Below are 226228 nucleotides of genomic sequence, written 5' to 3'. Positions count from 1 at the left end.
GTACGTTGACCGATGGCGACGGAGACACTGCGCCGGTTTCGCTCGACATCGTAGTCGATGACGATACACCCGAAGCTGTCGATTTCAGTCTCCGGGCGACTGTCGACGAAGACGGCATCGTTAATGGTATTGCTGACAATGGCACAAACGACGCGCCGGGTGACTCATATGGTCTGAGCGGAACGATCGCTCCTTCGTTTCATTCGGGAGCGGACACGCCGCTGACGTTTTCGTTCATCGATGCGGATACTGCGCGCGCCTACCTGCTGTCGTTGAACCTGACCTCTGGCGGACAGCCCCTTTCCTACAATGTCGTCAGCGACGGTATCCTGGCATTGGCTGGTGGCAACCAGGTCTTCATATTTGATCTGCAGGAAGACGGTGACTACCAGTTCACTCTCTACGCTCCACTCGACCATGCGGATGCGGACGACAGCGAAAATGTGAACGACATCGAAATCAACTTCGGTTCGCTGTTCCAGGCGACCGACGTCGATGGCGACACAGTCGGTTCCAGCGGCAGTTTCGTGATCGTTATCGACGACGATACGCCGCGTGCGAATAACGACACTGACTCGCTGACCGAAGACGATGCAAGCACCGGCGGCAACGTCGTGCTCGGCACCGGAACCGATAGCGGCGCTGCAGGCACCGACGAAGGTGGCGCGGACGGCTTTGCCGATCCGGTCCTCACAGCGATCACTGGTTCGGGCGGCGCAGGCGTGGTTGGCGGCGATACGATCGGTAGCCACGGCACGCTCGTCATCAATAACGACGGCAGCTACGTTTACACCATCACCGATCCCTCGGTGCAGGTGCTCGACGACACCGAATTCTACACCGACACTTTCACCTACACGATCGAGGATGCCGATGGCGACGCGGTTACCGCTACCCTGACGATCACGATCAACGGCGTGAACGATGCTCCGGTTGCGAATGCGGACACCAACTGGATCGTGGAGGATGCAGGACCGGTTGCAGGTAACGTCATCGCGGGCGAACTCCACAACGGCGCGCCCGACGCGGTCGACCGTGCAGACGTGGCCGATAGCGACGTCGATATCGAAGCGCTGACGGTTGCAGTTGCCGATACCGGAACGATTTCCGGCACTTACGGCGAACTGACGCTGAACACCGACGGCACCTACAGCTATCGTCTCTACACCGAGGCCGAGGACGCCACGGCATATGCCGCCGTCCAGGCTCTCAATGTCGGTGACACTCCGCTGACCGATACGTTCAACTACAACGCATATGATGGCACGGCGGAAAGCAACGAGACTTCGCTGACCATCAGCATCTTCGGTTCTAACGATGCACCTGTTGTCGTGGCTGATGCGGTTGCCGTTTCCGACGAAGGTTTCGCCGACGGCAACAAGGATACGACCGGTAACCCGAGCGACAATTCGAACTCGCTCACGGCAATCGGCCAAGTCGTCATCACCGATACCGACGACGCGACCCATGTCGTCACGTTGGTCATCCCGACCGATCCGCTCGCCGTTGCCGATGGCAGCGTGAACGGTGCTGCGATCAGCTGGCGTCTCGACAATGGCGACAAGACGCTGATCGGCGAGATCGACGATCCTGACAATCCTGGTGACAAGCTGCTCGCCGTGACGATCGAGATCGACAACGACGGCAATTTCAGCGTCGTGCAGTCGCTCCCGATCTTCCATCCTGACGCGGCCAGCGAGGACACGCGGACACTGACGATCGACGTGAATGTCGCCGATAGTGCCACGACCGTGCTCAAGACCGATGCGATCACAGTCACATTCGAAGATGACAGCCCGACCCTCGGCCCTGTCCAGGATCAGCAGGCAAGCAACGATCCGACGCAGACCCCGGCAGTTGGCGGCTTCAATCTCTCGATTGGCGGCGACGATCTGGGTTCGATGGTGATCACTGCCGATACCAGCACGATCACTTCGGGTGGCCTGGCCGTGTTGACCCACCAGGACGGCAATATCCTTTATGGCTATGTCGACGATGGCACGGGCACGCCGGGCAACGGCTCCTACGACAGCGGTGATGATACCATCATCTTCACGCTGACCGTGGATCCCGACGCAGGCACTTCGGGCCAGTACACCTTCGACCTCGTCAACGCACTCGACCCGACGATCACGGACGTTCCGATCGGTGCAGGTAGCTCGTTTGGTGTCGGACCGAGTGCCTCGGTCATCGTGACCGACGACGATAGCGGCGTCGACCTGGTCTATGTGACAGGCTGGGCACCGGCTGCAGGCTTCAATCCGGCTGATCCGACTACCTGGGTCAACATGACCCAGACGTCGAATGTCAACGGTTCGACCCAGGGCTGGGGCCTTGGCAACAACAACTTCGACCAGGGTGAATTCCTGCGTTTCGACTTTGGCGATCTGAACGATTACGACGGCGGCGGTGTTTACACGCCCCCGGGTGGTCAGGACATCGCGGACGTTTCCTACGCGACGTTCAGCTTCTTCAACTTCGATACCAACGGCGGTGGCAAGAACCCGCCTCCGGAAATCATCACCTTCGTCGCTCACTATACGAATGGCACGACCCAGACGTTCGTGATCGACGGGAAGACGGATACCGGAACGTTCACCATCAATGCTCCGGCCGGAACCTACATCGACTGGATCGATGCTTACATGACGACCGGCGAGATGAAGCTGAACCTGACGAACGTCGGCGTGGCGGACTCCTCGATCGACAAGACGATCGACTTCTCGCTCCAGGTTCTCGACGGTGACGGAGATCCGACAGCAACGCAGGACTTCTCGGTCCACATCGCAGACGGTCTCTCGCCGTTCCCGACCGCTGTTCCGACCACTGTCGTTCCATTGGTCCTCGACCTCGACGGCGGCGGTGCGGACTTCTCCGGCCTCGCTGCCAACATCGCCTATGATTATGATGGCGATGGCATCAAGACGAAGACGGCCTGGATCGCTGCGGGCAGCGCAATCCTTGCTTACGACATGAATGCCGATGGGCTGGTAACCAACGCATCGGAATTCGTCTTCGGCCGCGATGGCATGACCGACCTTGAAGCTCTCTCGGTCGATTATGACAGCAATGCCGACGGCGTTCTGGATGCAAACGATGCCAGCTTCGGCGGCTTCGGCATCTGGCTCGACAGCAACCTCGACGGTGTGTCCGATGCTGGCGAATTCATGTCGCTCAGCGATGCAGGCATCGTATCGATCGACCTCACAAGCGATGGCAACATCTACGAGGTTGCCGGTGGTGACGTGGTTGTCTTCGGCACCGCAAGCTACACCATGGAAGACGGCAGCACCGGTGAAGTCGCCGATGCCGGCTTCATGACCGGCAGCGATGTCGACGGTACGATGGAAGCGCTGCTCGCGCTGACGGCAGAAAACGACGCAGCGGCCGACGATGCGGACCTTGGCGTGGCAAAAACCACCCAGGACATGCCCGAAGTCGCAGCGATCGTGGACGATGCACTCGCCGGCCAGCAGGTCGACGCGATGCTCGATGCGATCACCGGCGCGGTCCACAACGATGCTCTCGCTGCGAAGGCAGGTTACCTGTTCGGGCACGATGCATTGAATTTGAATATTGACGGAGGCGCTTTTGCTTTTGACAATGGCACCATGGCTGACATGCACGAAGATGCAGCAGCCTTGGTCGCCGCGAATGTTTGACACGTTCCTTTGACCAGGGGGAAAATTATGCGTTTCACGAAAGTATATGCGGCTACGGCGTCGCTGGTGGTGGCGCTTGCTGCCCACCAGGGCGCAATGGCCCAAACGGGGGATGGCGACGCCTTGATGGCGCTCGACAATGGAAGCCTCAGGAGCGAGATCCAGATGCGTTTCGACGCGGCGCTGGCGGCCTCGAACGAGACCGGCGTGGTTGCTGCGGACGATACGCGATATGTCTGGGCGAACGAGGCGAAGGCCCAGTGCGGCATCGCACTCGGCTATCTCAAGAGCGGGACGAAGGACCCGGTATCGGTCGGCAAGTGCGCACGCGCCTATGACCTGATGCAGGACACCACCCGCCGCAGCCCGATCACTCCGTGGAGCGCCGGCAAGGTTGTCGACGTGAGCTGCGACGATCCGAAGCTCATCTTCTTCCCTTGGAACAAGGCCGCGCCCGAAGGCGAAGAGCAGATCAAGGCGACGAATGAAGTCATTTCCTACGTCGCCCAGAAGGCCGGTCCGTGCCAGTGGAACTCGTTCGAAGTGATCGGCCACGCCGACCTTTCGGGCACGCCTGCCTACAACGTGAAGCTTGCCAAGGAGCGTGCCGATTACGTCACGGGCCTGCTCGAGACTGCAGTGCCGGGCAAAACGGCCACGTCGCTGTCACGAGGTGAAAGCGAACCGCGCATCCCGACAGAGGATGGCGTTCGCGAACCGGGCAACCGCCGCGTCGAAATTCGCGGCACACGCTAAGGGAGGGATGCCATGATGACCAAGACATTCACGAGCATCGCCGCAGTAGCCCTGATGGCGACCACATCCACCGCCGCAATGGCGCAGGACATGACACAGGCACCGGCCAACACCGGTAATGTCGTATCGCTGCAGGAAGCCATCGAAACGGCCATGGCTGCCAACCCGGAGATCCTCCAGGCGCAGTACAACACCGAAGCGATCCAGATGGAACGCGAACAGGCGCAGTCTCTGTTCCTGCCGCGTCTCGACGTGGAGGCTTCTGCAGGCGTCCGTCGGCTTGAAAACCGCACGCGCAAGGCGCTGGGCATCGCCAATGAAGAGCTCTATCCGCTCGAAGCGCAGGCGACCCTCGACTGGACCGTGCTCGATTTCGGCCGTCGCCAGGGTGAAAAGCTGCGTCAGGCAGCCCGGGTAGATGGTGCGTCACTGCGCGTCGTTGAACGCTCGGAATTCATCGGCCTGCAGATCGCGCGTCAGTATCTCGACGTCCTTTTGCAGCAGCGTATCGTAGCTGCGGCGCAGGACAACCTCGCATTTCACGATGCGCTGGTGAAGGATCTGACCCGCGGCGTTCAGGAAGAATCGATTTCGGTCGCCGACCTGCAGCAGGCGGAAGAACGCTTCCTGTCGGCTCGCGTTCGCGAAAGCGAGGCTATCGAGTCCTATGAATCGGCCCAGCACGCGCTGCGCCGCCTGACCGGCCTGACGGTCAACCAGGTCCAGCTGCCGCCGGATCTGTCGTCGGCTCTGCCATCGACGGAAGACGAAACGCTTGGTCTGGCCCGCACCCGCAACCCGCTGGTGCTGGAAGCTCAGGCCGACGTCGATGCCGCCCATGCGCAGGTCATGGCTGCCAAGGGTGATTTCTACCCGACGGTGGGCGTTGATGTGCGCGGCCGGATCGGCGAGGATATCGATGGTTTCCAGGGCGAAACCAACGACGTCCAGGCGCGTGTCTACCTGCGTTGGAACATCTTCGACGGTGGCCTGAAGCGCGGCAAGTACCAGGAAATGGTGCACCGTGCCTCACAGGCCCGCTATCGCCTGCACCAGGTGACGCGCGAAGCCGAAGAAGATGCGTCCAATTCCTGGACCGCACTTCGCGCCCAGCAGAGCATCGGCACTGCGCTGTCGCGCCAGTCGGAAGTCAGCGATGACCTGTTGCTGAGCTATCGCAGCCAGTTCAACGTCGGCCGCCGCTCGCTGCTCGACGTGCTGGACGCGCAGAACACGCGCTTCAATACGCAGGTACGGCTCGAAACGTCGCGGTTCTCGCAGCTATTCGCGCAGTACCAGATCCTTGCCGCAACCAATCGTTTCCTCGAAGCGATGAATATCGCTCCGGGTGCGGGTGCCGGCAAGAACGAGCGTGAACGCTTCAACTACGGTCCGCCGAAGGAAGCAGAAACCGATTATCGCCGCTATCCGAACTAAGGGTCGGCGTTAATCCAAACCGCGAGGGTAATTCGTGCTGCAACAAAGTACGTCTGAAGCTCAGCTGCAGGCGAACGACCCGCTGATCGAGGCTATCGGTGAACTGGCGAGACGCTACGGGCTCGCCTTTTCACCGGCCTTGCTGGATTCGCTGGCTCGCGATGGGGAAGGGCGCCTGCCGTTCCACCAGGTCGCGCCCGCACTCGAGCATGCCGGCCTCGATTACGATATTCGCGACCATGCGAAACTTCCGACACGCGGCGACCACTATCCGGCCCTGATCGGCCTCGACGAAGGCCGCGCCGCTGTCGTCCACGAGGCACGGGACGGGCAGTTGCTCGTCTGGATGCCTGGCGGCTCAAGCATTGAGGAGACACCGGCGGAAGGCCGCTGGATGTCGCGCGACGACCTGCAACCGATGTATTCGGGGCGGTTCATCTCCGTTTTCGGCGATCCCGACTCCCTGCGCGAACAGGAAGCGCCGTGGCACAAGAAGGCCCGGCACCACTGGTTCTGGAGCGAGCTACGCAAGGAGCGAAAGTCCTTCCGCTCGGTCATCGTCGCCTCTCTGATCATCAATTTGCTCGCGCTTTCGCTGCCGTTGTTCTCGATGAACGTGTACGATCGCGTCATTCCCAACCGCGCTACTTCGACGCTGTGGGTCCTGGGCATCGGCGTGCTTCTGGCATTCGCAATGGAGTTTGCCCTGAGGGCGGCGCGTACCAATGTGATCGACGAGATCGGTCGCAGGCTCGACATCAAGCTGAGCCAGAAAATCTTCGGCCGGGTCCTCGGCCTGCCGCTCGCAGCAAGGCAGGGGAACACCGGCGCACTGGCTGCCCGCGTTTCCGAATATGCCGTGGTGCGCGACTTCTTCGCTTCGACGACCATCGTCCTGATCGTGGACCTCGCGTTCCTTGTCCTGTTCGTTGCCGTGATCGCCTACATCGCCGGGTGGCTGGCAATGGTCCCGCTTGTGGCAATGGTGCTGATGGCGGCGGCAGGTTTCTATCTCCAGCGCCAGGTCACCGATGCTGCCCGCGATGCGCAGTCCGACCATGGCCTGCAACAGACGCTGCTGGTCGAATCCGTTGCGGGCATGGAAACGCTCAAGTCCATGAATGGCGAACGCGCCATGATGGGCCGCTGGTACAATCTGGCCGATATCGGCAGCCATTCGCAGCGGCGTTTGAAGAAGATCCAGTCGGTTGCCGTCGGCCTTGCGCAGAGCTTCCAGCAGGTATCCTCGATCTCGCTCATCATCGGCGGTTATTACCTGTTCGACGCAGGCATCATCACAATGGGCGCGATCATCGCCATCGTCATGCTGGCGTCGCGATCGCTTGCTCCTGCCGGGCAGATCGCCTTCCTCCTCACCAGATTCCGGCAGGCGCGCGAGACTCTCGATTCGATCGAGCGGCTGTTCGATGTGCCCGACGAACGCCGAATCGGTGGATCGTCGCTACCTGCCACGGTGCGCAAGGCGACGCTTAAACTGGAAGATTGCACCTTCGCCTATCCCGACGCACCGGTCGTCGCGCTCGACCGTTTGAACCTCACGATCAACCCGGGTGAAAGGATTGCCCTCATCGGGCGTGTCGCTTCGGGAAAGTCGACGCTCGGGAGGTTAATTTGCGGACTTTATCAGCCTACGGACGGCGCTTTCCTGGTTAATGGCATCGACTCTCGCCAGTTCCGACCGCAGGATTTGCGCAGTGCTTTCCGCTTCGTAGGTCAGGACGCGACTTTGTTTACAGGTTCGATCAAGGACAATCTTTCGCTCGGCCATCCCGGCACGCCGGAAGAACAGCTGTTCGAGGCCCTGCGCCTCAGCGGTGCGGACGAGTTCCTTGCCCGTGATGACAGCGGCTTCGATCGCGCCGTGGGCGAACAGGGACGACGCCTCTCTGGCGGCCAGCGCAGCTTTCTCGCACTGGCCCGTGCCTTCGTCAGCCCCAGCGAACTGCTGTTCCTGGACGAGCCGACCGGCGCGATGGATTCGCAAACGGAAAGACTGTTCGTGGAGCGACTGAAGGGTTCGTTGTCGAAGGACCAGACGCTTGTGGTTTCGACCCACAGGCCCGCGCTGTTCGACCTCGTTGATCGCATTATCGTGCTCGACAAGGGCAAGGTGGTGGCCGATGGGACGAAAGCCGACATCCTCGCTCGCGCCAATTCCAAAGGGGGCATGCAATGAGCGAAGTCGCCCTGCCGAAACGCCCAGCATGGATGGAAGAAAGCGGCGCCGCGCATCACCGCATGGCGATTGGCGGCGGTTTCCTAGCGGCAATTGCGCTGGCGGTATCCTTCTCGTTCGGAACACCAGAGCCGGGCTATGCCGAAACGGGCATCACGATGAAGGCCCGCGAGGTTGCGCGCCTGCAATCGGTCGACCAGGGCGAGGGTGCCGAAATCGTTGTCGAAGGTGAAAGCGCGCAGGAACGCAATGCGTTGATCCCCACGTCGTCGCTTGCCCGTGTCAGCATGGGCGGATTTTCCGGCATCAAACTCGGTAGCGCGCAGTACGATACCGCGCTCAAGTGCCTGACGCAGGCGGTTTATTACGAGGCCGCCAACGAACCGCTCCAGGGCCGCCGCGCTGTCGCGCAGGTGGTGCTCAACCGGATGAAGCATCCGGCCTATCCCAACTCGGTTTGCGGCGTCGTGTACGAGGGTGTGAACCGCCGAGTGTGCCAGTTCAGCTTCACCTGCGACGGCTCGCTCTTGCGCGGTCCGATGGCGCGGCAATGGGCAGAAGCCCGCGAAGTCGCGAAGGCGGCACTGGCAGGGACGGTTGAACCTTCGGTTGGCTCTGCGACCCACTATCATGCGGATTACGTGGTTCCGCGCTGGGCATTTACCCTGGCCAAGATCAACAAGATCGGCGCGCATATCTTCTACCGTTTTCCGGGGCGCGCGGGCAGCAGCCCTGCGTTCGCAGCGCACTGGAGCGGCCGCGAATTCATTCCAGACATCAGCGAGGCGCGCCTTCGCGCCATGATGGCGGCGAACATGGATATACCGGTAGAACCCGAATACGTGCCGGGCACCACGGTGACGGCCCATGTCGCCGATCGCCATGCGCCAACTGACGTCGGCGGCCGGATCGATACCACCAAGACCTGGCGCCTTTCGATCCCGGATCCCGTGTCGGCAGAAGGGTCCTACAAGGCAGCGCTCGAACAGCAGGGTGAGGCTGTTGCCCAGCCTGCTGGCACAGCGGCGGGGGCCGGAGAGCAAAAGTGATCAAGGACCTGATGGCTCGGATTTCCGATTGGGATGCCAATCGCAAGCTTATCGCCGCCTGTGCGCTGACCCTTTTCGTGCTGCTGGCATGGGCCAGCGTGGCGCAGACCGAAGAAGTCACGCGCGGCATGGGCAAGGTGATCCCTTCGTCCAAGGCGCAGCTCGTCCAGCCTGCAGAACCTTCGACCGTCGCGGAAATCCTGGTGAGGGGCGGGCAGAGCGTGAAAAAAGGACAACTCCTGGTGCGTCTCGACGATGCGCAGTCGGCATCCGAACTCGGCCAGATCAGGACGGAAACCGAGCGTCTGCAGGCACGGGCTAACCGTCTGGAAGGTGAAGCATCGGGCAGCAGCGTCGATTGCGGTGAGGGGACATTGTGCTCCGAGGAACGCCGCTTGCAGCAGGTGCGCACGGCAGCGGCCCGCAGCCGCGAAGCCTCGCTCGCTGCCGCAGTAGAGCAGCGTCGCCGAGACCTCAGCGAAGCGCAAGCGACTGTTTCCACGCTTGAAAACAGCGTCCGGCTGGCGCGCGACCAGGTCAACATGCTCGAACCGCTCGCCAAACAGGGCATCGTGCCCAAGACCGAACTCCTCACAGCGCAGCGCGATCTCGTCGACACGCAGGGACGCTTGTCGGCAGCCCGCCAGGCGGCGGCTCGTGCGTCTGCCGGGATTTCGCAGGCCCAGTCCGATCTCAGTGCGGCGCGGCTCGAATTCCGCCAGCAGGCGCTCAACGAACGTTCGGAAATCAATACGCGCATCGCGGTCAACGAACAGACCATTCGCGGGGCCGAGGCACGGCAGGATCGCAACGAACTGCGTTCACCGGCCGATGGCATCGTCAACGACGTGCAGATCACCACCATTGGCGGTTTCGTGAACGCAGGCGAGAAGATCATGCAGGTCGTGCCGGTGGGCGACAAATTGCTGGTCGAAGCGCGCGTATCGCCGCGCGACATCGCCTTCATCAAGGTGGGCGACAAGGCCAACGTCAAGGTTACCGCCTATGACTTCGCCACATATGGCGGACTGTCAGGCAAGGTCCAGCAGGTGAGCGCCGACAGCATCTATGACGAGGTCGAACGCGAAACCTATTATACCGTGCTGGTCGAAACCGATCGTTCGTATCTGACGAAGGGCGGGCGCAGGCTGCCGATCGTCCCAGGCATGATTTGCGATGTCGAAATCATCACCGGATCAAAGACGATCCTGAGCTACCTGATGAAGCCGATCACTCGCGGCCTGAACCAGGCGCTGACCGAACGCTAGAACTGCCTGAATTGCCTCAGTTGGCGAGGGCGAGACGGCGCGGCTGCGCGGCCTCTGGCGCGACATATTTCCGGCCATGGAGGAAGCTTTCCCCACCGGCGAAGCTCATCACCGGACGATAGCCATAGTCCATCGAGGCGGGCGCAATGCGGTCGCTCTGCATGTCGAGCATGACCCATTCACCGCCGTTACGCACGAGCAGCACGGCGTGGTCGAGCCGGCGCATGGTGTCGCGTGCCAGTGTCAGCATCATGTCATCCGGAGAGACGCCTGCGGCACCGAGCAGCTGCATCTTGAGGATGGCATAGTCCTCGCAATCGCCCGCCCGGCTGGCCAGCGTGCTCGCGGCATCGGCCCAGCTGTCGCGGCGATCGCTCTTGTACCTGATCGAACGGTTTACCCAGGCGTTCACCTCGCCGAGCAACTCGTCGCGGTCGGCCGGGATCGCGCCGATGGCGGACGTAAGATCTCGTTGGGAAAGGGTGCGCGAGGACACCCGCTTCCACTCTGCGTCGAAACGCGTGCGACCGATCTTCACCCGCTCCGTACCGAGGAAACGGCCGCCCGAAGGCTGAGCCACGGTCTCGCGGCGCGGGATGGCGATGCCGGGAACGGAGCCCGTCGCCGCACGATCTTCCCGCGAAATGCAGGAGAATCCCATGGCGGCTAGGGGGACCGCACCGCTCGCTGCGGGAAGGGCAGGCGCGAGCGATGCGGCCCCTGCGGGCACAGCGGGAGTGCCGCCCGCATTCTGTTGCATCCGCATCCGTTCGAGCGCGCTGGGCTGCCCGCCCAGGATCGCTGCGCTCTTGCTCATGCCCGAAGCGATCTGCACCGGCGCGACGAAGGGCGAACGGATCGCCGGACGCGCCGGACAGTTCACCTGCGAAGCGCCGATCGCGGCGAGCGGCATTGCGCTCGGCACGGTCACCACCAGCGGGGCGGCCTCTGCCACGGCAGGCATGGCGCAAAGGCCAAGCGCGGTCGCAGCACGGATGAGAGGCTTCTTGAACATGCCCCCCGTTTGCGCGGGGAGGGACTAAGTTCGGGTTCGAAGGAAGGGTTACCAGCGCCCTAAGGGAGGTTGACGCGGGCCCCTCCAATCCTGCCTGCCGTGCGCCGCGCGACCCCTGCCAGCAGGCGATGCGAGGGTTAACGCGGTCTTGCCGCATCTCCGCGCAAGAGCCGCAAGCATGCTTAAATTCCTTGCCAGCGAGAAGGGCAGGGAGGCACCGCCTGTGCGCCCCCAAGGCCCGATTCGCATCACTCCATTGCGGCAAAGACCTCCGCAATTCCCGGCGGATCGCATTTAGCCCGCAGCCGCGCGATCGCCTCTTCCACGTCGAGGCTCAGCTCGAACACGCCCGCATCGTGCCCCACGTGCCGCCCGCCCAGCGAGCGGGTGAACTCGAGCGCGCTCGGATTGTCGGCGAGGATGCTGACGGCAAAGCCCGCAATCCCCTCGTCCCGCGCATCGAGCAGGATGGTGGCGGTCAGCAGCTTGCCGAGACCGAGTCCGTGATAGTCGTCGACGATGGCGACGGAGAACTCCGCACAATCCTCGTCCTCTTCGTGGCGAAAGGCGTGGACCGCGCCGATGGCGGGGCGGTCGGGCAGAGACATGTCGATCGCACCCCAGGCAAGGTGCGTGTGGCTGTCGGCATGGACCAGCCGCTCTATCACCCAGTCGGGCGGGGCCGCCGCGCCGGAGAAGAAGCGGAGATAGCGCGAACGCTGCGACATGCGCGCGATCCCGGCGCGCATCAGCTCGCCATCGTCCTCCGTAATCGTGCGGATGCAGACGGGCGTGCCGTTTTCGAGCGTTGTGTGGATCGACTTGCTGCTCATCCTCGCCCCTGCCGGTCGCGACCCGACGTGCGGGGGGACTATAGCGGCGCTTTGCCGCGCGGGGAATGGAGGGGGTTGGGAGAGGGTGTCCTGCTGCCCTGACGCTTCGATACATGAGGGCATTTTTGTCCGCCCTATCGCTTCGCTGCTTGAGGGCGGAAATCCTACTGGATGGAACACATGGAACACAGTCCATGAAGCGAAAAAAGCGCAGGCTTCAGCCGTTTTCGAGGGTGCGCTGCAGGAGAGGCGAAGCGGGCAGGACATGCCCGTTCACATCGCAAAATCGACCGAAGTAGGAAAATGAAGATGGCCCATGGAGGGGCAGCTTCAGGTCTGATTTTTTGCAGTCTCGATCATCTTGCGGACGGCCCGCTTGTCCCAGACGAAGACGCTCAGGCTTTTGGCGAGGGTGTCTTCATTGTTTTCCGCGAACGCAGGATCGCGAATTGCCTTTCCAAGCAGATCACCAGTGCTTGCGATGCGACCTTCCGGCAGATCTTTGTTTCTACGCTTCTCGATCATGCGCGCTGCTTCGATGTCCTCTGCTGCGAGCGCAGAAACGACGAGATAGAGTTGCAACAGGGGATCCGGCGACGGGTTCTGCTCGATCATCGAGGTCACAAGCTGTCGCGCATTCGAAGAGGTGACGATATTAGGACAAGCTGACGCATCTGCCTCCATTGCTGCGATTAGCGTCGGGTAAGAAATACCCTTTTCCTCGGCACGCTCGATGAAGAGTTTGGCTTCGTCGCAATTGCCTTCCGCCAATTCAACTTTTGCAGCGACGAAGTTCGCATATGGATTTCGGGGATCTGCATCGAGTGCCAGCTTCAATGATCGCCATGGAGCAGCCGACTTGCTGACAGGCTTGCCTTGATCGGCCAACTGCTGGAACCCGTTGAAAGCCCGTCTCGCCAACCAGAAAGACCGATAATCGCTATCCGGGAAATCTGCGAGGCAGCGATCCACAATGGTCGACGCATCACTTCCCTGCGTTCGCCTACCCTCAATCGCCAAAAAGCATTGATACCCAGACTTTGGTTGTCCGATGATCGTCTTGCGCTCTTCATTGGCAATGATGCCGTTCGGAGCAGTCAGGTAAACCAAGGCTGCTTGCAAGTCGTTCCGAAACTGGGATTCATTTTGAGGATCAACGTTGATCGTCCCGTTATAGAGAACGTCGTTCTCGCTATCTTCAAGCGCGAGATAGGCCTTGCTAACCCCGTCGCCGTCTGTGTCGAAGGTGATTGACAGAAGGTAGTCAGCATCTTTGCCAACGATTTGCTCGGTATAGGGTCGTGAAACCATCGAACTGGCAAGCAGTCGATCGGATAATCTCTTCGAAATTTCGACGAAATGATCGGTGTCGGCGCCGCTGCCTTGATCGTCGTTGACTGCTAGTTCGATCCGTGGCGGCTCCAACGATGCAGGCGCGGTTGCTCCCATATCGTCAAGCGCCTTGTAACCGAGATAGAAAACAACAGCGAGAAATGTCCCGACCGTGAGGATGAACAATTTTGCTCCTCGGTCGTCCTCTTCGTCCTCCGGATAACGGATGAAGCCATCTGGATTTGATCTCTTGCTTTCCTGATCGCTGTCGCGCCGTTTCAACGTCAGCAGATAGGCGTTATCTTCAAGGCCGACGATCATCCCGAACTTCGATCTGTTTCGGGAGTAATAGGCTTCGAGGTTTTTGCGAAGGCGAGAAATCTGGACACGTGGATAGCTATCGCTGGCGGCGTCGAAATCACTTGGCCGCGACAATCCATCGACTGCGATTTCGTATTGTGTTGGGGGCCGGCCGCCGTTGACGGTCCGTGCCAGCAAGAAGCGGAGCAACTGGCATTGAGCAGGTGCCCGCCTGAATGTCGGATCGGCAAGAATGCGCCCAACTTCGATGCGAAGTTGGTGCTCAAACCGAAAGTTTGGCCCCTGGTCCCCTGCCATTTTTCCTTATCGCGCCGTTAAGGTTCACTACGGTTGATTAACTTTGCGCGACGGTAGGGGGGTGACTTACGCATTGAAACTTAAGGTTTCCTGCAGGTGTCACCCGTGTAACGTTACATTGACGGTTTGATACTGCCTCCTCGGGTTAGTTACCGCGACAATCGGCGCATGGTCAGAAAGTGGTACCTTGTGCTTCTTTCGCTTGTGATGTGGTCCCTTCCACAAAATGCGACAGCGAAAGAGAGAGATGAGCAGAAGCGGACAGCGACCGCTTATGTTCAATCTCAGGTTCGAGTGCTCTCGGGGACGCGAGTTGGTTGGTCGCCAACAGACCCCGAGAGCCTCGAACTCCGCCATTCGGATCAGATGAACAACGTTTCGGTTAGCGTGCGGACGGTTGAAGTTGATGGCCGAGTTGTCCAGATACTAGCCGAGTTTCGCTAGGGATCGCCTTGGCCTCCCTTGACCAATCCCCCCAACAGCACTAAGTGCGCGCCAACCGAAGCGGGTTTCGACTCGCCTTGTGTTCAATAGAGCTGAACATTGCCGGTCATGTCCCGGGGGCCAGTCGCTGTTGCGGCATGGCTCTTTTCTATTGGGGCGATCCTCTGAAAACGAGGAACGCTTTCGGGGCAGCCGTCAAAGTAACCCGGTGGCCGTGCTGGCCGATGGGTGGAGCGTTTCAGGCTCGCGCGAAAATGCCCCTTCCGGTGCCACGGCATCGCTTGGCGCTGGCGCGATCCCGCACATTCCACCCGGCACCAGCATCGTTCCACCAGATCAAACGGTGAAGAGTACTTATGCCGACTATCAACCAGCTGGTCCGCAAGGGCCGCACTCCGCAGAAGACCAAGTCCAAGGTCCCTGCGATGGAGCAGAACCCGCAGAAGCGTGGCGTTTGCACCCGCGTCTATACCACGACGCCCAAGAAGCCGAACTCCGCACTTCGCAAGGTCGCCAAGGTGCGCCTGACGAACCAGCGCGAAGTCATCTCCTACATCCCGGGCGAAGGCCACAACCTGCAGGAGCACAGCGTTGTGCTCATCCGCGGCGGCCGTGTGCGCGACCTTCCGGGCGTTCGTTACCACGTCCTGCGCGGCGTACTCGACACCCAGGGCGTCAAGGACCGCAAGCAGTCCCGTTCGAAGTACGGCGCGAAGCGTCCGAAGTAATTTAGGCGCGGGAAGGCTCATTCGCATCACCCAGCCACCGAACCAGGTGGCTTCTGGGTGGTCGGCCAAAAGGTCGAGAACGCGGAGCGGGCTGGAGCCGCAAGGCATCACGGAGGTGGTGCCGCACTCCGAAGGAGTTAAACGAAATGTCACGTCGTCGTCGTCCCGAAAAGCGGGTCATCCTGCCCGATCCCAAGTTTGGTGATCAGGTCCTGTCGAAGTTCATGAACAACCTCATGCTCGACGGCAAGAAATCCACTGCAGAGCGCATCGTCTATGGCGCGCTCGACACCGTCGAAACCAAGGCGAAGGCCGATCCGGTCCAGCTGTTCCACGATGCCCTGAACAACGTGAAGCCGCAGGTCGAAGTCCGCAGCCGCCGCGTCGGTGGTGCGACCTACCAGGTGCCGGTCGAGGTTCGCCCCGAGCGTGCCCAGGCGCTGGCCATCCGCTGGCTGATCAGTGCCGCTCGCGGTCGTCCGGAAACCACCATGGCTGCCCGTCTCTCGGGCGAGCTGCTGGATGCGGCGAACAACCGCGGCAATGCCGTCAAGAAGCGCGAAGACACGCACCGCATGGCGGACGCCAACCGCGCCTTCTCGCACTACCGCTGGTAAACTTATCGAGGGGGCTGCCCCTCATGGAGACTTAACATGGCACGCGAATATCCGCTTGAGCGGTACCGCAACATCGGCATCATGGCCCACATCGATGCCGGCAAGACCACCACGACCGAGCGTATCCTCTACTACACCGGCAAGTCCTACAAGATCGGCGAAGTCCACGACGGCGCCGCTACCATGGACTGGATGGAGCAGGAGCAGGAACGCGGTATCACCATTACCTCGGCTGCAACGACCACCTTCTGGACCCCCGAAGATCCGACCATGGATCCGCGTTCGGCTCCCGAAGACCTGCGTGCAGACATGCCGAAGTACCGCATCAACATCATCGACACCCCCGGCCACGTCGACTTCACCATCGAAGTCGAACGTTCGCTGCGCGTGCTCGACGGTGCGGTTGCCGTGTTCGACGGCGTTGCCGGCGTTGAACCGCAGTCCGAAACCGTGTGGCGCCAGGCTGACAAGTACGGCGTTCCGCGCATGTGCTTCATCAACAAGCTCGACCGTACCGGTGCGGACTTCTACTACTGCGTCCAGTCGATCATCGACCGTCTCGGCGCGACCCCGCTGGTGCTTTACCTGCCGATCGGCGCGGAAAGCGACCTCCAGGGCGTTGTCGACCTCGTCAACAACCGCGGCATCGTATGGCAGGCCGAAGACCTCGGCGCTAAGTACGAATTCGTCGACATCCCGGCCGACCTTGCCGACAAGGCTGCCGAATATCGCGAAAAGCTGATCGAGACCGCCGTCGAACAGGACGACGATGTCATGGAAGCTTACCTCGAAGGTAACGAACCCGACGTCGCAACCCTGAAGCGCCTGATCCGCAAGGGCACCATGGCGCGTGACTTCGTTCCGGTTACCTGTGGTTCGGCATTCAAGAACAAGGGCGTCCAGCCCCTGCTCGACGCAGTCGTCGACTACATGCCGTCGCCGCTCGACGTTCCGGCCATCAAGGGCGTCCTGCCCGACAGCGAAGTCGAAGAAACCCGTCCGTCTTCCGACGACGAGCCCTTCGCTGCGCTGGCCTTCAAGATCATGAACGACCCGTTCGTCGGCTCGCTCACCTTCACCCGCATCTATTCGGGCAAGCTCTCCAAGGGCTCGGTCCTGAACTCGGTGAAGGACAAGAAGGAAAAGATCGGCCGCATGCTGCTGATGCACTCGAACAACCGCGAGGACATCGAAGAAGCATTCGCTGGCGACATCGTCGCACTGGCCGGCATGAAGGAAACCACGACCGGTGACACGCTGTGCGATCCGGCCAAGCCGATCATTCTCGAGCGGATGGAATTCCCCGAGCCGGTGATCGAGCTTTCGGTGGAACCCAAGACCAAGGCCGACCAGGAAAAGATGGGCGTCGCGCTCAACCGCCTGGCAGCCGAAGATCCGAGCTTCCGTGTCACCACCGACCACGAAAGCGGTCAGACGATCATCAAGGGCATGGGCGAGCTTCACCTCGACATCCTGGTCGATCGCATGAAGCGCGAATTCAAGGTCGAAGCCAACGTGGGCGCGCCGCAGGTTGCTTACCGTGAATACCTCGGCAAGCCGGTCGACGTCGACTACACCCACAAGAAGCAGTCGGGCGGTTCGGGCCAGTTCGGTCGCGTCAAGGTCCGGGTTACCCCGGGTGAACGTGGTCAGGGCTTCGTGTTCGAAGACGAGATCAAGGGCGGTAACATTCCGAAGGAATACATCCCCGCGATTGAAAAGGGTTTCCGCGAACAGGCCGAAAGCGGCCATCTCGTGGGCTTCCCGATCATCGACTTCACGGTGAACCTGTACGACGGTGCCTACCACGACGTCGACTCGAGCGCGATCGCGTTCGAAATCGCCGGCCGCGGCGCCATGCGCGAAGTGGCGGAACGTGCCGGTATCAAGCTCCTCGAGCCGATCATGAAGGTTGAAGTCGTGACTCCCGAAGATTACCTCGGCGACGTCATCGGCGATCTTAACAGCCGTCGTGGTCAGATCCAGGGTACCGACAGTCGCGGTAACGCACAGGCTGTTGAAGCCAACGTGCCGCTCGCGAACATGTTCGGCTACGTCAATGAGCTGCGTTCGTTTACCCAGGGCCGCGCCCAGTACTCGATGCAATTCAGCCACTACGACGAAGTGCCGGCGAATGTCGCGCAGGAAGTCAAGGAGAAGCTTGCGTAAGCAGGCGACAGGGTTTAGGGGCGGCGCCTGATTCAGCGGGTGCCGTCTTTCCCGCAACGATTCAATTTCAACTCAGAGGTTATTTGAGAAATGGCTAAGGAAAAATTTGAGCGGAACAAGCCGCACTGCAACATCGGCACCATCGGTCACGTCGACCACGGCAAGACCACGCTGACTGCTGCAATCACCAAGGTGATGGCTGAAACTTACGGTGGTTCTGCTGTCGACTTCGCAAACATCGACAAGGCTCCCGAAGAGCGCGAGCGCGGCATCACCATCTCGACCGCACACGTCGAGTACGAAACCGAAGCTCGTCACTACGCACACGTCGACTGCCCGGGTCACGCCGACTACGTGAAGAACATGATCACCGGTGCTGCCCAGATGGACGGCGCTATCCTGGTCGTGAACGCAGCTGACGGCCCGATGCCGCAGACCCGCGAGCACATCCTGCTTGCACGTCAGGTCGGCGTTCCGGCTCTGGTCGTTTACATGAACAAGGTTGACCAGGTCGACGACGAAGAAATCCTCGAACTGGTTGAACTCGAAGTTCGCGAACTGCTTTCGAGCTACGACTTCGACGGCGACAACATCGCCATCGTCAAGGGTTCGGCTCTCGCCGCCCTCGAAGGTCGTGACGACGAAATCGGCAAGAACTCGATCATCGAACTGATGAAGGCTGTCGACGAGCACATCCCGCAGCCGGAACGTCCGGTCGACAAGGACTTCCTGATGCCGATCGAAGACGTGTTCTCGATCTCGGGTCGTGGTACGGTTGTTACCGGCCGCGTTGAAACCGGCGTTGTGAACGTTGGCGACGAAGTCGAAATCGTCGGCATCAAGGACACCACCAAGACGACCGTTACCGGCGTTGAAATGTTCCGCAAGCTGCTTGACCGCGGTGAAGCCGGCGACAACATCGGTGCCCTGATCCGCGGCGTTGGCCGTGAAGAAGTCGAGCGTGGCCAGGTTCTCGCGAAGCCGGGTTCGGTTACGCCGCACACCGAATTCAGCGCCGAAGTCTACGTTCTGTCGAAGGACGAAGGTGGCCGTCACACGCCGTTCTTCGCCAACTACCGTCCGCAGTTCTACTTCCGCACGACCGACGTCACCGGTGAAGTCATTCTTCCCGAAGGCACGGAAATGGTCATGCCGGGCGACAACGTGACCATCTCGGTCAAGCTGATCGCACCGATCGCCATGGACGAAGGTCTCCGCTTCGCTATCCGCGAAGGCGGCCGTACCGTCGGCTCGGGCGTTGTTTCGAAGATCACCAAGTAATCTTCGCGACTAGCGTTTGAAAGTTCGGGCCTGCCTCTCGAGAGAGGGGCGGGCCCTTGCTTTCCCGGGATGCGCAACCGCGCTTTTGCACGGTTTGTCGCAGCCCATTCCGCCAGAGTGGTATTTGGCGGATTTCGGGGGTTGCCAGATACGGGTGTCGCCCGTATATGCGCGCCCACAGGAAGGGATTCGTCCCCTCCACAAGGAATTTTTTGGAAGGTCGCCCGTTCCGGGAAACCGGGCGCTTTAGGGCGGGCCTTTCTTTTTTGCGGGTCGGAAACGGAAACGATAACGGCTCGCGTGGCTCTTTCGCATCGGTAAGGTTATGGAAGCTCAGAATATCCGCATTCGCCTCAAGGCGTTCGATCACCGCGTTCTCGACCAGGCAACTGGTGAAATCGCAGAAACCGCCCGCCGCACGGGTGCACTTATTCGTGGCCCCATTCCCATGCCGACGCGCATCGAGAAGTTCACCGTGAACCGCGGTCCGCACATCGACAAGAAGTCGCGTGAGCAGTTCGAGGTGCGCACCTACAAGCGTCTGCTCGACATCGTGCAGCCGAACGCCCAGACCGTCGACGCTCTGATGAAGCTCGACCTTGCTGCTGGCGTGAACGTCGAAATCAAGCTCGCTTAATTTCGGCCAGGTCCTTCGGTCCGGACTGTAAACGGATCGAGAGTTTCGGGGCTCCAGTGCCCCCGCTGATCCAGCAGGATCGGCAAGACATTGGGATACCGCCGGATCTGATCCGGGTCTGCGTCCCCCGTCTAGCTTCCCCGGCCTCAGGTTGGGAAAGCGCTCAGCCCGGACGGGGCGACGTATCGAAAATTCGGGCTGGCAAGCACGCGGGGATGGGCCTCGTGTGCCTCTGTTTAGGAGTAATGACGATGCGCACTGGCGTTATCGCAAAGAAAGTCGGGATGACCCGCCTGTTCCAGGAGGATGGACGTCACGTTCCCGTGACCGTTCTTTCGCTGGAAAACTGCCAGGTCGTTTCGCAGCGCACGGCTGACCGTGACGGCTATTTCGCCGTCCAGCTCGGCGCTGGCGAAGCCAAGCAGAAGAATGTCAACAAGCCGCAGCGCGAACAGTTCGCCAAGGCTGAAGTTGGTCTCAAGATGAAGGTCGCGGAATTCCGCGTGAACGACGAAGGGGGTCTCCTTCCCGTCGGCGCGACGATCACTGCCGATCACTTCATCGCCGGCCAGAAGGTCGACATCACCGGTCACACGCAGGGTAAGGGCTTTGCCGGCGCCATGAAGCGTTGGGGCTTCGGCGGTATGCGCGCCACCCACGGTGTTTCGATCAGCCACCGTGCTCACGGTTCGACGGGTAACCGCCAGGATCCGGGCCGCGTCTTCAAGAACAAGAAGATGGCTGGTCACATGGGCGACCGTCAGCGCACGCAGCAGAACCTCGAAGTGGTTCGCACCGACGCAGACCGCGGCCTGATCTTCGTGAAGGGCTCTGTCCCTGGCTCGAAGAACGGTTGGCTGCTGGTTCGCGACGCTGTGAAGCTCCCGCTTCCCGAAGAAGCTCCGTTCCCCGGCGCGCTTCGTCGCAACGCCGCTGAAACCGCTTCGGAAGATGCCGCACCCGGCCTCGTCGAGAGCGCAGCCGAGCACGAAGTGAACACCGAAGTTTCGGCCGAGCAGCAGGCTAAGTTGGCTGCCGAACAGGAAGCCGGTGCTGGTACCGAAAACACCCCGGAAGCTAACGCTCCGGCGGCTGATGAAAACAAGGAGTCCTGATCGTGAAGGTCAAGGTCCAGAAAATCGACGGCAAGGCGTCGGGCGATATCGAGCTCAACGATGCCGTGTTCGGTGTCGAGCCTCGTGCCGACATCCTGCACCGCGTCGTTACGTGGCAGCTCGAAAACCGCCGCGGCACCGCACGTCCCACGCGCGAGCGTTCGGATGTTGCCCGCACCGGCAAGAAGTTCGGCGCCCAGAAGGGTTCGGGCGGCGCTCGTCACGGCGATCGCGGCGCTCCGATCTTCATCGGCGGCGGTAAGGCTCACGGTGCGCGCAAGCGTGACTTCGAGCAGTCGCTGAACAAGAAGATCCGTGCACTCGGCCTCAAGATGGCTCTCTCGAGCAAGGCGAAGGACGGTCTCGTCGTCGTCGACAGCCTCGAGCTCAAGGATGCCAAGACCAAGGCGCTGGCTGCAACCTTCGGTAAGAACGGTTGGAGCGGCAAGGTCCTGGTCATCGACGGCGAGAGCGTGAACGACGGCTTCAAGAAGGCTGCCGGCAACCTCAAGGGCGTGAACGTGCTCCCGGCGATGGGTGCCAACGTCTACGACATCCTCAACCACGACACGCTCGTCCTGACCAAGGACGCTGTCGAAAAGCTGGAGGCGCGCTTCAATGGCTAAGAAGCAGGAAATCGATGCGCGTCACTATGACGTAATTCTCGCTCCGCACATCACCGAGAAGTCGACCATGGCTTCGGAGCACAACGCAGTTGTGTTCAAGGTGGCAGGCGATGCGACGAAGCCGCAGATCAAGGAAGCGGTCGAAGCGATCTACGACAAGAAAGTCGTGGGCGTGAATACGATCGTCGTCAAAGGCAAGACCAAGCGCTGGAAGGGCAAGCCCTACAAGCGCACCGACGTGAAGAAAGCGATCGTCACCCTCGCCGAGGGCGAAATGATCGACATCACGAGCGGTATCTGAGGGGCTAGAGAGAAATGGCACTCAAGAACTACAAACCGACGAGCCCGGCGCGCCGCGGACTCATCCTTGTCGACAAGACCAGCCTCTGGAAGGGCAAGCCGGTCAAGTCGCTCACGGAAGGCAAGCGCAAGACCGGTGGTCGTAACAACAAGGGTCATGTCACCTCGCGCGGCATGGCTGGCGGTCACAAGCAGAAGTATCGTTACATCGACTTCAAGCGTCGCAAGTGGGATGTCCCCGCGACCGTCGAGCGTATCGAATACGATCCGAACCGCACTGCGTTCATCGCCCTGCTCAAGTACGAGGACGGCGAACTGGCCTACATCATTTGCCCGCAGCGTCTCGCTGTCGGCGATACTGTGGTCGCGTCCGAGAAGGCCGATACCAAGCCTGGCAACGCCATGCTGCTCGGCCAGATGCCGATCGGCACCATCTGCCACAACGTGGAGATGAAGCCGGGCAAGGGCGGTCAGATCGCTCGCAGCGCAGGTACGTATGTCCAGGTCGTCGGTCGTGACCGCGGCATGGTCATCGCACGCCTCAACTCGGGCGAGCAGCGTTACCTTCGTGCGGATTGCATGGGCACGGTTGGCGCGGTTTCGAACCCCGACAACCAGAACCAGAACTTCGCCAAGGCTGGCCGCAAGCGCTGGATGGGCGTCAAGCCGCTCACCCGCGGTGTCGCGAAGAACCCGGTCGACCACCCGCACGGTGGTGGTGAAGGCCGCACCAGCGGTGGCCGTCATCCGGTTACCCCGTGGGGCAAGCCGACCAAGGGTGCCCGCACTCGCAACAACAAGCAGACGGACAAGATGATCATCCGTTCGCGCCACGCCAAGAAGAAGAGGTAAGACACGATGGCACGTTCCGTCTGGAAAGGTCCCTTCGTCGAACTCAGCCTTCTCAAGAAGGCGGAGGACGCACAGGAAGCGAACAGCAACAAGCCGATCAAAACCTGGTCGCGCCGTTCGACTATCCTTCCGCAGTTCGTTGGCCTGACGTTCAACGTCTACAACGGGCAGAAGTTCATCCCCGTCTCGGTTTCCGAGGAAATGGTCGGCCACAAGCTCGGCGAGTTCGCGCCCACGCGCAACTTCCCCGGTCACGCTGCCGACAAGAAGGGTAAGCGCTAATGAGCAAGGCTAAGGCACCCCGTCGCGTCGGCGACAACGAGGCGCTGGCTGTCGGCACCACCATCCGTGGTTCCGCACAGAAGCTGAACCTCGTTGCAGAGCTGATCCGCGGCAAGAAGGCCGAAGAGGCCATGAACATCCTCGCTTTCAGCAAGAAGGCGATGGCCAAGGACGCCAGCAAGGTTCTCGCTTCTGCGATCGCCAATGCGGAAAACAACCACAACCTGGACGTCGACTCGCTCGTCGTGGCGGAAGCTTCGGTCGGCAAGTCGATCACCATGAAGCGGTTCCACACCCGCGGCCGTGGCAAGTCCACCCGGATCCTTAAGCCGTTCAGCCGGCTGCGGATCGTCGTGCGCGAAACGGAAGAGGCGTAAGATGGGTCAGAAGAGCAATCCGATCGGTCTGCGCCTGCAGATCAACCGTACCTGGGACAGCCGCTGGTACGCCGAAGGGCGTGACTATGCCAAGCTGCTCAAGGAAGACATCGAGATCCGCAAGTACATCATCGAGGCACTGCCGCAGGCAGCCATCTCGAAGGTTGTGATCGAGCGTCCGGCCAAGCTGTGCCGCATCTCGATCTACGCGGCTCGCCCGGGCGTCATCATCGGCAAGAAGGGTGCAGACATCGAAAAGCTGCGCTCCAAGCTGTCGGCGATGACCGAAAGCGAAGTGAAGCTGAACATCGTCGAAATCCGCAAGCCGGAAATCGATGCCAAGCTCGTCGCACAGGGTGTTGCCGACCAGCTGATCCGTCGCGTCGCTTTCCGTCGTGCCATGAAGCGTGCCGTTCAGTCGGCTCTGCGTCTGGGTGCGGAAGGCATCAAGATCACTTGCGGCGGCCGTCTGGGCGGCGCAGAAATCGCGCGCGTCGAATGGTACCGTGAAGGTCGTGTGCCACTGCACACCCTGCGCGCCAACGTCGACTATGCCGAAGCCGAAGCGCTCACCGCGTACGGCATCATCGGCATCAAGGTCTGGATCTTCAAGGGCGAGATCCTCGCTCACGATCCGACCGCGCAGGACCGCCTGATGATGGAAGCGCAGACTTCCGGCGTCCGTCCGGCCCGCTGATTGCTTCGATAGGTAGAGAAAATGCTGCAACCGAAGAAAACCAAGTACCGCAAGGCGTTCAAGGGCAAGATCCATGGCAACGCCAAGGGCGGCACCACGCTGAATTTCGGGTCTTACGGCCTGAAGGCGATGGAACCCGAGCGTATCACCGCTCGCCAGATCGAAGCTGCACGTCGTGCGATCACGCGTCACATCAAGCGTCAGGGACGTTTGTGGATCCGCGTATTCCCCGACGTTCCGGTGTCGAAGAAGCCTGCCGAAGTCCGTCAGGGTAAGGGTAAGGGCTCGGTCGAATACTGGGCTGCTCGCGTCAAGCCGGGCCGCATCCTGTTCGAACTCGACGGCGTTGCCGGTCCGCTCGCTGCAGAGGCTTTCAGCCGCGCCGCGATGAAGCTTCCGATCAAGACCAAGGTCGTTGCCCGTCTCGGCGACACCTCGCACCTGGGAGGCGAATAATGGCCGACAAGACCGTCATTGAAGACATGCGCGCCAAGAGCGACGACCAGCTCGCAGCTGATCTCGTCGAACTGAAGCGTGAACAGTTCAACCTGCGCTTCCAGGCCGCGACCAACCAGCTCGAGGCTCCGGCCCGGGTTCGTGAAGTCCGCCGCACCATCGCCAAGATCAAGACGCTGCAGAACGAACGCGCGGCATCTGCCGCTGCCAAGGCTTGAGGAGCTAGACAATGCCTAAGCGCATCCTCGTTGGGACTGTCACCTCCGACAAGACCGACAAGACCGTGACCGTGAAGGTCGAACGCAAGGTGAAGCACCCGCTCTACGGGAAGATCATCCGTCGTTCGAAGAAGTATCACGCTCACGACGAGAACAACGAATACGCAATCGGCGACGTGGTCCGTATCGAAGAGACCAAGCCGATTTCGAAGACCAAGACCTGGGCCGTGAAGGACCGGGTCACGGCAGGCGGCACGCAGGCGGTGGAAGCCGACCTCGAAGTCGAAGCCGCAGGTAACTGATTTAGACGTTAGGAACTGCCGGACGTGTTCCGGCAAGCCAGTGAGAAGGAACCGGATCGATGATCCAGATGCAATCCAATCTCGACGTCGCGGACAACAGCGGCGCCAAGCGCGTCCAGTGCATCAAGGTACTGGGCGGCTCGAAGCGTCGTACCGCGTCCGTCGGCGACGTGATCGTGGTTTCCGTCAAGGAAGCCCAGCCGCGTGCCCGCGTTAAAAAGGGTGACGTGCACCGTGCGGTAATCGTGCGCACCAAGAAGGACGTCCGTCGTCCCGATGGCAGCGTGATCCGCTTCGACAGCAATGCCGCAGTTCTCGTCAACAAGAACGAAGAACCGATCGGCACCCGTATCTTCGGCCCGGTGGTTCGCGAACTTCGCGGCCGCGGCTTCATGAAGATCATCTCGCTCGCTCCGGAGGTGCTCTAAAATGGCATCCGCTAAGATCAAGAAGGGTGACAATGTCGTCGTTCTGTCCGGCAAGGACAAGGGCCAGACCGGCACCGTCACGAAGGTCATGCCGAAAGAAGGCAAGGTCATCGTCGAAGGCGTCAACGTCGCGACCCGTCACCGCAAGCCGAGCCAGGTGAACCCGCAGGGTGGTATCGAGCGCTTCGCAGCGCCCATGCCGCTCGGCAAGGTTGCCGTGGCCGATCCCAAAACCGGCAAGCCCACCCGCGTCCGTTTCGAAGAGAAGGACGGCAAGAAGGTGCGCGTGGCCGTAAAGTCCGGGGAGACCATCGATGGCTGATTATACCCCCCGCCTGAAGAAGAAGTACGAGGACGAGATCGTCAAGGCGATGACCGAGAAGTTCGGTTACAAGAATCGCCTCGAAGTTCCGAAGCTCGAAAAGATCACGCTCAACATGGGTGTGGGCGAAGCCAGCCAGGACAAGAAGAAGGTCCAGACGGCTGCTGAGGAAATGGCACTGATCGCCGGCCAGAAGCCGGTCATCACCAAGGCCAAGAAATCCATCGCACAGTTCAAGCTGCGCGAAGGTATGCCGATCGGTTGCAAGGTTACCCTGCGCCGTGACCGCATGTTCGAATTCCTCGATCGTCTCGTAACCGTCGCAATGCCGCGTATCCGCGACTTCCGTGGTCTGAACGCAAAGTCGTTCGACGGCCGTGGCAACTATGCGATGGGTCTCAAGGAACAGATCGTGTTCCCCGAGATCAGCTACGATCAGATCGAGAAGGTGCGTGGCATGGATATCATCGTCACCACCACCGCTAAAACCGACGACGAAGCACGCGAACTGCTCAAGCTGTTCGGCTTCCCGTTCCCGGCTGCAGAAGCCGCTGAAAAGGAGGCGGCGTGAGCCGCTGACCAGGAGAGCTTAAGTCCATGGCGAAACTGAGTTCCATTAACAAAAACGAGCGTCGCAAGAAGCTCGTTCAGAAGTACGCAAACAAGTACGCCAAGCTGAAGGCGATTGCGGACGATGAATCGCTCGACGAGAGCGAACGTCTCATCGCGCGCCTGAAGATGGCGGAAATCCCGCGCAATGCTAACCCGACCCGGGTTCGCAACCGCTGCGCCACCACCGGCCGCCCGCGCGGCTATTACCGCAAGTTCGGCATCAACCGTATCGAGCTGCGCGACCTCGGCAACAAGGGCCTGATTCCGGGCCTGACCAAGTCGAGCTGGTGAGGATCTAGACAATGGCAATGACCGATCCCCTGGGTGATATGCTCACCCGCATCCGCAACGGCCAGCAGGCGAAGAAGGACTCCGTCCTTTCGCCCGCATCCAAGCTGCGTGCCAACGTTCTCGAAGTGCTGACGCGCGAAGGCTATATCCGTGGCTACAGCGAAGACGCTTCGGGCAAGCACCCGGCGCTGCGGATCGAACTGAAGTATTTCGAGGGCGAACCTGCAATCAAGCACGTCGCTCGCGTCTCCAAGCCCGGCCGCCGGATCTATTCGGGTTCGAAAGAACTTCCGACCGTCCGCAACGGCCTCGGCATCACCATCGTCTCGACGCCGCGCGGCGTGCTTTCCGATGCGGAAGCCCGTTCGCAAAACGTCGGCGGCGAAGTGCTGGCGGAGGTGTTCTGATGAGCCGCATTGGCAAGAAGCCGGTGGCGATCCCCAGCGGGGTCACCGCCAATATCGAAGAAGGCAAGCTGACCGTTAAGGGGCCCAAGGGCACCCTTTCGATGGGCCTTTCCGACCTGATCGACTACAAGGTCGAAGGCGAGGAAATCCAGGTCAAGCCGGCCAACGACACCAAGCAGGCTCGCGCCTACTGGGGCATGCAGCGCACGCTCGTGTCGAACCTCGTCGAAGGCGTGACCGAAGGTTTCACCAAGGTTCTCGAGATTACCGGCGTCGGTTACCGCGCCTCGTCGCAGGGCAAGACCCTGAAGCTGCAGCTCGGCTACAGCCATGACGTCGATCTCGCTGTGCCGGAAGGTCTCGAAGTGAAGACCCCCGACCAGACCACCGTGGAAATTTCGGGCATCGACAAGCAGGCCGTCGGCCAGTTTGCTGCCGAAGTCCGCCGCTGGCGCAAGCCCGAGCCTTACAAGGGCAAGGGCATCAAGTACCGCGGCGAATATATCTTCCGCAAGGAAGGGAAGAAGAAGTAAGATGGCTAAGCTTTCTCTCTTTGAACGCCGCCGTCGCCGCGTACGCACCGCTCTCCGCAGCCGTGCCGGCGACCGTCCTCGCCTGTCGGTGCACCGCACCGGCAAGCACATCTATGCCCAGATCATCGACGACAAGGATGGCCGCACCGTGGCCGCTGCCTCGACGCTCGGTGGCAAGAGCTCGGGTGCCAATGTCGATGCTGCCAAGCAGGTCGGCAAGGACATCGCCGCTGCCGCCAAGAAGGCTGGCGTGACCACTGTCGTGTTCGATCGCGGCGGGTTCCTGTTCCATGGCCGCGTCAAGGCGCTGGCCGATGCCGCTCGCGAAGGCGGGCTGGAGTTCTGATGATGGCTGACGAGAACAAGACCGAAAACACCGAGGAGAAGGTCGTGACGGCTGAAACCGAACACGCCGTAACTCACGAAGAGCCCGCAGTTGCGGACACTCCGTCGGAAGCTGCTGACAACCAGTCGCCTGCACAGGGCGCCGAAGGCCAGCCGCAGGAACGCCAGGGCCGTGGTGGTCGTGGTGGCCGTGATGGCGGTCGTGACGGTGGTCGCGGTCGTGGCCGTGGTCGCGACGATCGTCGTGGCAACCGCCGCGAGGAAGAAGACGACGGCATCATCGAAAAGCTGGTTCACATCAACCGCGTTTCGAAGACCGTTAAGGGCGGTAAGCGCTTCGGGTTTGCTGCACTGGTCGTCGTGGGCGACGGTTCGGGCCGCGTCGGCTTCGGTCATGGCAAGGCACGCGAAGTGCCGGAAGCCATCACCAAGGCTACCGCTTCGGCTCGCAAGAAGATGATCCGCGTTCCGCTCAAGGAAGGTCGCACGCTGCACCACGACGGCAATGGCCGTTTCGGTGCCGGCAAGGTGACCGTCCGTACGGCGCCTCCGGGTACTGGCATCATCGCCGGTGGTCCGATGCGCGCAGTATTCGAGAGCCTGGGCGTTGCAGACGTCGTGACCAAGTCGGTCGGCACGTCGAACCCCTACAACATGATCCGCGCCACTTTCGACGCGCTGCAGGACCAGACTTCGCCGAAGTCGGTTGCACAGCGTCGCGGCAAGAAGGTTGTTGACCTTCTCGGCCGTGGTGGCGCCAGCGAGGCAGAGGCTGAAGCCGACGCCGCAGCTATCGCGGAGTAAGATCGATGGCGAAGAAAGAAACCATCAAGATCAAGCAGACCGGTTCGCCGATCCGCCGTCCCGAAGCCCAGAAGAAGATCCTGATCGGTCTGGGCCTTGGCAAGATGCACAAGGTTGTCGAACGCGAAGCCACCCCCGAGGTGCTCGGCGCGATCGCCAAGATCCCGCATCTGGTGACAGTGGTCGACTGACCGCAGACATCTTGAAATTCAAAAGCCCCGGCAGAAATGCCGGGGCTTTTTATTTGTCGAATTGGTTCTGACAGAGTCTTGCTGACAGGGGTGACCGGCGGTTATCTTGAATCCTTGTCTCGAACGGGGATTGAGATGAAGACTCCCTACCTCTCATTAATCGACGGTTTCAGGGGTCTGGCGGCACTTTGCGTACTCATCTATCACTATGGCCACTTTTTCATGGCTGGTCCGGATCGGACAGCCATTTACGATTTTCCTGACATTGCGCCGTTCTCCGATGCACTTTCCATCGTCTACTCCGAAGGCGATTTTGCGGTCCAAATTTTCTGGATGATCTCCGGATTTGTATTTACGTATGTTTACCCGGCGCAAATCAAGGATGGCCGTGCTTTTCTCGTAAACAGGATCGCGCGGCTGTATCCGCTCCATCTCGTGACCTTGATCCTGGTGACTGCATTGTTCTTAGCAGCCCGGCTGACCCTTGGTTACACTCCAATCTACGCGAACTTCGATCTCGAGCATTTTCTTGCCCAGCTGGTCCTTGCGTCAGACTGGGTGAATACGGGGTACTCTTTCAACGGACCAATATGGTCGGTCTCTGTCGAGGTGGTGATTTATGGCGTTTTCTGGGCTTTAAGCTCAAGATTGGCTCACCAAAATGCTCTAATTTCGGCCGTGTTTGCTGCCGGGTTTTTTGCACTATTCATGACATTTGGAAATCTAACTGAAATCTTCAGGTGCGGGTTCTTTTTCTTTTCAGGCGCCATGCTTGCGAGAATGTGCCTGGGGCTCACTTCAAGGATCGGCATGAGCGCTCTAGCCGTTCTGTTGATCACCGAAGGCTTGGTGTTTTCGGCATACTTCGGTGTCGGCGGGTTCAAGACATTGGGCGGAGTTGGTCTATTCGGCGGGATGCTCGTCGCCTTGTATGCATTTGAAGGTGCAGTGCCGGAAAGGTTTCGCCGAGTATCCGAATGGTTGGGGGAATCCTCTTATGGCTTATATCTCTGGCACTTTCCCATTCAGTTGAGTGCTATCTTGATTATCGGTCCCTCCGGACAGTTAGAGGTATTGGCTCAATCACCGGCATTCTTCTTTTCCTACCTTGCGATATCGCTATTTGTGGCCCGATTGAGTTACAGGTATTTCGAAGCGCCGGCTCGGCGATATCTGCGCAGGGCGCTCGCATAAGAAATCGTGCCGGAATCTGGCAGTTTGGGGGTGACATTTGCCGCTTCCGACGCTAGGTGGCCGCTTCCTTTTAGCGCGAACAAAGCGAAAGCGAGTGCAAGACTATGAAACTCAATGACATCCGTGACAACGAAGGCGCCCGCAAGGGCCGCATGCGTGTCGGCCGTGGTATCGGCTCGGGCAAGGGCAAGACCGGTGGCCGCGGCCAGAAGGGTCAGAAGAGCCGTTCGGGCGTAGCCATCAAGGGCTTCGAAGGCGGCCAGATGCCGCTTCACATGCGTCTGCCGAAGCGCGGTTTCAACAACCCGTTTGCCAAGGACTATGCCGAAGTGAACACCGGCATGATCCAGAAGTTCATCGACGCCAAGAAGCTCGACGGCAAGAAGGACATCACCGAAGAAGCGCTGCGCGAGGCTGGCCTCGTTCGCGGTGGCAAGGACGGTGTCCGCCTGCTCGGCAAGGGTGACATCACGGCCAAGGCGAAAATCATCGTCACCGGCGCGACCAAGGGCGCAATCGCAGCAGTCGAAAAGGCTGGCGGCAGCGTCGAAGTTCTCGCGAAGCCGCAGCCCGAGCACGAGAAGAAAGCTGCTCGCGCCGAGGCGAACAAGGCCAAGAAGGCCAAGTAATCGGCAAAATTCGGGGAGCGGGGTTCGACATCGGGCGACCCGCTCCCTATCTACCTTTCCGAGCCGGGAGGGTCCGGCGACGAGTTAGGGCATAAGAAGTTCCATGGCATCACGCGCCGACAATATCGCGAGCAATATGAGTCTCGCCAATTTTTCGAAGGCCACCGAGCTGAAGAACCGTATCTGGTTCACCATCGGTGCGCTTATCGTTTTCCGTTTCCTGAGCTTCGTGCCGCTGCCGGGTGTAAACCCGATCGCGCTGCGCGATCTCGCCGACATCACCAGTGGCGGTATCGTGGACATGTTCAACATGTTCACCGGCGGCAGCCTTGAGCGCATGAGTCTCATCGCGCTCGGCGTCATGCCCTATATTACTGCCTCGATCGTCGTCCAGATGGGCGCCGCGCTCCATCCGACGCTCGCCGCTCTCAAGAAAGAGGGCGCCTCGGGCCGTCAGAAGATCAACCAGTACACCCGCTATGGCACGGTGTTCCTGTGTGTCATCCAGGGCTGGTTCCTGGCTGCGGGCCTTGAAAGCTTCGCCAATGCGCAGGGCCTTCAGGCTGTCGTCCAGCCGGGCTACATGTTCCGCGTCGGCGCTGTCATCAGTCTTGTCGGCGGTACCATGTTCCTGCTGTGGCTGGGTGAGCAGATCACCAGTCGCGGTATCGGCAACGGCGTTTCGCTGATCATCATGGCCGGTATCGTCGCCCAGTTCCCGACCTTTACTTCGAACCTGTTCGAAGGCGGCCGGACCGGTTCGATCTCGCCGGCAATCATCATCGGCTTCGTCGCCATGGTGGTTATCCTGATCCTGTTGATTTCGTACTTTGAACGGGCGCAGCGCCGCCTGCTGATCCAGTATCCGAAGCGTGCGACACAGCGCGGCATGATGCAGGCCGATCGCTCGCACCTTCCGCTCAAGCTGAACACTGCAGGCGTCATTCCGCCGATCTTCGCAAGCTCGCTGCTGCTGCTGCCGCTGACGATCTCGCAGTTCGCCGGTAACTCGGTCAGCACCGACAGCACGCTCGGCACGACCATCGTGACGTTGAACCAGTACCTGGCGCATGGGCAGCCGCTCTACATGACGCTCTATGCCATGGGCATCATCTTCTTTTCGTTCTTCTACACTGCCGTCGTCTTCAACCCTGAGGAAACGGCCGACAACCTGAAGAAGAACGGCGGCTTCATTCCGGGCATCCGTCCGGGCAAGCGGACTGCCGATTATCTCGACTACGTCCTGACCCGCATCACGGTCGTCGGCGCAATCTATTTGACTATCGTCTGTGTTGTGCCGGAATACATGATCGCACAAACGGGCATTCCGCTGTTCCTCGGCGGGACCAGTCTGCTGATCGTCGTCAACGTCACCGTCGATACGATCAGCCAGATCCAGTCGCACCTGCTGGCCCACCAGTATGGTGACCTGATCAAAAAAGCGAAGCTGAAGGGTCGGCTCCGCTGACATACGAAGCGCGAATTGGGGGTTGAATAGCTGTGAACATCATCCTTCTCGGCCCTCCGGGCGCAGGTAAGGGAACGCAGAGTGCGCGCCTGGTCGAACACCACGGCATGCGCCAGCTTTCGACGGGCGATATGCTGCGCGCCGCAGTCAGGGACAAGACGCCTGTCGGGCTGAAGGCCAAGGCTGTGATGGATCGCGGCGAGCTCGTTTCGGACGAGATCGTTTCCGAACTGATCGACGCCGAACTGGCGGCGATGGGCGAGGGCGTAGGCGCGATCTTCGACGGCTATCCCCGCACCGCCGCGCAGGCCGAAATCCTCGACACCCTGCTCGAAAAGCATGGCCGCACGCTCGACCATGTGATCGAACTGGCGGTCGATGAAGACGCGCTGGTGGAACGCATCACCGGTCGTTTCTCGTGTGCAAATTGCGGTGCTGGCTATCACGACACCTTCAAACAGCCCGAGGTAGAGGGCGTATGCGACGAATGCGGCTCAACCGAATTCAAGCGCCGTCCCGACGATAACGAGGAAACCGTGCGCACGCGCATGGCCGAGTATCGCGCCAAGACTGCTCCGATCCTGCCCGGTTACGAGGCCCGCGGCATCGTCCGCCGTGTCGATGGCATGGCGCCGATCGGCGACGTCACCGACGCTATCGAGAAAATCCTCAGCTGACTTTCGCTGGCGATTGAAAACGCCTAGACCTCCTGGCGACAGGAGGATCTGCCAACATGAATTTTCGTAGCCTTGCACTCGCGCTTCCGCTTGCGCTGTGCGCCACTTCCGTGTCCGCCGAAGTCGTCGGAATCGGGAAGGAAAGTTTCGTCACGCATGACGAGGCGGTGGTGAAGGCAGATGCGAAGTCGACTTGGCTCGCCTTGATTTCGCCGGGCAAGTGGTGGAATAGCGCGCACACCTGGTCCGGGGATTCCGCTAACCTGACCTTGCGGCCGCAAGCCGGCGGCTGCTTTTGCGAGCGAATCCCTGAAGATCCCACCAGCAAGGAAGTGACGCTCGAAGGGAGCGTCGAACACATGCGTGTGATCCACGCCTTCCCGGAAAAGGCACTGAGGCTTTCTGGCGCGCTCGGCCCCTTGCAGAGCGAGCCGGTGACCGGCGTGTTGACGATCGCGCTTTCCGAAACCGACGAGGGCACGCGGATCGTCTGGGAATATGCCGTGGGCGGACCGATGCGCTTCGAAGCGCCGGTGATCGCCAAGGCGGTCGATGGCGTGATGACGCAGCAGCTCGACGGCCTGGCAGCGATGCTGGGAAGGGTCGATACGCCCAAAACGAAGAAGGTAGAGGAAAAGGCGGAGCCTGCGCCCGAACCTGCAGAAGATGCGGGCGATCCGGCACCCGAAGACGAGAAATCCGACCGCGAAAAGGCTTTGGAAGAAGCGATTGGCGAGCTTGGCGCGGGCTGATCGCAGGATAATTGCGACCAAGCGCTTTGACCTGGTGGCCCGGGCGCGGTAAAACCCTTGAACACATGGCGAGGCGACCCATATGGGCCGCTCGCAGTTGAACGCGCGCTAGCCGGTTGACGGCGGTGAAGAATCACACTAAGCGCGCTCATATTCGACACGTTCGAAAGAAGTCCGGCAGGCGATAGCCATTCGTGCGCGCCAACCGGGCTTTTTGCCGTTCAAGCTGATTGCCTTGTGCGATGTGGCTCTGGCGGCGGGGCGCGTCGATCTAACCGCGATGAGATAGGGGCGGGCGATCAACCGTCGAACCCCTGTGGAGCATGGAGAAGTAAGTGGCTCGTATTGCCGGGGTCAATATCCCCACCAACAAGCGCGTTATCATTGCGCTGACCTACATTCACGGAATCGGTCGTACCACCGCCGTGGAAATCGCCGACAAGCTGGGCATCGATCATTCGCGCCGCGTGCAGGACCTCAGCGACGAGGAAGTGCTGCGCATCCGCGAAACCATCGACGCAGACTATGCTGTCGAAGGTGACCTGCGTCGCCAGACCGCGATGAACATAAAGCGTCTTATGGACCTTCGTTCGTATCGTGGCCTTCGCCACCGTAACGGCCTGCCCGTTCGTGGCCAGCGCACGCACACCAACGCCCGTACCCGCAAGGGTAAGGCCAAGCCGATCGCCGGGAAGAAGAAGTAAGCATTCGGGGCAACCCGAGGCTTTTTCCTTCTCTCGCTAGTTAAGAGGAATACGAACCATGGCACGCGAACCCGGCCGAGTAAGGCGTCGCGATAAAAAGAATATCACGAGCGGCGTTGCGCACATCAACGCCAGCTTCAACAACACCATGATCACCATCACCGATGCGCAGGGCAATGCGATCAGCTGGTCGAGCGCCGGTATGATGGGCTTCAAGGGCAGCCGCAAGTCGACTCCCTATGCCGCCCAGGTCGCTGCAGACGATGCCGGCAAGAAGGCTGCCGAGCACGGCGTCCGTACGCTGGAAGTCGAAGTGAAGGGCCCGGGTTCGGGTCGTGAAAGCGCGCTGCGCGGTCTCGCCGCAGTCGGTTTCAACATCACCTCGATCCGTGACGTGACCCCGATCCCGCACAACGGCGTGAGGCCGTCGAAGCGTCGTCGCGTCTGATCCGTACCTGCCCGGCGGCCCTGTCACGGGTCGCCGCATTTCCACGGACCGGATGCGCCAACAGCGCCGCCGGTCCCGTCCGTTTCTGAAACCCTAGGGGAAATCCATGTCCGTCAATATCAAGAACTGGCAGGAACTGAAAAAACCCAACACGCTCGAAATCAAGGAAGGCGGCGACAAGAGCCGCAAGGCAACTTTCGTTGCCGAACCGCTTGAGCGTGGCTTTGGCCTCACCCTCGGCAACGCGCTGCGTCGTGTACTGCTGAGCTCGCTGCAGGGCGGCGCCATCACCTCGATCAAGATCGAGAACGTCCTTCACGAATTCTCCTCGCTTGCCGGCGTGCGCGAAGACGTGACCGACATCGTGCTTAACGTGAAGCAGATCGCTCTCAAGATGGAAGGCGAAGGCGCGAAGCGTCTGCAGCTTTCCGCAACCGGCCCTGGCGAAGTCAAGGCTGGCGACATCGCCGTTTCGGGCGACATCGAAGTGATGAACAAGGATCTCGTGATCTGTCACCTCGACGAAGGCGCGACGCTGAACATGGAACTGACTGCCGACACCGGCAAGGGCTACGTCCCCGCCGTGTCGAACCGTCCGGTCGATGCACCGATCGGTCTGATCCCGGTCGATTCGCTTTATTCGCCGGTCAAGCAGGTCAGCTACAAGGTCGAGAACGCCCGCGTTGGCCAGGAACTCGACTACGACAAGCTGTCGCTGACGATCGAAACCGACGGTACCGTCACCCCTGAAGATGCAGTGGCTTATGCCGCTCGCATCCTGCAGGACCAGCTGACGCTGTTCGTCCACTTCGAAGACGGCATCCCGCAGCCGCAGTCGGCAATGATTGGCCAGGCAGCGGCTCCTCAGGAAGACGATGCCAACCAGCTCAACCGCTACCTTCTCAAGAAGGTCGACGAGCTGGAACTGTCGGTCCGTTCGGCAAACTGCCTCAAGAACGACAACATCATCTACATCGGCGACCTGGTCCAGAAGACCGAAGCCGAGATGCTGCGCACCCCGAACTTCGGCCGCAAGTCCTTGAACGAAATCAAGGAAGTGCTGTCGAGCATGGGCCTGCGCCTGGGCATGGACATCCCCGGATGGCCGCCTGAGAACATCGAGGAAATGGCCAAGAAGCTCGAACAGGAGCTGCTGGGCTAACACCTCGCACGGGGCATGGGCCGGACCCCTTGATCCGGCCCGTATCGGGCTACCTTACACGGGCCCCCTACGAACGAAGGAAGAAGTAAAATGCGTCACGGTATTTCGCAGCGCAAGTTGAGCCGCAAGTCGGGCCACCGCAAGGCCCTGTTCCGCAACATGGCAGCAGCCCTGATCAAGCACGAGCAGATCCAGACCACGCTGCCCAAGGCTAAGGAACTGCGTCCGTACATCGAAAAGCTGATCACGCTGGCAAAGCGTGGCGGCCTTTCGAACCGTCGTCTGGCCATGAGCCGCCTCGGTGACGAGACCCAGCTCAAGAAGCTGTTCGACGTTCTGGCCGAGCGTTACGGCGACCGCGAAGGCGGCTACACCCGTATCATCAAGGCCGGTTACCGCGCCTCGGACGCTTCGCAGATGGCGATCATCGAATTCGTCGACCGCGACATGGATGCCAAGGGCCAGGATTCGGGCCCGGTCATGTCGGAAGACGAAGACGACTTCGAAGAAGCCTGATTCGATTTTCCCCTTAAAGGGGACTGGAGGGCGGTTGCACCTAGCAGTGCGGCCGCCTTTTCCTTTTTTCAGCATCGTTCAGGTAATGGCGAAGTTTCCTGAACATCTCCTGTCGGCTCAATTCAGGCTCGCCTCAGTGCCGTTCATCTAGATGGTAACTCGACGCCGAGGCAATCCCGCCACGGCCAGACGAGGAGAACCTCAGATGAGCAACAAGACAAAGCTTTTTGCGAAGGGTGGGATCGCAACGGCTGCAGTGGGCGCGATGGCCCTGGCAGGCGCAACTCCGGCCCAGGCACGCGACCGTGACGGCATTGACGCTGGCGATATCATCGCTGGCGCAGTGATCCTTGGTGGCATCGCAGCGGTCGCCAGCGCTGCCAGCAAGAACGACCGCTATGACGATTACCGGTACAACAACCGTTATGATCGCCGGTACGACAACCGCTATAACAGCCGCTACAACTACGGTTATGACAACCCGCGCCGCGCGGTCGAAATGTGCGTCGCCGCCGTTGAGCGCGATGCGCGCCGCGCAGGCTATCGCTATGCCGACGTGACCGAGATCCGCGATGTCGATCGCAACCGTCGCGGTGTCGAGGTGAAGGGTCGCCTGGTTGTCGACGGTACCCGTGGCTATGGCCGCTATAACAGCCGTTATAACCGCTATGACCGCTACGACCGTGATGGTCGTTACGATCGCCGCTATAATGGCGATTCCGGCAAGTTTACCTGCGATGTTTCGCGGGGCCGGGTGGTCGACCTCGATTACAGCGGGATCCGCGGACTGCGCTAAGTCGCAAGAATGATCTGCAACGATCCACCATGGGCGGTTCAGGCGATCGAAAGCCTGGGCCGCCTAATGCTATGCGACGATAGAGCGGATGGTGGACGCTCGATCCTGGTGCAAGCCGTTTAACAGGAGGGAGCCCCATGGCTCGAGTGAACACCCATGCGGGGCTGGCCGGTCTGGTCGCCGCGCTTTCCATGGCAGCAACGCCCGCTGCCGCCGCAGAACTTCCCAGCCCGAAATCCTCAAGCGATGTGCCCACCATGGGCGTGTTCGACAAAGATGGCGCCAATGCAGAGCGGCACCGCCGCTGGCGGCGTGATCGTGTCGATGCGGGCGACGTCCTCGCTGGCGTGCTGATCATCGGCGGTATCGCTGCCGTGGCCAGCGCCGCATCGAAATCGAACCGCGACAAGCGCGAAGCCGACTATCGCTATCGCGGTTATCCGACGCGCCCCTCTCCGGAACGCCCATATGACTATCGCGAGCGCCGCGGCGATTCGCGTTACGACGGTGGTCGCGGAATCGATAACGCCGTCGAACTGTGCGTGAACGAGATCGAGCGCGATGTGCGCGTCGATACTGTCGACAGCGTCGATCGCACCGGTGAAGGCTGGCGCGTGACCGGCGCGCTCTACAATGGCGACCGTTTCACTTGCAGCATCGGCGCCGATGGCCGCGTCGAAGGCGTCGATTTCGGCGGATTGGCCGCGCGTGAAGACAAGCAGTGGGACGATGACCGCTACGAGGCCGCCTGGCGCAATCGTGAGGCTGAACCGCGCACTCCCTCCGCTTCGTCGAAGCAGGCCCCGGCTTATCCCGGTGGCCCGATCGATGGCGATTTGGACGAAAGCGACGAAGGTGGTGCCGACGATCGCTACACGATGGCCGGCGCCAATTAAGGTCCGCCCGTCAATTCAGCCAGTTTGAGAGGCGTCGCGATAGGCCGGCAGTGCAAGCTGCCAGCGGATCGCGGCGCTTCTCAGCATGAAGCCTGCAATCCATGCGCCCGACCATAGCAAGGTCCCTCGCATTCCCAGCATCGAGCCGGCTACCGTGATCGTGGCCGAGACCGCTGCCGCAGTCACGTAAAGCTCGGGCCGCATGATGATCGAGGGACGGCCGGCGACCACGTCGCGGATGATCCCGCCAACGCAGCCGGTGATGATTCCCATCAGGGCGGCCGGAACGGGCGGGATGCCATAGGACATGGCCTTTGCGCTGCCGAGCACGGCATAGGCGGTCAGACCGGCTCCATCGGCATAATCGAGCAGCTTTCCCTCCCACACCCGGGTCGGGGTGAACCAGCCGATCAGCGCAACCAGCAGGCAGACGGCTGCAATCCAGGGATCGTGGATCCAGAACACCGGCGCATCGATCATCAGGTCGCGGATCGTGCCGCCGCCAACCCCCGTAACAAGGGCGAAGAACGCCATCGTCACGAAGGTCTGCTTTTCCTTGGCGGCGAGCAGGGCACCCGTCAGCGCAAAGATCGCGAGCCCGAGGATGTCGAGCGCGTCGAGCAGCGGTGTAAGAACGACCTCTTCCATCAGCTGCGCGTCAGCCGTTTACGATGGCATCGATCTGGCGCGCCGCGGCAATACAGCCGAAATCGCCCCAGCGCGGCCCCATTACCTGCATGCCGCACGGCAGCGTGCTTCCATCCACATCGCTCGCGCCGATCGGAACGACGGTCGAAGGCAGGTTGGGAAAGGTCGCGATGCCTGCCCAGGCAAGGCCGGGGGAAGCGGGCAGGTCCTTGCCATTGATGCGCAGGGTCGCCGTGAACAGTTGCTGGTCGATATGCGGAATGGCGAGCACGGGTGCGGGCGGGGCGAGCACGAAATCGTATGTTTCGAACAGTTTTGCCCATGCCGCTTCATTGGCGGCCTGCGCATCGAGGAAGTCGAACCAGTCCGTCGCGGTCGCCTGCTTGCCATCGGGGGAGGGCGCGCCGCGCGCCATCGCGGTGTTGAGCATGCGGAAATAGGTCTGGTTCTGGTCAGCGAGGTCTGGGAGCAGGTCGCTCGACCGGTCGACTGTAACCCCTGCTTTCTCAAGCTCTGCCACCGCTGCTTCGATCGGTCCCCTGACGTGATCGTCGATCGGGCTTCCTGGATAATCGGTCACCAGCAAAAGGCGGCATTCGCGCAGCGGCTTCGCGGCTTCGGGAATGGGGCGATCGGCGATAATCCGTAGCAGCGCGTCGAGATCGTCCGCATTGCGCGCCAGCGGCCCTGCGACGGACAGGACACCGTCATGCGCAATCGGATTGGGATTGGCAGGATGCTGGTGCCCCCGCTTGCTGACGAGGCCCCAACTCGGCTTATGGCCCCAGATGCCGCAGAAATGGGCGGGAACCCTGATCGAACCGCCGATGTCCGTGCCGACTTCGCAAGCGACCATTCCGCTTGCGACGGCCGCCGCCGAACCGCCGGAGGAACCGCCGGGCGAGCGTCCGTGATCGTGCGGATTGTTCGTCCGGCCGTAGATAGGGTTGTTCGACTGCCAGTCGGCAAGATTGGGCGGTACGTTGGTCTTCCCGACGATGATCGCACCCGCCGCCTTGAGCAGCGAGACGACCCGCGAATCGCTGTCCGCGATATTGTCGCGATATTCGGCGAGGCCGAAGGTGCTGGGAAGCCCGGCGATGTCGAAGCTTTCCTTGATCGTCATCGGCACGCCGAACAGCGGCTGGTCGTCACCCGGCGTCTTGCCGTCCATCGCCTTCGCTGCGGCATAGGCGGCTTCGAAATTCGGGACTGCCAGCGCATTTACATGCGCGTCGAGCTGCTCGATCCGCGTGATCGCGGCATCGACGGCTTCCATCGGGCTCAGCTTGCCGGATCGGATCGCGGCGGCGGTTTCCAGCGCGCCCGGCTTGTCGGTCAATTTCGGATAGGTCACTCGGCTTCTCCCCCAAGGCGGCTATGCATAGGGGGGTGTGGCAGGCGTGGCAATTCGTTGCGGCTGGCCGCTATTCCTTGATCCCTGTCATGACCTGTCCGCCCTGGAGCAACGTGACCGACTTGATCGAACCGTCTTCGTCGCGGTTGAAATGCAGTTGCGCATCGACGACCTTAAGGAAGAACTTGTCCTTCGCTTCGGCGAAGACGGGGAAAACCGGCTGGTTTGTCGCCTGCGTCTTCAACTGGTCGCCATCGACGAAGAACTCGATCTTGAAGGTCGGGGCGAGGGCAAAGATGCCCTCGTATTCGGCCAGCTGGCTTGCCTCCAGCGTGATCTCCTCCCGCTCGGCAGCAAGGGTGATCTCTTCGCCGCGCGCCAGCGTCAACAATTGCTTGCCTATCTTATTCGCCGCGGGTCCGTTGAGGTTGGCGAGAACCGCAACGGTGATCTTGCGATCAGGGTCGTAGGCGAGCCAGGAGTTGAAGCCCTCGATCCCGCCACTGTGCGAATAGAGCCTGCCGCCATCATCCTTGTCGATGACGACGCCCAGCGCGTATTTCGACAGCGCCGGGGTGAGATATTGCTTGAGGCTGTCCGGCTTCAGCAGTTTGCCACCGAACAGGCCGCGCTGCCATTTTAGAAGGTCACCGGTGGTCGAATAGAGCGCACCGGCGCCGTGCGGAATGTCCATGTTGACGTATTCGGCCCGGACGATCCCGTCCTTGCCCGGTGCATAGCCGGTCGCCTTGCGCGGGATAATCGCCGAGTTGCTGTCCATGCCTGTGTTTTCCATGCCCAGCGGTTCGAAGATATTCGCTTTCACGAATTCGCCATAGGACTGGCCGCTGGCGCGCTCGATCACGGCGCCGAGCAGGACATAGCCCGAATTCGAGTAGTTGAATTTCTCGCCCGGGGTGAATTCGAGCGGGAGGTCGCGAAACTTCGCGATTTCCTCATCCAGCGTCATGGGCAGGAACTTGAAAGTGGTGAATTCGTCCAGCCCGGTGAAGCTGGGAATGCCCGAAGTGTGGTGCAGCAGGTGGCGCAGCGTGATCCCGTCCCACGCCGCAGGGGCATCGGGGTAATGCTGCCTGATCGGATCGTCGAGCTTTAGCTTTCCCTGTTCCATCAGCAGCAGGATAGAGACGCCCGTGAACTGCTTGGTCACCGAACCGATGCGAAACTTCGTGTCGCTGGCATTGGGAATATCCCAGCCGAGATCTGCCGAACCATATCCCTGGTCGAGCAGGATCTTCCCGTCTTTCGCCACCAGCGCCGACCCCATGAACCCGTCGGAGGCGACCTCCGCTTCGATCACCTCGTCCATCCGGGCGACATCCTGCGCAGCGGCGGCAGTCGCAGTTCCGGCCAGCAACAGGGCGAGCGGCAGGGTCAGACGGCGAGTATGGCGGACGAACATTGATTTCTCCCGGAGCGGTGACTTATAAGGATAATACACTGGGCGGAATGAGGATCAAGATGCTGCTGCAACCATATGTGCAGTGCGTGACAAGTCCGGCATGCAAGCCTAGGCATTGCCAATGAAAATAAACCGAGGTCACACCATGCGTCTTGCCGCCCTTCCGCTCCTCCTTGCCACTGCCGCCTGCGTTTCCGCGCCCGTGGAGCCGCCGGCTTCGACCGCGGCACCGGCAGAGGCACCCTATGATCTCAACACCCAGAAGGCGAAGCTGGCCGTGGTGCCGATGACGCCCGACACGAGCTACCTCTCGGCCGAGGAACGACAGGTCGTGAACCTGCTGATCGAAGCGTCGGGCTACATGAGCGAGATCTACAAGCGCCAGCGGATCGCCAATTACGAACAGGCCCGCAGCGCAGTCGCCAACAACCGCCGTGCCGACCGTGACCTGCTGCTCGAAATGTTCGACCGGAATTTCGGCCCGTGGGACAATCTGGGTGAACTCCACCCGTTCTGGGGCAGCGAACCCATGCCTGAAGGGGCTGGCTTTTACCCGACCGACCTGACGCGGGAGGAGTTCGACGCCTATCTCGCCGCGCATCCCGAACAGGTTGCGGCGCTTACCAGCGACTATACGGTCGTTCGCCGTGACGGGGACCGGCTGGTCGCCGTGCCTTATTCCGAAGCATACAAGGAATGGCTGGTTCCGGCCTCGATGCTGCTCGAACAGGCATCGCAGATCACGACCAATCCCAGCCTGAAGAAATTCCTTTCGCTGCGCGCCAAGTCGTTCCTGACCGATGACTATTTCGAAAGCGAGCTTGCGTGGATGGACCTGGAAGGCACACCCATCGAAGTCGCGATTGGCCCCTACGAGGTCTATACCGACCGCTTGTATGGCAAGAAGACCGCGTTCGAGAGCTTCGTCACTCTGAAGGATCCCGAAGCATCGGCCTCGCTTGCGAAGTACAAGGCTTACCTGCGCGACATGGAGGCGAACCTGCCGATCGAGGACAGGTACAAGAATTTCCAGCGTGGCTTCGCCAGCCCGATTGCGGTCGCCGACCAGATCCAGGGCGGCGGGGACAATGTGCCCGGTGTGCAGACTATCGCTTTCAACCTGCCCAATGACGAACGCGTGCGCGAGGCGAAGGGTGCAAAGAAAGTGATCCTGTCGAACGTGCTCGGCGCGAAATACGACCGCATCCTCGCCCCAATCGGCAAGCTCGTGCTGAGCGATGCGCAGGCGCCGCTGGTGGTGAAGAAGTACATGCAGCTTGAAACGCTGTTCCACGAGCTATCGCACAGCCTCGGCCCGGGAACGATCGTGAAGGATGGTCGCACCACCACGGTGAACGCGGAACTCAAGGACCGCTATTCGGCGCTCGAGGAATCGAAGGCCGATGTGATGGGTGTGTGGAACCTGCTCTTCATGATGGAGAAGGGCGAACTGCCCATCGCCGAGAAGAACAAGCTCTGGCCGACTTATTTCGCAGGTATGTTCCGCGCGATGCGCTTTGGCATTACCGAGGCGCACGGGCAGGGCGCAGCCCTTCAATACGGCTATCTGAAAGAGAAAGGCGCGTTCCGCTGGGATGCGGCGCAGGGTCATTTCGTGATCGACCCGGTCAAGATGGAGGCAGGGCTGAAGGCGCTGCTGCATGACCAGCTGATGCTGCAGGCCAATGGCGATTACGAAGGGACCAAGGCGTTCTTCGACAAGTATGCCAGGCTGGATGACCATGCCGAGGCGGCGATTGCGGCGATGGAAGACATCCCGGTCGATATCCTGCCGGTCTATCCGAAAGGGGTCTGAGGCTGGAAATGTGGCGTGGCGTCAGCGAGTGAACCGATGTCGGTCGTTCTTGACCCTCGCCAGTCGGGTTGCAATCCGACGAGCGGCATAGGGTCAATGACGCCGCCGGATCATCGCTCGAACCGATCGCATCCGGCCACCTCATTTGAACCGATCGAGCGGGTTGCGAACCGGTTGGTCGGCGCATCGTTTTCGCCGCACCGGCACGATACCTATACTGTCGCGGTCACAATGGCCGGGGTGCAGGCCTTCAACTATCGCGGCGCGATGCGGCATGCGGTGCCAGGGCAGGCCCTGATTCTCCATCCAGAAGAACTGCACGATGGCCACTGCCAGGATGAGGCCGGATTCAGCTATCGGGCCGCCTATGTTCCGCCAAGCCATGTTCAGGAAGTGCTGGGAGGCGCGCCTCTTCCATTCGTGACCAACGGGGTCTCCACCAATCGCGCCCTGGTTGCGGCAGCCTGCAGCATCGTCATCGATTGTGCGGGGGGCGAAGATCCCGGCGCTTACGAAGATGCGCTATACGATCTGGCACACGCGATGAACCAAGAGGCTGGCACTGTCGCTGCAGTCAAACCCGTGAACCGGACAGCGGTTTTGCAGGCGCGCGAATTTCTCGACACGGTGGTTATTGCCGGTGCGCGGCTGGAGCAGCTCGAGCAGGCAACTGGCTTCGACCGTTGGCAACTTTCGCGCGATTTCCGGGCGTTGCTGGGCACCAGCCCCTATCGCTATTTGCAGTATCGGAGGGTCGATCTCGCCAAGAACCTCCTGCGCGAAGGCGCAACGCTGGCCGATGCCGCTTACGGTGCCGGCTTTGCCGACCAGAGCCATTTCGGTCGCACCTTCCGCAAGACGGTCGGCCTGACGCCAAGGGCATGGCTGCGTTCGGACCTGTTTCGCACAATCGTTCTATAGCTATTTCTGGCGGTCGGTTAGCCAGCCCGTCATGACACAGACCATCTTTACCGACGAGCCGGCCAAGGGCTGGATTGCGCCGAGTATCGCCGCCCCCTTCATCTGCATTTTCCTAGTAGCGATCAGCAGCCTGCCGCTCGATTTCTGGTTCGAATCTCTTGGTCTGTTGGATGCAAAGGGCACCCCGCAAGGGCCCCTGGGATTTTGCATCTTCCTTGCCTCATTCATTTCGATTGGGCTCGCGGTGTTCGCGTGGTTGCGCTGGATCGAAAAAAGGAGCCTCGCAAGCGCCGGACTTCGCGGAGATCTGCGGTTCAGAAGGTTTCTGATCGGACTGGCTATCGGCCTCGCGATGATGGGCGCAACCGTTGCAACCATCGCCATTGCCGGAGGATACCGTACCGGTGATCTGTTCCCCGCATTTGCCAGCCCTGCTGCGCTTGGCTGGATCGGCTTGCTGCTGGCTAGTTTCACTGCTCAAGCGAGCGTCGAGGAATTCGTCTTTCGGGGCTGGCTGTTTTCGACCGTCATGCGGCGGTGGAATGCGGTTGCCGCCTTCGTATTGACGTCCGCCGCGTTCACTTTCCTGCACTTTTCGCCCGGAACGCCACCGTTGGTGTTGGTCATGACCTTCGCCTTTTCAATCTTCGCCTGTGCCTGGGCGCAACGCTCGAATTCGATCTGGGGCGTAATGGGCTGGCACACCGGCTGGAACTGGCTTGGCGGTGTTGGTTTCGATGTGCCGATCACGGGCCTGGATACGGGTCTGCCGGCACTGATCGTCAGGATGGTGCCTTCCGGACCGGTATGGCTGAATGGCGGCGCGGAAGGCCCGGAAGGGAGCGTGTTTACGCTCGCCCTGCTGATTGCGGGGAGCCTGATCCTGCTGTGGCCCAGGCAGCAGGGCGAGAGCGATGGGAGCGGCGCAGCACCGTCCCATCACCGGACGTAGCAGTCTCACATCACGACCGGGCAAGCCGGCCGCAATCGCAACCTACATGTGGATCGGCTTGCCCTGGACCGCCATCGCGGCTTCCTTGATCGCTTCCGAATGCGTCGGGTGCGCGTGGCAGGTGTAGGCAATGTCTTCCGACGTCGCGCCGAATTCCATCGCCTGCGTCGCCTGGGCGATCATCGTGCCCGCAACGCTCGCGATGCACCACACGCCCAGCACACGGTCGCTGTCTGCGTCGGCGATGACCTTCACGAAGCCTTCGGGCTCGTGATTGGTCTTGGCGCGGCTGTTCGCCATCATCGGGAACTTGCCGACCTTGATCTTGGCCTTGTCGCCGCCCGCCTTTTCGAGAGCTTCTGCCTCGGTCAGGCCGACACCGGCAAACTCCGGCCAGGTATAGACGACACCCGGGATCAGGTCGTGGTTCACAATGCCGGTCTGTCCGGCCACGTTTTCAGCGCAGGCGATGCCTTCGTCCTCGGCCTTGTGCGCCAGCATCGGGCCGGGGATCACGTCGCCGATCGCCCACACGCCGTCCACCTTGGTGCGGAAGTCGTGATCGGTTTCGATCTGGCCGCGCTTGTTGAGTTCGAGCCCGATGTTTTCGAGTCCGAGCTTGTCGGTGTTGGGACGGCGACCGATGGACACCAGCACGCAGTCTGCATCCAGCGTTTCGCTGTCACCACCGGCGGCGGGTTCCAGCGTCAGCGTGGCTTTCTTGCCTTTGACCGTGCAGCCGGTGACCTTGGTCGAAAGACGCAGTTCCATGCCCTGCTTCTTGAAGATCTTGGCCGCTTCCTTGCGGACATCGTCGTCCATTCCGGGGAGCAGCTTGTCGAGGAATTCGACCACGATCACCTCGGCACCAAGGCGGCGCCACACGCTGCCGAGTTCAAGGCCGATCACGCCGCCGCCGATGACGACCATCTTTTTGGGCACCGATTTCAGTTCCAGCGCGCCAGTGGAATCGACCACGACCTGCTTGTCATTGTCGACTTCGACGCCGGGCAGGGGAGTGACGGACGAACCGGTGGCGATGATCACGTTCTTCGCCGTGACCGTCTCGTCGCCGACCTTGACCGTATGCGCGTCCTGGAAGGTGGCGTGGCCCTTCTTCCAGTCGACCTTGTTCTTCTTGAACAGGAATTCGATCCCGCCGGTCAGACCCTTCACCGCGTCGCGGCGCTGGGCGTGCATTGTGTCGAGGTTGAGCTTCGGCTTCACCTCGATGCCCATGTGCTCCATCGTGCCATTGCTGGCAGCATCGAAATACTCGGATGCGTGCAGCATCGCCTTCGACGGGATGCAGCCGACGTTGAGGCAGGTGCCGCCCAGCGTCTCGCGGCTTTCGGCACAGGCGGTCTTCAGCCCAAGCTGCGCAGCGCGGATCGCAGCGACATAGCCACCCGGGCCAGCGCCGATGACGAGGACGTCGTAGTCGTATTCAGCCATTATTTCTTCCTCAGAGGTCGATCAGCATCCGCGTGGGATCTTCGATCGCTTCCTTGATGATCTTGAGTGCGGTCACGGCCTCGCGGCCGTCGATCAGCCGGTGGTCGTAGGACAATGCGATATACATCATCGGGCGGATGACGATTTCGCCGTCGACGACGACCGGGCGGTCCTCGATGCGGTGGAGGCCAAGGACGGCGCTCTGCGGCGGGTTGATGATCGGGGTCGACATCAGCGATCCGAACACGCCACCGTTGGAAATGGTGAAGGTGCCGCCCTTCATGTCTTCCATCGTCAGCGTGCCTTCCTTGGCGCGCTTGCCGAAGTCCGCGATATCCTTCTCGATACGGGCGAAGCCCTTGTCCTGCGCGTCACGGATGACGGGAACAACGAGGCCGTTGGGCGCCGAGACAGCGACCGAAATGTCGACGTAATCGTGATAGACGATCTCGTCGCCCTCGATATAGGCGTTGACCGCGGGGACATCTTTCAACGCGAGGCACGAAGCCTTCGCGAAGAAGCCCATGAAGCCGAGGCGAATGTCGTGCTTCTTGGCGAACAGGTCCTTGTACTTGTTACGCGCCTCGATCACCGCCGACATGTCGACATCGTTGAAGGTCGTGAGCAGCGCGGCATTGTCCTGAGCACCCTTCAGGCGCTTGGCAATTGTCTGGCGCATGCGCGTCATCTTGACGCGTTCCTCGCGGCGCTCGCCCTGCGAAGCTGCCGGAGCCGAAGGGGTTGCTGCCTGTTCGGGGGCGGCAGATGCGATGGTGTCGCCGCTGCCCGAGGATTTTGCCTTCGCCGCAGCGACGACGTCTTCCTTGGTCAGGCGGCCATCCTTGCCTGTGCCCTTAATCGTAGTCGGATCGACGCCGTGTTCCAGGACCGCGCGGCGCACGGCCGGCGACATGGTGACAGAGGAATCGCCCGAAGCGGGTTCGGCACGTTCCTGTTTGCCTTCTTCACGTTCTTCGGTCGCGCGACCGGCTTCCTCGCCCTTTGCGGCAGGCGCTCCGCCTGCTTCGACAGTGGCGATGACGGCGCCGACTTCGACGGTATCGCCAACGGCGACCTTGTGTTCGCCCATGACGCCGGCAACGGGCGAGGGTACGTCGACTGCGACCTTGTCGGTCTCGAGGCTGGCGATCGGTTCGTCCACGGCAACGGCGTCGCCGGGGTTCTTGAGCCATTCGCCGACGGTCGCTTCGGTGACCGATTCGCCGAGGGTGGGGACTTTGACTTCAGTGGCCATGTGCTTGTTTCCTCAGGCCTTCTTCTTGGCAGATTTGGAGTTGCGGAGGGCTTCGCCGCCATCGGCGAGACCCAGGGCGATATCGATGAGAGCGTGCTGCTGCATCTGGTGACGCTTGGCGAAACCGGTTGCGGGCGATGCCGCGACCTCGCGGCCGGCATAGGTCGGGCGCATGCCGCCATGACCCGATTCCGACAGGGCCTGCTCGATCTGGCTTTCGACGAAGAACCACGCACCGTTGTTCTTCGGTTCTTCCTGGCACCACACGACCTGTTCGAGGTTGGTCATGCGCGCCAGTCGGGCTGCAAGCGGTTCCCCGGGGAAGGGATAGAGTTGTTCGATGCGAACCACCGAAACGTCTTCCAGCCCTTCCTCGTCGCGCTTCTGCAGCAGGTCGTAACCAACCTTGCCGCTGCACAACACCAGACGGCGGATCTTCTTGTCGGCGATTTCCGTCGTATCCGACTTGATCCGCATGAAGTGGTGATCGCCGAGGAATTCTTCCTCGTTCGACTTGGCCAGCGGATGGCGAAGCAAGCTCTTGGGTGTCATGATGATCAGCGGCTTGCGGAACGGGCGCAGCATCTGGCGACGCAAAACGTGGAAATAGTTCGCCGGCGTCGTGATGTTGCAAACACACATATTGTCGTTCGCGCACAGCTGCAGGAAGCGTTCGAGGCGGGCGGAGGAGTGTTCCGGGCCCTGTCCTTCGAAACCATGCGGCAGCAGCATGACGAGACCGTTTGCGCGCAGCCACTTGGCCTCACCCGCAGCGATGAACTGGTCGATCATGATCTGCGCACCGTTGGCGAAGTCGCCGAACTGCGCTTCCCACAGCACGAGGCTCTTGGGATCAGCCATGGCGAAACCGTATTCGAAGCCGAGCACGCCGTATTCCGACAGCGGGCTGTCATAAACTTCGAACTTGCCATGCGGCAGCTGGCACAGCGGAATGTATTTTTCTTCGGTTTTCTGGTCGATCCAGACCGCGTGACGCTGGCTAAAGGTGCCGCGACCCGAATCCTGGCCCGAAAGACGCACCCCGAAACCTTCGGTTACGAGGCTGCCGAAAGCGAGCGCTTCGGCGGTTGCCCAGTCGAAACCTTCGCCCTTCTTGAACATCTCGCTCTTGGCATCGAGCACGCGCTGCAGTGTCTTGTGGATCGTGTGATCCTCGGGGACGGTGGTCAGCGTGCGGCCGAGGCTGTCGAACAGCTTCTTCTCGATCGCGGTTTCGATATTGCGGCGCGCACCCTCGGGATCGGCCGGCTTGTTGAGGCCCGCCCAGCGTCCGCCGAACCAGTCTGCCTCGTCGGGCTGGTACTTCTCTGCCGCAGCAAATTCGCCGTCGAGGACAGAGATGAACTCGTCGCGCAGTTGCGGGGCCGTACCGCTATCGATTACGCCATCCTGGACCAACTTGTCAGAATAGATCTCGCTGACCCGCGGATGCTTGCGGATCGCGTCATACATCAGCGGCTGGGTGAAGCTGGGTTCGTCACCTTCATTGTGACCGAAGCGGCGATAGCACCACATGTCGATCACGATATCGCGCTTGAACTTCTGGCGGTATTCGATCGCCAATTTGCAGCAGAAGGTCACGGCCTCGGGATCATCGCCGTTCACGTGCAGGATCGGCGCCTGGACGCCCTTGGCGACGTCCGAGGGGTAGGGCGACGAACGCGCGAAACGCGGGCTCGTGGTGAAGCCGATCTGGTTGTTGATGATGAAGTGGATGCAGCCACCGGTGTTGTAACCGTTGACGCCCGAGAAGCCGAGGCACTCCCACACGATGCCCTGGCCAGCAAAGGCAGCGTCGCCGTGCAGCAGCACGGGCAGGACCTGCTCGTGCGCGTCGAGGTCTTCGCGCATCGCCTGCTGGGCGCGCACCTTGCCGAGGACGACCGGATCGACCGCCTCGAGGTGGCTGGGGTTGGGCACCAGGCTCATGTGCACCTTGATCCCGTCGAACTCGCGGTCGGTGCTGGTGCCGAGGTGGTATTTCACGTCGCCCGAACCGCCGACATCGTCGGGGTTGGCGCTGCCGCCCTGGAATTCGTGGAAGATGACCTTGTACGGCTTGCCCATGACGTTGGCGAGCACGTTGAGGCGGCCGCGGTGGGCCATGCCGTAAACGATTTCGCGCACGCCGTCTTGGCTGCCGTACTTGATCACCGCTTCGAGCGCGGGGATCATCGATTCACCGCCGTCGAGGCCGAAACGCTTGGTGCCGACGTATTTCTTGCCGAGGAATTTCTCGTATTCCTCGCCGCGGATCACGGCCGAAAGGATCGCCTTCTTGCCCTCGGGCGTGAACTGGATCGTATCTTCGGGCTTCTCGAACTTGTCCTGCAGGAACCGGCGTTCCTCGGTGTCCGAGATATGCATGTATTCGAGGCCGACATTGCCGCAATAGGTCCGGCGCAAGATCTTGTAGAGCTCGCCAACGGTGACCCATTCGAAACCGAACACGCCGCCGACATAGACTTCCTTGTCCTCTTGCCCGGCAAAGCCGTGCCATTCGAGGCTGAGGTCTTCCGGCTCTTCGCGATGCGACAGGCCGAGCGGGTCGAGATTGGCGGCGAGGTGACCGCGCACACGGTAAAGACGCACGAGCAGCATGGCACGCACGGAATCGTCGGCCGCCTGTTCGATCGCCTTGGGATCGGTCGGCTTGCCGGCCTTGGCCGCTGCTTTCTCCACCACCAGTTTCATGGTGGTCGGGTCCATCGCCTGCGTCAGGTCGGCAGCCGCATCGACCGCCGTTTCCAGCCAGCGCGGATTGGCCCAGCTGGGGCCTGGCTGCGGGCCTTCCTGGTCGCCCAGTTCCGGCATGAAATCGTGCTGTTCGTTACCCATTGGTCTGGTCACCTCTATGGAACCAATGACCGAGGCGGCTGAACGCTCCCGGGGAGGAGATGCGTAGAGCCGCCGCGTCGGTCAGGCGAGTTCCTTCAGGAGCGCATCGAGCGTCGTGCCGAGTTCGGACGGCGACGGCGATACGCGTATGCCTGCAGCTTCCATCGCTGCGATCTTGTCTTCGGCGCCGCCCTGGCCACCCGAAACGATGGCACCGGCGTGGCCCATGCGGCGTCCCGGAGGCGCCGTGCGGCCCGCGATGAAGCCGACCATCGGCTTCTTGCGGCCCTTCTTGGCCTGTTCGCTGATGAAGGCTGCGGCTTCTTCTTCGGCGCTGCCGCCGATTTCGCCGATCATGATGATCGACTTGGTCGCATCGTCATCGAGGAACATGTCGAGCACGTCGATGAAGTTGGTGCCGTTGACCGGGTCGCCGCCGATGCCGACTGCCGTGGTCTGGCCCAGGCCGACCATGGTGGTCTGGTGCACGGCTTCGTAGGTCAGCGTGCCAGAGCGGCTGACAACGCCGACGCTGCCCTTCTTGAAGATGGAACCCGGCATGATGCCGATCTTGCATTCTTCAGGGGTCAGGACGCCGGGGCAGTTCGGGCCGATCAGGCGCGATTTCGAACCCTGCAGGGCGCGCTTCACGCGAACCATGTCGAGCACCGGAATGCCTTCGGTGATGGCAACGATCAGTTCCATCTCTGCATCGATCGCTTCGAGGATCGAATCCGCTGCGAACGGCGGCGGAACATAGATACAGGTGGCGGTTGCGCCGGTTGCCTTCTTGGCATCGCCCACGGTGTTGTAAACCGGCAGTCCGATGTGCTCGGTGCCGCCCTTGCCGGGGGTAACGCCTGCGACCATCTGCGTGCCGTAAGCGAGCGCCTGCTGCGTGTGGAAGGTGCCGGTGTCGCCGGTCATCCCCTGGGTGATGACCTTGGTGTCTTTGTTTACGAGGATCGACATTCAACTCTCCTTGGGGAGGGAGGGCGGCTCAGCGGCCGCCCGTCTTTGTTCTGAAAGCGCTTATGCGAGCGAGTTATCGAGGCCCTTGCAGGCTTCGAGCAGTTCTTCGACGGCGTCGGTCGAAACCTTGAGGTTCGACTTTTCTTCGTCGGAAAGCTCGATCTCGACCACGTCTTCGATACCGTTCGCGCCGATGACGGCAGGGACGCCGACATAGAGCCCGTCGAGGCCGTACTTGCCATCGACATAGGCTGCGCAGGGCAGGATGCGCTTCTGGTCACCCAGATAGGCTTCGGCCATCGCGATCGCGCTGGTTGCTGGGGCATAATAGGCCGAACCGGTCTTGAGCAGGCCGACGATCTCGCCGCCGCCCGAACGGGTGCGCTGTACGATTTCGTCGATGCGGCTGGCGTCGATGCCCTTGATCTTGGCGAGGTCGTTGACCGGGATGCCGCTGATCGTGGTGTAGCTGGTGACGGGGACCATGGTGTCGCCGTGGCCGCCGAGGACGAAGGCGTTCACGTCCTTCACCGAAACGCCGAATTCCCAGGCGAGGAAGGTGGCGAAGCGTGCGCTGTCGAGGACACCGGCCATGCCTACGACCTTGTTGTGCGGCAGGCCGCTGAATTCGCGCAGCGCCCAGACCATCGCGTCGAGCGGATTGGTGATGCAGATCACGAATGCGTCGGGGCAGTTGTTCTTGATGCCTTCGCCGACCGATTTCATCACCGACAAGTTGATGCCGAGCAGGTCGTCGCGGCTCATGCCGGGCTTGCGCGGTACGCCGGCGGTGACGATCACCACGTCGGCGCCTGCAATGTCGGCGTAATCGTTGGTGCCGCTGATGTTGGCGTCGAAACCTTCGATAGGTCCGCACTGGGAAAGGTCGAGTGCCTTACCCTGCGGCATGCCTTCGGCGATATCGAAGAGGACGATGTCGCCCATTTCCTTCTTCGCTGCCAGGTGAGCAAGCGTTCCGCCGATCATGCCGGAACCAATGAGCGCAATCTTCTTGCGGGCCATCTTCGGTCTTTTCCTTCCCTCAGGTCTCGGGACGTGAAAAATCCTGACCGATGCGATGCATTCCCTAACGTCCCGCGAGGGCTGGCACCCGGTCTTCCTCGGCGGCCCTAGGCCGGGGGCAGGGCGATTGCAACCAGCAAAAGGTCGAACATGTCAACTATCTTTGCAATCAATTCGCAATAGCAATAAAGGCAGGTAGTGGCGCGAAATCGCGGGGCAACCCGTCGTAATTCTCACACATTACAGGGATGACGCATGAGCCGGAGCGAAGTTCCGGCAATCTGCGACCGGACTCAGGCGGTCTTGCGGTCGCCGCTATGGGCCGGGTCGCGTTCCTGCGACAATAGCATGGCGGCAAGGTAATCGGGGACGGCGCGGCTGAAGTAATAGCCTTGTCCCAGCGTGCAGCCCGCATCGCGCACGGCTTGCACCTGCTCGATGGTTTCGAGTCCTTCCGCGACGATGTCCATTTCCAGTGTCGAGCCCATTTCAGCCACGGCGCGGATGATGGCCTCGCTCTTGCGGCCCACGTCCTTGCCGGACACGAAGCTGCGATCGACCTTGATCTTCCGGAACGGGTATTTGTTGATGTAGCCGAGTGAGGAGTAGCCCGTGCCGAAATCATCGAGTGCGAAGCGCACGCCCTTGGCCGACAGTTCCTCGATAAAGACGGAGGTTGCGTCGCTGTCGTCGAGGAACAGGCTTTCGGTGACTTCGAGCTCCAGGCGCGACGGGGGCAGGCCGGCTTCGCGCAGGGCGTTGAGGATGCCGAGCGCAGCGCCCGGAGCCTTGATCTGCAGGGGCGAGAGATTGACCGCGACGGTAACGTCTTCGGGCCATTGCGCGGCTGTGCGTGCAGCCTGCGCCGTGATCCAGTTGCCGAGCGTGACGATGACGCCCGATTCTTCTGCCACCGGGATGAATTCGTCGGGACGCAGTTCGCCCTTTTCGGGGTGGAACCAGCGCACCAGCGCCTCGAAACAGCGGATCCGTCCGGTTTCGAGATCGACGATCGGCTGGAAGAAGATCGACAGTTCGTCGCGCTGGATCGCCTGACGCAATTCGCCTTCGATCTCGCGGCGACGCACGAGGTCGCGGGTCATCGTCGCATCGAAGAAGCGTGTCTGGGCGCGGCCGCCGACCTTGGCATGATACAGTGCCTGGTCCGCATTCTGCATCAGCGTGTCGGCATCGGTGCCGTCTTCGGGCAGCAGCGCGACGCCGAGCGAGGCACGCACTTCCAGCCGGTCGCCGTCGAGGCGGATCGGGCGCATGATCTCGGCGTGGATTTCGCTCGCCAGCCGTTCGCTGTCGCGGCGATCGTCGATGCGGCAGAACATGATGAACTCGTCGCCGCCAAAGCGCGCGATGGTCGAACCCTGCGGCGCAATTTCGCGCAGGCGGCGGGCAACTTCGGTCAGCACGCGGTCGCCGATGGTATGGCCGAGCAGGTCGTTCACTTCCTTGAACCGGTCGAGGTCGATCCAGAACAGGGCAACCCTGCTGTCGTCCTTGAGCGCCATCATCATCTCGACCAGCGCATGGTTGAGGCCGGCGCGGTTGTTGAGGCCGGTCACGACGTCGGTCCGTGCGAGCAGCTGCATCTTTTCGGCCAGCTTGGCGCTGGTTTCGGCAGCGGCGATGGAATCGCGCAGCACCTTGAACACGTTCATCGTGATCGATGCCATTGCCGGCAACAGCAGCAGCATCGTGAAGAACAGGGCGATGTGAGCCATCGTGCCCAGCCACAGGGCGGCGCCCATGATGGGAAGGCAAGTGAGTGACAGCTGGCCCATCGCGATCACCGGACGACCGGCGTTACGGGCGCAGATGCCCACGCCGTAACAGGTGGCGTTGGCGACCATCAGGATTTCGACTTCGGCACCTGCATCCAGCAGCATCGTCGCCGCAGCCACTCCGCCAAGGAGGAAGGCGTAGCTGAAGGCGCCGATTTCGTAGATGATTTCGAGCTTGCGCGTGCTGGTATCGCTCTGTTCGGGCGACAGGCCCAATGCGGCTGTGACGCGGGCCACGGCGACGACGGTCAGCAGCAGACTGGCCAGGTAGAGGATGTTTTCGCCCGAGGCCCATGCGGCGATCGCAGTCGATGCAATCCCGTTGATCGCGCCGATCGCCAGGCTGGCGGGCTGCGTGTAGAGCGTCGTCACAAGTGTGCGTCGCACCCGCGCAGAAAGCTTGTCTGCACGCGGCCGCGAAAGAAACCTGTCGCGCAATGTCAGGAGCGCCCCGTTGCCTCTCATGCGGGCAGCGATAACGGCAAGACGTCACCGTCAGGTTAACGTCCTACTTACCAAAGGATGTGGAAAGAATTTTTCGCAGACGGACTGCGCTTCAGGCGCCTTGCTGGCAGAGGTTCGCGCCGCCGCGCTGTTCCAGCGTATCGGCCATGCGGCGATCGAGTGTGCGGCACACCGACAGCCACCAGCGATAGGCATCCATATCGTCTTGGAAAAATGCGGTTTCGGCAGAATTGCGGGCGGCACGTGCGGCGCTCATCCCGTGTTCGGCGAAGTGACGCAGGGCCGCTTCCAGCATGTGATCGACGACGATGGTTTCGCCGTTGTCGTTTGCAGCGCGCAAGCCTTCGTGGACGATTTTCGTGCGAACGACAGTGCTCAACGCGGACCGCGCAGCGGCAAAACGAACAGACATGCAGGAGATCCTTGCGGGCTTTGAATTTCAGCGAGTGAAGGGCACCTAGCTGCGCACCCGCTAAAGGCCCGTTTTATAACAGGGTTTCCAGCGTGTTAACGGTGCTGTTTATGCATCGGGCACAAGCGCGTCCGTCGCTGCTGCGCTTACTTTGCGACGGGTGATCCGGGTTGCGATTTCCATTGGCCGACGCGCGAATATTGCTCCTTCACCTGACCGGCTCCGGCATATGGGCCGCTCTGCTGCTGGGCAGGGACGGGTGCTGCGGCCGGAAGCGGCGCCGGATCGGCGCGGTGAGACATTTCGCCGGCACTGCCATTCGAAGCGGGAGCATATTCCGCTGCCGTCACCACCGGTCCGGCATCGCGCAGTGCGACCGGCGTTACGCTCTCGACACCGCTATAGCGGGCAAGGAAGGCGCCCGATGTACCGGCTGCCCCGCGCCAGCGATAGAAACGGTGCGCACCGATTGCACCAACATAGTCGAGCGTTTTCGCCCAGTACGGATTGACCCAATTGGTGTGGTAATGGGTGGCAAGCCCGATCGGTTTGTACACTTCGCCGGCGAGGGCGCGGGCTGCTATCGCCTGGGCACGGTCCCAGCCGCGCCGGCTGGGCTGGCGGGCGAGCGATCCGTCGCAGGTGAAAGTGAACTGGCAACCGGTCTGGCGCTGCGAGCCCTGGAAAACCACGCCGCATACGCTGTTCGGCCATGCCGAATGCGCAACGCGGTTGAGCACGACCTGGGCGACGGCCTGCTGCCCGGCATCGCTTTCGCTGGCAGCCTCGTAATAGATCGCTTGCGTCATGCAGCGAAGCGCGCGTGCCTTGTCGAGACCTGTCCCGGCGCTGAGGAAGGACCGCGCTGCAGGACCGGCATCGATGGCAAGCCCTACTCCAGCGCTTTCGACGGGTTGTTCCATCGGATCGAGCGCGGGAAGGGCGAGGGAAGTTTCCGGCGTTTCCTCGAGGTAATAGAATGCAGCCCCGGGGAAGCCCATTCCCGGCTGTTCGAATGGCTGGAGCTGCGGTTCGGCTGCAAGAGACATGCTGTCACCTGAATTGCGCGCAATGTCCCAGTCACCGGGCGCGGCGAAGGCCGGAACGCCGATGGCAGCGGCCAGCACCAATGCGCGGCGACCGCGATGACGCGGTGCCTGTGCATCGGCTGGTCCCATCAGGGCATTGAAAATTCGGCGCAGCATCGGTGTCCTTTTGAGCGAACGAAAATCGCGCTCCGGCGCGTAGCCCCGGGCGGCGGCTTGCGCGAGCATCCTGTCGGCGCCGTCCCTATTACAGACAGGGCAGTTAAAAAGGTTAACTTGGCTAGGTGCCGCCCGGCGCACTTGCGGCGCGGTTCCCGCCTGACTATCGCATCAGTCTGACGGGGACCGATGACAGCCAGATTTCCATTATTCTTGCCAATCGGATCGCGGCTGGCGCTCGCCGTCGCTGCGGCTCTCGGCCTTGCATCATGCGCGCCGACCGCGACGCACGAAGGGCAGCGCCCTGCCAAGCCCGCCTTCGTCAGCCTCAACCCCTGCACCGACGCCATCCTGGTAGAGGTCGCCGATCCGTCGCAAGTGCTCGCGCTGTCGCATTACAGCATGGACCCCGCATCAAGCTCGATCCCGGCAGAAGTGGCATCCAAATTTGCAGCGACTGGCGGTGCGGTCGAGGAGATTGCCGCACTCGATCCCGATCTCGTTCTCGCCGCAAGTTTCATATCACCAGCGACCCGCAACGCGCTGGATCGACTGGGATTTCGCACCGAGACTTTCGGTATTGCGAGCGACGAGCAGGGCAGTTTCGAGCAGATCAGGCGCATCGCGGCGCTGGCGGGGCATCCTGAACGGGGGGAGGCGCTGATCGGGCGTATCGAAAGCGCTCTCGCAGCCAATCGCGCGCGCGAAGGAGAACCCAGCGTTTCGACCGTGCTGTGGCAGCCTGGCGATATCGTGCCGGGGGAGCAGGCGCTTGTCAGCGGATTGATGCGCAATGCAGGTCTGTCCAGCCACAGCAGCGCCATCGGCATGGGGCAGGCGGATTACCTGTCGCTCGAACAGATGCTGGCATCGCCGCCGCAATTGCTGCTGGTGGCAGGTGACAGCCGAGCTCAGCATCACCCCGCGTTGAAGCAGCTGGAAAACACGCGCGTCGAAACGCTCGATCCCTCGCTGCTCTATTGCGGCGGCCCGACCATCATTCGCGCAGCCGAGCGGCTTGGCGCGATCCGTAGGTCAATGACATGAACCGTGCAGCACTGGTCTTTGCCGGTCTGCTCGCGCTGGCGCTGCCGCTGTCGCTGCTGGCGGGCCGCGTATGGATCGACCCTGCGACCACGCCCAATGCGGCATTGATTCTGATGGAGCTGCGCCTGCCGCGCGCGCTGCTCGCCATGACCGTGGGTGCAGGGCTGGGTGCCGCTGGCGCTGCGATGCAGGGTTATCTCCGAAATCCGCTGGCCGATCCGGGATTGTTCGGCATCGCCCCGATGGCTGCGCTTGGCGCAGTGGCGAGCCTCTGGTTCGGCTTTGCCGTCAGCCCGTGGCTGCTCCCCGTCATGGCGCTGTGCGGGGCGGCGGTCGGCATGGCTTTGCTCGCAGGTATTGCAGGCCGGACCGGCGGTATCGCGCTGTTCACGCTTGCCGGCCTGATGATCGCGAGCCTTGCCGGAGCCCTGACCGCGTTGGCGATCACCATGTCGCCCAGCGCCTTTGCGATGAGCGAGATCGTCATGTGGCTCAACGGCGCGCTGACCGATCGCAGCTGGGACGAGGTATGGATTGCAGCGCCGCTCGTCACGATCGGCATAGTCCTGCTCGCCTTCGCCTCCCGCCCGCTCGATGCGCTGACTTTGGGGGGCGATGCGGCGAGGTCGATGGGCGTCGACATGGGCCGTTTGATGGCGTTGCTGGTCACAGGTATCGGACTGACCGTCGGCGCAGGCGTTGCAGTGGCCGGCATCATCGGCTTTGTCGGGCTGATCGTCCCGCATCTCGTCCGCCCGATGACCGATCGTCTGCCATCCAGCCTGATCCTGCCGAGCGCGCTTGCAGGCGCCCTGCTGGTGCTGGTCGCTGACAGCCTTGTCCGCATACTGCCACTGGTGACGGAGTTGCGACTGGGCATTGCTCTCAGCCTGATCGGTGCGCCGTTCTTCCTCTGGCTGTTGTTGCGCATGCGGAGGGGCAGGGTATGAGCCTCAGCGCAAGCGATCTCACAATTCGGCGGGGCGACGTCCCGGCGTTGACCGGTGTTTCGACCAGCCTATCGGGCGGTAGCATCACCGCCATTTGCGGACCGAACGGAGCGGGAAAGTCGACGCTACTGATGGCGCTGGCGGGCCTTCTCGAACCGTCAGCCGGAGCGGCAGCGCTGGAGGCGGCGAGCCTTGCCTGCCTCCATCCACGCGTGCGCGCCCGCCGTATCGGCTATCTGCCGCAGGAAGCGAGCGTGGCATGGGACGTGTCGGTCGCCAATCTCGTGCGGCTGGGGCGAATGCCGCACCGCGACAGGGGCGAAGAGGCGGTAGAAAGCGCCATTACAGCGCTCGACCTGCAACCTTTGCGCCACCGCCCCGCATCGCAGCTTTCGGGCGGCGAGAAAGCGCGCACGCTTCTCGCACGCGTGCTTGCTGGCGAGCCCGAATGGATCCTAGCCGACGAACCGCTGGCGGCGCTCGACCTCGGCCATCAGGTCACGCTGCTGCGGCATCTGCGCAGCGCGGCGAACGGGGGGGCGGGCGTCGTGCTGGTGCTGCACGACCTGGCGCAGGCGATGAACCACGCGGATCATGTGCTGGTATTGAAAGAGGGCCGCCTGATCGCAGACGGCCCCCCTCAGGATGCATTGTCGAGCGAAATCATCGCCGACGTATGGGGCGTCACCGCGCGCTGGCTCGGGGAACCGGGCGCGCGGGCGCTTGTCACCGGCTGATTATTCGCCGTCCTCGCCAACGAGGCCGCGCGATACCAGCATCGGGGTCACGTCGGGCTCACGACCGGCGAAGTTCTGGAACATCTGGAAGTAATCCATCGTCCCGCCCTGGCTGATCACGGTGTCGCGATAGTGGTCGCCGTTGGCGCGCGTCAGCCCGCCATTGTCGAGGAACCACTTGCGGCTGTCCTTGTCGAGCATCTCGGTCCACAGATAGCTGTAATAGCCGGCCGAATAGCCTGCCGGGCCCGAGAAGATATGGTTGAAGTAGCTGGTGCGATAACGCGGCGGCACGAGGTCGATTTCGAGGCCGAGCTCCTTCAGCGACTTGCGTTCGAAGGCATCGACCTTCTCCGGCGTATCGATCGAAGCCGCTTCTTCGGGCGACAGTGCATGCCACTTCATGTCGAGCAGCGCTGCTTCCACCGTTTCACCAAAGTCGTAACCCTGGTTGAACTTGGCTGCGGCCTGGATCTTCTCGACCATAGCCATCGGCAGCGTTTCACCGGTCTTGTAGTGCTTGGCATAATTCTGCAGCACTTCCGGATAGGTCGCCCACATCTCGTTCACCTGGCTCGGATACTCGACGAAGTCGCGCGCCGTCGCCGTGCCTGAAAGCGAGGTGTACTGCTGGTTGGCGAACAGGCCGTGCAGGGCATGGCCGAATTCGTGGAACATCGTTTCGACATTGTCGAAATCGACCAGCTGCACTTCGCCTTCCGGCGCCTTCGGGATGTTGAGCACGTTGTAGATCACCGGCTTGGTGCCCCACAGGTGGCTCTGGTCCACGAAGTTCGACATCCATGCACCGCCACGCTTCGACGGGCGCTGGTAGGGGTCGAAATAGAAGATGCCGAGCTGCGAGCCGTCCTTGTCGAACACGTCATAGGTCGACACGTCGGGGTGATAGACCGGCAGGTCGGTGCGCTTCTTGAAGCTGATGCCGTAAAGCTTGTTGGCGGCGAAGAACACGCCGTCTTCCAGCACCTGGTCGATCTGGAAATAAGGCTTCACGATGCTTTCGTCGAAGGCATAGCGTTCGGCCTTGATCTTCTCGGCATAAACGTTCCAGTCCCACGGCTTGACCGTGAAGTCCTTGCCTTCGGCCTTGATCATCGCGTTGATTTCGGCAGCTTCGCGGCGCTGGGTCGCGGCGAGGGCGGGGACCATCTGTTCCATGAAGCCGAGCGCGGTCGCAGGCTTTGCCGCCATGCGGTCGTACATGGTGTAGCTGGCCCAGTCGGGTTCGCCGAACAGGGCAGCCTTTTCGGCGCGCAACTGGGCGATCTTGGCGACCAGCATACGGGTGTCGTTTTCATCGCCGCTGTCGGCGCGGTGATAGCTCGCCCAGAACAGCTTTTCGCGGGTGCCGCGATCCTCGAGGCTGGGGTTGAGCGGGTGGCGCGTCGTGTTCTGCAGCGCGATCGCGTATTTGCCTTCATGCCCCTTTTCGGCGGCGAGCTTGGCTGCGCCTTCGATCTCGGCATCGGTCAGGCCGGCGAGGGCTGCCGCATCATCGACGATCAGCGCATTATCGACGGTCGCTTCGCGAACCTTCTGGCTGAATTCGGTCGTGATCGTGGTCAGCTCGGTGTTGATTTCCTTCACCCGTTCGCGCTGGGCGTCGGTCAGCAAGGCACCGGCGTGGACCATGCCCTTGTAGGTTTCCTCGAGTAGCTTGGCGTCTTCGCGCGTCATCGTCATCGATGCGCGTGCGTCATAGACCGCCTTCACCCGGGCGAAGAGTTCGGGGTTGAGGCTGATCTTGTCCGAATGCGCGCTCAGCTTGGGGCCGATTTCGGTGTCGATCTGGTCGAGGCGGTCGTTGGTGTTGGCGCCGGTGAGCGCATAGAACACGGTCGCGACGCGGCCGAGCATGCGGCCCGATTTCTCGAGAGCGACGATGGTATTCTCGAACGTCGGGGCAGCGGGATTGTCGATGATCGCCTGCACTTCGGCCTGCTGGATCGCCATGCCCTGTTCGAAGGCCGGGATGTAGTCATCCTCGCTGATCTTGGTGAAGTCGGGCGCGTGCAGCGGAAGCGTGCTTTCGGATGCGAAATAACCGGTCCCCTGGGGAATGTCCGGCGCGTAATCTGCGGCTTCTTCAGCCTGCTTGATCGGATCCATCGCGTCCTCGTAAGTGGTTGCGCAGCCGGCCAGGAGGGCGGCAATTGCAGTGGTGGCCAGAATGCGGGCCTTCATAAGCTCTCCAATTCCTTGATGTGCCGCATGCAGCGAATGGCACGCGGTCGTTCCAGTCCTCTGTAACAAAGGCGACTTGAACAGAAGATTGATTGCATTTGCAACCACCGAGGCGGGCGTTGGCAGGTGCGCCAATGTCGCTGGTCGAAAGCTTCTGCCTGCGCTGTCGCGATACTTGACACAGGCGGGGCTTTGCAGGAGCAGGCGGTCTTTCCTCTAAGGTGTCGCATCCTTGATGATCAGTAGGCTTTCTCTCGCTACAGCAGTGGCGCTCTCGCTGGCGCCCGCAATCGCCTGTGCGCAAGAGGCAGGGGCGGATGCCGATGGCGTGTCCGCAGGATCGTCTTTGTCGCTCGACGCGGCGCAAGTGTTCAATTTTGCGGAAGAAGCGCGCGCCGCCGGCGATTTCGAAACGGCGGAAACGGCGTATCGGGCGCTGATGCAGGACCCCAGTGTCGAGCTTCGCAACGAAGCGCGTTTCCGCCTTGCCATGATGCTGGCGGACCAGATCGGAAATTACCGCGAAGCCGCTGTGCTGCTGCGCCAGATCCTGGACGAACAGCCCGATGTTGCCCGGGTGCGTGTCGAACTGGCGCGAATGCAGGCGATGATGGGCAATCTTACCGAAGCGGCGAGGGAATTGCGCGCGGCGCAGGCGGCGGGGCTGCCGCCGGAGGTTGAGAAGATGGTGCGCTTCTACGCCAGCGCGCTCGCCAGCAAGAAGCCGTTCGGGGCGAGCCTCGAACTGGCATTGGCCCCCGATTCCAACATCAATCGCGCGACCCGTTCGGATACGCTCGAAACCGTGATCGGCGATTTCACGCTCGACGAGAACGCGCAGGAACGATCTGGCCTGGGCCTGAGGCTGCGCGGGCAGGCCTATGTGCGGCAGGGGCTGGCCAAATCGGTCGATCTTCTCGCAAGCGTCAGTGCCAGCGGCAATTTCTACCGCGAGAGCGATTTCGACGATTACGTCGTGTCGCTCCAGGCTGGGCCGCAAGTCACCTCGGGCGCGGACCGTATTAGCCTTTCCGGCACCACCGCCTGGCGCTGGTTCGGCCAAAGCCCATACAGCTTCTCCTATGGTGTGACGGGTGATTATCGGCACCCGACCGGCAAACGCTCGCAACTGCGGGTCGATGCAAGCGCGATCCATACCACCGACCGGCTCAACAGCCTGCGCTCGACCGACCGGTTCAGCCTTGCAGCCGGGGTCGACCGTGCCTTCAGCGCGCGTTTCGGCGGAGGCTTGCGGGTATCGGGCAATCGATCGGTCGCCAACGATCCCGGTTATTCGACGGCGGGCGGCGGGATCGATGTCTTCCTGTTCCGCGAACTGGGGCAGACGACGGTTGTTGCGACCTTGGGATACGACCGTCTCGAGGCGGACAAGCGCATCTTCCTCTATCCCGAGCGCCGGGTCGACGATCGCTTCTCGACGAGCCTTTCGGGCACGTTCCGCAGCCTTCGGGTGCTGTCTTTCGCCCCGCTGGTCCGGGTCAGTTACGAGAACAACAGTTCGACAGTCGGGATCTACGATTTCGACCGGATCGCGGCCGAATTCGGGGTAACTTCGGCATTTTGATTTTGAGCGATACACTATAGAAAATATACTCTATTTGCGCAGCTTAAATACCAATGCCGAATCACGAATCGGGTAAGTTCGGCATTTCGGGAAATGAGGGGAGTTTCAGTAATGGGTCGTTATCGGGTCGTATTGCAGGCCAGCGTCTGCGCCTTGTCCTTCGCGCTTATGGCATGCGGTGGCGGCGGAGGGGGCGGAAACGTCAATTCCACCCCGCGGCCGACGCCAACGCCGACCCCAGCGCCTTCGCCGACGCCGTCGCCAACGCCGACACCGACGCCAACGCCAACGCCGACACCGACACCGACGCCTACTCCGACGCCAACGCCTCCTCAGACCGGAACGTCGCTGGTCAATCCCACGCTGGCATCGAGCCATCCGACACAGGCGGTCAAGATTTCCGGCTCGCTGACGAGCACCGGTGCCGCCCAGTCCGATGTGACGACCGGCGCGCAGTCGCTGACGATTTCCATTGATCCGGCAACCGGCACCTACACCTTGACCAGGCCCGGCGGAAACAAGCAGTTTTCGAACGTAACCGCGGTCGACCAGACCGCGTCGAACATGGTCTATGGCGAGTTCGTGAAAAACGTATCCGGCGGTCAGGAAAACCTGTTTGTCACCCTGCCTCCCGGCACTTCCACCGACCGGTTGAACTGGGTCGGGCAGGGGGTTTACTTCAGCCTCATCCAGCGGCCCGATGGAACCTATGTGGTCGACGCCGACGCGTTCCATTATGGCTATCCAACTGCCCCGGCATCGGTCCCGACCTCCGGAGGCGGGACCTATAACGTCTACGTCCTCGGCTTCCTGACCGAACAAGGCCAGAATCCGATCCTGATGCGGACCTATAACCCCGGTACGCTGACCGCGGATTTCGGGGCTGGCACCGTTTCGGTCAGCGGCCTCGTCGACGGGTTCGACCTCGTCAATTCGACCGGCGGTTTCAGCTTCGCCTACAATGGCGATGCAACCATCGGATCGAGTGGTTTCAATGGCGATTTCACTCTCGGCGGCATCGGGGGGACCTGGGCGGGACTTTTCTATGGCCCGTCCGCAACCGAAGTCGGGGCATCGTTCCGTGGCGGGTCGAGCGTCGTCGATTTTGCCGGAACGCTGGTCGGCTCGAGCGATCCGGGCTTCCGCAACATTGCGTCGAGCTTCGCCGGATTGAACGATCCTGCGGATTTCGAACCGATTGTCATTGAAGAGCTCGAGAATGTTACCCAATCGGGCTCGACCGTCTCCACGACCTTCTTCCGCGCCGGAACGGGTAGCGGCATCCTCGGCAATTACGGGGTCAGCTACCGCAATCCGGGTCTGTGGAGCCTCGCCAATACCTTTACCTATAGCGACAGTGACAAGAATGCCTCGCTGTCGAACGATCAGTACACCGTTTATGGCGACGTCAATCCGGCCGGTGGCCAGATCGACGGGCTTACCCTGCTCAACACGGCGCCGGGCAATTCGCTGGTCGAGCTGACCTATACCAAGTTCGGTATCTGGGAGCGGGGCGGCAACGGATCGGGCGATTACGAGATCGCACGCCGTTATGCCGTGTTCGGTTTCAAGACCGACCCGGCGAGCGTTCCGACCACGGGCAGTGCGACCTATAATGGTGTCGTCGTCGGCGCAGCGAAGAGCACGGGCGCAACCAATCGATTCTACGACCTGACCGGCACAACGGAAATCAGCGTGAACTTCGGCACCTTCATTTGGAACGGACAGCTTGCGCTGACGGGCACCGATCGCCAGTCGAGTGCGACGCGCGATTTCGGCAGCTTTATCAGCGCGCCGGGCTCGCTAACCGGCAACCAGTTGCAACCGGCCATGTTCATGTCGGGCGGCAACCCATACGGCCAGATCTTCGGCTATCTGTTCGGTCCGGGAGCTGCCGAAGTCGGGGGCGGATTTACCCTGGATTTCGACGACCTTACTATCTCCGGCAATACGGTCGACATCGACGGTATTTTCGCCGGCAGGAAGAACTGACCTCAACTATCCGAGCGATAGGTCCGGTTTGAAGGGGCTCGCCTGATGGGCGGGCCCCTTTTGCCGTGTGCGTGCAAAATGCACGCGTGTGGCTCCCCCCGATCGAGAGTGTGAGTGTGATCGAAAGAGGGAAGCCTGCACGCGGTACTGCGCAAAGTAGTACGGCTTGCAAAACTCTTCGAAGTCCCTGAGCTGACCTCAAGGTGCGACCCGAAAGGCTCGGCGGGAAGACTCGCAAAGAGAACCTTTGTTTGGCGGATACACCCCGCTTCCGGCACTTCATTTTTCCTATAGGGCCCCTAGGGGGAACCGCGCAGGAACATTGTAATTGACCTATTAACACCCAGATTACGGGCACTTGGCGGGCCGCGCTTCGGCGGCTCTTGACTACCCGGAACATTTACGGAACACCGCCCCAATGGCCCTCACGAAAATCTCTGTGCGCGGCGCGCGCGAACACAACCTCAAAGGCGTGGACATCGACCTTCCGCGCGATAGCCTGATCGTGATTACGGGCCTGTCCGGTTCGGGCAAGTCGAGCCTCGCTTTCGATACGATCTATGCCGAAGGGCAGCGTCGCTATGTCGAAAGCCTGAGTGCCTATGCGCGCCAGTTCCTGGAGATGATGCAGAAGCCCGATGTCGAGCATATCGACGGACTTTCTCCTGCCATCTCGATCGAGCAGAAGACCACAAGCCGCAACCCGCGTTCGACCGTCGCCACCGTGACCGAAATCTACGACTACATGCGCCTGCTATGGGCGCGCGTAGGCGTGCCTTACTCGCCGGCGACCGGAGAGCCGATCAGCGCGCAGACCGTCAGCCAGATGGTCGACCGCGTCATGGCGCTGCCCGAAGGCACGCGGCTCTATTTGCTCGCGCCGGTCGTACGCGGGCGCAAGGGCGAATACCGCAAGGAGCTGGCCGAATGGCAGAAGGCGGGCTTCACCCGCGTGCGCATCGACGGAGAGCTTTATCCGATCGAAGAAGCGCCTGCGCTCGACAAGAAATACAAGCACGACATCGAGGTCGTGGTTGATCGCCTGGCGGTGAAAGAAGGGCTTGAGACAAGGCTTGCCGACAGCTTCGAAACCGCGCTCAAGCTGGCCGAAGGGTTGGCTTATGTCGACCTTGCCGACGGCGTGGTCCCGGGCCGCGAGGGCGAAGAAGAAGCGGGCGGCGCGATGAAGGGCGCCGGTATCCCGGCCAACCGCATCGTCTTTTCGGAAAAGTTCGCCTGCCCGGTTTCGGGCTTCACCATCGAAGAGATCGAGCCGCGCCTGTTCTCTTTCAACGCACCGCAAGGGGCTTGTGCGACTTGCGACGGGATCGGCGAGAAACTGCTGTTCGATCCGCAACTGGTCGTGCCCAATGAAGCGCTCAGCCTCAAGCAGGGCGCGGTCGTGCCCTGGGCGAAGAGCAACCCGCCGTCCCCCTATTACATGCAGGTGCTGACAAGCCTGGCGAAGGCATACGACTTCGACCTGACGACGCCGTGGAACGCGCTCGAGCCCGACCAGCGGATGATCATTCTCCACGGCACGGGCGGCATGCCGGTCGAGCTCACCTTCAAGGACGGGCGCAAGGAATACACCGTGCGCAAGGCGTTCGAGGGCGTGATCGGCAATCTCAACCGCCGCCTGCTGCAGACCGAAAGCGCCTGGATGCGCGAGGAGCTGTCGAAGTTCCAGACCGCGCAGCCGTGCGAGACCTGCGGCGGCAAGCGCCTCAACGAGAAAGCGCTGTCGGTGAAGATCCCCGGTCCCAACGGGCCGACCGATATCGCCGAACCTACCCGGATGAGCGTTGCCGATGCCAAGGCGTGGTTCCTCGCGCTCGACGGCCTGCTCAACGACACGCAGGCGCAGATCGCCAAGGCCATCCTCAAGGAAATCAACGAGCGTCTGGGCTTCCTCGACAATGTCGGGCTCGACTACCTCAATCTCGACCGCACCTCCGGAACACTGAGCGGCGGGGAGAGCCAGCGCATCCGCCTCGCCTCGCAGATCGGCAGCGGGCTGTCGGGCGTGCTCTACGTGCTCGACGAGCCCAGCATCGGCCTCCACCAGCGCGACAACGACCGGCTGCTCGAAACGCTGAAGCGCCTTCGCGACCTCGGCAACACGGTGATCGTGGTCGAGCATGACGAGGATGCGATCCGCACCGCCGACCACGTGGTCGACCTCGGCCCCGGCGCGGGCGTCCACGGCGGCGAAGTGGTCGCGCAGGGCACGCTGAAACAGGTATTGAAGTCCAAGAACTCGCTCACCGCCGATTACCTCACCGGCAGGCGAGAGATCGCGGTGCCGACGACCCGCCGCAAGGGCAACGGGCACGAGCTGACCGTCCATGGCGCGCGGGCGAACAATCTGCAGGACGTCACCGCCAGCATCCCGCTCGGCACCTTTGCCTGCATCACCGGCGTTTCGGGCAGCGGCAAGTCGTCTTTCACCATCGACACGCTCTATGCCGCAGCGGCGCGGACATTGAACGGCGCGCGGGTGATCGCAGGCGCGCACGACAAGGTCACCGGCCTCGAATATTGCGACAAGGTGATCGAGATCGACCAGTCGCCCATCGGCCGCACCCCGCGTTCGAACCCGGCGACCTACACCGGCGCCTTCACGCAGATCCGCGACTGGTTCGCGGGCCTGCCGGAGGCGCAGGCGCGCGGATACAAGCCCGGCCGCTTCAGCTTCAACGTCAAGGGCGGGCGCTGCGAGAAGTGCCAGGGCGACGGGCTGATCAAGATCGAGATGCACTTCCTCCCCGACGTTTACGTCACCTGCGAGGAATGCCACGGCAAGCGGTACAACCGCGAAACGCTGGAGGTGAAGTTCAAGGGCCACTCCATCGCCGACGTGCTCGACATGACGATCGAGGATGCGGAGGAGTTTTTCAAGGCCGTCCCCCCCATTCGTGACAAGATGCACATGCTGAACGAGGTCGGCCTCGGCTACGTCAAGGTCGGCCAGCAGGCGACGACGCTTTCGGGGGGCGAGGCGCAGCGGGTGAAGCTGGCGAAGGAACTGTCGAAACGCAGCACCGGGCAGACGCTCTATATCCTCGACGAGCCGACCACGGGCCTGCATTTCGAGGATGTGAGGAAGCTGCTGGAGGTGCTGCACCGGCTGGTGGATCAGGGCAATTCGGTGGTGGTGATCGAACACAACCTCGACGTGATCAAGACCGCGGACTTCATCCTCGACCTCGGCCCCGAAGGCGGGGTGCGCGGGGGCGAGGTGGTCGCGTCAGGCACGCCGGAGGAAGTGGCGCAGGAACCGCGCAGCTTTACCGGCGCCTACCTCAAACCGATGCTTGAACGTCAAAAGGAAGCTGCCGAGTAGCGCTGGATCGGCGAGCGTTTGCGGCCCGATGAGCGAAGCGATTGGGGCCGCAGACGCGAACCGCAAGGGCGGAAGCGAAGTCGAAGACGCAGCTTGCCAAAGGCCACCTGCAGGGCCGCCGCGCCTTATGGCGCGAAAGCCGAGCGAACGGACGTGAGCGCTGGCGACTGAAGCTAAACAAACAAAATGAAGCGGCTGAGTAGCGCGCGCCCGCAGGGGTAGCGGGCGCTATTTCCGCACTGCGCGGTCAACGATGTCCTTGGCTTCCTTGAGGCCGAGACCGGCCCGTTCGCGCACCAGCTTGATCGCCTCGATCTTGCGGCGTTTTTCGAGCGCCTGGCGGATTTCGGGAATGGCGAGCAGCGCCTCTACATCGGTGCGGCGGTTATCGGGGGCCGCGCCGTGATGGCCGGAGGGAGAGCGGTCCATCTGCGTGTCCATCTGCGCGATGGTCTTGCGCTTCTGTCGCGCGATCATGTCCTCCCCGCTGCGCCTGCGCAGCAGCCCTATGCCGAGGACGATCATGCTGGCGAAAACCGCCCCGAGGAATGCTGTGAATGGCTCCATGCGGTGGAACGTACCGCAATGGACGGGGCAGGGGCAATGGGGGAGTATGTATCTCGGGGGTTTGTCAGGGAAGACAGTGTGAGTGTCCCAGAAATTGCGGTCCTTCGCCAGATTTCAGCGGGTTCAACTATCCAACACAGCCGCCTTCGGTGAAGAAGGTAGAGTAATAATTGAATCTATTTGCCCGATTTGCTTGGCAAATCGAAAAGTATTCAATACAGCGTGGCGATGTTGGGGGCACCGGAAACTGCGATAAAAGAACGATTGGGTCATGCTGTAGTAGACATGATCGCAACAAGGGCGGGCTGCTACGTGACGCAACCCCCGACCGACTACAAGTCGACCGATGTGAATATTGCTCCAATGGCTGCAGGCACGCCGGCACAGATCGACGCTCAGATCAAAGGTGTAACAACTCTAGTTTCGAAGGGCGATTTTCTCGAGTACAAGCTCAAGAAGAGAAACTACGACCACTTACGCGCTCAGAACCTTATGATCCCGCGGGTTCTTCTGGTCGCAGACGTCGCGAAGGAAGCAGACCGGTGGGTGATCTTTGATCATAAAAGCGTAAAGTTCTGCAATGGCGTCTACTGGTATGATTTGCACGGATTGTCAGACGCAACACAGCAGTCCAATGTTCCTATTATGATTCCTCGTGCAAATCGGCTGGATGCGGCGAAACTTGTCGAGCTTCTCGAGCGAGGCCTGGCCAACGCGCGGTCAGGAAAAGGTGGACTGTCATGACTTCAGAAGCGTGGCTCCACTTTGCGATGGATGCATCTCTCGAGAAATATGAGACTTTCTTGACCTTGCAGGGCTTCAATTTTTCTGAAGATCTCGGGGGGCGTGGGGCAGTCTACGTGTCCAAGGATGGTCGATACGTAGTCGTTCCAACGACGAAAAATATTGATGACCTTGAGATGAGGTTGATTAAGTTAATCAATGATTTGTCGCGCTTATTGGATTCGGATCGCGAGCGCATTGCACGTTCTATTTCCTCGATAGGTTTCGACACCCTCCGCGTCAGGACTGGCATCGGTGCATCAAGTGTTAGTGTCGATTTAGATGATGCAATAGAAACATTGAACAATAGTTACTCTCTCATTGATTACGCTGCAGTGTTTGCGACCTCCGAAAAGCCAGTAAGCTATGTCAGAGGTCGACGTACTAACGAAGTAAGTAAATACCTTGATACTGTACGAATGGGGCAAACAGAGCCTGGGTCATTTGTTATTACATTGCTTCTGCCAACCCAAAGAACAGATTCCTTGTTGGGAAATGAGTCTGAGCATATAAATATTGGGCGGCGCGTAAGTAATTCGTTAGCGAACGGATTGGAGGCATCGAAGATTCAGCCAAATGAGTTGCTGCAATTGTCACCGGTCTTCCCAGCGAATTTTGCTACGGCGCTTGCCGAGATTGTCGCTCTCTCTCCGAGGGTTGAGATCGGCGTTCATCAGTCGATGGAGCAAAGGATCCGAAAGGTTGAGTTTCAGAGGAGAGACGAAGACACTTTGCGTGAAATTGCAGACCAGCTTGCGCCAAGAGCTGAAACTTGGAAGCGAAAACTTTCTGGCACTGTAGTCGGTGTGACGGAGCCACGAGGGCAACGAAATGGAACGCTAATTCTCGAAGCTCGCTTCGGAGATGACCTAAAGCATGTGCGGATACCATTTGAGCGAGGTGATCGAAAGCTTGTAATCGACGCCTTTGATCAGAAGGCTGAGCTATCACTCGAAGTCCAAGGATTAATCGTGAAAAGTGCCGGTGGACGATATTCGATGGAACAACCTACCGACTTTGCTTGCGTTCGCAGAGGTTCGTTGACCTAGCAGACGATGGTGGCGAAATGGCACAAGGTTGCTCAAGATTGCCAAACCCGTGATTAAATAGCTTCTTTTTTCCTACTCGCCCCAGTTCCCGTATTCTGTTCGGTTCCCACCTTCCGAAAGGAACCGAATTGTGACCGCCCTTATCTCTATCGACCAAGATTCTTCGTCGCCCCTGCCAGGCGCAAAACCGGTGTCCACTTTTGCTGAAGGGGCGAGGTACTCCATCTTCAATTCGCGTGCGCAGGGGGCTTTCCTCGACAGCCTCGCGCAATATGGCAATGTCCGCCTCGCGTGCCGGGCGGGGCGGGTCAGCCCGCAGACCGCCTATCGCGCGCGGCGCACGCGCCCGGCCTTTGCCGCGCTGTGGGATGCGGCGCTGCTCTCTGCCCGTACCCGCGCCGAGGAGGTGCTGGCCGACCGCGCCCTCAACGGCGTGGAGGAGCAGGTGTTCTATCACGGGGAGGAGGTGGCGACCCGGCGCCGCTACGATTCCCGCCTGCTGCTCGCGCACCTGGCGCGGCTCGACCGCCTGGCCGAACGTGCCGAGGTGGGGGCTGCGACGGCGCTGCTCGACGATGCGATTGATGCGCTGCGGCGCGGGGAGGAACTGCCCCATGCGCTCCCCGAAAAAGAGCCGCAGGACAGTGTTCCATGTGTTCCATCGGGTAGGAATTCCCCTCCTTGTAAGCCCCCTGTCGAGACTCCTTCAGAAACCCTCGACACGCGCCTCGATGCGATGGAGGCGGCGCGGCCCGCGCATGCCTTGCCCCCGCACCAGCTTTGCAGCGGGGTGGCGGAGGTCGATGCGCTGGAGGCGCTGCAACTCGCCGCTTTCGAGGCCGGCTATCCGCAGTGGTACGAGCTGAGAGAGGCGGAGGAATGGGAGGAGGAGGGGGCCTGCGACGCCCCTCACGATCCGATTGCCTGATCTGCGGCAAAGGCTTAGCTTCCCCTACGGAAAAGGGGAGAGATCATGCACGCACGGATCTGGTTCATGGCACTTGGCGCGCTCGCGCTGCCCTGCGCGGCGCAGGCTGCCGCCTACATCAAGTTCGACGGGATCAAGGGCGAAAGCCGGATCGCCGCGATGGGTTTCAAGGGCGAGGGCGAGGGCTTCAACGGCGGCGTCAAGGTCGCGAGCGGGGACTTGAACGGCGACGGTGCGGCCGAGACGAGCGGCGATGGCCGGGTGGACGGGCGCGATTTCGAGGTGTGGCGCAACTCGGGCGCCGCTGCCTCTGCCCCTGCCGCCCCGGGCAATGTGAAGGCGAAGGGGCCGCGCCCGCAGACGGTCGGCCTGCTGCTTCCCGCGGTGCAGCGGGTGCGCGAGGCAGCTGCCGCCCTGCCCGAAGGCATGAAGTGCGAAGTCGGCGCAACGCTGCGCAACCTCACCATCCGTAACGAGGAAACCGCCCAGGTCGTGCGGGTGCCGACGGCTACGGTCACAGCCTGCTCTGCCGAGCAGGTGACGCTCAACTTCTCGAAGGTAGAGGCGGTGGGGCCAGAGGCCCGCGTCATCCGCGCAAGACCCCGCGAATAGAGGGGCAGGGGAAGGGTGCGGCGCCCCTCACGATCCGATTGCCTGAGCATCGGCAAAGGCGTATCCTGCGTGACAGGTCGCAAAGCGATCACACGATAGCAAATCGGGGGAGTGCACGATGAAACATGCCAAGCTTGCAATCGCCGGATGCCTGGCGGCGGGGATCGTCCTGCCGGCCGCAGCGCAGGACAATTTCTCTTACATCGGGACCAGCCTGTTCGGCGAATACGAGACTTCGGGCGGCGCAGGGCCTGACCAGACGGCGGATTTCTCGGCCGAGCTGGACCTTGGCAAGGGGCGCATCTGCTACATGCTCGAGGTGGAGGGGATCGACGATTTCTCCGCCGCGCATATCCACGAAGGGCGCAAGGGCAAGGACGGCCCGCCTGTCATGGAGCTCAAGCTGATGGGCGAAGACGGGCGCGACGTGTGCGTCGATGCGGACAAGGAACTGCTGACGAAGATCGCGCGCAAGCCGGGCGAATATTACGTCAACGTCCACACGATCAGGTATCCGAACGGCGCGGTGCGCGGCCAGCTCGACGAATAGGGTTGGTTGAGGCGAGGCGGGGGCTAGCCCGTCAGTCGCCGAGCAGCGCCAGCTCTACCGTGCCGTGGCCGCGGGCGATCAGGCCGATTTCGGTCGCTGCAGCGCGGCTGAGGTCGATCGTGCGATTGCGCGAGAATGGTCCGCGGTCGTTGATGCGGACGATGACCGAACGGCCGTTGCTGGGGTTGGTCACGCGGACTTTCGATCCGAAGGGCAGGGTGCGGTGTGCCGCGGTCAGCCCGTTCATGTCGAAGGTTTCGCCGCTGGCGGTGCGGCGGCCGTGGAACTTGCGCCCGTAATAGGACGCAACGCCTGCGCCGAGGCTGTTCTCGGGGGCGATTTCCTCGATCGCGGGTTCGATCAGGGCCATGTCGACGGCATTGCCCGAAGGTGCGGCAGCAGCAGGCAGGGCTTCGTAACGAGCGAAGCTGGATTGGAAACCTGCGGACTTTGCCGATGCCTCTGCGGCGAGTTCTTCTGAGTGACCGGCAGTGCCGGGAAACAACAATGCGGCGGCAATAATAGCGCTGCGATACGTGCGTTTGGCCATGTTCTGGACCTCCCGTTCGGATGGAGGTTCTATAGTCGACCCTTCCCCGAGAGTCCTTAACACGGCGGCTTGTCGCCCCAATCCTGCCACGTTCCGTCGCGGAATCGGTCTGGTGGGCCGGTTTTCCTACCTTCCGGGCATCTGTCACAAGGTGGAAGAATCACCCGGCCTGGCTCTTTGAAAATTCGCCTCGACGCCCCAATCTTTGGCGCCAATTTGCAACGCCCAATAGCAAATGGGGCCGGCAACAAGTTGCCGACCCCACTCTCACCGACGCGTGGTCTTCTCTTCCGGTAAACCTTCCGAGGAGCGCTTGGCGTCCGATGTCTCACCACCGAACAAGTCGGCAGATTTTGTCACCGGCGCTCGCGCCGGCATCCGGTTCCGTCTTCCAGCGGTTTCATTCCTTCCGGACCGAGGCCCTTCCGCAATGCACCGGCCTTCCGGCGGTACCGAGACCAATCATCCTTTGATGATCCCTTTTCTCAAACGGACAGATCTCCAGCCGAAGCTTTCGACCTCTCCTTCGATCCAGGATCGAACGATCAGCCTTACCAGTGAGCAAGCAATCGCGTTCTTCTCAAACGACCGCACTTGCGTCTTGCCGAAGCCTTCTGCATGTCCGGTCTCAAAGACCGCGTGGACAGAACCCACTGCGTCGGTCGTTCGTAGAAACTCTCGTGAAATCAACTCGTTAGAGCCAGATCTCCGGTTGGGTTTCCGTCCCTTCCGATGTCTTGAGACTGCGCCGGAAGAGTGAGTCGCGCAAGTTTCACAACCCCGAGTTTTCCACTTTTCCTCAGAATCGCTGTGGACACGGGTGGATAACTCAACGGCTCATCGCAAAATGGATCACCTATCGGTCGATTCTGCGCCGCCGTAGCTTTTTCCAGCCCCGTAGGACCGAAACCGCCAATGCGATTCCGGTCGCCTGCCAGCCGGCAATTTCGCTTACTTGGTGCGGTCTCGCTGGGCGAGCAGGCGCAGGCGCAGTGCGTTAAGCTTGATGAAGCCCGCCGCGTCCTTCTGGTCGTAAGCGCCGGCATCGTCTTCGAAAGTCACATGAGCTTCCGAATAGAGCGAGTTGGGCGACCTGCGCCCGACAACCATCGCATTCCCCTTGTAGAGCTTGAGACGGACTGTGCCCGAAACCTTGTCCTGGCTCAGGTCGATTGCTGCCTGCAGCATCTCGCGTTCCGGGCTGAACCAGAAACCGTTGTAGATGAGCTCTGCATATTTCGGCATCAGCTCGTCCTTGAGGTGGGCGGCACCGCGATCGAGGGTGATCTGTTCGATGCCGCGATGCGCGCGGGCATAGATCTCGCCGCCGGGCGTTTCGTACATACCGCGGCTCTTCATGCCGACGAAGCGGTTTTCGACCAGGTCCAGGCGGCCGATGCCGTGCTTGCGGCCAAGGTCGTTGAGCGCAGCCAGCAGCGTGGCAGGCGACATAGCTTCGCCATTCAACGCGACGCCGTCGCCCTTTTCGAAGTCGATGGTAATATATTCAGGCGTATCGGGCGCGGTTTCCGGATGGTCGGTCCGCGAATAGACGTAGTCCGGCGTTTCTTCCCACGGATCTTCCAGCACCTTGCCCTCTGACGAGGTGTGAAGGAGGTTGGCGTCGGTCGAGAACGGGCTTTCGCCGCGCTTGTCCTTGGGCACGGCGATCTGGTGCGCCTCGGCCCAGGCGATCAGAGCGGTGCGGCTGGTGAGGTCCCATTCGCGCCACGGGGCAATCACCTTGATATCGGGATCGAGGGCGTAGGCGGACAGTTCGAAACGGACCTGGTCATTGCCCTTTCCCGTCGCACCGTGCGCGATGGCGTCGGCGCCGGTTTCATGGGCGATCTCGACCAGCCGCTTGGAGATGAGGGGGCGCGCGATGCTGGTGCCGAGCAAATAGTCGCCTTCGTAGCGGGCGTTTGCGCGCATCATCGGGAATACAAAGTCGCGCACGAATTCTTCGCGCAGGTCCTCGATGAAGATGTGCTTGTCCGGGATGCCCATGGCGCGAGCCTTGGCGCGTGCGGGTTCGATTTCCTCGCCCTGGCCGAGATCGGCGGTAAAGGTGACAACCTCCAGGCCGCGCTCCACCTCGAGCCATTTCGCGATCACGGAAGTGTCGAGTCCCCCGGAATAGGCGAGGACAACCCGTTTGATTTCAGCGCGCTTGGTATCCGACATTTGCAGGAGGCTCCTTTGAACGAGTGCGCCGCTAACAGTGTCGCGGCTGACGGGCAAATGTTTCTCTCGTAACCAGCCTCGACTCCTGATTAGCAAAGGCTAATGTAGCAACTCCTCAAATAGGGGAGAGGATAATGAGAAAACTCTATCATACAGTCGCAGGGGCGGTGCTGGCGGCAGCAATCGCGACACCTGCTCTCGCTCGAGATCCGAGCGGCACATACAAGCGTCCGAATGGCGATATCGTGAAGGTCTGGGTTGCCGACAAGCAGCTCTATTGCCGGATCACGGAAGGCAAGAAGCCCAATTTCGAAATGTGCCACGGCATGGCTCCGCAGGGCGAAGACTGGTTCGGCAAGAAGATGAAGCATCCGGGCATGCCGGGCTTCATGACCTTCAACGGCACCGTCACGAGCGATGCGAAGACGCTCAAGATCAAGGGATGCGCCATGGGTAAGGCCATGTGCGATTCCGAAACCTGGACGAAAATCGAACCGGGAGCGGCTGCACCCGCCAGCTAGCTTCGGAAATTCCCGAATGGCTTGTGCACAGGCGCACCCGCTCGCCCAAACAGCGAGCGGGCGTTGCTCATGGAGCGAATATCTCGTTCGGCAAATGGTTGGGCGACCTCGATGACACGCTCTTAAGGGCGCCTTTCCTGCGGTCTGGTCTCTATGTTCCCGTCATGGCAGACTGCGGATCGAGCAATTTTGCTCTCAATGCATCCGTGGGAACGACGATGAGCGAAGCCAAGACCACCGAGACTTCGATCGAACCGGCAGAATTTCTTGCCTCTGTCGAACCAGATCGCAAGCGCGAAGAAGCCATGGTGCTCGATCAACTGTTCCGCAAGGTCACCGGTGCCAGCCCGCGCATGTGGGGACCGTCGATCATCGGATATGGCAGTTACGAGACGACATATGCCAGCGGACGGCAGGTACGATGGATGCGTTCAGGTTTCAGCCCGCGAAAGGCCAAACATTCGCTCTACCTGATGGGTGGTTATTGCGACGAATTGGCAGGCAAGCGCCGCGACGAATTGCTGAAGAAGCTGGGCAAGCACTCGACCGGCAAGAGTTGCCTCTACATCAACAAGCTAGCGGATGTGGACATGGCTGTGCTTGAGCAAATGATCGCTTCCGACTGGGAAGCGATGCAGCGAAAATATCCCGAGTGAGAGCTAGACCCCGGCGTACCATTGGTAACCGGAGCGGTCCTCCCAATAACCTCCCTTGCCACCGCCTATGCCATCGAGGCTGGCGACGGCCTCGATCGCGGTCAGGTATTTGGGGTGCTTGTATCCTAGCTGCCGTTCGACCCGCATTCGCAGCGGCGCGCCGTTCTTTTCGGGAAGAGGCTCACCATTGAGCAAATGCGCGACGATGGTCTGCGGATGGTAGGCATCGACCATGTCGATGCTCTCGTAATAGTCGCCCCCGTTGTAGGTATCGGCGCAGCGAAAGATAATGAAGTTCGCCTCTTCCTTCACGCCTGCCGCGTCGAGCAGCAGCGAGAGTTGCGGCCCGGTCCATTCTCCGATCGCGCTCCACCCTTCGACGCAGTCGTGGCGGGTGACCTGCGTGCGCTGCGGAAGCTTGCGGATATTTTCCATGCTCAGCGATAGCGGCGTTTCGACCAGCCCGCGGACCTGCAGCCGCCAGTCTCCAAATCCGTTCGCCAGCTGCGCCCTGTAATCGTCCGTATCGACTGTCTGCGAACCATTGCCGCGGAAAGTCGGCGAAATCGCGCTGCGTGGATATTCCCTGGCCAGCGCCTGCTTGCCCGCTAGGGCGCGGTGCGCCCTGCGATGCCAGTCCTCAGCCTTGTCGAGGATTGCGCTGCCTGTGTCCGATTTACCGACTTTAGAGCAGCCCGCGGCAAGAAGACCGGCCATTCCGGCGATTATCGACCTACGACGCATCGCGGCCTCCCGTGATCATGTCGCGCAGCTGCTTCACCGGTCCCGAAAGGAGCACCAGCACGATGTGAACGATGAAAAAGCCGAAAATGGCCCATGCGGTCAGGAAGTGGATCGACCTTGCGCTTTGCCTTCCGCCAAACATGTCGACCAGCCACGGCGCGGCAGGTTCGAAGCCGGGACTGATCGCCATGCCGGTAAAGACCATCAGCGGCAGGAAGACGCCCAGGACCAGTCCGTAGGCGAGCTTTTGCAGGAAGTTGAACTTCGCCCCTTCGTGTTCGAAGTCCAGGCGAAGGTGCGCCTTGATATCGGCAAGCATTGCAGAAGGCCGCCATTCGGAACGGCTGGTTCTGAGATCGCGCCAGAAATGACCGTTCAGGAGCATCGCAACCCACATGAAGAGCAGCCCCAGCGCAAAGGGCCAGGCCATCAGGATATGCCAGTCGCGCGCGGCGGCGAGGTTGTAATAGCCGGGAATTGTCGCCCATCCGGGGAACCTGACCACCGATAACCAGGCGTCTGCAGGGTCGAAACCGTAGGCGCCCCAGTAGAGATAGCGGTGCGCGTTCGAGATATTGAGCCCGCTCATGAACAGGATCACCACGCAAATGAGGTTCAACCAGTGCCAGATGCGGGTGGAGAGTGCGTGCCGTTTCATGTCGTCGCCGGATCCATTTCGCGCGCGAGGTAGATGACGTCGCGATCCTGGTGCAGCAGGTGCTGGCCGCTGTCGACGAAGAGGGTTTCGCCACTCCTCAGCGCGCCTGAGGTGAGCAGGAGCGCGGCCTTGGCCACTTCGTTCGCTTCCGTCTTGCGATGAAGCGGGTTCAACCTGTGCGAGACCTCGATTTCTTCGGGCGTCTGGTCATGGCTCGGCAGGATGGCGCCGGGTGCAAGCCCGTAGACTCTGTCATCGGCATCCTTTGCAGCCATAGCGAGCATGGCGATCGTCGCGTCGAGCGCATGCTTGCTCATCGTGTAGCTGAAGAAATCGGGGTTGGGATTGGCCAGCTTCTGGTCGGTAACCTGTATGACGCAGCGACCCGCTTCGCTTTTCGCATGGGCCAGGAATCTCTGCGCCATGCGCGCCGGCGTCAGCGCGTTGACCTGCATCGCTTCGCGGTAGATGCCCGTTTCCAGCGCCCGCACATCGTCGTAGTGGAACACCGATGCGGAATTCACGAGGACGCGCCAGTCGTCCAGACGATCTGCCAAATCGTCGATCATTGCGATCGCGCTTTCGTCGTCAGAAAGGTCGCACTGGACCGTCTCCGCCGAAGGCAGGGTGGCGGCAAGCGCCTCTGCCTCGTCATCGGAACCGAGATAGTGGATCACGACGTGCCAGCCTTCGGCTGCAAAGGCCCTGACGATTGCAGCGCCGATCCGCGCCGCACCACCCGTGACTAAAATTGCAGGCTTGATCATAAAATCTATTGAGCAGTTTTCGCACCCCTTGCCTAGGCTGGCAGGATGAAAGTGCTCGACTGGAGAAGACCATGAAACTCGACCTGGTGGACGTATTCGGTTCGGGACCGCTCAGTGGCAACCCTCTGGGCGTGGTGCATGGCGGCGAAGGCCTGAGCGATGAACAGATGCTTCGCCTGACACAGTGGCTCGGTTTTTCGGAGACGACATTCCTGCTGGATCCGTCGGACGAGCGCGCCGACTATCGTGTACGCATCTTCTATCCGGGGGGGGAATTGCCTTTTGCAGGGCACCCGACCCTGGGTAGCGCCCGTGCATGGCTGGCGGCTGGCGGCATACCCGGGTCTGATGGCGTTATCATCCAGGAATGCGGTGTCGGACTGGTAGAGGTAAGGAGCGAGGACGACCGGCTGGCATTCAAGGCGCCAGCCTTCACGAAATACGGCCCCATGACATCGGAAGAACGCGATTTCGCGATCTCGATGACGGGGGCAGATCCCGATACGGTCGAGGAAGCAGTGCATGTCGCCAATGGGCCGGGCTGGCAATTGCTACGGCTCAAATCGGCGAGCGATGTTCTCGCCGCCTCACCTTCTTTCACGGCACCGCTGGGTACCGATATCGGGTTGGCCGGTCCGGCAGGCGAGGGGGGCGAGGTCGACTGGGAAATCCGCGCGTTCTTCTCCGACACACTCGGGCGTTTTCGCGAAGACCCCGTGACGGGAAGTTTCAACGCAGGCGTCGCCAAACACCTGTTCGCCCATGGCCTGGCGACCGGCAGCTATAAGGCTGCCCAAGGGCGAAAGACCGGTGCCGACGGAGCGATCCATTGTGCCATCGACGAAGATGGCGAGACATGGATTGGCGGAACGGCGGACATCGTCAGCTCACAGGGACTGCTTGCTGTCGATTGAGCGAAAAAAGGGCGCGCTCGCCGAAACGAACGCGCCCCTTTCGCCTGGAAGCTTCACAAATCAGCGGCAGCTGAGGCTGCCCCGGTCGATCTCGCGACCGAGTACTGCGCCCACGGCACCGCCGAGAATAGCGCCGAGCGTCTTGTCGCCGCGACCTGCAAGCTCGTGTCCGGCAAGGGCGCCGACGCCAGCACCGATCACAAGACCGGTCGTGCCGTTGTCGCGCTTGCAGTAATAGCGACCGTCGTCACCACGCCACATACGACTGCTGCGGGTGATACGGCGCGGCTCGTAATAGCGACCGCGGCTGTCATAGAGGTCGCGGTCCTTGGCACGCTTGCCATGGGCAGGGGCCCAAGGGGGCGGGTCGGCGGCAGCAGGGGATGCGGTGCCGAGGCCGGTAATGGCCATCGTGGTGGCCGCAAAAGCGAGTGCGATCTTCTTCATTATCTCGTCCTTTCCGTTTCCTTTGACGGATTAACGGCGACCTTCGTTCAGCGATCCACAACGCCAGATGAACGCTGGCGGTAAACGGCTTTTTTGCGATGAAGCGACGCCCCGAAAGCGACGAGCGGTCGTTATCTAGAGCGTGATGCGCTTGCCGATGTCGAGGACGAGCCGTTCGGACACGCGGTCAAGCGCGGCTAATTCGCGAAGCTCGCTTTCGGGTGCCCGGCTGCTCCCGTAAACTGCCAGAAATGCTCTTGCGACAGGCCAGCGAGGGTTCCCTTCCTCGACTTTTTGCAGGGCATCTCCTGCCGAGGCCGTCCCGGGTTCCAAGACCCGATAGAACCATCCGCTCCGCGCGCTCGCCACGATCGCCTTGACGATACCCTTGGTGTCGAGGTGACTTTCGATGGTCGAGCAGGGTTGGCGCGGCTGGCTCACCTCGATCAGAGCGGTGCCGAGGCGGAACCGGTCGCCAATGTGCACATCGTGTTCCGATAGCCCCTCTGTCGAGATGTTCTCGCCCATGCTTCCTGGCCCCGCGAGACGGGGTAGGGGGCCGAAGTGCTCGAGCAGCCATGCGCGATTTTCGGCGGGATAATGATGCAGCGCCATCGGCGGATAGCCGTGATGGACGCGATTGACCTGCTCGTCAGCCTCAATGCCGCGCAGACCGATGGATACCTGTCCTTCAAGAGGGGCCTTCGCAATCCCGCTCACCTTGCCAGAAGGTACGGCGCGACCGCTGCCGGCGCAGATCGCATTGACGATACAGTTCATCTGGTGCCTTTTTTGAGTGTCAGTGCGATCCAGTCACGCTGGGTCCCATCGGCTGCCTGGCCCGGGTAAACCTCGCAATCCACGATCTCGAGGCCCGCTTCCACGTAGCGTGCGGTAATCCAGTCACGATCGGGGAAGTTGTGCAATCGACCCAGCAGGTCACGGCCTTCGCCATCGCCGAGCTTGTAATTCGCAAAATGCCAGCCACCCGCTGTCAAGGCGCGATATATGGCTGACAGGATCGGCGGCAGTTCCTTGCGTGAGGCATGCAAAAGGCAGGCGTGCGCCCAAACCGCGTCATATTCGCCATTCGCCGCAAGCTCATCGAAGCGCATCTGGCGTGCGCCCACCTTGAAGCGTTCATTGGCCTTGCGCACCATGGCGGCGACACCGTCAGTAGCATCGAGGTCGAAGCCGCGCTCGACGATCCGCGCTGAATCCCGTCCGCTACCGCAGCCGAGTTCGAGGATGCGTGCACCGGCAGAAAGGCGATCGAGAAACGTGTCGAGATGACGGCTGGGCGATTGCCCGAAGCTCATCGTGTAATGTGGCGCTCGCTCTTCATAAAAAGCGATGGTCGCCGGATCGCTCATTCGGCGGATGCCGCGGCTTCGGACGCTTCGCGATCACGCTGTGCGCGGCTCTTCTTTTCCGCCGAAGTCTTCAACTGGCCGCAGGCAGCGTCGATGTCACGACCGCGAGGGGTGCGGACAGGCGCGCTGATGCCGCCTTCGAAAACGATGTTCGAAAAGCTCCTGATCCGGTCAGGCGTCGAACATTCGTAATTCGCACCGGGCCAGGGGTTGAAAGGGATGAGGTTGACCTTCGCCGGCAGCTTGTACTGCTTCAGCAAGCGCACGAGCTCATGCGCGTGCTCGTCCGTATCGTTCTTGTCCTTGAGCATCACATATTCGAAAGTGATGCGCCGGGCATTGGATGCGCCGGGATAATCAGCGCATGCCTGCAGCAGTTCTTCGATGCCGTACTTCTTGTTGATCGGGACGATCTCGTCGCGGATCTCTTTGGTAACGGCATGGAGCGACACGGCAAGGTTCACGCCGATTTCCTGCCCGCACCGATCCATCATTGGCACGACACCGCTGGTCGAAAGGGTGATGCGCCGTTTCGAAAGCGCGAGCCCTTCGCCGTCCATAACAAGCTGGAGTGCGCCCTTGACGTTGTCGAAATTGTAAAGCGGTTCGCCCATGCCCATCATGACGATATTGGTCAGCAGGCGTCCGTCGGCTGTGTAGTGACCTGCATCCTCCGCATCGTCGAGACCCGCCATGCTGCCCTTGGGCCATTCGCCCAGCGCATCGCGCGCCAGCATGACCTGGCCGACGATCTCTCCCGGCGTCAGGTTGCGGACGAGCTTCATCGTGCCGGTGTGGCAGAACCGGCAATTGAGCGTGCACCCGACCTGGCTCGATACGCAGAGGGTGCCGCGATCTGCATCGGGAATGAAAACCATCTCGAACTCGTGCCCGTCGGCCGTGCGCAGCAGCCATTTGCGCGTGCCGTCGCTCGAATGCTGTGCTTCCACGATTTCCGGGCGGCCGATCACGAAACGTTCGGTCATCCACGGTCGCATGGTCTTCGACAGTTCCGTCATCGCTTCGAAGTCGGTGACCCCGCGATGGTAGATCCAGTGGAAGACCTGCTTTGCGCGGAGCTTCGCCTGCCGAGCATCCAGGCCAGCCTCTGCGAAGATGTCACGGATCTGGGACTTGGGCAGGCCGAGCAAGTCGATGCGTCCATCGGCGCGCGGAGTAATGTCGCGTGCAACCGGTACCGGATCGATCTGTCCGGGAATGCTCATGAGTTCGGTGTCTGCCATGGGAGCCGCGCATATAGTGCTCAATCCGCTGCAAGCCAAGGCTTGTGCGCAGGCGCGCGTAACTCTGGAAACGGGAACAGGTTCCTAACGGTTCGGCGCTAAAATCTCACGGAATATCGCCGCGTAAGTGTCTAAATTACCACAGTTTGTTGTTGTGTGAGGTTAATGAAACCAGCTGCGATTTGCTCCGTTTTCATGGTCCACGGCGGGAACAATGCCGCCGCGCAAAACAATGGAGTACACAATGAAAAAGTTCGCAGCCCTTCTAGTCGCAGGCTCGACCATCGCCCTCGCAACCCCCGCAATGGCGCAGTCCGCAGACGAAAACTTCGTCGGCCCCCGTGTCGAAGCGCTCGTCGGTTACGATATCGTCCAGGCCGGCAGCAGCGTCGATGACGACGGTGCCGACAATAACGACCAGTCGATGGACGGCGTGAATTATGGCATCGGCCTCGGTTACGACTTCAATATTGGCGGTGCAGTCGTCGGCCTCGAGGGTGAATGGACCGATTCCACCGCCAAGACCGAGTTCGATGACGGTGATTTCGAAGGCTTCGGTTTCGGCCGCGTCGATGCCGGTCGTGACCTCTATCTCGGTGCGCGTGTCGGTACGCCGATCGCACCCGACGTTCTGCTCTATGCCAAGGGCGGTTACACCAATGCCAAGCTCAACGTCCTCGCCAGCGATGGCACGACCGAACTGAAGCAGGACTTCGACCTTGACGGCTGGCGCGCGGGCGCAGGCGTCGAATATGCCATGAACCCGAACACCTTCCTGAAGCTCGAATACCGCTATTCGAACTACCAGAAGGGCGAAGTCGACTTTGACGGCGACCTTCCGGACAGCGACCGTTTCGACGTCGATCTCGACCGTCACCAGGTGATGGCCGGTGTCGGTATGCGCTTCTAAGCGCTACAAGCTGAAAACAGTAGAAGGCCGGGGGCGCTTTGGCGCTCCCGGTTTTTTCATATCAGCGCTCGGCGCAGCCGAGCGTAGCCGCGTCGATCGCGGTGGCGGCGCCCTTGAGCACGTACTGGTCGAAAAACCGGTTGCCGCGCGTATCTGTCGAAGTCACGGCCATGCTGGTCGCAGATCGCATCGCTGCCACGATTGACGCGTCCATCGCCTTATCCTTGCCCCATGCATCGCCCCCGCCACCGTTCAGCGCAAAACGCTTGCCCCCGACGTTCAGGGTGATCGAGGCGTTCCTGGCCATCTTGCGGGACAGCCTCAGGTGAAGCTGGTTGCGGATCTTGCGCTTCGGCCAGGTTCCGACCGATGCAAAGGCATCATACTCGATCCGTTCGATATCCTTCTTGCGGATGGGCGGCTGCGGCTTGGCTATGGCGTAGCAGCGCGGAACGTTCTGGTCGCGGAACGATCCCCATTCGGAAAATACGCCAAGGCTGTCTTTCGCCGAAAGCGCTGCAGGCGATACAAACCCCGCAAGGCAGGCAGCGAAGGCCAATAGGAGGGAAAACCGGTTAGTCATAGCTGATCGCGATGACTTCCCACTCCCTCGTGCCGGAGGGAAGCCTGACATTGCGCAAATCCCCGACGGATGCTCCTCGAAGCGCGCGTGCCATTGGCGAGCTCCACCCGATCAGCCCCTTGCCGGCATCCTGTTCGTCGTCACCGACAATGGTCACGCATTTGCGGACATCATCCTCATCGGCGAGATCGACCCGCGCGCCGAAGAATACCTTGGAACGATCGATCTGGTCAGCCGGATCGATCACGCGCAAGACCTTCATCCTGCGGGACAGGTGAGCCAGTTCGCGGTCGATCTCGCGCATGCGCTTGCGTCCGTAAAGGTAGTCGCCATTCTCGCTGCGGTCGCCGTTTCCGGCTGCCCAGCTGACGATCTCGACGATTTCCGGACGTTCCTTGCCAAGCAGGTGATCATACCGCGCCTTCAGCGCATTCATGCCCGCAGGCGTGATCGGGTCGCCGCCCGCTTTCACCGCAGTTCCGCCTTAGCGGAGGAAGTCGGAAATCGTACGCGGTCTGCCGCCCGGTGCACGATGGGGGTGCATATTGTCATAGGCGACAGCATTACCCAGCACACGCATGATGTAATAGCGGGTTTCGAAATTCGCCGGGATCTTCTCGATCCAGGTGACATAATCGATCGCACCGGTGCGTGGATCGCCATTCAGGCGAAGCCACTGGTTAACGCGGCCAGGACCGGCATTGTAGGCGCCGATCGCAAGCGGATAGGCTCCGCCGTAATAATCGAGCAGCCTGCGGAAATAGCCATCGCCCAACCGGATATTGTACTGGGGATCGTCGGTAAGATCGGCAGACATGTAATTCATGCCCATCTTGCCTGCCTGTTCGCGCGCGGTTCCCGGCATAAGCTGCATCATGCCGCGTGCGCCGGCGTGGCTGACGCGGTTCTGGTCGAACTCGCTTTCCTGACGCATGATCGCATGCGCCATCGTCCAGTCGGTTCCGTAGGGCACGTTCACGGTCGGATGGGCCAGCCGTTCGAAACCGAACAGGCCGTGTTCCGGCGCGGTGGCTCCGGCAACGACGGCGAATTCTTCCAGCTTCAGCTCTGCAGCAAGATCGGCGACCAGCGCCATTTCTTCAGGCGTGTCGGCATTCTCCGAAATCGCCTCGAAGAAGGCGCGTTCCGTCTTCCAGCTGCGACGGCTGGAGGAAATTGCGCGCAGGGCGGCGACCAATGGGTCCGAATTGAAGCTCGATCTGAGCTCGGAAGAGGGCACAGCCGAAACCTGATCGCTGAACTGCGGCATCGGGCGCCCGAGCGATGCGATTGCGAGTTGGCCATAATACTGGTCGGCATATTTCGCCGCCAGTTCCCAATACCGCGTCGCTTCGTTTCTATCGCCTGCGTTCGACGCGGCACGGCCAGCCCAGAACAGGCCCTTGGACCGGGTCAGGGGCGTTTTTGCCGCCATGCCATAACGGTAGAAAAGCGGGGCAGCCTTCGCGCCGTCGCCAAGGGTCCAAAGAGCCTTCGTGCCACCGAGCCACATGAGGTCGGTGTACTTGTCGCGCAAGCGATAGCTACCATCGCTGATGTCGGTACCCGGCGCGAACAGGTCGTCGACCGAACTGGCAATCGCGACAGCCTGGCTGCTGCCAGCGCCCTTGGCCACCGCCAGCATTTCCGCGACGAAGTCCTCTGCATCATGTGCCGGGGTCGCAAATTTCGGCCGCGTTGCCAGCGTTGTTACTGCCGCCGGCAGATTGCCGGTGGAACGGTGATACTGGACCTTGTTGAAGACGTATCCAGGATCGCTCATCGCTTCTGCAGGGACCATCACACCGGCGCTTTCGGGCGCGGTCTTCTGGACGAGAGCGAGGCGCGCCATGAAAAGAGCGCGGTTTGCAGCGGGAACGTTGACGATCTGGCGCGCGGCCGCTTCCTTGTCGCCATGCCACAACAGGGCATCCATGCGAGCGATGTGATCGTCAGCCGTGAAGCGGGCACCGTAAAGGCCCATCAGATAGGCTTCGGCAGAACTGCTCATGCTGCCATCGCGCCATGCCTTGCGCGCAATCTCGAACGCTTCGGGACGCTGGACGGCTGCCAGAGCGAGGGCGTAGCGGGCCCGGCCCGAATTAGTCTGCGGCGGGTTGCGATCGAAATATTGCACCAGTTCGCGCGAAGAAGGAGCTTCGTTTTCGAGCGTGTTTTCAGCGCGCGTTCGCAGCAGGCCTTCTTTCGGAAAACCCGGGTTCTTCAGGAGGAAATCGGCATAGTCGCTGAAGCCCAGCTTGTCGCTCGCAACCAGATATTCCCACTGCGAAACCGCACGGCCCGCGGCGCTGGGCTGGTAGGTGACCTTCATCGTGTTATCTTCGGCGTGTACCGGCGACGTCAGCGCCAGCGCGCTGGCTCCTGAGAGGGCGAGGAAAAGAAGAGATTTTCGAACCATGCTGGACATTCTGGGGGTGCGCTCCTTATCAGGCGCTGAATAAACGAAAGATCCCACTGCGTCGTTCCTTTTTTCATGCGCTTATGGGATTTTGTGAGGGTAAACGGCAATGTTCAGCGGCTCGATTCCGGCTCTTGTGACTCCTTTTCGCGACGGAGCGTTCGACGAGAAGGCTTTTCGTCGTCTCGTCGACTGGCAAATCGAGAACGGAAGCAGCGCGCTCGTGCCCTGCGGAACCACCGGTGAAGCGTCGACGCTCTCCAATGCAGAACATCACCGGGTCATCGAAGTGTGCATCGAACAGGCGGCAGGCCGGGTGCCAGTGATCGCCGGTTGCGGCAGCAATGACACGCGAAATGCCCTGCTTCACATGAACTTTTCCAAGAAGGCTGGCGCTGCGGCTGGCCTTTGCGTTGCGCCCTATTACAACCGGCCCAGCCAGGCTGGCCTGATTGCGCACTTCAGCTTTCTGGCCGAGAACAGCGACCTGCCGATCGTCCTATACAATGTCCCGGCACGCACGGTTACCGACCTGCTGGACGAAACAGTGGTCGAACTGGTCAGCAAATATCCCGATCGGATCGTCGCCATCAAGGATGCGAGTGGTGACCTCTCGCGCGTTGCCGACCACCGCATGGGCCTCGATCACGACTTCTGCCAGCTTTCGGGCAATGACGAACTGTGGTTGCCGCATTCTGCAGCAGGCGGTTCGGGCTGTATTTCGGTGACTGCGAACGTGGCACCGGCGCTATGTGCCGAATTCCACCGCGCGATCGCTTCGAACGATCTGGTCAAGGCGCGTGAGATCAACGACCGGCTGTTCCCGCTTCATTATGCAATGTTTTCCGATGCAAGCCCCGCGCCGGTCAAATATGCCCTGACACGCGTGCATGACTGGCTGGAGTGCGATGTCCGCCTGCCGCTGGTCAATGCGAGCGAGGCCAGCCGCAAGGCTGTTGACGAGGCGCTGGAGCACGCGGGACTAGTCTAGCCCCGCGTGCCCGTACGTCCGGTGTTCTCAATCGGGCGGATTGTGCTTCATCACGAACTTCATCGCCGCATCGAGCATCTGGTGCCGCGTACTGCTGCGTTGCAACCCTTGACGACGCGACAGGGTTTGCTTTCGAAAGAGGAATCCCTAAATGCCGGGCCACCATGGCAAGGCCCAAACCAGAAACTTTCGACAAGCAGAAGATCGTCGCCGAGAACCGGCGGGCGAGGTTTGACTATGCCATCGACGAAAAGTTCGAGGCCGGGCTCGCCCTGCATGGCACCGAGGTGAAGGCCTTGCGCGCTGGCGAAGCGACCATTGCGGACAGCTATGCCGAGGTTCGCGATGGCGAGGTCTGGCTCATCAATGCGAACATCCCTGAATATTCGCATGGCAACCGCCTCAATCACGAGCCGAAACGCCCTCGCAAGCTGCTCTTGAGCTCGCGCGAGATCAACAAGCTGTTCGGCGCCGTCGAGCGCAAGGGCATGACCCTGATCCCGCTGTCGATCTATTTCAACCGGACTGGCCGGGCGAAGGTGGAACTGGCACTGGCAAAGGGCAAGCAGGCACATGACAAGCGCCAGTCGATCAAGGAACGCGACTGGAAGCGCGACAAGGCGCGCCTGATGCGCGACCGGGGCTGATTTACCGCTTGGCGAATGCAGGCGGCATACCCATGTCGAAAACGACAACCGCTTCGCCGAATATACTGATTGGGCACTTGCTTAAGCGGTAGAGGCGGAGCAAGGCGACCCCGGACGATGAGCGAATTCGGATCGAAAACCTGGCTGGCAGATAAATTGCGGCGCTACATGCCCTCGAGAGAGGAAATGGCGAGCAACCGATACCTTGCGCCCATCGCCCACAGGTTCCTGTCGCCCGAGTTGTGGCGGTTCACCCGGCGCTCTGTTCCTCGCGGTGTCGCTCTGGGGCTCTTTGCTGCCTTCATAGTTCCCTTGGGCCAGATATTCCTGGCTGCATTTCTTGCTCTCCCGGCGCGGGCCAACGTCCCCCTTTCGGCAGCTGTTACTTTCGTAACGAACCCGCTGACCTTCCCGTTCTGGGCGGTCGTCGCGAAGGAAACCGGAGAACTGGTGCTCAATATCGATGCTGTCGTTGGCCCCGGTGCAGCCGGCCAGTTCGCAGATGACCGCGGGCCGCTGGCGCAATTCTTCGAACTCGCCGGGGTTACCGCCTTTGGCTTCGTCGTTCTGGCAATCGTGTCGGCAGCAGTCGGATACCTCCTCTCCAGCTTCATCTGGCGCTTTATGGTCGCCCGTCGCCGGGCAAAACGGCTCAAGCTGATGGAAGCCCGGCTCGACAGTCGTCTGGGGGCGAAAGAAGGATGAAGGAATTGCTCGCAAAGGCCGGCAATTCGAACAACCGGATGCTGATTGGCGGCTTGGGGCTGGCATTCATGCTGAGCGCCGCCGTGCTGTTCGCCGTCACTTCCTCGGTCGTGGTCGCTCTCGCCTTCGTGCTCGGCCTTGTCGTCCTGCTCGCAGGCTTCGCGATGGTCGAGATGATGCGACGCAACCCGAGTGAAGAGGTGACTTCCGCGCCGGACTGGTCGGTCACTGTCGCAGCCATCGAGCGCGAAGGCGAAGCGATAGCGATCACGGATCGCGCAAACCGGCTGGTCTGTGCGAATGGCACATTTGTCGAGTGGTTCGGTTCGCAAAGTGCACCGCCGAACCTTCCTGCCAAGCCCGGCGAACTCGAGGCACTCGTGAGGCTAGCGCGCGAGGCGTGGCGTGATGGTGTGTCGCAGGCGTCCGCGCTCGGTGAGAGTGAAGACTTCGAAGCGCGCTGGCAGGTCCATGCAGAGCGCGCCGGTCGCGGCGAGGATCATCTCGTCTGGCGGTTCGCGCCATGCGCAGGCCAAGTCAAAGACGAATCGATCGATATCGACGTGACAGGCGAACTTGGCCGGATGCTCTCGCGTTCCGGCATCGAAGCGGTCATCACTACGCCTCAGGGCGTTATCAAGAGCGTAAGCACCGGCTTCGCCGAACGTGCCGCGGGCGATCCCAATGCGACACTGGCTGGGCAGGATTTCGTGGGATTCCTGCGATCCGACGAGCGCGATCGCATATATTTCTCGCGCGAAGGGCGGGGCGGTACGCCCCAGACCCTGATACATGTTCCGCTGGATGCGGTCGAGAAACGCAGCGGTTCTGCGCCCGACAAGGGGCAATCGTTGATGCTGCTCGTCGATAGCGGCGTCGGGATCGGCAGCGGATGGGACGGTCCATCGCAAGCCGGTGTCGCCCAGCTCGAAGCCTTGCTCGGACAGCTTCCGCTCGGCCTTGCCATGACGGATCGCGATGGCCGTTTCCTGTTCGGGAACGATGCCTTCCTGCGCTCTGTCGAAAGGGAAGATCGCGGCCTGCCGGCTTTCCCGACCGACCTGGTCGTTCGCGAAGACAAGGGGCCACTTTCTGATGCCGTGCGTCGCCATGGGCGTGGGCCCGCGACCAGCGGTGATGTGGCGATCAGGCTCGTTTCCAACCCGGACGAGCCGGTGTCGATGGGCCTCGCCGGTGTGCGCGGACTGGGCGAAGCGGCGGTACTGCTAAGCCTCACGGATTCGTCCGAGGAAACGCAGCTGAAGCGGCAAGTCGCCCAGGCGACCAAGATGCAGGCGGTCGGCCAGCTTGCTGGCGGCGTCGCGCATGACTTCAACAATGTGCTGACTGCAATTATCGGCACATGCGATCTCATGCTGCTGCGCCATACACCGGGCGACAGCGATTACGACGACATCCAGCAAATTCGCGCAAATTCAAACCGTGCGGCGGCGCTTACCAGGCAATTGCTGGCATTCTCGCGCCAGCAGACCTTGCGCCCCGAGATACTCCAGCTGCCGGACGTGGTCAGCGAAGTCAGCCCGCTCATCACTCGCCTGATTGGCAACAAGATCGACTATTACGTCCAGCATGATCGCGACCTTGGGCCGGTGCGCGCCGACCCACAGCAGCTTGAGCAGGTCATCATGAACCTGGCCGTCAATGCGCGCGATGCGATCCAGTCGCATGGTGTGAAGGCGGGGCGGATATCCCTCCTGACGCGGCGTGTTACCTCCACCCAGGTCCAGCAGATGGGCTCGGAAATCCTTCCGGCGGCCGACTATGCTGTCCTGATCGTGCAGGACAACGGCGGGGGCATCCCTGCCGAAGCCTTGCCCAAGCTGTTCGAGCCGTTCTTCACGACGAAAGAGCAAGGGAAGGGCACCGGCCTTGGCCTTTCGACCGTCTATGGCATCGTGAAGCAATCGGGCGGTTTCATCTTTGCAGACAATGTGAAGAACGCCGAAGGGTACCCGACCGGTGCCCGCTTCACGATCTACCTGCCCGTGCACAAGGGCGAAGTTCCGAGCCGCGCCGCTCAAGCACCGACAAAGCCCGAACCGTCCAGCGAATGGTCGGGCGGGGGCAGCATCCTCCTTGTCGAAGACGAGGACATGGTGCGTGCCGTGGCGGAACGCGCACTGACCCGTGCCGGCTATACCGTGACATCCTGCGCCGACGGGGAAGAGGGCCTGACCGCGGTGGAACAGGGCGGAGCGTTCGACTTGGTCGTCAGCGATGTCGTGATGCCCGGCCTCGATGGCCCCGCGATGGCCCGCGAGATCCGCAAGCTGAAGCCGCAGCTGCCCGTCCTGTTCATGTCCGGCTATGCGGAAGAACAGCTGCGCAAGGACATCGATATTCCGAACATGCACTTCATGCCTAAGCCATTCAGCGTCCAGCAGATCGGCGACAGGGTAGCAGCTATCATGCGCCAGGCAGGAACGAAGAAGGGCTGATTTTCCAGCCCGGCAAAAAAATTTCGTTCCCCACTTGTTCTATGAGAACAAATGGAATACATCGCAATCCTACAGCGGGGCGGTCGATAACCCGGTCGCACCCCTAGGCAAGCGAAGGAGGCCATGCGATGTCCGCGAATCTCAAGCTGGTAGAAAAGGAAAATTCCGTGGATCGTCAAAAGGCGCTCGACGCCGCACTGGCACAGATCGACCGTGCTTTCGGCAAGGGTTCGGCCATGAAGCTGGGCTCGAAGGAAGCGATGAACGTCGAATCGATCTCGACCGGTTCGCTTGGTCTCGACATCGCGCTCGGTATTGGCGGCCTGCCCAAGGGCCGTGTTATCGAAGTTTACGGCCCCGAAAGCTCGGGCAAGACCACTCTCGCGCTGCATGTGATTGCAGAAGCGCAGAAGAACGGTGGGACTGCCGCTTTCGTCGACGCCGAACACGCGCTTGACCCCGTCTATGCGAAGAAGCTGGGCGTGGATATCGACGAACTGATCGTCTCTCAGCCCGACACGGGCGAGCAGGCGCTCGAAATCACCGATACACTGGTACGTTCGAACGCGATCGACGTGCTGGTGGTCGACTCGGTAGCTGCGCTGGTCCCCCGCGCCGAAATCGAAGGCGAGATGGGCGATTCCCATGTCGGCCTGCAGGCGCGCCTCATGTCCCAATCCCTGCGCAAGCTCACCGGGTCGATCAACCGTTCCAAGTGCATGGTGATCTTCATCAACCAGCTGCGCATGAAGATCGGCGTGATGTACGGCAATCCGGAAACCACGACTGGCGGTAATGCGCTCAAGTTCTACGCTTCGGTCCGCCTCGACATCCGTCGCACAGGACAGATCAAGGACCGCGACGAGGTTGTCGGCAACGCCACCCGCGTCAAGGTCGTCAAGAACAAGGTGGCACCGCCGTTCAAGCAGGTCGAATTCGACATCATGTATGGCGAGGGCATCTCCAAGATCGGCGAAATTCTCGATCTGGGGGTCAAGGCCGGCGTGGTCGAAAAATCGGGTAGCTGGTTCTCTTACGACAGTATCCGGATTGGCCAAGGCCGCGAAAACGCGAAGACCTACCTCAAGGAAAACCCCGAAATTTGCGACAAGTTGGAAGCTGCCATTCGCGGCCGGACCGACGAAGTCGCCGAGGAGATGATGACAGGCCCGGACGCGGAAGACTGACATCATCGCTCAAGCGGGCACCGAAGGGTTGCTCGGAAACAAGGAAAGCCGGCGGATGCTGCCTCGATCAGCAATTCCCGCCGGCTTTTCGTTTGGGTGACGTGGAAACATCGTTTCCGGACTTCTCCGGCCTTGCCCAAACCTTGCGCTTCATGCCAAGCGCACGGACGAAGGCACGGGGGAGAAAGTGATGACAGGCGCGCAAGACTGGCTGGGCAGGGTCGGACAATCCTGGGCTGCCGAATGGCAGCGGACCGATCTGAGCTTCAGTGAACTGACACCGCACCTGCGCCGCCGCCTTTCGGACATTGCTGGGGCCAATGTCCTCGATGTCGGTTGCGGAGCGGGCGAACTGTCGTTGCTGGTGGCGCGTGACAGGCCCGATGCCTTCGTTCAAGGAATTGACCTCTCACCAGCCCTCATCGAGACTGCGAAATCGCGCGTTACCGCGGATGACAACGTCGCATTCGATCTTGCCAATGCTGCGGAATGGACCTGTGAACCCGGTGCGAGACCGGACGTGTTGATGTCCCGGCACGGTGTTATGTTTTTCGATGATCCCGTGGCTGCTTTCTCACACTTGCGGGGGCAGGCTGTGCGCGGTGCAGGTCTCGTATTTTCCTGCTTCCGGACGGTTGCCGACAACCCGTTCTTCGGTGAGTTCGGCAAGATCCTGCCGCCTGCGGATGGACCACCGCCCGACCCTCATGCGCCGGGACCATTCGCCTTTTCTGATAAAGACCGGGTGGCAGGGATCCTGGCAGATGCCGGATGGCGCGACATAGCCTTCGATCGGCTCGACTTTTCGATGATTGCTGGAGCAGGCGAGGATCCTGTCGAAGAGGCGATGGCCTATTTTGCCCGCATCGGTCCCGCTGCTCGTGCCATAGCCGAACTTCCTGCAGAGGAGCGACCGGCGATGCGCGAGAAGGTGCGGTCCTTGGCACAGCAGAATTGCGCCGACGGACGCGTCGCCATGGATGCGTCGGTATGGATTGTCTCTGCAACCGCTTGAAGACTGCACTTCGCGGCTTGTCGCCTCGCGCGTGAACGCCTAACTGCGCTGGCATGACTTCGACCAACGACATACGCCGGTCCTTCCTCGACTATTTCGCCGGTGCAGATCATGCCGAGGTGCCTAGCGCACCTCTCGTGCCGTACAACGATCCTACGTTGATGTTCGTCAACGCGGGCATGGTTCCGTTCAAGAACGCCTTTACCGGCCTCGAAACGCCTCCGGCGCCGCGTGCGACGACCGCTCAAAAGTGCGTTCGTGCCGGCGGCAAGCACAACGATCTCGACAATGTCGGTTACACCGCTCGGCATCACACCTTCTTCGAGATGCTCGGCAATTTTTCGTTCGGCGATTATTTCAAGGAACAGGCGATCGTTCACGCCTGGACCCTGCTGACGAAGGAATGGGGCATTGCACCCGACCGGCTGACCGCCACCGTCTATCACACCGATGACGAGGCATTCGACCTCTGGCGCAAGATTTCCGGCCTTCCGGAAGAGCGCATCATCCGCATCCCGACCAAGGACAATTTCTGGGCAATGGGTTCGGACGGGCCGTGCGGTCCCTGCTCCGAAGTTTTCTACGACCATGGCGATCACATCTGGGGCGGCCCTCCGGGATCGCCGGAAGAGGATGGCGATCGTTTCGTAGAGATCTGGAACCTCGTGTTCATGCAGTTCACGCAGGAAAACGACGAAATCGTTGGTGACCTTCCCAAGCCGAGCATCGATACCGGCATGGGCATCGAACGCGTCGCTGCCGTGATGCAGGGCGTCCACGATAATTACGATACCGATACGTTCAAGGCGCTGATCGGCGCGAGCGAAGCGCTGACCGGCGTAAAGGCTGAAGGGGACAAGACCGCCAGCCACCGCGTCATTGCCGATCACCTGCGCTCCACCAGTTTCCTGATGGCCGATGGTGTTCTGCCCTCGAACGAGGGGCGCGGCTATGTCCTGCGTCGCATCATGCGCCGCGCGATGCGCCATGCGCACCTTCTGGGTGCTTCAGAGCCTCTCATGCACCGCTTGGTACCTGCTCTGGTCACTGAAATGGGGCAGGCATATCCCGAACTTCAGCGCGGCCAGGCACTGATCCAGGAAGTGCTCGAACGCGAAGAAACGCAATTCCGGCGCACCCTCGACAAGGGCCTCAAGCTTCTCGACGAAGCAACCGGCGACATGGGCGAAGGCGGCGAACTGGACGGCGAAACCGCGTTCAAGCTCTACGATACCTACGGCTTCCCTTATGACCTGACCGAAGATGCCCTGCGTTCGCGCGGCATCGGCGTCGACCGGGGCGGTTTCGACGCCGCGATGGACCGCCAGAAGGCGGCTGCTCGTGCAGCCTGGAAGGGTTCCGGCCAGGCAGCTGACAGCGAGGTCTGGTTCGACATTGCCGAGCGTGAAGGCGCGACCGAATTCACCGGCTATTCCTCGACCAGCGGCGAAGGTAACGTCGTGGCCATCGTGAAGGATGGCGCCGAGGTCCAAAGCGCCGCTGCGGGCGACAACGTGATCATCCTGACCAACCAGACGCCGTTCTATGGCGAAAGCGGCGGTCAGTCGGGCGATGCTGGCACGATCACGTCGACCAGCAGGCTCTCGGCAAAGGTAGAAGATACCTCCAAGCCGCTTGGCAGGCTCCATGCCCATCAGGCCAGGATCGAATCCGGTTCGATCAAGGTCGGCGATACGGTGCACCTTTCAGTCGATGTCGAGCGGCGGGATCGCATTCGCGCCAATCATTCGGCCACGCACCTCGTCCATGCTGCCTTGCGCAACAAGCTCGGCGAGCATGTGACGCAGAAGGGATCACTGGTCGCAGCCGATCGGTTCCGGTTCGACTTCTCGCATCCCAAGCCGCTCGAAGCAGATGAAATCGCTGCGATCGAAGCAGAGGTGAATGCAGAGATCCGCGCAAATGAGCCCGTCGGTACGACGCTGATGAGCCCGGAAGATGCCATCGAAGCTGGCGCAATGGCGCTGTTCGGCGAGAAGTACGGCGACGAGGTTCGGGTCCTGTCCATGGGGCGCAAGGGAGGCGAGGGCCGAAATTACTCCGTTGAACTTTGCGGGGGTACCCATGTGAAGGCCACCGGTGACATCGGCGTGTTCCGGATCGTGTCGGAAGGCGCAGTGAGTTCGGGCGTTCGCCGTATCGAGGCTCTGACCGGGGAATCTGCAAGGCGCTGGCTCGTCGACCGTGAAGAGGCATTGAAGGCTGCAGCAGGGGCCATCCGTGCTACACCTGAAGAGGTCCCGGGCAGGATTGCGGCGCTGCTGGAAGAGCGCAAGAAGCTGGAAAAGGAGCTGGCAGAAGCGCGCAAGGCGCTGGCCTTGGGCGGTGGCGGCGCAGGTGGAGCGAATGCGTCTGCCGAGGAAGAAATCGTCGGTGTGAAATTCAGTGGGCAAGTTCTTGAGGGGCTCAATCCCAAGGAGCTTCGGCCCTTGCTCGACGAAGCGAAGGGACGCCTTGGATCCGGAATTGCGGCAATTTGCGCGGTCAATGACGGCAAGGCAGCTTTCGCGGCGGCAGTCACGGACGATCTCACGGACCACTTCAGCGCAGTCGATCTCGTACGCGTCGGTGTCGAAGCGTTGGGCGGCAAGGGCGGCGGTGGCCGGCCTGACATGGCTCAAGGCGGCGGACCCGACGGAAGCAAGGCTGAGGAAGCTCTTGCTGCCGTCAGGGACGCAATCGCGAAGGCTAACGCCTAAGCTGTCGGATCAGGCGCCCGGCGTGCTTTTTGTCACGCCGCTGCTGCCACTTTCGATGTCATAACCCTGGGTGTCGCCGGGCTGACCGCGCAGCTGGTTGCGGGGATTGGTATCCTTGAGCGGATCCTGGACGTTCTGCGGCTTGAACTTTTCGCTATTGGGCGTCGGTTTCGTCGGGTCTGACATAATTTTCTCCTTTCCTTTCCAACGCATGAGCATGGAAATGGGTTCGAGAAACTTGTCAGGCCTCGGCGTTGCTGGTCCTTAGCTTGGGGCGGTAATCGAGGTTTCCGTCACGCTCCAGCTTGACGCGGAATTCGTCGCGCTTCTCGTGGATAGAGGCGATCACCGGTCCCATCGCGACCCCGATATCGACCAGCACGGCTTCTGAAAGTTGTAGCGAACTCTCCAGAGTTTCCGGGACCGCATGGCTCGCACCTGCGCGGTAAAGTTCGGCGGCGTGTTCCGGGTCGCGGGCACGAGCCACGATCAGCAGGTCAGGATATGATTTGCGGAGTTTCGCCACGAGCCGCTGCGCCAGGACCGGCTCGTCCATCGTCAGCACGACGGCAGGGGCAGTCTCGATACCCAACCTGCTCAGCGCGTCGCCGCGCCCGGCATCCCCGAAGGTCGCGCGGTAGCCATCTCTCTTGGCGGATTCGATCAGGTCGGCATCGGAATCGAGCGCAACGTAAGGTTTGTCGTGGGCATCGAGCATGTCCGCGATAAGCAGGCCGACACGCCCGGCACCGACGATGATCGTCCGCGGTTCTCCGGCGTCTTCCTCGGGCAATTCGGGAGCGGCCTCGACCCGACGCGCGAGCACGCGCCCGAGCCTTGCAAGCAGCGGCGTCACCGTCAGGCCAATGGCCGTCACGATCTGCCAGAACTGCGCCGTGCCGGGCTGGATCAGCATGGCCGAGCTTGCTGCGGCAAGGACGATCAGGGTCGTCTCGCTGGGGCTGGCCATGAGCACGCCAGTCTCAGCGGCTGTGGATCGGCGCGCGCCCATCAGTCGCAGCAGAAGCCCTGTTACCGCGGCCTTGAACACGAGCACGAGAACGACCGCCAGCGAGATCATGCCGAGATTGTCCCACACGGTGGTGAGGTCGATGCTCATGCCCACAGTGATCAGGAAGACGCCGAGAGCCAATCCCTTGAAAGGCTCCATAATGGCTTCGACTTCACCGTGATATTCGGTTTCCGCGATCAGCAGGCCTGCGATCAGCGCTCCGACGATGGGCGACAGGCCCGTCACAGCTGTTGCAAGGCTTGCGCCGATAACCACCAGCATCGAGGCAGCGAGGAAGAGCTCGGGGCTCTTGGTGCGTGCAGCCTGCGCAAACAGGCGGGGGAGGGCAATGCGCCCGAGAACCAGCAGGGCGACCACGACGAGCCCGCCCTGCCACAGCGTATCGACCAATCCTTCTACGCCGTCTGACTGGGCGTAGGGGGCCATTGCGCCGAGGATGAAAACGATCGGGACGATCATGATATCCTCGAACAGGAGCATGGAAAGTGCCGCTCTTCCGACGGGCGAAGTCGTGCCCGAAATCGGCAACACGATAGCGGTGGAGGAGAAGGCGAGGGCGAAGCCCAGTGCCAGGGCGCCGGTCCAGTATTGTCCCATCATCGACAACGCGACAGCAAGCGCAGTCCCGATCAGCATCAATTCGAGCGCGCCCAAGCCGAAGACGAGCCGCCGCATCTGCCAAAGACGCTTGAAGCTGAGTTCGAGGCCGATCGTGAAGAGCAGCAGGATGATCCCGAACTCGGCAAAGGGTTCCAGCCCGTCGGGATCGGATATCGTCACATGGGCTAGCCAAGGGTATTCGAACACCAGCTTGCCCAGCCCGAATGGACCCACCAGTATCCCGATCAGGATGAAGCCAATGACCGGCGTGATGCGGAAACGCGTGAACACCGGAATGACGATCCCGGCAGAGCCAAGGATCACCAAAGCATCGGACAACATCGGAGAGGGGGAGAGTTCGCCAGCCATTCCCGGCGTCTATCCCGCAAGGGCGTGCTTGTCACGGCTACGGGTGACATCTGACCTCAAGTCACTATGTGGGGGGCCATGGAAACAGGAATTATCGTATCGCTTGCCCTTTATTTCATACTCATGATCGCCATCGGGCTCTATGCCCAGCGGCAGTCGACCTCCGATAGCGAAGGCTATCTCCTTGCAGGTCGAAACCTGCCTCCATCGGTCGCCGCACTCTCTGCAGGCGCGTCTGACATGTCCGGTTGGCTGCTGCTCGGGCTTCCCGGCGCCCTCTATGCAACTGGCCTGGTCGAAGCCTGGATCGGCATCGGGCTTTTCGTCGGGGCGTTGTTCAACTGGCTGATCGTCGCCCCTCGATTGAGGGCGCAGACGGAGAAGCTCGGAAACGCACTGACGATCCCGGAATTTCTGGCGAACCGTTTCCCTGACAAGGCACTGGCGCTTCGCGTTACCAGCGCCGTCGTGATTGTCGCATTCTTCACCGTCTATACGGCAGCGGGCCTCGTCGGCGGTGGCAAGCTGTTTGCCACCAGTTTCGCGCCCATCGTCGGCGACTGGGGCCTGTCGCCCTACATGGCTGGCATCCTGCTGACCGCGGGCGTCGTAGTCGCCTACACGATGATCGGGGGCTTTCTCGCCGTCAGTCTGACGGACTTCGTCCAAGGCATAATTATGCTCCTCGCGCTTATTATCATGCCGCTCGTCGTCATGTTCGGGGCCGGGGGTGAAGCCGGTGCATCGCTGACCGAAGTGCAGCCCGGCTTTCTCAGCCTGACCGAAGGGTTGACCTTCATCGGCTTCCTTTCCGCGATCGCCTGGGGCCTCGGCTATTTCGGGCAACCGCACATCATCGTCCGCTTCATGGCAATCAGATCGGTACCGGAAGTGAAGAACGCGCGCTGGATCGGCATGGGATGGATGGCGCTTTGCCTTGCTGGCGCACTTGGCGTCGGCCTTGCTGGACGCGCCTATGTCGAACGCAACGGCATGACGCTGGAGGATCCGGAAACGATCTTCATGCTGCTTGCAGAAACGCTGTTCCATCCGCTGGTCACAGGCTTCCTGCTCGCTGCGTTGCTTGCCGCGATCATGAGCACGATCAGCTCGCAGCTGCTGGTGTCGTCGAGTTCGCTGACCGAAGATTTCTATCGCCTGTTCCTGCGCAAGGATGCGAGCGAGCGTGAAAGCGTGAATGTCAGTCGCCTATTCGTACTGATCGTCGCAATCGCTGCGATCGTAATCGCCTCCGACCCTGAAAGCGAAGTCCTGGGACTCGTTTCGAACGCTTGGGCCGGTTTCGGCGCTGCCTTCGGACCGATGATCCTCCTTTCGCTGACCTGGGACCGGATGACGGGCGCGGGCGCTGTCGCCGGCCTGATTACCGGTGCAGTCGTCGTATTCGGCTGGATCGCAGCCGGTTGGAGCGCGAGCTTCCTCGGCGGTCCAGGAGTTTACGAGATCATTCCGGGGTTCATCGCCGCACTCGTCGCCATTATTGCGGTAAGCAAGGCGACGCAGGGTAGTGTCGCCGCAAACCCGGCCTGATCAGCCCCCGCCGGGTCCGCCCGTACCAAGAGGCTCGGCCCGCGGCTTGGTCTTGCCGGGATGGTCGCCGCTTTCGTCCCATTCGATCCGGTAAAGATCGAACCGGCGGTCGGCGAGGTTGCGCACCGTGCCTTCTGCGCGAGCCCAGCTGAGGTCGGCGAGATTGATATCGCTGATCGTCAGGGTTTCGACGTTTTCGCTGGCCTCGGCTGCAATGCCGTCGCGGGCAAATGGGAAATCGCACGGCGTGAGGATGCAGCTTTGCGCGTACTGGATGTCCATGTTTCCGACGTTGGGCAAATTGCCGACATTGCCCGACAGGACGACGAAACACTGGTTTTCAATTGCACGAGCCTGTCCGCAATATCGAACCCGCAAATAGCCCTGCCGGCTGTCGGTGCAGAACGGTACGAAGATGATCCGCGCACCCTCGTCGGCGAGCTTGCGGCTGAGCTCCGGAAACTCGCTGTCGTAACAGATCTGGACGCCGATCGGGCCGCAGTCGGTCTGGATGACGTCGATCTTGTCACCGCCCTTGATGTTCCACCAGTACCGCTCGTTGGGGGTAGGGTGGATCTTCTCCTGTTCGTGGACCGAACCATCGCGCAGGCAGACATAGGCGACATTGTGGATGTCGCCGTCCTCCATGCGGGTGGGATGCGATCCGGCGATGATGTTGATGTTGTACCGCAGCGCGAATTCGGAGATGTCGGTTTTGAGGCGCGGGGTGTATTCCGAAAGTCGCTCGATCGCCTCGAGAGGCGAGAGTTCCTTCGCCTCGTAGCTCAACAGCATCAGCGTGAACAATTCGGGAAAGACGATGAAGTCGCTTTCGTAATCGGACGCGACGTCGACAAAATATTCGATCGCGCCAAGGAATTCGTCGTAATCCTTCACCGCACGTGCCTGCAGCTGGCAGGTCGCGACACGGACGGATTCCACGCCGCGAGGCAGGCGCTTCTTTACCGGCTGGTCGCGATCCACATAGGGATTGCGCCACACCATCTTGATGGCATGGCCATGGGATTTCTTGTCTTCGGGCAGGTAGTTTTCGAGGATGCCGTCGGGTTCGAACCCGTTGGCCAACTGGAAGCGCAGGACCTGGTCGTGCAGTTTTCCGGACAGCACCTGCTCGAGGTAGTCCTGCGGGCTTTCGACCCTGTTGTTCTTGCGCCGGCGGGCACGGTCATACCCAGGCATGCGGCCGCCAAATACGATGCCGGTGAGGTCGCGTTCCTCGGCCAGCGCGCGGCGTTCCTCGTACAAGCGACGACCGATGCGCACGCCCCTGACCTTTGGGTCGACGCACATTTCATAGCCGTAGAGCCAATCGCCGGTCGGATCGTGGCGGCTGCCATAGCCGTTGCCCGATATCTCGTCCCAATCATGGGGAGCGAAGACCACCGGTTCCGGTAGCTGCATCGAAGCGCAGTAACCCACGATCTCATCATCGAGCAGGGCGACGAAACAACCTTCGGGGAAGTTGTTGATCTGTCCGCGAATCTCGCTCTGCTTGTAGGCAGGCAGGTCGTCGTAGGCGCGCCGGACAAGCGCGGAAATTCCGCGAATGTCCTTGATCATCGCCTGGCGGACGAGGAGCCGTGCCTGCCCCAGCTTTTCCCCTTCAGCCTTTGCCGAAGGGCGTTTCTTGCGAACCTGCTTTGCCAAAATTCAACCCCGTTCCGTCACTCTAGTGAACCAATGCCGGAACGGGTTATTGGTTTCAGGACCAGCTGGCCATTTCCTTCTCGAGGTTCTGCACGATCGCTTCGAAGAACTGCTCGGTGGTCATCCAGCTCTGCTGCGGACCGATCAGGAGCGCGAGGTCCTTGGTCATCGAGCCGTTCTCGACGGTCTGGATGCAGACCTTCTCGAGCGTTTCGGCGAAACGCACCACATCGGGGGTGTCGTCGAACTTGCCGCGATACATGAGGCCGCGAGTCCAGGCGAAGATCGAGGCGATCGGGTTGGTCGACGTCGCCTTGCCCTGCTGGTGCTGGCGATAGTGGCGGGTAACCGTGCCGTGAGCCGCCTCTGCTTCGACCGTCTTGCCATCCGGGGTCATTAGGACCGAGGTCATGAGGCCGAGCGAACCGAAGCCCTGTGCCACGGTGTCCGACTGGACGTCACCGTCGTAGTTCTTGCAGGCCCAGACGAACTTGCCGTTCCACTTGAGTGCCGATGCGACCATGTCGTCGATCAGGCGGTGCTCGTAAACGATGCCCGCAGCCTTGAATTTCTCGGCGAAGCCTTCGTTGTCGAACACTTCCTGGAAAAGGTCCTTGAAGCGGCCGTCATAGGCTTTCATGATCGTGTTCTTGGTCGACAGGTAAACCGGCCAGCCAAGGTTGAGACCGTAGTTGAAGCTCGCGCGAGCGAAGTCGCGGATCGAATCGTCGAGGTTGTACATCGCCATGGCGACGCCGGCGCTCGGGAAATCGAAGACCTTGAGGTCGATTTCCTGGCCGTCCTCGCCCTTGAAGACGAGACGCAGCTCGCCGGGGCCCGGAATCAACGTGTCGGTTGCGCGATACTGGTCGCCGAAAGCGTGACGGCCGACAACGATCGGGTCGGTCCAGCCCGGGACGAGACGCGGGACGTTGTCGATGACGATCGGTTCACGGAACACCACGCCGCCGAGGATGTTGCGGATCGTGCCGTTCGGCGACTTCCACATCTTCTTCAGGTTGAACTCTTCGACGCGAGCCTCGTCAGGGGTGATCGTGGCGCATTTCACGCCGACGCCGTACTGCTTGATCGCGTTGGCGGCATCGACGGTGATCTGGTCGTCGGTTTCGTCGCGCTTTTCGACGGAGAGATCGTAATACTTCAGGTCGACATCGAGGTAGGGCAGGATCAGCCGTTCGCGAATCCACTGCCAGATGATCCTCGTCATTTCGTCGCCGTCGAGTTCGACGACCGGGTTCTTGACCTGAATTTTCTGCATGTTTGACCTGTCTGTCTTCTTGAATGTCTTGGGTGTTGCGCGGGCTTTAGCAGAGGCTTGGCGCTGCGCAAGGTAGCCTAAGGTCTTCGTGCCTGGTGCCGGACACGAAAAAGCCCGCCGGAAGGGCGGGCTTTGGCTAGATGGTGGGCGTAGGAAGGATTGAACTTCCGACCCCTACGATGTCAACATAGTGCTCTACCACTGAGCTATACGCCCGATCCATCAAGCAGCCGCTCGTCGCGGCGGAGGCGCCCAATAACCAAGCCTGCGCCAAGGCGCAAGCGATTCGCGAAATATTATAAGCTCGCCTCGGCCCGGTCTTCGAAAACCCGTTCCACTTCGAGCACGAGATCGCGCAGGTGGAAGGGCTTGGACAGCACTTTCGCCTGCGGCTGTTCACGGCTGGCACGCAGGGTGACGGCAGCAAAGCCGGTAATGAACATGACCTTCGTCTTCGGGCTGATCTCGCCGCAACGCTGTGCGAGTTCGATCCCGTCCATTTCCGGCATCACGATGTCGGACAGCAAGAGGTCGAAATGCTCCGATTCGAGCAGGGGAACGGCTTCGGTGCCCATGGCAACGCTTTTTACGTCGTATCCTGCATTGTCGAGCGCACGCGTAAGATAGGTTCGCATGGCCTCATCATCCTCGGCCAGGAGGATCTTGATGGAATCGGTAGCTGTCATGGACCTGCCAATACGCCGATTGTTTTAAGAAAGCATTTTGAGTTAGCCCATGGCCAGCTTTGACACACAACCGTCTTACAGGCAGCAATGACGTCATGACAGATGCCGAGGGTGACCGCCGCGATTCGCGGATCGAGCAGGGCGGGGCAATCCCCGGCTGCGAAGCTCAGGCATATACCCTCGAAATGCCGGTACATCTGCCATTGCCCGTCCTCATCGCAGTCCCGCATGCAGGGCGGGAGTATCCGGCCAACCTCCTATCGAACATGCGCCAGCCCGAGCTTGCGGCATCGCGTCTCGAAGATCGCAAGGTCGATATACTCGCAAGGGAAGTCGCCAGGCTGACAGGTGCAGCCCTGCTGGTCGCGAATGCACCGCGCGCGATGATCGATCTCAACCGGGCGAAGGACGATGTGGATTGGGAGATGGTCGCAGGTGCCAGGCCGCCCGTATCGCGGCATTCGCACGCCAATCGCAGGGCGCGCAGCGGCCTCGGCCTGGTACCCCGTCGATTGCCCCAATCGGGGGAGATCTGGCGGGGGCCGGTCGACAATTCCGACCTCCAGGCGCGTATCTCGAGTGTGCACCGTCCATATCATTCCGCACTGGCGCGACACCTGGAGAAGATCCGCGACGATTGGGGCGCAGCCCTCCTCATCGACATGCATTCGATGCCGCCCCTGAAGCCGCGCTTCGGCGCGGAACGGCCGGCACATATCGTAATGGGTGACCGCTTCGGAGCATCATGCGACAACGGCATCGTCGAGCGTGCATTGTCCTATATCGAAGCCGGCAACCGGCCAGTCGCACACAACCGACCCTATTCGGGTGGTTATGTGCTCGATCGGCACGCGGCACCCCAGCGTGGGCTCCATGCCATCCAGCTGGAGATTTGCCGGTCGATATATCTCGATGCGCAAATGTTGGAGCCGGGTCCGGGGCTAGAACCCCTGGCGCGATTCCTTGCGGGTCTGGTGCGTGAACTTGGCGCTGCGACCGCGAACCTCTCGCTCAAGGGGCCTTTTGCGCAGGCAGCCGAGTAGCCTGACCCCAAATATGAAAAAACCACCTCGTGCAACTGCACGAGGTGGCCAAGGTTCAGGGAGGATTGCACCTTTCGGTGCAGTCGGGCCACGCCATGAGGGGCGCGTGACCTGACCTCTTCAAAATAGGATCGGGAGGAGGGGCGTTCAAGCCCCTCTCATCCGATCAACGCGTCGGATCAGCCTGCCGGCTGTGCTGCGTTGGGCTGCGGAATCTTGCCCTGTGCCGATTGGCGGGCAAAGATCACGCGCATCAGGTTGAGCGAGAAAAGATGGGCGTGGATCATCATCAACGCGCCGCTCTTGTTCAGCTCTTCGAGAACTTCGGTCGGAAGTTCACGCAGCTTGTTTTCGTCGACCATGCGGAAGCCGCGGTAAACGAAGGGGCGCTCGGGATCGTCATTGCGCGTGATCGCGATTTCGCCGTCCATCAGGAGATCGTGCTTGGCGAGATCTGCCATGAAGTTCTGGGTGCGGACGCCGGCTTCTTCGAAGTTGCGGCAGAATTCCATCACGCCATTCGTGAATTCGGTCGGCTTGCCTTCGGCGTCGAAAAGCTCGTTGCCTTCATCGAATTCACCGACAACGCCGGCGCTCGGGTCGAAGCAAAGCGAAAGATCGTCGCTGTCGGGACGCAGGCGTGCCAGCATGTAGGGATAGCGACGGACGTATGCCGGGACGTACACATCTTCGGTCAGCTTGCCGTCTTCGCCGACGAAAGTGTTCACGCCTTCGTTCAGGCCCATCAGAGCGATGGGCAGGGCGCCTTCGCCGCTGGTGAAAACGATCGGGAACGAACGCTGCGCATCGACGAATTCTTCGACGGTGATCGGAACAGCATGGCTTGTGCCAAAGAATGTGGCGTCGTTTAACTGCGTGCTCTTCCAGCCTTTGTGATCGCGGCTGTTGAGGGGCATGAGGTCGTTGTAGAAAACAGGCAGTTGGGGCTGCGGCGCGCTCGCCATGAAAACTCTCCGAAAAGTCTAAAGGAATGTGATTTAAGGCCAGCCTATCCAGACGGGCGGCCAAGCGCGGGTGCTTTAGGGCTTTGCGTCCCCCGGCGCAAGCGGCACCAGCTTGCCCGGATTGAGCAGGCCCTTGGGGTCCAGCGCACCCTTGATACTCCGCATCAGTGACAGTGAAACCGGATCGCCCAGACGGCCCAATTCGTCACGCTTGAGTTGCCCGATCCCGTGTTCGGCGCTGATCGAACCTTCATATTCGGTGACAAGATCGTGAACGAAGCGACTGATTTCCTTGCCCGTACCATTCTCCCACTCGCGGCGCGTGGCACCGGGTTCTGCGAGCACGTGGAAATGGACGTTTCCATCGCCAAGGTGACCAAAGGCGACCCCGCTCGTTCCCGGAAAGGCCTCTTCCACAGCCGGTATCGCCGCCTCGACGAATTGCGGCATCTTCTCCACCGGTACGGAAATATCGTGCTGGACTGCGGGCCCCAGCGCCCGTTCTGCAGGGGCGATGGAATCGCGCAGGGTCCAGAAATCTTCGGCTTGGCGTTCGTTCGCAGCGAAAACGGCGTCATTGACGAGGCCGTCTTCCATGGCGCTGGCCAATTGTTCTTCAAGCCTTTCGCGAACGGAATCGATCTCCGCCGACGTTCCAGTGCATTCCACCAGCGCGTTCCATGCGTGCTCACGCTCCAGCGGGGCTTTCGCGGCGGGGAGGTGATCGAGGACAGCTGACAGGCAGTGCGCAGGAACGACCTCGAACCCTTCGAGATGATCGGGCAAGCGTGCCTGCAGTTTCCGTAACAGGCGGCGTGCATCGCCAATCGATTTCAGGCCAATCCAGGCCACCACCCGTTCTTCCGTTGCGGGTAATAGCCGAAGGTTCGCGGCGGTCACGATACCGAGAGTACCTTCGGAACCGATCAGCAACTGCTTGAGATCGAAGCCGCGGTTATCCTTTTTAAGCGCCGTGAGGCCGTTGAATATCTCGCCATTCGCGAGGACCGCTTCGATGCCCAGGACCTGAGCGCGCATCGTGCCATGTCGCAGCACCTGCGTACCCCCTGCGTTCGTGGAGATTAGGCCACCGACGGTCGCAGACCCTTTCCCGCCCAGGGTCAATGGAAAGCGAAGTCCTTCCTTTTCAGCTACTTCGTGCAGGTTCTGAAGAATAACTCCTGCTTCGCAGACGATCTGTCCCGCGTCACTGTCGAACGCGCGGATGGCGTCCATCCGGCGGAGCGATAGCAGCACGCTGTGGCCTGCAGTGTCCGGTGTCGCGCCACCCGACATTCCGCTGTTTCCGCCCTGGGGTACGATCGGAACATCATGCCTGTCGCACAGGGCGACAAAGGCCGAAACTTCCTGCGTGTTCGCGGGCGAGGCGATACCGATGGCAGCGCCAGCAAAACGACCTCGCCAATCGGTCAGCCACGGAGACATAAGCTCGGGATCGGAGGTGAAACCGCGCTCGCCCAGAAGGGCGCGTACATCGCTTACAAAGCTGCCCGGATCGCTCATGCACGCGCCTATGACATAGCTATCGCCTCGCGACTAGGACTTGCAGGCGGGGCAATTCGGATTAAGCCAGTATTCAAGACTGCCTGATAGAAAGCCATACCGGTTGATCGAGAATCAGCCGCAACGAAGCACACGGGGACGAATTTCTTCGCGCAATTGAATGGCTAACCCACTCGCCTTCCTAGCACCGCTGGTGCTCTTGCTGCCGGTCTTCGGTGGCGAGCAGGAGGTACCGCCTGTTCCGAACGGAGATGTGGAAGCGCGGCTCGAGCCGAACAGTGCACCCATGTCCTCCATGGTGGCGGACGAACCGGTCATTCCAATGGTGGCGCCATATGCAGTGCCGATCCAGCGCCAGGTCAGGATCGAACAACGGGTGATCGTCCGTATTTCCCCGCGTCAGCCGAGCGCGCGGCAGAGCATGTTCGCCGAACTGCCAACGCGCGCACCGACTTCGCGGTTTGAAGAGCGCAAGATGGAAAAATGTGTGCCGGTGGCCAATGTCGTCGGTGTGCAAACGGGCAGCGGCAATCGCCTGCTGCTGTTCCTGAACGATCGCAGGACCGTTACCGCCAGCCTCGAAAAATCATGCCGTGCGCGCGATTTCTACTCCGGTTTTTATATCGAGCGGAGCGACGATGGCATGCTTTGCGTCGATCGGGACAAGCTGCAATCGCGTTCGGGTGCGAATTGCGAGGTCGAACGCATGCGCCAGCTGGTCGCTGTCGAGGAATAGCGAAACCTCCGAAATCTTGACTTTGCGAGGGTTTTGCGCGAAGGGCGCCGCGATTGGTTGTGGTCTCTCCACGCCTGCTTGAAGTCGGGCCCGCAAGGGCCCCGCCATCCGGACATTTTGATACGTATGAGTTTTGCCGATCTCGGCCTCTCCGATGAATTGCTGAAAGCGGTCGAGGCCGCCGGCTATACCGAACCCACCGCAATCCAGGCGGAGGCGATCCCGCCTGTCCTGATGATGAAGGACCTGATCGGTATCGCCCAGACGGGAACGGGCAAGACTGCCAGCTTCGTGCTGCCCATGATCGACATCCTGGCGAACGGCCGCCGCCGTGCCCTTATGCCGCGTTCGCTGATCCTGGAGCCGACCCGCGAACTCGCGGCACAGGTGGCAGAAAACTTCGAAAAATACGGGGTCAACCACGACCTGAAGATGGCCCTGTTGATCGGGGGCGTACAGATGGGCGACCAGGTGAAGGCGCTGAACGAGGGCGTCGATGTCCTGATCGCGACCCCGGGCCGCCTTATGGACCTGTTCGAGCGCGGCAAGATCCTGCTCAACGGCTGCGAGCTCCTCGTCGTCGACGAAGCCGATCGCATGCTCGACATGGGCTTCATCCCCGACATCGAGTTCATCTGCTCCAAGCTTCCCGAAAACCGGCAGACGATGCTGTTCAGTGCGACCATGCCGCCGCCGATCGAGAAGCTGGCGAATACATTTCTGACCAATCCCAAGCGGATCGAGGTCAGCCGCGCTGCGTCCACGAACAAGGACATCACGGCGTTCAAGATCAACGTCAACAACCGTGCAAAGCGCGAGACATTACGGTGGCTGCTACGCCATGACCAGGTCGACACGGCGATTATCTTTGCCAATCGCAAGACCACCGTGCGCGAACTCAACAAGAGCCTGCAGCGCCATGGTTTTTCCAGCGGCGAGATCCATGGCGACATGGACCAGACGAGCCGCCTGCGCGAACTTGAAAGGTTCAAGGCCGGGGACATCAATATCCTTGTTGCGTCCGACGTCGCCGCGCGCGGCCTCGACGTGAAGGGCGTCAGCCACGTCTTCAATTTCGACACCCCGTGGCATCCCGACGATTACGTCCACCGCATCGGTCGTACCGGCCGAGCCGGGGCCAAGGGTCGTGCGTTCACCTTCGTCAGCGAAGAAGACGCGGAAGCAATCGCCAACGTCGAGAAGCTGACCAAGTCGAAGATCGCCGTATTCGGCAAGAATGACGTTCGCGTCGAGCTGAAGGAGCCGAGCGAGGACGAACAGGAAAAACCGCGCCGCGAGGAGAAGCGGAGCCGTTCGCGCGATGATGGTGACCGCGAGGAGAAGCGGAGCCGTTCACGCGATGACGGTGACCGCGACGAGAAGCCGAAAAAGCCGCGGCGCGAGAAGCAGGCGAGGGAAGATCGGAAGCCCGAGCGCCGGCCGCGACGGGATCATGACGATGAACCGGTGCCTGCGGGCGAATGGAACGGCCCGCGTCCCGGCTTCCTGGATGTGAGCGCGACCTAGTCGGCCAGCTTGACGAAGCTGTCGATGACACGCTTCGTGCCGGAATGCTCGAAGTCGATTTCGAGCTTGTTGCCTTCCTGGTCGGTTACGGTGCCATAGCCGAACTTTTCATGGAAAACGCGCGCGCCGATGGCGACGTCGGTGCGCGGCTTGGCTGCAAAGCTGGCTGCTGATCGGCGATTTTCCTGCACGCGCACAGGTTTAGTTTCGTATCCCGTTGCAAGCGCCCGTTGCCAGCCCGGACCGCGCGCGCCGCTGCGGTCGGGACGCGATTGCGAAACATGCGCGAAGGGGTCTTCCTGTTCGGTCCAGTTCGCTCGCCACAGCGATGCGCCGCCGGTCATCGTCGTTTCCTGATCGATGTGTTCGGGCGGCAATTCCTCGATGAAACGGCTCGGGATGCTACTCGTCCACTGCCCATAAATGCGGCGGTTCGCAGCATGGAAAATCGTGCATCGACGCCGCGCACGGGTGATCCCGACATAGGCGAGGCGGCGTTCCTCTTCGAGGCTGGCGAGGCCGCCTTCGTCGATCGCGCGCTGGCTGGGGAAGACGCCTTCTTCCCAGCCGGGCAGGAAAACGTGATCGAATTCGAGCCCCTTTGCAGCGTGCATCGTCATGATGGTGACGGTTTCCTCGTCATCGGCCGCGTCGTTATCCATCACCAGCGAAACATGTTCGAGGAAATCGCCGAGCGTCTCGTATTCTTCCATGGCGCGGGCAAGTTCGGACAGGTTTTCCAGGCGGCCGGCAGATTCGGCGGTCCGCTCTTTCTGGAGCATCTCGTCATAGCCCGATTCCGTCATCACCATGCGCAACAGATCGGCGGGGGTGACCTGCTCGGACTGCTCGCGCCAGTGGAGAAACTGCCGCATCAACCCGCCGATGGTGTTGGCGGCACGCGCTGGCAACTCGTCGCTGTCGGCAATCTGCAATGATGCGGCGGCGAGCGGCAGGCCCGTGCGGCGCGCATGCTGGTGCATCTTCTCCAGCGTCTTCGCGCCAAGCCCACGCTTGGGCTGGTTGTAGATGCGCTCGAAAGCGAGATCGTCCTGCGGCTGGGCGATGACGCGCAGATAGGCGAGGGCGTCGCGGATTTCGGCACGCTCGTAAAAGCGGAAACCGCCGATGATGCGATAATTGATCCCGATCTGGATGAAGCGGTCTTCGAACTCGCGGGTCTGGTACTGGGCGCGAACGAGGATGGCGACTTCGTCCAGGCTCGCTCCCTCGCGTTCCAGCCGCTCGATTTCCTCGCCCACACGCCGGGCCTCTTCCGGGGCATCCCAGACGCCGATGACGCGCACCTTGTCGCCGTGGTCATGCTCGGTCCACAGCGTCTTTTCGTGGCGTTCACTGTTGGCGCGGATCAAGCCCGATGCAGCACCCAGGATGTGAGGAGTGGAGCGATAATTCTGCTCCAGCTTCACTACCTTTGCGCCGGGAAAATCCTTCTCGAAGCGCAGGATGTTGGCGACTTCGGCGCCGCGCCAGGAATAGATCGACTGGTCGTCGTCACCCACGACGCAGATATTCTTGCTCGCCTGCGCCAGCAATCGCAGCCACAGATACTGGACCGCATTGGTATCCTGGTATTCGTCGACGAGGATGTAGCGGAATTGCCGCTGATATCGCTCGAGCACGTCATGCTCGCGGCGGAAGATGTTGAGCATGTGCAGCAGAAGGTCGCCGAAATCGCAGGCGTTCAGCGCCTTCAACCGGTCTTGGTACAGCTTGTAGAACTGCTGTCCCCGGCCATTGGCATAGGCTTCATTGTCGACTGCATCGAGATCTTCGGGGTTCAGGCCGCGGTTCTTCCAGCCGTCGATCAGGCCGGCCAGTTGCCGCGCCGGCCAGCGCTTTTCGTCAAGATCGTTGTCGTTGATCAGCTGTTTCAGCAGGCGGATCTGATCGTCGGTGTCGATGATCGTGTAATTCGATTCGAGCCCTACAAGCTCTGCATGACGGCGCAGCATCTTTGCACAGATCGAGTGGAAGGTGCCGAGCCACGGCATCCCTTCGACAGCTTCGCCCAGGTGCCCGGCAACACGGTGTCGCATTTCGCGCGCAGCCTTGTTGGTGAAGGTCACGCACAGGATCTGGCTGGGATAAGCCCTGCCGGTGGCAACCAGGTGGGCGAGGCGAGCGGTTAGCGCCGCAGTCTTGCCGGTTCCGGCACCTGCCAGCATCAGGACCGGACCTTCCGTCGTCAGCACGGCCTCGCGCTGGGGAGGGTTCAGCCGCGCTGCATAGGCGGGCACTTGCGCGTTTTGGCGCTGCTGGGGGGGATTGTCGCTGCTCATCGGAAACCTTGTGAACAGGTAGGGAACGCAAGGCTGCGCCGCAAGCGCAGAATGGGCGCGTTTGCCCATTTTGGAACCGTCGTGCCGGGTCGCCCGTTGTTCACGCAATCGGACGGGGCAGAGGAGATTTTGATATGAAACGGATACTTACCGCTGCCGCTGCAACGACGCTCGCACTCGGCCTGACCGCACCGGCCATGGCCGACCATCACGAATACAAGGCGCCGACGCCGGAAGTTGTCGAAACCAATGCGAAGGGTCAGGCAACCAAGGTGAAAATCGGCGACAACACCTACGACGTTTGCATGACCGAAGGTCAGGACAGCTGCATCAACCCGCGCGCTGCCGGCCTCAAGTGGGGCAATCGCCCGCTGAGCTACTGGCCGGGCAAGCCCGCCAGCGAGATGTAATCACTGCGAATTCGTCGCGCCTGCCCGTTATCGGGCAATGGCGACGGGGGTAGCTGCACTCAGGTGCGGCTGCCCCTTTTCATGTCGCGCTTTGGTAGTTTTGCGCGCCTTCCGGTCGCCGCATTTTACGAACGCTTCGCGCTGAACGGGGCCTGCCAAGCGTTTGAGCCCCGCCGCTACTCTTCTCAAGACCGCAGTTCGGGCGCAGCTTGGCCATTGTCGCTTGGGGGAGTGGTCAGCGTTCGTCGCGCTTGGAACAGCTCGGGAGAGGAGGTCGCAATGCGCAGAATATCTTACGCCGTCCTGCTGGGAGTGCTGATGGTCGTCGTCACGCCCAATTTCGTTTGATTGGGGTGCTGCGAACGGCCGATCTAACAGTCCCTAGACGGCCGATTCCATTCGCAGCAAAGTAAGCTTGGCCTTGCCGACTTGGCGCTCTGCCTCGACGGCAAGGCCTCGCACTCTGACCTCTTCCTTGGCCGAGGTTTCGACCGCCATCCAGCTTGCAGGGCCGACCCACCCGAGCCGTAGCAGGCGGTCGAGCGCAACCGAGCCCGCGCCTGTTTCATAGGGCGGGTCGAGCAGGATCAGGTCGTGCGGTTGCTTGGCCGGACCCAATGACATCACCGAGCCTGCGCTTACGCTGCTCCGGCTGCGGCAGCCGAGAGTTTCGATATTCGACTTGATGGTCGCGAGCGCCGCCTGGTCCTGCTCGACGAACAGGCAGAAACCGGCACCACGCGACAGCGCTTCGAGGCCGAGCGCGCCCGAGCCGGCGAACAGGTCGACAACGCTCAGATCTTCATAGGTGCCAAGCCGGCTGGTCAGCATCGAGAAAAGCGTTTCACGCGTCCGATCGGCTGTTGGGCGCGTCGCTTCTCCCTTTGGTGCGGCCAGTTTCCTGCCGCGCCATTCTCCGGCAATGATCCTCATGAAGCTATGCTCACTCGTGGACCCACTTGCGCAGGTCGCCGCGCAGGCGGCCGAGCTCGTGCTTGCGAACTTCGCGTGCCCCGCCACGCGGCAGGTCCTCGAGTTCGAAGGGGCCATAGGACGTGCGGATCAGGCGGCTGACCTGCAGGCCGAGATGCTCGAGCACGCGGCGAACCTCGCGGTTCTTGCCCTCAGTGATGGTCATCTCGATCCACTGGTTGCGTCCCGTCCGCCGTTCGAGATTGGCGTCGATGCTGCCGTAGGTCATGCCATCGATGGTGATGCCATCGATCAGTTCCTCGAGCTGTTCCTGCGTTATGTCGCCGAAAGTGCGCGCACGATAGGTCCGCGGAATGCCGGAAGATGGCAGTTCCATCTGCCGCTTCAGCTCGCCGTCATTGGTGAGCAGCAACAGGCCTTCGGTGTTGAGATCGAGCCTGCCGATCGGCATTACTCGCGGCGTGTTCTTGGGCAGTGCATTGCGCAGCGCGTCATAGATCGTCGGCCGCCCCTGGGGATCGTTCTCCGCCGTCAGCAGTCCGGTCGGCTTGTGAAAGGCGAAGAGACGCGTCGGTTCGGGCTTTGCGACAGGTTTGCCGTCGACTGTCACACCCTTGAGATCCTGCAGGATCGTTGCTGGCGTATCGAGAACCTTGCCATCGATGGACACGCGCCCGTCGGCAATCATGCGCTCCACTTCGCGGCGGCTCGCGACGCCTGCGCGGGCAAGGAGTTTCGCGATGCGATCACCCTCGGGACGGTCCGGGGCGCGAGGAGGAGCTTTAGGCATTTCCTGCGGTTAGGTGATCAATTCACCCCGCGCAACGCCTCTTGAACGATTTGGTCGAAACGGGAGATGCCGCCTTCCAGCGTGCCAAGCGTCAATTGCTCGATCGCGCCGCTGGCCAAACCCTGCTGTCCAAGCTCTGCCGCGCGGAAGTCCTCGCTTGCGAAAACGCCGCCATCGAGCAGTTTCCAGCTGCGTTCCCAGTGGTCGCGCGCCTTGTCGGTCGCTGGCGCTTCCGGGATCAGCATGAAATCCTCGACTAGTGTGTGGTCGTGCGCCTGAGGCATCAGGACCATGACGTTCACATAATCAGGGCTGGGTATGATGATTGTCGCCGGCAGCAACTGGTAGGCGAAGGTCACCACGCGGCGCAATTGGCCCATGTCTTCGAGGTCAACGCCTTCCATTTCCTCGAGGCGCCCGACAGCCGAACGCTGGTGCGGGCCGATCTGGTCGCCGCTGGTAACACCGTCCTTGAAGAAGGGGCCGATGGTCTTCGCGTGCAGGCGGGTGACATGATAGCTTTCTAGGAAAGCATCCATGATCAGCTTCCAGTTCCCCTTCACCGAATGGAGTTTCCGCCGGAAGAGGTAGCTGTCCGCCATGGCAAAGGCGTCGAAGTCTTCACCCAGCGTTCTTGCGTCGCTGAAGTCGGCACCTTCGACAGGCGAATACCAGATCAGGCCGCCAGCCTCGCAGCTGGGCAGTTCGGCGAGCCCGAAATCTCCCTTGTCCATGCCGGGAAAGGTTTCCGGCCGGGGCAGGGCGAGCAGCTTGCCGTCAAGCTTGTAGGTCCAGGCGTGATAGGGGCAGACGAGCCGCTTGGCACATTGCACTTCCTGCCCTTCGACAAGCCGCGTCCCGCGATGCCTGCAGACATTGAGGAAGACGTGCGCCTTCCCGTCCGCATCGCGTGTGATGAGCAGGGGACGGCCGGTTGCGTCGTGAGGAACCGCCATGCCGGGATCGGGGATCAATGCCGAGGGGCACAGAACCTGCGGCAGCCGGTCGAACAGCCCGGCTTTTTCCCGTTCGAAATGCGCCGGGTCGGTATAGGCGCTCGCCGGGATATGCGTGATCGCATCGCTTTCTCGCATCTCGCCCGCAGCGACATTCCTGGCCAGCGTCAATTGCCCCTCGGTCGGGCGCAAAGGTGGTGATTTCGTATCGACACCGTTCATTGCGGCGTTCCTATCCTCTCATCTCGCGGCTAGTGTCGCAGAAATTGCGTGAAACGGGAAGGACGCTAGGGAATGGCCGCAGCGGTTGCAGAGAAAAAGAAGAAAAGCTCGTGGCGCGCCCTGGGCCTCGCACTCAGGAACCGCAAGACCGGCTATATGCTGCTGTTCGGATTTGCCGCTGGCCTGCCCTACGCCCTCGTGCTCGGCACGCTCTACGCATGGCTTTCCGACAGCGGAGAGATCGATCTTGAAACGATGGGTGTTTTTTCGCTCATCGGCCTGGCCTATGCTTTCAAATTCCTTTGGTCGCCCGCGCTCGACCGGGTCGATGTTCCGCTGCTCAACCGGCTGGGCAAGCGCAAGCAGTGGATCGTGACCGCCCAGCTGCTGATAGGTGCCGCTCTGGTCGCTCTCAGCATGATTGCACCTTCGAACGATACGATCGGCATTTTCAGCCTGCTTGCCGGACTGGCCGCCTTTGCCAGCGCGACGCAGGACGTGGTGATCGATGCCTGGCGCGTTGATGTGGCTGACGAGGTCGCGACGATCGACATGCTCTCGACCGTTTACCAGATGGGCTACCGTATCGCCGCTCTCGTGGGGGGTGCGCTCGCGCTGTTCATGGCAGAGCGGACCGACTGGCCGACAGTCTATCTTTCCATGGGCGCACTCATGCTGGTGGTCGGATTTCTGGGCCTGTGGGCACCCGATGCAGATGCAGGCGCGCGCGAAACAGCCGAGGATGAAGGCGATCCATACGGACTGCGCAAGGCCGGGCAGATCAACCCGCGACTGAGAGCCTATGCACTTGGCGCCGTGGGACTGCTGTGGGGCTGGGCGCTCGTGACCGTCGGCCTGTTCATGGTTCGCTCCCTTTCCAGCAATCCCGACACACGGCCCGATTCCGTGGAATTCATTTCGACCATGGGGCCGATGGTTGTGATAGCGACCGTGGTCTTGCCCTCGCTCATCGCCGCCTGGCTTGTTCGGCAGGAGCGGAAGGGCACGAACCTCCTCGTCGAAGCTGCTCCGGCCACCAGTGCCGGGGACAGGGCGATGGATCACCTCTATCGCGCACTGATCCTGCCGCTGACCGATCTGATCGGGCGGCTGGGATGGGCCATGATCATCGTGATCGCGCTGGTCCTGACGTATCGTATCACCGATGCCATCTGGGGCAGCTTTGCCTATCCCTTCTATCTCGGCGAACTTGAATACACGAAGGACGAAGTCGCTGTGGCGTCCAAGTTCTTCGGGGTAGGGGCCCTGCTGCTCGGGCTGGCGCTCGGTGGCTATCTGCTCACCGCCATCGGGCGCATGCTGACGCTGACACTGGGGGCCTTCTTCGCTGCCGCAACCAATCTGCTTTATGCGGACCTGGCACGCGGCGGAGCGACGATGGAGGCGTTCTCCAACCTCACCGGCTTCACCTGGCTGGTGTCGCACCTTGGCGGCGACGCACGGCTGGCGAAGTTGATGATGGCCATTGCGGGCGAGAATATTGCTGTTGGCGTCGCCGGTGCTGCCTTCGTCGCCTATCTCTCCAGCATCGTGTCGAAGGGATACAGCGCTGTGCAATATGCGCTGCTGTCGTCACTGACACTGCTGGTTGGCACCCTCGGGCGCGGCGCGCTAGGCCAGATGATCGAAGAGCAGGGCTATTTCGACGTCTTCATCCTGACCACCGCGATCGGTATGTTCGCGGTCGTGCTCTGCATCATCGAATGGGTCAGACAGGCAAGACTGGGCAAGGCGTCCGGTGTTGTGGCACCCGAAGCGGCAGCCGCGCCGGCTGAATGATCAGTCCGGTAGCTCTTCGTTGAGGCGCAGGACTTCGCCCGCGAGATAGAGTGATCCGGCGATCAGGATCGGCAACCCGTCGTCGGGCAATGTGCCAAGGGCACTCGGCACGTCGGGGGCAAATCGTGCTTCCGGCCCGAACCGCTCGGCAGCCTGCCAGTCATGCGCAGGGACTGGGACGACAGTGATGCTGGCCGGAATCCTGCCGAGTGCGCGCAGGAAGCCGGCCGGGTCCTTCCCCTCGATCATACCTACGACCAGATGCACCTGCTGCCCGGAAAAATGACGGGCCAGCATCTCTGCGGCATTGGGATTGTGCCCCCCGTCGAGCCAGGCCTCTCGCTCGCCAACTAGCGGACCGCTCGAGAGAGCCTGCAACCTTGCCGGCCAATGGGCGGTCCGGACGCCTTCCGCCATTGCATCGGGCGAAACTTCGACCCTGTCCTGATAGCGGATCATGGCGGCAGCGAGCGCGGCATTGGCGATTTGGTGGTGCCCCGGCATTCCCGGCATGGGCAGGGTGATCTGCGTTCCGCCAGCCACGACATGGAACCGCTCTGCCTCGGCAAAAACCTGCCAGTCGACGCCTTCCATGAAAAGCGGCGATCCGACCTTCTCGGCCACATTCATGATTTCCGCCGCAGCGCTCATTGTCGGGCCGAGGGTCACGAGCGGCACCCCGCGCTTCGCGATACCTGCCTTTTCAAATGCGATCCGGGCTAGTGGCGCTTCCGGCACGCCGTCTTCCGGTGCCAGCAGGAAACGTTCGTGGTCGATCCCCAGTGCGGCGATCCCGCACGCGGCGAGCGCTTCAGCCTCCAGCACATTGGTCGCGTCGAACCGTCCGCCCAGGCCGACTTCGACGACGCAAGCATCCGCAGGCGTACGGCTGAATGCCAGAAATGCGGCAGCTACTGTGACTTCGAAAAAGCTCGGTCCAAGGTCCTCTCCCGCATCGAGCACCTCTTCGAGCAAACCCGCAAGTTCGCCGTCCGATACGAGCTCGCCGTCGATGCGGATCCGCTCGTTATAGCGGACAAGGTGCGGGCTGGTGGTGACGTGGACGCGCTTGCCATCGGCCTCCAGCATGGCGCGCAGGAAAGCGCAGGTGGACCCCTTGCCGTTGGTGCCCGCGACATGGAACACAGGTGGCAAGCGGCGATGCGGGTTGCCGAGGCGCTCCATCAATGCGCGGGTCGTTTCGAGGCAGAGGCGGCCCTGCGGCACCGAAAGTGCGGCCAGCCGGTCGAGCTGCGCCTGGACGCGCGGATCGTCCGAGCGTCCGAAATCCTTCATCGGTGGGTCAGGCTGCCTTTGCGGGCTGCAGGTATTCGAGCAGCGTCGAAAGTTGCCCCTTCAGGTCCTTGCGGTGGACGACCATGTCGACCATGCCATGCTTGTGCAGGTATTCGGCCCGCTGGAACCCATCGGGCAGCTTCTCGCGGATCGTGTCCTGGATCACGCGCTGTCCGGCAAAGCCGATCAGGCAGCCGGGTTCCGCGATATGGACGTCGCCCAGCATTGCATAGCTGGCGGTAACGCCGCCCGTCGTGGGATCGGTCAGAACGACGATGTAGGGCAGGCCGGCTTCTTTCAGGCGGCGCGTCATCACGGTCGCCTTGGGCATCTGCATCAGGCTCAGGATGCCTTCCTGCATGCGTGCACCGCCAGCTGCCGTGCACACGATATAGGCGCATTTGCGAGCGATGGCGCGCTGCGCACCGGCGCAGAATGCCGTGCCGACCGCCATGCCCATCGACCCGCCCATGAAGCCGAAATCCTGCACGCCGACCACGGCGTCATGGCCGTTGATTGTACCGGAGCCGACGCTGAATGCATCGGCATGCGGGTTCTTGGCGCGCGCCTGCTTCAGGCGGTCGGTGTACTTTTTCGTATCCTTGAACTTGAGCGGATCTTCCTCGACCTCGGGCTGGTCGAGCATTTCGAAACCTTCATCGAGGATCAGCGAAAGCCGCTCGTCCGCGCCGATGCGGCCATGGTGGTCGCAGCGCGGGCATACGCTCAGGTTTTCTTCGTATTCCTTGGCAAAGAGCATCTCCTGGCAGGAGGGGCACTTGATCCAGAGGTCTTTCTCGGTGCTGCGCTTGGGCAGCCAGCCGATCGAATTGCGGACGCGGGTAAACCAGTTCATGGGGCGGCCCTATCGCGCATTATGCACGGCTTCGGCAAGCGAAGACGTGAGTTCGCGCAGCTTTTCCGGCGCTTTCTTGCCATGTTGGGCGACGATTTCGACGAGCGCCGATCCGACCACGACCCCGTCCGCCACCTTGGCGATGGCGCCTGCTTGGTCGGGTGTCCGAACGCCGAAACCGACTGCAATCGGCAGGTCGGTCGCGGCTTTCAGACGGGCGACGGCATCCTCGATGCTCGCCTGTGCCGCCTGCTGCTTGCCGGTGATCCCGGCGACGGAGACGTAGTAAAGAAAGCCTGCCGAGCCTTCGAGCACCTGCGGAAGCCGCTTTTCATCGGTGGTCGGTGTGGCGAGGCGGATCGGAGCGATTCCGGCGTCGCGCAAAGCCGGGCCGAGCGCATCGTCCTCTTCCGGCGGGATGTCGACGCAGATCACGCCATCGACGCCGCAACCCTTGCATTCGGCTGCGAACCATTCGGGGCCGCGGCGGATCATCGGGTTGGCATAGCCCATCAGCACCAGCGGCACTTCCGGATGGCGTGCGCGAAACTCGTTCGCGATCATCAGAACGTCACGTGTCGTTGTTCCGGCGCCGAGCGAGCGGATGTTGGCCTGCTGGATCGCGGGACCATCGGCCATCGGATCGGTGAAGGGCATCCCTAGCTCGATCACATCCGCGCCGCCCTCGACCAAGGCATCGAGATTGGCCGCCGTGTCGCCATCGCCTGCCGTTATGAAGCAGACGAGCGCGGGGTGGGGCTTGGCAAAGGCTGCGGAGAGGCGGGTCATCTACTGGGCTTTCCGAAAGCAGCGACAAGGCCTGTCGCGGCGGCAATCGCGAGCGCCCAGGGCGCCATCGCTCCTGCATCGATCTCGCGGTCAGTAACCACGAAGCCGAGCGCCGTCAGGATGAACCCGATGGGAAGGCCGATCATGAAAAATACGAGCGCGCGTCCGGCTGAAATGCTCACATCTTCACCCCAAGCTTGTCAGCCACAGTGAAGATGTCTTTGTCACCGCGACCGCACAGGTTGGCGAGGATGATGCTGTCATCCGGCATTTCCTTGGCGCGCTTTGCCACTGCCGCGATAGCGTGGCTCGGCTCCAGAGCGGGAATGATACCCTCGGTCCGGCACAGCAGCTGGAAGGCGTCGAGCGCCTCGTCGTCGGTCACGGCAGTGTATTCGACGCGGCCTGTGTCCTTCAGCCAGGCGTGTTCGGGACCGATGCCGGGATAATCGAGGCCGGCGCTGATCGAGTGGCCTTCGGTGATCTGGCCGTCCTCGTCCTGCAGGAGATATGTCTTGTTCCCATGCAGCACGCCGGGGAAGCCGCCGAGGAGGCTTGCTGCGTGTTCGTCACCATCGAGGCCGTGACCTGCCGCCTCGACACCGAGCATCTTGACGTCCGCATCGTCGAGGAAGGGGTGGAACAGGCCGAGCGCGTTGGAGCCGCCACCGATCGCTGCCACCAGCAGGTCGGGCAGGCGGCCGGTGCGGGAAAGCATCTGTTCGCGTGCTTCCTTGCCGATCACGCTCTGGAAATCGCGGACGAGTTCCGGATAGGGATGCGGCCCCGCGGCGGTGCCGATGATGTAGAATGTGTCGTGGACGTTCGCGACCCAGTCGCGCAGCCCTTCGTTCATTGCGTCCTTGAGCGTGCCGCGACCGCTGGTGACGGGCACGACTTCTGCGCCCAGCAGCTTCATACGGAAGACATTGGGGGATTGCCGCCGAACGTCCTCTGCGCCCATGTAGATGACGCAAGGGAGACCGAAGCGCGCGCAGACGGTCGCCGTGGCAACGCCGTGCTGGCCCGCGCCGGTTTCCGCGATGATGCGGGTCTTGCCCATACGCATCGCCAGCAGGATCTGCCCGATGCAATTGTTGATCTTGTGCGCGCCGGTGTGATTGAGCTCGTCACGCTTGAACCAGACCTGCGCGCCGCCGAGCGCCTCGGTCAGCCGCTCTGCGAAATAGAGCGGCGAGGGGCGCCCCACGTAATGTTCGAGCAGGTCGTCGAACTGCGCCTGGAATGCCGGATCGGCCTGTGCTGCGCGATATTCGCGTTCCAGGTCGAGCACGAGCGGCATCAGCGTCTCGGCCACGAAGCGGCCGCCGTATTCGCCGAAGTGCCCGCGTTCGTCGGGCATGTTGCGGAAGGAATTGGGTTGCTCGGTCATGCTGTTCTCACGCTTCCAAAGCCGCTTTGCAGAAGGCACGGATCAAGTCCACATCCTTGACACCGGGTTCGCTTTCGACGCCGCTCGAAGTATCGACCAGAGGTGCGCCGGTTGCCCGGATCGCCTCTGCGACATTGTCGGGCGTCAGACCACCGGCCAGCGCCCAGTCCACCTTGTGTTCGTGGCCGTTGAGCAGGTCCCAGCGAAAGGTCTCGCCATTGCCGCCGGGCAATGCCTTCGCCGGCGCATCGAACAGCAGGCGGTCGACCTTGCCGATGAACTTGGCGCTGCGCTCCAGTGTGCCGGCGTCCTTCAGGCCCAACGCTTTCCATCCTTCGACACCGATCTTTTCGCGAACGAGCGCAATCCATTCGGGCGTTTCGCTGCCGTGGAATTGCATGATGTCGGGTTGGACCATGTTCAAACCCCTGCTCACCGTATCGATATCGGCGTTCGAGGTCAGCAGCACGGTCTTCGCCCGGTTACCGACCAGTCCGCGCAGTTCCCGCGCCTGTTCCAGCGTCACATGGCGGGGGCTGGGCTCGAAATGCACGAAACCGATATGCGTGGCGCCTGCAGCAATGGCGGCTTCCACCGTTTCGGGCGTCGACAGCCCGCAAATCTTGATCATGACCGACATTGGCTCAGTCCTAAAGCGTCGCTTCGATCGCCCGCGCTGCAGCGACGGGATCGTCGGCCTTGCTGATCGGGCGGCCGATCACCAGCACGCTTGCGCCATCGTTGCGGGCCTGACGCGGCGTCACTACGCGCTTCTGGTCGCCAATGCTGCTTCCTGTAGGTCGCAGGCCCGGCACGACGAAGAAACCGTCCTTCCACTGCTTGTGGACTGTACCGACTTCCTGTCCCGAACAGACGATACCGTCGAGGCCGGCTTCTTGCGCCAGATCGGCCAGCCGCATCACCTGGTCATGCGCGCTGCCATCAACCCCGGTACGCTTGAGATCGCGTTCGTCGAGACTGGTGAGCATGGTCACGGCGACCACCTTGGTATGCTCGGCTGCAGCAGCCTTCGCATCTTCCATCATGGCGCGCCCGCCGCTGGCGTGCACCGTGACGATGGCCGGTTCGAGAACGTGGATCGACTGCATTGCGCCTGCAACGGTGTTGGGGATGTCGTGCAATTTCAGGTCGAGGAAGATCGGCAGTCCGCAGTGGGCGATCTCGTGAACCCCGTGGTGCCCGTGCGCGCAGAAGAATTCGAGACCTAGCTTCACCCCGCCAATATGGGCCTTGAGCTTTTCGACCAGTGCCTTGCCAGCTTCAAGCTGTGGCACGTCAAGCGCAAGGTAAACCGGATTGCTCATGCAGGATTGTCTTTCGAAGGTGTCAGCGTGTCGCCGGCTTTGGTATCGGCCGGATCGGTTGCATGTGTCGCCGCAGGTGCCGGGGTCGGCGTCGGAGCAGGTGCGGCCGTCGCCGCCGTTGCAGTCGGTGTTGGGGCGTGACGCGACAGCGCGCTCGACTTGACCGCGCTTTCGAGCGAGGAAATACGTCGGTTGAGCTGCCATTTCGCCCCGCGGTGATAGAGCCACATCGGGATCAGTCCGAGCAGGAAGGCGACGATCACAAGGGCAGGGACCTTGGTTTCGAGCACCAGGTCGCTCCACAGTGCAACTTCAACCGGACGCCAGTTGAGGAATGAGAAGATCAGCAGTCCAATCAGGATCACCACCCAGACGATTGTACGTACGACCTGCATTCCCATTCCCCTACTTGTTCTCGGTATTCGACCGGGAAACTAAGGTTTTTGTCCCCCGAGTCTAGGCCGATGCGCCGGATCAGGCGGGTTCAGCCGAAGACGCGGTCGAAAATCGTGTCGACGTGCTTGAAGTGGTAATCGAGGTTGAATTTCTCCTCGAGCTCCTCGTTCGACAGGGCGGCAGTGACTTCCTCGTCAGCCTTCAGCAATTCGAGCAGCGACATCTGGCCGTCCGATTCCCATACCTTCATGGCGTTGCGCTGGACCAGGCGATAGGCGTTGTCGCGGGTGATGCCTGCCTGCGTCAGCGCCAGCAGCACGCGCTGGGAGTGGACAAGGCCGCCCATCTTGTCGAGGTTCTTCATCATGCGCTCGGGATAGACCAGCAGCTTGTCGATGACGCCGGTCATGCGCGCGAGCGCGAAGTCGAGCGTGATCGTCGCATCGGGGCCGATGAAGCGTTCGACCGACGAATGCGAAATGTCGCGTTCGTGCCAGAGCGCCACGTTTTCCAGCGCGGGAAGTGCATAGGCGCGGATCATTCGTGCCTGTCCCGTCAGGTTTTCGGTCAGGATAGGGTTGCGCTTGTGCGGCATGGCGCTGGAACCCTTCTGGCCGGGCGAGAAGTATTCTTCGGCCTCGAGCACCTCGGTGCGCTGCAGGTGGCGAACCTCGACCGCCAGTCGCTCGATCGAGCTGGCGATGACCGCAAGGACGGAGAAGAACATCGCGTGCCGGTCACGCGGGATGACCTGCGTCGAAACCGGCTCCACCGACAGGCCGAGCTGTTCTGCGACGTATTCTTCGACCTGCGGGTCGATATTGGCAAATGTGCCGACCGCGCCGCTGATCGCGCAGGTCGCGATCTCGTCCCGTGCAGCAACCAGGCGCTTCTTGCAGCGGTCGAATTCGGCATAGGCCTGCGCCAGCTTGAGACCGAAGGTGACAGGCTCGGCGTGGATGCCGTGGCTGCGACCGATCGTTGGCGTGTACTTGTGCTCTTCGGCGCGACGTTTGATCGCGGCGAGCAGATCGTCGAGATCGGCAAGGAGGATGTCGGCGGCGCGGCTGAGCTGCACCGCAAGCGTCGTGTCGAGAACATCGCTCGACGTCATGCCCTGGTGCATGAAGCGCGCCTCGGGTCCGACCTGTTCTGCCACCCAGTCGAGGAAGGCGATCACGTCATGCTTGAGGATGCGCTCCTTCTCGTCGATCGCATCGACGTCGATCTTCGGATCGGTCGCCCACCAGTCCCACAGGGCCTTCGGGCCGCTTTCCGGGACGACACCAAGTTCGCCCAGCTTTTGCGTCGCGTGAGCTTCGATTTCGAACCAGATGCGGTACTTCGCTTCCGGCTCCCAGATCGCGGTCATTTCGGGGCGGGCGTAGCGGGGGACCATTTCAGACTCCGGGCTGGCAAAAGGAGGAATATGCCGCAGCCGCTAGGGGGATGGGTCGGGAAACGCAAGCACGGCCGCCCTATCGGCGGGGTAAGTTTGCTTTAGGTCACGCTGTGTCACCTTTGGTGCCGTTGAGTAGGGGCTGGCGTGACGGGGTCAGATCAGCCCCTTCGATCGCAGGCTGACATGTCCCTCGCGCCCGATGATCACGTGATCGTGCACGGTAATGCCAAGCAACCGGCCAGCCTCTGCAATGCGCCGCGTCACGTCGATATCGGCTCGGCTAGGGTCGGGATTGCCGCTGGGGTGGTTATGGACGAGAATCAGCGCAGTGGCGCCCACATCCATAGCCCGGCGGATTACTTCGCGCGGGTGGATCGATGCTTCATCGATCGATCCGTCACCCACATGGTGGTCGTCGATCAGGCGATTTCGCGTATCGAGATAGAGCACACGAACCCGCTCTACGGTGAGGTGCGCCATGTCGATGCTGAGATAGTCGAGCAGCGCCTGCCAGCTGCCAAGCACGGGTTTGTCGCGAACTTCGCTCCGTGCCATGCGCCGGGCAGCGAGCGCCACGCTCTTGAGCGCTGCGGCGGTGGTTTCGCCCACTCCCTTGACCTGCTGCAAGGCACCCGGGTCGGCATTCAGCACGCCCGAGAGGGAGCCGAAGCGCCGTATGAGAGCGCGTGCAACCGGCTTCGTGTCGCCCTGGCGCATCCCTGCAAACAGCAGATATTCCAGCACTTCATAATCGGCGAGGGCTTCCGCCCCGCCTTTCAGAAGACGGTCCCGCAAGCGCGCGCGATGCCCGATATGACCCGGCATGTCGGCCTGGACCGATGTATTGTCTTCAGCTTGTGGCAAGCGACCCCCCGCCAATTAACCTGCTGTCATGATTGCCTTTCGAATGCGATGGGCGCAAGGGTGGGTGACGATGGCGGATGTCGACGAGCCACTGGACGAACAACCGCCCCTCGCTCATGCGCGGCGTAGGCGGCTATGGCCGCGCCGGAAGCGCTGGCAGGCTGTCGTCCTATTCCTCGGCATTTTCATAAGCGCCGCGATCATCGGTTGGATGTCGCGAGACCGGATCGCCACAAACATCATCGAAAGCCAGCTGGGCAAATACGGCGTTTCGGCAAAATACGAGGTCACCTCCATCGAACCGGGCAAGCAGGTCTTGTCCAACGTCGTCATCGGCGATGCGGAAGCGCCAGACCTCACGATCGAGCGTGTTGCCGTTTACCTGCGTTACCGATTCGGCACACCGGTAATCGGGCGAATCGAGCTTGTCAGGCCGCGTATCTTCGGGACGCTGAGAGAGGGAAAGCTCAGCTTCGGCGCGCTCGACCCGATCGTCTTCGCAGAAAGCGATGGCCCGCCAGGATTGCCCGATATCGACCTCAGGCTGATCGATGCACGAGGCCTGATAGAAAGCGATTTCGGTCGCATCGCGTTCAAGGCGGAGGGAGAGGGCGAACTCGACGATGGATTCGAAGGGATACTCGCGGTCGTTGCGCCGCAAGTTGCCACGCCTGAGTGCGAGGTCGAAAATGCTACGGCATATGGAACGATAAAGGTCGCGCGCGGAAAACCGGCTTTCGATGGGCCGGTCCGAATCAGGTCGCTCTCGTGCCCGGGGATGGATTTGCGGCTTGCGGGTCTCGACGCCGCGACCAGCCTATCGGGTGACCGGAACCTTGCCGGACTGACTGCAACCTTCGGCCTCGATGCAAACGGCTTTTCTGCCGCGGAAAACCGTGTCCGTGCAGTGGCAGGGGAGGTCAAACTCGACTGGCGCAATGAAGCGATCATCTCGAAATTCGATCTCGCAATTACCCAGGCGAGCGGCGCCGGGGTCGTTCTCGACAGGGCGCGGGCAGACGGAGCATTTCGTGCTCGCGAATCGTTGAGCAGGAGCGAGCTCGAACTCGATCTGGAAGGAGAGGGTTTCGGTCTCGCCTCCGATATGCAGCAATCGCTGGCAAGCTATCAGGACAGCACCAATGGAACGCTGCTTTCGCCGCTAATCGCGAAGATGCGGCAGGGATTGCGCAGCGAACTTCCAGGGGGAACAGTCGATGCGCAGCTCTCGCTGAGGCGAACCGGCGAGATCATGAGCGGGATCGTGCAGTCGGCACGGATTCGCGGGGCGAGCGGCAGTGATCTCGTTTCCATGTCGCAGGTGCAGTTCAGCTCCGCAGGATCGGGCGCGCCGAAACTATCGGGCAATTTTTCCACCGGCGGGCGCGATTTGCCGCGCATCGTGGGCCGCATGGAGCGCAGTTCCCGCGGCGAAGTCGTGATGCGCCTGCGCATGGCAGAATACGCCTCGGGCGATAGCGCGCTCTCGCTTCCCGAATTGGTAATCTCGCAAGCGCCCGGCGGCGCGCTGGGCTTTGCGGGGCAGGCAAGGGCAACAGGTGCGATTCCCGGCGGCGAAGTGCGTGCGTTGACCCTGCCGATCGACGGGAATTGGTCGAGCGCCCGCGGACTTTCGCTCTGGCGCGGGTGCACCGACATCAGGTTCGACGGGATCAGGCTGTCGAGCGTCGCCCTCAATCGGCATGGTCTCAAGCTCTGTCCGGCGAGCAGCAGGCAGGCGATCGTCAGATATGACGATGCCGGGCTTCGTGTCGCGGCGGGGATACCCGCACTTGAGCTTTCCGGCGATCTCGCGGGGACACCACTTGTCCTTAAGAGCGGGGCGGTGGGGATTGCATGGCCGGGAGCGGTAACGGCAAAAGACATAGATGTCGTTCTTGGACCAGCGGGAAGTTCGACCGAGTTTTCGATCCCGTCGCTCGACGCAACGTTCGGCGATACGATCGGCGGACAGTTCGCCGATGCCGATGTCAAACTCGAAGCCGTGCCGCTCGACCTTTCAAACCTGGCTGGCAACTGGAATTATTCCGGCGAAATTCTTTCGATCGAGGATGCATCGTTCGACCTGACCGACAGGCAGGAAGCTGCAAGGTTCAACAGGCTCGTTTCTCAAGGCGCATCGCTCACGCTGCAGGACAGCGTGATCGAGGCCCGGGCACTGATGCGGCATCCGGCGACCGGGCGCGAAGTGACACGGGTTGCCATTCGCCATGACCTGACGACCGGAACCGGGCATGCCGATCTGTTTGTCGATAGACTGAAATTCGATCCGGTATTGCAACCTGACGACCTAACGGAAAATGCAAAGGGTGTGGTCGCCCTCGTCAATGGCATCGTGACAGGTCAGGGCCGAATCGACTGGAACGAGGCGGGCGTAACCAGCAGCGGAGCTTTTTCGAGCGATGAACTCGACTTTGCCGCAGCCTTCGGTCCCGTTGAAGATGCGAGCGGCACAATCGTTTTCGACGACTTGCTGGCTCTTACGACGGCGCCGGGTCAGAAACTGAAGATCGGCGCGATCAATCCCGGCGTCCTCGTCACCGATGGCGAGCTCGAGTTTGCTTTGCGCGACGGACAATTCATTTCGGTCGAAGGGGCAAGCTGGCCATTCATGGGTGGCACGCTGATCATGCGCTCGGTCGATCTCAATCTGGGGGTCAGCGAAGTTCGCCGCTATGTGTTCGAGATCGTCGGTCTCGACGCTGCGAAATTTGTCGAAAACATGGATTTCGAAAATCTTTCCGCGACGGGTACCTTCGATGGCACGGTGCCGATCGAATTCGATACCGACGGCAATGGACGGATCGACGGCGGCGTCCTCGTTTCACGGCCCCCGGGCGGAAACCTCTCCTACGTCGGCGAACTAACCTACGAAGACCTGTCTCCGATGGCCAATTTTGCCTTCGATTCGCTCAAATCGCTCGATTTCCAGCAGATGATGGTCGACATGGAAGGTCCGCTCGCCGGAGAGATCATCACCCGCCTCCGCTTCGACGGGATTTCGCAGGGCACCGGCGCCGACCGCAACTTCATTACAAAGCGGCTTTCGAAGCTGCCGATCCAGTTCCGGGTCAATATCAGGGCCGATTTTCTCGAGTTGATACAGGGGCTTCGCGGGGCATTCGATCCTGCATTCCTCCGCGATCCGAGGGAACTTGGCCTGTTTACTGCTGTAGAGGGGCGGCTCGAGGCCAGGTCGACCCTGGGGATGCCCGCGATCAAACCCGAAGATATTGAAACCGATGAACCACCCATTCAGGCGCAAGAAAGCGAGAACCTGCCATGAACTCCTCTGATTTGACCGTGCCTTGCGGCGGTGCCACATTTCTCCCGAATTTCGGGGAGAGGGGAATGGGCAGCAACAAGGGCAAGGTTGGGATGGCGATACTGGCCGTCGCGATGCTGCAGGGGTGCATCAATGTTTCTGCCCCCGACAAGCCGATCGTGATCGAGCTTAACATCAACATCCAGCAAGAGGTTGTCTATCGCCTGGCTGCCGATGCCGGCGATACGATCGAAGAAAATGCCGATATTTTTTGAGGCTGAGATTTTTTGAGGAAGGCGTGACGATGAACACTTTTGCCAAAGCCGTTTTCGGCGGCGCCGTATTCGCCGGACTGATGGCTGGAATGGCCGCGCCTGCCTTTGCTCAGCGCGATCCAGCCTATGCCGCAGCCCGCTCGTCCGGAAAGGTTGGCGAGAAGATGGACGGTTACCTTGGTATCGTAGGTGCGCCCACTGCTGCGCTTCAGGACCTGGTCGACGACATCAATATCAAGCGCAAGGCTGTTTATACCGAGCGGGCAAGGGCGGAAAAGGCCACTACCGAGCAATATGCTTTCACGGCCGGTTGCCTCGCCATTGCGCGGACCGTCGCGGGTGAAAAATACCAGGCACCGGACGGTGAATGGCATACGCGCACCGGCGAAGATCCAATGCGCGATCCGCGTTGCCCCTGATCCCGCTGCGGTGAGGCGGAAGAAGCCTGCTTCGGCGCACTAGCCTTCGCAACCGAGAATCTTGCGACTTTCGTCATATTGAGGCCGTCCACCGGTTGACTTGATTATGCCCCCCTTCTAAGGGGGCGGCGCCCTCGGCGGGCACCTCTTGCCTGTGCCGCGCATTTCCAATCAAGGAGGCTGGCATGAGCGAAGAGAAACCCGCACGGGAACCAATCGCTGAGGATGCGCGGATTGACGCGCTCGAAGCGCGGTTAAAAGCCGCACGCGAGCGTGAAGATCAGCGTAACCGACCGCAGGTTTCGGGCGCCGATGCGAATTATCGCAGTGGCAACCGGGTCCTTGCAGACCTTCTCGGCGGTATTCTCGGAGGCGCTGTCATCGGCTGGGCTATAGATACCTTCGCCGGAACATCGCCCTGGGGTCTGTTGGTGATGCTGTTCTTCGGGATAGTCGTTGCCTTCAGGAACGTAATTCGTGCAGCGAACACGCGACCTGGCGATCCTGAATAGGGTCAAGAGGCCGCGTCTTATTATGTAGGTTTAGGGGTCAGCGATCGTGGCAGCCGTAGAGGGCAAAGTCGATCCGATGCACCAGTTCACCATCGAGCCGCTTTTCGGCTCGCAGGGCTGGGAAGTTGCAGGATTCAACATCGCATTCACCAACTCCGCGCTGTGGATGGCGATCACCACGGTCGTGCTGTGGGTGTTCGTCGCCGGCGGGATGAAGCGCCAGCTCGTACCTGGTCGCTGGCAGATGGCCGTCGAGACCTTCACGAGCTTCATCGACGACATGCTTGAAGCGAACATCGGCAAGGAAGGGCGCAAGTACGTGCCCTATATCTTCAGCCTGTTCATGTTCATCCTGTTCGCCAACATCCTCGGCCTGATGCCGCTTGGCGTGCTCGGCGTGCACCCGTTCACTTTCACCAGCCACTTCACTGTTACCGGCGTGCTGGCGATCATCAGTTTCTCGATCGTGCTGATCGTGGGTTTCTGGAAGCACGGCTTCCACTTCTTCAGCCTGTTCGTGCCGCATGGCACGCCGCTGCCCATGATCCCGATCATTTTCCCGATCGAGCTTATCTCGTTCCTCGTCCGTCCTTTCAGCCTCGGCCTCCGACTCTTCGTCGCGATGATGGCCGGTCACGTCCTGCTCGAAGTGCTTTCGAGCTTCGTGATCGACGGCTGGAATGCCGGTGCGCAGTTCGGCCTGCTGGTCGGCGTTCCCAGCTTTGTGCTGATGATTGGTATCTGCGCACTCGAGATCCTGGTTGCAGGCATCCAGGCATATGTTTTCGCGCTTCTCTCGTCGCTCTACATCAACGACGCAGAGAACCTTCACTAAGTTTCGTCCTTCAACACACACGAATTTACCTAAAGGAGTTTTTCAAATGGACGCAGAAGCAGCCAAGCTCGTTGGTGCTGGTCTCGCAGCTATCGGTGCCGGCATGGCCGCCATCGGCGTGGGTAACGTTTTCGGCTCGTTCCTCGAGTCGGCTCTTCGTAACCCGGGTGCAGCAGACGGCCAGCAGGGCCGCCTCTTCATCGGCTTCGCCGCAGCCGAACTTCTCGGCCTGCTGGCATTCGTCGTTGCGATGATCCTCATCTTCGTCGCCTAACGACTTCGATGCTGCCGGTTGGCCTCAGGCCGACCGGCGGTATTGTCTTTCGAATACCTGATTTCGGACCCGACGCATGCCTCAGATAGCGCAGCTTGCCGAAACCTACTCCAGCCAGGTCTTCTGGCTGCTGGTTTTCTTCGGCATCACCTTCTTCCTCATCGGCCGGGGCATGGTCCCCAAGGTGATGGATACGGTCGCCATGCGCGACAAGCAGATCGCCGACGATCTGGCTGCGGCTCAGGCTGCTCGCGATCGTGCTGACGAGCAGGAAGAAGCCTGGCGTCAGCGCGAGAACGAAAACCGCGCAGAGGCGCAGGCTCTGATCGCAGCTGCGAAGAGCGAGGCCGCGTCCAAGTCCGAAAAGAAGATTGCCGCCGCACAGAAGCGGCTCGACAAGAAGCTGACCGAAGCAGAGGCGCGTATCGCCGAAGCTCGCGGTGCTGCCATGTCGGAAATCGAAAACGTCGCGGCCGACGTGACGCAGGAAATCGTTGCACGGGTCGCTGGCGCATCGGTGGACGAAGCCGCGGCCAAGGCTGCTGTGAAGGAGGCGATGGCCAATGTCTGAGGCTCCCGAAGTTTTCGCAACCGAAGCTGCTCAGGTCCTCGTCGAAGAAGGCCACGGCGGCGCTCCGACGCATGCCGAACCCGAACTGCTCGGCTTTGCGCCGTTCCAGTGGGTTTCGATCGCCATGGCGGTCCTGCTGCTGATCGCATTCTTCTATGTGAAGGTGCACAAGACGATCGCAGGCGGGCTCGACAACAAGATCGCCGCCATCAAGCAGCAGCTCGATGAAGCGAAAGAACTCCGCAGCGAAGCCGAAAAGCTTCGTGACGAATATGCCGCGAAAATCTCGAACGCCGAGAAGGATGCGGAAGCGATGGTCGAAGGCGCCAAGCGCGAAGCCGACGCCATCCTCGACAAGGCCGAAGCCGACAGCAAGGCGATGGTCGAACGCCGCAAGAAGATGGCCGAAGACAAGATCTCTGCCGCCGAGCGCGATGCCGTCGAAGAAGTTCGCAGCAAGGCTGCACAGGCCGCGACCGCTGCCGCACGTAACCTGATCAAGGAACGGCACGGCGTGGACGACGATCGCAAGCTGGCCGACCAGGTTATCTCGTCGATCTGACATCCCTCGACTATCGAGGAATATGCAAAGGGCGGCCCGCGGGTCGCCCTTTTCGTATCACGGCTCGAGGATCAGTTTCCCCATCAGTCCGCCGGACTGCATCGTTGCGAAGGCTTCTCGCCACTCGTCTAGGGCGAAGGTCCGGTCGACATGTGGGTGAATACGGCCAGTGGTCGCAAGTTCGGCAATGGTTGCGGCAATCCGCTTCCCACGATCAGGGAAGCGGCGCGCGTATTCTCCGGCGCGAACGCCGACGACCGAGAAGCCTTTGATCAGGGGAATGTTGACCGCGATTTCGGGAATGCGCCCGGCGACGAACCCGATCACCAGCAGCTTGCCGCCGAATGTCACGCAGCGGGTGCTTTCGTCGAATACATCACCGCCAATCGGATCGTAAACGAGATCGCAAAGCTGGCCCTCGGTCAGGTCGAAGACCTGTTCGCGAAAACTGCCTGTATTGAGGATCACGTGGTCGGCCTGCGAGGCTGCCTTGAGAGCGTCGATCTTGGCTTCATTGTGCGTTGTCGCAATGACGGTCGCGCCATAGGCCCTGGCGAGGTCGCAGGCGGCAAGGCCGACCCCTCCGCTCGCTCCGTGCACGAGCACGGTCTGACCCGCTGCGAGGCCGCCGATCTCGACGAGCGCGGTATAGGCAGTGGAGTAGGCCGCGCCCATCGCGGCTGCCGTTGCGAAGGATAACCCTTCCGGTATCGTGCGAAGCGAACGGGCTGGGACCGCTGCATATTCTGCAAAGCCGCCCGTCTTCGCGCCCCCCATCACTCGGTCGCCCACTGCAAGTCCGCTATCGGGGGCCGCCTCGACGACCTCTCCGGCCAGTTCCATGCCGAGGGTGAAGGGCAGCTCCGGTTTGAACTGGTACTTACCTTGCGTCATCAGCAAGTCGGGAAAGTTGAGTGAGGCTGCCTCGATCTTCACCAGCACTTCGCCCGAAGAACGAGCGGGCACAGGGGTTTCGGTCAGCGCGACGCCGGACAGGTCGTCGCTCAGCGATGTGACGCGAAGCGCTTTCATGTAGCTTAGAAACCGTCCTTGCCGGCGCGGATCGCGGCAAAGGTTTCTGCCGGGGTATTACCGCCCCATCGTTGCTGCATTTCGGCGGTATCTGCACGCAGGAAGGGGTTCGTCTCCAGCTCCCGCGCCAAGCCCATCGGGACGGTCGGTTCGCCGCGTGAACGCTTGTCGGCAATCTCTTCGGCGTAGTGTTGCAGCGCTGCGTTATCGGGATCGGCATGGAGCGCGAAAGCAGCGTTTGCCTGGGTGTATTCATGCGCGCAGTAGAGCGTCGTTTCCGGTGGGAGTTCCCGCACTCGCTTGAGGCTGGCCCAGAACTGCTCTGGATCGCCTTCGAACATACGCCCGCAACCAAGCGCGAACACGCTGTCGCCGACGAATGCTATTCCCGCTTCGGGAATGTGGAACGCGACGTGGCCGTGCGTGTGGCCGCCCACATCGATCACCTTTGCGGTAAATTCGCCGAGAGAGACCGTATCACCGTGGGCTACGACCCGATCGATCGAAGTCAGCCGCTCTACCTCTTGCGGGGCAACGACAGTCGCTCCTGTCGCCGCCACGATATCCTTGTTCCCGCCGGCGTGGTCGGGATGCCAATGGGTGTTCCAGATCTGCGTGATGGTCCAGCCCTTGGCCTCTGCCTGCCTGAGATATTCGGCGCCGTCCGGCGTATCGATGGCGGCGGTTTCGCCGCTGGCAGGATCGTGGAGCAAATATCCGTAATTGTCGGAGAGGCAGGGAAACTGGTGGATCTCGAGCATGGATTGAATTGCCTATGACTTGTGGTCGAGGGCCAGCCTACGCGCCGTTTCCGCAATAGGAAAGGCCCGCCACTCTTGCGAATGGCGGGCCCCCCAGTCCCGTTTGCACGGGTAACTCGATGGAAGACTTAGTCTTCCTTCTTCTTCAGCGCTTCGCCGAGGATGTCGCCGAGCGATGCACCCGAGTCGGACGAACCGAACTGTGCAACTGCTTCCTTCTCTTCTGCGATCTGGCGTGCCTTGATCGAGAAGGTCGGCTTCTTCGAACGGTCGAAACCGGTGACCATCGCGTCGATCTTCTGACCGGTCTGGAAGCGATCCGGACGCTGTTCGTCGCGGTCGCGGCCGAGGTCCGAACGCTTGATGAAGCCGGTTGCGCCATCGTCGCCAACCTGCACTTCGAGGCCACCATCGCGGACTTCGAGAACGGTGACGGTGACGGTCTGGTTCTTGCGCAGCGCGCTCGAATCAGCGCCTTCAGCCGAAGGTGCACCCTTTTCGAGCTGCTTCATGCCGAGGCTGATGCGTTCCTTGTCGGTGTCGACGTCGAGAACGACTGCCTTGACCTGCTCGCCCTTGCGGTGGAGCGCCAGTGCGTCTTCACCCGAGATGCCCCATGCGATGTCCGACATGTGAACCATGCCGTCGACGTCGCCATCGAGGCCGATGAACAGGCCGAATTCGGTGGCGTTCTTGACTTCGCCTTCGACTTCGCTGCCGACCGGGTGCTTCTCTGCGAATTCTTCCCACGGATTGCGCTGGGCCTGCTTGAGGCCAAGCGAAATCCGGCGCTTTTCGCTGTCGACTTCGAGGACCATGACTTCGACTTCCTGCGAGGTCGAAACGATCTTGCCCGGGTGGACGTTCTTCTTGGTCCAGCTCATTTCCGAAACGTGGACGAGGCCTTCGATGCCCGGTTCCAGTTCGACGAATGCGCCGTATTCGGTGATGTTGGTGACGGTGCCCGACAGCTTCATGCCGACCGGGTACTTCGCTGCAACGCCATCCCACGGATCCGATTCCAGCTGCTTCATGCCGAGGCTGATGCGCTGAGTATCTTCGTTGATGCGGATGATCTGGACGGTCACGGTCTGGCCGATTTCGATCACTTCGCTCGGGTGGTTGACGCGCTTGTAGCTCATGTCGGTAACATGCAGCAGGCCGTCGATGCCGCCGAGGTCGACGAACGCACCGTAGTCGGTGATGTTCTTCACGACGCCGTCGGTAACCTGGCCTTCGCTCAGCTTGTCGATCAGTTCGCTGCGCTGTTCTGCGCGGGTTTCTTCAAGAACGGCACGACGCGAAACGACGATGTTGCCACGGCGACGGTCCATCTTGAGGATCTGGAAGGGCTGGGGAACATCCATCAGCGGGGCGACGTCGCGCACGGGGCGGATATCGACCTGGCTGCCCGGAAGGAAGGCAACGGCGCCGTCGAGGTCGACGGTGAAGCCACCCTTGACGCGGCCGAAGATGCGGCCTTCGACGCGCTTGCCTTCGCCGAATTCGCTTTCCAGCTTGTCCCATGCAGCTTCGCGGCGTGCGCGGTCGCGCGACAGCATCGCTTCGCCGTCGGCGTTTTCGACGCGGTCGACATAGACTTCGACTTCGCTACCGACTTCGAGGCCGTGCTCGTCGTCGACGCGCATGAATTCCTTGAGGTTGACGCGGCCTTCGCTCTTCAGGCCTACGTCGATAACGGCCATGCCGTTTTCGATCGCGGTTACGGTGCCCTTTACGACGCGGCCTTCGAAGCCTTCGTCACCTGCACCACCGAGTTGTTCGTTAAGCAGCGCTTCGAAATCGTCGCGCGTAGGATTGGCAGAAGTCGCCATGATTTGAGTGTCCTAATCGTTTTGCTACCGGCCACCGGTTTTACCGGGGTCTTTTACCGTCTCCGGGCGGGATTGCTCGGGCTAACGGGGCAAGAGGCCGACATCTCCACGAGGCCGGTTGCCAACGCAGAGGTTCCTTTCATCCAGGGATGCAAGTGAACGGGCGCGCGCCTAGGCGATGGAGGCGGCAAAAGCAAGGAAAATGCGCCTGCGGCTCCTCGCTGAAATCCTACTGGATGGAACACATGGAACACAGTCCTGGGACTCGAATCTTCGGCGGAGGAAAAGGGCGGGGCGATCATCGGCCCCAAGGTGCGCGATCGGACCGCTGTAGGACAGCCGTATTAGTCGCGCGGTGCGCTCAATTGCCTGTCGTGCAGCCGCGTCAGCAAAGCCAGCGAAACGGCTGCACCGATCAGGCACATGAGCATGTCCCACTGGGTGTCCCACGGATCGCCCTGTGTGCCGAGAAATTCGTCCGCGCCCTGGCCCAGCGCCATCGCCGCGCCGAACTCGATCAGTTCATAGGACGCGCTGACGGCGAGGCAGCAGGCGAGCACCAGTGTTGCCAGCAGCCAACCGGGTTTCAACCCGCCCAGACGCACGAGCAATTCGCGCAGCACGATGGCGGGGACGAAGCCCTGGATGAAATGGCCGAAACGGTCGTAGGGATTGCGGGCGAGGTCGAACCATTCTTGCACGGTGAAACCGAGCGGCACGCGGGCGTAGGTATAGGCCCCACCAAGCATCAGGACGAGGCCGTGGAAGCCGATGAGGGTGAGGGCGAGGGTGGTGAGCGGGAAGCGTGGCGCGCTCCACCACAGGATCGGCAGCGCGATGAGCACCGGCGCGACCTCCATCCACCATGTCGCACGGTCGTATGGCGCCCAGCCTGACAATAACAGCGCGGCAATCCAGATCGCGGTGAGCAACCACAGCTTGCCGCGATAGCCTGCAGGGCCGCTCATCTGTCGGCGCGCCTTTCTTCGACCGCGGCAATGGCGGCGGCGATCGCCTGTTCCTTGTCCAGCTTGGTCGTGTCGATGACCACAGCATCGGGCGCGGCTTTCAGCGGCGCATCCTTGCGCGTGATGTCGCGCTGGTCGCGGGCGACGATATCCTGTTCGATCTCCATCAGCGGAATATCGATTTCGCGGCCCGTCATCTCGAGCCAGCGGCGCATGGCGCGCGCTTCCACGCTCGCCGTGATGAACAGCTTCACGTCCGCTTCCGGCGCGATGACCGTGCCGATGTCGCGGCCGTCGAGCACGGCACCGCCTGCCTGTTCGGCAAAGGCGCGCTGGCGCTCGAACAATGCCTGGCGGACGGATGGATGGATGGAAACGCGGCTTGCGAGGCCGCCGGTTTCTTCGCTGCGCAGGATGTCGTCTGTCAGCAATTCGTCCGGAAAGCGGGTCGCGGCCAGCGCATCATCGGCATTGTCGGGGTCGCCGCCGTTGATGTGCACCTGCCTCCCGACTGCGCGGTAGAGCAGGCCGGTATCGAGATGCGGCAGGCCGAAATGCGCGGCAATAGCCTTGGCGATCGTGCCCTTGCCCGAGGCGGTTGGTCCGTCGACAGCGATGATCATGGCGCGTTTTTGCGCGCACGCAGCGCCTTCCACAAGCCCCAGATGGCAATCGCTGCCCAGAACCCTTCGAGCACGAGGCTGGGCCAGTTGGTGTGGACGAGGAGGGAAACGGTCAGCAAGGCTGCGCCCGCGAGGTTCGTCCCGTGCAGGATCAGCGGGTTCGGTTTCTCGCTGGCGGTCAGGTAGAAATAGGCTCCGATGATGCATGCGGTGCCGACGAAGCCCACCAGGGCTGCCCAGTCGAGCTGCATCACGAAGCGGCCCGATCCAGCAGCTCCATGAAGTTGGGGAAGCTTGTCTGGATAGGCGCAATGTCGTCGACCTCGACACCGTCTCTCGATGCGAGGCCGGCCACAGCCATGCTCATCGCGATACGGTGATCGAGATGGGTCTTTGTCCGGCTATTGGAGGTGCCGCGCAGCGGTTCTCCGCCGGATCCCTGAATGGTCAGCCCGTCCTCGCTTTCCTCCACCTGTACTCCGGCACCGGTAAGTGCGGCAGCCATTGCGGACAGGCGATCGCTTTCCTTGACCCGCAATTCGTCGAGCCCGCTGGTGGTCGTAGTGCCGTTCGCAAGCGCCGCCGCCACGAAGAACACGGGAAATTCGTCGATCATCGAAGGCGCGATCGAAGGATCGACCTCGATCCCGGTGAGGGCGGAATGCCTAACGCGAAGGTCCGCCACTGGCTCGCCGCCGACTTCCCGCCGGTCCAGTTCCTCGATGCTGCCGCCCATCTGGCGCAGCACCTCGACGATCCCGGCACGGGTCGGGTTGAGGCCCACGTTCTCGATCACCAGGTCGCTTCCCTCGGTGATCAGCGCGGCGACGATGAAGAAGGCGGCAGAGGAAGGATCGCCCGGCACCTCCACCTGTTGCGGCTTCAGCTCGGCTTCGCCGTGGATGCGGATGATCCGTTCGCCATCCACTTCCTCGACCTCCAGTTCGGCGCCGAAGCCGCGCAACATGCGTTCCGAATGGTCGCGGGTCGGCACAGGCTCGATCACGGTCGTGATGCCGGGCGTGTTGAGGCCCGCGAGCAGCACCGCGCTCTTCACCTGCGCGCTCGCAACCGGCAGGCGGTAGGTGATCGGTACGGCAGGCTGGGCGCCGCGCATCATCAGCGGCAGCGTCCCGTCGGGCGATGCCTCGAAATGTGCGCCCATCAGCGAAAGCGGGTCGATCACGCGCCCCATGGGGCGCTTCGACAGGCTGGCATCACCAGTGAAGCTGGTGGTTATGTCATGGCTGGCGACCAGGCCCATCAGGAGCCGCGTCGAGGTGCCGCTATTGCCCATGTCGAGTGCCTGCTCCGGTTGCAGCAATCCACCGACGCCGACGCCGTGAATGATCCACTCATCGCCCGATTTTTCGATCTGAGCGCCCATTGCCCGCATCGCTGCGGCGGTCGCCATCACGTCTTCGCCCTCGAGCAAGCCGGTCACGCGCGTCTCGCCCACGGCCAGCGCGCCGAACATGATCGAACGGTGGCTGATCGACTTGTCGCCGGGGACGCGAAGCCTGCCGGTGAGCGGTCCGCGCGGTAAAAAGCGATGGGCAGGCACGTCGAAATCCGTTATCTGGAAGGGGTGGCGAGGCGAGCGCGGCTTTTGACAGCGCCATGCCCCTATGGCAAGGCGCGCCGCGCTCTTGATTCGGGGCCTTTTGCTACCCATCAAGATAGAAGAATTTTTCGCGTGACCCGGCGCACCGATCCCGGGTCCGATCAAAGGAATATGAGAAACATGGCCAAGCCAGAATGGGGAACCAAGCGTAGCTGCCCGAAATGCGGCGAGCGTTTTTACGACCTTGGCAAGGAAGACCCCGTCACCTGCATCGAGTGCGGCGAAGAATGGCATCCTGAGCCCGTGCTCAAGACCAAGCAGCCGATCCCGTTCGAAGACGACGAGAAGAAGAAGGACAAAGAAGCCGATTCCGATCTCGGCGGCGACGATGACGATCTGGATATCGACATCGACGACGATGATGATTCGCCCGACAACGATGTCGACCTCGATACAGGCGACGACGATCTTGGCGTCAGCACCGGCAAGGGCGACGACAACGACGACGACAACTAAGTCGGAAAAAAACATTGCATTGGGGAGGCGCGCTTTCTAAAGGGCGCTTCCCGCAAGGGTGCGGCGCTTGCTGCGCTGCAAAAATCGAGTGCTCGGGGCCTTAGCTCAGCTGGGAGAGCGCTACAATGGCATTGTAGAGGTCAGCGGTTCGATCCCGCTAGGCTCCACCACTCGAAACAGAAAAGTCGGATTTCCCCTTGGGAGTTCGCACGCTGGCCGACGAGTTTTCGTCCGCCGGCGTTTTTCGCGTTTAATCCCTGTCGCAAGGCAGGAAGAGGAGACAAAGACGATGTTCGACAATCTGTCAGACCGCCTTGGCGGCGTCTTTGATCGCCTGCGTGGTCGCGGTGCGCTGTCCGAACAGGACGTGCGCGATGCGATGCGCGAAGTGCGCGTGGCGCTGCTCGAAGCAGACGTTGCGCTGCCGGTCGCCCGCCGCTTCATCGATGCCGTCACCGAACGCGCGATCGGCCAGGACGTCCTACGTTCGGTCACGCCGGGCCAGCAGGTCGTCAAGATCGTCAATGACGAACTGGTCGACATGCTGGGCGGCACCGAGGTCGAAGGGCTGAAGCTCGACGCCCGTCCTCCGGTCGTGATCATGATGGTCGGCCTGCAGGGTTCGGGTAAGACGACCACGACCGCCAAGCTTGCCAAGCTGATCCGCGAGAAGCACGGCAAGAAGGCGATGATGGCATCGCTCGACGTCAATCGTCCGGCCGCACAGGAACAGCTGAAGGTGCTGGGCGAGCAGGTCGATGTCGCCACCCTGCCGATCGTTGCCGGCCAGCAGCCGGTCGATATTGCGCGCCGCGCGATGGAATCGGCACGGCTTCAGGCGTTCGACGTGCTGCTGCTCGACACGGCGGGCCGCCTCCACGTCGATGAAGCGCTGATGGCAGAGATGAAGGCCGTTGCCGGTGTTTCGGCACCCACCGAAGTCCTGCTCGTCGTCGATAGCCTGACCGGCCAGGACGCGGTCAACGTTGCCCAGAGCTTCAGTGGCGAAGTCCCGCTGACCGGCGTGGTGCTGACCCGTATGGACGGCGATGCGCGCGGCGGTGCGGCGCTGTCGATGCGGCATGTCACAGGCAAGCCGATCAAGTTTGCAGGGACGGGCGAGAAACTCGACGCGATCGAGGCGTTCGATCCCAAGCGCGTTGCCGGCCGTATCCTCGGCATGGGCGACGTCGTCAGCCTGGTCGAAAAGGCCGCGCAGACGATCAAGGAAGAAGACGCCGAAGCGCTGGCCAAGCGCATGGCGAAGGGCCAGTTCGACCTCAACGACCTGCGCACCCAGCTGCGCCAGATGCAGCAGATGGGCGGCCTCGGCATGCTGGCCGGAATGCTCCCGGGCATGAAGAAGGCCAAGGCGGCTCTCGCGGCGTCGGACATGGACGACAAGGTCCTGCTGCACATGGACGCGATCATCGGTTCGATGACTGCCAAGGAACGCGCACGCCCCGAACTGATGAATGCGAAGCGCAAGAAGCGCGTTGCGGCCGGTTCGGGCACGCAGGTGCAGGACGTGAACAAGGTGCTCAAGATGCACCAGGAAATGTCCCGTGCGATGAAACAGATCAAGAAGATGGGCGGGCTCAAGGGCCTTGGCGCCCTGTTCGGCAAGGGCGGCATGGGTGCCGCGATGCCGGGCCTTGGCGGACCCGGTGGAATGGGCGGCATGGGCGGTTTCGGTGGTAGTGCCGGCGGTCCTTCGGTCGATCCGAACACGCTCCCCCCGGACCTTCGCGATTTATTGAATAAGAAGTGATTTCAAAAGTTTAGACTGGAAAGGTAATAACATGTCAGTTGCAATTCGTTTGTCGCGCGGTGGCGCGAAAAAGCGTCCTTACTACCGTATCGTCGTGTCGGATTCGCGCAGCCCGCGTGACGGCAAGTACCTGGAGCAGATCGGCACCTACAACCCGATGCTGCCCAAGGATTCGGGCGAGCGCGTGAAGCTCAACGAAGACCGTGCGCGTCACTGGCTGTCGGTTGGCGCGAAGCCTTCGGACCGCGTCCACCGCTTCCTCGATGCCGCCGGCATCCTCGAGCGTGCACCGCGCAACAACCCGAAGAAGGCCGAGCCTGGCGAAGCTGCCAAGGAACGCGCTGAAGAAAAGGCTGCAAAGGCCGCTGAAGCTGAAGAAGCTGCAAAGGCAGCCGAAGAAGAAGCCAAGGCTGCTGCCGAAGCTCCGGCTGAAGAAGCTGCCGCTGAAGAAGTTGCTGCTGAAGAAGCTCCCGCCGAGGAAGCTGCTGCAGAAGAAGCACCGGCTGAAGAAGCTGCTGCCGAAGACGCAGCCGAAGAAAAGGGCGAGTAATCTCGTCCATGTCGGACACGCCCCTCACGCTGGCTGCCGTTACCGGTGCGCATGGCGTGGCGGGCGAAGTCCGTCTCAAGCTGCTGGGTGATGGCGTGGACGCGCTGAAAGCCCATGACAGCTTCAACGAGGGAGCGCTGACCCTCGTAAAAATACGCAGCGACAACAAGGGCGGTGCCATCGCGCGCTTTGCCGAGGTGAAGGATCGCACCTCTGCCGAGCAGCTGCGAGGCACTGCCCTTACTGTTTTGCGCGACGCGCTGCCCGAACTGGGCGAGGGCGAGTATTATCACGCAGACCTGATCGGGCTGGCGGTCGAAACCGATGCCGGTGCAAGGGTCGGCACGGTCGTCGCAGTCGAGAACTTCGGCGCCACCGACATCGTCGAGATCGCCAAGGATCCTGTCCCGGCAAAGGGCATGAAGACCTTCATGGTCCCGATGACGAAGGACGCGGTGATTGGCTGGGATGCCGAAAGGCTGGTCATCGGCGCGGATTTTGCCGACGATTGACTTACTGTATTAGCATTGCAATACACATGGGCATTAACGTGTCTCATGGAGAATGCCAGTGCTGCTCGACCACGCTCTCACCTTCGCTTCTGCCAGCCTCGCCGGTTCGGCCGGGCTGAGTTTCGCAATCGCCAAATATTCGCCTGCGGTGAAGCCGTTCTTCCGCCAGCTGCTGTCGACTGCGGCCCCTATCGCCGCGACGTTCCTGGTCTTGCTCGATGGACAGGACAGTGCAGTCCTGCACGGCGGCGACCTGCTGTTCGGCGGCGCGGTCAGCGCGCTTGCTTTCGGTACGTCCTATGGTGTGACGCGGCTCATCACCCCGCGGCGACGGGGCGGCCTTCCTAGCGCCTGAGCGGGCGCGTTTCGGCCAGGTGGTTGCGGATCGTGGTGGCGGCGACGCCTGCCTGTCCCATCGCATGGCTGATCTGGTCCAGCCCGATCACGACGTCACCCGCTGCGAATAGCCCGGGGACGCTGGTCTCCAGGTGATCGTCCACCCTGATGCAGTCGTTTTCTCCGACCTCGGCCCCGCAAGACCGGGCGAGGCCGGAGCGGACCAACGATCCGAGCGCGGGGTAGAGCGAGTCGAAAGACATGCGGCCGTCGGCGGTATCGAATGCGATCCGTTCGCCCTCGATCGCGAAGCCGCCGCATGGCCCCGCGACCCGGGCAATTCCGGCATCGTCCAGCGCCCTTGAACAAGTTTCACTCAGATCGTGGTCTCCATTCGGGGAGACGAGGGTGAGGTCTGCGGTGAAGCCGCGGATGAATTGCGCCTCTGCCGTGCCGTGATCTCCGGTGCCGATGACCGCGACACGCTTGTCCGTAACCTCGTAACCGTCGCACACCGGGCAATAGCGGATCAGGCCGCGCGACATGGCTTCATCATGCAGCTGGTCGTCGATCCCGTCGGGCCTATTGTTCACCACCCCGGTTGCGAGCAGGACAGTGCTTGCCTCGAACACTTCGTCATCGCAGGATACGATGAAGCAGTCGCCGTCTTTCCTGAGATCGGTGACACGCTTCGGTTCGCGCAATGCGCCATATTTCGCGGCCTGTTCGCGCATTCTTTCCAGCAGTTCCTCGCCATTGATCCCGTCGGGAAAGCCAGCATGATTGTGGCTCGTCGGGATCCAACTCGCGCGGCTGGTGCCGCAGTCGAAAAGCCGGATATCGAGGCGATAGCGTGCAAGGTATATCGCTGCGGTCAGGCCCGCAGGCCCCGCGCCAACGATAATGCAGTCGTCCACTGTGCTTGCCATCCGGTCCTCTCTTGCGCATGGGCGGGAGCATGACATTCGCCGCCACTATCCTAACGCTCTATCCGGAGATGTTTCCCGGGCCCTTGGGCATTTCGCTCGCCGGGAAGGCACTGGAGCGGGGCGATTGGACATGCGAGACTGTGCAGATCCGCGACTTCACCACCGACAGGCATCGCACGGTAGACGACACGCCTGCGGGCGGCGGTGCTGGCATGGTGCTGAAGGCGGACGTGCTGGGCGCAGCGGTCGATCATGCGAAGTCGCTGCACCCCGATGCGCCGATCCTGGCGATGACTCCGCGCGGAAAGCCGATATCGCAGGACCGCATACGCGAGCTTGCCACGGGGCCCGGTGTCACCATCCTTTGTGGCCGGTTCGAGGGGTTCGACGAGCGGCTGTTCGAAGCGCGGCCAGAGATCGAACAGGTGAGCCTCGCCGACGTCGTCCTGTCGGGCGGAGAGCCTGCCGCCCTGGCCATACTTGACGCTTGCATTCGCCTGCTTCCCGGCGTAATGGGCGCGCCTTCAAGCGGACATGAGGAATCCTTCGAGGAAGGACTGCTCGAATATCCGCAATATACCCGACCTCAGGAATGGGAAGGGCGCACGATCCCTGAAGTGCTGCGATCGGGGGATCATGCGAAGATCGCTGCTTGGCGCAAGGCAAGGAGCGAAGAAGACACTCGGTTACGCAGGCCGGATTTGTGGGAGCGTTACAGTGACGCTCCGGTCCAGCCTGCCTCTGGCGCGCAGCGAGAAGAAGAAGGATAGGTTCGATGAACCTCATTCAGCAGCTCGAAGCAGAAGCTATCGAGAACCTCGGGAAGGACATTCCCGAATTCCGCGCCGGTGATACCGTGCGCGTCGGCGTGAAGGTTGTCGAAGGCACCCGTGAGCGCGTCCAGAATTTCGAAGGCGTTGTCATTGCCCGCTCCAACCGCGGCATGGGCAGCAACTTCACCGTGCGCAAGATGAGCTTCGGTGAAGGCGTGGAACGCGTGTTCCCGCTTTACTCGCCGATCGTCGACAGCATTACCGTGGTCCGCCGCGGTGTCGTGCGTCGTGCGAAGCTCTACTACCTGCGTGGCCGCACCGGTAAGCGTGCGCGTATCGCGGAACGCAAGGTCAACGTTAAGACCGACGCATAAGAGCGGCGGTCCATACGACCAGAAAAGAGAGGGCGGTTCCTGCGGGAGCCGCCCTTTTTCGTTTGCAACCGGCGCTCGGCATGCGAGGAGGGGGCGAACGATAATTACGAAGGGTTGCCACAAAAATGCGTCTTCCGTCAGTTGCGCTTGCGCTCGCCATGATCGCAGTTTCCGCCCCACTCCAGGCCAAGGAGGCAGACATGACCTCGCCACCGCAATTGACCTTCGAACGCGTTTTCGATTCCCCTTCGCTCGACGGATCGAGCCCGCGCGGGGCAAAGCTTTCGCCCGATGGCCGCTACCTGACCGTCCTGCGCAACCGCGCCGACGAACGCGAGCGTTACGACCTGTGGGGATATGATCGCGACAGCGGTGAATGGACCATGCTGGTCGATTCCAAGAAGCTGAGCACCGGCCGCGAACTGTCCGAAGACGAAAAGATGCAGCGCGAACGCGCTCGTGTCGCTGGCCTGAAGGGCATTATCACCTATCAGTGGGCGCCCGATGGGGAGGGCGTGCTGGTACCGCTCGACGGCGACCTGTTCCTCGCCCGTCTCGATGGCACGGTGACCCAGCTTACCGACACGGAGGAAAGCGAACTCAATCCCGCGCTCAGCAAGACCGGCAAGTATGTGTCCTTCGTTCGCGACCGCCAGCTCTGGGTCGGCGAAGTCGGCAAGGATGCAGTTCCCGTTACCCCGAAGGAAGGCGATGACATCCGCTGGGGCGAGGCCGAGTTCGTTGCACAGGAAGAAATGAGCCGCAGCACCGGTTTCTGGTGGAATGGCGACGACACGCGCATCGCCGTGCAGCGCACCGATGAAGGTCCGGTCGGCATCGTCACCCGGGCGGCGATCGGCGCGACCGGCACGCGCGTCTACGACCAGCGTTATCCCGCCGCGGGTACCGACAACGCCGTGGTCGAGCTTTACATCATGGACCCCGATGGCAGCGACCGCGTGAAGGTCGACCTGGGGAAGGATACCGACATCTATCTCGCCCGCGCCAACTGGGCACCCGACGGCAATCTCTACGTCCAGCGCCAGAACCGTGCGCAGACCGTGCTCGAATTGCTCAGGGTCGATCCTGCGACGGGCAAGAGCTCGGTCGTGCTGACCGAGAAGGCGGCCCGCGAAAACTACTGGGTGAACCTGTCCGACAACTACAAATTCCTGAAGAACGGCGACCTGCTCTGGTGGTCGGAACGGAGCGGATTTGGCCAGCTGTACTTGTTCAACGGTGACGATGGCTTCGCCAGCTACGACCAAAAGTCGCGTGAACCGTTGAATGTAACGCGCCTGATCGGCGTGGACGAAGAAAGCGAGCGCATCTTCTTCCTTGCCAATACGCAGGACGATCCGCTCGCACAGCACATCTACAGCCTCGATTACGGCAACGATCTGCGCGGACCGGCATCGCAGATCTCGGAGCCCGGCTATACCTATTCGGCATCGATGGACGGGAAGGGTAAGACCTTGCTGGTTTCGCGTTCTTCGGACACCCAGCCCACGCAGACCTTCCTCGCTGATGGTGACGGCAAACGGCTCGCCTGGGTCGAGGAAAACGCTCTCGACGCGAACCATCCCTATGCGCCCTATCTTCCCAGCCATCGCCCGGTCGAATATGGCACGATCGCTGCCGAGGACGGTACGACGCTCTATTGGGAAATGATCAAGCCGGAAATGAAGCCGGGCAAGCGTTACCCGGTGTTCTTCTCGCATTACGGCGGCCCGCACGCGCAGAACGTGACCAAGGGCTGGAAGGGCGCAATGGCCCAGGCAGTCGTCGACAAGGGCTATATCTGGTTCGAGATCGACAATCGCGGTTCGGCAAATCGCGGCGTCGACTTTGAACAGCCGATCTATCGCGCCATGGGCACCGTCGAAGTCGCGGATCAGAAGTCGGGAGCGCAGTACTTGAAATCGCTCAATTTCGTCGATCCGGACAAGATCGCGATCTACGGCTGGTCCTATGGCGGCTACATGACGCTGAAGCAGCTTGAAGCCGATCCGGGCCTCTACGCTGCGGGCATTTCGGGCGCGCCTGTAACCAAGTGGGAATTGTACGATACCCACTACACCGAAAGGTATATGGGCGATCCTCGAGAAGTGCCTGAGGCCTATGCCGCATCGGGCGCGATCGAGGACGCCACGAAGATTTCCGATCCGCTGCTGCTGATCCACGGGATGGCCGACGACAACGTCGTGTTCGAAAATTCGTCGGAACTGATCGCAAAGCTGCAGGGGACGAACACCCCGTTCGAGATGATGCTCTATCCCGGTTACACGCACCGCGTGGGCGGGAAGTACATTTCGCCGCACGTCTGGAACACGATCTTCGCATTCCTCGAACGCCACGGTGTGACCCCGCCCGAATAAGGCGGGGCATGCCACATGCCGCTCGACCCGGACCCGTTCGGGTTGATATGACTTTAGCTGCGCATATCTATTCCTTATTGCCATTTGGCATGCGGAAGGGCAGCGCCGCGCACTCGTTGTTTCGATAAACGGAGAAGTTGAATTGGGCTATCGCGTAGCCGTGGTGGGTGCGACCGGTAACGTCGGTCGTGAAATGATGGCGATCCTCGCCGAGCGTGAGTTTCCGTGCGACGAAGTCGCGGCGGTTGCGTCCCCGCGTTCGACCGGAAGCGAGGTCGAGTTCGGCGAAACCGGCAAGATGCTCAAATGCAAGAACATCGAGCATTTCGACTTCAACGGCTGGGACATCGCCCTGTTTGCGGCAGGCAGTGGTCCGGCCAAGGAATATGCGCCCAAGGCTGCGGCCGCCGGCTGCGTCGTGATCGACAACAGCTCGCTTTATCGCATGGAGCCCGATGTTCCGCTGATCGTCCCGGAAGTGAACCCGGATGACATTGACGGCTATACCAAGCGCAACATCATCGCGAACCCCAACTGCTCGACAGCGCAGCTGGTCGTCGCTCTAAAGCCGCTGCACGATGCTGCCACGATCAAGCGCGTCGTCGTATCGACCTATCAGTCGGTTTCCGGCGCCGGCAAGGCGGGCATGGATGAACTGTTCGAACAGAGCCGCGCTATCTTCGTTGGCGACCAGCCTGATGTGAAGAAATTCACCAAGCAGATCGCCTTCAACGTCATTCCGCACATCGATGTCTTCCTCGACGATGGTTCGACCAAGGAAGAGTGGAAGATGGTGGTCGAGACGAAGAAGATCCTCGATCCCAAGATCAAGCTCAACGCGACCTGCGTACGCGTGCCGGTGTTCGTCGGCCATTCCGAAGCCGTGAACATCGAGTTCGAGAACGAACTGAGCGCCGAACAGGCAATGGACATCCTGCGCGAAGCGCCGGGCGTCATGCTGGTCGATAAGCGCGAAGATGGCGGATACGTCACCCCGATCGAATGCGCGGGCGACGGTGCAACCTATGTCAGTCGTGTCCGCGAAGATCCGACGGTCGAAAACGGCCTGACGCTGTGGTGCGTGTCCGACAATCTGCGCAAGGGTGCGGCCCTGAACGCTGTGCAGATCGCCGAACTGCTGGGACGGCGTCACCTCCAGAAGGGATAAGGACCATGGGCGCATTCGACTTCACGCATGCCTTGCTGAGGTCGCCTGCGCGCACGGTTACGGACGGCTTGCGCGATGGTGATCACGCAGGTCCGGCCTATGCCGACGTCGCACGCGAGCATGCGGCCTATGCTGCAGCGCTGAAGGACCTTGGCCTGGTGGTCGAGGTACTGCCGCCGCTCGAAGCCTATCCCGATTCCGTTTTCGTCGAAGATCCGGCGCTGGTTTTCGGTGAGGGCGCAATCCTGCTCAATCCCGGGGCACCGACGCGCGCTGGCGAAGTGGGTGAAATTGCGCCCGAACTGGCTCAGCGGTTCGATCACGTTCTTTCCATTGGGGAAGGGCACGTCGACGGGGGTGACGTGCTCGTGACACCGTCAGAGGTGCTGATTGGCCTTTCTGCGCGTACCGACAGGAAGGGTGCCAATGCCCTCATCGCCGCTCTCGCTGGACTCGGGCGCAAGGGCCGAATGGTCGCGACGCCGCCCGGGGTCCTTCATTTCAAGACGGGTTGCGGTATGATCGACGAGGAAACCGTCGCGGTCATCCCTGAACTCGATGACGACAACCTGTTCGGCCGCTTGCGCAGGCTGGTCCTGCCCGAAGACGAGAAGCCTGCGGCGAACCTGTTGCGGATCCGCGATACAATCCTGATCGGGGAAGGTTTCCCCAAGACCCGCAAACTGATCGAGGACATGGGCATCGAGACACGCGCCCTGCCGGTTTCGGAGATCGCCAAGATCGATGCGGGCCTGTCGTGCATGTCGCTGCGTTGGCAGGCAGCCGGCTAAGCCTTACTCGCTGATCTCGACCTTGCGTGCAGCGTGAGGCGACACGTTCTTGCGCATGATCAGCGTCAGCGGCGCTGCGGCCAGCGTGATCCACATCATCAGGTAGAAATCGTCGATATAGGCGACCATTGCCGCCTGCCGGTTCACCTCGGCATCGACGATGCGAAGCGCGGCATCGCCCAGCGCCTGGAAACGATCGATGGTCGAAAAATCGATGAAGCCGCCGGTGGCCGCGGTGACATGGCCTGCAAGTTCCTCGTGCGAAGTCTGGATGTTCTGGCCGAGCAGCGCGGTCATGATCGAAATGCCGATCGAGGCCCCGATGGAGCGCATCAGGTTGAGCAGGCTTGAACCATCGGTGCGCAGGTGCGGCTTTAACGTGGCAAAGGCGCTCACCTGCAGCGGGATGAAAACCAGTCCCATGCCGAGGCCCTGGAGCAATCCCGACATGATGATGTGGAACTGGTCGACGGCCAGCGACCAGTGCGACATTTGCCATAGCGAGAGTGCGCAGATCAGGAAGCCCGTGGCGACGACCGGCCTTGCGTCGAACCCGCGGCGCATCAGCCAGCCTGAAATCTGCATGCTGAACAGGATGCCGACGCCCCGCGGCATCAGCACGATACCGGTGTCGATCACGCCATATCCGAACAGGTTTTGCAGCATCGGCGGCATCAGCGCCATGACGGCGAACATGACGATGCCGATCACGATCATGAAGGATAGCGCGATCGCGAAGTTGCGATCCTTGAACAGGGTCGTCTCGAACATCGGATTGGCAGCGGTCGCAAAATGCACCACCACCATCCAGCCGGTCGATGCGCAGACGAGCGCATAGAGCCAGATTTCTCCTGAATCGAACCAGTCGAGCTGAGTTCCGCGATCGAGCATCAGTTGCAGCGAGGTCAGGCAGACTGCGAGCAGGGCAAAGCCGAAGATGTCGAATTTCCGGCGCTTTTGCTCGCGGTGCGGCAGGTAGGCGATCAGTGCGGACATCGAGAATACGCCGATCGGAAGGTTCACATAGAACACCCACCGCCAGTTCACGCTCTCGGTCAGCCAGCCGCCGAGGATAGGGCCGAGGATGGGACCGATCATGATGCCCATGCCCCAGACAGACATGATTTGGGGATGTTTCGACGGGCGGGTCGAATCGAGCATGAAGGACTGGCTGAGTGGGGCGATGAATGCGCCGGCGACGCCCTGCAGGGCGCGGAAAATGACCATCTCTTCGAGGTTCTGCGCCATGCCGCACAGCATCGATGCGACGATGAACCCGCCGACCGATGAAATGAACAGCCGCCGTGCCCCGATGCGATCCGCCAGCCAGCCGGTCAGCGGCAGCGCCACGGCAGAGGCGATGATATAGCTCGTCAGCACCCATGTAACGGTGTCGACCGTCGCGCCGAGCGAGCTTTGCATGTGCGGGATTGCGACGTTGGCGATGGTCGTATCGAGGATCTGGATCATGGAGGCTGCCATGATCCCGGCCATCAACAGCCAGTAATTATCGGTATGAAGTTCCGGTACATCGGCGCCTGCAGAGGCTGGCACACCGCTTGGCGCAGGCGCAGGCGCGCTTCCGGATGCGGCGCGACTGGCCACGGCTAGTGCTTGCCTTTGGCGTCATCCGTATAGACGGTGACCTCGGTCGAAAGTCCTGCGATCATACGCCGCGGACTCTTTTCGTCTATGGCGATCTTCACCGGCACGCGCTGCGTCACCTTGACCCAGTTGCCGGTCGCGTTCTGTGCCGGCAGGACAGAGAACTCGGAGCCGGTACCTGCGCCAATGGTCTGGACATGGCCCATTATCTCGAGGCCGGGGTAAGCGTCGAATTCGATCCGCGCGCGTTGGCCCGGCCTCATCTCTGCAAGATCGGTTTCCTTGAAATTCGCTTCCACATAAGCGTCCTGTTCGGCGACAAGAGTGAGCACGGGAAGGTTCGGGACAACTTGCTGACCCGGCTGCAGGCGATCGGCCTGCGCCACGCGGCCTGCGACGGGAGCGCGCACTTCCGTCCGCCTCAGGGCAAGTTCCGCCGTCGCCTTGTCTGCCTGGGCGGCAGCGACCTGCGGATTGACGCCCGGGACGGCCGACCCGGTGGCGAGCCGTGCGCGGGCTTCTGTCTGGCGCGCCTCGGCCTGGCGAAGGCTCTCGCGTGCCTGAGCGACCGCGTGTTCGGCAGCATCGTAATCGGCCTTCGTGCTGAAGCCGCGATCCCACAGCGCCTTCACACGGTTGAAGCGGGCCTGCGCGAAAGCGATGTCTTCACGGGCGGCGGAAATGTCCACGCCGGTCAGGTCGCTGCTGTTGCTGAGCGCAATGACATTTGCCTGCGCGCCGGCAATCGCGGCATTCGCCTGCGCGATCTGCAACTGGTACGGCTCAGGATCGATACGGAACAGCAGTTGTCCGGCTTCGACCATGTCGCCTTCCTCGACCAGCACTTCCACGATTTTGCCGCCGACTTCGGAACTGACCGAAACCTTGTCCTGCTGGACATAGGCATTGTCGGTCGAAACCTTGCCTTGCAGGCCGAGCCAATAAACACCCGCGGCGACCATGAGGACGAGCGGGACGGAAAGCATCGCGATCAGGCGCAGCCAGTTGCGCCGGGGCTTTGCAGCTTCCTGCTGTTCGACCTGCACCTCTTCGGCCGTTGCGGTCTCGATGACGGGATCTGCTTCAGCCATTGACCAGTTCCACTTCGCGCGCGGCGGCAAGATTGGCGCCGATCCGTTCGAGCATGCCGGCGAGATGGCGGCGCTCGCCATCGTCGAGACCCGTCAGGACTTCTTCGAACATCGCTTCGACGATCTGCCGCAATCCTTCCACCGTGCCGCGGCTCTTGTCGGTGAGGTGGAGGATGCGGGCGCGCCGGTCGGCGGGGTCGGCCTTGCGCTCCACCCAGCCGGCCTCTTCCATCCGGTCGATGATGCGGGTGAGGGTGATAGGTTCGACTTCGAGCCGCTCCGCATGGAAAGCCTGGTTCTCGCCCGGGTGGCGGTTGAGCGAGAGGAGCAGGCGCGCCTGTGCGGCGGTAAGGCCGAGGTCGCGCACCCGTTCGTCGAACAGGCGGCGCAAGAGCCGCGAGTTGTCAGACATGCGATAGCCGATATCCAGAATCATACGTGGCCATATAATAAGCTAGCTTATTAATCACAAGTGCGCTCTGGCGGGATGGATTGATCGCGGCTAGCGTGCGGGGCGTGACACTCAAGGCCGATCTCTATTTCAGCTTCCGTTCGCCCTACAGCTATCTCAGCGTAGGGCGATATCGCGCCATGGCCGAAGAATACGACGTCGATATCGACCTCAGGCCGGTGTACCCGCTGGCCATCCGTCAGCCCGATTTCTTCGAGCGGAACCATCCCAACTGGCTTGGTTATACGTTGCGCGACATGCTGCGCGTGGCGCAGTTCCACCGCATACCGTTCGGTGCCCCCCGGCCCGATCCGATCATCCAGAATGTCATGACGCGAGAGATCGCTTCCGGTCAGCCTTATATCCGGCGCGTGACCCGCATGGGGCAGGCCGCCGCGAGGCGGGGCAAGGGACTTGCCTTTGCTGCGGAAGCGGGGCGGATGATCTGGGGCGGACAGGAAAACTGGCACGAGGGCGATCACCTCGCCAATGCCTTGCGTACAGCCGGTCTGGACCCGGACGAAATCGAGGCAGAAGTTGCGGAGCATCCGGACGTTCTCGACATTGAGATCGGGGACAACCAGGCATCGCTTGAGGCAGCAGGCCATTGGGGTGTTCCGACGCTGGTATTCGAAGGCGAACCATTTTTTGGCCAGGACCGCATCGAAATGGTGCGGTGGCGGATGGAGCAGAAGGGGCTCACGAAACGATGAAAGGCAAACTTACTGGCGGATGCCTGTGCGGCGAAGTCCGCTATACGCTTCGCGAAGGCATGCGCCTCAATGCCTATGCCTGCCATTGCACCGACTGCCAGACCCGCACCGGTTCTGCCTTCAGCGAGCACATGCTGTTCGCAATGTCCGACCTCGATATTTCGGGTGACCTCGACATCGGCGAATACCGCCAGCCAAGCGGTGCCAACTCACGCATTGTTGGCTGTGCCCGGTGCAAAACCCGGATCTACGCCATGAACGACACCCGTGAAGGTCTGGCGAGCCTGCGATGCGGAACGCTCGACGACAGTTCTTCGTTCGTCCCGGTCGCGCACTTCTGGGTGAAGAGCAAGCAGCCTTGGATACAACTTCCCGAAGGCGCGAAGACGATGGACGAGCAACCGCGCTCGAACGAGAAATGGCTCGAATACGTGGGGATGGCATGAGTGAGTTGAGGACCGAATATTTCGAAAGTTTCGATGGCACGCGGCTTGCCATCCATCGCATCGGCGAGGGCAGCCCTGTCGTCATGCTGCATGGCCTTTTCTCGAGCGCAGAAATGAACTGGATCAAGTGGGGGCACGCGCAGAAGGTCGCTGACGCCGGGTTCGAGGCGATCATGCTCGATTTCCGGGTGCACGGGCAAAGCGACAGCCCGACCGATCCTGACAAATACCCCGCCAATGTACTGGTGCGAGATGTGATCGCGATGATCGAGCACCTTGCCTTCGACAGTTACGTGCTTGGCGGATTCTCCCTTGGCGCGCGCACGACGCTCCATGCTGTCGCAAACAATTTGCTCGAACCCGAGCGCATCATCATCGGTGGCATGGGCACGTCGGGGCTGGGCGAGTGGCAAAAGCGGTCGGCCCATTTCAAACGCGTGATCGATGAGTTCGATACCATCACGAAGGACGATCCCGCCTATTACTCGCGCCAGTTCCTGAAATCGCAGGGTGTGAACCGCGTGGCGGCCCGGCTGCTGCTCGACACCATGCCCGACCTCGACCTGGCACTACTGTCCAACGTCACCATGCCGACACTGGTCGTTTGCGGGGACGAGGATCGCGACAACGGATCGGCGCAGGAACTGACCGACCTCCTGCCCAATGCCATCTACGTGGAAACGCCCGGCAATCACCTGATGAGCGCGACCAAGCCCGAAATGGGCGACGCGATCGCAAAATGGCTGGCTGAGACCGTATGACGCTGGAACGTGGCTTCTGGCTATTCTGGCTCGGCGGACTGCTGGCCTTCGCAATCACCCTGTTCCTGCATTTGCCGCTCGCCATTCCGGAAGTTCCTGCCGGCATCGGCGATCACCAGGCGGCCGGGACGGCTGCGGAGGTGGATCGGATCCAGCATGCATGGCGTTCGGCTGGCTTGTGGAACCGTGCGGCCGTCGCAATGTTGAGCGACCTTGTATTCATCGTCATTTACGGCATCGGCGCCGTCCTTGGCGGCATGTGGCTTGGCCGGCATAGCGGCGCCGTCCGCATCGTCGGCCTGCTTGTGGCGATTGCCGGGGCGGTCTTCCTGATCACCGACCTGACCGAAACCACCGCCGAGATCGTCCAGCTCTGGCGCTTTCAGGGTGACGACGGAATGGCAGCGCTGGCAGCCGGCGTGCGGCCGATCAAGATGGTGACCTGGATCGCCTCTTTCCTGGGCATAATCGTGGGCCTGCTTCTGCGCAGATTCTCCCGACGCGCCGCTTGATTCCGCGCTCCGGCACGTTCAAACCGGTATCCAACGAAACTTTTTTGTTTTGCGAGAGGACTGATCGCATGAAATACGCAACCGTGGCGCTCGCAGCGCTGGCAACTTCGCTTGGCGCTTGCACCACCATGCCTGCAGGCGAAGTCGAAACCGTCGCCGCCGCACCCGAAGCTGCCGATCCCTATCCCCTGACCCCGCAGGGCGCGGCCGACTGGGTCGCCATGGTGGAAAAGGACATGTTCGGCTTCTCGGTCGAATATGCGCAGGTTTCCTGGCTCAACGCGACTTACATCAATCACGACAGCGACAGCCTCGCTGCGAAATACGGCGCGGTCGCCACGGAAAAGAGCGTTGCCTATGCCAATGACGCGGCCAAGTATGCCGCAGTCGAAGGCCTCGATCCGGAAGTCGCCCGCAAGCTCGACATCCTTCGCAACGGCATCGTCATGCCGGCACCCGTCCGCGACGGCGCGGCAACCGAACTGGCCGAACTCTCGACCAAGCTCGGTTCTGCATACGGCAAGGGCAAGGGCACGCTGAACGGCAAGGAAATCAACGGTTCGGATATCGAGGCCGAGATGGGCAATCTCGAGCGCACTCCTGAAGAGCTGAAGGAAATGTGGGCGAGCTGGCACGACAATGTCGGCGCCCCGATGAAGGACGATTACGCCCGCATGGTGTCGATCGCCAATGAAGGTGCGAAGGAACTCGGCTTTGCGGATCTCGGCGCGATGTGGCGCTCGAACTACGACATGGATCCTGACCAGTTTGCCGCCGAAACCGAGCGCATGTGGCAGGAAGTGAAGCCGCTCTATGTCGCGCTCCACACCTATGTCCGCAGCAAGCTGAACGAGAAATACGGCGACGATGTCCAGGCCGCGACCGGTCCGATCCGGGCCGACCTGCTGGGCAATATGTGGGCGCAGGAATGGGGCAATATCTACCCGCTCGTCGCGCCAGCCGGTTCGGGCGACATCGGCTACGACCTGACCGACCTGATCGTAGAGAAAGGCTATGACGAAAAAGACATGGTCCGCGTCGGCGAACAGTTCTTCAGCTCGCTCGGCTTCGAACCGCTGCCCGAAACCTTCTGGGAACGCAGCCAGTTCGTGAAGCCGCAGGACCGCGAAGTCGTGTGCCATGCCAGCGCCTGGGACGTCGACAACGTCGATGACCTGCGCATCAAGATGTGCATCAAGAAGAACGCGGACGACTTCATCACCATCCACCACGAGCTGGGCCACAACTACTACCAGCGTGCATACAACCAGCAGGACTACCTGCACCTCAACGGTGCGAACGACGGCTTCCACGAAGCCATCGGCGACATGGTCGCGCTGTCGATCACGCCCGAATACCTCGTCCAGATCGACATGCTGGACAAGAGCGAGGTGCCCAGCGCCGACAAGGATATCGGTCTGCTGCTGCGGCAGGCGATGGACAAGGTCGCGTTCCTGCCGTTCGGCCTGATGGTCGACCGCTATCGCTGGAGCCTGTTCGACGGTTCGGTTGCGCCGGCCGATTACAACGAACAGTGGAACACGCTGCGCTACCAGTACCAGGGCATCGTCCCGCCGGTTCCGCGCGGCCCCGATGCCTTCGATCCAGGTGCGAAGTACCACGTTCCCGGCAACGTCCCTTACACCCGTTACTTCCTCGCCCGGATCCTGCAGTTCCAGTTCTACAAGGCTGCCTGCGACCAGGCCGGCTGGGAGGGGCCGCTGCACCGTTGCTCGTTCTACGGCAACGAGGAAGTGGGCAAGAACCTCAATGCAATGCTCGAAATGGGCGCTTCCAAGCCGTGGCCCGACGCGCTCGAAGCCTTCACCGGCGAACGCCAGATGAGCGGCAAGGCGATGGTCGAATACTTCGCCCCGCTGATGGCCTGGCTGGAAGAGCAGAACAAGGGCAAGCCGCAGGGGTGGTAATACCACTCCTGACGGCACGCCGCCGGGAAAGAGCAGCTTGAAAAGGGATAGCAAGGTCCTCCCGGTCGTCGGCTGGCGCGAGCTCGTGCATCTGCCCGAGCTTGGCCTGCACGGCGTGCCGGCAAAGATCGACACAGGCGCACGAACATCCTCGCTGCACGGGACAGTGATCGACACCTTCAAGCGCGACGGGCAGAATTATGTCCGTTTCGCCGTCGATTTCCCTCAACACAACGTGCGGCAGGTGTGCGAGGCCGTGCATATCGACTGGCGCGGCATTACAAGCTCCAATGGCGAGACGCAGCGGCGCATGATCATCAAGACGCCGCTGCAGATCGGCGATGTTACCTTCCGGGCGGAGATCAGCCTTGCTGACCGTTCGGACATGAAATTTCCGATGTTGATTGGCCGGTCGTCGCTGCGTCGCCGGTTCGTAGTCGATAGCGGGCATAGCTGGCTGCAGACGGAGGGCATGACCCCCGTCGAAGGCCACAAGACCTGAGGATTCCCCAATGAAAATCGCCATGCTGGCGCGCAACCCCAATCTGTATTCGCACAAGCGCCTGGTCGAGGCGGCGGAGCAACGCGGGCACACGCTCGATATCCTGAACACGCTGCGGTGCACGGTGAATATCGCCAGCCACCGGCCGACCCTGACCTATAACGGACAGACAGTCGGTAAATACGATGCCGTCATCCCGCGTATCGGTGCTTCGATCACCAACTACGGTCTTGCGGTACTTCGCCAGTTCGAGATGAAGGGCGTCTGGCCGCTCAACGAAAGCGTCGCCATCGGTCGCAGCCGTGACAAGCTGCGCAGTATGCAGATCCTCGCCAAGCATGGCCTTGGATTGCCGCTGACAGCCTATGCCAACGATCCGAAGCAGGCCGAGGAAATCATCAGGGCGGTCAATGGTCCGCCTGTCGTGATCAAGCTGCTCGAAGGCACGCAGGGCATCGGTGTCGTGCTTGCCGAGACGATGAGCAGCGCCAAATCGGTGATCGAGGCGTTTCGCGGCGCCAACGTCAACATCCTCGTCCAAGAATTCATCAAGGAAGCTGGCGGCACCGACATTCGCGCACTGGTCGTCGGCGGCAAGGTCGTCGCGGCGATGAAGCGCACCGGGGCAGCGGACGATTTCCGCAGCAACTTGCACCGTGGGGGCAGTGCCGAACTTGCCAAGATCACTCCGGCCGAACGCGCAACCGCGGTCTCGGCTGCCAAGCGCATGGGTCTGAACGTGTGCGGCGTGGACATGCTTCGCAGCAATCACGGCCCGGTGATCATGGAAGTGAACTCTTCGCCCGGCCTTGAAGGCATCGAGACCGCCACCGGCAAGGATATCGCCGGGCAGATCATCGATTTCATCGTAGCCAATGCCAAGGACGGCAAGACCAAGACCAAGGGAAAAGGCTGAATCGAATGGCGATTTCAGAAACTGAAATTCGCCTTTCAGGTCGAAGCAGGGCAACGGTTTGGAGTGCTTGCGCTCCAAATGGAAGACGTGGTGCGTCGGGTAAAACCCGGCAGGCAACACCTCGTTTGTCCGCAGTGTCACCCATACGAGTGGCAAGCGATTTTGCCGTTAGGGGAACGGGCCTGATGCGCCTATGCCACGGTAATGCCTGAGCTGAAACAAATCGCCGACTCGAGTATCGAACACTTGAGATTGGCGCTCAGCGTCGGTCACATCGGTATCTGGCAGCTCGACCTCGCCACGGGGCAGGCGTGGCGCAACTCGCAGCATGACCAGATTTTCGGCTATGAAGATCAGCTGCCCGAGTGGACCTACGAGCAGTTTCTCGACCACGTCATCGCGGAAGACCGCGACCGGGTCGATGAAGCGCAGACGAGCGCTATAGAGAAGGGCGAAGACTGGATCTTCGAATGCCGGATCATCCGGGCGGACGGTGCCGAGCGGTGGATCAGTGCGTCGGGTCGCCCGCTGACCGACGAACAAGGCGAAGTGACGAGGCTGATCGGCCATGTCATCGACATTACCGACACCAAGCGCAATGAAATGCGGTTGCAGGTCCTCACCGCAGAACTCAATCACCGCGTGCGCAACCTCCTTGCGATGATCAAGAGCATGGTCTCGCTCTCGGCGCGCAGGGCATCAAACGTCGATGAATTCGCTCAATCCCTTGAGGGGAGGGTAGCTGCACTTGCCCGGACGCACGACCTGCTGGTTGTATCGGGAGAGCAGTCCTTCAATCCCGCTTCCATTCTGGAACGCGAGATGGGCGCGTTCGCCGAGTTCAAGGACCAGATGCAGATCCGCACGGCCGGCAGGCCAATGCTGAAAGGCGTGAAGGCGGAAGGGTTCTCGCTCGTCGTCCACGAATTGATCACCAATGCGATCAAATATGGCGCGCTATCGGTGCGCTCTGGCCACGTGGATGTTGAAATCGCCGAGACCGATATGGGTGTGCACATGTCCTGGACGGAGAGCGGCGGACCGCCGGTTGAGCCCGATGTGACTGCCGGCTTCGGCACAAGGATGATCCGCATGGTCCTGGGCGATCCGGGTCATGTCGACCTCGATTTCCGCAGGGAAGGGCTGACCTGCTCGTTCGATATCCCGAACTAGCCTGCCTCAGGCGTTGCGCGCCATCAGACCGCCATCGACGGGTATGACCGCGCCGGTGATGTAGCTGGCGGCAGGCAATACGAGCGACAATGTGACGTGCGCCACTTCTTCCGGTTCGCCATAGCGTTTGAGGGCAGTGCGCCGTTTCGCAAAAATCACCTTGTGCTCGTCCGGCACCTTGTCGGTCATCGCCGTATTGATCGGACCGGGACAGATGCAGTTGCACGTGATCCCTTCCGGCCCCAGATCGACGGCCAGCCCGCGCGTCAAACCTGTCACGCCAGTCTTGGCAGCGACATAGGGCGTGTCTCCCGGCGTCGCGCCGAGCCCTTCGGTGCTGGCGATGTTCACGATCCGGGCGGCATCGCTCTTGCGGAGCCAGGGCAGGGCGGCGCGCACCATGCGCTGCTGCCCGGTCAGCATGACGGCAAGGGCGCGCGACCAGATATCCTCGTAAGCATCGTCATCGAGCGCGCAAAAGCTGGAAACGCCTGCATTGTTGACGAGGATATCGATCCCGCCAAAATCTTCCGCAATCTGTCGGACCACGAGCCTGATCGCATCAGCATCGGAAACGTCGAGCGCATAAGCCCGGGCATCACCGCCGCATTCCTCCGCGACCGAGCGGCAGGCGGCGAGGTCGAGATCGGTTACGGCGACCTTCGCTCCCTCTGCTGCGAATAGCCTTGCCGTCGCTCGGCCCATTCCGCTCGCCGCGCCGGTGACGATGGCGACGCGACCTGCGATCGAGCGCGAACGGTTTGGCGTCAATGTCAACGGAACGGCGGCTCGTTGAAAGCGCGCAGCTTGCGGCTGTGCAGCCTGTCGCCTTCATCGCGCAGTTTCTCGCAAGCAACGATGCCCATCTGCAAATGGGCAGCGATCGCTTCTTCGTAGAACTGGTTGGCCTGGCCGGGCAGCTTGATCTCTCCGTGCAGCGGCTTGTCGCTTACGCACAGCAAGGTGCCATAAGGCACGCGGAAGCGATAGCCCTGCGCCGCAATGGTTGCGCTTTCCATCTCGATCGCGATGGCGCGGCTTTGCGAGAAGCGCTGGGCCGACTTGGAATAGAGCAATTCCCAGTTGCGGTCGTCGGTAGTCACGACCGTGCCCGTGCGCATGCGCTGCTTCAGGTTTGCGCCCTGCGTACCTGAAACGGCCTCTGCCGCGCCGGCAAGTGCCTGCTGCACTTCGGCAATCGGGGGGATCGGGATTTCTGGCGGAAGGACGCCGTCGAGCACGTGATCGTCGCGCAAGTAAGCGTGGGCGAGGACGAAGTCGCCGATCTTCTGGCTCGAGCGGAGACCGCCGCAGTGACCGATCATCAGCCAGCTGTGGGGGCGCAGCACCGCGAGGTGATCGCAAATCGTTTTCGCGTTGGAGGGGCCGACACCGATGTTGACCAGTGTGATGCCGCTCTTGTCGTCGCGCATCAGGTGATAGGCAGGCATCTGGTGCCTGCGCCACGCGGTGTCCGAGAGCTGGATGCGAGCGTTGTCGGTTTTATCCGAGATATTGAGGCCGCCAGCGCCGGTGAGGCCGGTGTAGCCGTCGCTACCAATCTGCTTCGCTGCCCAATCCACGAATTCATCGACATAACGATGGTAGTTCGTGAACAGGATGAAGTGCTGGAAATCCTCGGTCTGCGTGCCGGTGTAGTGGGCAAGGCGAGCCAGCGAATAGTCAGTCCGCAATCCGTCGAACAGTGACAGGGGCAGCTCGTGATCGGGGTCGGCAACCTCGTTCCCGTCCGCCAGCTCGTCACCGATGAGGGCGAGGTCGGTCGAAGGGAAGTGCTTCGCCAGTTCCTGCGGCGCGATGCCGACCATGGCGGCACCCGCTTCGCCGTCGAGCACATAGGGGAACGGGATTTCCTGCCGCGAAGGCGCAACTTCGATTCGCACGTCGTAATCTGACGTGATCAGTTCGAGCTGTTCCTTCAGGTAATCCGCGAACAGCTGCGGCCGCGTGACGGTCGTGCAGTAGGTGCCTTCCTGTTCGAGGCGGCCGAATGCGCGCGAGCGATCGGAGGGATTGCCTTCGCCTTTGAAATGCAGGCGAAGTTCGGGATAGGCGTAGCTGCCGTCCTCGCGCTTGCGCGCAGGAGGGACACTTCCGTCACGGGCGAATGCGAGAATGTCCTCGCGCAGGGTCGATACCGCGTCGTCGTAAACGCGGTTCAATTCTTCAATGATTTTGGAAAAGGTTTGCATGGCGGGCCTCTAACGTCTCGTCGTGACAAATCAAGGTCGCTGAGAAAAGTCTCCTTCCGACACGCCGCACATCGGTTCCGCCACGGCGCGTTTGCGATGGATCAATGTTGCACTGCAGCAATGCGGGTAATTTGCCAGCATCGACTCGCCAGAAAAGGAGAATGGTCATGACTGCCCCGGCACAGGATATCGAACACGTCCTCATCACGCGGTCGGGCCTGACCCTTTCGGTCCGCAGCGCCGTGCCAGAGGACGAGCGCCGGCTAGAGGAGTTCTTCGAGCAGGTCAGCGAAGAAGACCGCCGCTTCCGCTTCCTCAATGCGCAGCCGCACGTCGGGCATGAGCAATTGCGGCCTATCGTCGAGGCCGATCACTTCCGCAGCGAAAGCTTCCTCGCTTTCGAGGCTGAATCGGGCGAGATGGTCGCCTCGGGCCTGCTGGCCTGCGACAAGCCGCTGGAAATTGCCGAAATCGCCGTTTCGGTGCGTTCGGATTATCGCAATCGCGGCGTCGGTTGGGCGATGCTCGACCTGCTGGCCGGTGAAGCGCAGCGTCGCGGGGTGCGCGAGGTCATCGCCATCGAGGACCGCGACAATCACGCTGCGATCGAGCTGGAACGCGAAAAGGGGTTCGAACCACGGGCATTCGAGGGCGATCCGCACCTCGTAATCCTAGCAAAGAGTTTCGAGCCGGCCTGACCCAGCCGCGCTCCGACCACGCAAAGAAAAAGGCCCGCTACCAATGAAGGCAGCGGGCCCTTTTTCTGTCGGCTGGAAGTGGCCTCAGGCCTCTTCGTCGCCTTCGGCAGCTTCAGCACGCTCTTCGAGCAGCTCGGCCGGGATTTCACCGGGCTCGAGGTTCGGCTCGATGCGGTTCGCTTCTGCCTGTTCTTCGATCTCGCGCTGTTCGTCTTCGAACATCTGCGCAAGAACGTCGACGCCCTGCGTCTGGAGTTCTGCCTCGTCGTCCGAACGGGCAACGTTGGCCTTCACGGTGACGTGAACTTCGGGGTGCAGGGCAACGGTGACATCGTGCATGCCGATCGTCTTGATCGGGTGACCCATGATCACCTGCTTCTTGTCGATCGAGTGACCCTGGTCGTTCAGGCCCGAGACGATGTCGCGGACGCTGACCGAACCGTAAAGCTGGCCGGCGTTCGACGCTGCACGGATCAGGACGATCTCTGCACCGGCGACCTTTTCGCCCTGCTTTTCGGCATCGCCACGACGCTCTGCGTTTTCCTTTTCAAGGCGTTCGCGGTTGGCTTCGAAAACCTTCTTGTTGGCTTCGTTTGCGCGCAGCGCCTTCTTCTGCGGAAGAAGGAAGTTGCGGGCATAGCCATCCTTGACGGTGACGACGTCACCGATGGTGCCGAGCTTCTCGATGCGTTCGAGGAGGATAATGTCCATGATGTATGCTCCTCTTACTTCACGATGTACGGCAGGAGGCCGATCTGGCGAGCGCGCTTGATGGCCTTGGCCAGTTCACGCTGCTTCTTTGCCGAAACGGCGGTGATGCGCGACGGAACGATCTTGCCACGTTCGGACATGAAGCCCTGAAGCAGGCGTACGTCCTTGTAGTCGATCTTCGGTGCGTTCTTGCCCGAGAACGGGCAGGACTTGCGGCGGCGGAAAAACGGACGAGCCATCAGTCGTCTCCTCGATCCGAACGGCGCTTACGATCGCGCTCGTTCTTGCGCATCATGACCGACGGGCCATCTTCGTGTTCGTCGACACGGATGGTCAGGTAACGGATGACGTCTTCGTTGATACGGGTCTGGCGTTCGAGTTCCTCAACCACCGAGCCGGGGGCGTCTATGTTGAGCATCACGAAGTGCGCCTTGCGATTACGGTCGATCTTGTAAGCCAGGGACTTGAGGCCCCAGGTCTCGGTCTTGGTGACCTTACCGTCGTTCGCTTCGATAATTTCGGTTGCTGTAGTCGCGAGCGCATCGACCTGAGCCTGGCTCAGGTCCTGACGCGCCAAGAAAACATGCTCGTAAAGCGGCATGCGCTTGGTCCTTTTCACTTCTGGCCGATCGCTGGCTGATCCGCGGGATTGCGGGGCCCCTCCGGCTTTCTTCATATCCCTGCCCGGAGGCGAGGGATGCGCGCACATAACGGTTTCGGGCAGGAAAGCAAGGCTCTTGGCGAGATATAATGGACTTGCAGCGCCGGAACGAGGGGGGCAGGGGACCGTTTGCAAGGCATGTTCTTACAGGAGATTTGATTTGCCCGGTGGTTTGGTAGCGCTGCTAGACGATATTTCCGTGATTGCACGCGTCGCTGCGGCATCGATCGACGATGTCAGCGTGGCTGCCAGCAAGGCGGGTACGAAGGCCGCCGGGGTGGTGATCGACGATGCGGCAGTCACCCCGCGCTACGTCACGGGGCTCGATCCGTCGCGCGAACTCCCGATCATCTGGAAAATCACCAAGGGAAGCCTGAAGAACAAGCTTCTTCTCCTGCTGCCGGGCGCGCTGCTTCTGAGCTGGCTGCTACCCCAAGCGATTACCTTCATCCTGATGCTGGGCGGTGCCTACCTGTCCTATGAAGGCGCGGAAAAGGTCATGGAGAAGCTGGGGGAGCCAAGACACGGCAAGACCCTGGAGGACGTGATCGAGGATCCGGTCAAGTTCGAACAGCAAAGGGTCAATGGCGCAATCCGCACAGACCTGATCCTGTCGGCAGAGATCATGGCCATCTCGCTCAATGAAATTGCCACAATGAGCGACAGTTTCTGGGTTCGTGCTGCAGCTCTGGCAGCGGTCGGCATCGCGATCACCCTGGTCGTGTATGGTGCCGTCGCCATGATCGTGAAAATGGATGATGTCGGCCTGCACCTGGCTGAGCGCGACAACGGCTTTGCGAAGAAATTCGGACGTTTCCTGCTGCACCTGATGCCTCGCCTGCTGGTTGCCCTGTCTTTCATCGGTACGATCGCAATGCTCTGGGTCGGCGGCGGGATCATCCTCCACAGCCTGGAGGAACTCGGCATCCACGCGCTGGCAGATATCGCCCACGCGGCGCAGCATGTCGTCGAACAGGCAACCGGTGCCCTTTCCGGCCTGCTGGGATGGCTGACCTACGCCACGATTTCCGCTCTGTTCGGGCTCATCCTCGGCGCGATCCTGGTTTTCGTTCTGCATCATGTCTTCAAGATGGGACATGGGCAGGACGAGCATGCGGATGCGCACTGACATGACGGTTCGCCCGACCCTCTACACCTGTGCCGGTTCACGCGGACTTCGAGCCACATGGGCGGCTGAGGAAGCTGGCGTCGAAGTCGAACTGAAACTGCTTCCGTTCCCGCCGCGCTTCGCTGCTCCCGAATATCTCGAGATCAATCCCTTGGGCACTGTGCCGCTTTTGATCGACGGAGAGGCGCGCATGACGGAAAGCTGCGCCATCGCGCACTATCTGGCGACCAAGGATGGCTACACCGATCTCGCAATCGCGCCTGGAGAGCCCGACTACGCCGCCTATTGCGATTTCACCTATCACGCCGATGCGACCATCACATTCCCGCAAACGGTGTTCATGCGCTTTGCCCTGTTCGAGAAGGACAAGGGCTGGGAAGACGCAGGCCACGCTTATGCCAAGTGGTTCTGGAAACGCCTGGTGAAGCTGGAAGAGCGTCTGGAAACCCGCGAATTCCTGTGCGGTGACCGCTTCACAGTGGCCGACATTTGCTGCGGTTATGCGCTTATCCTGGCCGAACGCGTCGGCCTCGACGAAGGCGTTCCAGGGGCACTTAAAGCATACAGAGCACGACTGACGGCGCGTGAAGGGTTCAAGCGCGCTGTTGAACGTGAAAGCGCGGGACCGGCTGCGGTCTAGCCCAGCTTTTTCAGCACATCGCCGGCGAAAGTGGTCAGCGTGTCGTCACGCGCGCCCATGATGACGATGCGGTCGCCGGGCTGTGCCAGTTCGACCATTCGCGCCCCGCAGTCTTCTCTCGAGGCGACATGTTCCGCCGTTCCGCCGGCTTTCTCGATCATCGCGATGATCCGCTCGGTTCCCTCGCTGCGATCCACCGTCCCGCCGAAATAGACCGGATCGCACATGATTGTGATGTCGCTCGCGTCGAGTTCGCGGGCAAAGGTTTCGGCCAGTTCATGACCCATCTGGCGCAAGGGGCCGTATCCGTGCGGCTGGAAGAAGGCGATGACGCGCCCTGGCGTCGACTTGAGCGTTTTCAGGGTCGCGGCGCATTTTTCCGGATTGTGCCCGAAATCGTCGATCACCGTCACCCCGCCGTTCGAAGTTCCAATGATATCGAAACGCCGGGCAAGGCCCGCGAAACTCGCCAATGCCTCGATTGAAAGGGCGACCGGGACACCGGCACAGGCAGCGCCGGCAATGGCAGCCAGCGCATTCGAGAGGTTGTGCCGGCCCGGCATGCCCAGCACCAGCGCATGCTCGCTGCCGTCGTGACGGTCGATCACCGTTGCGGCCTGTCGCACCGGCCCGTCGGCAATGCTGCCGGGCACGATGCCGATCTGCGCCTTTTCCTGTTCGACGCCGAAGGTCACGACATCCTTGGCGCGGGGAAGAAGCGCAAGCGCTTCCGCATCATCGGCGTTGATCGCGGCGATCCTGCTGCGCTCGAGATAGTCGCCGAACAGCTGCCGCAGTTCTTCCATGCTCTTGTGGTCGAGACTTACGTTGAGCAGCACGCCCACCGAGGGCCGATATAGCGCGATCGAACCATCGCTTTCATCGACTTCGCTGACGTAGATGCTGCGCCCGCCGACGACCGCGCTGGCAAAGGGTCGTTCGGGCGTGACGAAGTTCTTCATCACGGCACCGTTCATGATCGTGGGCTCTCGCCCGGCGTAATGCATGATCCAGCCTAGCATGGCGGTCACAGTCGATTTGCCGCTGGTGCCGGCAATCGCGATTCCCGCCCCGCTGGTGTTGAACAGGATCGAGTTCAGCTCTGCCCGGGTCAGCTTCAGATTGCCCAGTTCCTTGGCCCGGACCATTTCGGGCACGGTATCTTCGACCGCGGCCGAAGCGACAAGGATCTGGTCTTTCGACGTGATGCCGCTGCCGTCCTGCGGGTGAAGGGCGTAGCCCTGCCGTTCGAGCGCTGCGAATTTCTCCGGCGTGCGGCCCTGGTCGTTGCTGCGGTCGGAACCGGCAACCTCGGCCCCCTGGCCTTTCAGGATCTGCGCAAGGGGCAACATGCCCGAACCGCCGATGCCGCAGAAGAAAAAGGGCCGCGCCAGCAATTCGTCATAGGTGGGGAATTCGCTCATGCGCGCTCGGTATTGAGTTGTGCGAAGCGGCGCAAGGCGGCTAGTGATGCGACATGACACGGATTGCCGTTTGTGCGCCTGCAACGCCCATCACCCGCGACCACGCCGACGCGGCCGAACGACTGGTGGAGAGCGAGTTTCCCGAACACTCGATCCATTTCCACGAACAGTGCTTCAAGAGCTCGGGTCATTTCGCCGGGACCGATCTCGAACGGCTGGAAGCTCTCGTCGAACTGGCAAACGATCCGCAATACGATGCGGTCTGGTTTGCGAAGGGCGGATATGGTTCGAACCGCATAGCGGAAGCGGCGATCGCGCGAATGAATGCGGCGGCGCGTGCCAAGACCTATGTCGGCTTTTCCGACATGGGATATCTGCTCGCTGCGCTTTACCGCAACGGGATTGGCCAGCCGGTGCACGGATCGATGCCGGTGAGCGCAAGAAGCGAACGTGGGCGGGAGGCTGTGCGCCGCGTCCTTCGCTGGTTTTCGGGCGATGGGAGCGGGCTCGAACCCAGTCTCGACGGGTCGAAACCCGCAGTCGCGTTCAACCTCATCACACTCGCCATGCTGACCAACACGCCGATGATGCCCGACCTGACCGGCCACGTCGTGATGGTGGAAGAGGTCAGCGAGCACCTCTATTCTGTCGACCGCCTGTTTTTCCATCTCGCCAATACGCTGCCGCGTGTCGCTGGATTGAGGCTCGGCGCGGTCAGCGATGTCCCGGAGAACTACGTCGAATTCGGGCAGGAGGCAGAGGAAATCGCGAAATTCTGGTGCGATAGGGCGGGTATTCTCTACCTCGGACGTGCGGAAATCGGGCACACGGCTTCCAACAGGATCGTGCCCTTCGGCCTTGCCAGCCCGTCGACCGCTGGTTAACCGCGCCTCCCGATTGAGGAGATTGCAATGCGAGCTTTTGTTTTTCCGGGGCAGGGTAGCCAGAAGGTCGGCATGGGTGCCGAACTGGCTGGGGCGAGCGCTGCCGCACGCGAAGTTTTCGAGGAAGTCGACGATGCGCTGGGGCAGAAGCTGTCCGCCATCATGCGCGACGGACCGGAAGACCAGCTGACCCTGACGGAAAATGCGCAGCCCGCGATCATGGCAAATGCCATCGCGACCTTGCGCGTGCTCGAAAGGGAATTCGGCGTCGCTCTCGCAGACAAGGGCGGCTGCGTAGCCGGCCATTCGCTCGGCGAATATTCGGCTCTGTGCGCGGTCGGCGCGTTTTCGCTGGCCGATACGGCGCGGCTTCTGAAACTGCGCGGACAGTCGATGCAGGCTGCCGTTCCGGTGGGTGAAGGGGCCATGGCTGCTCTGCTCGGTGCGGATATCGAGAAAGCACAGGCGCTTGCAGATGCCGCTGCGCAGGGTGAAGTTTGCGAAGTCGCAAACGACAACGATCCGACGCAGGTCGTCATCTCCGGACATCGTTCGGCCATCGAACGCGCCATCGAACTGGTGAAGGACCACGGGATCAAGCGCGGTATCCTGCTGCCTGTTTCCGCGCCGTTCCACTGTTCGCTGATGCAGCCTGCCGCCGATCGCATGGCTCAGGCTCTTGCCGACACGCCGCCTTCGGCTTTCAGCCTCCCGGTCTATGCCAATGTGACGGCTGCAAGGGTCACCGATCCCGCAGAGGAACAGCGCCTGCTGGTAGAGCAGGTAACCGGCCGCGTTCGCTGGCGCGAAAGCGTTCTGGCGATGCGCGCCGACGGTGTCGAACAGTTCGTGGAACTGGGCGGCAAGGTCCTCGGCCCGATGATCGGCCGCATCGACAAGGAGGCGGCGACCGCCAGCCTCGTCACAATGGAAGATATCGAGAATTTCGCGAAGGAGATCGGCTGATGTTTTCGCTCAAGGGAATGAATGCGCTCGTCACCGGCGCCAGCGGCGGTATCGGTTCGGCGATCTGCCACGCGCTGGCATCGCAGGGCGCCCGCCTTGCCATCTCCGGCTCGAATGCGGCAAAGCTGCGCGCGTTCCGTGAAGAACTGAACGACAGGTATTCGCACGATGCCGGTCCGCATGTCGAAATCACCTGCGATCTGTCGAACACGACACAGGTCGAGGAACTGATCCCGGCAACCGTCGATACGCTCGGCAGCATCGACATCCTCGTGAACAATGCCGGCATCACGCGCGACAATCTCGCCATGCGAATGAAGGACGAGGAGTGGGATGATGTGATCCGCATCAACCTCGAAGCAGCTTTCCGCCTTATGCGCGCTTCGGCCCGTCCGATGATGAAAGGGCGTTTCGGACGTATCATCACCATCACCAGCGTCGTCGGTGCGACCGGCAATCCGGGCCAGATGAACTATGCCGCTGCCAAGGCGGGCCTCGTCGGCATGACGAAGAGCTTCGCGCAGGAAGTCGCGAGCCGCGGCATCACCGCGAACTGCGTTGCCCCGGGCTTCATCCGCACCGCAATGACCGACCAGTTGCCCGATGCACAGAAGGATGCTCTCAATTCGCGTATCCCGATGGGCCGAATGGGCGAGGGCGAGGATATCGGCGCTGCAGTCGCCTTCCTCGCGAGCAGGGAAGCCGGATACGTAACCGGCGAAACGCTGCACGTGAACGGCGGCATGGCGATGCTTGGCTGATCAGGCAACGAGGGGCTCCAAAATGTTGAAATTCGCGAACGGGGCGATTGCCCTTGGTGTGCTGGCTATGGCCGCGCCATCGATTGCAGCAACGCGCTCCGATGCAGAGGCATGCTTAATCGACGGCACTCCGCCACAGGTACGCACGGTGCTCGAGAAGTTTACCCAGTCGGATTTCAAACCGGCGCCGGAAGTTCTCAGGGCCTTCAATCTCTCGATGATGCAATGCGAGAAGAAGCACGGCTGGACGAGGCAGGAGACCTTTGCGGCAGGCGCATATGCCGGCTTCGTCTTGCGTTATCGCAATGAGGAAAGGGCCGCCCTGGCCAGAGGCGTGTCTCCGGCTCGTGTTGGCGCGCTGAAGAGCGTTGCCAGCAATATCCATTACCGCAATTTCGAAGTCGCGCATGCAGCTTTGCGGGCAGAGGGATACGGTTCCTTCGAACAGTTCAAGACGACATCCGACTTCGGCCTGGTCGAAAAGTGGATGGGAGTGCTGGAAGGCGGACGGAAACTGGAGGCCGGCGGCTAATAAAACCGCTTATCCCCAAGCCAATCCCCGCCCTGCGGTGATGCAATCTTGCCCGTAGTGTTCACCGCGCTAAGGTTATCCCACATATTTCCGGCGTTTCAGGGCGATTCCGGCCCTCCTGCGTCATCAGGGACATGAGAAGGTAGAGATGAAGGCCACAATCGAACGCGCGACGCTGCTACGTTGCCTCTCACACGTTCAGTCGGTGGTGGAACGCCGCAACACCATTCCGATCCTGTCGAACGTGCTGATCGATGCAAGCGATGGTGGCACGTTGAAGGTCATGGCGACCGACCTCGATCTGCAGGTCGTCGAAAACATCTCTGCCGCTTCGGTCGAAAGCCCGGGCGCGATCACGGTTTCGGCCCATCTCCTCTTCGACATCGCGCGCAAGCTGCCGGAAGGTAGCCAGGTCAGCCTCGAAACCGCAGACAATCGCATGGCGGTGAAGGCCGGGCGCAGCCGCTTCTCGCTGCCGACCCTACCGCGTGACGATTTCCCGGTGATTGTCGAAGGCGACCTGCCGACCAGTTTCGAGGTTCCGGCAAAAACGCTTGCTGAAATGATCGACCGCACGCGTTTCGCCATCTCGACCGAGGAAACCCGTTACTATCTCAACGGCATTTTCCTGCACGTCACCGACGACGACGAGCCGGTGCTGAAAGCTGCCGCGACCGACGGTCACCGCCTGGCGCGCTTCACCATTGCCCGTCCCGAAGGGGCAGAGGGCATGCCCGATGTCATCGTGCCGCGCAAAGCCGTGGCCGAACTGCGCAAGCTGCTCGAGGAATCGCTCGACGGGAATGTTCAGATCGACCTCTCGGCCAGCAAGATCCGCTTCACCCTGGGTGGCGAAGGCGGCGTCGTTCTGACCAGCAAGCTGATCGACGGCACGTTCCCCGATTACAGCCGCGTGATCCCGACCGGCAACGACAAGCTGCTGAAGCTCGATCCGAAGAGCTTCTACGAAGGTGTCGACCGCGTTGCGACGATCGCCACGGAGAAGACCCGCGCGGTCAAGATGGGCCTCGATGCGGATAAGGTCACGCTCTCGGTCACTTCGCCCGACAACGGAACTGCGGCGGAAGAACTAGCCGCCGATTACAGCGCGGACTCCTTCGAAATCGGCTTCAATGCCAATTATTTGAAGGACATCCTCAGCCAGATCGACAGCGATACGGTCGAGCTTCACCTTGCCGACGCCGGTGCGCCGACCCTGATCCGCCAGAGCGACAAGAGCGCCGCGCTCTATGTTCTGATGCCGATGCGGGTCTGACACACTCGCATTTGTCGTAATTCGCCGTTAGCGTTGCTCTTCGTAAAAGGGAGAGCGATCGATGGCGTCACAGGTCCGTGTAAGGAAAAGCGAACTCGAAACGGCCGAACTGGTCGAATTCGAACAGGCGCCGCTCGCCGATGGCGCGATCCGCCTCGAGATCGAGAGCTTTTCGGTCACCGCCAATAACATCACCTATGCCGTGGTCGGCGACGGCTTCGGATACTGGAATTTCTTTCCGGCGCCCGATGGCTGGGGCATCGTGCCGATGTGGGGGCATGCCCGAGTAGCAGAGAGCAATAATCCCGAAATCGCGGTGGGAGAGCGGGTTTACGGCTACCTGCCGATGGCAACGCATCTCGACGTCATGCCGGGCAAGATCTCGCGCGGCGGCTTTACCGACATAACCGACTATCGCCAGCCGATGAGTGCGATCTACAACCAGTACTCGCGGCTCGCAGCCGATCCCGAACACGACCCTGCGCGCGAGGGCGAGCGCATGATTTTCGGTCCTTTGTTCAAGACCGGGTTCCTGATCGAATATTTCATGCGGGCGAACGACTGGTTCGGGGCCGGGCAGCTTATCCTGACCAGCGCATCATCGAAGACCGCGATGGGTCTCGCCAGCGTTGCGCGGCAGAATTCGCCCGCCGTGAAGCGCATTGGCCTCACATCGAATGGCAATGTGGCCTTCGTCGGGAAGACCGGGCTTTACGACCAGGTCGTCGCCTATGACGATATCGCGGACCTTGCTGGGACCCCGTCGGTATCGGTCGATTTTGCCGGCAATCCAGCCGTACTGAAATCGATCCACACCACTCTGGGCGCGGCGCTCAAATATTCGTGCCTTGTCGGTGCCACCCATGTCGAGCAACGGGCCGCAAGCCTGAACGGGGACGAGGAAATGGAAGGGCCGACGCCGACTCTGTTTTTTGCGCCCGACCACGCCGTGCACATGTTCCAGACCTTGGGGCCGGAAGAAGCCGGTCGCCTGATGGCCAGTGCCTGGCACGGATTCCTGTCCGACGTCGAAGGATCTATTGCGATCGAGCGCAACAAGGGACTGGCGGCAGCACTGACCGCCTATCTCGACACGCTGGCTGGCAAGGTCAATCCGTCCCGCGGGATCGTGATCGAACCCTAGGGACGGATTATTCAGCCGATATCGACGGCGATCTTGCCGAAATGCCTGTTGGCCGCCTGGTGCCTGAAGGCGTCGGCAAGGTCTGCGAGAGGGAAGTGATCCGAAATGACCGGTCTGATCCCGTTCGCCTCGATGCCTGCGATCATGTCGAGCTGTTGCGCCCGGCTACCGACAGTAAGACCCTGAACGCGCAGGTTTTTCGCCATCAACAGTCCTGTCTGCACAGGGCCGGCAAATCCGGCGAGTACGCCGATTAGCGCGACATGGCCGCCGACGCGTGTCGCGATCATGGACTGGTCAAGCGTGCCCGCACCGCCAATCTCGACTACGCAGTCGACACCCCTGCCTGCGGTGATCTCCAGCGCCTTCGCACCCCAGGCTTCGGTTTCCTTGTAGTTGATCAGGTGATCCGCCCCGAGATCGCGCAAACGTTCCAGCTTTTCGCCCGACGAACTCGTTGCAATCACGGTCGCACCGGCAGCCTTTGCAAATTGCAGGGCAAAGATCGAAACACCGCCCGAACCCTGGACCAGCACCGTGTCCCCGGGCTTGATAGAATTGTCCACGAACAGCGCGCGCCATGCCGTCAGGCCTGCGCAAGTCAGCGTTGCGGCCTCGGCGTGCCCATATCCCTTGGGCACGCGGGTGAACCAGCTTGCAGGCGCCGTGATGGTTTCGCGCGCGTAGCCGTCGATGCCGTCGCCCGGCACGCGGGTGAACGCCGTTGCCGGGGGCGCGCCGTCGGCCCAGTCGGGGAAGAAGGTCGAAACGACTGCATCGCCGACAGCGTAATCGGTCACTCCTTCGCCGACAGCGACCACTTCACCGGCACCGTCCGACATCGGGATGCGCCCTTCCGCAGCTGGAATGATGCCTGCAACGACGGCGAAATCGTGGAAGTTGAGCGAACTCGCCTTCAGCGAAACGGTAATTTCGCCCGCCGCGGGCGCGGCTGCATCGTCGATATCGACAAGCTTGAGGGCGTCGAGCGTAGAGGGCGCTGCGCCAGTCCTGATCGCCTTCATTCTGCGGCTTCCGCCATTTCGATGCCCTGCGGACCGCGGATCAGGCCACCGGGGGTCGCACCGGTCCATTCGCCGTCACGGAAGGTGACAGTACCGCCCTTGATCGTGGCGACATAGCCATCGGCCTTCTGCAGCAGGCGCTTGCCGCCGGCGGGAAGGTCGAACGCCAGCCACGGCTTGCCGAGCTTGAGCGCATCCATGTCGATCACGTTGAGGTCGGCAAGATACCCCGGCGCAATCACGCCGCGATCTTCGAGTCCGTAAAGGCGTGCGGTGTCATTGCACTGGCGCTTGATCGCGTTCTCCAGCGTGATGCGCTTGCCCGAGCGGTGACCGGCTTCGCTGCGATCCCGGACCCAATGCTGCAGCATGAAGGTGGGCGATGCGGCATCGCAGATCGTGCCGCAGTGCGCGCCGCCATCCGAGAGCGAGTTCACCGTGTCGTCCGATTCCTGGAGGTCTTCGAGGAAGTTCAGATTGCCATCGGCGTAGTTGAGGATCGGGAGGTAGATGAAGCCGGTGAAGTCGTCCTGGCACAGCATGTCATATGCGTATTCCTGCGGGTCTACTCCGGCAGCAGCAGCACGCGCGGCAAGGCTCGCCCCGGGTCCCGGTTCGTAGTCGAAATCGTCGTCCATTTCGAACTGCATCGACCAGCCCGACGCAACGACCATCAGCAGGCCGAGGATGTCTTGCGGCTGGCCCGACAGGTCGTTCTCTTCCGCCAGCAGGTGCGCCTTGAAGTCGGGATCGGCCAGCTTGGCCTTCTGCTCTTCCCAAGGCAGGTCGGCGATCGCTGCATAGCTCGGTCGGAAGCGGAAGGGGTGCACCGTCCCTTGCCATGCCATGATGATGCCGTTTCCGCGAAGGGCGATCTGGGCAACGATGTTCGCCCCGTTGTCGTTTTCCGCGCGCATCGTCGAAATCTGTTCTTCCAGCGACAGGTCCTTGGCAATCGACTGGAGCGCGGCAAAGGTGACCGGCAGGCCGGTTTCACGGCTGAGCTTGCCCATCCAGCCGAATTCATCCCATTCGCGGTTGAGGTCGCTGGCCATTTCGAACACGCCGTATCCGACGCGGCCCATGGCGCGGCCAATTTCGATCAGTTCTTCCGCCGTGGCAGTGGTGCCCGGTACGACTTCACCGTTCACATCCTTGTGAATGACCGTGCGCGAGGTCGAGAAACCCAGCGCGCCTGCGCGCACGCCGTCCTCGACGATAGTGCTCATCTCGGCAATGTCAGCATCTGTCGGGATTGCGCCCGGACGTTCGCGATCACCCATGACATAGGCGCGGACCGCTCCGTGGGGCACATGGGTGCCGACGTCGACAGTGCGCGGCAGTCTTTCGAGTGCATCGAGATATTCGGGAAAGGTTTCCCACTCCCAGTTGATCCCTTCAGCGAGGGCGGTGCCGGGAATATCCTCCACCCCTTCCATCAGCTGTATCAGCCATTCGTGCTTGTCGCGGCGGGCAGGGGCGAAACCGACGCCGCAATTGCCCATGATCACCGTGGTGACGCCATGCCACGAGGAGGGAGCCATTTCCTGGTCCCAAGTCGCTTGGCCATCGTAATGGGTGTGAACGTCGACGAAACCGGGGGTAACGATCTTGCCCGTGGCATCGATCACTTCCTCCGCGCTGCCTTCGACCTTGCCGACCTTGGCGATGAGACCGTTCTTCACCGCGACATCGCCCGGGAAGCCTTTTGCCCCCGTTCCGTCGACGATTGTGCCGCCGCGAATAATCAGGTCGAAGTCAGCCATCATTCTCTCTCCCATTTTGATTTGCAACTGACATAGCACATGCTCTCCGGCGATGCTAAGCATTGTGCGATGAACAGAGAGCCAAGCTGGAATCCCGCACCCGAAAGCGGAATCGCAATCGAATGGATCGAGGCGAACGGCCTCACTTTCGAGGTCGCTACCGCGGGCGAGGGTGACCACCTCGCGATCTGCCTGCATGGCTTTCCCGAACTCCACTACAGCTGGCGGCACCAGATGCCGGCGCTCGCCGAAATGGGCTATCGTGTCTGGGCACCGAACATGCGGGGCTATGGCGCGACCGACCGGCCCGCAGCCAAGAAGGACTATCGCCTCCGCAATCTGGCCGCCGATGTCGGTGCGCTGATCGATGCCAGCGGTGCTACGCAGGTGACCTTGATCGCGCATGATTGGGGCGCCGTGGTCGCCTGGTACTTTGCGATCCTGAAAGTGAGGCCGCTCGAGCGGCTTGTCATTCTCAACGTGCCGCATCCCAATTGCGCACGGCGCGAGTTGAAACACATGCGCCAGCTCAAAAAGAGCTGGTACATCTTCTTCTTCCAGCTGCCATGGCTGCCCGAGAAATTCCTGGGGCGTGACAATGCCGCGGCGATCAGTCGCGTTTTCCGGGATTCGGCGGTCAACAAGGGGCTGTTCACTTCAGATGAGCTCGAGCCCTATCGAAGGGCGGCTGCGCAGCCCGGGGCGCTGACGGCCATGTTCAATTACTATCGCGCACTACTCCAGACCCCTGACGCACGCGACACAGGAGACGGCATCGTCGACGTACCGACGCTGGTCCTGTGGGGAGAGCAGGATGTCGCGCTCGACATCCATTTGCTCGACGGGACGGATGCCTATGTCTCCGACTTGACCGTGCGACGTTTCCCCGATGCATCGCACTGGGTGCAGCAGGACGTGCCGGACAAGGTCAACGCCGCGCTGCGCGAGTGGCTGCCGAAGGTCTAGTCTCCGGCGGGCTTGTAGCTGCAGCAATTGCTTATGCGCGCTGCGGTCCGGTCGTTTGCGTAAATCTCGCCAATACCGGATCCCATCTGGAACATCAGGCCGGCCCCGTAACCTGCGACCTGGCTGGTTCCGACGATCTCGAGGAAGTGCGTCCGCCCTTCCTTCACGGTCAGCTTGTATTTGCCACCCTTCTGGCCAGACACCAGCGACCAGCTAGTGGCAATTTCGTAGGTGCCGGGGGCAAGCGTAGTCGCGGTCCAGCGCTTATTCCCGATAGAGACCAGCTTCTTCCCGTCGATTTTGATCGTGGCGCCCCAGGCTGTGGGCTGCGCGTTCTCACGTAGGAAAACCACATTCGCGCCCTCCGGCAATTCGGGCAGGAATTTGCGGGCGTCGAAAACGGGCGGTGCTGGCGGTGGCACCTGAGCCATCAGCTTCGGCAGCTGGGTCTCGGGGCTGTCCTGGACGGGCGCAGCTTCCTGGGCGTTGAGCGGTGTGAGAAAAAGAACAGGCGCGCCAAGCGCGGCGTATTTGATTTTGAACATGTGCGACCCTCCTGCGAGGGGACATTGACGCCGTAATGACGATTGTAAAGACTTACCCGCGGGCGCGGATCATTGCTTCCACATCGACGAATTTTTCGCGCGGGGCGCCATCGCGGGCAGCCTGTTCTTCGGCCTCTTCGATCTTTTTCCAGTCGCGGAAAGTAACGATGTCGAGGCCCCTTTCCTTTGCGAACTCGTCGAAGCCTTCGCGCCCCCGCTTGCCTTTCCGGCCAAGCGCACCCGATTCCATGTCCTCGGCAATTTTCTCGACGATGGAGAAACCGTCGGGACGGTTCGTGCCGATCGTGCCACTCGGGCCGCGCCGCGCCCAGCCGACGCAGTATAGGCCGGGCAGGATCCGGCCTTCGTCATTGGCGAAGCGGCCGGCACGCTCGTCGAACGGGACATCGGGAATGTGCGCCGTATGGTAGCCGATGCAACTGACGACGAGATCTGCGGGAAGATTGTAGAAGTCTCCGCTGCCCTTGGCCCTGCCGGCCTGGACCTCGGTGCGTTCCACGCGCACGCCCGAAACCTTGCCGCCGCTTGCCGAAAAGCTTGCGGGACTGGCAAAGAAATCGAATTCGATCTCGATCGGTTTCTCCGCGTGGATGCTTTCGGGAATGGCGGCAAAGCTGCGCAGATGGGTGACCGATTTGCGCAAGCCCGGTTCGAGCATGGCATCGTCGCCCTCATCCGGGAGATCCTGCTTCTCTACGCGCGGGCTTGCCCGATCGAGATTGCCAAGCTCGCCCAGTTCCTTGGGCGTCATCATAATCTGGTGGGGTCCGCGGCGCCCGAGGATGGTGATCTTCGCAATCTTGCTGTCGCGCAGGATATCGAGCGCATGGGCGACGATGTCGGCCCCTTCGAACTCCTGCTCCGTCTTGGACAGGATGCGTGCGACGTCGAGCGCGACATTGCCCATGCCGATAACCACAGCGTGCCTGCCAGAGAGGTCGGGATCGAGATCTGCGAATTGCGGATGGCCATTGTACCAGCCGACGAAAGCGGCGCTGCCGAAGATGTTGGCGAAGTCTTCGCCCTCCAGCCCCAGTTTCCGGTCGTGCGGCGCGCCGGTTGCGATCACGATCGCGTCGTAGAATTCCTGCAGTTGTGGCACGGAGATATGCTCTCCGACCTTGACGTTGCCGACGAAGCGAACGTTTTCGCTGAGCGCGGTTTTTTCATATCGGCGCGAGACACCCTTGATCGACTGGTGATCGGGCGCGACGCCCGTGCGGATGAGGCCGTAAGGGACCGGCAGCATGTCGAAGACGTCGATCCGCGCATCGTCGCCCCAGTGCTTCTGGGCCGCTTCCGCGGTGTAGTAACCTGCTGGTCCCGAACCGATGATTGCTATGTGCCGCATTCAAAAGGAACTCCTCATGCGGCCCACGCTCAGGCCGCTTTTGCGCTCTCGGGTGTGTCGCTCGCGTCGAGGAAGCGGCGCATTGCAGCAACGCATTCCTCGCTATGGCTGAGCAGGAACAGGTGACCGCCACCCTGCAGGACCACCATCTCGCTGTTCGGTATCAGCGTCTTCAGGATCGTCCCGTTTGCGAGTGGTACGATCTGGTCATCGTCACCCATCAGGATCAGCGTCTGTTTTCTCATGAAGGGTAGGGCGGGCACGCTCGTCCATCCCAGCATCGCGAGCAGCTGGTAGAAGTATCCACGCCGTGTGGGCGGCTTGAGCCGGTGGATATGGTCGGCCTTGCCCGCCGCCTTGCCAAGCGCGCCGCCATAGAGCGTCTGGAAATGCTCTTCCATGAAAGCCGCGTCGATATAGCGGCGCGGATCGGCCATCTTGCTGAGAGCGGCTGGCTTGCCCGGCACCATGATCATCCCGGCGCTCGTCGCACACAGGATCAGCCGTCGGGTACGCCCGGGGTGCTGGATTGCGAAATGCTGTGCCATGGCGCCGCCCCAGCTGACGCCCATGACATCGACCATGTCCACGCCCAGCTTGTCGAGCAGCTGGGTGGAGGTCCACGCCATGGTCACGGCATTGTAGGGTACGACAGGTTCCGGCGATCCGCCGATGCCCGGCATGTCGAACATGATGAAAGCGCGGTCGGGCAGGGCCTCTGCCAAGGGCGCAACCGCCTCGATATTGGCGCCGATACCGTTGAAGAACAGGATCGGTAGGTGATCGCTTGGTTCACCCAGCCGCCATGTGGCGACGCGCAGGGTGCGACCCCCGACGGTTTCCATGGTGATAGTGGCATCGTGCATCGCCGTATCGAGCGCTGCGTCGAGAATATCGGCCAAATTCGCGTTCCTGTGCTGAAGCCCTCTTGCCGGGACCTTCTTATCTTTCCTCGATTACGTACAGACCCGGTGCCGGGTCCATAGGCTTGTAGGTCGCATTCCCCAGTTCCTTGGGAGACGGAACCTTCTTGCCCGACCGTTTCTGCATCCATTCCATCCAGAACGGCCACCAGCTGCCTTTGGTTTCCTCGGTGCCCTGCAGCCATTCGTCTGCGGTTTTCGGGAGCTTGCCCTTCTTCTTCTGGACGTAATATTTCGCCTTGGGGTTGCCGGGGGGGTTGAGGATCGCCTGCATGTGCCCGGACTGGCTGAGGACGTAGGTCACATCCTTTGCCCCGAACAGCTGGGTCGAACGATAGGTCGCCTTCCACGGCGTAATGTGGTCGGTAACGCCGCCAAGGATGAACATGTCCGAGGTTACCTTGCTAAGATCGATCTTGTGACCGGCCATCTCGACCTCGCCCTTCTTCGTGAAGGCGAGGGTTTCCATCAGCGTCAGGAAATCGCCCATGAGCGAGGCCGACAGGTTCGTAGCATCGGCGTTCCAGAACAATACGTCGAACGCCGGCGGATCGGCGCCGAGCAGGTAGTTGTTGATGACGTAATTCCAGATCAGGTCGTTCGGCCTGAGCCATGCAAAGCCGCGCGCAAGATCGTCAGCCTTGATCACGCCTGCCTTTTCGGCGCGTTTACGAGCGAGTTTCATCCCGTTGTCCGACACGAGCGAGGCAGCCTCTATATCGGTCGGCTTGGGATGAAGGACGCAGACCATCAGCGTCAGCGCTCCGAGGATGTCGTTCTTGTCGGCAGCGAGGCGAGAGGCGACGACGCTGGCCGTCTGCCCGCCCGAGCATCCAGCCGAAACATTGACCTTTTTCGAACCCGTAATCTCGCTGACGATCTCCATCGCCTCGACGCATGAGTTCACGTAATCGTCCATGCCCCAGACGCCCTGTTCCTTGGAGGGATTGCGCCAGGAGATGATGAAGGTCTGGATGCCGTGGTCGAGCTGGTATTTCACGACCGATTTGTCGGGCGACAGGTCGTTGATGTACATCTTGTTGATCTGCGGCGGGATCGTAAGCTGCGGAATCTCATGCACTTCATCGGTCGTCGGCGCGTACTGGACGAGCTCGTACATTTCGGTCCGGTGGACGACCGAACCCTTCGAAGTCGCGACGTTCTCGCCGATCTTGAACGGGCGCTTGTCGACCTGGCTGACCATCCCCTTGTTATGGACCATGTCGCGATAGGCGTTCTGCAGGCCCTTGATCAGCGACAGGCCGCCGCTGTCGATCAGTCGTTTCTGGGCCGTGGGGTTGCCTGCCAGCGTGTTGGTCGGGGCCAGACCGTCGAGAATGATATTGGCGATGAAATTGGCGCGATTGCGTTCCAATTCGTCCAGTTCCAGCTCCTCGAGCCAGTTCCGCATGCCCTTCTGCACGGCAAGGTAATACTGCGCGCCGGCCCTGTAGAAGGGGTTGTACTGCCACGCCGGATCCATGAAGCGCTTGTCCTTGGGATCGGGGGCCAGTTCGGACTTGCCGGTCATGATCTTGACCATGTCTTCGCCGAAGCTCTGCGCGTGCTTCATTGCGCGTTTCGGGTCCGATGCAGATTCTCGCAATAGGAGGGCGACGGCGCCAACGAAGTCTTCTCGAGCGATCCCTATCAGGGGGCCAAGCGCATTTGTCGATTGAGCGGCTTCGTTTTCGAGTTTTGTTTCCTGAGCCATTTATGCCTCTTTTTTGAGCATTCTATCCCATCAAATAGGTCATGCATGCCACGCGGCTGCTTGGCAAGCTGGACGGAAGACAAAGGGTTAAGACCGCCACGGACAATCCTTGCGAAATTACATACTCCCCATTCAAAAATCGCACACGGTTTCCGCGATTGCAGAGGTTAATCCGCAACTTGGGCCCAGCCGCCGCCATCCCCGAACCTATTAGCCATTTGGCAAGGAACGGTGGTTAAAGCGCATGCGTCGCATTCGGGTCGAATGGAGACCTCGTAATTACAAGGACGGCACAGACCGTAGATGCCAACAGGCGCGAACACAAAAAAAGGTAACGTTCCCAGCAGTGGAATGACTACCTTTTCCTTCCCGGGGCTTTCCCGCAGCAATGTCGCGCGCAAGGCAGAAATGCTCGAAAGCTACGAGGCCGCAGGCCTCGGCTGGTTCTGGGCGACAGACGCGAAAGGACGCGTTTCCTATCTTTCGGAAAATGCCCTCGTCGACCTCGACTGGAAGCGCGGCGAAGTAATTGGCGCGCCTCTGGCCGACCTCGTGACGCCCGATACCGGCGATGCCGAGGTTGAAGGCGAGCGTGAAACCCGCCCCATTTCTTTCCTGCTCGGAACGCGCAACGCGATCTCGCAACTGATCGTGAAGGTCGAGGTTGCAGGCGAAGATACGTGGTGGGAACTTGCAGGAAATCCTTCCTTCGATCGGCGCGGCAATTTCGTCGGCTATCGAGGAAGTGCGCGCGATGCGACCGTCCGCGTACGAAGTGAGCGCGAAGCAGCGCGCCTTTCGCAATTCGACCAGCTGACCGGCCTGCCGAACCGCAGGCGCATCAGATCACGTCTCGTGACCATCCTGAGCAATTTCCGCAACGCCAAGCTTTCCTGTTCGCTCGTTATCGTCGGGCTCGACCGGTTCAAGCACATCAATGACACGCTCGGTCATAAGGCGGGTGACGAACTGCTGGTCCAGGCAGCCGGCCGGCTGAAGCGTGTTTTCGCGCATCGCGGCGAAGTAGGCCGTCTGGGCAGCGATGAATTTGTCGTTGTACTGCCAGAGATCGACGATCGCGGAGAGCTGGGCGAATACGGCAATCAGGTCATCCAGCTGCTTTCCCAACCCTATTCGGTGAATGGCGCGCGTGCGATCATCGGGACATCGGTAGGCTTTGCGACTTCGCCCTACGATGGCCTCGAAGTCGACGAGCTCGTGAAAGCCGCAGACCTGGCGCTGAACGATGCCAAGGCTCATGGCCGGGGCCGCTACCGCTTCTATTCGACCGAACTGGCCGACGGCGCGAAACGCAAGCGCCAGATCGAAGAAGATCTGCGTGATGCGATCGTGCAAGGCGAACTCGAACTGCATTACCAGCCGATCCTCGATGCATCAACGCACAAGCTGAAGTGTCTCGAGGCGCTGATGCGCTGGGATCATCCCGAACGTGGTATGATCAGTCCGGGCCTCTTCATCCCGATCGCCGAAGAAATCGGCCTCATCAAGCAGATGGGCGACTGGGCACTGGAACACGCCTGCCGCCAGGCGCAAGAATGGCCCGGCGAAATGCGGGTCGCCGTCAACGTTTCTGCCATCCAGTTCATGGACGAGGATTTCACGGACACCGTCGCGAATGCGATCAAGGTGACAGGGATCAAGCCTGAGCGGCTCGAACTCGAGATCACCGAGAGCGTTTTCATGGGCGATTCCGAAACCACGCAGCGCAAGTTCAAGGCGCTCAAGGAGTTGGGTGTTCGCCTGGCGCTTGACGACTTCGGTACCGGCTACAGCTCGCTGAGCTATCTCCGCAACGCTCCGTTCGACAAGATCAAGATTGACCAGAGCTTCGTTCGCGGCGCTACCGAAGAAGACAACAACAACTCAGCTATCATTGCCTCGATCGTCAGCCTGGCGCGTGTGTTGAAGATGGAAACAGTGGCCGAGGGTGTCGAGACGCAGGACGAGTTGAAGCTTGTTACTGAACTTGGCGCAAGCCACCTGCAGGGCAGGATTTTCTCGTTTGCCATCAGGCACGAGGAACTGATCGCCCGGCTCGAAGCCGGGGAGATCACATACGATCCGAAGGGGCCGGAACGGTACCGCGCCGATCGACGCACCGAATACCGGCGTATTGGCCTCGTCCACGACGACCATCGTTACAACGTCGTCCTCCGCAACCTGTCGAAAACGGGCGCGCTGGTCGAAGGTTTGCTTGATGTGCCGGTCGGAACAGACGTTGTCCTTGATCTAGGCGGTGGGCAGCTTGCAGTTGCGCGCGTGCGACGATCGCACGGTTTCAGTCAGGGCCTGGAATTCGAAACGCCGCTCATCAGCGACGGCGCCGACGGCCTTTGCACAAGGCATCGTGTTTCCCCCTATCAGATCGAGGCAGCCGGCAGGCCGCTACGCGCACTTGGCGCGGACCCCTATGCAATGTTGGTATCCAGCGAGGACGAGCTTCGTCCCAAGGCTTTCCGCGAGGTCGAGAAGGTTCAGGCCGTCGCAAAAAGAGCCTAAATTTACGCAAAAAACCGGGCGCGTTAGGTCAAAAGTAACCAACGGGATTTACTCCTGAAAAACACGGATCGGATCGCGATCTCAACACGCGAGGGAGTTTTTGCGGGTGGCGCTGAAGGGCCTATTTTCTTCTGCTAAATCAGCCACTTCAAAGGTGCAGTCGGCGACACAGCGCGACTACGCCGGATCCGTCCTGTCCAACGACGACAAGTTGGCGATGCTTGACGAACTCGAACGTTCGGGCCTTGGCTGGTTTTGGGCCACCGATGTCGAAGGCAAGTTGACCTATCTCAGTGAAGCGATCGCCGACCGTCTTTCCGTGCCGATGGACCGCCTCGTCGGCCATGCTCTCCCGGCCGTATTCGGCGCTTTGGGCGGTGATGGCCGGACCAAGTCGCTTGCCCTGAAACTGGGCGCCCGCAAGTCTTTCACCGGCATTGCCGTCGGCCTCGCCCAGGGCGAGAGCGACGTCGTTATCAACCTGTCGGGTCGCCCGGTTTTCGATGACGAAGGTCGCTTCGAAGGCTTCCGTGGCACTGGCTCGGACATCACCGAACAATATCACCGCGAAGAAGAAACCGAGCGGCTCGCGAAATTCGATTCACTGACGGGCCTGTCGAACCGCCATCGCATGGCGCAGATGATCGATGGCACGTTGACTGCTTTCAAGGCGGCGAAACGCAATTGCGCGCTGATGATGCTCGATCTCGACCGTTTCAAGCAGGTCAATGATACCCTTGGCCACGCTGCGGGCGACGAATTGCTGAAGCAGGTTGCCGCTCGCCTGAAGCGTTCGGTGGACAAGGATTGCGAGATCGGCCGTCTCGGCGGTGACGAGTTTCAGATCATGCTGCCCGACATGGATGACCGCGGCGCCCTGGGCGAAGTCGCGGCGAAGATCATTGCCATGCTGACGCAGCCCTATTCGCTGGAAGAGGGACGCTGCGTAATCGGCGCTTCGGTCGGCATCGCGATTGCACCGCACGACGGCGTGACCCGCGAAGAGGTCGTCCGTTCGGCCGACCTTGCGCTGTATGCTGCGAAGAATGGCGGGCGCGGCCAGTTCCGCTTCTACACCGGTGATCTCGAAAACGAGACGATTTTCCGTAAGCGGCTCGAGGGCGATCTCCTCGAAGCTATCCGGGAAGAACAGCTCTTCCTCAAATTCCAGCCTGTCGTCTCGGCAGAATCGATGCGCGTGGTATCGCTCGAGGCCCTGGTCTGCTGGAACCATCCGCAGCGCGGCGAAATCGACGAAGAGGAATTCCAGTCAATCGTCGATGGCAGCAGCCTCATCGTCGATGTGGGCGAATGGACGATCCGCCAGGCCTGCAAGGAAGCGGCGCTTTGGCCTGAGGCTTTGCGGGTCTCGGTCAACGTGCCTGCCAGCCATTTCACCGCCGAAGGTTTCGTGACTTCTGTCAGCAACGCACTCGAGGAAAGCGAACTGGCACCCCAGCGGCTCGAGCTAGAAGTCAAGGAGACGGTCTTCCTTGGTGATACCAATGTCGTCGACAAGACTTTGGCCGCGCTTTTCAAGCTCGGTGCACGCCTCTCGCTCGACGAGTTCGGCACGGGCTATTCGTCGCTTAGCTATTTGCGCCGCGCACCGTTCGACACGATCAAGATCGGGCAGAAATTCTTCGCCGGCGCTATGGAGCGCGATGGACGCGAGATCGGCCTGATCAAAGCGATTGTGGCTCTTGCCAAGGCGCTAGGCATGCAAACGACCGCGACGGGCCTCGAAACAGTCCAACTCGTGGATCGGCTCAAGGACGCAGGGGTCGATAGCCTGCAGGGCAGCATCTATTCCGATCCCGTTTCGGCTTCGGATGTGATGGAAGAACTTGCGGTCGGTACCTGGCGGATCGAACCGGGACACCGCGTCAAGCGTGCGCGCCGCCGCACCGTCTATCGCAAGATCCAGGTGATCAACGACGATCACTCTTATGAAGTGACCCTGCGCAACCTGTCGAAAACCGGCGCCTATATCGAAGGCCTTGTGGATGTTCCGGTCAAGACGCAGTTCGTGGTCGATCTTGGCGGTGGCCAGCTCGCTGTTGCCACGGTCACAAGGTCGAATGGCGATACGCAGGGCCTCGAATTCGAAACCGCTCTGGTGGACGATGGGGCAGGGGGGCTCTGCACCCGTCACCGTGTGTCGCCCTATGAACTCGCGGCAGCAGGGGCTCCCCTGGCAGCTCTTTCGACGGGCGATTACAAGGGAATGCAGGGCGGCATGCTCGATCCGACCAAGAGCGTGCCGAAGTTCATGTACGCAAACCCTGCCGCAGTGGACGCGGCCTGAATCCGCTAATCGCGCTGCAAAAGCGCTGTCCTGCTCTAGCACCGATGCATATTGATGCTGACACGGGCACACAGTGCCGCTAATTGCGCGGCCAAATGACCGACCTTTCCAAGATCCGCAATTTCTCGATCATCGCCCATATCGACCACGGGAAGAGCACGCTCGCCGACCGCCTGATCCAGGCGACGGGCGGCCTGACCGAACGCGAGATGTCCGAGCAAGTCCTTGATAACATGGACATCGAGAAAGAGCGCGGCATCACCATCAAGGCCCAGACCGTCCGGCTGAACTACACCGCCAAGGACGGCGAGACCTACGAGCTCAACCTGATGGACACGCCCGGCCACGTCGACTTCGCCTATGAAGTTTCGCGCAGCCTTGCCGCGTGCGAAGGCGCGCTTCTGGTGGTCGACGCCGCGCAAGGGGTCGAGGCACAGACGCTCGCCAACGTGTACCAGTCGATCGAGCACGACCACGAGATCGTGCCCGTCATCAACAAGATCGACCTGCCCGCGGCCGAGCCGGAACGCGTGAAGGAAGAGATCGAGGAAGTCATCGGCCTCGACGCAACCGAAGCCGTCCTCACCAGCGCCAAATCCGGTATCGGGATCGAGGACGTGCTCGAAGCCGTCGTCGCCAAGATCCCGCCGCCACAGGGCGACCGCGACGCGCCGCTCAAGGCCAGCCTGGTCGACAGCTGGTACGACCCCTACCTCGGCGTGGTCATTCTCGTCCGCGTAATCGACGGCGTCATCAAGAAGGGGCTCAATGTCCGCTTCATGCAGGGCGGCACCCAGCACCTCGTCGACCGCGTCGGCGCCTTCACCCCCAAGCGGGTCGACCTGCCGGAAATCGGCCCGGGCGAAATCGGCTTCATCACCGCGCAGATCAAGGAAGTCGAACAGGCCCGCGTCGGCGACACCATCACCACGGTGAAGGGCGGGGCGGACAAGCCGCTCGCCGGCTACAAGGAAGTGCAGCCGGTGGTCTTCTGCGGGCTGTTCCCCGTCGACGCCGCCGATTTCGAGAAACTGCGCGAGAGCATCGGCAAGCTGCGGCTGAACGATGCGAGCTTCAGCTACGAGATGGAAAGCAGCGCCGCACTGGGCTTCGGCTTCCGCTGCGGCTTCCTCGGCCTGCTGCACCTGGAAATCATCCAGGAACGCCTGAGCCGCGAATACGACCTCGACCTCATCACCACGGCCCCCAGCGTGGTTTACCGCGTGCACCTCGGCCATACGAAGAACGAGGACGCCAAGACTATCGAGATCCACAATCCCGCCGACTGGCCGGATGTGAACCGCATCGACATGATCGAGGAACCGTGGATCAAGGCGGTGATCTACACCCCCGACGAATATCTCGGCGCGATCCTGAAACTGTGCCAGGACCGGCGCGGTGTGCAGACCGACCTCACTTACGTTGGCGGGCGCGCGCAGGTGACATACGAGCTGCCGCTGAACGAAGTGGTGTTCGACTTCTACGACCGGCTGAAATCGATCAGCCGCGGCTATGCCAGCTTCGATTACGAGCAGATCGGCATGCGCGAGGGCGACCTCGTGAAGATGAACATCCTCGTCAATAACGAGCCGGTCGACGCGCTATCGCTAATCGTGCACCGCAGCGTGGCGGAAGAGCGCGGCCGCGGCATGTGCGAGCGCCTGAAAGACCTCATCCCGCGCCACCTGTTCAAGATCCCGATCCAGGCCGCGATCGGCGGCAAGATCATCGCCCGCGAAACCATCGCCGCCCTGCGCAAGGACGTGACCGCCAAATGCTATGGCGGCGACATCACGCGCAAGAAAAAGCTGCTGGAGAAGCAGAAGAAGGGCAAGGCGAGGATGCGCGAGTACGGCAATGTGAGCATCCCGCAGGAGGCGTTCATTGCTGCGCTGCGGATGGGGGAGGAGTAGGGAGCTAATCGCCCAAGCGAATATTGTGCAGAAACCTTACCTAACAAGCTGATTTCGCAAACGCATCAGATGGACTCGGCGGACTTATGATCTTCAGTCGTTACCAGTTGGCTCAGGCGGGCTAATAATTACAGGCCTAAACAGTGCTTCTGCCCCCTCAATTGCTCCCTCTATTTCAGCGGCGATTGGGTCAGGATCCGCTGCACCTTCCCAAATTCGTTCTTCCATCCTCTGGCGATTTTGGGCAACATTTGGATGCTCTCCGTGCATGTCTTCACGCATCAACATTGATGCAGAGACCTGAACTCTGTTGAGTGCCTGCCAAATCGCGATGAAAGGCCTATCTGCACCTTCGCCAAATAGTGCAACAGCTCGGTGTCGCGCGGCGTAGAAGGCATTGAAGAACTCCGAAGCTTGGCTGAATCTGCGAAGCACAGGATAGTAGCGGTCTCTTGCGTTTCGAACAGCTTCGGTTTCTTGGTCCCTTCCGGCTCGATCATTATTTTCCGAGGAATACGATGCAGGGCTTCTAATGCTAGCTAGACGCGCGCGTGCCTCATAAAAGGCCGCCAGCTGTTCTTCCGCAAACTCGGATTGTCGCTGCCATTTTGCCCTTCCCACGGTGTGGCTGAACTTGCGTTCTTCCAAGCTGATATCATGAGCATACTTTTTATCGGCTAGCTTTTCCTCGAACTTCAGGCGCTCCCTATGAAAGCGGTTATTCATCCACAGCGCTGCGAGTGTGCCGAGCAAAGCGAGGAACGCGGCGAGCAATACGGGTTGTAGGTAAAGCGGATTATCGTTCGAGGATGTTGGCGGGGTAGGACAGTCAGGCACCTCCACAACGGTTTGAGCCAGTTCGCTTGTTGGGGCGGCCACCGGCGAGGTGGTGACCGAATCCGCATGATTCTGACCGGCAGCAGGTGTCGTGCTATCGGGTGTCGAAGTGCTCATTTACGGCTGCCTATCTTCTAAACGACGAAGTAGAACCGATGCGAACGACAGGTGGTCGAGGCATCGATCAATCGGGTCCATAGTGATGTCGTGGCCGCGCGGGTTGCGGATCGCGGACATGGACCCTGCGAAGATGAACCTGTATCCAAGCTGCTCGTCAATTTCGCTCTGCGTGGAGAGCGGCGTAAGGCGGATTTTTGGATTTGAATCTGTGAAGGCAGCCATCATCAGCTTTTGGCCGCTTTCGTTAATACCAGACAGTTTCTTCACCTGAATGTCGAGGAATTTAAAGGCCTCAAAAGTCGCTTGGGAGTAATGCCCGTTGTTGAAGAGTTTGAGCGACACCTTGCTAAGCTCGGGGTGGATGTTGCGCTCGTCAAACGGGTGGGTCTGCGTAGTCTCATCCTCCGACCCATAAGCAAGTCCGCTTGCGGCCCTCGCAATTCGCTCAAATGCCGTGAAGGCACTAGACATACAGATTCGCTCGGATGCTCTTGAAGATGTTATCGTAAGTTTCTTTGGATCCATTGGCCGGCAGGTTTATTTCAATCCGCACCGTCAATGCCATGTCCTTGCGACCCCCAGAGGGCCCGATTTCGGCTTTTATCTTAGTATCGACCGATCCTGCGGCCTTCTCCTTCGACTGATCAGGAGCCGCCTTCGCCCTGCTTCCTCGAGCCCTAGCTGGTGATTTCGGCGCAGTCCTATCTTCCGCACTCTCGTGGCCAGCGAGTGACCGGAACACTTGAAAGACGCCTGCTTGGCGTCCTCCAATAACCTCGCTGGTCTTGTCGGTCGTCCGAAAATAACCGATGAGCTCACTCTTGGTCATCGTCCAAGCGTCGTCGCCCCTAATTTCGAACAAGTCACTGTACGCCTTTTTGACTAGTGTTTCGAAGGCCGCAGGGAACTTAGCATCTGGAAGCACGAGGACATCATGGCCCTCTGTCGTGCGTTTGCCTTCCTCGTCGATCAATCCGAGAAACTGCAGCGCATTAATGACGTAGCTTTCGTTGTTCGATGCCAGTCCAAACTTCTTAACGGTCTCAGACGTAACCGTCGCGGGGAAGTTCTTCCGCAAATAGGAAATCATCTGTAGGATATTACCGGGTCCCGAAATGTACGGATGCGATGCCATGAAAATCCCTTTTAATCGCGAATTTATTGCGCTCATAGGTGGGTTGGATATCTTGTCGGACTAAGCCCCGCAACTTCGAACATTCTCATATTGCGCTGTATCCCCAATTTGTTGGTAATTCTGCCGATAGTGTACTTAATCAGTCGGTGCTCATTCCGCGCGTTCGGCGTTACCGCCCTGCCGCGAGAGAGGAGAGGAATAGCCTCACTCCCACCCTTCATCCTTAAGCCGCCTTATCTTCGGCCCCGTTTCCGGCTCCTCCAGATCTGACTGAATTGGTGCGGGGAGTGAGGGCATGGTTTCATCCGCGCTATCGCCTCGCTGCTTGAGCGCATCCAAATCCCGCGCTTTGAGGGCTTCGAACCGCTGCCACGCCTCGCGGGTTTCATCGCTCAGCGCTTCCCATTCCCGCTTGCGGTCGGCCTCCACCCGCTGGCGCACCGCCGCGATCTTCCGCTCGATGCTGTCGCGCACCTCCTGAGTGCTCACCTGCGGCCGGGCGGCCTGCTGTTCCAGTTCCCACTCGCGCCGCCATTTCTTCTTTTCCTGGTCGAGCCGGGTCAGGTCCATCGCGCTCATCGCCCTGGGCTTGCCTTCAGCAAAACGGTCCGACGCGCGGTTCCTCAGCATGAACATCAACAGCCGGTCGTTATAATTCTTCCGCATCCCCACCAGCTTGCCATAGGAATAGACGGGCACGTCCACGCCGTTGAGCGCGCGGTCCATGGCAACATCCTCGATCCGCTGCACGCCGAGGGAGAGGGCGACCTCCCATGCCTTGCGGAAGCTTTCGGCGCCCTTCTGGCGGCGCAGGTAATAGGCGCCCTCCGCGCTCATGTTGACGGCGGCTGCGGCGGCCTTGACGCTGCCGGTGTCGGCCAGCGCCTCGATGAAGGCGAACTGGCGTTCTGCCGTCCAGCCGTCGTGTCGCTGGCACAGGCGGGGGACGGGGGTGAAGTCGGGCAGCTCGCCCGGACCAATCGGAAGGCGGGTCTCGCGGGGGTCGGATTTCCTGGTCAACGCTGGTGTCCTTTCGCTTGCCGTCCGGCGCGCGAAATCCTCGCAGGCGCGAACCGGCGAGGATGGATCACAAAAAGAGCAAGTAGGAAAGAACTGTGGGGCTGCTGGAAATTTCCCCGTTTATTCAGGTGGATGCCAGCGACCTTCTCCGCGCGGAAAAAATGAATCCAGCTGGGCGTTGACTAATTCACCAATAGGTTCACTATACCCAATACGGCCGCCAAAAAAATAATTTCTTTTCAATTATTTAGGGGGAGGTCCCATGAAGAAACTTGCACTCGTACTCGCTGCCGCCAGTGTTGCTGTTGCCGGGCCCGCGATCGCCAAGTCGGACAACACGCCGGTCAATGCTGCTGAAAAGACCGATGTCGAAGGCTGCTTCGTTCGCGGCGGTGAAGAAATGCTCTATGTCTACGATCCGGAATGTTCCGCCCAGTTCATCAATAAGAGCGATGCCGAGGGCGTACTCCAGTTCCAGGTGTACACCGACAAGGGTACTCTTCCCGAGGACCAGATTCCGGAAAGCGCGTTCACCTATCGCGAAGACCTGACGATCGGCGCTTTCGATTGTACAATCACCGAAACGGCAACGCCGGGTGGCCAGTATCGTTCGAACCGGATCTGTCGCCGCGCCGACTGACCGAAGTTCGAAAATCTGAAAAGATGGAGGCCGGCCTGCGAAAGTGGGCCGGCTTTCTCGAGTCTAGAGGTTCATCCCGAAGGTAAGCATCAGACCCTGGCGATTGTAGGCGTCGGTCTCGCGATCCAGAACCTCGTCGAACAGGCGCAACTCGTAATCGGAACGGTTGAGGTTGATGCGGAACGCGGCCGACAGATAGATGTCGTCGCGTTCCAACTTGCGACGCAGGACCGGGGTCATGTCCAGTTCCAAGCCGATTTGGAACGTCTTGTCGGCAAAAGTGAATTCGCTGTCGCTTCCGCCGAAATTCATCGCCTCTTGCCCGATGTCGATCTGGACGCGGGGGCCGCTCTTGGCTCGGTATCCCAGACTGGCACTGTAAAGTGAGGTACTGTCGCGTTGTCCTTGGGCGGTGCTATTAGAGAACCTCAGGATGTCCGCACCGATATCCCAATTTCCGATCGTGACAATATGGCTTGCGAACAGCTGGTTGCTCGACATTTCTGCACGTGCAGTGGTGCTGGTGCCCTTTTCAGAACGCTGATTGAGGATCGTTGTGCCGAGCCCGGTCTGCCACAGGCCTGTCAGTTCAATTGCTGTCTTGCGATCGCGTTGCAGCTCGGTTGCAAGCTCGCGCAAGGTTCCGCGCTTTTCCAAAGCGATACCCACTTGCTTGGGGAGGAATTGCGCAGCTCCACTATCTGAAAACGCCAGCGTCGGCGCAATGCCGTAAAGATCCAGCGTGATCCCATAACGATCCCTGGTCGACGATGATGCACGGTTGCCAATCGCTTGGTCGGCGACCGTTACTGCGTCACGGCGAGAATATTCGACACCGATCCCACCGCGCGAGAGCTTCAGCTTTCGTGTATGGCTGTCGCTGAGGAACGTGGCGTTCGACCTCAGGGAAGCATCGAGCTTTGTTCCCTGCAATTTCAGTACCGCGCGAAGGCTGGTTGAATTGTCGCTAGCGAGAAGCAGCCTGTCGAGGCTTGACCCACGAAGATATCGAAAATTTTGGTCTGCGCGATCGAGCTTTGCATCGAGTGTAAGGCTGTTGGCGCCATCATCTAACAGTTTCGCCTTGATCGAATGAGACTGGGAGAGCCCCGACCGTTCGTTGAAGCGGTACGGGAACAGCTCATCCGGGCTCAGTGGCCGCTCCCAGTTCCTGCTGAGCCCGAGGGTGCTCGAAACGGAGACGTCACCGCCTGCCAACTGGGCTTGAATACCTGCAGTCGTGAGGGCCGATTCCCGGACAACTCCGGAATGAGGGCGGGACAATTGCTGTGTCAGGGAAAATCCAGAGTCGGCTTCGCGAGACATCCCGAATGAAACAGTTATCTCACCTAGGTCCGTCTCGAATTTGCTGCGGTAGTCGCTTGCGAGGCTGAAGGTTCCGAAAGGACAGCCTGCGCCGTCAATCTGGGTGTTGGCATACTGCGCGAGATCGAAGGCATTTCGGCAGATACCGGTTCCTTCGACCCGTGATGTTGCACCTTCGCCCGAGAATCTGCGCGCACCAAGCGACGATGGGATGTCTTGATTACCTCCGATCCGTTCCGGAACAGGGGCGGAGGCTGGCGCTGATTCCTGTGCCGAAGCGCTGGTAGCGGCACAAACGAGTCCCGCGCAGGCTGAGGCGCTGACGGCTACGAAATAGCCCAGCCTCGCCTTTCCTGTCCTACTCTCCAGCATGGTCGTTTTCCCCCAGCGACCAGACACTGGCGGACAGGAAATACCCCTACTGCGACTTAGTCAAGTTTTGAGGCAAGCGGCCGGTGACCTTGTCGCAGATGGAGCGGAGGCATCTGGCTGTGATCGGGCTGGCGTCAGCCGCCGTTGACGAGCTTCTCGTTCGATCCGTTGACCTTTGCCTCGACCGTACTGAAAGTCGTCTCCAGTTCGTTGCCAAGACTGCGCATGGCGGTGATTGCGGCGACCGCGATCAGGCTGGCGATCAGGGCATATTCGATCGCCGTCGCGCCGCGCTCATCGGCCAGCAGGCGGAAGATCCGCCTCTTCATCACGAGATGGTGTTGTTGCCGTCGAGCGTGGTCGAAACCGTGCTCATCGTGGTCGACAGCTCGTTGCCGACTGCCTGCAATGCGGTGATGCACGCGATCGACAGCAGGGCGACGAGAAGCCCGTATTCGATGGCGGTTGCGCCGCTTTCATCCAGCCACAGATTTCGTAGCATAGCCGATCCTTTGCCTGACCCCGTTGGCGGGCCGATCTCACGGCCTGCGAAACGGGATTGCTCCTTGAAGCGTTAATTCCGCTTCGCCGGAGGTGGTTAATCGTCCTTCAGCAACGTGACTGCGGATTGCGGAGCGAACTTCACTTGGCGTTCATTGAGACGCTGGCTATAGGCTCGGTCCATGACGACGATTTCGCGCATCCGCTTCAAGCCCGCCCTGGCCGCCGTTATGGCCGCCTCGACCATCGTTCTTGCAGGCTGCGCCAGCCGTGGTGGGGGCAATGAAGACGTTGCCTACGTCGCGCGCGACGTCGAAACGCTGTACTCGGCAGCCAAGTCGCGGCTCGATCGCGGCGATACGAAGATGGCGGCTGCCTTGTTCGACGAAGTCGAGCGCCAGCACCCCTATTCGCCGTGGGCCCGCCGTGCGCAGCTGATGAGCGCGTTCAGCTATTACGTTGCGCAGGATTACAATCAGGCAATTTCGAGCGCCCAGCGCTTCCTGTCGATCCACCCGGGCAACAAGGACGCGCCCTACGCCTATTACCTGATCGCGCTCAGCTATTACGAGCAGATCAGCGACGTGCAGCGCGACCAGAAGATCACCGAGCAGGCCCGCACGGCCCTGACCGAAGTGACCCGCCGTTTCCCGAACACCGAGTATTCTGCGGACGCCCGGCTCAAGCTGGACCTCGTCGAGGATCACCTCGCGGGCAAGGAAATGGAAATCGGCCGCTTCTACCAGAACTCGGGCATGTGGCTGGCAGCGCAACTTCGCTTCCAGAACGTTGTCGAAACCTACCAGACCACCAGCCACGCTCCCGAGGCGCTCTACCGCCTGACCGAGTGCAGCCTTGCGCTCGGGCTCAAGGAAGAGGCAGTGAAATTCGCGGCCGTCCTCGGCGCGAACTATCCGGGCAGCGAGTGGTACGACAAGGCATATCAGCTGGTGAACAAGCACGCCCCGGGCGTGCAGGCCAGCTGAGCGGGCCTGCCCTCACAAACTGTTCAAGGGCGCTTATCAGGCGGTGACGAGCCGCATCGTCTGGGCTAGATAATGGCACACCTGCCATGCTGACCCGCCTGTCCATCCGCAATATCGTTCTCATCGAATCGCTCGACCTCGATTTCGGTCGCGGGCTGGGCGTGCTGACGGGTGAAACGGGTGCGGGCAAGTCGATCCTCCTCGACGCGCTGGGGTTGGTCCTCGGTAACCGGGCCGACAGCGGTCTCGTCCGAAGCGGAGAGGACAAGGCGAGCGTAACGGCGAGTTTCGACTTTGCCGCTCTGCCCGATGCAATCGCAGCATCTCTCGCCGATGCCGACATAGAGATCGAGCCGGGCGAAGGACTTATCATCCGCCGACAGGTAAAGGCGGACGGCGGGTCGAAGGCATTCATCAACGACCAGCCGGTCGGGGTGGCGCTGCTGCGCGAGATCGCGTCGGCGCTGGTGGAACTGCACGGACAGCACGATGATCGCGGTCTCGTAAATCCGCGCGGGCATCGCGTTTTGCTCGACCGATATTCGGGCGCCGATACCGACGGCCTTGCGCGTGCATGGGCACAATGGCGCGACGCCGTGGGGAAATTGGAAAAGGCACGCGAGACGGTCGACCAGGCCAAGGCGGACCAGGACCTGTTGCTCGCCCATCTGGCAGAACTGACGGCACTGGAACCGCAGGCAGGAGAGGAGGCGCGGCTCGCGGAAACACGCGCATCCATGCAGAAGGGAGAGAAGCTTTCGGGCGATCTCGAGGATCTGCGCCACGTCTGGGAAGGATCGGATTCGCCGCTGGCGTCGCTCAGGGTCGCAGCGCGCAAGCTCGACCGCATCGCGCCCGAACATCCCTTGTTGGCAGAGGCGCTGGCTGCGCTCGACCGTGCGGTTATCGAGGCTGGCGAGGCGGAGGACAAGCTGCAGGCTGCTGCCGACGCGTTGGAGCATGATCCGATGGCGCTGGAAGCGGCCGAAACCCGCCTGTTCGAACTGCGCGCGATTGCCCGCAAGCACCGCTGCGAAGTGGACGAACTGCCGGACAAGATGCGCGAAATGCGCAGCGCGCTCGACGCGATCGAAGGCGGCGAGGCCGAACTCGATTCGCTCGAGGCTGCAGCGAAGGAAGCGGGCAGGCGCTACATGGAAAAGGCGGAGGGAATCCATGCTGCGCGGCTGAAGGCAGCCAAGGCTCTCGACAAGGCGGTGGCGGCAGAGCTCGCCCCGCTGAAGCTCGATGCAGCGAGCTTCCTCACGGCGGTCGGCAAACTGCCCGAAGAGCGTTGGGGGCCGCAGGGCATCGACAGCGTCGAATTTCTGATTGCGACCAATCCCGGGGCCGATTTCGCCCCGCTCAACAAGATCGCCAGCGGCGGCGAATTGTCGCGCTTCATCCTCGCATTGAAGGTTGCACTGGCCGAACAGGGCGGGGCGGCAACGGTGATCTTCGACGAAATCGACCGCGGCGTAGGCGGTGCAGTGGCGAGCGCTATCGGCGAACGGCTCGCGCGGCTCGCTTCCGACGGCCAATTGCTGGCAGTGACGCACAGCCCGCAGGTGGCGGCCCGCGGATCGACGCACTACATGATCGCCAAGTCGTCCGAAGGCACGGTAACCCGCACCAGCGTGGTCCTGCTCGACCAGGCAGGCCGTCAGGAAGAGATCGCACGAATGCTGTCCGGCGCAGAAGTTACGCCCGAGGCGAGGGCACAGGCGGACCGGCTGCTGGAAGGCGTGTGATAACCTCCTTCAGGCGTGCTCCGACCTAGTCGTCGCGCATGGTGATGTAGATCAGCGTCATCATCGCGATCCCGCCGAACACCCAGCTACCCTGATTGGGACCGACGCCGAGCGGCATCTGCCACAGCTGGTAACCGGCGACCGCGACACCCTGGAACAAGCCCCACCAGTTGAGCACTGCGCAGCCCATGGCGATTTTCGACCACTTCTTGGCTGCTTCGAAACCTGCTGCGTCATCCTTGCGCGCGGACCAAAGTTTCCAGCCGCCGAAGATGCCGAGCACGCCCGCGGCTAGTTCCAGTGCAAAGACCATGATCATGGCGATGACGATCAGTATTTCGGAAGGCACGGGCAGCAAGGTGACCGGATAGGCTTTCTGGTCGGCATGGCTGGTCGTGTAGATGAAGAAGTCGTGCGCCTGCTGCAGGTTGGCAAGGTTGTGGAGCACGTAGAGAAGGGCCATCAGCCCTGCACTGGCGCTTAAAAGCGCCTTCAGATTCCGGTCGATCATCACTTTCCCCCAAACTGGTGATGCGACCCGAACCATCGCGCTTTTCCCCACGCGATAGCTCATGCATAGCTTGCTTCATGGGAATCGATCAAACTGCACCTGTGGACATGACCGAAGCCGAAGCCGCGAACGAGCTGATGCGGCTCGCCCGCGAGATTGCACGGCACAACAGGCTCTATCATGCCAAGGACGACCCCGAGATTTCGGATCAGGCGTTCGATGCACTGGTTCGGCGAAATGCCGAGATAGAAGAAGCATTCCCGCACCTGGTGCGCGAGGATTCGCCATCGAAGGCGGTCGGCCACGAAATAGCAGCTTCGCCGCTGTCCAAGGTCAGTCACGAGGTTCGCATGATGAGCCTCGACAACGCCTTCAGCGAGGAAGAGGTCGGCGACTGGCTGGCCCGCGTGCGACGTTTCCTCTCGCTCGGGCCGGAAGAGCAATTGGGGATCACCGCCGAACCGAAGATCGACGGTCTCTCCTGCTCATTGCGCTATGAAAACGGTGTGCTGGTGCGCGCAGCCACTCGAGGCGATGGACAAGTGGGCGAGGACGTGACGGCCAATGTCCGGCATATAGCCGATATTCCGGAAAGGCTCGCCACCGATGCGCCGCCTGAAGTTTTCGAGGTGCGCGGCGAGGTTTACATGGAAAAGTCGGCCTTTGCTGCGCTCAACGAAGCGCAGGAGGCGGCAGGGGGCAAGCTGTTCGCCAACCCGCGCAATGCGGCTGCCGGCTCGCTGCGCCAGAAGGATGCAAGCGTAACTGCCCAGCGCCCTTTGCGTTTCTGGGGCTATGCCTGGGGGGCAGTCTCCGAAATGCCCGGCGAGACGCAGATGGACGTCGTCCGCAAGCTCGGCGAATGGGGCTTTCCCATCTCTCCACTGATGAAGCGCTGCGAAACGCTTGATGAACTGATCGGGCATTACAACGCGATCGGGAATGCACGGGCTGAACTGCCGTATGAAATCGACGGCGTCGTTTACAAGGTGGACCGGCTGGACTGGCAGCAACGGCTGGGATTTGTTGCCAAGGCACCGCGCTGGGCGCTGGCGCACAAGTTTCCCGCAGAGCGCGCGGAAACGGTACTCGAAGCGATCGACATCCAGGTCGGCAGGACCGGCAAGTTGACCCCGGTCGGGCGGCTCGCGCCGGTGCTGGTGGGCGGGGTGACCGTCACCAACGTGACGCTCCACAACCGCGACGAGATCGCTCGTCTGGGTGTCAGGCCGGGTGACAAGGTGGTCGTGCAGCGCGCCGGCGACGTCATTCCGCAGCTTGTGGATAACCTGACCCGCGATGTCGCTCGGGAACCCTACATCTTCCCCGATCACTGTCCCGAATGCGACAGCGAGGCGGTTTCAGAGGAAGACGAGGTCGATGTTCGCTGCACAGGCGGTCTCATATGTCCTGCGCAACGCACTGAAAGGTTGAAACATTTCGTCAGCCGCAAGGCGCTCGACATCGACGGCCTGGGCGAGAAGACGATCGACCAGTTCTTCGCGCTTGGCTGGCTCGAAAGCCCCGCCGATATCTTCCGCCTGAAGGACCGCCGTGACGCCATCCTGGCGCTCGAGGGATGGCAGGACAAGTCTGTGGATAACCTGTTGGCATCGATCGAGGCGCGGCGTGAGCCGGATGCGGCGCGGCTCCTGTTCGGACTGGGAATCCGACACGTCGGAGAAGTGACCGCGCGCGACCTGATGAAGAACTTCCACGAGTTGCCGGCTTTGCGCATTTCGGCCGAGCGGGCCCGTGACGGAGATGATGATGCAGCGCAGGAAATCACTTCGATCGATGGCGTAGGACCAACCGTTGTCGAGGCCTTGGGCGACTTCTTCCACGAAGATCACAACGTGGCCGTGTGGGAAGATCTCCTCTCCGAGGTCTCACCGCCACCCTATGTGGTCGAAACACGCGATAGTGCGGTAGCCGGCAAGACGGTGGTCTTCACAGGCAAGCTCGAGACCATGAGCCGCGACGAGGCCAAGGCTCAGGCGGAGCGCCTGGGTGCCAAGGCTGCTGGGTCGGTGAGCGCGAAAACCGACCTCGTGGTCGCCGGGCCGGGCGCAGGAAGCAAGCTCAAGAAGGCTGCGGAACTCGGCATTGATGTGATCGACGAGGCTGCCTGGGCCGAAATCGTGGCGGCAGCGGGATGAGCCTGCTCGCCGAACTCCACCCGCAGGCACATCGTATCGCGGAACTCCTGCGCGCGCGGGGAGAGAAGATCGCTGTCGCAGACGGGGCGACCGGCGGCCTGATCGCGGCTTCGCTGCTGACCATGCCCGGCGCGCTCGATTTCTTCGTGGGCGGCGGCGTGGTTTATTCATTCAGGGCGCGCGACGTCCTTTTCGACCTGCCGCGCGAGACCTACAAGGGCATGCGCGGGGCGACTGCCGAATATGCGTTGACGCAGGCGCGGGCGATCCGCGACAATTTCGGGGCAGAGTGGGGCATTGCAGAGAGCGGTTCGGTCGGCGGTTCAACACATCCGACAGGTGCGGCACCGGGCACGAGCTGCGTCGCTGTCGTCGGACCCGATGGCTTCGAGACGTATGGGATCACCGAGACGGGCAGCAACGACCGTATCGCCAACATGGAAGCCTTTACCCGCGCCGCACTCGACTTCCTTGCCGAGGTGCTGACCGCTCAATCGGGCGAATAGTCGGGCCTGCGTTTTTCGAGAAAGGCGCTCATTCCCTCGCGGAAATTGGGGCTGGCGCTCGTCATCAACTGGTTGCGGTTCTCGATCGCCATGGCGGCTTCGAGGCTTGGCGCATCGACGGCCATCTGCAGCCCTTCCTTGGTCATGCGAAGGCCCATGGGCGATGCTGCCAGCAGATCGTCGATCCACGGTTGTGCCGCAGTTTCCAGCTCGTCGTCCGGGACCACTTCGGAAACCAGCGAAGTCGCCAGGGCGCGCTCAGCCGTGATGAATCGGCCGGTCAGCATCAGTTCCGAAGCGAGCGATTGCCCGACGAGGCGGGGGAGGAAATAGCTCACGCCCATGTCGCATGACGACAGGCCGAGCTTGATGAAAGCCGCGTTCATGCGCGCGCTTTCTCCTGCAATGCGGATGTCGGAGGCGAGGGCGAAGGCGAAACCGCCCCCGCATGCAGGGCCGTGAACCAGCGACAGGATCGGCTGCGGGCAGCGGCGCATCTTGACGTAAACGTCGGCAAGGAAGCCCTGGAAACCGAACCCTCCGCCGAACGGTATTGCCTGCTCTTCGCCCTGACGTTCCTTGATGTCGAGCCCTGCGCAAAATGCCTTTCCTGCGCCGCGCATCACCACCAGACGGACCGACCCGTCATTGTAGAGACCGCCGAAATAGTCGTTGAGTTCGGCCACCATCTGCAGGGTGATGGCGTTGAGGGCATCCGGACGGTTGAGCGTCAGCCAGTCGACCTCGCCGCGCTTTTCGATGAGGATGCTCTCGTATTGACGCGCCATGCCGTATTCCCTCTCCGTAGGACCGTTTTTTGAGACCTACGCAGGATATGGCGGCGGTTCAATCCGGCTCAGCGCATCCGTCGCTTGCGCAGCCAGAGCACCGACCAGTCGCCATTCACGAGCCTTGCGGCGAGGCGGAAGCCTTGCACCCGATAGGCGCGCCGGACTCGCGGTTCCTGCGTTTCGAGCAGGCCCGACAATAGCACGCTCCCCCCAGGTGCGGTCGCTTCTGCGAAATTGGACGCCAGTTCGACCAGCGGGCCCGCCAGGATATTGGCGATCAGCAGGTCATAGGGCCCGCGCGCCTGCAGCAGCGGATCGGCCATCCCGTCGGCGATTACCATGGTGAGTTCGCCAGCACTTGCGCCCATCCGCACACCGTTCAGTTCGCAATTGTGCTCTATCACCCCGGTACAAACAGGGTCGATGTCCGACGCTGTGGCGGTGGCAAAAGGCCAGAGATTGAGCGCAGCAAAGGCCAGCAGCCCCGTTCCGGTACCGATATCGGCGATATTGCGCGCCACGAAGCCGCTCGCCTTCATCGCATCGAGCATGGCGAGACATCCGGCGGTCGTCTGGTGCTGGCCTGTCCCGAAGGCCTGGCTGGCGGGAATCGCGAAATTCACGATACCCGGCGAGGGGTCGGGTTCGAATTCGGGCGTGTGGACGTTGAACCGTCCGGCTCGGATAGGCTCGATGCCTTCCTGGCTTTGCGTGACCCAGTCCGCCTCGGGCAATTTCTCGACCGTGAATTCGGGCACTTCGCCTTCGAAGAGGCTGCGGATCGCAGCCTTGTCCGCGGCATTGGGACGCCGCGGTAGATAGGCGTCGAGGCGCCAGTCCTCCGGCTTGTCATCGGCGATTTCGAAACCGGCCAGCACGATTTCGGGATCCCAGTCGATGACGTCTTCCTGTGCCACCAGGGCGTCACGGATCAGCAGCTTGGGACCGAAGGCAGTGAGCTTCCAGCTGGTCATTTTGCTGCAGCTTCTTTGGCGAGACGCAAAGACAGGGCCTGTTTCTGTTTTTGCGCGTAACCCCGACAGGCGAAGTCGGGCATGCCGTCTAGCTTGCGCCGTTCCAGAAGGGACATCGTCAGGTTCAGATTTCCGCCGGTGGGATGTGGTGTCAGCAAGACGTCGCAGCGAGCTTCCGCGATGCTGTCAAACGACTTCAGGAATTTGCCAAGGTAATCCTTGTGGTCTGAGAAGCGATAGCTGTCGCTGCTCACCGCGGAGAGGCTGTCGGCATAGACCACCGTAAGGCAGTCGTCCTCATCACAGGCCTCCCAGCTCCAGCTCATGGCACCCGAGGTATGACCGGGTGTGTCGATCGGCCTGATGCCGAAATAGTCGATACGATAGGGCGCATCTCCCCAGAAATAGGGCATGCCCTCGGCGATCGGCTCCATCGGTTCGAGCGTACCGTACTGCGGATCGTCCGGATCCGTCTGGCCCGACAGCATGACGCCGACAGCAGCCTCGGATGCAATCACCGTCGCACCAGTTTCCCGCTGTAGCTTTGCCATGCCGCCCACATGGTCGAAATGTTCGTGACTAGCGAGCAAGACCTTCACATCTTTCGGGTCGAAGCCAAGGGCGCGAATATTGGCCAACACAATGTCGGCCCCGGCTTCTGTTCCGCTGTCAATCAGCGCATGGCCGTCGTCGGTCGTTATGAGGATCGAGGCAATCCCGCACGTCCCGACGTAGTATGTATTGCCAAAGATCCTGAAGGGCGGCCCGGGCTTCTCCCACTCGTCCCAGTCGTCGCAGGCCTGTGCCCATACGTGCTTGGGAGGCACCGCAATCCCAACCTGGGGAGGTTCGGTCGTGCCAAGCAGTGGAGCTGCCAGCGCGAGTGCAAATAACGATCTAGCGAACATAGCTCGCTCCATTGGCATCGAGCGTCGCCCCTGTCAGCGATGGTGGAGCATCGAGCGCACAGAATTCGACAATGCGCGCGATTTCTTCGGGCTTCGCGACCCGGCCCAGCGGAATGTCGGCAAGCAGGCCTGCGCCGCCACGGCTTTCGAGATAGTCGCCCGCCATGGCCGTGTCGGTAAAACCCGGAGTGATCGCGAAACTGAGGATCCCTTCGGCGGCATACTGGCGCGCAATCGTCTTGTGCATGGCCAGCATTCCGCCCTTGGCCGCCGCGTAATGCCAGTGCTGGGGCGAATCGCCGCGATGCCCGGCACGGCTGGCGACATGGACGATGCGCCCGCCGCACCTCCGTTCCTGCCAGTGCCTGACAGCGAAACGGCTGAGCTGGGCAGCGGCGGTCAGATTGATCCGCATGGTTTCTTCCCATGCGTCCAGCCATTCGATGTCCGATGCATCGACAGGGTTTGCAGAAAACAGCCCGGCGTTGTTCACCAGGACGTCGATTTGCCCGCCCGAACGGTCGAGCGCTTCCTCCCACAACATTTGCGGAGCCGCCGGTTCCGTAAAGTCAGCCGCTATGGTGCGCGGGTCGCTGGCGGTCGTCGCATGGCCGATCACTTTTGCGCCGCGCGCCGACAGTGCATTGGCACTTGCTGCGCCTATGCCGCGGCTCGATCCGGTCAATAAGATGCACGTCATGCATCACCCTATCCGAAACTTTGCATGAAGAGTCGAGGCGGTGCGTCTTGCACCGTGCTGTGAGAACGCTAAGGGGAGGGCACACAGCGATTATCCGGGTAAGACTCAATGGCCAACAGACCGCTCTCACCGCACCTGCAAATCTGGAAATGGGGCCCGCACATGCTGGTTTCCATCCTCCACCGCATCACCGGCGACGGGATGGCGCTGGTCGGCTTGGCAGTAATGGTCTGGTGGCTGGGCGCGCTCGCAAGCGGGCCCGATGCCTATGCAATGTTCCAGGCGGTTGCGACCTCGATCCCCGGCTACATCGTGCTGGTCGGTCTGAGCTGGGCATTCTTTACCCACCTGATGAGCGGCCTCAGGCACTTCGTTCTCGACATCGGTGCCGGATACGAGCTCGACATCAACAAGGTGTGGTCGACCCTGTCGCCGATCATCGCCATCGTTCTCACCGCGGCCTTCTGGGCCCTGATCTTCTTCAAGTAAGGCGCTGACCATGGGTAACGGAACCTCGATCGGAAAGGTGCGCGGGCTCGGCTCCGCACACGAAGGTGCGCATCACTGGCTGCTGCAGCGCTTCACCGCCGTCGGCAACCTCGTACTGACGCTGTGGTTCGTCACCAGCATCGTGTTGCTGCCGAACCTCGATTATTCGACCGTCGCGACCTGGCTCGCCAAGCCCGTCCCCGCGACCGCTATGGTGCTGCTTGTGCTCAGCACGTTCTGGCATGCGCGCCTCGGTCTCCAGGTCCTCATCGAGGACTATGTCCACAACAGCGGAACAAAGTTCGGAGTGATTACCCTGCTTAATCTCGCAACCATCGGCGGCGGCGCATTTGCCGTCTTCAGTATCGTTCGCCTTGCCCTGTCTGCCGGCGTGACCGGAGGTGCCGCGTAATGGTCGATACTTCTGCCTACAAGATCATCGATCACACCTATGACGTCGTGGTCGTCGGTGCCGGCGGTTCGGGCCTTCGTGCAACCATGGGTGCAGCCGAAGCAGGCCTGCGTACGGCCAACATCTCCAAGGTTTTCCCGACGCGTTCGCATACCGTTGCGGCGCAGGGCGGCATCGCTGCCAGCCTCGGCAACAACACGCCGGACCACTGGACCTGGCACATGTACGACACCGTGAAGGGGTCGGACTGGCTGGGCGACCAGGACGCGATCGAATATCTCGCACGCGAAGCTCCGGCTGCGGTTTACGAGCTCGAGCATGCAGGCGTGCCCTTCAGCCGCAATGCCGACGGCACGATCTACCAGCGCCCTTTCGGTGGCCACATGCAGAACATGGGTGACGGCCCGCCGGTGCAGCGCACTTGCGCCGCAGCCGACCGTACCGGCCACGCGATGCTTCACGCGCTCTACCAGCAGAGCCTGAAGTACGATGCGGACTTCTTCATCGAATATTTCGCGCTCGACCTGATCATGTCGGGCGAAGGCGCTGACAAGAAATGCGTCGGCGTTACCGCCATGTGCCTCGACGATGGCACGATCCACCGTTTCCGTGCGCAGTCCGTGGTGCTGGCGACTGGCGGCTATGGCCGCTGCTATTACACCGCCACTTCGGCCCATACCTGCACCGGCGACGGCGGCGGCATGGTCCTGCGCGCCGGCCTGCCCCTTCAGGACATGGAATTCGTGCAGTTCCACCCGACCGGCATCTATGGCGCCGGCGTCCTTATCACCGAGGGCGCACGCGGCGAGGGCGGTTACCTCACCAACTCCGAAGGCGAGCGTTTCATGGAACGCTATGCCCCGAGTGCAAAGGACCTTGCATCGCGCGACGTCGTCTCGCGCTCGATGGCGCTCGAAATGCGCGAAGGGCGCGGTGTCGGTCCCGATGGCGACCACATCTACTTGCATCTCGACCACATCGATCCGGCGATCCTGGCGGAACGCCTGCCCGGCATTACCGAAAGCGGGAAGATCTTTGCGGGCGTCGACCTGACGCGCCAGCCGCTGCCGGTTACGCCGACCGTCCACTACAACATGGGCGGTATCCCCTGTAACTATCACGGCGAAGTCGTGACCGTCGGCCCCGATGGCAATCCCGACCATGTCGTGCCCGGCCTGTTTGCCGTTGGTGAAGCTGCCTGCGTTTCGGTCCACGGTGCCAACCGTCTGGGGTCCAACTCGCTCATCGACCTCGTCGTCTTCGGTCGCGCAACCGGCCACCGCCTGAACGAGATCCTGACCGCAGGTGCGAGCCAGCCGGAACTCCCGGCTGACAGCGCCGATCTGTCGCTGACCCGTCTCGACCATTTCCGCAACGCCAAGGGCAGCACACCAACCGCCAAGGTGCGCGAGGAAATGCAGAAGGGCATGCAGAAGCACGCAGCCGTTTTCCGCGACAGCAAGTTGCTATCCGAAGGCGTCGAACTGCTCAAGAACGTCAACAAGAAGATGGAAGACATCCATGTCTCCGACCGCTCGTTGATCTGGAACAGCGACCTGATCGAAACGCTGGAACTCGACAATCTGATGGCGCAGGCGAATGTGACCATCGCTTCGGCAGAAAACCGCAAGGAAAGCCGCGGCGCCCACGCGCACGAGGATTTCCCCGACCGCGACGACAAGAACTGGATGAAGCACACCGTTGCCTGGTTCGAAGGCTGGGGCGGCAATGGCGGCGCGGTGCGGATCGATTATCGCCCGGTCCACGAGTACACGCTCACCGACGATATCGAGTACATCAAGCCCAAGAAGCGGGTTTACTGATGCGCTGGGGCTGGGGTTTCGCCGCACTCGGTGCGATTGCGATCTCGGCCCCCGCTTCGGCCCAACTCAGCAAGCCTGAAAAGCAGATCGTCAAAACGGTCGAAGCCGGCTTCGAGCGCGACGTTGCGTTGCTCGAGAAAATCGTTTCGCAAAACTCCGGTTCGCACAATCACCCCGGCGTGAAAGCCGTGGCCGACATGCTCGCGCCGGAATTCGAGGCCCTTGGCTTCGAGGTCGAGTGGATCGACCAGTCGGCGGCAGGCAGGGCGGGGCATCTCTTCGCCCGGCACAAGGGTAAGCCCGGCACTACCAAGATGCTGCTGATCGCGCATCTCGACACGGTTTTCGAGCCAAGTTCTCCTTTCCAGCAGTTCACTCGCGAAGGCGACCGGGCGATCGGGCCGGGCGTTGGCGATGACAAGGGCGGGATCATCGTGATCCTCTCGGCACTGCGGGCCATGAAGGCTGCAGGCACACTGAAGGATGCCAATATCGTGGTCGCTATGACCGGCGACGAGGAAGACGCGGGCGATCCCCTCGAAGCGGCGCGGGCAGACTTGATTGCTGCCGGTAGATGGGCGGACGTAGCGCTCGGCTTCGAAGGGCTTTCGGTCGAAGACGGCAAGGATTTCGGTGTCGTCGCGCGGCGCAGTTCGAATGGCTGGAAGCTCGAAACCACGGGGACAAGCGGTCATTCCTCCGCTATTTTCCGCGATGGCACGAGCTATGGCGCGATCTACGAGATGGCTCGGATCCTCGACACCTTCCGCCGCGAATTGCCCGAGGAAAACCTTACTTTCAACGTCGGTTTCATGGCTGGCGGCACCCCTGCGGTGATGGGCGAAGACCAGCTGTCTGCAAGCACGGTGGGCAAGACGAACATCATACCGTCCACCGCCGTTGCGGCCGGTGACCTGCGCACGCTGACGCCTGAGCAGACCGAACGGACGATTGCGGCGATGCAGGCGATCGTCGACGACAACTTGCCGGGCACGGATGCGACGATCAGCTTCGACATACGATATCCGCCGATGGCACCGACCGATGGCAACCGGGCGCTGCTGGCGAAGCTCAATGCGATCAATGCGGACATGGGCCTGGCGCAGATGGAGGAATATCCGCCCTCCAGGCGCGGGGCGGCCGACATCAGCTTCGTCGCGCCGCTGGTAAAGGCGTCTCTTGCCGGTCTGGGGCCTGATGGCCGCGGGAGCCATGCCGCAGGTGAAAGCGTGGACCTGAAGAGCTTCACCCGCCAGGCGCAGCGGGCGGCCATCCTGATGGGCAGGCTCGTGAAGGCAAAGGTCGACTGACCTTCCCGACGCGCCCTGTGCAAGCCCGCTTTGCGGCGCTGGCTCTCTTGATGCTCGGTGCCTGCGCATCGGCGATCACGCAGCCTCCGGCAAGGTTGGGGGCGGACGAGTTCTATGCCAAGTCGGTTTCGGCAAGCGGGGTTCCGATCCTTGCGTCGGCCCGTGTCCCCGATGAAGCGCTCTTCGCGGCGCGAAGCATGGTTGTTGGCATGCTGGAGCACCGGCCCGATCTTGCGCGCTGGCTTGCCCAGAACGATTACCGGCTGGCGATCATTGCCGATGACGAGGCCTTGCTCGACCTTCCCGAGAACAGGGACTGGAAGAAACCTGCCCCTGATGATCCGCGCCTGACGCGCTGCGAAATCAAGCATTACGACGAGCGGATCGGCGCCCTGTCGGATCGTGCCTATTGGGACGGACGCGCCCGCGGGATCGGGGGGCGCCGCGCGGTTGCCGCCGAAGAGGATGTGCTGGGTTATCGCGCGTCACGATATTGGGGGGAAACGATCCTCGTCCACGAGTTCGCCCATAATGTCCTGTTCGCCATCGAGGCCGTCGATCCGCGCCTCCATGCCGAAATCGAAGCGGCTTACGAGAACGCCCGGCGCAAGGGTTTATGGCGCGACGAATATACCATGACGACGATGCAGGAATATTGGGCGGAAGGTTCGCAATTCTGGTTCAATTCGAACCGGTTGCAGGCATTCGACGGTCGCAGCATCCTGAATGCCGCGGATGTCGCCGCTTATGATCCGCAACTGTATGCAGCGCTTGCCAAGGCATATGGCGAGAGGCATCGGCTCGACAGCGACCCTTTCTGGATGAGCGAAGCACGCACACCGCCGGGCCCGATCCCGGAGAATACCGCCGAGGTCTGCTAGTCCAGCGGCGGGGCGCGATAGGCTTTCACGATCTTCACCGGCTTTGCGAGCATCTGTCCCTTGAGCCAGCCTTCGCCCTTGTCAGGGTCCACCGGTGCGGCATGAATTTCCTGCACCACGTCCATTCCGCCAACGACACGCCCGAACACCGCGAAGCCGGGGCGCTGTCCCGGGTCTTCTGCATTCGGCTGCGCGTCGAGGCCGACCTGGTCCTTGATCATGATCGAGAAATCGCCCGTCGCCGTGCCGGGATCGAAGCGCGCCATCGATAGCGCTCCATTGACATGGCTCAGGCCGGTCTCGTTGGTCGGCTCGTGCGCGATCGGCGGCAGGATGCGCTTGGGGTCGTTCTGGGTCCCGCACTGGAGCAGGCCGTTGGGCGGTTCGCCCCATTCGAGGTGCATGGCGCGATAACAGACCGTGCCGTTGAACCGTCCTTCCTCTACATAGCGCAGGAAGTTGGCTGCGGTGATGGGCGCGCGCTCCATTTCGAGCGCGATGGTGATGTCGCCGATGGTCGTTTCAAGTACGACAAGCGAAGTTTTCGGAGCCTCTGCCTCTGGTGGATCTGTGATCGCAGGCCCGTCCTGCGCATTGGCGGGGTGGGCAGACACGAGGACGGTCGCGGCAAGGATCGATCGAATGAATGTCATTCGTCCATCGTGATCTGTCGTTGGCAGAGAAGCAAGCCATCTGAACGGCTGTTCATCCACGCTTCAGGTTTACAAACGTAGTCGCAATGACTACAGCCGTAATCACAAACGCTAGGGAGGTGTGTGTGGCCAAGGGTGAGGATACCAGACCCGATCGGATCAGCGAGGCCGAGCACGCCGTCATGGAAGTGCTCTGGGCGAAACCCGATCCCGTTACCGCTGCCGAAGTTTGCGAAACCGTGTGCGATGCGCGCGGTTGGAGCCTGCCGACCGTCAAGACCCTGCTCAGCAGGCTCGTATCGAAACAGGCGATTGCCGCGAACCCCGATGGCAGGCGCTATCTCTACTCTCCGCTGATTGCCCGATCCGACTATGTCGGCGGTGAATCGCGCCGCCTTGTCGAACGCTTGTTCGGCGGAAAGCCAGCCTCGCTGTTTGCACATCTGGCGCAGCAGGAAGCACTGACCGACAAGGATCTCGCCGAAATCGAGGCATTGCTGAAGGAGCTGAAGCAATGACCCAGTGGCTTTTCGACACGCTCGTTTGGACTGGCGCGCTGATCGCGCTGGCGCTTCTCTTGCGCAGGCCGGTCGCTCATTGGTTCGGTCCCCGGATTGCTTATGCTCTCTGGGCGCTGCCGACCCTGCGCCTGTTCCTTCCTCCGATCGAGCTCCCCGCCTGGATGGCTCCCGAAGCAGCCCCGGTCCCTGCTGCAGAGACTGCTGTCGCAGGTGCGGAGCAGGTCGTGTTGCTTGTTCCGGTCGATCCTGTCCCGGTTGCCGAGGGTAACTGGTTTGCGGAGCTGCCGCTGGTCGAATTGGCCCTGGTCCTCTGGCTGACCGGCACCCTCGCATTCCTGTACCGGCGCTTTCGCGGCTATGCAGAAATGCGCGAGGAAATGTTGACCAATGCCCGTACGGTCGGGCGGGTCGGTAAGATCCGGTTGATCGAAACACCCGCTACCAGCGCGCCGCTTGCCTTCGGCGTTACGGACAAGGTTGTCGCACTGCCGCAGGGTTTCATGGCGCAGTCCGACATGGCCATTCGCAATCTCGCGCTGGAACACGAATTGTCGCACCACCGCGGCCACGACCTGCTCACCAATTTCCTGGTCCAGCCGCTGTTCGCGATGCACTGGTTCAACCCGCTGGGGTATCTCGGCTGGCTGGCGCTGCGCCGCGATCAGGAGGCGGCATGCGATGCGCGGGTAGTCTCTTCGCGCGAGCCGGAGATCCGCGCCACCTATGCCAATGTCATTGCAAGTTTTGCCGCCGGCCCGAATGTCGCTCTCGCTGCGCCGATGGCATGTCCTGTCTTGGGGGATAAGTCGATAATCCACCGACTGAGGAGTCTCAGAATGAACGAATTTTCGAACCGTCGCCGGCTTGCCGGACGCGGTCTGGTCGCCGCAGCGCTGATCGCCCTGCCGCTGACCGCATCGATCAGCTATGCCGAAAACACCCCGCCAGAGGTGCCGGCACCGCCCGCGCCGCCGGCCCCACCGGAAGCGCCCGTTGCCCCGGTTGCACCCGCAGCCCCGGTTGCTCTCCAGGCTGCAAATGAAGTCGGCGAGGTAGAGGAGTCCGACGGTGAAACGCAGGTCTTCGTCATCAAGACCGATGGTGAAGACGGCAAGACGGAGGAAGTCCGCAAGGTCCGCGTGGTCAAGAAGATCGAAGGCGAGAAGGGAGCGAAACCCCTCAAGGTCCACCGCGAGGAACGCATCATCATCAAGGGTGACGGCGAAAAGCTTTCGAAGGAAGAACTCGCCGAACTGCGCCGCGAGCTTGCCGAAGGCATGGCCGAGATGGACATCGAGCTGAAGGAAGCGATGGAAGAGCAGCGCCATGCCCTGATCGAACTTCACGAACTCGAAGGTGACATGGTCGACATCAAGATCGACTGCAATGACGGCAAGGCCAAGGAATGGACCGACAAGAACGGTCGCAAGATCACCAAGATCTGCGCCACCAGCGTCATGGCCAGTGCCCTCGGCGGTCTGAAGCAGGCCCGCGCCAGCATTGCTGCGGACAAGGAAATGCCAGCTGAAGTTCGCGCCGAGGTGCTGCGTTCGCTCGATGAAAAGATCCGCGAGATGCAAGCGCGTCGCAACTGATCGCACCGCGAAATATTTAGTCGCTAGATAGGGCGGGTGACCTCCAAGGGTTGCCCGCCTTTCTCTTGCCAGCGAGAAGGAAAGCATTCACAACGCATTCAGTTCGTCGCTCTCAGAGAACGGTTCATCGCCAAAAGCGCAGGAGGATGAACATGAGAAGTCGAAGATCGCCCAGCATGAAATTGCTGTTCGCAACACTGATAGGCGTCGCGCTGATTATACCGCTCGTCTTCGTCTATGCCCTGGTGAGCGACAGGCAGCACCAGGCGCGCGTCGCGCAGGATTCTATTGCTTCCGGCTGGGCCGGGGCGCAGGTCGTCACTGGTCCTGTCCTCGTCATTCCATATACGGAAGAACGCGTAACGACCGAGATGGTCGACGGTCAGAAGACCACGCGTACGGTCGAAACACGTGACGAGCTTTTCCTCGCGCCAGAGCGGCAGTCGATCGACACGGAAATCGACCCCGAGGTCAAAGAGCGGGCGATCTACAAATCGGTGATTTACGATATCGCGGCGCAAGGCCAGGCGCGCTTCGCACTGCCGGCCGATCTCGGCAAATACGGCGTGACGGCGGGCCAACTCATACTTGGCGAAGCAGAGGTCCGCCTCGGCATCAGCGATCCTCGCGGCTTGCAGCCCGATGCGCGCCTTAAGGTCGCAGGCAAGAACTTGCCGCTGGAACCGGGCAAGGGTTCTGCCTCGAGTGGCGGGTCTGGAGTCCATGCGAATTTCGACTGGAGCGAGGGCAAGCCTCTCGATGTGGAGTGGTCCTACTCCCTGCGTGGCAGTCGCTCGATCAGCGTAGTTCCGCGCGGCAAGGAAACCGTCTGGACGGCTCGTTCCAGCTGGCCGCACCCCAGTTTCGTCGGCAGTTTCCTGCCCGGAGACGAAGACAGGACGATCAGCGATGACGGGTTCGAGGCGCGCTGGTCGATTTCCAACCTCGCGCTCGGGGAAACGGTCCTGACCAAGGCGGAACCCACCATGCCGATCGTTTCGGACAATCCGGAAGAGGATTACCGCGTAGCGATGGTGGAGGATCGCGGCGGCACGGGGATCAGCAAGGCTGCGACAATTCGCCTGGTCGAACCGGTCGATCTTTACAGCCGGGTCGATCGTTCGGTGAAATACGGATTCCTCTTCATCGGCTTCACCTTCCTCGCCTTCCTCATGTTCGATGTGGTCGCAGGGGCCAGCGTTGCTTCGGCGGAATACCTGCTGACAGGGGCAGGGCTCATCCTGTTCTTCGTGATGCTCCTCGCATTTGCCGAAATGCTGGGCTTCACCATCGCATACGTGATCGCGAGCGGCGCGATCATAGGCTTGCTCACGAGTTACAGCGCAGCCGTATTGGGTAGCTGGAAGCGGGCACAGGTAATCGGCGCATTGCTCGTCGGCCTCTATGCCGTGCTCTATGTACTGCTCAGCCTCGAAGCATGGTCGCTCGTGATCGGTTCGATCCTGCTGTTCCTCGCTCTTGCCGGCGTGATGTTCGCGACGCGGAACATCGACTGGTCGGGCGTGGGCCGCAGCGAAGAACAGGCTGCGGAGGTGAACTGAACACTAGTTCTCGCCCTGCACGACGGGGATCGAGGAATAGGCAATGGGCGGCGGGGAGCTTTGGCTTTCCGCCGCCTTTTCGCGTTCGACGAGCTTCTGCACCTGTTCGCCATTGACGGCGACCTGCGTAAAGGCCGGGCGTGACGGGTAGGGGCAATCGCGCGCTTCGCCGAGGCCCTTCAGGTAACCGCGACGGACCATCCCGGCCATGATGGCGGCCTGGAACTGCCTTTCATGGTCAGCGGCACCTGTAATTTCGCGCAGGATGCCGCGAAACGGAATGAAGGATCCGACGATTTTCTGGGCGATGCGGCCCTCGCTGATGCGGTCGCGCTTGTCGGCCTGGATGTCGTAATCGTAACCCAGCACGCGGTCGAGATCGGCGATGGCAGCGCCGATGGCGGCGCAATCACCCAGCGCACCACTCGCATAGGGATCTTCCGCCGAAACAAGCAGCACCTCGGGAATTTCGTCCTTCGAGATGTTGAGGTCGGTCAGGGGTGTGACAGCTACGTCCTCGACGTCGGGTTCGCGGTCGCGCACCACTTCGTCGTCACGTGCAGAAGCGCCAACCGCGCTTGCCATCAGTGCGGCAGCGACGGCACCCTTAGCCCATGTCGAAATAACGATCGCATTGCGCGTCATCTGCACTCTCCATTCCGAGGCGAAGCGCTTCCATGCGCTGCCTGCTGGTGCCGTGTGTAAAACCTTCCGGATTGACCCGCTGGCCGGCATTGCGCTGCAAGGTGTCGTCGCCGATCGCGCTTGCCGCCTTCATGCCTTCTTCCATGTCGCCCGGCTCGATCAGGTTGCGGTTCTTGCCCGCCCAGACCCCTGCGTAGCAATCGGCCTGCAGTTCCATGCGCACCTGCAGATCGTTGGCGCTACGGGGGTTCTGCTGCTGCGCCGAACGGACTTGCGAGGCGAGGCCGGTCAGATTCTGGATGTGGTGGCCATATTCATGCGCCATCACGTAGTAACGGGCGAAATCGCCGCCACCGCCAGCCATCTTGGCAAGCTGGTCGTAGAAACTCGTGTCGATGTAGATGCTCTGGTCGGCAGGGCAGTAGAACGGGCCGGCGGCCGAGGTCGCGCTGCCGCAGCCCTGCGTGGTGACACGACCGTTGCGGTAAAGGTCGAGATAGGGATCGCTGAATGCGATACCTGCTCGCTGGAATTCAGGAGCCCAGGTCTGGTTGAGCGATTGCAGCGCGTTGCATGCCTCGGTGGCATAGGGTCCGCTGGTGCAGATTTCCTGCTCGCTCATGTTGCTTTGCTGGGAAGTCGGCGCCTGCTGCTGTGCGCCTTCGATCGCGCCGATGGTCTGCATCGGATCCGCCCCGAAAACGAAATAGGCGATGAGCGCGATCACGATTGTGCCGCAACCGATCCCTCCGCCCCTGCCGCCGGGGAACCCGCCGCCACCCCCGCTCGAACGAACGCGGATATTGTCGGTATTGAACGGATTCAGACGCATTTGATTCCCCCGAATTGATGATATCCTCGCCTTCGCTTTACGCTGGACAGGCGCGCTGGCGAAGGTATCGGCTGCATATCTGAATTGTAAACAGGCAGGAGTTCCGAATGTTCCTAGAGGGAAAACGTGCACTGGTCACCGGATCGACCTCGGGCATCGGACTGGCGATTGCCCGTGCACTTTCCGCAGAAGGTGCCAAGGTCATTCTCAACGGGTTTGGCGATGAAGCGGAAATTGCGAAATTGTGCGACGAACTTGGCGCAACGCATTCCGCGGCCAACCTGCTGGATGTGTCCGAGATCGAACAGATGATGGCCGAAGCGGGCCAGGTCGACATCCTCGTGAACAATGCCGGGATGCAGCATGTTTCCCCGGTCGAGGATTTTCCCATCGACAAATGGAACGCCATCATCGGCCTCAATCTCACGGCGACATTCCACACGACCCGCCTCGCGGTGCCGGGAATGAAGGAGAAAGGCTGGGGACGCATCATCAACACGGCCAGCGCGCATTCGAAGACAGCGTCGCCATTCAAGAGCGCCTACAACGCCAGCAAGCATGGCGTTGACGGTTTTACCAAGACGATCGCGCTCGAACTCGCGCAGAGCGGTGTCACGGCCAATTGCATCAGTCCCGGATACGTCTGGACGCCGCTGATCGAAGGGCAGATCCCCGACACCATGAAGGCGCGCGGACTTTCGCGGGACGAAGTTATCAATGACGTCCTGCTGGCAAAGCAGCCGACGAAGAAATTTGTCCAGCCCGATGAAATCGGTGCCCTGGCAGCGTTCCTGTGCCGCGATGAAATGGGCAATGTGACCGGCGCCAACTGGAGCATCGACGGGGGATGGACCGCAGAGTGATGCACCAAGGGGGCAAGCTGATCAGCGGAATGAAGGCACTTGCCGCGACGGTCGCGCTTGCGCTTCTGTCGGGCTGCGTCACGACGCCGGTCGGTCAATACAGCAAGCAGGAATCGGCCCAGATTGCCCAACGTCTGACGACCGATATCGGGATGCTTGCCAGCGAGGAATTCGGTGGCAGGCGGCCGGGAACAGCAGGCGAGGATCTGACGCTCGACTACGTGCGGAAGAACCTCGAAAGCGCCGGCTATGTTTCCGGCACCAATGATCCTGCAAATCCGTGGCGTGCACCCGTTGAACTCGTCAGCACGCGTCCGGAAGGCGGCAGCATGGAGATCGTGCTGGGCCGCAAGCGCATCGTCCTGCCTCCAGAGCAAAGCGTCGTGTATTCGGCTCGCAAGCGTACGCTGGTCGAACAGGCGCCGATCCTTTTCGTGGGGTTCGAATCCGAAACCCTCGGAGAAGATGTGATCCGCGGCAATGTCATCGCGATGCTCGCCGAACCAGGCGTCAGCCCGCAACGCCGCAGCGACTTTTTCGACAAGGGGGCAGCAGCAGTCATCACGCTCGTGGAAACCGAGGATGACGTTGCCTCGGTCAAGGCATCGCGGAATCGTGAACGGTTGAGCCGCCCGAGCAAAAATGACGATTTCCTCAGCGCCTATGCAACTTACGGGGCCTTCGGAAATGCCATCGGCAATGCCGAATGGACCAAGCTCCTGGCGCAAGCGCAGGAAGACGAATTTTCACCGGTCACATTGAAGGCCGAAGTGACGCTAGAAGCGCTTACCGATCGCCATGACGTGCGTACGGCCAATCTCATCGGGATGCTGCCCGGAACGAAACCGGGCACGGGCGCGGTATTGCTGCTGGCGCATTGGGACCATCTCGGTGACTGCGGCCCGCTCGAAGATGCGGACAGGCTGTGCAATGGCGCGGTGGACAATGCGAGCGGCGTTTCGCTGATGATGGAGCTTGCCCGGCAGCTGTCTGCATCGGGGCCACATGATCGCGACATCTACGTGCTAGCGACTACGGCTGAGGAGTGGGGCCTGATCGGAGCGGAGGCCTTTGCCGAAAGCCCGCCGATACCCCTTGAAACGATTGTCGCGGCTTTCAATTTCGATACGGTCGCAATTGCGAGGTCGGGAAGCCCGGTCGGTTTCGTGGGAGAAGGGCGCACGCGCCTCGACGACGTGGTGCGCGAAGTGATGGGAGAAGCTGCCCGCGAATTTGCCGACCGCGAACTGACCGAACAGTTCATCCGGCGTCAGGACGCATGGGCACTGCTACAGCATGATGTCCCCGCAGTGGTCCTTTCGACCGCTTTTGGAGACAAGGCGGCGCTCGATAGCTACCTGATCGGGCGCTATCACCGGGCGGCCGACAACCCCGATACGCTGGAACTTGGCGGGGCGATAGAGGATCTGAAATTGCATCAGATGCTGGTCGAAAGGATCGCCAGCACGACGCGCTATCCACTGCCGTGAAATTGAAGCGCTACTACCACTAGCAGAATTGGGGTTGTGCGGTTACATGGGCCGCCACGAATCTCCCCGGTAATGAAAGTGGCGCATATGGATATCCCCCTCGGCCTAACCTTCGACGACGTTCTCCTGCGTCCGGCCGAAAGCGACGTCCTTCCTTCGATGGCGAACACGGCGACACGCCTGACCAGGGAAATCGCGCTCAACATCCCCGTCCTGTCCGCAGCGATGGATACCGTGACCGAAGCTGACATGGCGATCGTCATGGCGCAGCTCGGCGGGATCGGCGTGCTCCACCGTAACCTGACGATCGAAGAACAGGCGGCCGCCGTTCGGCAGGTTAAGCGTTTCGAGAGCGGGATGGTCGTCAATCCGATCACTATCGGCCCCGATGCGACGCTGGGAGATGCCCAGGCGCTGATGACGCAGAACCGCATCAGCGGCATTCCGGTTACTGACCGGGGCGGCAAGCTGGTCGGCATTCTCACCAATCGCGACGTGCGTTTCGCGGAAAATCCGCAGCAGCCGGTCCGCGAACTGATGACGACCGACAATCTGGCGACGGTACCGCTCGGCACCGGACAGGAAGAGGCGCGCCGCTTGCTGCATCAACGCCGGATCGAGAAGCTTCTCGTGGTGGACGATGACGGTCATTGCGTCGGGCTGATCACGGTCAAGGATATCGAGAAGGCCGTCACCTATCCCGACGCGACCAAGGATGCTGCCGGACGCCTGCGCGTGGCTGCGGCGACTACTGTCGGCGACAAGGGTTTCGAGCGGACCCAAGCGCTCGTCGATGCGGAATGCGACGTTGTCATCATCGACACCGCGCACGGCCACAACAAGGACGTTGCCCGCGCCGTCGAACGCGCCAAGAAACTGTCCAACTCCGTCCAGATTGTCGCTGGCAATGTCGCCACCGCAGAAGCGACCCGTGCGTTGATCGACGCAGGAGCAGATGCAGTGAAGGTCGGCATCGGCCCCGGTTCGATCTGTACCACGCGCGTCGTTGCAGGTGTCGGTGTTCCGCAGCTGACCGCCATCATGGAAAGCGCTGAAGAAGCGGCCAAGTCGGGCGTTCCGATCATCGCCGACGGCGGTCTTCGCACCAGCGGTGACGCTGCAAAGGCGCTGGCCGCAGGCGCATCGACCATCATGGTCGGATCGATGCTGGCCGGTACGGCCGAAAGCCCCGGCGAGACTTTCCTCTACCAGGGGCGCAGCTACAAATCCTATCGCGGCATGGGCAGCGTAGGCGCGATGGCACGCGGCAGTGCCGACCGTTATTTCCAGGCCGATGTTTCTGCGATGAAGCTGGTCCCCGAAGGGATCGAGGGCCAGGTGCCGTTCAAGGGGCCTGCAGCCGATGTCGTCCACCAGCTGGTCGGCGGGATCAAGGCTGCCATGGGTTATACCGGATCCGCCACGATCGACGAGCTTCGCGAACGGGCCAAGTTCGTCCGCATCACCAATGCGGGCCTGTCGGAAAGCCATGTTCACGACGTGGCGATCACGCGTGAGGCGCCGAACTATCCGACGCGCTGACACATGACTCCTGCTGCGCGGGTGCAGGCCGCGATAGAACTGCTCGACGCGATCATTGAAGCGGCGAAAGGCGAAGGTGCACCGGCCGATAGGCTGATCGCCGACTATTTCCGCCAGCGTCGCTATGCGGGGTCGAAGGACCGGCGTGCGGTGCGCGAACTTGTCTATTCCGCGATCCGTGCCTGCGGGGAAGTTCCTGCAAGCGGAAGGGCTGCGATGCTGGCACTTGCCGGGCAGGACGATGCCCTGATCGACCTGTTCGACGGTTCGCCGCACGGTCCGGCAGAAGCGCGAGACGGTGAGGACGCGGCAGAGGCTGGCGTTGCGCCGAAATGGCTGGTCGAGCGACTCGGTGCTGCAGGGATTACAGGCGAAGAACTTGCGTCCCTGATGGGGCGGGCGCCGCTCGATATCCGGGTCAATTCGTTGAAGGCGGACCGGACGAATATCGAACTGCTAGAGCAGGGCGAGCCTCTCGCTGCTCCGCAAGGCCTGCGTTTCGAAAGCGGCGTGCAGGTCGAACAATGGGCTGCCTATCGCGACGGGCTGATCGAGGTCCAGGACCACGGCAGCCAGCTCGTCTGCATCGCTGCAGGGGCCATTCCCGGCGAGACTGTAATCGACCTTTGCGCAGGGGCCGGCGGCAAATCGCTCGCCATGGCAGCGCGAATGGAAAACCGTGGTCAGCTGATTGCTTGCGATGTCGACAAGCGCCGCCTCGGCAATTTGCCTCCAAGAGCCGAACGCGCCGGTGCCGGTGTGATCGAGACGATGCTGCTCAATCCGAAATCGGAACTCGAAATGTTGCGCGACAGTGGAGTGACCGGAGATCTTGTGCTGGTCGATGCACCGTGTTCGGGTACCGGGACATGGCGGCGCAAGCCCGAGGCCAAGTGGCGCCTGACCCCGCAGCGCCTCGCGCGTTTTTCCGAAACGCAGGACTACCTGCTCGATATCGCAGCGCAGGTCACCAAACCCGGTGGGCGCATCGCCTTCGTTACTTGCTCGTTGCTCGACGAAGAGGGAAAGGATCGCATCGATGCGTTCCTGTCCCGCCACGATGGCTGGCAAGCGCTGGCAATCGATCTGCCGGTGGGCCGGGCCTACGGTAACGGATGGAGGCTCACTCCGTCTCACGACGGCACGGACGGCTTTTTTGTCGCAATGCTGGGTTCAGCCTGTTAGGCATAGACATTATGGCTGAGCCTTCATCTCGACCGATGAATGCCTTGAAGGAGTTGTTCATGCGTTTCGCGCCCGCTGCCGCTGCCCTTTCCCTGATGTTCGCCGTCAATGCGAGTGTGGGTAGCGCCGGTGCAGCAGATCCCGATCCGCGTGCAGCAATGCTGATAGCTCAAGGCCGTGCTGCATTGGCGGCTGGCAAGCCGCAGGACGCGATCGACGCGTATGAAGCGGCGCTTGCGGTCGATCCGGCCTACACCCCGATATTCAATGAACTGGCCGATGCCGCCCGGATCGAAGGGCTGCAGGGCAAGGCGATCCGTTACTACCGCGAGACGCTGGCACGCGACCCCGGCAACCTTGCCGCGATTTCGGGCGAGGGGTCGGCGATGGTAGAAAAGGGCGCCCTTGAAAAGGCGAAGCGCAATCTCGCCCAGCTCGAAAGCCTCTGCGGCGAAACCTGCCCTGAAACCATGGCGCTGCAGACGACCATTGCACGTGGCGCGAAACCGCGCATGGCGGCTAGCGAAACCGAGGTTTCGCAGAACTGACCTCGCCCCTGGCGTTTTGCCGTCAGGGCGAAGCGGTCAGATCAGCGCGCGAAATTCCTTGACCAGGGTGCGATAGACGTCGCGCTTGAACGGCACGATCAGCGCCGGAAGTTCGTCAGGCTCAACCCATTTCCAGCAATCGAATTCGGGCGGATGGTGCGCTTCGAGATCGATATCCTCGTCCGATCCCTTGAACCGGCCGAGAAACCAGTGCTGTTCCTGGCCGCGGAATTTTCCGCCCCACAGCTTGCCAATCAACTCGTCCGGAAGATCGTAGCGGACAGGGTAGGGCATGCGCCCGATCACATCGACCAGATGCGCACCGACGCCCGTTTCTTCGCGCAATTCGCGCAGCGCGGCTTCTTCGTGGTTCTCGCCCGGATCGATGCCGCCTTGCGGCATTTGCCACGCCCCGAGGTCCTTTGAATCGATCCGTTGGGCGACGAAAACCTTGCCCGACATATTGGCGAGCATGAAACCGGCACAGGGCCGGTAACCAAGATCACTCATCAGTTCTGTCCTAGGAACATCTTCATGGCTGCGAACACGCGCTCAAGCTCGCCCTGGTAGCTGGGGATCGCCTGGCGCAGGTTAGTGAAGCTGTGCGTTCCGCCCGACACCTCGAGGAAAACATGGTCGACGCCGGCATGGGATAGGGCCGCTGCGTAGTCGCGACCGGAATCGCGAATGGGATCGAGGCTTGCCGTGGCAACGACGGTGGGCGGGGTGCCCTCGTGCTGGCCCAGGATCGGCATAGCGCGCGGATCCTTGCGGTCGGGCACATAGGCTGCATCGAAGAACAGGATAGCTGCCTTGGTCAGGATGTAGCCTTCGGCAAATTCATCGAGGCTGTGCGAGCCGATGGCATCTGTCGCCAGCGGGAAGATCGGCACCTGAAGGACTACCGGCACGTTGGCGGCGTTCTTCGCCAGTTGCTGTGTCACGACGATCGTGGCGTTGCCGCCAGCGCTGTCGCCGATATTCACGATGCCGGTCGCCTTGCGTCCCAGTTCCTCGGGCGATCCTGCGACCCATCGTGCAGCCGCTTCACAATCCTCGATTGCTGCAGGGAAGGGATTTTCGGGCGCCCGCCGGTAATCGACTGCGACCACCGGCAGGTCCATCTGGTGTGCGATTTCCGTGCACAGATTGTGGTGCGTATCGAGGTCGCCGATCACGAACCCGCCGCCGTGGTAAAACATGATTACAGGCGATGGATCGCGGCTCTCTCGTGCATCGTACAGGCGCAGAGGAATATCACCGGCGGGGCCGGGGCAGCAGAGGTTGCGAATGACTGCCAGGTCACGCGCCGGGGCGTCGGCCATTCCGTGCAATGCGACATAGCTTTGGCGCGCTTCTTCCAGCGTCATGTCAGCCAGGGCAGGGCCGCCTGCCGCTTCCAGCAAGGTCAGGAATGCTTTCACGTCCTCGCGAACATAGGGCTGGTTATCGGCCATTCGGTAGTTCTCCATCTCTCTCGTTTTGCGCAGGTTAGGCTGGACCAATTCCGTTTTCCACTCGACATTTTGCAAACCAAGGAGAAAAACTTCATTGCGATGCGCCGCGCACATCCATAGGTGCCGCGACATATAAGACTGGCGCCCGGACCATGGGTGCACGAAAAGGAATGCGAATGGCAACGCAAGTCGTTGAGACGCCGCCTGAGAAGGCATCCCCCCAGACACCCGATGCCGTGGTCGTCCGCTTTGCGGGCGATAGTGGTGACGGCATGCAGCTAACGGGCGGGCAGTTCACCCTCTCGACAGCGCTCGCTGGCAACGACCTTGCGACCTTCCCGGACTTCCCCGCAGAAATCCGTGCCCCGCAAGGGACGCTGTTCGGGGTTTCTGCCTTCCAGATCAATTTCGGCAGCCGCGAAATCAGCACCGCTGGCGATGCGCCCGACGTGTTGGTGGCAATGAACCCTGCTGCGCTGAAGGTGAACCTGCCTTCGCTCAAGCCGGGAGGCCTGATCATCGCCGACACGGGCGAGTTCACGAAGCGCAATCTCGACAAGGCGAAGTACGACACCAATCCGCTCGAAGACGACAGCCTTGCGAAATACGACGTGCTGGCGTTCGACATCAGCGCGCTGACCATCGAGGCGGTGAAGCCCTTCGGACTTGGCAACAAGGATGCGCTGCGTTCGAAGAACATGTGGACGCTCGGCCTCGCGCTGTGGATGTTCGATCGTTCGCGCGAGCCGATCCAGGAATGGCTGCGGCAGAAATTCCGGACGAAGCCTGACATTGCAGACGCCAATATCGCTGCACTGAACGCAGGGCATGCATACGGCGAAACGGCGGAGCTATCGGGCCCCCTGAAGCAGTTGACGGTCCCGCCGGTCGAAAGCGCGCCGGGCCTTTACCGCACGATTACCGGCGCAGAGGCGGTCTCGCTCGGCCTCGTGGCTGGTGCGCAGCTTGCCGAACTGCCGATGTTCTTCGGCGGCTATCCGATCACGCCTGCCAGTGCGATCCTCCACCACCTTGCGCGGCTGAAGGAATACGACGTCACGACATTCCAGGCGGAAGACGAGATCGCTGCGATCTGCGCCGCCATCGGGGCAAGCTATGCCGGCAGCCTTGGCGTCACGTCATCATCGGGCCCGGGCATCGCGCTGAAGACCGAAGCGATGGGCCTCGCGATCATGACCGAGCTACCGCTGGTCATCGTCAATTCGCAGCGCGGCGGACCGTCGACGGGCCTTCCGACGAAAACCGAACAGTCCGACCTGTATCAGGCGGTTTACGGTCGCAACGGCGATGCACCGATGCCGGTCATCGCTGCGAGCAGCCCTGCCGATGCTTTCGAATGTGCGATCGAGGCCTGCCGTCTCGCCGTGCGCTACATGACGCCGGTCATGCTGCTGACCGACGGCTACATCGCGAATGCTGCCGAGCCGTGGCAGGTGCCCGATCCGGCGAGTTTCGAACCTTTCCCCGCCACTTTCCTGAGTGAAAAGAACGGGCCGGACGACACATTGCTGCCCTATGTTCGCGACGAAAAGGGCGCGCGTCCCTGGATCAAGCCAGGCACGCCGGGCCTGATGCACAGGATCGGCGGGATCGAGAAGGATTCGCGGACCGGTAACATCAGCTACGATCCGGCCAATCACCAGCTGATGACCGACCTGCGCAAGGCGAAGGTCGACGGCATCGCCAATGATGTGCCTGACCAGGGTTGCTGTCTGGGTGAGGCAGGCGCGAAGCTGGCCGTGGTGGGCTGGGGTTCGACCTATGGGCCGATCCACCGCGCAGTCTCGCAGGCCCGGGCCAAGGGGCACGACGTTGCGCATGTCCACTTCCGCCACATCTGGCCGATGCCGAAGAATACCGGCGAGCTGCTGCGCACTTTCGACAAGGTGCTGGTGCCCGAAATGAACACTGGCCAGTTCAAGACCGTGCTGCGCGACCAGTTCCTGATCGATGCGCAATCCTTCACCAAGACCAACGGCCTGCCGTTCTACATCCACGAGCTCGAGGCAGCTATCGAGGAGGCGCTGTCATGAACGCACCTGTAAAGATCGAAACGACGCTGAAGGATTGGGAAACCGACCAGGAAGTTCGCTGGTGCCCGGGCTGCGGGGACTACGCCATCCTGAAGGCGGTGCAGCGCACCCTGCCGCAGCTTGGCGCGAACCCGGCCAACACGTGCTTCATCAGCGGGATCGGCTGCTCGAGCCGTTTCCCATACTACATGGAAACCTATGGTTTCCACACGATCCACGGGCGTGCGCCAGCCTTTGCAACGGGTGCCAAGCTTGCCAATCCGGATCTCGATATCTGGCTGGTAACGGGTGACGGCGATGGCCTGTCGATCGGCGGCAACCACCTGATGCATGTGCTGCGCCGGAACGTGAACATGCAGATCATGCTGTTCAACAACGAGATTTACGGCCTGACCAAGGGCCAGTTCTCGCCCACCAGCCGCGAAGGTACCAAGAGCCCGTCGACCCCGATCGGTTCTTTCGACCGTCCGGCAAATCCGGCCGCTTTTGCGCTCGGTGCCGGTGCGCGCTTCGTCGGGCGCGGTTTCGATGTGTCGAAGAACCTCCCCGACGTACTCATGGCTGCCCACGCCCACCAGGGTGCGGCCTTCATCGAGATCTTCCAGAACTGCATCGTATACAACAAGGACGTGTTCGAGGATTTCGCTGCGCCCAAGGGTGCAGGCGATCGCCAGCTGTGGCTCGAACATGGCAAGCCGATGCTGTTCGGCGATCCGAAGACGGGCCTGGACAAGGGCATCGCACTCGACCGGGACAAGATGGCCCTGACAGTCGTCGAGGCAACCGAAGACAATTGGGAAGAAGCTGGCGTGCTCGTCCACGACGCAACCAATCGCGTCATCGCTCACCTGCTCGTCGAAATGCCGTTCGGTCCGTTCCCGATGGCCCTGGGTGTGATCTATGATGATCCACGCCCGACTTTCGAAGCGGCTGTTGCGAACGAACGCGAGCGGGCGACTTCGGGCAAGCAGGCCAACCTCGCCAAGCTGCTGGGTTCGGGACAGACTTGGACGGTCAGCGGGACCGCTCAGGACCCGATCTGATCGGGGGCGGGGCCGGAAGACTGGTCGGCAATCGACCCGTCCGGCTCCTCGATCTTGTGCTTTCTCTGGAGCGTTGCGGCTAACAGCCCGACGCCTAGCGCCCATGCTGCACCGAGCGTCCAGCCGCCGAGCACGTCCGACGGGAAATGGACGCCCAGGATCACGCGCGTGCAGCCGATGGCAAGCACGAGCAAAGCCGCGACTGTGATTGTGAAAATCCTGCTTTTGCGATCTTCGAAGCTGCGCGAGATCATCACGGCAATCGTCAGGTAGATGATCGCACTGTTCAGTGAATGCCCGCTCGGAAAACTCATCGAAGTCACTTCGACGAGATGCGGGACCACTTCGGGTCGCGGACGAGCGAACAAGCCTTTGAGGAACGTGCTGAGCATGGCCCCGCCGCCTGTGGCGATCGCCGTGAAAAGCGCCTGCCTGAATCTTCCGAGAAGCAGCAGGAACGCGACGGCGAGAATGCTGACCAGGGTGAGGACGGTGACCCCGCCCAAGGCTGTCAGGTCGGTCGCAGCGGAATGGAGCCACGAGGGGCCGATCAGCTGTGACGGATCTTCCGGTAACCGCAGTGCTTTCAGGATTGCGATGTCCAATGCCTGGGTATCGCCTTCCTGCATTTCGCCGGCAAGCTTGACGAACCCCGCCACCAGTGCGGCGCCGACGACAAAAACCGCCAGAAAGCGTTGTTCACGGTGAAGATATCGCAGGATGTTGGGTAGAGGCACGAAGCGGGGGTTCCTTTCCTTGCCTGATCCAACGCATGATGTGCGGACACGTTTCATGGCAGGGGCAATCGCTTGGATAATCTCACACACAGCCTGGTCGGCGCTCTGCTCCGGCAGGCCGGGCTAAAGCGGAAGACGGGGCTCGCCATGCCCGCGTTGATCATCGGCGCGAACCTGCCCGATGTGGACGCTGCCTGCTTCTTCTGGCTGGAAGGAATCGAACATCTGGGGTTCCGACGCGGGATCACCCACGGTCCGCCAGCACTGGTGCTGCTGCCGCTGGTCCTGGCGGGTCTGCTGTGGGGCTTCGACCGCTGGCAGGCCAAACGGGGCACACGACCCGAAGGGCGGTTACCGGTCAGTTTTAAATGGCTCTTCCTGCTCAGCTTCATCGGGTGCCTGACGCACCCGACACTCGACTGGCTCAACGTCTATGGGATCCGCCTGCTCGAGCCGTTTTCGTCCGAATGGTTCTATGGCGACACGCTGTTCATCATCGACGTGTGGCTTTGGGCGCTGATGGGATTTGCGACTTGGTTCTCGCTCATGCGTGAGAAGCGGGCTGAGAACTGGACGAGGCCCGCACGCCTCGCGATCGGCGTGGCGCTGGTGTATATTGCAGGAAACGGAGTTTTCTCGGCCTATGTTCGTGACATGGCGCGCCTGCACGAGCCCTATCCGGTTTACGCCATCGCTGCCCCTGTCCCGTTCGCATTCTGGGAACGTGAGACGATTATCCTTCGCGAAGATGGAATATGGCTTTCGACGCATTGGACCGGCCCGGACGAGGGGCGCGGGTATCACGAGGCAGGTACGCAAGTTTGTGCCTTGCCCAAAATGATCCGGCACATTGCAAAGGACGGTGAACTGGCAGCCTTCCTGTTCTGGAGCCGTGCGCCCTTTGCCGAGCAGACGAAAGATGGATCGGTGATCCTGCGCGACGCGAGGTTTTATGATCCGCGAGCACGCGACCGGTTTGCTATCGCCGTACCGAATGCAAGCTGCGAGGAACCGCTGGACGACCAAGGCAGTTAATCGCCCATGGCATCTCCACAAATCGTATGGCTGCGGCGCGACCTGCGCATGGCAGACAATCCCGCGCTCTATCACGCCGCCCAGCAGGGGCCGGTGGTCGCGGTCTATGTCCTTGATGACGAAGCGGCAGGAGATCACGCCTATGGCGGCGCATCGCGCTGGTGGTTGCATCACTCGCTCGAAAGCCTGTCGAAAAGCTTCGGCGCGCGCAATTCGCGGATAATCCTGCGGCGCGGCGATGCGGTGGAGGAACTGGCCAAGGTTGCCAATGCCGTGGGTGCGGAGACTGTGCACGCCAATCGTCACTACGAGCCCTGGTGGCGCAAGGCACAGGGCAAGCTGGCGAAACAGCTCGACCTTCAGCTCTACGACGGGAATTACCTCTTTCCGCCGGGCCACATCACCACCGGCTCCGGCGATCCGTACAAGATCTACACGCCGTTTTCGAAGTCCACTCTCGAGCAGATGCCCCCCCGAGATGAACTACCCGAGCCTGAGACGATTTCTTCGCCTGATGAATGGCCGGCGAGCGACAAACTGGAGGAGTGGAACCTCCTCCCGACCAAGCCCGATTGGGCAGGGGGCATGCGCGACTTCTGGGAAGTGGGCGAGGCGGCCGCTTTCGAAAGGCTCGATTGGTGGGATGACCATGTCGAGGATTATGATGAGGGGCGTAACCTTCCCAGCGTCGACAAATCCTCGCAGTTGTCGCCGCATCTCCATTGGGGCGAAATCTCGCCCGTT

The 226228-nt window shown here is 61.3% G+C and carries 223 protein-coding genes and 2 tRNA genes (2 of these 225 only partly in view); 134 read left to right on the top strand and 91 right to left on the bottom strand.

Going from position 1 to position 226228, the window contains the following annotated elements; genetic code table 11:
- The 6 genes in view from AMC99_RS07615 to AMC99_RS07590 are tightly spaced (at most 34 nt apart) and all read left to right on the top strand, a layout consistent with a single transcriptional unit that may run on beyond the window.
- Positions 1–3662: the 3' end of a DUF5801 repeats-in-toxin domain-containing protein gene (locus AMC99_RS07615; protein WP_157058277.1), read on the top strand. Its footprint begins 7573 nt before the window's first position; the window shows 3662 of its 11235 coding nt (coding positions 7574–11235); the start codon falls outside the window, past its left edge; the stop codon is at positions 3660–3662.
- A gap of 27 nt (positions 3663–3689) precedes the next feature.
- Positions 3690–4418: an OmpA family protein gene (locus tag AMC99_RS07610; RefSeq protein ID WP_061924957.1), complete on the top strand. Its 729-nt coding sequence runs from the start codon at positions 3690–3692 to the stop codon at positions 4416–4418.
- Between the two features lie 12 nt (positions 4419–4430).
- Positions 4431–5855: a TolC family protein gene (locus tag AMC99_RS07605; protein ID WP_061924954.1), complete on the top strand. Its 1425-nt coding sequence runs from the start codon at positions 4431–4433 to the stop codon at positions 5853–5855.
- Between the two features lie 34 nt (positions 5856–5889).
- Positions 5890–8052, top strand: a complete 2163-nt coding sequence (locus AMC99_RS07600; RefSeq protein ID WP_061924951.1) for a type I secretion system permease/ATPase — start codon at positions 5890–5892, stop codon at positions 8050–8052.
- Positions 8049–9101 carry a cell wall hydrolase gene (locus tag AMC99_RS07595; protein ID WP_061924948.1) on the top strand — a complete coding sequence of 351 codons (1053 nt, stop codon included), beginning with the start codon at positions 8049–8051 and terminating at the stop codon, positions 9099–9101. The genes AMC99_RS07600 and AMC99_RS07595 overlap by 4 nt, the downstream gene beginning before the upstream one ends.
- An 11-nt stretch (positions 9102–9112) precedes the next feature.
- Positions 9113–10369 (top strand): HlyD family type I secretion periplasmic adaptor subunit, encoded by a 1257-nt coding sequence (locus AMC99_RS07590; protein ID WP_061927824.1) that lies wholly within the window; start codon positions 9113–9115, stop codon positions 10367–10369.
- Between the two features lie 16 nt (positions 10370–10385).
- Here the strand turns inward: AMC99_RS07590 and AMC99_RS07585 are convergent, their stop codons facing one another.
- From AMC99_RS07585 to AMC99_RS07575, 3 genes are all read right to left on the bottom strand, one after another.
- Entirely contained in the window at positions 10386–11384 is a 999-nt protein-coding gene (locus tag AMC99_RS07585; RefSeq protein ID WP_061924945.1) for a transglutaminase-like cysteine peptidase, read from the bottom strand.
- Positions 11385–11632: 248 nt separating this feature from the next.
- A complete protein-coding gene (locus tag AMC99_RS07580) occupies positions 11633–12217 on the bottom strand; it encodes a GNAT family N-acetyltransferase (RefSeq protein ID WP_061924942.1) in 585 nt (194 codons plus the stop codon).
- A 330-nt stretch (positions 12218–12547) separates the two neighbouring features.
- The gene (locus tag AMC99_RS07575; protein ID WP_061924939.1) at positions 12548–14167 is read right to left on the bottom strand and encodes a hypothetical protein; all 1620 of its coding nucleotides are present in this window, start codon (positions 14165–14167) and stop codon (positions 12548–12550) included.
- A gap of 800 nt (positions 14168–14967) precedes the next feature.
- Between AMC99_RS07575 and rpsL the strand changes: the two genes are divergently transcribed.
- The 35 genes from rpsL (at position 14968) to AMC99_RS07400 (ending at position 38443) form a co-directional block, all read left to right on the top strand.
- On the top strand, positions 14968–15339 hold the full coding sequence (rpsL, locus tag AMC99_RS07570; RefSeq protein WP_010234651.1) for a 30S ribosomal protein S12: 372 nt from the start codon (positions 14968–14970) through the stop codon (positions 15337–15339).
- A gap of 146 nt (positions 15340–15485) precedes the next feature.
- On the top strand, positions 15486–15956 hold the full coding sequence (gene rpsG / locus AMC99_RS07565; RefSeq protein WP_061924936.1) for a 30S ribosomal protein S7: 471 nt from the start codon (positions 15486–15488) through the stop codon (positions 15954–15956).
- A gap of 36 nt (positions 15957–15992) precedes the next feature.
- Positions 15993–18125, top strand: coding sequence for an elongation factor G (gene fusA, locus AMC99_RS07560; protein WP_061924933.1), 2133 nt, complete (start codon positions 15993–15995; stop codon positions 18123–18125).
- A gap of 90 nt (positions 18126–18215) precedes the next feature.
- Positions 18216–19406 carry an elongation factor Tu gene (tuf, locus tag AMC99_RS07555; RefSeq protein ID WP_061924931.1) on the top strand — a complete coding sequence of 397 codons (1191 nt, stop codon included), beginning with the start codon at positions 18216–18218 and terminating at the stop codon, positions 19404–19406.
- A gap of 325 nt (positions 19407–19731) precedes the next feature.
- Positions 19732–20043, top strand: a complete 312-nt coding sequence (gene rpsJ, locus AMC99_RS07550) for a 30S ribosomal protein S10 (RefSeq protein WP_061924928.1) — start codon at positions 19732–19734, stop codon at positions 20041–20043.
- A 251-nt stretch (positions 20044–20294) separates the two neighbouring features.
- The gene (gene rplC / locus AMC99_RS07545) at positions 20295–21158 is read left to right on the top strand and encodes a 50S ribosomal protein L3 (protein ID WP_061927819.1); all 864 of its coding nucleotides are present in this window, start codon (positions 20295–20297) and stop codon (positions 21156–21158) included.
- A gap of 2 nt (positions 21159–21160) precedes the next feature.
- Positions 21161–21784 (top strand): 50S ribosomal protein L4, encoded by a 624-nt coding sequence (rplD, locus tag AMC99_RS07540; RefSeq protein WP_061924924.1) that lies wholly within the window; start codon positions 21161–21163, stop codon positions 21782–21784.
- Complete coding sequence (locus AMC99_RS07535) at positions 21777–22085, top strand: 50S ribosomal protein L23 (RefSeq protein ID WP_061924921.1); 309 nt, start codon at positions 21777–21779, stop codon at positions 22083–22085. The genes rplD and AMC99_RS07535 overlap by 8 nt, the downstream gene beginning before the upstream one ends.
- A gap of 14 nt (positions 22086–22099) precedes the next feature.
- Complete coding sequence (gene rplB, locus AMC99_RS07530) at positions 22100–22936, top strand: 50S ribosomal protein L2 (RefSeq protein ID WP_061924918.1); 837 nt, start codon at positions 22100–22102, stop codon at positions 22934–22936.
- 6 nt (positions 22937–22942) lie between these two features.
- Positions 22943–23218 (top strand): 30S ribosomal protein S19, encoded by a 276-nt coding sequence (rpsS, locus tag AMC99_RS07525; RefSeq protein WP_061924915.1) that lies wholly within the window; start codon positions 22943–22945, stop codon positions 23216–23218.
- Positions 23218–23595, top strand: a complete 378-nt coding sequence (gene rplV / locus AMC99_RS07520; protein WP_061924913.1) for a 50S ribosomal protein L22 — start codon at positions 23218–23220, stop codon at positions 23593–23595. The genes rpsS and rplV overlap by 1 nt, the downstream gene beginning before the upstream one ends.
- Position 23596: 1 nt before the next feature.
- On the top strand, positions 23597–24292 hold the full coding sequence (gene rpsC / locus AMC99_RS07515) for a 30S ribosomal protein S3 (RefSeq protein WP_061924910.1): 696 nt from the start codon (positions 23597–23599) through the stop codon (positions 24290–24292).
- Positions 24293–24313: 21 nt separating this feature from the next.
- Entirely contained in the window at positions 24314–24748 is a 435-nt protein-coding gene (rplP, locus tag AMC99_RS07510; RefSeq protein WP_061924907.1) for a 50S ribosomal protein L16, read from the top strand.
- Positions 24748–24966, top strand: a complete 219-nt coding sequence (gene rpmC, locus AMC99_RS07505) for a 50S ribosomal protein L29 (RefSeq protein WP_061924903.1) — start codon at positions 24748–24750, stop codon at positions 24964–24966. Before rplP ends, rpmC begins: the two co-directional genes overlap by 1 nt.
- An 11-nt stretch (positions 24967–24977) precedes the next feature.
- A complete protein-coding gene (gene rpsQ / locus AMC99_RS07500; protein ID WP_061924899.1) occupies positions 24978–25268 on the top strand; it encodes a 30S ribosomal protein S17 in 291 nt (96 codons plus the stop codon).
- Between the two features lie 59 nt (positions 25269–25327).
- A complete protein-coding gene (rplN, locus tag AMC99_RS07495; RefSeq protein WP_061924894.1) occupies positions 25328–25696 on the top strand; it encodes a 50S ribosomal protein L14 in 369 nt (122 codons plus the stop codon).
- A 1-nt stretch (position 25697) separates the two neighbouring features.
- The gene (rplX, locus tag AMC99_RS07490; RefSeq protein WP_061924891.1) at positions 25698–26018 is read left to right on the top strand and encodes a 50S ribosomal protein L24; all 321 of its coding nucleotides are present in this window, start codon (positions 25698–25700) and stop codon (positions 26016–26018) included.
- Positions 26011–26589: a 50S ribosomal protein L5 gene (rplE, locus tag AMC99_RS07485; RefSeq protein ID WP_061924888.1), complete on the top strand. Its 579-nt coding sequence runs from the start codon at positions 26011–26013 to the stop codon at positions 26587–26589. The genes rplX and rplE overlap by 8 nt, the downstream gene beginning before the upstream one ends.
- Before the next feature lie 26 nt (positions 26590–26615).
- The gene (rpsN, locus tag AMC99_RS07480) at positions 26616–26921 is read left to right on the top strand and encodes a 30S ribosomal protein S14 (protein WP_061924886.1); all 306 of its coding nucleotides are present in this window, start codon (positions 26616–26618) and stop codon (positions 26919–26921) included.
- A gap of 11 nt (positions 26922–26932) precedes the next feature.
- Entirely contained in the window at positions 26933–27328 is a 396-nt protein-coding gene (gene rpsH / locus AMC99_RS07475) for a 30S ribosomal protein S8 (RefSeq protein ID WP_061924883.1), read from the top strand.
- Positions 27328–27861: a 50S ribosomal protein L6 gene (rplF, locus tag AMC99_RS07470; RefSeq protein WP_061924880.1), complete on the top strand. Its 534-nt coding sequence runs from the start codon at positions 27328–27330 to the stop codon at positions 27859–27861. Before rpsH ends, rplF begins: the two co-directional genes overlap by 1 nt.
- A 1-nt stretch (position 27862) precedes the next feature.
- Positions 27863–28207, top strand: coding sequence for a 50S ribosomal protein L18 (gene rplR, locus AMC99_RS07465; RefSeq protein WP_061924876.1), 345 nt, complete (start codon positions 27863–27865; stop codon positions 28205–28207).
- A complete protein-coding gene (gene rpsE / locus AMC99_RS07460; RefSeq protein ID WP_157058276.1) occupies positions 28207–29010 on the top strand; it encodes a 30S ribosomal protein S5 in 804 nt (267 codons plus the stop codon). Before rplR ends, rpsE begins: the two co-directional genes overlap by 1 nt.
- Before the next feature lie 5 nt (positions 29011–29015).
- Positions 29016–29201, top strand: coding sequence for a 50S ribosomal protein L30 (gene rpmD / locus AMC99_RS07455; protein WP_061924873.1), 186 nt, complete (start codon positions 29016–29018; stop codon positions 29199–29201).
- Positions 29202–29237: 36 nt separating this feature from the next.
- Positions 29238–30395 (top strand): acyltransferase family protein, encoded by a 1158-nt coding sequence (locus AMC99_RS07450; protein WP_061924870.1) that lies wholly within the window; start codon positions 29238–29240, stop codon positions 30393–30395.
- Positions 30396–30499: 104 nt separating this feature from the next.
- Positions 30500–31024 carry a 50S ribosomal protein L15 gene (rplO, locus tag AMC99_RS07445; RefSeq protein WP_061924867.1) on the top strand — a complete coding sequence of 175 codons (525 nt, stop codon included), beginning with the start codon at positions 30500–30502 and terminating at the stop codon, positions 31022–31024.
- Between the two features lie 103 nt (positions 31025–31127).
- Complete coding sequence (gene secY, locus AMC99_RS07440) at positions 31128–32492, top strand: preprotein translocase subunit SecY (protein WP_061924865.1); 1365 nt, start codon at positions 31128–31130, stop codon at positions 32490–32492.
- Between the two features lie 32 nt (positions 32493–32524).
- The gene (locus AMC99_RS07435) at positions 32525–33169 is read left to right on the top strand and encodes an adenylate kinase (protein WP_061924862.1); all 645 of its coding nucleotides are present in this window, start codon (positions 32525–32527) and stop codon (positions 33167–33169) included.
- Between the two features lie 56 nt (positions 33170–33225).
- Positions 33226–33921 carry an SRPBCC family protein gene (locus AMC99_RS07430; protein WP_061924861.1) on the top strand — a complete coding sequence of 232 codons (696 nt, stop codon included), beginning with the start codon at positions 33226–33228 and terminating at the stop codon, positions 33919–33921.
- Positions 33922–34256: 335 nt separating this feature from the next.
- Entirely contained in the window at positions 34257–34625 is a 369-nt protein-coding gene (gene rpsM / locus AMC99_RS07425) for a 30S ribosomal protein S13 (RefSeq protein WP_061924859.1), read from the top strand.
- 58 nt (positions 34626–34683) lie between these two features.
- A complete protein-coding gene (rpsK, locus tag AMC99_RS07420; RefSeq protein WP_061924856.1) occupies positions 34684–35073 on the top strand; it encodes a 30S ribosomal protein S11 in 390 nt (129 codons plus the stop codon).
- Positions 35074–35179: 106 nt separating this feature from the next.
- On the top strand, positions 35180–36235 hold the full coding sequence (locus tag AMC99_RS07415; protein ID WP_061924853.1) for a DNA-directed RNA polymerase subunit alpha: 1056 nt from the start codon (positions 35180–35182) through the stop codon (positions 36233–36235).
- 90 nt (positions 36236–36325) lie between these two features.
- Complete coding sequence (gene rplQ / locus AMC99_RS07410; protein ID WP_061924850.1) at positions 36326–36751, top strand: 50S ribosomal protein L17; 426 nt, start codon at positions 36326–36328, stop codon at positions 36749–36751.
- A gap of 205 nt (positions 36752–36956) precedes the next feature.
- On the top strand, positions 36957–37547 hold the full coding sequence (locus AMC99_RS07405; protein WP_061924847.1) for a hypothetical protein: 591 nt from the start codon (positions 36957–36959) through the stop codon (positions 37545–37547).
- Between the two features lie 137 nt (positions 37548–37684).
- Complete coding sequence (locus tag AMC99_RS07400; RefSeq protein WP_061924844.1) at positions 37685–38443, top strand: hypothetical protein; 759 nt, start codon at positions 37685–37687, stop codon at positions 38441–38443.
- A gap of 15 nt (positions 38444–38458) precedes the next feature.
- Here AMC99_RS07400 and AMC99_RS07395 read toward each other — a convergent pair whose 3' ends face one another.
- The 3 genes from AMC99_RS07395 to AMC99_RS07385 all read right to left on the bottom strand — a co-directional run bounded on the left by AMC99_RS07395 (position 38459) and on the right by AMC99_RS07385 (position 41871).
- The gene (locus AMC99_RS07395; RefSeq protein ID WP_061924842.1) at positions 38459–39091 is read right to left on the bottom strand and encodes a trimeric intracellular cation channel family protein; all 633 of its coding nucleotides are present in this window, start codon (positions 39089–39091) and stop codon (positions 38459–38461) included.
- Between the two features lie 10 nt (positions 39092–39101).
- Positions 39102–40448: an amidase family protein gene (locus AMC99_RS07390; protein WP_061924840.1), complete on the bottom strand. Its 1347-nt coding sequence runs from the start codon at positions 40446–40448 to the stop codon at positions 39102–39104.
- 70 nt (positions 40449–40518) lie between these two features.
- Positions 40519–41871 carry a serine hydrolase gene (locus tag AMC99_RS07385; RefSeq protein ID WP_061924837.1) on the bottom strand — a complete coding sequence of 451 codons (1353 nt, stop codon included), beginning with the start codon at positions 41869–41871 and terminating at the stop codon, positions 40519–40521.
- Between the two features lie 121 nt (positions 41872–41992).
- On the opposite strand from AMC99_RS07385, the gene AMC99_RS07380 reads away from it, so the two are divergent.
- The 3 genes from AMC99_RS07380 to AMC99_RS07370 are packed head-to-tail and all read left to right on the top strand — an operon-like array spanning position 41993 to position 45560.
- Entirely contained in the window at positions 41993–43687 is a 1695-nt protein-coding gene (locus AMC99_RS07380; RefSeq protein ID WP_232301349.1) for a dipeptidyl-peptidase 3 family protein, read from the top strand.
- Positions 43688–43723: 36 nt separating this feature from the next.
- The gene (locus tag AMC99_RS07375; RefSeq protein WP_083440115.1) at positions 43724–44608 is read left to right on the top strand and encodes a helix-turn-helix domain-containing protein; all 885 of its coding nucleotides are present in this window, start codon (positions 43724–43726) and stop codon (positions 44606–44608) included.
- A gap of 31 nt (positions 44609–44639) precedes the next feature.
- On the top strand, positions 44640–45560 hold the full coding sequence (locus AMC99_RS07370; protein WP_061924830.1) for a CPBP family intramembrane glutamic endopeptidase: 921 nt from the start codon (positions 44640–44642) through the stop codon (positions 45558–45560).
- Between the two features lie 42 nt (positions 45561–45602).
- Here AMC99_RS07370 and lpdA read toward each other — a convergent pair whose 3' ends face one another.
- The 8 genes from lpdA to AMC99_RS07330 all read right to left on the bottom strand — a co-directional run bounded on the left by lpdA (position 45603) and on the right by AMC99_RS07330 (position 57002).
- On the bottom strand, positions 45603–47015 hold the full coding sequence (lpdA, locus tag AMC99_RS07365) for a dihydrolipoyl dehydrogenase (protein ID WP_061924827.1): 1413 nt from the start codon (positions 47013–47015) through the stop codon (positions 45603–45605).
- A 10-nt stretch (positions 47016–47025) separates the two neighbouring features.
- Positions 47026–48270, bottom strand: coding sequence for a 2-oxoglutarate dehydrogenase complex dihydrolipoyllysine-residue succinyltransferase (odhB, locus tag AMC99_RS07360; RefSeq protein WP_061924824.1), 1245 nt, complete (start codon positions 48268–48270; stop codon positions 47026–47028).
- A 12-nt stretch (positions 48271–48282) separates the two neighbouring features.
- The gene (locus tag AMC99_RS07355) at positions 48283–51129 is read right to left on the bottom strand and encodes a 2-oxoglutarate dehydrogenase E1 component (RefSeq protein ID WP_061924821.1); all 2847 of its coding nucleotides are present in this window, start codon (positions 51127–51129) and stop codon (positions 48283–48285) included.
- Positions 51130–51210: 81 nt separating this feature from the next.
- Positions 51211–52101 carry a succinate--CoA ligase subunit alpha gene (gene sucD / locus AMC99_RS07350; RefSeq protein WP_061924818.1) on the bottom strand — a complete coding sequence of 297 codons (891 nt, stop codon included), beginning with the start codon at positions 52099–52101 and terminating at the stop codon, positions 51211–51213.
- A gap of 60 nt (positions 52102–52161) precedes the next feature.
- A complete protein-coding gene (gene mdh / locus AMC99_RS07345) occupies positions 52162–53124 on the bottom strand; it encodes a malate dehydrogenase (protein WP_061924815.1) in 963 nt (320 codons plus the stop codon).
- Between the two features lie 293 nt (positions 53125–53417).
- The gene (locus AMC99_RS07340; RefSeq protein ID WP_061924812.1) at positions 53418–55385 is read right to left on the bottom strand and encodes a putative bifunctional diguanylate cyclase/phosphodiesterase; all 1968 of its coding nucleotides are present in this window, start codon (positions 55383–55385) and stop codon (positions 53418–53420) included.
- Positions 55386–55476: 91 nt separating this feature from the next.
- Positions 55477–55797 (bottom strand): hypothetical protein, encoded by a 321-nt coding sequence (locus tag AMC99_RS07335; RefSeq protein ID WP_061924809.1) that lies wholly within the window; start codon positions 55795–55797, stop codon positions 55477–55479.
- A gap of 146 nt (positions 55798–55943) precedes the next feature.
- Positions 55944–57002 (bottom strand): cell wall hydrolase, encoded by a 1059-nt coding sequence (locus tag AMC99_RS07330; protein WP_232301348.1) that lies wholly within the window; start codon positions 57000–57002, stop codon positions 55944–55946.
- Between the two features lie 213 nt (positions 57003–57215).
- On the opposite strand from AMC99_RS07330, the gene AMC99_RS07325 reads away from it, so the two are divergent.
- From AMC99_RS07325 to AMC99_RS07315, 3 genes are read left to right on the top strand one after another with little or no spacing between them, the layout of a single operon-like run.
- A complete protein-coding gene (locus AMC99_RS07325) occupies positions 57216–58049 on the top strand; it encodes an ABC transporter substrate-binding protein (protein ID WP_232301347.1) in 834 nt (277 codons plus the stop codon).
- Positions 58046–58999: a FecCD family ABC transporter permease gene (locus AMC99_RS07320; protein WP_061924804.1), complete on the top strand. Its 954-nt coding sequence runs from the start codon at positions 58046–58048 to the stop codon at positions 58997–58999. Before AMC99_RS07325 ends, AMC99_RS07320 begins: the two co-directional genes overlap by 4 nt.
- The gene (locus tag AMC99_RS07315; RefSeq protein ID WP_061924800.1) at positions 58996–59736 is read left to right on the top strand and encodes an ABC transporter ATP-binding protein; all 741 of its coding nucleotides are present in this window, start codon (positions 58996–58998) and stop codon (positions 59734–59736) included. The genes AMC99_RS07320 and AMC99_RS07315 overlap by 4 nt, the downstream gene beginning before the upstream one ends.
- On the opposite strand, the gene AMC99_RS07310 is transcribed toward AMC99_RS07315, so the two are convergent.
- A complete protein-coding gene (locus AMC99_RS07310; RefSeq protein WP_083440113.1) occupies positions 59737–61941 on the bottom strand; it encodes a M3 family metallopeptidase in 2205 nt (734 codons plus the stop codon).
- A gap of 235 nt (positions 61942–62176) precedes the next feature.
- Here AMC99_RS07310 and AMC99_RS07305 point away from each other — a divergent pair, with 235 nt between their 5' ends.
- From AMC99_RS07305 to uvrA, 3 genes are all read left to right on the top strand, one after another.
- Positions 62177–63526 (top strand): surface lipoprotein assembly modifier, encoded by a 1350-nt coding sequence (locus AMC99_RS07305; RefSeq protein WP_061924797.1) that lies wholly within the window; start codon positions 62177–62179, stop codon positions 63524–63526.
- 111 nt (positions 63527–63637) lie between these two features.
- Positions 63638–65518 carry a HupA family protein gene (locus AMC99_RS14135; RefSeq protein ID WP_083440112.1) on the top strand — a complete coding sequence of 627 codons (1881 nt, stop codon included), beginning with the start codon at positions 63638–63640 and terminating at the stop codon, positions 65516–65518.
- Between the two features lie 418 nt (positions 65519–65936).
- Positions 65937–68864, top strand: a complete 2928-nt coding sequence (gene uvrA, locus AMC99_RS07290) for an excinuclease ABC subunit UvrA (RefSeq protein WP_061924788.1) — start codon at positions 65937–65939, stop codon at positions 68862–68864.
- A gap of 228 nt (positions 68865–69092) precedes the next feature.
- Here the strand turns inward: uvrA and AMC99_RS14130 are convergent, their stop codons facing one another.
- Entirely contained in the window at positions 69093–69431 is a 339-nt protein-coding gene (locus AMC99_RS14130) for a ribosomal protein L7/L12 (RefSeq protein WP_061924785.1), read from the bottom strand.
- A gap of 180 nt (positions 69432–69611) precedes the next feature.
- On the opposite strand from AMC99_RS14130, the gene AMC99_RS07280 reads away from it, so the two are divergent.
- The 5 genes from AMC99_RS07280 (at position 69612) to AMC99_RS07260 (ending at position 73353) form a co-directional block, all read left to right on the top strand.
- Positions 69612–70175 carry a DUF4365 domain-containing protein gene (locus AMC99_RS07280; protein WP_157058275.1) on the top strand — a complete coding sequence of 188 codons (564 nt, stop codon included), beginning with the start codon at positions 69612–69614 and terminating at the stop codon, positions 70173–70175.
- The gene (locus AMC99_RS07275) at positions 70172–71263 is read left to right on the top strand and encodes a hypothetical protein (protein WP_061924780.1); all 1092 of its coding nucleotides are present in this window, start codon (positions 70172–70174) and stop codon (positions 71261–71263) included. Before AMC99_RS07280 ends, AMC99_RS07275 begins: the two co-directional genes overlap by 4 nt.
- A gap of 130 nt (positions 71264–71393) precedes the next feature.
- Positions 71394–72191: a hypothetical protein gene (locus AMC99_RS14125; RefSeq protein ID WP_198143496.1), complete on the top strand. Its 798-nt coding sequence runs from the start codon at positions 71394–71396 to the stop codon at positions 72189–72191.
- Positions 72192–72236: 45 nt separating this feature from the next.
- Positions 72237–72803: a hypothetical protein gene (locus AMC99_RS07265; protein ID WP_061924777.1), complete on the top strand. Its 567-nt coding sequence runs from the start codon at positions 72237–72239 to the stop codon at positions 72801–72803.
- A gap of 118 nt (positions 72804–72921) precedes the next feature.
- Entirely contained in the window at positions 72922–73353 is a 432-nt protein-coding gene (locus AMC99_RS07260) for a CHRD domain-containing protein (protein ID WP_061924774.1), read from the top strand.
- Positions 73354–73384: 31 nt separating this feature from the next.
- Here the strand turns inward: AMC99_RS07260 and AMC99_RS07255 are convergent, their stop codons facing one another.
- Together AMC99_RS07255 and AMC99_RS07250 are read right to left on the bottom strand one after the other, a co-directional pair.
- A complete protein-coding gene (locus AMC99_RS07255) occupies positions 73385–73903 on the bottom strand; it encodes a septal ring lytic transglycosylase RlpA family protein (RefSeq protein ID WP_061924771.1) in 519 nt (172 codons plus the stop codon).
- Between the two features lie 951 nt (positions 73904–74854).
- Positions 74855–76090, bottom strand: a complete 1236-nt coding sequence (locus tag AMC99_RS07250; RefSeq protein ID WP_061924770.1) for an argininosuccinate synthase — start codon at positions 76088–76090, stop codon at positions 74855–74857.
- 134 nt (positions 76091–76224) lie between these two features.
- Here AMC99_RS07250 and AMC99_RS07245 point away from each other — a divergent pair, with 134 nt between their 5' ends.
- Complete coding sequence (locus AMC99_RS07245) at positions 76225–76611, top strand: DUF2147 domain-containing protein (RefSeq protein WP_061924767.1); 387 nt, start codon at positions 76225–76227, stop codon at positions 76609–76611.
- A 218-nt stretch (positions 76612–76829) separates the two neighbouring features.
- Positions 76830–77267 carry a DUF1801 domain-containing protein gene (locus tag AMC99_RS07240; RefSeq protein ID WP_061927811.1) on the top strand — a complete coding sequence of 146 codons (438 nt, stop codon included), beginning with the start codon at positions 76830–76832 and terminating at the stop codon, positions 77265–77267.
- 3 nt (positions 77268–77270) lie between these two features.
- Here the strand turns inward: AMC99_RS07240 and AMC99_RS07235 are convergent, their stop codons facing one another.
- The 3 genes from AMC99_RS07235 to AMC99_RS07225 are packed head-to-tail and all read right to left on the bottom strand — an operon-like array spanning position 77271 to position 79436.
- Positions 77271–78011 carry a molybdopterin-dependent oxidoreductase gene (locus AMC99_RS07235; protein ID WP_061924764.1) on the bottom strand — a complete coding sequence of 247 codons (741 nt, stop codon included), beginning with the start codon at positions 78009–78011 and terminating at the stop codon, positions 77271–77273.
- Positions 78001–78669, bottom strand: coding sequence for a cytochrome b/b6 domain-containing protein (locus AMC99_RS07230; RefSeq protein WP_061924761.1), 669 nt, complete (start codon positions 78667–78669; stop codon positions 78001–78003). Before AMC99_RS07230 ends, AMC99_RS07235 begins: the two co-directional genes overlap by 11 nt.
- Complete coding sequence (locus AMC99_RS07225) at positions 78666–79436, bottom strand: SDR family oxidoreductase (protein ID WP_061924758.1); 771 nt, start codon at positions 79434–79436, stop codon at positions 78666–78668. Before AMC99_RS07225 ends, AMC99_RS07230 begins: the two co-directional genes overlap by 4 nt.
- Positions 79437–79507: 71 nt before the next feature.
- Here AMC99_RS07225 and AMC99_RS07220 point away from each other — a divergent pair, with 71 nt between their 5' ends.
- A complete protein-coding gene (locus AMC99_RS07220; RefSeq protein ID WP_061924756.1) occupies positions 79508–80350 on the top strand; it encodes a PhzF family phenazine biosynthesis protein in 843 nt (280 codons plus the stop codon).
- A gap of 60 nt (positions 80351–80410) precedes the next feature.
- On the opposite strand, the gene AMC99_RS07215 is transcribed toward AMC99_RS07220, so the two are convergent.
- The 4 genes from AMC99_RS07215 to rlmN all read right to left on the bottom strand — a co-directional run bounded on the left by AMC99_RS07215 (position 80411) and on the right by rlmN (position 83414).
- Positions 80411–80797, bottom strand: a complete 387-nt coding sequence (locus AMC99_RS07215; RefSeq protein ID WP_061924753.1) for a glycine zipper 2TM domain-containing protein — start codon at positions 80795–80797, stop codon at positions 80411–80413.
- A gap of 135 nt (positions 80798–80932) precedes the next feature.
- Positions 80933–81577 carry an MOSC domain-containing protein gene (locus AMC99_RS07210; RefSeq protein ID WP_061924750.1) on the bottom strand — a complete coding sequence of 215 codons (645 nt, stop codon included), beginning with the start codon at positions 81575–81577 and terminating at the stop codon, positions 80933–80935.
- Complete coding sequence (locus AMC99_RS07205) at positions 81574–82170, bottom strand: class I SAM-dependent methyltransferase (RefSeq protein WP_061924747.1); 597 nt, start codon at positions 82168–82170, stop codon at positions 81574–81576. Before AMC99_RS07205 ends, AMC99_RS07210 begins: the two co-directional genes overlap by 4 nt.
- Positions 82167–83414, bottom strand: a complete 1248-nt coding sequence (rlmN, locus tag AMC99_RS07200; protein WP_061924745.1) for a dual-specificity RNA methyltransferase RlmN — start codon at positions 83412–83414, stop codon at positions 82167–82169. The genes AMC99_RS07205 and rlmN overlap by 4 nt, the downstream gene beginning before the upstream one ends.
- Positions 83415–83658: 244 nt before the next feature.
- Between rlmN and AMC99_RS07195 the strand changes: the two genes are divergently transcribed.
- Positions 83659–84324 (top strand): outer membrane protein, encoded by a 666-nt coding sequence (locus AMC99_RS07195; protein ID WP_061924742.1) that lies wholly within the window; start codon positions 83659–83661, stop codon positions 84322–84324.
- Positions 84325–84385: 61 nt separating this feature from the next.
- Here the strand turns inward: AMC99_RS07195 and AMC99_RS07190 are convergent, their stop codons facing one another.
- Genes AMC99_RS07190 through AMC99_RS07180 form a run of 3 tightly spaced genes read right to left on the bottom strand, consistent with a single transcriptional unit; the run spans position 84386 to position 87335 of the window.
- Complete coding sequence (locus AMC99_RS07190) at positions 84386–84883, bottom strand: hypothetical protein (RefSeq protein ID WP_232301346.1); 498 nt, start codon at positions 84881–84883, stop codon at positions 84386–84388.
- Between the two features lie 16 nt (positions 84884–84899).
- Positions 84900–85343: a GreA/GreB family elongation factor gene (locus AMC99_RS07185; RefSeq protein ID WP_420805561.1), complete on the bottom strand. Its 444-nt coding sequence runs from the start codon at positions 85341–85343 to the stop codon at positions 84900–84902.
- Between the two features lie 48 nt (positions 85344–85391).
- On the bottom strand, positions 85392–87335 hold the full coding sequence (locus AMC99_RS07180; protein WP_061924733.1) for a lytic transglycosylase domain-containing protein: 1944 nt from the start codon (positions 87333–87335) through the stop codon (positions 85392–85394).
- A gap of 100 nt (positions 87336–87435) precedes the next feature.
- Here AMC99_RS07180 and dapA point away from each other — a divergent pair, with 100 nt between their 5' ends.
- The 7 genes from dapA (at position 87436) to alaS (ending at position 97050) form a co-directional block, all read left to right on the top strand.
- Complete coding sequence (dapA, locus tag AMC99_RS07175; protein ID WP_061924730.1) at positions 87436–88317, top strand: 4-hydroxy-tetrahydrodipicolinate synthase; 882 nt, start codon at positions 87436–87438, stop codon at positions 88315–88317.
- A gap of 164 nt (positions 88318–88481) precedes the next feature.
- Positions 88482–88964, top strand: a complete 483-nt coding sequence (smpB, locus tag AMC99_RS07170) for an SsrA-binding protein SmpB (protein ID WP_061924727.1) — start codon at positions 88482–88484, stop codon at positions 88962–88964.
- Positions 88965–89081: 117 nt separating this feature from the next.
- Positions 89082–89669: a DUF2062 domain-containing protein gene (locus AMC99_RS07165; RefSeq protein ID WP_083440111.1), complete on the top strand. Its 588-nt coding sequence runs from the start codon at positions 89082–89084 to the stop codon at positions 89667–89669.
- Positions 89666–92128: a response regulator gene (locus AMC99_RS07160; RefSeq protein ID WP_061924724.1), complete on the top strand. Its 2463-nt coding sequence runs from the start codon at positions 89666–89668 to the stop codon at positions 92126–92128. The genes AMC99_RS07165 and AMC99_RS07160 overlap by 4 nt, the downstream gene beginning before the upstream one ends.
- 128 nt (positions 92129–92256) lie before the next feature.
- Positions 92257–93315 (top strand): recombinase RecA, encoded by a 1059-nt coding sequence (gene recA, locus AMC99_RS07155; RefSeq protein ID WP_061924721.1) that lies wholly within the window; start codon positions 92257–92259, stop codon positions 93313–93315.
- Positions 93316–93505: 190 nt separating this feature from the next.
- Positions 93506–94330, top strand: a complete 825-nt coding sequence (locus tag AMC99_RS07150; protein ID WP_061924720.1) for a class I SAM-dependent methyltransferase — start codon at positions 93506–93508, stop codon at positions 94328–94330.
- 53 nt (positions 94331–94383) lie between these two features.
- Positions 94384–97050 carry an alanine--tRNA ligase gene (gene alaS / locus AMC99_RS07145; protein WP_061924718.1) on the top strand — a complete coding sequence of 889 codons (2667 nt, stop codon included), beginning with the start codon at positions 94384–94386 and terminating at the stop codon, positions 97048–97050.
- 9 nt (positions 97051–97059) lie between these two features.
- On the opposite strand, the gene AMC99_RS14120 is transcribed toward alaS, so the two are convergent.
- Together AMC99_RS14120 and AMC99_RS07140 are read right to left on the bottom strand one after the other, a co-directional pair.
- Positions 97060–97236: a hypothetical protein gene (locus tag AMC99_RS14120; protein ID WP_198143495.1), complete on the bottom strand. Its 177-nt coding sequence runs from the start codon at positions 97234–97236 to the stop codon at positions 97060–97062.
- 55 nt (positions 97237–97291) lie between these two features.
- Positions 97292–99052 carry a cation:proton antiporter domain-containing protein gene (locus AMC99_RS07140; RefSeq protein WP_061924716.1) on the bottom strand — a complete coding sequence of 587 codons (1761 nt, stop codon included), beginning with the start codon at positions 99050–99052 and terminating at the stop codon, positions 97292–97294.
- 78 nt (positions 99053–99130) lie between these two features.
- Here AMC99_RS07140 and putP point away from each other — a divergent pair, with 78 nt between their 5' ends.
- A complete protein-coding gene (gene putP, locus AMC99_RS07135; protein WP_061924714.1) occupies positions 99131–100603 on the top strand; it encodes a sodium/proline symporter PutP in 1473 nt (490 codons plus the stop codon).
- Here the strand turns inward: putP and AMC99_RS07130 are convergent, their stop codons facing one another.
- The 4 genes from AMC99_RS07130 to cpdR all read right to left on the bottom strand — a co-directional run bounded on the left by AMC99_RS07130 (position 100604) and on the right by cpdR (position 104236).
- A complete protein-coding gene (locus AMC99_RS07130; protein WP_061927807.1) occupies positions 100604–102184 on the bottom strand; it encodes a bifunctional GNAT family N-acetyltransferase/carbon-nitrogen hydrolase family protein in 1581 nt (526 codons plus the stop codon).
- Between the two features lie 142 nt (positions 102185–102326).
- Positions 102327–103550 carry an NADP-dependent isocitrate dehydrogenase gene (locus AMC99_RS07125; RefSeq protein WP_061924712.1) on the bottom strand — a complete coding sequence of 408 codons (1224 nt, stop codon included), beginning with the start codon at positions 103548–103550 and terminating at the stop codon, positions 102327–102329.
- A gap of 141 nt (positions 103551–103691) precedes the next feature.
- Positions 103692–103766 (bottom strand) — tRNA-Val (locus tag AMC99_RS07120).
- 80 nt (positions 103767–103846) lie between these two features.
- A complete protein-coding gene (gene cpdR / locus AMC99_RS07115; protein WP_061924709.1) occupies positions 103847–104236 on the bottom strand; it encodes a cell cycle two-component system response regulator CpdR in 390 nt (129 codons plus the stop codon).
- Between the two features lie 95 nt (positions 104237–104331).
- Here cpdR and AMC99_RS07110 point away from each other — a divergent pair, with 95 nt between their 5' ends.
- Positions 104332–105279 (top strand): N-formylglutamate amidohydrolase, encoded by a 948-nt coding sequence (locus AMC99_RS07110; RefSeq protein WP_061924706.1) that lies wholly within the window; start codon positions 104332–104334, stop codon positions 105277–105279.
- 179 nt (positions 105280–105458) lie between these two features.
- Here the strand turns inward: AMC99_RS07110 and AMC99_RS07105 are convergent, their stop codons facing one another.
- Both AMC99_RS07105 and AMC99_RS07100 read right to left on the bottom strand, forming a co-directional pair.
- Positions 105459–106244 carry a SapC family protein gene (locus tag AMC99_RS07105; RefSeq protein ID WP_061924703.1) on the bottom strand — a complete coding sequence of 262 codons (786 nt, stop codon included), beginning with the start codon at positions 106242–106244 and terminating at the stop codon, positions 105459–105461.
- A gap of 75 nt (positions 106245–106319) precedes the next feature.
- A complete protein-coding gene (locus AMC99_RS07100) occupies positions 106320–107768 on the bottom strand; it encodes an FAD-binding oxidoreductase (protein WP_061924700.1) in 1449 nt (482 codons plus the stop codon).
- Between the two features lie 160 nt (positions 107769–107928).
- On the opposite strand from AMC99_RS07100, the gene AMC99_RS07095 reads away from it, so the two are divergent.
- Both AMC99_RS07095 and AMC99_RS07090 read left to right on the top strand, forming a co-directional pair.
- Entirely contained in the window at positions 107929–108504 is a 576-nt protein-coding gene (locus tag AMC99_RS07095; protein WP_061924697.1) for a hypothetical protein, read from the top strand.
- A gap of 126 nt (positions 108505–108630) precedes the next feature.
- Positions 108631–110031 (top strand): DEAD/DEAH box helicase, encoded by a 1401-nt coding sequence (locus tag AMC99_RS07090; protein WP_061924694.1) that lies wholly within the window; start codon positions 108631–108633, stop codon positions 110029–110031.
- Here AMC99_RS07090 and AMC99_RS07085 read toward each other — a convergent pair.
- Positions 110028–112334: an ATP-dependent helicase gene (locus tag AMC99_RS07085; RefSeq protein WP_061927805.1), complete on the bottom strand. Its 2307-nt coding sequence runs from the start codon at positions 112332–112334 to the stop codon at positions 110028–110030. The two genes, AMC99_RS07090 and AMC99_RS07085, sit on opposite strands and share 4 nt — an antisense overlap.
- A gap of 134 nt (positions 112335–112468) precedes the next feature.
- On the opposite strand from AMC99_RS07085, the gene AMC99_RS07080 reads away from it, so the two are divergent.
- Complete coding sequence (locus AMC99_RS07080) at positions 112469–112744, top strand: hypothetical protein (protein ID WP_061924692.1); 276 nt, start codon at positions 112469–112471, stop codon at positions 112742–112744.
- Between the two features lie 381 nt (positions 112745–113125).
- Here AMC99_RS07080 and rsmD read toward each other — a convergent pair whose 3' ends face one another.
- From rsmD to AMC99_RS07065, 3 genes are read right to left on the bottom strand one after another with little or no spacing between them, the layout of a single operon-like run.
- Positions 113126–113677, bottom strand: coding sequence for a 16S rRNA (guanine(966)-N(2))-methyltransferase RsmD (gene rsmD, locus AMC99_RS07075; protein WP_061924689.1), 552 nt, complete (start codon positions 113675–113677; stop codon positions 113126–113128).
- A 10-nt stretch (positions 113678–113687) separates the two neighbouring features.
- Positions 113688–114467: a pseudouridine synthase gene (locus AMC99_RS07070; RefSeq protein ID WP_061924686.1), complete on the bottom strand. Its 780-nt coding sequence runs from the start codon at positions 114465–114467 to the stop codon at positions 113688–113690.
- Positions 114468–114484: 17 nt separating this feature from the next.
- The gene (locus AMC99_RS07065; RefSeq protein ID WP_061924683.1) at positions 114485–115645 is read right to left on the bottom strand and encodes an aromatic ring-hydroxylating oxygenase subunit alpha; all 1161 of its coding nucleotides are present in this window, start codon (positions 115643–115645) and stop codon (positions 114485–114487) included.
- 72 nt (positions 115646–115717) lie between these two features.
- Here AMC99_RS07065 and AMC99_RS07060 point away from each other — a divergent pair, with 72 nt between their 5' ends.
- Positions 115718–117445, top strand: coding sequence for an AmpG family muropeptide MFS transporter (locus AMC99_RS07060; RefSeq protein ID WP_061924680.1), 1728 nt, complete (start codon positions 115718–115720; stop codon positions 117443–117445).
- Here AMC99_RS07060 and AMC99_RS07055 read toward each other — a convergent pair whose 3' ends face one another.
- From AMC99_RS07055 to radC, 10 genes are all read right to left on the bottom strand, one after another.
- Positions 117446–118741, bottom strand: a complete 1296-nt coding sequence (locus tag AMC99_RS07055) for a bifunctional folylpolyglutamate synthase/dihydrofolate synthase (RefSeq protein WP_061924676.1) — start codon at positions 118739–118741, stop codon at positions 117446–117448.
- A gap of 7 nt (positions 118742–118748) precedes the next feature.
- Positions 118749–119597: an acetyl-CoA carboxylase, carboxyltransferase subunit beta gene (gene accD, locus AMC99_RS07050; protein WP_061924673.1), complete on the bottom strand. Its 849-nt coding sequence runs from the start codon at positions 119595–119597 to the stop codon at positions 118749–118751.
- 9 nt (positions 119598–119606) lie between these two features.
- Positions 119607–120386 carry a tryptophan synthase subunit alpha gene (gene trpA, locus AMC99_RS07045; RefSeq protein ID WP_061924670.1) on the bottom strand — a complete coding sequence of 260 codons (780 nt, stop codon included), beginning with the start codon at positions 120384–120386 and terminating at the stop codon, positions 119607–119609.
- Positions 120383–120532 carry a hypothetical protein gene (locus AMC99_RS07040; RefSeq protein ID WP_198143494.1) on the bottom strand — a complete coding sequence of 50 codons (150 nt, stop codon included), beginning with the start codon at positions 120530–120532 and terminating at the stop codon, positions 120383–120385. Before AMC99_RS07040 ends, trpA begins: the two co-directional genes overlap by 4 nt.
- Before the next feature lie 32 nt (positions 120533–120564).
- Positions 120565–121779 carry a tryptophan synthase subunit beta gene (gene trpB / locus AMC99_RS07035; protein ID WP_061924666.1) on the bottom strand — a complete coding sequence of 405 codons (1215 nt, stop codon included), beginning with the start codon at positions 121777–121779 and terminating at the stop codon, positions 120565–120567.
- Between the two features lie 7 nt (positions 121780–121786).
- Positions 121787–122419, bottom strand: coding sequence for a phosphoribosylanthranilate isomerase (locus AMC99_RS07030; RefSeq protein WP_061924662.1), 633 nt, complete (start codon positions 122417–122419; stop codon positions 121787–121789).
- A gap of 10 nt (positions 122420–122429) precedes the next feature.
- Positions 122430–123104: an orotidine-5'-phosphate decarboxylase gene (gene pyrF / locus AMC99_RS07025; RefSeq protein WP_061924659.1), complete on the bottom strand. Its 675-nt coding sequence runs from the start codon at positions 123102–123104 to the stop codon at positions 122430–122432.
- Positions 123101–123499, bottom strand: coding sequence for a LapA family protein (locus tag AMC99_RS07020; RefSeq protein WP_083440208.1), 399 nt, complete (start codon positions 123497–123499; stop codon positions 123101–123103). The genes pyrF and AMC99_RS07020 overlap by 4 nt, the downstream gene beginning before the upstream one ends.
- Before the next feature lie 89 nt (positions 123500–123588).
- The gene (purB, locus tag AMC99_RS07015) at positions 123589–124899 is read right to left on the bottom strand and encodes an adenylosuccinate lyase (RefSeq protein WP_061924654.1); all 1311 of its coding nucleotides are present in this window, start codon (positions 124897–124899) and stop codon (positions 123589–123591) included.
- Positions 124900–125055: 156 nt separating this feature from the next.
- Positions 125056–125766, bottom strand: a complete 711-nt coding sequence (gene radC / locus AMC99_RS07010; protein WP_061924651.1) for a RadC family protein — start codon at positions 125764–125766, stop codon at positions 125056–125058.
- A gap of 70 nt (positions 125767–125836) precedes the next feature.
- Between radC and AMC99_RS07005 the strand changes: the two genes are divergently transcribed.
- From AMC99_RS07005 to AMC99_RS06970, 8 genes are all read left to right on the top strand, one after another.
- Positions 125837–129073, top strand: coding sequence for an intermembrane phospholipid transport protein YdbH family protein (locus tag AMC99_RS07005; protein ID WP_061924647.1), 3237 nt, complete (start codon positions 125837–125839; stop codon positions 129071–129073).
- Between the two features lie 65 nt (positions 129074–129138).
- Positions 129139–129327 (top strand): YnbE family lipoprotein, encoded by a 189-nt coding sequence (locus AMC99_RS07000; RefSeq protein ID WP_061924643.1) that lies wholly within the window; start codon positions 129139–129141, stop codon positions 129325–129327.
- Between the two features lie 29 nt (positions 129328–129356).
- Positions 129357–129746 (top strand): YdbL family probable chaperone protein, encoded by a 390-nt coding sequence (locus AMC99_RS06995; RefSeq protein WP_061924641.1) that lies wholly within the window; start codon positions 129357–129359, stop codon positions 129744–129746.
- A 185-nt stretch (positions 129747–129931) separates the two neighbouring features.
- A complete protein-coding gene (locus tag AMC99_RS06990) occupies positions 129932–130258 on the top strand; it encodes an AtpZ/AtpI family protein (RefSeq protein WP_061924638.1) in 327 nt (108 codons plus the stop codon).
- Positions 130259–130334: 76 nt separating this feature from the next.
- The gene (locus AMC99_RS06985; RefSeq protein ID WP_061924636.1) at positions 130335–131093 is read left to right on the top strand and encodes a F0F1 ATP synthase subunit A; all 759 of its coding nucleotides are present in this window, start codon (positions 130335–130337) and stop codon (positions 131091–131093) included.
- A gap of 46 nt (positions 131094–131139) precedes the next feature.
- Entirely contained in the window at positions 131140–131367 is a 228-nt protein-coding gene (locus AMC99_RS06980) for a F0F1 ATP synthase subunit C (protein WP_011414432.1), read from the top strand.
- Positions 131368–131443: 76 nt separating this feature from the next.
- Positions 131444–131938 carry a F0F1 ATP synthase subunit B family protein gene (locus AMC99_RS06975; protein ID WP_061924633.1) on the top strand — a complete coding sequence of 165 codons (495 nt, stop codon included), beginning with the start codon at positions 131444–131446 and terminating at the stop codon, positions 131936–131938.
- Positions 131931–132500 (top strand): F0F1 ATP synthase subunit B family protein, encoded by a 570-nt coding sequence (locus tag AMC99_RS06970; RefSeq protein ID WP_061924630.1) that lies wholly within the window; start codon positions 131931–131933, stop codon positions 132498–132500. The genes AMC99_RS06975 and AMC99_RS06970 overlap by 8 nt, the downstream gene beginning before the upstream one ends.
- Before the next feature lie 57 nt (positions 132501–132557).
- Here the strand turns inward: AMC99_RS06970 and AMC99_RS06965 are convergent, their stop codons facing one another.
- The 7 genes from AMC99_RS06965 to aroA all read right to left on the bottom strand — a co-directional run bounded on the left by AMC99_RS06965 (position 132558) and on the right by aroA (position 139283).
- A complete protein-coding gene (locus tag AMC99_RS06965; RefSeq protein WP_061924627.1) occupies positions 132558–133532 on the bottom strand; it encodes an NADPH:quinone oxidoreductase family protein in 975 nt (324 codons plus the stop codon).
- A 5-nt stretch (positions 133533–133537) separates the two neighbouring features.
- The gene (gene gloB / locus AMC99_RS06960) at positions 133538–134293 is read right to left on the bottom strand and encodes a hydroxyacylglutathione hydrolase (RefSeq protein ID WP_061924624.1); all 756 of its coding nucleotides are present in this window, start codon (positions 134291–134293) and stop codon (positions 133538–133540) included.
- Between the two features lie 128 nt (positions 134294–134421).
- Positions 134422–136128: a 30S ribosomal protein S1 gene (gene rpsA / locus AMC99_RS06955; protein ID WP_061924621.1), complete on the bottom strand. Its 1707-nt coding sequence runs from the start codon at positions 136126–136128 to the stop codon at positions 134422–134424.
- A gap of 344 nt (positions 136129–136472) precedes the next feature.
- A complete protein-coding gene (locus tag AMC99_RS06950; RefSeq protein ID WP_061924618.1) occupies positions 136473–137096 on the bottom strand; it encodes a DUF2238 domain-containing protein in 624 nt (207 codons plus the stop codon).
- A complete protein-coding gene (locus AMC99_RS06945; RefSeq protein WP_061924615.1) occupies positions 137093–137719 on the bottom strand; it encodes a (d)CMP kinase in 627 nt (208 codons plus the stop codon). Before AMC99_RS06945 ends, AMC99_RS06950 begins: the two co-directional genes overlap by 4 nt.
- Entirely contained in the window at positions 137716–137970 is a 255-nt protein-coding gene (locus AMC99_RS06940) for a CBU_0592 family membrane protein (protein ID WP_061924612.1), read from the bottom strand. Before AMC99_RS06940 ends, AMC99_RS06945 begins: the two co-directional genes overlap by 4 nt.
- Complete coding sequence (gene aroA, locus AMC99_RS06935) at positions 137970–139283, bottom strand: 3-phosphoshikimate 1-carboxyvinyltransferase (protein WP_061927803.1); 1314 nt, start codon at positions 139281–139283, stop codon at positions 137970–137972. Before aroA ends, AMC99_RS06940 begins: the two co-directional genes overlap by 1 nt.
- 180 nt (positions 139284–139463) lie before the next feature.
- On the opposite strand from aroA, the gene AMC99_RS06930 reads away from it, so the two are divergent.
- The 6 genes from AMC99_RS06930 to AMC99_RS06905 all read left to right on the top strand — a co-directional run bounded on the left by AMC99_RS06930 (position 139464) and on the right by AMC99_RS06905 (position 142987).
- Positions 139464–139799 (top strand): FYDLN acid domain-containing protein, encoded by a 336-nt coding sequence (locus tag AMC99_RS06930; protein WP_061924609.1) that lies wholly within the window; start codon positions 139464–139466, stop codon positions 139797–139799.
- A gap of 94 nt (positions 139800–139893) precedes the next feature.
- Positions 139894–139969, top strand: a tRNA-Ala gene (locus AMC99_RS06925).
- Positions 139970–140088: 119 nt separating this feature from the next.
- Positions 140089–141570, top strand: a complete 1482-nt coding sequence (gene ffh, locus AMC99_RS06920) for a signal recognition particle protein (protein WP_061924606.1) — start codon at positions 140089–140091, stop codon at positions 141568–141570.
- 31 nt (positions 141571–141601) lie between these two features.
- Positions 141602–142120 carry a 30S ribosomal protein S16 gene (gene rpsP, locus AMC99_RS06915; RefSeq protein ID WP_061924603.1) on the top strand — a complete coding sequence of 173 codons (519 nt, stop codon included), beginning with the start codon at positions 141602–141604 and terminating at the stop codon, positions 142118–142120.
- Positions 142121–142128: 8 nt separating this feature from the next.
- Complete coding sequence (rimM, locus tag AMC99_RS06910; RefSeq protein WP_061924601.1) at positions 142129–142632, top strand: ribosome maturation factor RimM; 504 nt, start codon at positions 142129–142131, stop codon at positions 142630–142632.
- 52 nt (positions 142633–142684) lie between these two features.
- Positions 142685–142987 carry a hypothetical protein gene (locus AMC99_RS06905; protein WP_061924598.1) on the top strand — a complete coding sequence of 101 codons (303 nt, stop codon included), beginning with the start codon at positions 142685–142687 and terminating at the stop codon, positions 142985–142987.
- Here the strand turns inward: AMC99_RS06905 and AMC99_RS06900 are convergent.
- On the bottom strand, positions 142977–143897 hold the full coding sequence (locus AMC99_RS06900) for an NAD(P)/FAD-dependent oxidoreductase (RefSeq protein WP_061924596.1): 921 nt from the start codon (positions 143895–143897) through the stop codon (positions 142977–142979). The two genes, AMC99_RS06905 and AMC99_RS06900, sit on opposite strands and share 11 nt — an antisense overlap.
- Positions 143898–143926: 29 nt before the next feature.
- Here AMC99_RS06900 and trmD point away from each other — a divergent pair, with 29 nt between their 5' ends.
- The 5 genes from trmD to AMC99_RS06875 all read left to right on the top strand — a co-directional run bounded on the left by trmD (position 143927) and on the right by AMC99_RS06875 (position 149381).
- Positions 143927–144667 carry a tRNA (guanosine(37)-N1)-methyltransferase TrmD gene (trmD, locus tag AMC99_RS06895; protein ID WP_061924593.1) on the top strand — a complete coding sequence of 247 codons (741 nt, stop codon included), beginning with the start codon at positions 143927–143929 and terminating at the stop codon, positions 144665–144667.
- A 5-nt stretch (positions 144668–144672) separates the two neighbouring features.
- Positions 144673–145044 (top strand): 50S ribosomal protein L19, encoded by a 372-nt coding sequence (rplS, locus tag AMC99_RS06890; RefSeq protein WP_061924589.1) that lies wholly within the window; start codon positions 144673–144675, stop codon positions 145042–145044.
- Positions 145045–145202: 158 nt separating this feature from the next.
- A complete protein-coding gene (locus AMC99_RS06885) occupies positions 145203–147422 on the top strand; it encodes a S9 family peptidase (RefSeq protein WP_232301532.1) in 2220 nt (739 codons plus the stop codon).
- A 142-nt stretch (positions 147423–147564) separates the two neighbouring features.
- The gene (locus AMC99_RS06880) at positions 147565–148590 is read left to right on the top strand and encodes an aspartate-semialdehyde dehydrogenase (protein ID WP_061924580.1); all 1026 of its coding nucleotides are present in this window, start codon (positions 147565–147567) and stop codon (positions 148588–148590) included.
- Between the two features lie 5 nt (positions 148591–148595).
- Positions 148596–149381, top strand: coding sequence for a dimethylarginine dimethylaminohydrolase family protein (locus AMC99_RS06875; RefSeq protein WP_061924577.1), 786 nt, complete (start codon positions 148596–148598; stop codon positions 149379–149381).
- A gap of 3 nt (positions 149382–149384) precedes the next feature.
- On the opposite strand, the gene AMC99_RS06870 is transcribed toward AMC99_RS06875, so the two are convergent.
- The 3 genes from AMC99_RS06870 to AMC99_RS06860 are packed head-to-tail and all read right to left on the bottom strand — an operon-like array spanning position 149385 to position 152513.
- On the bottom strand, positions 149385–150986 hold the full coding sequence (locus AMC99_RS06870; RefSeq protein ID WP_061924574.1) for a DHA2 family efflux MFS transporter permease subunit: 1602 nt from the start codon (positions 150984–150986) through the stop codon (positions 149385–149387).
- A gap of 2 nt (positions 150987–150988) precedes the next feature.
- Positions 150989–152077 (bottom strand): HlyD family secretion protein, encoded by a 1089-nt coding sequence (locus AMC99_RS06865; RefSeq protein ID WP_061924570.1) that lies wholly within the window; start codon positions 152075–152077, stop codon positions 150989–150991.
- Entirely contained in the window at positions 152070–152513 is a 444-nt protein-coding gene (locus AMC99_RS06860) for a MarR family winged helix-turn-helix transcriptional regulator (protein WP_061924568.1), read from the bottom strand. The genes AMC99_RS06865 and AMC99_RS06860 overlap by 8 nt, the downstream gene beginning before the upstream one ends.
- A gap of 80 nt (positions 152514–152593) precedes the next feature.
- Between AMC99_RS06860 and AMC99_RS06855 the strand changes: the two genes are divergently transcribed.
- From AMC99_RS06855 to AMC99_RS06820, 8 genes are all read left to right on the top strand, one after another.
- Positions 152594–153241: a 2-hydroxychromene-2-carboxylate isomerase gene (locus AMC99_RS06855; RefSeq protein ID WP_061924565.1), complete on the top strand. Its 648-nt coding sequence runs from the start codon at positions 152594–152596 to the stop codon at positions 153239–153241.
- Positions 153238–153687 carry a GFA family protein gene (locus tag AMC99_RS06850; protein WP_061924563.1) on the top strand — a complete coding sequence of 150 codons (450 nt, stop codon included), beginning with the start codon at positions 153238–153240 and terminating at the stop codon, positions 153685–153687. The genes AMC99_RS06855 and AMC99_RS06850 overlap by 4 nt, the downstream gene beginning before the upstream one ends.
- On the top strand, positions 153684–154448 hold the full coding sequence (locus tag AMC99_RS06845; RefSeq protein ID WP_061924560.1) for an alpha/beta fold hydrolase: 765 nt from the start codon (positions 153684–153686) through the stop codon (positions 154446–154448). The genes AMC99_RS06850 and AMC99_RS06845 overlap by 4 nt, the downstream gene beginning before the upstream one ends.
- Positions 154445–154960, top strand: coding sequence for a hypothetical protein (locus AMC99_RS06840; RefSeq protein ID WP_061924557.1), 516 nt, complete (start codon positions 154445–154447; stop codon positions 154958–154960). Before AMC99_RS06845 ends, AMC99_RS06840 begins: the two co-directional genes overlap by 4 nt.
- A gap of 68 nt (positions 154961–155028) precedes the next feature.
- Positions 155029–156888 carry a M2 family metallopeptidase gene (locus AMC99_RS06835; protein ID WP_061924554.1) on the top strand — a complete coding sequence of 620 codons (1860 nt, stop codon included), beginning with the start codon at positions 155029–155031 and terminating at the stop codon, positions 156886–156888.
- Between the two features lie 37 nt (positions 156889–156925).
- Positions 156926–157390 (top strand): ATP-dependent zinc protease family protein, encoded by a 465-nt coding sequence (locus AMC99_RS06830; RefSeq protein ID WP_061924551.1) that lies wholly within the window; start codon positions 156926–156928, stop codon positions 157388–157390.
- A gap of 10 nt (positions 157391–157400) precedes the next feature.
- Entirely contained in the window at positions 157401–158306 is a 906-nt protein-coding gene (gene rimK, locus AMC99_RS06825) for a 30S ribosomal protein S6--L-glutamate ligase (RefSeq protein ID WP_061924548.1), read from the top strand.
- 204 nt (positions 158307–158510) lie between these two features.
- Positions 158511–159479: a sensor histidine kinase gene (locus AMC99_RS06820; protein WP_061924544.1), complete on the top strand. Its 969-nt coding sequence runs from the start codon at positions 158511–158513 to the stop codon at positions 159477–159479.
- Between the two features lie 6 nt (positions 159480–159485).
- On the opposite strand, the gene AMC99_RS06815 is transcribed toward AMC99_RS06820, so the two are convergent.
- Positions 159486–160256, bottom strand: coding sequence for an SDR family NAD(P)-dependent oxidoreductase (locus tag AMC99_RS06815; protein ID WP_061924541.1), 771 nt, complete (start codon positions 160254–160256; stop codon positions 159486–159488).
- Complete coding sequence (locus AMC99_RS06810; RefSeq protein ID WP_061924537.1) at positions 160253–161692, bottom strand: AMP nucleosidase; 1440 nt, start codon at positions 161690–161692, stop codon at positions 160253–160255. Before AMC99_RS06810 ends, AMC99_RS06815 begins: the two co-directional genes overlap by 4 nt.
- A gap of 167 nt (positions 161693–161859) precedes the next feature.
- Between AMC99_RS06810 and AMC99_RS06805 the strand changes: the two genes are divergently transcribed.
- Positions 161860–162390: a GNAT family N-acetyltransferase gene (locus AMC99_RS06805; RefSeq protein WP_061924534.1), complete on the top strand. Its 531-nt coding sequence runs from the start codon at positions 161860–161862 to the stop codon at positions 162388–162390.
- Positions 162391–162474: 84 nt separating this feature from the next.
- Here AMC99_RS06805 and rplI read toward each other — a convergent pair whose 3' ends face one another.
- The 3 genes from rplI to rpsF are packed head-to-tail and all read right to left on the bottom strand — an operon-like array spanning position 162475 to position 163702.
- Positions 162475–163101, bottom strand: a complete 627-nt coding sequence (rplI, locus tag AMC99_RS06800) for a 50S ribosomal protein L9 (RefSeq protein WP_061924531.1) — start codon at positions 163099–163101, stop codon at positions 162475–162477.
- Positions 163102–163115: 14 nt separating this feature from the next.
- Positions 163116–163340: a 30S ribosomal protein S18 gene (gene rpsR / locus AMC99_RS06795; RefSeq protein WP_061924529.1), complete on the bottom strand. Its 225-nt coding sequence runs from the start codon at positions 163338–163340 to the stop codon at positions 163116–163118.
- Entirely contained in the window at positions 163340–163702 is a 363-nt protein-coding gene (rpsF, locus tag AMC99_RS06790; protein ID WP_061924526.1) for a 30S ribosomal protein S6, read from the bottom strand. Before rpsF ends, rpsR begins: the two co-directional genes overlap by 1 nt.
- Positions 163703–163922: 220 nt before the next feature.
- Between rpsF and AMC99_RS06785 the strand changes: the two genes are divergently transcribed.
- Both AMC99_RS06785 and AMC99_RS06780 read left to right on the top strand, forming a co-directional pair.
- Positions 163923–164891 (top strand): DUF808 domain-containing protein, encoded by a 969-nt coding sequence (locus AMC99_RS06785; protein WP_061924523.1) that lies wholly within the window; start codon positions 163923–163925, stop codon positions 164889–164891.
- Positions 164875–165531, top strand: coding sequence for a glutathione S-transferase family protein (locus tag AMC99_RS06780; RefSeq protein ID WP_232301531.1), 657 nt, complete (start codon positions 164875–164877; stop codon positions 165529–165531). Before AMC99_RS06785 ends, AMC99_RS06780 begins: the two co-directional genes overlap by 17 nt.
- Here the strand turns inward: AMC99_RS06780 and AMC99_RS06775 are convergent.
- Positions 165528–166955 (bottom strand): glutamate ligase domain-containing protein, encoded by a 1428-nt coding sequence (locus tag AMC99_RS06775; RefSeq protein WP_061924519.1) that lies wholly within the window; start codon positions 166953–166955, stop codon positions 165528–165530. The genes AMC99_RS06780 and AMC99_RS06775 overlap by 4 nt on opposite strands.
- 53 nt (positions 166956–167008) lie before the next feature.
- Here AMC99_RS06775 and AMC99_RS06770 point away from each other — a divergent pair, with 53 nt between their 5' ends.
- The 6 genes from AMC99_RS06770 to AMC99_RS06745 all read left to right on the top strand — a co-directional run bounded on the left by AMC99_RS06770 (position 167009) and on the right by AMC99_RS06745 (position 172518).
- A complete protein-coding gene (locus tag AMC99_RS06770; protein ID WP_061924517.1) occupies positions 167009–167839 on the top strand; it encodes an LD-carboxypeptidase in 831 nt (276 codons plus the stop codon).
- Between the two features lie 27 nt (positions 167840–167866).
- Positions 167867–168805: an ACP S-malonyltransferase gene (fabD, locus tag AMC99_RS06765; RefSeq protein WP_061924513.1), complete on the top strand. Its 939-nt coding sequence runs from the start codon at positions 167867–167869 to the stop codon at positions 168803–168805.
- A complete protein-coding gene (fabG, locus tag AMC99_RS06760; protein WP_061924510.1) occupies positions 168805–169566 on the top strand; it encodes a 3-oxoacyl-[acyl-carrier-protein] reductase in 762 nt (253 codons plus the stop codon). The genes fabD and fabG overlap by 1 nt, the downstream gene beginning before the upstream one ends.
- 22 nt (positions 169567–169588) lie before the next feature.
- Positions 169589–170098: a hypothetical protein gene (locus AMC99_RS06755; RefSeq protein ID WP_061924507.1), complete on the top strand. Its 510-nt coding sequence runs from the start codon at positions 169589–169591 to the stop codon at positions 170096–170098.
- Positions 170099–170246: 148 nt separating this feature from the next.
- A complete protein-coding gene (gene dnaN, locus AMC99_RS06750; protein ID WP_061924503.1) occupies positions 170247–171374 on the top strand; it encodes a DNA polymerase III subunit beta in 1128 nt (375 codons plus the stop codon).
- 61 nt (positions 171375–171435) lie between these two features.
- The gene (locus tag AMC99_RS06745) at positions 171436–172518 is read left to right on the top strand and encodes a DUF2855 family protein (protein WP_061924501.1); all 1083 of its coding nucleotides are present in this window, start codon (positions 171436–171438) and stop codon (positions 172516–172518) included.
- An 11-nt stretch (positions 172519–172529) separates the two neighbouring features.
- Here AMC99_RS06745 and AMC99_RS06740 read toward each other — a convergent pair whose 3' ends face one another.
- Both AMC99_RS06740 and AMC99_RS06735 read right to left on the bottom strand, forming a co-directional pair.
- Positions 172530–173543, bottom strand: a complete 1014-nt coding sequence (locus AMC99_RS06740) for a zinc-dependent alcohol dehydrogenase family protein (protein ID WP_061924497.1) — start codon at positions 173541–173543, stop codon at positions 172530–172532.
- Positions 173540–175309, bottom strand: coding sequence for an N-acyl-D-amino-acid deacylase family protein (locus tag AMC99_RS06735; protein WP_061927800.1), 1770 nt, complete (start codon positions 175307–175309; stop codon positions 173540–173542). The genes AMC99_RS06740 and AMC99_RS06735 overlap by 4 nt, the downstream gene beginning before the upstream one ends.
- Positions 175310–175378: 69 nt before the next feature.
- Here AMC99_RS06735 and AMC99_RS06730 point away from each other — a divergent pair, with 69 nt between their 5' ends.
- Complete coding sequence (locus AMC99_RS06730; protein ID WP_061924494.1) at positions 175379–176275, top strand: alpha/beta fold hydrolase; 897 nt, start codon at positions 175379–175381, stop codon at positions 176273–176275.
- Here AMC99_RS06730 and AMC99_RS06725 read toward each other — a convergent pair.
- Genes AMC99_RS06725 through AMC99_RS06710 form a run of 4 tightly spaced genes read right to left on the bottom strand, consistent with a single transcriptional unit; the run spans position 176272 to position 180688 of the window.
- A complete protein-coding gene (locus tag AMC99_RS06725) occupies positions 176272–176820 on the bottom strand; it encodes a DUF2846 domain-containing protein (protein ID WP_061924492.1) in 549 nt (182 codons plus the stop codon). The genes AMC99_RS06730 and AMC99_RS06725 overlap by 4 nt on opposite strands.
- 52 nt (positions 176821–176872) lie before the next feature.
- On the bottom strand, positions 176873–178192 hold the full coding sequence (locus tag AMC99_RS06720; protein ID WP_061924489.1) for an FAD-dependent oxidoreductase: 1320 nt from the start codon (positions 178190–178192) through the stop codon (positions 176873–176875).
- A gap of 29 nt (positions 178193–178221) precedes the next feature.
- The gene (locus tag AMC99_RS06715; protein ID WP_232301530.1) at positions 178222–179094 is read right to left on the bottom strand and encodes an alpha/beta fold hydrolase; all 873 of its coding nucleotides are present in this window, start codon (positions 179092–179094) and stop codon (positions 178222–178224) included.
- A 40-nt stretch (positions 179095–179134) separates the two neighbouring features.
- The gene (locus tag AMC99_RS06710; protein WP_232301529.1) at positions 179135–180688 is read right to left on the bottom strand and encodes a PHA/PHB synthase family protein; all 1554 of its coding nucleotides are present in this window, start codon (positions 180686–180688) and stop codon (positions 179135–179137) included.
- A 492-nt stretch (positions 180689–181180) separates the two neighbouring features.
- On the opposite strand from AMC99_RS06710, the gene AMC99_RS06705 reads away from it, so the two are divergent.
- The 3 genes from AMC99_RS06705 to lepA all read left to right on the top strand — a co-directional run bounded on the left by AMC99_RS06705 (position 181181) and on the right by lepA (position 187570).
- The gene (locus tag AMC99_RS06705; protein ID WP_083440108.1) at positions 181181–183349 is read left to right on the top strand and encodes a putative bifunctional diguanylate cyclase/phosphodiesterase; all 2169 of its coding nucleotides are present in this window, start codon (positions 181181–181183) and stop codon (positions 183347–183349) included.
- A gap of 154 nt (positions 183350–183503) precedes the next feature.
- The gene (locus tag AMC99_RS06700; protein ID WP_232301528.1) at positions 183504–185657 is read left to right on the top strand and encodes a putative bifunctional diguanylate cyclase/phosphodiesterase; all 2154 of its coding nucleotides are present in this window, start codon (positions 183504–183506) and stop codon (positions 185655–185657) included.
- Between the two features lie 95 nt (positions 185658–185752).
- Positions 185753–187570, top strand: coding sequence for a translation elongation factor 4 (gene lepA / locus AMC99_RS06695; protein WP_061924483.1), 1818 nt, complete (start codon positions 185753–185755; stop codon positions 187568–187570).
- Between the two features lie 93 nt (positions 187571–187663).
- Here the strand turns inward: lepA and AMC99_RS06690 are convergent, their stop codons facing one another.
- The 4 genes from AMC99_RS06690 to AMC99_RS06675 form a co-directional block, all read right to left on the bottom strand.
- Positions 187664–188524, bottom strand: a complete 861-nt coding sequence (locus AMC99_RS06690) for a hypothetical protein (RefSeq protein WP_157058273.1) — start codon at positions 188522–188524, stop codon at positions 187664–187666.
- On the bottom strand, positions 188525–188869 hold the full coding sequence (locus AMC99_RS06685; protein WP_232301527.1) for a TIGR02391 family protein: 345 nt from the start codon (positions 188867–188869) through the stop codon (positions 188525–188527). It lies immediately after the preceding gene.
- A gap of 121 nt (positions 188870–188990) precedes the next feature.
- Positions 188991–189662, bottom strand: coding sequence for a DUF5343 domain-containing protein (locus AMC99_RS06680; RefSeq protein WP_061924475.1), 672 nt, complete (start codon positions 189660–189662; stop codon positions 188991–188993).
- A gap of 204 nt (positions 189663–189866) precedes the next feature.
- Positions 189867–190682 carry a hypothetical protein gene (locus tag AMC99_RS06675; RefSeq protein WP_061924472.1) on the bottom strand — a complete coding sequence of 272 codons (816 nt, stop codon included), beginning with the start codon at positions 190680–190682 and terminating at the stop codon, positions 189867–189869.
- Between the two features lie 262 nt (positions 190683–190944).
- On the opposite strand from AMC99_RS06675, the gene AMC99_RS06670 reads away from it, so the two are divergent.
- Complete coding sequence (locus tag AMC99_RS06670) at positions 190945–191322, top strand: hypothetical protein (protein WP_061924469.1); 378 nt, start codon at positions 190945–190947, stop codon at positions 191320–191322.
- Between the two features lie 63 nt (positions 191323–191385).
- On the opposite strand, the gene AMC99_RS06665 is transcribed toward AMC99_RS06670, so the two are convergent.
- From AMC99_RS06665 to AMC99_RS06655, 3 genes are all read right to left on the bottom strand, one after another.
- Positions 191386–193020 (bottom strand): hypothetical protein, encoded by a 1635-nt coding sequence (locus AMC99_RS06665; protein ID WP_061924466.1) that lies wholly within the window; start codon positions 193018–193020, stop codon positions 191386–191388.
- A 134-nt stretch (positions 193021–193154) separates the two neighbouring features.
- On the bottom strand, positions 193155–193349 hold the full coding sequence (locus tag AMC99_RS06660; protein ID WP_061924463.1) for a Flp family type IVb pilin: 195 nt from the start codon (positions 193347–193349) through the stop codon (positions 193155–193157).
- Positions 193349–193522, bottom strand: a complete 174-nt coding sequence (locus AMC99_RS06655; RefSeq protein WP_061924460.1) for a Flp family type IVb pilin — start codon at positions 193520–193522, stop codon at positions 193349–193351. Before AMC99_RS06655 ends, AMC99_RS06660 begins: the two co-directional genes overlap by 1 nt.
- 181 nt (positions 193523–193703) lie before the next feature.
- Between AMC99_RS06655 and AMC99_RS06650 the strand changes: the two genes are divergently transcribed.
- Positions 193704–194507, top strand: a complete 804-nt coding sequence (locus AMC99_RS06650) for an outer membrane protein assembly factor BamD (RefSeq protein ID WP_061924457.1) — start codon at positions 193704–193706, stop codon at positions 194505–194507.
- Between the two features lie 86 nt (positions 194508–194593).
- Entirely contained in the window at positions 194594–196258 is a 1665-nt protein-coding gene (gene recN, locus AMC99_RS06645) for a DNA repair protein RecN (RefSeq protein ID WP_061924456.1), read from the top strand.
- Positions 196259–196283: 25 nt separating this feature from the next.
- Here the strand turns inward: recN and AMC99_RS06640 are convergent, their stop codons facing one another.
- Positions 196284–196769 carry a DUF2165 family protein gene (locus AMC99_RS06640; RefSeq protein WP_061924453.1) on the bottom strand — a complete coding sequence of 162 codons (486 nt, stop codon included), beginning with the start codon at positions 196767–196769 and terminating at the stop codon, positions 196284–196286.
- Between the two features lie 107 nt (positions 196770–196876).
- Between AMC99_RS06640 and ligA the strand changes: the two genes are divergently transcribed.
- The gene (gene ligA, locus AMC99_RS06635; protein ID WP_157058272.1) at positions 196877–198928 is read left to right on the top strand and encodes an NAD-dependent DNA ligase LigA; all 2052 of its coding nucleotides are present in this window, start codon (positions 196877–196879) and stop codon (positions 198926–198928) included.
- Positions 198925–199434: a CinA family protein gene (locus tag AMC99_RS06630; protein ID WP_061924445.1), complete on the top strand. Its 510-nt coding sequence runs from the start codon at positions 198925–198927 to the stop codon at positions 199432–199434. Before ligA ends, AMC99_RS06630 begins: the two co-directional genes overlap by 4 nt.
- Here the strand turns inward: AMC99_RS06630 and AMC99_RS06625 are convergent.
- The 4 genes from AMC99_RS06625 to AMC99_RS06610 all read right to left on the bottom strand — a co-directional run bounded on the left by AMC99_RS06625 (position 199419) and on the right by AMC99_RS06610 (position 202807).
- A complete protein-coding gene (locus AMC99_RS06625; RefSeq protein ID WP_061924442.1) occupies positions 199419–200222 on the bottom strand; it encodes an enoyl-CoA hydratase/isomerase family protein in 804 nt (267 codons plus the stop codon). The genes AMC99_RS06630 and AMC99_RS06625 overlap by 16 nt on opposite strands.
- 68 nt (positions 200223–200290) lie before the next feature.
- A complete protein-coding gene (locus AMC99_RS06620; protein ID WP_061924439.1) occupies positions 200291–201199 on the bottom strand; it encodes a 50S ribosomal protein L11 methyltransferase in 909 nt (302 codons plus the stop codon).
- Positions 201196–202107 carry a subclass B3 metallo-beta-lactamase gene (bla, locus tag AMC99_RS06615; protein WP_157058271.1) on the bottom strand — a complete coding sequence of 304 codons (912 nt, stop codon included), beginning with the start codon at positions 202105–202107 and terminating at the stop codon, positions 201196–201198. The genes AMC99_RS06620 and bla overlap by 4 nt, the downstream gene beginning before the upstream one ends.
- Entirely contained in the window at positions 202097–202807 is a 711-nt protein-coding gene (locus AMC99_RS06610; protein WP_061924434.1) for an SDR family NAD(P)-dependent oxidoreductase, read from the bottom strand. Before AMC99_RS06610 ends, bla begins: the two co-directional genes overlap by 11 nt.
- A 162-nt stretch (positions 202808–202969) precedes the next feature.
- Here AMC99_RS06610 and sdhC point away from each other — a divergent pair, with 162 nt between their 5' ends.
- The 5 genes from sdhC to AMC99_RS06585 are packed head-to-tail and all read left to right on the top strand — an operon-like array spanning position 202970 to position 207722.
- On the top strand, positions 202970–203296 hold the full coding sequence (sdhC, locus tag AMC99_RS06605; RefSeq protein WP_232301526.1) for a succinate dehydrogenase, cytochrome b556 subunit: 327 nt from the start codon (positions 202970–202972) through the stop codon (positions 203294–203296).
- 10 nt (positions 203297–203306) lie between these two features.
- The gene (gene sdhD / locus AMC99_RS06600; RefSeq protein WP_061924429.1) at positions 203307–203708 is read left to right on the top strand and encodes a succinate dehydrogenase, hydrophobic membrane anchor protein; all 402 of its coding nucleotides are present in this window, start codon (positions 203307–203309) and stop codon (positions 203706–203708) included.
- Positions 203708–205531, top strand: a complete 1824-nt coding sequence (gene sdhA / locus AMC99_RS06595) for a succinate dehydrogenase flavoprotein subunit (RefSeq protein WP_061924426.1) — start codon at positions 203708–203710, stop codon at positions 205529–205531. Before sdhD ends, sdhA begins: the two co-directional genes overlap by 1 nt.
- Positions 205531–206841 carry a M20/M25/M40 family metallo-hydrolase gene (locus tag AMC99_RS06590; protein WP_061924423.1) on the top strand — a complete coding sequence of 437 codons (1311 nt, stop codon included), beginning with the start codon at positions 205531–205533 and terminating at the stop codon, positions 206839–206841. Before sdhA ends, AMC99_RS06590 begins: the two co-directional genes overlap by 1 nt.
- Before the next feature lie 50 nt (positions 206842–206891).
- Positions 206892–207722, top strand: coding sequence for a hypothetical protein (locus AMC99_RS06585; RefSeq protein WP_061927794.1), 831 nt, complete (start codon positions 206892–206894; stop codon positions 207720–207722).
- Here the strand turns inward: AMC99_RS06585 and AMC99_RS06580 are convergent.
- Entirely contained in the window at positions 207719–208375 is a 657-nt protein-coding gene (locus tag AMC99_RS06580) for a peptidylprolyl isomerase (RefSeq protein WP_061924419.1), read from the bottom strand. The genes AMC99_RS06585 and AMC99_RS06580 overlap by 4 nt on opposite strands.
- A gap of 182 nt (positions 208376–208557) precedes the next feature.
- Between AMC99_RS06580 and AMC99_RS06575 the strand changes: the two genes are divergently transcribed.
- The 3 genes from AMC99_RS06575 to creD all read left to right on the top strand — a co-directional run bounded on the left by AMC99_RS06575 (position 208558) and on the right by creD (position 212053).
- On the top strand, positions 208558–208893 hold the full coding sequence (locus AMC99_RS06575; protein WP_232301544.1) for a BlaI/MecI/CopY family transcriptional regulator: 336 nt from the start codon (positions 208558–208560) through the stop codon (positions 208891–208893).
- Positions 208890–210491: a M56 family metallopeptidase gene (locus AMC99_RS06570; protein WP_061924413.1), complete on the top strand. Its 1602-nt coding sequence runs from the start codon at positions 208890–208892 to the stop codon at positions 210489–210491. Before AMC99_RS06575 ends, AMC99_RS06570 begins: the two co-directional genes overlap by 4 nt.
- A gap of 152 nt (positions 210492–210643) precedes the next feature.
- The gene (creD, locus tag AMC99_RS06565) at positions 210644–212053 is read left to right on the top strand and encodes a cell envelope integrity protein CreD (RefSeq protein WP_061927792.1); all 1410 of its coding nucleotides are present in this window, start codon (positions 210644–210646) and stop codon (positions 212051–212053) included.
- 3 nt (positions 212054–212056) lie between these two features.
- Here creD and AMC99_RS06560 read toward each other — a convergent pair whose 3' ends face one another.
- A complete protein-coding gene (locus tag AMC99_RS06560) occupies positions 212057–212698 on the bottom strand; it encodes a hypothetical protein (RefSeq protein ID WP_232301525.1) in 642 nt (213 codons plus the stop codon).
- Positions 212661–213530, bottom strand: a complete 870-nt coding sequence (gene ypfJ / locus AMC99_RS06555) for a KPN_02809 family neutral zinc metallopeptidase (RefSeq protein WP_061924410.1) — start codon at positions 213528–213530, stop codon at positions 212661–212663. The genes AMC99_RS06560 and ypfJ overlap by 38 nt, the downstream gene beginning before the upstream one ends.
- A 107-nt stretch (positions 213531–213637) precedes the next feature.
- Here ypfJ and AMC99_RS06550 point away from each other — a divergent pair, with 107 nt between their 5' ends.
- From AMC99_RS06550 to AMC99_RS06530, 5 genes are all read left to right on the top strand, one after another.
- Positions 213638–214393: a 3-hydroxybutyrate dehydrogenase gene (locus AMC99_RS06550; protein WP_061924407.1), complete on the top strand. Its 756-nt coding sequence runs from the start codon at positions 213638–213640 to the stop codon at positions 214391–214393.
- Positions 214393–215883, top strand: coding sequence for a M28 family metallopeptidase (locus tag AMC99_RS06545; protein WP_232301543.1), 1491 nt, complete (start codon positions 214393–214395; stop codon positions 215881–215883). Before AMC99_RS06550 ends, AMC99_RS06545 begins: the two co-directional genes overlap by 1 nt.
- Positions 215884–215970: 87 nt before the next feature.
- Positions 215971–217425 carry an IMP dehydrogenase gene (guaB, locus tag AMC99_RS06540; RefSeq protein ID WP_061924400.1) on the top strand — a complete coding sequence of 485 codons (1455 nt, stop codon included), beginning with the start codon at positions 215971–215973 and terminating at the stop codon, positions 217423–217425.
- Positions 217426–217428: 3 nt separating this feature from the next.
- Complete coding sequence (locus AMC99_RS06535; RefSeq protein WP_061924397.1) at positions 217429–218610, top strand: RsmB/NOP family class I SAM-dependent RNA methyltransferase; 1182 nt, start codon at positions 217429–217431, stop codon at positions 218608–218610.
- Between the two features lie 59 nt (positions 218611–218669).
- Positions 218670–219158 (top strand): tetratricopeptide repeat protein, encoded by a 489-nt coding sequence (locus AMC99_RS06530; protein ID WP_232301524.1) that lies wholly within the window; start codon positions 218670–218672, stop codon positions 219156–219158.
- Between the two features lie 36 nt (positions 219159–219194).
- On the opposite strand, the gene AMC99_RS06525 is transcribed toward AMC99_RS06530, so the two are convergent.
- Together AMC99_RS06525 and AMC99_RS06520 are read right to left on the bottom strand one after the other, a co-directional pair.
- A complete protein-coding gene (locus AMC99_RS06525) occupies positions 219195–219668 on the bottom strand; it encodes an RNA pyrophosphohydrolase (protein ID WP_061924390.1) in 474 nt (157 codons plus the stop codon).
- Positions 219668–220615: an alpha/beta hydrolase gene (locus tag AMC99_RS06520; protein ID WP_157058270.1), complete on the bottom strand. Its 948-nt coding sequence runs from the start codon at positions 220613–220615 to the stop codon at positions 219668–219670. The genes AMC99_RS06525 and AMC99_RS06520 overlap by 1 nt, the downstream gene beginning before the upstream one ends.
- A gap of 176 nt (positions 220616–220791) precedes the next feature.
- Here AMC99_RS06520 and AMC99_RS06515 point away from each other — a divergent pair, with 176 nt between their 5' ends.
- Positions 220792–222669 (top strand): 2-oxoacid:acceptor oxidoreductase subunit alpha, encoded by a 1878-nt coding sequence (locus AMC99_RS06515; RefSeq protein ID WP_061924387.1) that lies wholly within the window; start codon positions 220792–220794, stop codon positions 222667–222669.
- Entirely contained in the window at positions 222666–223712 is a 1047-nt protein-coding gene (locus tag AMC99_RS06510; RefSeq protein WP_061924383.1) for a 2-oxoacid:ferredoxin oxidoreductase subunit beta, read from the top strand. Before AMC99_RS06515 ends, AMC99_RS06510 begins: the two co-directional genes overlap by 4 nt.
- Here the strand turns inward: AMC99_RS06510 and AMC99_RS06505 are convergent.
- Complete coding sequence (locus tag AMC99_RS06505) at positions 223697–224449, bottom strand: phosphatase PAP2 family protein (RefSeq protein ID WP_198143585.1); 753 nt, start codon at positions 224447–224449, stop codon at positions 223697–223699. The two genes, AMC99_RS06510 and AMC99_RS06505, sit on opposite strands and share 16 nt — an antisense overlap.
- 72 nt (positions 224450–224521) lie before the next feature.
- On the opposite strand from AMC99_RS06505, the gene AMC99_RS06500 reads away from it, so the two are divergent.
- The gene (locus AMC99_RS06500; protein WP_061924381.1) at positions 224522–225484 is read left to right on the top strand and encodes a metal-dependent hydrolase; all 963 of its coding nucleotides are present in this window, start codon (positions 224522–224524) and stop codon (positions 225482–225484) included.
- A 6-nt stretch (positions 225485–225490) separates the two neighbouring features.
- On the top strand, positions 225491–226228 hold the 5' portion of the coding sequence (locus tag AMC99_RS06495) for a cryptochrome/photolyase family protein (protein ID WP_061924379.1). 645 nt of this gene lie beyond the right edge of the window; 738 of the gene's 1383 nt are visible here — the first part of the coding sequence; its start codon is at positions 225491–225493; its stop codon lies beyond the right edge, outside the window.

The sequence above is a fragment of the Altererythrobacter epoxidivorans genome, assembly GCF_001281485.1.
Lineage (GTDB): Bacteria > Pseudomonadota > Alphaproteobacteria > Sphingomonadales > Sphingomonadaceae > Erythrobacter > Erythrobacter epoxidivorans.
The sequence above is the reverse complement of the archived record's forward strand: the minus strand, read 5'-3'. Positions and strand labels throughout refer to the sequence as shown.

Excerpts from the sequence above, each read along its gene's own strand:
- AMC99_RS07610 (WP_061924957.1), top strand. The coding sequence starts at position 3,690 with ATGCGTTTCACGAAAGTATATGCGGCTACGGCGTCGCTGGTGGTGGCG.
- AMC99_RS07605 (WP_061924954.1), top strand. The coding sequence starts at position 4,431 with ATGATGACCAAGACATTCACGAGCATCGCCGCAGTAGCCCTGATGGCG.
- AMC99_RS07595 (WP_061924948.1), top strand. The coding sequence starts at position 8,049 with ATGAGCGAAGTCGCCCTGCCGAAACGCCCAGCATGGATGGAAGAAAGC.
- AMC99_RS07590 (WP_061927824.1), top strand. The coding sequence starts at position 9,113 with ATGGCTCGGATTTCCGATTGGGATGCCAATCGCAAGCTTATCGCCGCC.
- AMC99_RS07585 (WP_061924945.1), bottom strand. The coding sequence starts at position 11,384 with ATGTTCAAGAAGCCTCTCATCCGTGCTGCGACCGCGCTTGGCCTTTGC.
- AMC99_RS07580 (WP_061924942.1), bottom strand. The coding sequence starts at position 12,217 with ATGAGCAGCAAGTCGATCCACACAACGCTCGAAAACGGCACGCCCGTC.
- AMC99_RS07575 (WP_061924939.1), bottom strand. The coding sequence starts at position 14,167 with ATGGCAGGGGACCAGGGGCCAAACTTTCGGTTTGAGCACCAACTTCGC.
- rpsL (WP_010234651.1), top strand. The coding sequence starts at position 14,968 with ATGCCGACTATCAACCAGCTGGTCCGCAAGGGCCGCACTCCGCAGAAG.
- rpsG (WP_061924936.1), top strand. The coding sequence starts at position 15,486 with ATGTCACGTCGTCGTCGTCCCGAAAAGCGGGTCATCCTGCCCGATCCC.
- fusA (WP_061924933.1), top strand. The coding sequence starts at position 15,993 with ATGGCACGCGAATATCCGCTTGAGCGGTACCGCAACATCGGCATCATG.
- tuf (WP_061924931.1), top strand. The coding sequence starts at position 18,216 with ATGGCTAAGGAAAAATTTGAGCGGAACAAGCCGCACTGCAACATCGGC.
- rpsJ (WP_061924928.1), top strand. The coding sequence starts at position 19,732 with ATGGAAGCTCAGAATATCCGCATTCGCCTCAAGGCGTTCGATCACCGC.
- rplC (WP_061927819.1), top strand. The coding sequence starts at position 20,295 with ATGCGCACTGGCGTTATCGCAAAGAAAGTCGGGATGACCCGCCTGTTC.
- AMC99_RS07535 (WP_061924921.1), top strand. The coding sequence starts at position 21,777 with ATGGCTAAGAAGCAGGAAATCGATGCGCGTCACTATGACGTAATTCTC.
- rplB (WP_061924918.1), top strand. The coding sequence starts at position 22,100 with ATGGCACTCAAGAACTACAAACCGACGAGCCCGGCGCGCCGCGGACTC.
- rpsS (WP_061924915.1), top strand. The coding sequence starts at position 22,943 with ATGGCACGTTCCGTCTGGAAAGGTCCCTTCGTCGAACTCAGCCTTCTC.
- rplV (WP_061924913.1), top strand. The coding sequence starts at position 23,218 with ATGAGCAAGGCTAAGGCACCCCGTCGCGTCGGCGACAACGAGGCGCTG.
- rpsC (WP_061924910.1), top strand. The coding sequence starts at position 23,597 with ATGGGTCAGAAGAGCAATCCGATCGGTCTGCGCCTGCAGATCAACCGT.
- rplP (WP_061924907.1), top strand. The coding sequence starts at position 24,314 with ATGCTGCAACCGAAGAAAACCAAGTACCGCAAGGCGTTCAAGGGCAAG.
- rpmC (WP_061924903.1), top strand. The coding sequence starts at position 24,748 with ATGGCCGACAAGACCGTCATTGAAGACATGCGCGCCAAGAGCGACGAC.
- rpsQ (WP_061924899.1), top strand. The coding sequence starts at position 24,978 with ATGCCTAAGCGCATCCTCGTTGGGACTGTCACCTCCGACAAGACCGAC.
- rplN (WP_061924894.1), top strand. The coding sequence starts at position 25,328 with ATGATCCAGATGCAATCCAATCTCGACGTCGCGGACAACAGCGGCGCC.
- rplX (WP_061924891.1), top strand. The coding sequence starts at position 25,698 with ATGGCATCCGCTAAGATCAAGAAGGGTGACAATGTCGTCGTTCTGTCC.
- rplE (WP_061924888.1), top strand. The coding sequence starts at position 26,011 with ATGGCTGATTATACCCCCCGCCTGAAGAAGAAGTACGAGGACGAGATC.
- rpsN (WP_061924886.1), top strand. The coding sequence starts at position 26,616 with ATGGCGAAACTGAGTTCCATTAACAAAAACGAGCGTCGCAAGAAGCTC.
- rpsH (WP_061924883.1), top strand. The coding sequence starts at position 26,933 with ATGGCAATGACCGATCCCCTGGGTGATATGCTCACCCGCATCCGCAAC.
- rplF (WP_061924880.1), top strand. The coding sequence starts at position 27,328 with ATGAGCCGCATTGGCAAGAAGCCGGTGGCGATCCCCAGCGGGGTCACC.
- rplR (WP_061924876.1), top strand. The coding sequence starts at position 27,863 with ATGGCTAAGCTTTCTCTCTTTGAACGCCGCCGTCGCCGCGTACGCACC.
- rpsE (WP_157058276.1), top strand. The coding sequence starts at position 28,207 with ATGATGGCTGACGAGAACAAGACCGAAAACACCGAGGAGAAGGTCGTG.
- rpmD (WP_061924873.1), top strand. The coding sequence starts at position 29,016 with ATGGCGAAGAAAGAAACCATCAAGATCAAGCAGACCGGTTCGCCGATC.
- AMC99_RS07450 (WP_061924870.1), top strand. The coding sequence starts at position 29,238 with ATGCCGGGGCTTTTTATTTGTCGAATTGGTTCTGACAGAGTCTTGCTG.
- rplO (WP_061924867.1), top strand. The coding sequence starts at position 30,500 with ATGAAACTCAATGACATCCGTGACAACGAAGGCGCCCGCAAGGGCCGC.
- secY (WP_061924865.1), top strand. The coding sequence starts at position 31,128 with ATGGCATCACGCGCCGACAATATCGCGAGCAATATGAGTCTCGCCAAT.
- AMC99_RS07430 (WP_061924861.1), top strand. The coding sequence starts at position 33,226 with ATGAATTTTCGTAGCCTTGCACTCGCGCTTCCGCTTGCGCTGTGCGCC.
- rpsK (WP_061924856.1), top strand. The coding sequence starts at position 34,684 with ATGGCACGCGAACCCGGCCGAGTAAGGCGTCGCGATAAAAAGAATATC.
- AMC99_RS07415 (WP_061924853.1), top strand. The coding sequence starts at position 35,180 with ATGTCCGTCAATATCAAGAACTGGCAGGAACTGAAAAAACCCAACACG.
- rplQ (WP_061924850.1), top strand. The coding sequence starts at position 36,326 with ATGCGTCACGGTATTTCGCAGCGCAAGTTGAGCCGCAAGTCGGGCCAC.
- AMC99_RS07405 (WP_061924847.1), top strand. The coding sequence starts at position 36,957 with ATGAGCAACAAGACAAAGCTTTTTGCGAAGGGTGGGATCGCAACGGCT.
- AMC99_RS07400 (WP_061924844.1), top strand. The coding sequence starts at position 37,685 with ATGGCTCGAGTGAACACCCATGCGGGGCTGGCCGGTCTGGTCGCCGCG.
- AMC99_RS07395 (WP_061924842.1), bottom strand. The coding sequence starts at position 39,091 with ATGGAAGAGGTCGTTCTTACACCGCTGCTCGACGCGCTCGACATCCTC.
- AMC99_RS07385 (WP_061924837.1), bottom strand. The coding sequence starts at position 41,871 with ATGTTCGTCCGCCATACTCGCCGTCTGACCCTGCCGCTCGCCCTGTTG.
- AMC99_RS07380 (WP_232301349.1), top strand. The coding sequence starts at position 41,993 with ATGAAAATAAACCGAGGTCACACCATGCGTCTTGCCGCCCTTCCGCTC.
- AMC99_RS07375 (WP_083440115.1), top strand. The coding sequence starts at position 43,724 with ATGTCGGTCGTTCTTGACCCTCGCCAGTCGGGTTGCAATCCGACGAGC.
- AMC99_RS07370 (WP_061924830.1), top strand. The coding sequence starts at position 44,640 with ATGACACAGACCATCTTTACCGACGAGCCGGCCAAGGGCTGGATTGCG.
- lpdA (WP_061924827.1), bottom strand. The coding sequence starts at position 47,015 with ATGGCTGAATACGACTACGACGTCCTCGTCATCGGCGCTGGCCCGGGT.
- odhB (WP_061924824.1), bottom strand. The coding sequence starts at position 48,270 with ATGGCCACTGAAGTCAAAGTCCCCACCCTCGGCGAATCGGTCACCGAA.
- AMC99_RS07355 (WP_061924821.1), bottom strand. The coding sequence starts at position 51,129 with ATGGGTAACGAACAGCACGATTTCATGCCGGAACTGGGCGACCAGGAA.
- sucD (WP_061924818.1), bottom strand. The coding sequence starts at position 52,101 with ATGTCGATCCTCGTAAACAAAGACACCAAGGTCATCACCCAGGGGATG.
- mdh (WP_061924815.1), bottom strand. The coding sequence starts at position 53,124 with ATGGCCCGCAAGAAGATTGCGCTCATTGGTTCCGGCATGATCGGCGGA.
- AMC99_RS07340 (WP_061924812.1), bottom strand. The coding sequence starts at position 55,385 with ATGAGAGGCAACGGGGCGCTCCTGACATTGCGCGACAGGTTTCTTTCG.
- AMC99_RS07335 (WP_061924809.1), bottom strand. The coding sequence starts at position 55,797 with ATGTCTGTTCGTTTTGCCGCTGCGCGGTCCGCGTTGAGCACTGTCGTT.
- AMC99_RS07330 (WP_232301348.1), bottom strand. The coding sequence starts at position 57,002 with ATGCTGCGCCGAATTTTCAATGCCCTGATGGGACCAGCCGATGCACAG.
- AMC99_RS07320 (WP_061924804.1), top strand. The coding sequence starts at position 58,046 with ATGAACCGTGCAGCACTGGTCTTTGCCGGTCTGCTCGCGCTGGCGCTG.
- AMC99_RS07315 (WP_061924800.1), top strand. The coding sequence starts at position 58,996 with ATGAGCCTCAGCGCAAGCGATCTCACAATTCGGCGGGGCGACGTCCCG.
- AMC99_RS07310 (WP_083440113.1), bottom strand. The coding sequence starts at position 61,941 with ATGAAGGCCCGCATTCTGGCCACCACTGCAATTGCCGCCCTCCTGGCC.
- AMC99_RS07305 (WP_061924797.1), top strand. The coding sequence starts at position 62,177 with ATGATCAGTAGGCTTTCTCTCGCTACAGCAGTGGCGCTCTCGCTGGCG.
- AMC99_RS14135 (WP_083440112.1), top strand. The coding sequence starts at position 63,638 with ATGGGTCGTTATCGGGTCGTATTGCAGGCCAGCGTCTGCGCCTTGTCC.
- uvrA (WP_061924788.1), top strand. The coding sequence starts at position 65,937 with ATGGCCCTCACGAAAATCTCTGTGCGCGGCGCGCGCGAACACAACCTC.
- AMC99_RS14130 (WP_061924785.1), bottom strand. The coding sequence starts at position 69,431 with ATGGAGCCATTCACAGCATTCCTCGGGGCGGTTTTCGCCAGCATGATC.
- AMC99_RS07275 (WP_061924780.1), top strand. The coding sequence starts at position 70,172 with ATGACTTCAGAAGCGTGGCTCCACTTTGCGATGGATGCATCTCTCGAG.
- AMC99_RS07265 (WP_061924777.1), top strand. The coding sequence starts at position 72,237 with ATGCACGCACGGATCTGGTTCATGGCACTTGGCGCGCTCGCGCTGCCC.
- AMC99_RS07260 (WP_061924774.1), top strand. The coding sequence starts at position 72,922 with ATGAAACATGCCAAGCTTGCAATCGCCGGATGCCTGGCGGCGGGGATC.
- AMC99_RS07255 (WP_061924771.1), bottom strand. The coding sequence starts at position 73,903 with ATGGCCAAACGCACGTATCGCAGCGCTATTATTGCCGCCGCATTGTTG.
- AMC99_RS07250 (WP_061924770.1), bottom strand. The coding sequence starts at position 76,090 with ATGTCGGATACCAAGCGCGCTGAAATCAAACGGGTTGTCCTCGCCTAT.
- AMC99_RS07245 (WP_061924767.1), top strand. The coding sequence starts at position 76,225 with ATGAGAAAACTCTATCATACAGTCGCAGGGGCGGTGCTGGCGGCAGCA.
- AMC99_RS07240 (WP_061927811.1), top strand. The coding sequence starts at position 76,830 with ATGAGCGAAGCCAAGACCACCGAGACTTCGATCGAACCGGCAGAATTT.
- AMC99_RS07235 (WP_061924764.1), bottom strand. The coding sequence starts at position 78,011 with ATGCGTCGTAGGTCGATAATCGCCGGAATGGCCGGTCTTCTTGCCGCG.
- AMC99_RS07230 (WP_061924761.1), bottom strand. The coding sequence starts at position 78,669 with ATGAAACGGCACGCACTCTCCACCCGCATCTGGCACTGGTTGAACCTC.
- AMC99_RS07225 (WP_061924758.1), bottom strand. The coding sequence starts at position 79,436 with ATGATCAAGCCTGCAATTTTAGTCACGGGTGGTGCGGCGCGGATCGGC.
- AMC99_RS07220 (WP_061924756.1), top strand. The coding sequence starts at position 79,508 with ATGAAACTCGACCTGGTGGACGTATTCGGTTCGGGACCGCTCAGTGGC.
- AMC99_RS07215 (WP_061924753.1), bottom strand. The coding sequence starts at position 80,797 with ATGAAGAAGATCGCACTCGCTTTTGCGGCCACCACGATGGCCATTACC.
- AMC99_RS07210 (WP_061924750.1), bottom strand. The coding sequence starts at position 81,577 with ATGAACTGTATCGTCAATGCGATCTGCGCCGGCAGCGGTCGCGCCGTA.
- AMC99_RS07205 (WP_061924747.1), bottom strand. The coding sequence starts at position 82,170 with ATGAGCGATCCGGCGACCATCGCTTTTTATGAAGAGCGAGCGCCACAT.
- rlmN (WP_061924745.1), bottom strand. The coding sequence starts at position 83,414 with ATGGCAGACACCGAACTCATGAGCATTCCCGGACAGATCGATCCGGTA.
- AMC99_RS07195 (WP_061924742.1), top strand. The coding sequence starts at position 83,659 with ATGAAAAAGTTCGCAGCCCTTCTAGTCGCAGGCTCGACCATCGCCCTC.
- AMC99_RS07185 (WP_420805561.1), bottom strand. The coding sequence starts at position 85,343 with ATGAATGCGCTGAAGGCGCGGTATGATCACCTGCTTGGCAAGGAACGT.
- AMC99_RS07180 (WP_061924733.1), bottom strand. The coding sequence starts at position 87,335 with ATGTCCAGCATGGTTCGAAAATCTCTTCTTTTCCTCGCCCTCTCAGGA.
- dapA (WP_061924730.1), top strand. The coding sequence starts at position 87,436 with ATGTTCAGCGGCTCGATTCCGGCTCTTGTGACTCCTTTTCGCGACGGA.
- smpB (WP_061924727.1), top strand. The coding sequence starts at position 88,482 with ATGGCAAGGCCCAAACCAGAAACTTTCGACAAGCAGAAGATCGTCGCC.
- AMC99_RS07165 (WP_083440111.1), top strand. The coding sequence starts at position 89,082 with ATGAGCGAATTCGGATCGAAAACCTGGCTGGCAGATAAATTGCGGCGC.
- AMC99_RS07160 (WP_061924724.1), top strand. The coding sequence starts at position 89,666 with ATGAAGGAATTGCTCGCAAAGGCCGGCAATTCGAACAACCGGATGCTG.
- recA (WP_061924721.1), top strand. The coding sequence starts at position 92,257 with ATGTCCGCGAATCTCAAGCTGGTAGAAAAGGAAAATTCCGTGGATCGT.
- AMC99_RS07150 (WP_061924720.1), top strand. The coding sequence starts at position 93,506 with ATGACAGGCGCGCAAGACTGGCTGGGCAGGGTCGGACAATCCTGGGCT.
- alaS (WP_061924718.1), top strand. The coding sequence starts at position 94,384 with ATGACTTCGACCAACGACATACGCCGGTCCTTCCTCGACTATTTCGCC.
- AMC99_RS14120 (WP_198143495.1), bottom strand. The coding sequence starts at position 97,236 with ATGTCAGACCCGACGAAACCGACGCCCAATAGCGAAAAGTTCAAGCCG.
- AMC99_RS07140 (WP_061924716.1), bottom strand. The coding sequence starts at position 99,052 with ATGGCTGGCGAACTCTCCCCCTCTCCGATGTTGTCCGATGCTTTGGTG.
- putP (WP_061924714.1), top strand. The coding sequence starts at position 99,131 with ATGGAAACAGGAATTATCGTATCGCTTGCCCTTTATTTCATACTCATG.
- AMC99_RS07130 (WP_061927807.1), bottom strand. The coding sequence starts at position 102,184 with ATGATCAAGGACATTCGCGGAATTTCCGCGCTTGTCCGGCGCGCCTAC.
- AMC99_RS07125 (WP_061924712.1), bottom strand. The coding sequence starts at position 103,550 with ATGCAGAAAATTCAGGTCAAGAACCCGGTCGTCGAACTCGACGGCGAC.
- cpdR (WP_061924709.1), bottom strand. The coding sequence starts at position 104,236 with ATGACAGCTACCGATTCCATCAAGATCCTCCTGGCCGAGGATGATGAG.
- AMC99_RS07110 (WP_061924706.1), top strand. The coding sequence starts at position 104,332 with ATGACAGATGCCGAGGGTGACCGCCGCGATTCGCGGATCGAGCAGGGC.
- AMC99_RS07105 (WP_061924703.1), bottom strand. The coding sequence starts at position 106,244 with ATGGCGAGCGCGCCGCAGCCCCAACTGCCTGTTTTCTACAACGACCTC.
- AMC99_RS07100 (WP_061924700.1), bottom strand. The coding sequence starts at position 107,768 with ATGAGCGATCCGGGCAGCTTTGTAAGCGATGTACGCGCCCTTCTGGGC.
- AMC99_RS07095 (WP_061924697.1), top strand. The coding sequence starts at position 107,929 with ATGGCTAACCCACTCGCCTTCCTAGCACCGCTGGTGCTCTTGCTGCCG.
- AMC99_RS07090 (WP_061924694.1), top strand. The coding sequence starts at position 108,631 with ATGAGTTTTGCCGATCTCGGCCTCTCCGATGAATTGCTGAAAGCGGTC.
- AMC99_RS07085 (WP_061927805.1), bottom strand. The coding sequence starts at position 112,334 with ATGAGCAGCGACAATCCCCCCCAGCAGCGCCAAAACGCGCAAGTGCCC.
- AMC99_RS07080 (WP_061924692.1), top strand. The coding sequence starts at position 112,469 with ATGAAACGGATACTTACCGCTGCCGCTGCAACGACGCTCGCACTCGGC.
- rsmD (WP_061924689.1), bottom strand. The coding sequence starts at position 113,677 with ATGAGGATCATTGCCGGAGAATGGCGCGGCAGGAAACTGGCCGCACCA.
- AMC99_RS07070 (WP_061924686.1), bottom strand. The coding sequence starts at position 114,467 with ATGCCTAAAGCTCCTCCTCGCGCCCCGGACCGTCCCGAGGGTGATCGC.
- AMC99_RS07065 (WP_061924683.1), bottom strand. The coding sequence starts at position 115,645 with ATGAACGGTGTCGATACGAAATCACCACCTTTGCGCCCGACCGAGGGG.
- AMC99_RS07060 (WP_061924680.1), top strand. The coding sequence starts at position 115,718 with ATGGCCGCAGCGGTTGCAGAGAAAAAGAAGAAAAGCTCGTGGCGCGCC.
- AMC99_RS07055 (WP_061924676.1), bottom strand. The coding sequence starts at position 118,741 with ATGAAGGATTTCGGACGCTCGGACGATCCGCGCGTCCAGGCGCAGCTC.
- accD (WP_061924673.1), bottom strand. The coding sequence starts at position 119,597 with ATGAACTGGTTTACCCGCGTCCGCAATTCGATCGGCTGGCTGCCCAAG.
- trpA (WP_061924670.1), bottom strand. The coding sequence starts at position 120,386 with ATGACCCGCCTCTCCGCAGCCTTTGCCAAGCCCCACCCCGCGCTCGTC.
- AMC99_RS07040 (WP_198143494.1), bottom strand. The coding sequence starts at position 120,532 with ATGATCGGCCTTCCCATCGGGTTCATCCTGACGGCGCTCGGCTTCGTG.
- trpB (WP_061924666.1), bottom strand. The coding sequence starts at position 121,779 with ATGACCGAGCAACCCAATTCCTTCCGCAACATGCCCGACGAACGCGGG.
- AMC99_RS07030 (WP_061924662.1), bottom strand. The coding sequence starts at position 122,419 with ATGTCGGTCATGATCAAGATTTGCGGGCTGTCGACGCCCGAAACGGTG.
- pyrF (WP_061924659.1), bottom strand. The coding sequence starts at position 123,104 with ATGAGCAATCCGGTTTACCTTGCGCTTGACGTGCCACAGCTTGAAGCT.
- AMC99_RS07020 (WP_083440208.1), bottom strand. The coding sequence starts at position 123,499 with ATGCAGGTCGTACGTACAATCGTCTGGGTGGTGATCCTGATTGGACTG.
- purB (WP_061924654.1), bottom strand. The coding sequence starts at position 124,899 with ATGGTCCCCCGCTACGCCCGCCCCGAAATGACCGCGATCTGGGAGCCG.
- AMC99_RS07005 (WP_061924647.1), top strand. The coding sequence starts at position 125,837 with ATGGCGGATGTCGACGAGCCACTGGACGAACAACCGCCCCTCGCTCAT.
- AMC99_RS07000 (WP_061924643.1), top strand. The coding sequence starts at position 129,139 with ATGGGCAGCAACAAGGGCAAGGTTGGGATGGCGATACTGGCCGTCGCG.
- AMC99_RS06995 (WP_061924641.1), top strand. The coding sequence starts at position 129,357 with ATGAACACTTTTGCCAAAGCCGTTTTCGGCGGCGCCGTATTCGCCGGA.
- AMC99_RS06990 (WP_061924638.1), top strand. The coding sequence starts at position 129,932 with ATGAGCGAAGAGAAACCCGCACGGGAACCAATCGCTGAGGATGCGCGG.
- AMC99_RS06985 (WP_061924636.1), top strand. The coding sequence starts at position 130,335 with ATGCACCAGTTCACCATCGAGCCGCTTTTCGGCTCGCAGGGCTGGGAA.
- AMC99_RS06980 (WP_011414432.1), top strand. The coding sequence starts at position 131,140 with ATGGACGCAGAAGCAGCCAAGCTCGTTGGTGCTGGTCTCGCAGCTATC.
- AMC99_RS06975 (WP_061924633.1), top strand. The coding sequence starts at position 131,444 with ATGCCTCAGATAGCGCAGCTTGCCGAAACCTACTCCAGCCAGGTCTTC.
- AMC99_RS06970 (WP_061924630.1), top strand. The coding sequence starts at position 131,931 with ATGTCTGAGGCTCCCGAAGTTTTCGCAACCGAAGCTGCTCAGGTCCTC.
- AMC99_RS06965 (WP_061924627.1), bottom strand. The coding sequence starts at position 133,532 with ATGAAAGCGCTTCGCGTCACATCGCTGAGCGACGACCTGTCCGGCGTC.
- gloB (WP_061924624.1), bottom strand. The coding sequence starts at position 134,293 with ATGCTCGAGATCCACCAGTTTCCCTGCCTCTCCGACAATTACGGATAT.
- rpsA (WP_061924621.1), bottom strand. The coding sequence starts at position 136,128 with ATGGCGACTTCTGCCAATCCTACGCGCGACGATTTCGAAGCGCTGCTT.
- AMC99_RS06950 (WP_061924618.1), bottom strand. The coding sequence starts at position 137,096 with ATGAGCGGCCCTGCAGGCTATCGCGGCAAGCTGTGGTTGCTCACCGCG.
- AMC99_RS06945 (WP_061924615.1), bottom strand. The coding sequence starts at position 137,719 with ATGATCATCGCTGTCGACGGACCAACCGCCTCGGGCAAGGGCACGATC.
- AMC99_RS06940 (WP_061924612.1), bottom strand. The coding sequence starts at position 137,970 with ATGCAGCTCGACTGGGCAGCCCTGGTGGGCTTCGTCGGCACCGCATGC.
- AMC99_RS06930 (WP_061924609.1), top strand. The coding sequence starts at position 139,464 with ATGGCCAAGCCAGAATGGGGAACCAAGCGTAGCTGCCCGAAATGCGGC.
- ffh (WP_061924606.1), top strand. The coding sequence starts at position 140,089 with ATGTTCGACAATCTGTCAGACCGCCTTGGCGGCGTCTTTGATCGCCTG.
- rpsP (WP_061924603.1), top strand. The coding sequence starts at position 141,602 with ATGTCAGTTGCAATTCGTTTGTCGCGCGGTGGCGCGAAAAAGCGTCCT.
- rimM (WP_061924601.1), top strand. The coding sequence starts at position 142,129 with ATGTCGGACACGCCCCTCACGCTGGCTGCCGTTACCGGTGCGCATGGC.
- AMC99_RS06905 (WP_061924598.1), top strand. The coding sequence starts at position 142,685 with ATGCCAGTGCTGCTCGACCACGCTCTCACCTTCGCTTCTGCCAGCCTC.
- AMC99_RS06900 (WP_061924596.1), bottom strand. The coding sequence starts at position 143,897 with ATGGCAAGCACAGTGGACGACTGCATTATCGTTGGCGCGGGGCCTGCG.
- trmD (WP_061924593.1), top strand. The coding sequence starts at position 143,927 with ATGACATTCGCCGCCACTATCCTAACGCTCTATCCGGAGATGTTTCCC.
- rplS (WP_061924589.1), top strand. The coding sequence starts at position 144,673 with ATGAACCTCATTCAGCAGCTCGAAGCAGAAGCTATCGAGAACCTCGGG.
- AMC99_RS06885 (WP_232301532.1), top strand. The coding sequence starts at position 145,203 with ATGATCGCAGTTTCCGCCCCACTCCAGGCCAAGGAGGCAGACATGACC.
- AMC99_RS06875 (WP_061924577.1), top strand. The coding sequence starts at position 148,596 with ATGGGCGCATTCGACTTCACGCATGCCTTGCTGAGGTCGCCTGCGCGC.
- AMC99_RS06865 (WP_061924570.1), bottom strand. The coding sequence starts at position 152,077 with ATGGCTGAAGCAGATCCCGTCATCGAGACCGCAACGGCCGAAGAGGTG.
- AMC99_RS06860 (WP_061924568.1), bottom strand. The coding sequence starts at position 152,513 with ATGATTCTGGATATCGGCTATCGCATGTCTGACAACTCGCGGCTCTTG.
- AMC99_RS06850 (WP_061924563.1), top strand. The coding sequence starts at position 153,238 with ATGAAAGGCAAACTTACTGGCGGATGCCTGTGCGGCGAAGTCCGCTAT.
- AMC99_RS06845 (WP_061924560.1), top strand. The coding sequence starts at position 153,684 with ATGAGTGAGTTGAGGACCGAATATTTCGAAAGTTTCGATGGCACGCGG.
- AMC99_RS06840 (WP_061924557.1), top strand. The coding sequence starts at position 154,445 with ATGACGCTGGAACGTGGCTTCTGGCTATTCTGGCTCGGCGGACTGCTG.
- AMC99_RS06835 (WP_061924554.1), top strand. The coding sequence starts at position 155,029 with ATGAAATACGCAACCGTGGCGCTCGCAGCGCTGGCAACTTCGCTTGGC.
- rimK (WP_061924548.1), top strand. The coding sequence starts at position 157,401 with ATGAAAATCGCCATGCTGGCGCGCAACCCCAATCTGTATTCGCACAAG.
- AMC99_RS06820 (WP_061924544.1), top strand. The coding sequence starts at position 158,511 with ATGCCTGAGCTGAAACAAATCGCCGACTCGAGTATCGAACACTTGAGA.
- AMC99_RS06810 (WP_061924537.1), bottom strand. The coding sequence starts at position 161,692 with ATGCAAACCTTTTCCAAAATCATTGAAGAATTGAACCGCGTTTACGAC.
- AMC99_RS06805 (WP_061924534.1), top strand. The coding sequence starts at position 161,860 with ATGACTGCCCCGGCACAGGATATCGAACACGTCCTCATCACGCGGTCG.
- rplI (WP_061924531.1), bottom strand. The coding sequence starts at position 163,101 with ATGGACATTATCCTCCTCGAACGCATCGAGAAGCTCGGCACCATCGGT.
- rpsR (WP_061924529.1), bottom strand. The coding sequence starts at position 163,340 with ATGGCTCGTCCGTTTTTCCGCCGCCGCAAGTCCTGCCCGTTCTCGGGC.
- rpsF (WP_061924526.1), bottom strand. The coding sequence starts at position 163,702 with ATGCCGCTTTACGAGCATGTTTTCTTGGCGCGTCAGGACCTGAGCCAG.
- AMC99_RS06780 (WP_232301531.1), top strand. The coding sequence starts at position 164,875 with ATGCGGATGCGCACTGACATGACGGTTCGCCCGACCCTCTACACCTGT.
- AMC99_RS06775 (WP_061924519.1), bottom strand. The coding sequence starts at position 166,955 with ATGAGCGAATTCCCCACCTATGACGAATTGCTGGCGCGGCCCTTTTTC.
- AMC99_RS06770 (WP_061924517.1), top strand. The coding sequence starts at position 167,009 with ATGACACGGATTGCCGTTTGTGCGCCTGCAACGCCCATCACCCGCGAC.
- fabD (WP_061924513.1), top strand. The coding sequence starts at position 167,867 with ATGCGAGCTTTTGTTTTTCCGGGGCAGGGTAGCCAGAAGGTCGGCATG.
- fabG (WP_061924510.1), top strand. The coding sequence starts at position 168,805 with ATGTTTTCGCTCAAGGGAATGAATGCGCTCGTCACCGGCGCCAGCGGC.
- AMC99_RS06755 (WP_061924507.1), top strand. The coding sequence starts at position 169,589 with ATGTTGAAATTCGCGAACGGGGCGATTGCCCTTGGTGTGCTGGCTATG.
- dnaN (WP_061924503.1), top strand. The coding sequence starts at position 170,247 with ATGAAGGCCACAATCGAACGCGCGACGCTGCTACGTTGCCTCTCACAC.
- AMC99_RS06745 (WP_061924501.1), top strand. The coding sequence starts at position 171,436 with ATGGCGTCACAGGTCCGTGTAAGGAAAAGCGAACTCGAAACGGCCGAA.
- AMC99_RS06740 (WP_061924497.1), bottom strand. The coding sequence starts at position 173,543 with ATGAAGGCGATCAGGACTGGCGCAGCGCCCTCTACGCTCGACGCCCTC.
- AMC99_RS06735 (WP_061927800.1), bottom strand. The coding sequence starts at position 175,309 with ATGGCTGACTTCGACCTGATTATTCGCGGCGGCACAATCGTCGACGGA.
- AMC99_RS06730 (WP_061924494.1), top strand. The coding sequence starts at position 175,379 with ATGAACAGAGAGCCAAGCTGGAATCCCGCACCCGAAAGCGGAATCGCA.
- AMC99_RS06725 (WP_061924492.1), bottom strand. The coding sequence starts at position 176,820 with ATGTTCAAAATCAAATACGCCGCGCTTGGCGCGCCTGTTCTTTTTCTC.
- AMC99_RS06720 (WP_061924489.1), bottom strand. The coding sequence starts at position 178,192 with ATGCGGCACATAGCAATCATCGGTTCGGGACCAGCAGGTTACTACACC.
- AMC99_RS06710 (WP_232301529.1), bottom strand. The coding sequence starts at position 180,688 with ATGAAGCACGCGCAGAGCTTCGGCGAAGACATGGTCAAGATCATGACC.
- AMC99_RS06705 (WP_083440108.1), top strand. The coding sequence starts at position 181,181 with ATGACTACCTTTTCCTTCCCGGGGCTTTCCCGCAGCAATGTCGCGCGC.
- lepA (WP_061924483.1), top strand. The coding sequence starts at position 185,753 with ATGACCGACCTTTCCAAGATCCGCAATTTCTCGATCATCGCCCATATC.
- AMC99_RS06690 (WP_157058273.1), bottom strand. The coding sequence starts at position 188,524 with ATGAGCACTTCGACACCCGATAGCACGACACCTGCTGCCGGTCAGAAT.
- AMC99_RS06680 (WP_061924475.1), bottom strand. The coding sequence starts at position 189,662 with ATGGCATCGCATCCGTACATTTCGGGACCCGGTAATATCCTACAGATG.
- AMC99_RS06670 (WP_061924469.1), top strand. The coding sequence starts at position 190,945 with ATGAAGAAACTTGCACTCGTACTCGCTGCCGCCAGTGTTGCTGTTGCC.
- AMC99_RS06665 (WP_061924466.1), bottom strand. The coding sequence starts at position 193,020 with ATGCTGGAGAGTAGGACAGGAAAGGCGAGGCTGGGCTATTTCGTAGCC.
- AMC99_RS06660 (WP_061924463.1), bottom strand. The coding sequence starts at position 193,349 with ATGAAGAGGCGGATCTTCCGCCTGCTGGCCGATGAGCGCGGCGCGACG.
- AMC99_RS06655 (WP_061924460.1), bottom strand. The coding sequence starts at position 193,522 with ATGCTACGAAATCTGTGGCTGGATGAAAGCGGCGCAACCGCCATCGAA.
- AMC99_RS06650 (WP_061924457.1), top strand. The coding sequence starts at position 193,704 with ATGACGACGATTTCGCGCATCCGCTTCAAGCCCGCCCTGGCCGCCGTT.
- recN (WP_061924456.1), top strand. The coding sequence starts at position 194,594 with ATGCTGACCCGCCTGTCCATCCGCAATATCGTTCTCATCGAATCGCTC.
- AMC99_RS06640 (WP_061924453.1), bottom strand. The coding sequence starts at position 196,769 with ATGATCGACCGGAATCTGAAGGCGCTTTTAAGCGCCAGTGCAGGGCTG.
- ligA (WP_157058272.1), top strand. The coding sequence starts at position 196,877 with ATGACCGAAGCCGAAGCCGCGAACGAGCTGATGCGGCTCGCCCGCGAG.
- AMC99_RS06630 (WP_061924445.1), top strand. The coding sequence starts at position 198,925 with ATGAGCCTGCTCGCCGAACTCCACCCGCAGGCACATCGTATCGCGGAA.
- AMC99_RS06625 (WP_061924442.1), bottom strand. The coding sequence starts at position 200,222 with ATGGCGCGTCAATACGAGAGCATCCTCATCGAAAAGCGCGGCGAGGTC.
- AMC99_RS06620 (WP_061924439.1), bottom strand. The coding sequence starts at position 201,199 with ATGACCAGCTGGAAGCTCACTGCCTTCGGTCCCAAGCTGCTGATCCGT.
- bla (WP_157058271.1), bottom strand. The coding sequence starts at position 202,107 with ATGTTCGCTAGATCGTTATTTGCACTCGCGCTGGCAGCTCCACTGCTT.
- AMC99_RS06610 (WP_061924434.1), bottom strand. The coding sequence starts at position 202,807 with ATGACGTGCATCTTATTGACCGGATCGAGCCGCGGCATAGGCGCAGCA.
- sdhC (WP_232301526.1), top strand. The coding sequence starts at position 202,970 with ATGCTGGTTTCCATCCTCCACCGCATCACCGGCGACGGGATGGCGCTG.
- sdhD (WP_061924429.1), top strand. The coding sequence starts at position 203,307 with ATGGGTAACGGAACCTCGATCGGAAAGGTGCGCGGGCTCGGCTCCGCA.
- sdhA (WP_061924426.1), top strand. The coding sequence starts at position 203,708 with ATGGTCGATACTTCTGCCTACAAGATCATCGATCACACCTATGACGTC.
- AMC99_RS06590 (WP_061924423.1), top strand. The coding sequence starts at position 205,531 with ATGCGCTGGGGCTGGGGTTTCGCCGCACTCGGTGCGATTGCGATCTCG.
- AMC99_RS06585 (WP_061927794.1), top strand. The coding sequence starts at position 206,892 with ATGCTCGGTGCCTGCGCATCGGCGATCACGCAGCCTCCGGCAAGGTTG.
- AMC99_RS06580 (WP_061924419.1), bottom strand. The coding sequence starts at position 208,375 with ATGACATTCATTCGATCGATCCTTGCCGCGACCGTCCTCGTGTCTGCC.
- AMC99_RS06575 (WP_232301544.1), top strand. The coding sequence starts at position 208,558 with ATGGAAGTGCTCTGGGCGAAACCCGATCCCGTTACCGCTGCCGAAGTT.
- AMC99_RS06570 (WP_061924413.1), top strand. The coding sequence starts at position 208,890 with ATGACCCAGTGGCTTTTCGACACGCTCGTTTGGACTGGCGCGCTGATC.
- creD (WP_061927792.1), top strand. The coding sequence starts at position 210,644 with ATGAGAAGTCGAAGATCGCCCAGCATGAAATTGCTGTTCGCAACACTG.
- AMC99_RS06560 (WP_232301525.1), bottom strand. The coding sequence starts at position 212,698 with ATGACGCGCAATGCGATCGTTATTTCGACATGGGCTAAGGGTGCCGTC.
- ypfJ (WP_061924410.1), bottom strand. The coding sequence starts at position 213,530 with ATGCGTCTGAATCCGTTCAATACCGACAATATCCGCGTTCGTTCGAGC.
- AMC99_RS06550 (WP_061924407.1), top strand. The coding sequence starts at position 213,638 with ATGTTCCTAGAGGGAAAACGTGCACTGGTCACCGGATCGACCTCGGGC.
- AMC99_RS06545 (WP_232301543.1), top strand. The coding sequence starts at position 214,393 with ATGCACCAAGGGGGCAAGCTGATCAGCGGAATGAAGGCACTTGCCGCG.
- guaB (WP_061924400.1), top strand. The coding sequence starts at position 215,971 with ATGGATATCCCCCTCGGCCTAACCTTCGACGACGTTCTCCTGCGTCCG.
- AMC99_RS06535 (WP_061924397.1), top strand. The coding sequence starts at position 217,429 with ATGACTCCTGCTGCGCGGGTGCAGGCCGCGATAGAACTGCTCGACGCG.
- AMC99_RS06530 (WP_232301524.1), top strand. The coding sequence starts at position 218,670 with ATGCGTTTCGCGCCCGCTGCCGCTGCCCTTTCCCTGATGTTCGCCGTC.
- AMC99_RS06525 (WP_061924390.1), bottom strand. The coding sequence starts at position 219,668 with ATGAGTGATCTTGGTTACCGGCCCTGTGCCGGTTTCATGCTCGCCAAT.
- AMC99_RS06520 (WP_157058270.1), bottom strand. The coding sequence starts at position 220,615 with ATGGCCGATAACCAGCCCTATGTTCGCGAGGACGTGAAAGCATTCCTG.
- AMC99_RS06515 (WP_061924387.1), top strand. The coding sequence starts at position 220,792 with ATGGCAACGCAAGTCGTTGAGACGCCGCCTGAGAAGGCATCCCCCCAG.
- AMC99_RS06510 (WP_061924383.1), top strand. The coding sequence starts at position 222,666 with ATGAACGCACCTGTAAAGATCGAAACGACGCTGAAGGATTGGGAAACC.